The organism is Mesorhizobium sp. WSM4829 (genome assembly GCF_055811475.1).
On the sequence record NZ_JBVVQJ010000002.1, the window covers coordinates 1 to 173,630 of the forward strand.

Genomic DNA, 173,630 nt, shown 5'->3' on the forward strand with positions numbered 1-173,630 from the left:
CGCTACAGCGCTGTTGAGGGCGCGCTCGCGAGCGGCTTCGCTGCCGCCGATCTACACCACGCGGTGGGACACGACCGTCGGCTTCATAGCCGCGGAGCAATCCCTGTATTTCGGACATCCGCTGCATCCGACGCCCAAGAGCCTGCAAGGCATGTCGAACTGGCAGCAGGAGGTCTATGCCCCCGAATTGCGCGGCGGTTTCCAGCTGGCCTATTTCGCCGCCGCTGCCGACCTTGTCCGCGAGGATTCCGCCGGCACCGCGGTGACCGCGATCGTCAGCTCACTGCTGGGGAATGACGCCGGCAAGGTCGCCGCAGGTAACGGCGAGATGCTCCTGCCCATGCATCCGCTTCAGGCGCAAGCATTGATGCTCGACCCGGCGGTGCGAGCGCTCATGGATTCAGGGCAGATCCGGTATCTCGGCCCGGCAGGGCCGGTGTTCACGGCGACTTCTTCGGTGCGCACGGTTTACAGCGATGATGCCGCCTGGATGCCGAAATTCTCGCTGCCCGTCCGCATCACCAACTCCAGGCGCGTCAACAGGCGGCACGAATTGGAGGCAGGCGTTGCGGTGGCGCGCCTGTTCGAACGCGCCGGGATCGACATGTTCGAGCCGCGCCTCGGCTTTCTCCACGACAGCGCATACCTGACGCTGGATTTTTCCGGACAGGCCGAGAGCGGTTTCGAAGTCATCTTCCGCGAAAACCCGTTCCGGGGCCGCGCCGACGATCCCGTGATCACCGTTTCGGCACTGACGGCCGAACCACGTCCCGGACACAGCTCATTGTTCGAAACCATCGTCCGGCGCGTCGCGCAGGATCAGGATATCTCGGTGCGGCAGGCGTGCCGTCGCTGGTTCGAATGCTATCTCGACTGTGCGCTCGATCCGCTGGTCAAACTCTATGACCGGTTCGGCGTCGCTCTGGAAGCGCATCAGCAAAACAGCTTGCTTGACCTGTCGCAGCAGGGGCTGCCCAGCCGATATTTTTATCGCGACAGCCAGGGATTCTACCTCTCGAACAATTTCAGAGCCCGGTGGTATGGCCTGATGCCCGACATTGTCCAGATCCGCAGTCTTTTCTTCGACGACCGTGAGATTCGCGAGCGGCTCTCCTACTACCTCATCGTCAATCAGATCTTCTCGGTCGTCGCTCGCGCCGGGCATGACGGCCTGGCAAGCGAGGCCGAACTGCTCGCCATGCTGCGTGCGCGGCTCAAGAAGCTGGCGCAAGAGCTTACTGGCGCAGGCGGGGAATTCGCGACCAGCCTGCTGGACAAGCCGCACATCACCGCAAAGGCCAACCTGGCAATCCGACTCGGGGATGTCGATGAGCTGGCCGAGGGCGGCAGCGCCCTCTACACGCATTTTCCCAATCCACTCAGCCGTGTCGGGCTATTTGTCGCCGCGGAGCAGGCACATGCCATTGCCTCTTGATCTCCACGGCATCCCCGAGCTGCGTGTGATGCGCCAGCTCGCGGAAGCCCTGGTCTATGAGGGCCTGGTCGATTGCGCGGTGTCGCGAGACGGCGGGAAAGCCCGCTTCGAATGGCGCTGCGGCGGCGCCTCGATACGCTGCGAGGGATCGATCGGCGCCTTCGGCCGGGTCAGGGTTGTCGCCGAGACGATCGAGCGGGGCTGCGCCGACCGATGGCGCCCGGCGACGCTCGGCGATCTGCTTGCGTGCATAGACACCTGCCCCGAACGGCGCGCGCAACTCACGTCCGAACTGGATCGGACGCTCGATTTCAGCGCCTGGAACCAGCTCAATCTCCGGCCCAGACCGCGCCGCGATCTGCCATTTGCGCAACTCGACAGCGCGATCGATGAGGGTCATCCCTATCATCCGTGTTTCAAGGCGCGCACCGGCTTCGATTACGCCGACCACGCGGCGTACGGCCCGGAAGCAGGCAACGCCTTCCAACTGGCCTGGCTGGCGGTCGCGCCCGAACGTCTGCACTCGGCGTTTCCCACGGACGAGCAGGCTTTCTGGATGCACGAACTCGGCACCGAAACCTACGCGCTGCTGGACGAGCGCCGTGCCCGGCTCGGCGACAATGCAAGGCGGTTCGGCCTGATGCCGCTGCATCCCTGGCAATGGAAAGCGTTACAGGGCTCGGAGCTGTCGCGCTGGCTGGCGGAGGGCTCCGCCGGTTTCCTCGGCCATGCCGGCGATCGCTATAGCGCCAGCCAATCCGTGCGGACGCTGTTCAATCGCGATCACCCGCGACGCGCCAATCTCAAACTGCCGATGAATCTCGTCAACTCGTCGGCCAGGCGCATCATCGAGCCGCATTCGGTGTGCAGCGCGCCGTCGATCAGCCGCTGGCTCAAGGACATTGTCGCCAGCGATACGCTGTTCGAGGCGCGCTATCCGCTCACGATCCTGGCCGAATATGCCGGCACGATCGCAGATCGGGAAGGACCGCTGGCAGGACAGATCGCCGCGATCTGGCGGGAGGACGTTACGAGCAGCCTCCAGCCCGGCGAAACCGCGGTGCCGCTCAACGCGCTGATGGCCTTGGAGAGTGACGGCCGGCCGTTCGTCGCGGACTGGGTCGAGCAGTACGGGCTGGACGCCTGGCTCGACAAGCTTGTGGCTACGGTGGTGATGCCGGTGTTTCACCTGCTCGTCGGCCATGGCATCGCCACGGAAGCGCATGGCCAGAACCTGATCCTGATCCATCGCGATGGCTGGCCCGTGAGGCTGGCGATGCGCGACTTCCACGACAGCGTCGAATATGCGCCGGGCTTCCTGCGCGATCCCTCCATTGTTCCCGACTTCCTCGCCTTGAACCCCGCCTATCGTGACGCCGCGCCCAACCAGTACTACTGGATGGAGAGCGCCGATTTGCTCGGCGAGCTCTGCCTGGACGCGCTGTTCGTCTACAACCTCGCCGAGATCTCGCATCTGCTGCGGCTCTTTTACGGCCTCGACGAAGACAGCTTCTGGTCAGGCGTCGGCAGGCAGTTGCAGGACCATTGCCGGCAGTTCGGACTGACACACCGGCAGGCCGCGCTTGGCCTTTTCCAGCCACGCATCCGCACGGAATCGCTGCTGCGACGCAAGCTCGCGCCACCGGGCACCGAATGCGCTCACGAAATCCCAAACAGCCTTGCAGTCGCGTAAGGAGACAGAAAAATGATCACCATCAACGACACGGTCTTTGATCGAACCTATTTCCGCGACGCGGCGGATCGCATTGCGGCCGCGGTGCAACTCGACAAGCGCGCAGGCGACCGTTTTGCGGTCTGTTTCTCCGAGGCGCAGGATTGGCTGGCGTTCTTCTTTGCCGCGCGCGCAGCCGGCGCCAGCGTGCTGCCGCTGCATCCCTCGACGCCATATGCCGCGGCGCGCCGGCAGGCGGAGACGGCGAAGTGCAACTGGCTTTTCTACAACCGGCTGGATGGCGAGCCGATCTGCGAGGAGCGCGCCAGCGAAGCTGGACAGCTGCTGCAGATGAGTTCTGGCACGACCGGCGAGCCGAAATGCATCGCGCGCGCCTGGAGCGACATAGACGACGAGATCGACTGCTACACCTCGGCGTTTGTCGAGCCACAGGACATGACCCCGTTGATCGCTGGCCCAACCACCCATTCATATGGCTTGATCTGCGGCGTAATGGTGGCGCTGAAGCGCGGCCAGTCGCCCGCCATACTGGACACCGGGAACCCAAAATTCCTGCTGCGCAAGCTGCGCGAAACGGAGCGCCCCTATCTGATCTCGTCGCCAGCCATCCTTCACACGCTTGCCAGGCTTTTGCCGGCCGGCGAGCAGATCCACGCAACGATGACATCCGGCACCCTCTTGCCCGACCCCTGGTTCGGGCAGATCAGGGCCAAGTCCAGGCACATGTTCCAGCAGTACGGGTGCTCGGAAGCCGGCTGCATCGCGATCAACCCTGATGTGCAGTCGGCTAATGAAATCGGCTCTGTGCTGCCGCGCTTCGCGTTGCGCGACGCCGGCACGGCCAGTGAGCCGAAGGAAATTGCCGTCGAGCGCAAAGGCGTGGTCGTCGAGACGCGCGACCTCGGCTACCGCCGCGACGACGGGATGCTGGTTTTCCTGTCGCGTCTCGACGATCTGATCAACGTCTCTGGCCTCAACGTCTATCCGAAGGAAGTCGAGGACGTGGTCATGACGTTCGCCGGCATTGGCGACGCGGTCGTGTTCCGCAAGCAGGATGCATTCGCGGGCGAGCGCGTCGCGCTTCTGTTCAGCGCCGAACATGCGGTCGACCGGTCGCAGCTTCGGCAATGGTGCGCCGAGCGGCTTGCAGCACACCAGATGCCAACCGAGATCGTTCAGGTGGAGCGGATCCCGCGCCAAGCGAACGGCAAGATCAGCCGGCGTGACGTGGCTGCGCGCTATGGCACGGGCGAATTCGCGCCGGTACGGACGGAGGCAGCCTGATGACCTACGATCAAATAGTCGACGCGATCGGGACGATCCTGCGCGACAGGCTCGACAACCAGCACATGGATGTCTTCGCGCCGCAAGCCAGGCTGAACGAGGATCTGTATCTCGATTCCGTGCTCATTCTCGAGCTCATGCTGGCGCTTGAACTCGACTACGGTATCGCGCTGCCCGAGGAGGTGATCAGCCGTCAGGATCTGGACACGGTGGACGACCTGGCGCGGCTGTTCGTCAACACCTCGGAACCGAATGGAACACTTGTTAAGCCGGCAAAGGACCTTGTTCTCGCTCGCGCCGAACGAGAAGCGGCCGAGCGGATCGGCGTGCATGGCGAGGACTTCGTCGACATCAAGGTCCATTGCTTCGTCAGCAATGTCTGCCACGCGGTGAAGCAAAGGCAGCTTGATCATCGACCTTTCTTCTTCGGCGTCTGGGATGCGGGTTTCGCCGTCGATAAAAGCTGGCGGCTGGCGTATCACGCGCCTGAAATCAACCACGACTTCTTCCGGGATTGGTTCGAGCGCCTGTACGGCGCCAAGGTCCGCCAATGGTATCGGCCGGACGCAGCCAAGGTAGAGAACCTGGCGACGATGCTGGAGCTCCTGGAACGCAAGAAGCAGAGCGAGTACCTGATGGTCATGCTCGATCTCTTCCACCTGCCGGAGCGCGAGAACAAGTTCAACCAGAATCCGTTCCCGCACTATCTGATGTTGGAACACACCGAGGATCCGGCAGTTTGGATGGTTTTAGACCCCGATTTCCGCTGGGAAGGCAGGATCGAGAAGCAGAAAGTCATCAATGCGATCATGCAGCCGACCGTTGCCGGCGGCTTCATCTTCGACGCTGCCGACATCAGGAAACCGTCCGCCGTCGATCTGCGCGACTATTTCCTTGCCTGTTTCCATGAAGACGACAATCTGCTGACGCGCGCAACGCGCGAAGTCGTTCGGGCGCATTTGGAAGGCCGCGACGGCGTGAAGCTGCCCGAGTTGTCGATGGCGCTACGCGAGCTGCCGGTCATCTCGATCCGCAAATACGCGCTGGAGCATGGCTTCGCCTTTTTCTGGCGATCGCTGCAGCTTTCCAACGCCGGGTTCGACACGATCTGCGACGACATCGAATCCCTGATCCAGGAATTCAAGACGCTTCACTACGCCATCATGAAGCTCAGCCAGACAGGCGACGAAGCCTTGGCGCCGCGGGTGTTCGAGAAACTCGATATGCTGGACGCGATGGAGCGCTCGCTGAAGCGCCGCCTTGCCCAAACCTATCGGGTGTGGTGCGACACGCGCGGCCTCCTGCACGCGCCGCGCCACGATGTCGAGGACGCCGTCGCATGAGGCTGTCGCTCTGCACGATCACCTTCCGCCATCATCTGCTGTCGCTGGAGGACATCGCGCGATGGGCAGAGGCGAACGACTTCCAGGGCGTCGAGCTCTGGGGCGCACACGCGCGCAACATGCAGCATATGACCGAGCGCAACGCCGAATGGATGGCGGCGTTCGGGCTTTCAGTGCCGATGCTCAGCGACTATCTGCCTCTTGATGAGGATCTGGCGTCGCTGCGTCACGCCACGTCGAACCTCTGCCGCCTGGCCGGCCGCTGGGGCGCCCGCAAGGTGCGCACGTTCGCCGGCAAGTCGGCAAGCCGGGACACCTCGCCCGAAGCGCGCTGGCGACTGTCGGCGCGGCTCAAGGACGCCTGCATGATGGCGCAGGACCAGGGCTGCCAGCTACTGGTGGAGACACATCCGGGAACGCTTGCCGATACGCTATCGTCGACGCAGCGCCTGCTCGAGGAGGTCGACCATCCGGCGCTGGGCATCAATTTCGACACCTTGCACGTCTGGGAAGGCGGCGCCGATCCGGTCGCCGCGCATCGCGCCCTGTTGCCGCATATCCGGCACTATCATCTGAAGAATGTCCGCTCGCGTGCCGACCTCGCCGTGTTCGAGCCGGCAAACGTCTATGCCGCGGCCGGAAAGCGGACGGGCATGACCGCGCTTTTCGACGGCACGGTGGACTATCTGCAATTCCTCGACGAATTGTTCGAACGCGAGGAGGTGGATGCCTCGCTGGAATGGTTCGGCGGCGACTGCTTCAACATTCTCGCCAACGACGCCCGCAACATGCGTCTGCTGCGGGCGGACCGCGAAGCACCGATCCGCGCCGGCGTAGCGTAAGCGACCGCGTTTCGAGACCAGTTTCAGGGCCGGCACAGGTCACTCCCGCGCCAGCCTTTTCGACGCGCCGTGGCGCTCCGGGTCAGAACCGCGCCGTGACGCTCAGACGGAACGAGCGCCCCGGATCTTTGTGTGGTTCATTGCCCGGTCCTAATTCCGCAAAATCCTGACCGTAGGCGGCTCGGTCCGTATAATCTTCGTCGAATATATTGAGAGCGTCGGCGCGCAGCGTGAAGTTCGGCTTCGAAGGCGGCGTCCATTCGACATAGGCGTTCACCACCTCATAGCCCGGCAGTTCCTTCTTTGCGCTTGTCGGGTCGGTGTCATGCCGCACCAAGGTCCTGTCGGTCCTCAAGGCGATTTCGATGTCGCCACCGACTTTGAGGCCCCAATCGTCGAACGTGTAGCCGCCGCCGATCATCACGATCTGACCGAGAGGTGTCGTCAAATAGCGGCCGATCTCCGTATCGGCCGGCATGCCGTCGACGTCAGCATTGATATCGGCATATTTCACACTGACAAAGCCGGCGTCCCAATCATAGCGGCCGCCGATTTCCCAGCCCTTCGAATCGAGATCGAGCGTTCGGATCGATGTATCCCCGGGAAGGTATGGCGCGCGTCCGTAGACCGGCAGGCGTGCGTTGTCGATGTTCGTACGGAACAAATTGGCCTCGAAAGTGAAGCCGTTGTAACGCATTTCCAGCCCCGCAGTGTAGTTGTCAGATGTCACCGGATCTGGACCCTCGCCATAGGTCCAGACTGGATTCTGGATGAAGTTCTCCGCCAGCGGAACACCACCCCAGACATGCGAGGTGCCGGCCTTGACCGTCAGGAATTCCGGTACGAGGTCGTATTCGCCGGAAATGTTGCCGCTCAGGCCCGCATTGTTCCAATCCGAATCATCGACGCCGGTGAACCATTGATGGTCCCCACGTGCGCCGAAGGAGATCCTGGCCCGATCGAACGGCTCCAGGCGGGCTTGGGCATAAGCCCCGACGTTGCTGGCGCGTTCGTCGGCAAATTCGAAGAAACCGGGGAAGCGCGAATCCAGTGCTGCCTTGTCGCTGTAGAAATCGAAACCCGCGGTGACGCTTCCGACGTCGAGCGAAAAGCGGTTTTCGACCTTGCCGTTGAGGCTGGTCGTTTCTCCAAAGGCTGGCCCAGTGACGCCTGCCTGGGGACCGCGAGGGGCCGTAACTTCTGTGCCCAGTTCGGTCCGGGAATATGCAAGCACGATCTTCGGATCCCACCAGCCTTCCGGTGAGGTGTCGGTATATGTGAAAACCGTATTCTGTCGGCGCAGATCGTAGTTGCGGGTCACTGGCTCCGCGCCATTATCGATATAGACATTGGCGCGATAGGGGCGCAGTTCGTCGTCGCGGACCTGCTCGTGACTGAGCTCGAAACGATGGCCCTCGACGCTCTCGTAGGCGATCTTGGCTAACCCGCTGATCAGATCGGTGCCGGTCCCCGGCATCTCCTGGCCGTTGCCGGCGGTGAAGTTGCCGCCACGGCCGTAATTGATGTAGCCGAGATACTCGAAGCCGTCCTGCCGGCCGAAGCCGCTCACGCCGGTGGTGAACGTCTCGCTGTTGGTGTCCCATATGCCGGTGACGAAACCGCCAAAATTGCGGCCGGGTTCGAGCAGGTCGGCCGCATCCTTGGTCTCGAATCCAAGCGAGCCCGCGAGTGCGCCCGGACCGGCGTCGGCCGGCGCAACGCCTGCCTGCACCGACGCGGCCTTTAGAAGTGCCGGGTCGAGCAGATAGGTGCCGTTGTGGTGGAACACCTTGTTGTTCTGTCGCGACCCGTCGACGGTCACGGCCAGATTGTTCTCATCGACGCCGTTGACGTAGATCTTCTGCGTGCTGGGGATCGCGCCGCCGACGGCGATCTGCGGCTCACCGGAGAACACCTCCCTCAAATCCTGCGGTTTCTTGCGGTCGATCTCCTGCTGGTCGATGGTGATCAGGTTGGCGCCGGCCGTCGCGTTGGCGCCTGCCCCCACGTCGACGACGAGAATGGTGTCGAGCTGCGTGCCCCCGGCGGGAGCCTGGGCTTCTTCATTTCCTTCGGTCGTGCTCGCCCCGGCTTCCGCTTCCGGGGCGGGGGCAGACTGCGCCAGCGCTTCGGGACACAAGAAAATGGACATCGCGGTGCTGACGGTCAGCGCTCGCAACAGATCTGATGACATCGGCTAAATCCCCTCGAATACGGTAGCCCCGGCTGGCGCCAACCGCGCCTGTTGGGACTGCCTTAACCCATCGGTTGCGCTGCGGCAATAAACTTGATAATAAAAATCCAGTTATGCAAGCCCTTGTAACTGCTGCGCTCTTCGAGCGCTGCAGTCGCGGAAGCATTCTCAGCGTGGTGCAGATTCTCAGGGGTGATGCAGGACAGTCAGCCGACCGGCGATGTTTTCGACCCGCATCGAGAAGCCAAAAATGCTCTCCAGTATATCCGGCCGGATGATGTCGCCGGTTTCGCCCGACGCGATAACGGCGCCGTCCTTCATCGCGACGATGCGGTCGGCGTACGAGGCTGCATGATTGATGTCGTGGAGCACGATGAGCACCGTCTTGCCGTGCTCGTCGGCGATTCGTCTCAGCGTCCGCATCAGGTTTCTTGCATGAAACATGTCGAGGTTGTTCAGCGGCTCGTCGAGAAGGATGTAATCCGTCCCCTGGCAGAAGGTCATGGCGACGAGGGCGCGCTGCCGTTGCCCGCCTGACAAGGTGTCGATAAAGCGCAGCGCCAGGTCGCTGAGATCGAACTGTTCGAGCGACGCCGCGATGATTTCGCGGTCTTTCGCGGTCAGCCGCCCGCGATTGTGCGGGAAACGACCGAACCCCACCAGTTCGGCGACACGCAGGCGGCTTGCGACGCCGGGATCCTGTCGCAGGATGGCCATGATCCTGGCCAACTGCCGGCTCGGCGTCGTATCGACCGGCAGCCCGTCGACTGTGATGCGGCCGCTTTGCAGGGGTCGCAGGCGGGCGATCAACGACAACAGGCTGGACTTGCCGGCGCCATTCGGTCCGACAAGCGCCGTGACGCCGCCCTTCGGCACGGTCAGGCTGACATTATCCAGAATGCGGCTGCCGCCAAGAGCCAGGGAGACGCCTGCAATCTCGATCATTGCCGGCCCCCGGCAAACAGAATGGCGAGGAACACGATGCCGCCGACGAATTCCACGACAATGCCGAGGCTGCCTTCCCCGCCCAGAGCATGCTGGAGGATTGTCTGGCCGCCGACGAGCACGATTATCGCCGTGAGCGCGGCTGCCGGCAGAAGGATGGCGTGCCGGTTGGTGCCGACGATGCGCTCAGTGAGCGAAACCACCAGCAGCCCCAGAAACGCCATCGGTCCAACCAGCGCCGTCGACGCCGACACGAGCGCGGCGACAACAACCAGCAGCCCGGCAGCCGTGCCGCGCCACGCCAAGCCGAGCCCAATGGCTGTGTCGGTGCCCAGCGCGAGCACATCGAGAACATGTCGCGCCCGCCAGGCGATGGCGACACCCGCCACGGTGATCACGCCGGCCAACAGCAGCAGATCGGGTTCCACCGCATTGAAGCTGGCGAAGACCGTACCCTGCAGTACGGCGAAATCGTTCGGATCCAGCAGCCGCGCCAGCAACGTCGTCAGCGATCGGAACAGCACGCCCAGCACGACGCCGGTCAGCAGCATCAGCGTCAGGTCGAAACGCCGGCGAAGCATCGGCAGGAACAGCGCCAGCGCGAGGCTGGTCATTGCCGTGAAATTGCCGAGGAAGTGCAGGCGCGGATCGATGCCGGCAACGCCGAAACCGCTCAGCGCAAAAACCAGCGCCGTCTGGCAGAAGACGTAAAGCGCATCCAGGCCCATGATCGACGGCGTGATGATGCGGTTGGCGCAAACGGTCTGGAACACGACCGTCGAAACCGCCACCGCCACGCCGACCAGAACCATCGCAGCCAGCCGCGCTGCGCGCAGTTCGACCACGAAGGCGAGATCGCCGCGCAGGCCGATCGTCATGAAGGCCACGCCGACCAGCACTGCGACCGCCGCCATCATCGCGAGGCGGCCCTCGTGCCGCACCAGGCCGCGTTGCATCAAAACTTCAGTCATTGCTGCTTCGGCTAAGCAGCAGGACCAGGAACAGCACCGCCCCGACGACGCCGAGGATCGTGCCGACCGGAACCTCGTAGGGGAAACGGATGAGCCTGCCGATGATATCGCAGGCAAGCACCAGCGCCGCGCCACCGCCGGCGACCCATGGCAAGGTGTGGCGCAGGTTTTCGCCGGCGAAGCGCGATACGATGTTGGGCGCGACAAGGCCGACGAACGGGATCGTACCGACGACGACCACGGTCAGCGCGGTGATGGCCGAGACGATGACCAGGCCGAGCCGAAGCATAGCCGCATAATTCAGGCCGAGCCCTATGCTGACGTCCCTGCCCAGCGAAAGCATCGTCAGGCGGTCGGCCGTCCACCAGGCCAATACGACCAGTGCGCCCGCAACCCACAACAGTTCATAGCGCCCGCGCAGGATGCCGGAAAACTCGCCCGTCATCCACACTTCGAGATACTGCAGAAGGTCCAGGTGCCAAGCGGCAAAGATCGCGGCGGCGCCAATGACGCCGCCATAGACCAATCCGAACAGCGGAACGAGAAAAGGTTGTGTCGACGGCAACCTATGCGCGAGCATGAGGAAAACGGATGTCCCGGCGAGAGCGGTCACCGCCGCGCCAGCTGCCTTCCATCCAAGCGATGCATCGGGCCAAACCAGCGTCACCACCAGTATGCCGAGTGCCGCCGATTGTGCGGTTCCAGCCGTCGAAGGCTCGACGAAACGGTTGCGGGCAAGCGTCTGCATAACAAGCCCTGCGATGGCCAGGGCGCTGCCGGCCAGAAGTGCCGCCAACGTCCTTGGCAAGCGGCTGATCATGATCAGCCGCAAGGCTTCCGGGTCGGAGGCCAGACTGCCTATGGCGAGTTCGCTGACGCCGACGAACAGACTGGCCACAAACAGCGCCAGCAGGGTTGCGGCGCCGATTGCCTGATAGGCGAAGCCTTGAGAGCCAAGCGATCCGGCGGTCATTGGGTCCGCGAGAAAGCGTCTCGAATGGTCTCAAGCACGCGCTTCGTCGACTGGACGCCGCCTGCGGCGATGTAGAAATCGGCTGCCGGCACGTAGACCACCTGCCCCTTCTTCCAGGCCGTGGTTTCGGCCACCAGTTCATTGTCGAGCGTCGCCCTGGCGTTCTGCTCCCCCGAGCCGATCGCCGCGGCGCGATCGAGCACGATAAGCCAGTCCGGATTGGCGTCGCGGAGGAACTCGAAGGAGATCGCTTCGCCGTGGGTCGCGGCCTCGACACCCTCGACCGCCGGCGTGAGCTGGAGCGCCGAATGCAGCCAACCGAAGCGGGACTCCTTGCCATAGGCGGTCACCTTCGGGCCGCTGGTCATCAGGATCAGTGCCGTGCCCTTGCCCTTGACGGCGGCACGTGTCGACGAAAGCGCCTCATCGAGTTCCGAAGCAAGCGCCGCCGCCTCGGCCGGCTTGCCGACGAGAGCGCCGTAGGCCGTCAGGCGCTGCTTCGCCTGCGCGAACAGATCATCGCCATTCATCGTCATATCGATGCTCTGCGCAATCTGGCTGGTCGCCGCCAGTTGCGGCGAGGAGCGCCCGCCGACAATGATCAGGTCCGGCGCCAGCGCGCTCAGCGCCTCCAGATCGGGCTCGAAGATGGTGCCGACGATTTCCGCGCCGTCCTTCAACCCGGCGAGTTCGGGCACATAGAGCTTATCGGGCAAGCCGGCGATCTTCACGCCCAGCCTGTTCAACGTATCGACCGCCGCAATGTCGAACACCGCGAGCGTTTGCGGCGTCTTGCCGACCGTTACCGGGCCGTTCGCGGTCTCGATCTCGGTTGCGAACGCCTGAACGAGGAAAAGCGCCAATGCCGGCAAGGCCAGGACCGACTTGAGCCATCTCATAAGCATGCTCCGTAGCGAAGACGACGCTTCAATCGCGCCAGGCCAGCGGCTGAAGATTTTCGCGGAAGGCGAACCGGACGAGATGCGATTCTATGACCTGCTTGGTCTCGGTCAATGCGGTGGTGTCGGCCGCTTCCACCACTATGTCCAGCCGTTCGAGACCGGCATTCATGGTAGCCGTGCCGCAGGAGAAGCGGCACTGCCCATGCCCATCTCCATAGGCGACCTCGACCTTGTGCGCGAAATGGTTGCAAAGCTGCTGGAGATATTTGCCCGCATTCGGCGTTTCGCAGCGCGTGATCGCAGTCAGCATGGAGACCTCATAATATGATGTTTACACTCCACTTATCGTAAGCTATCCGTTCGGACAAGTCGGCGCCGCTGAGCAGTCGCCGCAAGAAATGCCTGTAGCGACAGCCCTCGCATAGCCATGCTCCTGGCAGGCCAGACCTTCGAACAGAAAAGCGTCCCAATGCTGCGTAGATTTTTCGCCTACTACCGCCCCTGGAGAAGTCTGTTCATCCTGGATTTCTGCTGCGCGATTCTGTCTGGCCTGCTGGAACTCGGGTTTCCGATGGCCGTCAAGCTGTTTGTCGACGAGCTGTTGCCGACTCAGCAGTGGCTGCTGATCCTTGCTGCGTCGGCCGGCCTGCTTGCCATATACGTGGTGAACACCGGACTGATGGCGGTCGTGGTCTACTGGGGCCATATGCTCGGTATCAACATCGAGACCGAGATGCGCCGGAAGAGCTTCGATCACCTGCAGAAGCTCTCGTTCCGCTTCTATGACAATCACAAGACCGGTCACCTCATCGCCCGGGTCACCAAGGACCTGGAGGAAATCGGCGAGGTTGCCCATCATGGCCCGGAAGACCTGTTCATCGCGATCATGACGTTCATCGGCGCCTTCGCGCTGATGTTCCTGGTCAATCCGCAGCTTGCGCTGATTACGGCGGCAATTGTGCCGCTGGTCGCTTGGGTGACAAGCCGCTATGGCGCGCGCATGACGCGCAACTGGCAGGCGCTTTACGGGCGGGTCGGCGATTTCAACGTTCGCATCGAGGAGAATGTCGGCGGCATGCGGGTGGTGCAGGCTTTCGCCAATGAAGACCACGAGCGCAACCTGTTCGCGCGCGACAACGCCAGCTACCGCAAAACCAAGCTCGATGCCTATCGCATCATGGCCGCAAGCACGTCGCTGAGCTACATGAGCATGCGGTTGATCCAACTGGTGGTGATGATCGCCGGAAGCTATCTCGTGCTGCGTGGCGAACTTTCCAGTGGCGGCTTCGTTGGCTTCCTGCTCCTGGTCAATGTGTTCTTCCGGCCGATCGACAAGATCAATTCGGTGATTGAAACCTATCCGAAAGGCATCGCCGGATTTCGCCGCTATGCAGCCCTCCTCGACACTGAACCGGACATCGCGGATCGGCCCGGTGCATTTGACGCACCGACGCTCCGGGGTGACATCAGCTACCGGGACGTCAGCTTCGGCTATAGCGGCGAACGGCCGGTTTTGAAGAGCATCAATCTCGACATCGCAGCAGGGCAGACCATCGCCTTCGTCGGGCCATCCGGCGCCGGCAAGACGACCCTGTGCTCGCTGCTGCCGCGTTTTTACGAGGTCGACAGCGGCGCCATCACCATCGACGGTCTGGATATCCGCGATATGACGCTGGCCTCGTTACGCGGCCAGATCGGTATCGTGCAGCAGGACGTGTTCCTGTTCGGCGGCACGATCCGCGAGAACATCGCCTATGGCCGGCTGGACGCGGTCGAGAGCGAGATCGTCGAGGCCGCGCGCCGCGCGCGCCTCGACGAACTCATCGCCTCGCTGCCGGAAGGGCTCGATACGATCATCGGCGAGCGCGGCGTAAAGCTTTCGGGGGGTCAGAAGCAGCGCCTGGCAATCGCGCGCATGTTCCTGAAGAACCCGACCATCCTCATCCTGGACGAGGCGACTTCGGCACTCGACACGCAGACCGAGCGGGAGATCCAGCAGTCGCTGGCAGAGCTTGCGCAGGGCCGAACGACGCTGGTGATCGCGCACCGGCTGGCGACGATCCGCAATGCCGATCGCATCGTGGTGGTCGCCGATACAGGCATCGTCGAACAAGGTCCGCATGATGAACTGGTGGCGCGCGGCGGCGCCTACTCACGACTGGGCGCGGCTTCAGATTAAATGAGATGCAGCTCTCAAAGCTCGGGCCGAGGAGAGTTCTCCTGAAACGCACCCGATCGGGCTGAGCAACCAAGGCCGCTCCAGCCCACGCTGCGAGATCGAAAAGGATTTTCGCTCCGCTGGGCGTGAGGTGATTCCAAGCGGCGGGCGAGCCCGCCGCCTGGAAGTCGAATCTCGACTGTGTGGCCGAACGCTGTTATCGGCTCCCCCAAATCCCCTGTCCGTAACCCGGTGCGGGCTTATCGAAGGTCGAATTTCCAGCCGAGGTCGGTACGCTGTCGCCCGTGTCGACACTCGCTGTGCCGCTCGGGTCGACAGGGTAGCCGTTGTCGGACGCCATCGAATGGTGACCGGTCTTCGGATGGCCATGGCTGTAGTCGGAGCCATAGTGGTCGCTGCCGGCAAAAGCCATGCCGGAGGCAAACAGCAAAGTGGCAGTGGCAAGAACGATCTTGAGCATTTCAATTCTCCATTTTTGAGGGTTAGCGTTGGGCCTCGACGCGCCGTGCACCGCACCGCATCGATGAGGCCGTCTTTTCATGCCCTTTGGGCAAACCGACCAACCGCTATCCTTAGGGATGTGCGGCGGCAGGTTGTTCAGCGCACGGTCTCTTGTTGCGTTCGTGCGCTGTTCGGTGGGCTGCCCAATGGCAGCCGAGATCATCACCAATCGGCAGTGTCAGCGCGGCCGTACGAATGGCGGCTGTTCCCGATCAGCCGTCGCGTAGCGGGGTTGACGTCTGCCCCTTGTCGATCATGGCGTTGCAAGAGCCGGCGAGCCCCGTCATGGCCCGGGTGGTTTTGGCCAACAAGGCTCGCGCGGAGCCGGTCGGGGAAATCGTATGAAGTAACTGGCCTATGCATTTTGAACCTCAGGTTTCGGAGCAAAAAAAATGTCGACCCTCGCCAAGACTAGATGTTCGGTCTTAGGCTCTGGATATTTTCTTTTCGTCCGTTTATTCTTCCGCGCCTTCGGATCCTATTGTCATACACCGCTTTCGTTTCAGGCGTTTTTCTGCATCGCGGTGGGAGTGTTTCGTTTGTTTCAGAGGCACGCGCGACGGGCGGGACGCATTTTGTGGATGATCGTCCTCGATGGCGCGACACCGGCTTGCGCATGCCACAGGCCTGTCCGCCTCGGCTCGACCCAAGGACGGACAGGCTCAGCCTCGGCTTACGGCCGGATGTTGTGGTTGACGCGGAAGAGGTTCGCCGGATCGTATTTGCGCTTGGCCGCGACGAGCCGCTCATAGTTGGCGCCGTAGGCGGCGCGTACACGCGCCTCGCCTTCATCATCCATCATGAAGTTGATATAGGCGCCACCGTGCGGGTTGTGCTTGTGCACCGCAGCCCAATACTCGCTTGCCCAGCGCCTCAGCTCCGGCGCCTTCGTCGGGTCGGGGTCGATGCCGGCGATAACCATGGACCAACGCGCTCGCCGCGCTCCCCAGGCGGTAGCGTCCGGAGCCACTTCCTGGGCCGCTCCGTCGATGGGGTAGAGATGCATCAGCGACAGTTCGCTCGGCGTCTTCGAGCCGTGCTCGGCATGGGCTGCGATGGCCGCATCGGACAGCTCGTCGACATAATCGCCCTTCCAGTACCACTGCAAGCCCTTCGGCAGCAGCGGATCAAACAGCGCCTGCAGATCGACGAAGGGCATCTGCATCATACCGTCCATCAGTGGCCCGGGAAGCGCGTCGCGCACGGGCTGCATCGCCCGGATGCCGTCCTCCTCCGCGCCGTTGTAGCAGCTGATCAGCGCGCAGACGCGCCTTCCCCAGATCTCGCGCGGGAAAGGGTCGCAGGAGGGCACCGTCTTGATGCCGAAGAACATCCCGAGCTCTCGCGGCGCTCCGGGCAGGAAGCCGCGGTACCAGCGCATGATCTCTGCGGTATGCTCGATGTCGAAGAAGATCGGCCCGGCATAGACATCCTTCGCCGGATGCGCCTGAAATGTGAAGCGCGTCACGACGCCGAAGTTGCCGCCGCCGCCGCGCAGCGCCCAGAACAGCTCCGGGTGTTCGTTCTCACTTGCCGTCACGACGCTGCCGTCGGCCAGCACGACCTCGGCCGCAAGCAGATTGTCGATGGTGAGGCCGTGTTTGCGCGTTAGATGGCCAGTGCCGCCCCCCAGCGTCAGTCCGGCGATGCCTGTGGACGAGACGAGGCCAGCCGGCACCGCCAGCCCATGAGCGCTGGTGGCGCGGTCGACATCGCCTTGGGTGCAGCCGGCCTCGACGCGGACCGTGCTGGACCCGAGATCAATATCGACCCGATTCATCGGCGACATGTCGATGACCATTCCGCCGTCGCAACTGCCGAAGCCCGGACCGCTGTGGCCGCCGCCGCGAATGGCAAGAAGCAAGTGCTTGTCTCGGGCATGATTGACTGCCGCGACGACATCGGCGACCTCGGCGCAGGGGATGATCCAGCGCGGCCGCTTGTCGATCATGGCGTTGTAGAGCCCGCGAGCCTCTTCATAGGCCGGATGGTTTTGGTCAATAAGGCTCGCGAGGAGCCGGTCGGGGAAATCGTGCGAAGTAACTGGCTTATCCATATTGAACCCTCAGGTTTCAGAGCAAGACGCGTCGACACTCGCCAAGACTAGATTGTTCATCCTGGGCGCTGGACATTTGCGCTTCGCCGGTTGAATCTGCCGCATCTGCGGCTGTTCTTGTCCTACACCGCCTTCGTTTCAGGCGTTTTTCTGTGGTGTGGTGGGAGTGTTTCGTTTGTTTCAGCGCGCCCCACGGGGATGACAGGCGACACGTCAGCGCCGGCGATGTCTCCCACGCGCCGAAACAGTTGAAACAAATCACGCGTCGCCCGAACGCGTGCTGAAACAAAGAGGGGCTATTATCCGCCCTCGCGGGATCACGCGAACAAAGGGAACGACCATGCGGCCTGATAATCCGGTGCCATCCACACACACAGGCTATGCCCTTTTTGACGCCAACCATGTTCTCGTCGACAGCAATCCGCAGATATTTGGAAGCCGGTGGCTCGACCGGGGCGAGATGCAGCCGACGGACGCCATTGCCGCAGTCGCCGAAGCCCTCTCACGTCTAAAGAGTTTCGACGGCCGCCCCATCGAGCCGGGCAACGCATTTGTTGAAAGCGCCGCGGCGCGATGGACGCAAATCGACGACGCTCCAGTTGAAGCCGAGACATTGGATGGCCGGTGGAAGTTGCTCACCGCACATCCTCGGCCGGATGGCGGCATGGCCCTGGTAAGCGTCGACATTACCGAGATGAAGCGAGCGCAGATCGCGCACCAGGAGAACGCCGAGATATTCCGCTGCATCACGGACAGTCACCCGCTGCCGGTTTGGGTGGTGGACGCGGGAAGCGGGCAGATCCTCTATGAAAGCCTCGATGCGTCGAACCTGCTTGGCCGAAAATGGACGCCGAACGAGCCGCAATTCCTGACGGATCATTTCGTGAATTCTGGCGAATTCAATGAAATCAGTTCTCTCGCCAGCAACAGCGAGATCGTCCGGGATCACGAAATCCAGCTTAGAAACACAAGCGGATCGGCCGTCTGGTGTTCGACCAACTGCCGTCGCGGCGTCTACGGCGGGCGCCCCTCGCTCATCATCGGGGTATTGGACATCACGGAACGCAAGCAGCGCGAGGATCTGTTCGGTTTCCTGATCAAGCATCATCCGTTGCCGGTATGGATGAACGACGCAAGTTCGGGGGAACTCATCTACCAGAGCAATGCTGCCGAACGGCTGCTTGGATGGAGCAAGAAGGCGCAACGCGAGACGGTGCGGCTTGGCGATTACTTTGTCGATCCCGAGAAGCACCGGGAAATCCATCGGGAACTCATGCAAAAGGGCGTCGTCGAAAATTGCGAGGTGCTCCTCAAAAGACCCGACGGCCAGGAGTTCTGGGCCACGGGCAATCTCAGGATCGTCGAATTCCAGGGCCGGCGAGTGGTTCTCGCCGGCATCGCCGATGTGACCAAGCAGAAGAAGCGTGACGGCGAAGTCGCCGCGGCGCGGGAGATGCTCGCAGACGCCGTTGAATCACTCTCCGAGGGATTCGCGCTGTACGACGAAGACCACCGCCTGGTCATGTGCAACAGCCTTTACCGCGAACTGAACCACCCGGTGCGGGATCTCGTCGAACCGGGCGTGGAATGGAACGAACTGCTTCGCGAATCCGCCAGGCGCGGCGTGTACCGCAATGCGATTGGGCGCGAGGACGAGTGGCTCGACGAGCGGCTCCAAAGCCGGATCGAGTTCCACTCCCATTTCGAGGTCCCCCTCTCCGACGGCAAATGGCACTCGGTATCGATACATCCCACCGATCTTGGCGGCTTCGTCGTAACGCGCGCCGACATCAGCGAGCGCAAGAAGGCCGAGGCTTTCGAGCGCGACGCCACGACGCTGCTGCAAAAGGTGCTCGATGCCTGCCCTTCGCCGATACGCATGACCACGTTCGAGGGAGAAACGCTCTACCGCAATCCTGCTACCAGAGATCTCTACGCCGACCGTCCTCGGATAACCGACCAGTATGTCGATCCAGACTATAGCGCGATATTGGAGCGCACCCTGATCGAAAAGGGCAGGATCGATGATTTTCGGGTCCAGCAGTACGACACCGAGAACAAGCCCTTCTGGGCTTCGATTTCCGCTCGCCTGATCGATTTCCAGGGAAGGCAGGTGATCGTGTCGAACACGACCGATATCACCGGCATGATCGCCGCCCAGCAAGAAACGCGCAAGGCGAACGAACGGCTGATCGACGCGATCGAATCTCTGGCCGAAGGGTTTGCCCTCTACGACAGCAACGATTGCCTGGTGCTGGCCAACAGCAGGTATCGCCAGATGCACGCGATAAGCGCGGATGTGCTCGTTCCCGGGGTGAACTGGTTCGATTTCCTGCGCGTGACCGCAGAGCGCAACCAGTTTCCGGTCCCACGCGACAAGATCGACGACTGGCTTGCCGAGAGGGCACGGGACCGCCGCGAGTTCCGGCAACAGGAATTCCGTCATACGGACGGGCGTTGGTTTTTTGTCTCGAACTGTCCGACCCGCGAAGGCGGGTTCGTGGTTACCCGTGTCGAGATTACAGAGCGCAAGCGGGCCGAGGAGGCGGCCAAGGAAGCGGATGAACTGGTCCGTAAAGTCCTCGAAGCCTGCCCCGTCAACATCCAGATGACCCGCGCGCATGACGGGAAGCTGCTTTACCGCAGCCCCGCCACCGTTGAACTGCTCGGCGACGTCACCAGCGCCGTCGACTATTATGTCGATCCTTCAGAGCGGATCCGATACGTTGAGCAGCTGCTCGCGACGGGATTAGTCGACGATTTCGAAACCCAGCTCAAACGCAAGGACGGTGGAACCTGCTGGTGCTCGGTCTCGTCTCGACTGATCGATTACCACGGTGAGAAGGTGATTGTTTCCCACGCCTACGATCTCACCGACCGGATAAAAATGCAGCAGGAATTGGAGCGGCAGCGCGAGACGCTGCACCAGAACGAGAAAATGGCGGCGCTCGGTGGATTGCTGGCCGGGGTGGCGCATGAGCTCAACAATCCGCTCTCGGTGGTGCTTGGCCTGTCATCGCTGATGAAGGAGACCGCTGCCGACGCCAAGGTCGTGGAACGCGCCGACAAGATAAGCAAGGCAGCCGAACGCTGCGCCAGGATCGTCAAGACGTTCCTGGCTATGGCCAGACAGCAGCCGACGCGAACCTCAAACGTTGCGATCGACGATATCATTTCCGAAGCGGTCGAAGTGGCGAGCTATTCGATTCGATCGTCGGACATCGGGCTTTCAGTTCATCTTGAACCTGGTCTTCCGCCGATCTGGGCGGATCCCGATCAGCTTGGCCAGGTGCTGATCAACTTGCTTGTCAATGCAGAACAGGCGTTGCACGGGTGGCAAGGGCGACGGACAATCACGGTTTCAACGCGGCTTCATCCCACAACCGGCAACATAGTCGTCAACGTTGCCGACACGGGTCCGGGAATTCCCAAAGAGATACGTCCCCGCATTTTCGAGCCGTTCTTCACGACCAAGGAGATTGGGGCAGGGACTGGGATCGGGCTGTCCTTCTGTCATCGGATCGTTCAATCCCATGGCGGAACCATCGAGGTCGAATCCCCCGAGGGGGGTGGCTCGATCTTCATACTTTCGCTGCCTGCTTCGGACCGTCTCGACGAAGGAACCGAAACGGCTGAAGACGAACTCCCGAATTCGACCGGCATTGCCTGTCTGGTGGTGGACGACGAAGAGGAAGTGGGTGAGCTGGTTGCTGAGGTGCTCAGGCGAGATGGTTTCAACGTCACCATTGCCAGATCCGGCGAAGAAGCGCTGCTGCACCTCAAGAACCGCAGTTTCGCGGTGATCCTGAGCGATCTGAAAATGCCTGATATGGACGGGCGGGGATTGTTCAACCAGATTGCCAAGCTCCATCCGGCTGAACTCGACAGGTTAGCCTTCCTGACGGGGGACACAATCAGTCCGGACGCGCAGATGTTCCTGCGCGCCGCGAAACGGCCCTATCTCGAGAAACCGATCAAACCGAACGAGCTCCGTTCGTTTGTCTCTAATCTGGTCAACAACAATGCTTGACAGACCCGTTGATTTGCACGTCACTTTAGAGCCAACTTATCCATTGGGCTGGTTGTTCGGTGGTCGATTTTGACGACGCACGCACACATAGTGGTCTGCGATGACGAACCGGATATCCGCGACACGGTGGCGGAATATCTGGAGCACCATGGCTATGCCGTGACGCCCGCCAACGCGGGGCCTGCCCTGCGTGAACTTATTGAGAGCCAGCACGTCGATGTGGTCATATTGGATATCCGAATGCCAGGTGAGGATGGCCTCTCCCTGGCGCGATATCTACGAGAGCACTCAGACGTTGCCATTATCATGCTGACCGGATCGGCGGAAATCGTCGACCGCGTTGTCGGATTGGAGATTGGCGCCGACGACTATGTCGCCAAGCCCGTGGACCTGCGGGAGCTGCTGGCGCGGGTCAAGGCGGTGCTGCGCAGGACATCGGCGAGCGAACGCGCTGCGGGGAAAGCGAGTACTCCGGGCCCTCACCAGGTCCAGTTCGGCAAGTGCCGCTTCGACCCGGACGCACACAAATTATACAACGCCGAGGGGGTCGAAATAGCGATCACCCCGATGGAGTTCCGGCTTCTGAAAGTATTCAGCGAACATCGCGGACGCGTACTCAACCGCGATCAACTGCTCGATCTCGCCCATGACCGCGGGTGGGATCCCTTCGATCGCAGCATCGACATTCGCGTTTCGCGCCTGCGGAAGAAAATCGAGGTCGATCCCTCCAAGCCGGAGGTGATCAGGACGATCCGCGGCATGGGTTACCTCTACGCTTGAGCGCGCCACTGGCTGGGTTGAACCAGCGCCTCGGCCCCTGCGGCTTATGCGGTTTGTGGCTCCAGGGGGTAGCCCTCTCAACCTCTGATCTTCGGGTGCGTTTCTACTATGACGTGTGGCACTGAAGCGCAGTTACCGGCCAAGCATGTCATTTTCAACCTGGGATTGCGTGTCGCAGCCGGGGTTGCGAGGCTGCGACACGTTTCCTGAGCCGACAACGACGCCGGCACCTTAAGAGCGGGTCAGAGCCGTTCGATGCCGAGAAAATCCGGCGCTCCCACCCAGGCGGCCTTGAAGCGCGCATCCATCTCTTCGGCGTCCGCTGTCCTGCCGGTCCTGCGGAAAACCTCGCGCAGGCCCCACAACGCCCAGGCGTTGTTTGGCGTCTGTTCCAGGACGTGCGCGAAGGCTGCCGCGGCCACCTCGTGCTCACCCATGGCCATGTAGACCGCGCCGAGGGTCTGTCGGACCGGATAATACCAGTAGGCCGGTTCCATATAGGCAAGGCCGTCCTCGATCGCGACCGCCGCCTCAAGCTTATCGCGCGCTTCCCGCAGGTTGCCCTGGTGCTGGGCAATGCGGGCCTCCACGATCAGCGCGCTCAATTCCAGCAAATCCGGCGCCGGAAGTCCTCCCGCCGTTTCCGTGGAAAAATCGGTCTCGGCAGCGAGCTTGCGGATTGCGGCGGTCTCGGCGCGCGCCGCCTCGCTCGCACCCTTTGCGGCGAAGGCGACGCCCCGCGCATATCGCCAGGTTGCCTTGACATAAGGCAAGGCGTTTGCCGGCAGCGGCAGCGCGAGTATGGCCTCGGGATCGCTATACTGGGCGTGGGCAAAATAGGTCGCCGCCTTGATCGGCTGCAGCCCGGCCACCTTGCTGGCCGTGGTATTGGAGACCAGCGATTCGAGCTTTTTGGCCGCCTCGGCGATTGCCTCGACGTCGCCCGCCATCTGTGCGGAGGTCATCAGGAAATGCAGGTTGTGCGGATAATAGCCGTCCGTGTAGACACCGGGCGTGCTCTCCGGCGCTATGCCGACGCGCTCGAAATAGGCCTCGTCCGCTGCCACCGCCTCGCGGTTGATCTCCAGGCTGTCGATCCACCGGCCGACCTGGTGATAGATGTGCGCTGGCATGTGCACGATGTGTCCGGCGCCGGGCATGAGGGCGGCAAGCCGGTCGGCATGAGCTTCGGCCCTTTCCGGCGTCGTGGATGCTTCGACGGCATGGATATAGAGATGGATCGCACCGGCATGATCCGGATTGCGCGCCAGCACCCGCTCCAACGAGGCCACAAGCTTGACCGTGTCCGGCTTTGGCGTTGCCCCGCCGTCAAGCCAGTAGTCCCACGGCATCAGGTTCATAAGCGCGTCAGCGTAGAGCGTGGCGATCTCGTCGTCCTGCGGGTGGCGGTCTGCCAGTTCCGCCATCGCCGCGGCATAGGCCTGGTTCAGGGCACCCTGATCGGCCGAAGTATCGGCGCTGTAGCGCTTGGAGAGCGCGGCGATAAGATCCTTTTCCCGGCTGGAGGCGAGGTGCGCTAGCTTGCGCGCCTGCGCGACGGCTTCGGCAGCATTCGCTGCCGCCTCCTGGCCCATGCCGGCGTTGATGTTGGGGCCGAGCACGTAGGCCTCGCCCCAGAAACACATGGCGCAGGTCGGGTCCAGCTTCTGCGCGACCCTGAAAGCGCGTTGCGCTTCGGCGTGGTTGAATGCCCGCGCCCAGCGCAGGCCCTGGTTGAAATAGGCCTGCGCCAGCGGGTTGGCGGTGGTGACAGGGTAGGAATGACTGCCGAGGTTTTCGACTAGCGGGACGCTTGTCGAATCCTCTGCAACCGCCGCCTTGGCCTGGCGGTGCGGAACGCCCGTTTCATGGGCATTCGCAGCGGGCGCCGCCAGAAGGGCGGCCGCGCTCGCACAGGCAAGTAGCGGGAGCCTAAATGAAAGCTTCATGGTTCGGCCCGCCTTGTCTTCTTGGCCGCGCTGCAAGCCGCGGACCACCAAGCCAATCTCGGACCGGCTGATCCCGATGTCCTTCAGGAGGGCATCGTCCATTGCCGCAAGGGTCCGTTCCGCCATGCGGTGAACCCGATAGTCCCGGAAAGAGCGGTAAGCTGCTCGCATTCTCGACATCGCAATACTCCAATGATTGGCGCCGCGGGATGCAGCGGTGCCATTGGATTTAAACCATCGCTGTTTCAGGGGTTTTTCCGCGCCGAACTCAAAGTGTTTCGTTTGTTTCAGTGCCGGGATGGACTTGTGAGAAGGAGTTCCATAGTCCGGCCGACGACATTCAAAACCACCTCCCCAACGAGGCGGTGGACCAGCCAGCCGCAGCGGAGTAAGGCTGCGCGTTCGAGGCTGTTTGGGTCTCATACAAAAAGCGCGTGGCGCAGCATGACGTGCAAGCGTTGCGAATGCGACCAGACCGGCTATCGGTGGAGTACGCATGAAGAAGACTGTCGTTAGAGTCGTCTGTGCCATCGGCCAAGCGGGGCAGCTCGGCCTCAACGGAGGCCTTCCCTGGGAAGGCAACCGGTCGCCGGAGTTCGTCGCCGACGTTGCACGATTTTTCGACCTCACCAGAGGACATGTCTTGCTCGCCGGTCCCAAGACGATCGCGAGCATTCCGGATTTTGCTCGCGCGGATCGGGAACTTGTCGTCGTTCGCTCCAGCATGGATCCCGAGGACACACTCCAGCGCTTCGTCGGCCGCGTCGTCTTCATCGGCGGGGGTCCACCAGTGTGGGACGCCTACGCGCGCTTCGTCAGCCATTGGGATATCACGCGGCTGCCCTATGACGGACCGGCGGACCGCTGGTTCGATGCAAGATGGCTTACGGCGGGTGGCGGGGTTGCCAAAAACCGCGACCAATGAAGGCTCGGCTCACAGCAGGCACCGCGGTGGAACGATTGCGGTGCCTGTAGTCTGTACCCACCCACCTAGCAGTTCGCCCCAGTCTGCGGATCGCACGCCTTGTTTTCTTGCTGCTGTGGTTTGGGCTCGGCCTGTTCCGGCTCGGCCTGCTGCTGTTCGGCGGGCTGCTCCTCGGACTTCGGCTTCTCAGGCTTGGCCGCCTGTTCGGGCTCGGCCTGCTGCTGCTCGGCGGCGGGCTGCTCCTCGGCCTTCTGCTTCTCAGGCTTGGCCGTCTTTTCCGGCTCGGCCTGCTGCTGCTCGGCGGCGGGCTGCTCCTCGGCCTTCTGCTTCTCAGGCTTGGCCCTCTTTTTCGGCTCGGCCTGCTCCTGCTCGGCGGCGGGCTGTTCCTCGGCCTTCGGCTTCTCGGGCTTGGCCTGCTCCTGCTCGGCGGCGGGCTGCTCCTCGGCCTTCGGCTTCTCGGGCTTGGCCTGCTCCTGCTCGGCAGCGGGCTTCTCCTCGGTCGTCGGCTTCTCAGGCTTGGCGGTCTCTTCCGGCTTGACCTCTTCATCCGGCGCCTGTTCGGGCTCGGCCTGCTCCTGCTCGGCAGCGGGCTTCTCCTCGGTCGTCGGCTTCTCAGGCTTGGCGGTCTCTTCCGGCGTAGCCTCTTCGTCGGTCGCCGGCGCCTGTTCGGTCGTTGTTGCGCCTTCGGTCGGCTTCGACTTCCGGGCTGCCTGAACCTGCTTCACCTCCTCAATGTCTTTGAGCTCAGCTGGTTTGGCCTCGGGATCGGCTTTCACTTCAGCTTCAAAGACCGTGACCGTATTGTTTTCCACTTTGCCGGCCTGCTCGGGCGTCTCGGTCTCGCTGACCTCGACGACGGTCACCTGCTGGTTCGTCTCCTTCTCGATCACATCAACATCAATGACTTTGTTGATCACAACCTCGTTCTGGATCGTCACCTCACCGGCCGGCTCGGCCGCCTCGACAATGCGCACAAACTCCGGCTCATCACGGATAACGACGACGGAAATGTCGTCAGCAAGGAATTCGCGGGTGGGAACCACGACCCAGTAAAAATCCGGCGTGGTGTCGACGGTCACCTCGATTGAAATCAGATCGGGATCGCGGCGCGGCGGCAGCGGAGCCCAGATGACGTGCTCCCTTTCGCGCCGCCAGCTCACCCATGCCGGCGCCCAACGAGTGCCGGGAACCCAGTACCAGCCGATGTCGTCGGCATAGCCCCAGCGGCCGTAATGGTAGGTCGCCCAGCCGAACGGCTCGTCGGACACCCAGAGCCAGCCATGCTGCTCGGTATAGACCCAATGCCCAATTGTATACGGACGCCAGTCGTCAGCTACATCAACCGGCACGAAAACGGTCGCTCCCCGGTACGAAACCCAATCACCGTGGGCAGACAGTTCATCGTAGAATGTGCTGATCGAAATGGAAACGTCGGTGGCAGCCCTCGCCTCGGACACAAGCGACGATTGCGCCACCGGGGGCGCCATCGGGTTGGGTATCTCGACGATCGTGAACAAGCCGGCGGTTACGCCGCCCAGCATCAGCCGTACAGCGTTTTGGGCAAGGACGCGTTTCATCGCAGTTTCCTCCGAAACAGATCGCCCTTCATCCTGAAAACTCGCCGGCTGTCGAATTGTTCCGGCTTGGCACCACCACGATGGTACCGGGAACAACATCAGAGTTGCTTCATGAGGTCGGCGAACCAGATCACGACCGCCGTGCGCAGCGGCGTCCCGACGCAAAAATCGCACATCGACTGTAAAGCCTGCCCCGGCCCAGCCCGGCGATCGGCAGCGAACGTGGCGTCAGTGGCGAATCGCAAGACTTGCAGCGCTGTTGTCGGGCTCGCCCGCCGCCCAGAGCAGAAGATGGCTATAGAGCAGAACTTTCACGCGTCGCCGCCAAACAGCTTCTCGATTTCCTCACCGGCCATGCGATCAAAATCGTCCGGAACGGAAAACTGCTCGGCCATAAACCCGACGCGACGCGTTTCGCCGGCCGCAGGAGCGTCAATGGCGATGACCTTCACCATCGGCTTTCCGGATTTGGCGATGATGAAGGACTCGCCCTTGGCTGCCCTGTCGACAAGGCGGGACAGATGCGTCTTGGCCTCGTGGATGTTGACGATGCGCATTACGAACTCCGTGCCTTAGTCCACGAAACTTAGTCTACCCGAACTTAGGGCATCTGCCGAAGAGGGCTGAAGGCCGCGCCTTGCTGCAGGGTCGTCTTGACTTCCCCGATCTCGGCACCAACTACGATTACATGAACGCCACAAAAAAGATCCGTCGCGATTTTCTTTTCCGGGTTTGCCCCATCGCGGGATCGTAACCCCCGGCTCGGCTGCCAGTGCGCCCCGGGCCGCGGGGCAAGAATACTAAAAATCGACATTGAACGTATGCAGGCCAGCACCGGGTCTGGGGCATTGGCTTTGAGCAATATCTGTCTCGAACTGGCCGGTTCACCATGAGGCAGCCCGCTCCAACAGAGAATACGAGTATTCGAAAATGCAAGATAACATAAAGGCTCGGCGCAAACCGACCATCCGCATCTCGAAATCCGACCATGCGCGTTTATCGGCGCTTGCCAGCGCCGTGGCCGCACGAAATCCGCAGGCTTCCGATGAACTGCTCGGCGAACTCGAGCGAGCGCGCATCGTTTCCGATGGTTTGATCTCCGCGGGCGCCGTCCAGATGGGTTCGACGGTGACGTTCAAGCCCGATACCGGTGACGCGAAAACGGTTACGCTGGTCTTTCCTGGCGATGCGGACATCTCCGAAGGCAAGGTTTCAATCCTTACGCCGATCGGCACGGCCCTGATCGGCCTCTCGGCCGGACAGTCGATCATGTGGACCGCGCGAGATGGGCGCCGGCACGAATTGTCGGTGCTTGCCGTGAACCGGCCTGCTCGGGAAGGCGATGCAGCCGATCAGCGTGCACCAGCACCTTCGACGATGGCGGGCGACTAAAGCGCGTCGCGTTTGACCGGCTCATGCGGCGCGCTTTAGGTTGTTGTTTGTTTCCGCGAAAACTGCGGGCATCAACGCGCCGAGGACCTCAATCGCCTTCTTCACGAACGCCTCGTGATATGGACAACCGGCGCTGAAGCAAACGGCCCGGCCCTACGCCGACCCGCTCTTACCAGCCGGCGGTTGGAGGGATCGACTCGGGTTAGGTGGGCCTTGCCGCGTGGCAAAAAAATAACAGGTTGGCTGTCGGGAGGCGCACCACTTGTTCGTCCTTTGGACCGGAAGCAACGAGACCAGGTGAAAAAACCGTGAGAGAGCTTAGATCATCGGACACATCTGCGGACGATGTGATCAAGGCCGACCTTATGATGGTGTTCATCGGTCCCGTTCTGGCTGGCGGGGCGCCCAAGGGCCGGTTCGACTGAGATCTGGCAGTCGCGGCGCGAACAAATACCCCCAAGAACCGAGGAGATTAGATATGACGAAACTCGTGACCTGCCTGTGGTTCGACCACGGCGAAGCACGCAAGGCGGCAGAGTTCTATGCCGCCACCTTTCCCGACAGCCATGTGGATCGGCTGAATGCGGCCGCGTCGGACTATCCCGGCGGCAAGGAAGGCAACGAACTGACGGTCGAGTTCACAGTGCTCGGCCAGTCATTTCTAGGCCTGAACGGCGGCCCGACTTTCAAGGCCAACGAATCCGTCAGCCTCATGTTGCTGACCGAAGATCAGGAAGAGACCGACCGCTACTGGAACGCGATCGTTGGAAACGGCGGCAGCGAGAGCGCCTGCGGATGGTGCAAGGACCGGTGGGGCTTCTCCTGGCAGATCACGCCGAAGCGGCTGATGGAACTGACGACCAGCCCCGACCGCGCCAGGGCCAAGCGCGCGATGGAGGCGATGATGACGATGAAGAAAATCGATATTGCGGCAGTGGAAGCCGCAGCAGCCGACTAACCCGATCCACGGCAACGACGCCCTGGTGAACGCAACGCATGGAGATGATCATGCCCAACACCGTTAAACTGCACCGGGTTCTCGCCACGAAGCCCGAAAAGGTCTACCGCGCATTTCTGGAACCTGACGCGGTCGCGAGTTGGCTGCCGCCCTTCGGTTTCACCTGTACGGTGCATGAGCTTGAGGCGAAAGAAGGCGGCAAGCACAGAATGTCGTTTCGAAACTTCACGACCGGGCAAAGCCATTCCTTCGGCGGCACCTATCTGAAACTCGTCCCCGGCGAGACGCTCGTCTACAGCGACGTGTTCGATGATCCGAACCTTCCGGGCGAGATGAAAGTGACCGTCACGCTGACGGCCGTTTCAGTCGGAACGGAGATGACGGTGGTTCAGGAGAACGTGCCCGATCTGATCCCGGTCGAGGCATGTTATCTCGGTTGGCAAGAGTCGCTACGCAAGCTTGCTCACCTCGTCGAGCCCGAAATCACGCAATAAACCGTCTGCGTGATCTCATCCGGCTGCGAGAACAAGGAAACCAAAATGACCAACCAGCAGATCACCATTGCCACCACGATCGCCGCGCCGAGCGAACGCGTCTGGGAGGCCTACACGACGCCCGGCGATATCACACAGTGGAACTTCGCTTCCGACGACTGGTGCTGCCCAAGCGCGGAAGCCGACCTAAAGGTGGGCGGCGGCTACAAGGCGCGCATGGAAGCCAAGGACGGCAGCTTCGGCTTCGATTTCGAGGCGGTGTACGAAGAGGTCGAGCCGTACAAGGCGATCGCATTCGCCATGAGCGACGGGCGCAAGGCGCGTACGACCTTCGAAGCTGTAGGCAACGGTACGAAGGTGACGACCATATTCGATGCCGAGACGCAGAACTCCATCGAGATGCAGCGTGACGGCTGGCAGGCGATCCTGGACAACTTCGGGCGTTATGTTGAATCCAGCGCAGGACATGAGCAAGTTCAAGGAGGTCGCTGAACTCCGCCGGAAGCAGTTTTTCAAGCCTTGTCGGCGGAGACGATCGTCGAGATGATAGCGCTCTAAACGCCCGAGGCGATGATCGAGATCGAAGCCATAGCAGCCCTGGCTGCAGACGACGGTCTATTCGCCTCGGGACCTTTCAATCACTATCCGCTGCAGTCCTGACCGGTCGCGCTATGCACTCAAGCGAAACCGTGTGACGTCGATGGCCGCGGCCATCAGTGTCTGCGTGTAGGATGCCTGCGGATCGCTGAAGATCGCCTCGGTCGGCCCTTCCTCGACGATCTTGCCCTGCTTCATGACGATGATGTAGTCGGCCATGGCACGCACGACGGCGAGATCGTGGCTGATGAACAGGTAGGACAGTTCATGGTCGGCCTGCAGCTTGCGCAGCAATTCGACGATCTGCTTCTGGACGGACCGATCGAGCGCCGACGTCGGCTCGTCGAGGACGACCACCTTGGGTTTGAGGATCATCGCCCGCGCGATGGCGATGCGTTGGCGCTGGCCGCCGGAGAATTCGTGCGGGTAGCGATTGCGCGCATTCGGGTCGAGCCCGACCTCACGCAAGGCCTCGACGGCGCGGAGGTCGCGTTGCCTGCCCGACAGGGTCGGCTCATGCACCAGAAGCCCTTCGGTGATGACCTGGCCGACGGTCATGCGCGGCGACAGCGAACCGAACGGGTCCTGAAAGACCAGCTGCAATTCGCGCCGCAGCGGCCGCATGGCCTGGCGGTCGGCGGCAGAAATATCGCGATCGCCAAAGCGGATGAGCCCATCGCTTGGCAGGAGCCGCAGCAGGGCTCGGCCGAGCGTCGATTTTCCTGAACCGGATTCGCCGACGATGCCGATGGTCTGGTTGCGTTTCAGCCGTATCGAAATGTGGTCGACCGCGCGCAGGATCAGCGGCTCTCCGGCGAGAAACCCGCCGCCGATCTTGAAGGTCACTTCGACATTCCTGCCTTCGAGCAGGACGGGCGCATCTGGCGGTGGCGGCGCCTTGGTTCCGGTCGGCTCGGCGGCCAACAGCATCTTGGTATAGGCATGCTGCGGATTGACGAAGATCGCTTCCGCCTCGCCCTCCTCGACGACTTCGCCGTAGCGCATGACATAGACCCGGTCGGCAAAGCGCCGGACAATGCCGAGATCGTGGGTGATGAAGACGATCGCCATGCCAAGCTTGCGCTGCAGTTCGGCGAGCAGCATGAGGATCTGCGCCTGGATGGTCACGTCGAGCGCGGTCGTCGGTTCGTCTGCGATCAGTATGTCGGGATCGTTGGCCAGCGCCATGGCGATCATGACCCGCTGTCGCTGGCCACCCGACAATTCGTGCGGATAGGATTTCATCCGCCGCTCGGGATCGGGAATATGAACCAGCCGCAAGAGCTTGAGCGCCTCTTCGCGTGCTTGCGCCGCGCCAAGCCCACGATGCCGGCGGATCGGTTCGATCAGCTGGTTGCCGATCGAATAGAGCGGATCGAGCGAGGTCATCGGCTCCTGGAAGATCATGCTGATCTTGCGGCCGCGGACTTGGTTGAGCTCGGACTTGTGCAGGGCCAAAAGGTTGCGGCCGCGATAGTCGACGACGCCCGTCGCCTCGCCGTTCGAGGCCAGCAGGCTCATCGCCGCCATCATCGTCTGGCTTTTGCCGGAACCGGATTCGCCGACCACGGCAACGGTTTCGCCTGCATTGACGTGGATGTTGATGCCCTTGACCGCCTCGACCACGCCGTCAAGCGTGCGGAAGCGGACGCGAAGGTCCTTGACGCTGAGGATGGTTTCGGAAGCGATCATCTCAACGGTCCCTCGGGTCGAGCGCGTCGCGCAGGCCGTCGCCGACGAAATTCAGCGCGAACAGCGTCGAGACAAGGAAAAATGCTGGGAACAAAAGCAGCCAGTTGGCGGTGCCGATGTTCTTGGCGCCGGTCGAGATCAGCACGCCCCAGCTGGTCATCGGCTCCTGCACGCCGAGCCCGAGGAACGACAGAAAACTCTCCAGGATGATGACCTGCGGCACCAGCAGCGTCATATAGATGACCACTGGGCCAAGCAGGTTGGGAATGACGTGGCGAATCAGAATGCCGCGCTGGCCTATGCCCATCGCCTCCGCCGCCTGGACATATTCCTGCCGCCGGATCGACAGCGCCTGTCCGCGCACGATGCGCGCCATGTCGAGCCACAGCACGGCGCCGACCGCCAGGAACATCAGCACGAAGTTCCGGCCGAAGAACACCACCAGCATAATGACGAAGAAAATGAACGGCAGCGAATAGAGCACATCGACAATGCGCATCATCACCTCGTCTATCCTGCCGCCGGCAAGGCCGGACGCAGCGCCGTAGAGCACGCCGATGACGCCCGCAACGACCCCGGCGAGCAGGCCGATGGCCAGCGAGATGCGCCCGGCCATCAGCGTCCGCGACAGGAGATCGCGGCCAGTATTGTCGGTGCCGAACAGGAAATACTGCTGCCTGATTGAAGCGCTCATCACCGCTTCAAGGCCGTCAGCCGATTTGCTCTCTATCTTGGTGTTGTCGAAGGCATCGGAACGGTCGAGGTAGCGGACATTGCGATCGTCGATCGGCTTGCGCGATGTGACGGTGACGAAGATGCGATTGTCTTCCTGCCGCCACTGCTTGATGTCGACCCGCATGCGCTTGATCGCCTCGTTGAGCGCGGTTTCTATCTTGTCGGGCTTCGGATAGGCCGACAAGCTCGGCGGCATGCGCACATAGTCGGCGTAGATGGTGGTGTATCGATGCGGCACCAAAGAGGGTCCGAACACGCTGAGGATCGCGATGAAGGCAAGATAATACAGGCTGAACATGGCGGCGCGGTTGGCCTTGAGGCGCGCCCAGGCATCGCCCCACAGGGAACGGCCGACGATGGCCGGAGCGGTGGCTGCGATGTCAGTCATAGCGCACCCTCGGATCGACGAAGGCATACATGACGTCGACGATCAGGTTGAAGACGATGGTGAACAGCGCGATGACCACCACGGTGCCCATGACCAGCGTGTAGTCACGGTTGAGCGCGGCCTCGACGAAATAGCGGCCGATGCCGGGAATGGAAAAGATCGTCTCGACGATGATCGAGCCGGTGAGCAGTGCCGCCGCCGCCGGGCCGGTGAAGGAGACAATCGGCAATATGGCACCGCGCAGCGCATGCTTGACGACCACCGACCAGTCCGACAGGCCGAGCGCACGTGCGGTGCGAATGTGGTGCGAGCGCAACGATTCGATCATCGAGCCGCGCATCAGGCGGGCGACGATGGCGATCTGCGGCAAGGCGAGGGTCAGCACAGGGCCGATCTTGTTGAGCAGGGCGCCATCGCCCCAGCCGCCGATCGGCAGCAGTTTCCAGGTCAGACCGAACAGAAGCTGGATAACCGGCGCGATGACGAATGTCGGAATGGTGCTGCCGGCGGTCGCCAGAGCGATCACCGAATAGTCGGCAAGCTTGTTCTGGTTGAGCGCGGCAATGGTGCCGAGGAGGCCGCCGAGCAGCAGCGCCAGGATCAGGGCCGAGGCGCCGATCTGGATCGAAACGGGCAGGCCCCTGGCAAACAATTCGCCGACAGTGAAATCCGGCATGTTGTAGCTCGGACCGAAATTGCCGCGCAGCAGATTGCCGAGATAGTGGACATATTGCAGCCAGAGCGGGTCGTTGAGACCGAACTGCGCTTCGAGATTGGCCTTGATCTCGGGGCTCAGGCCCCGCTCCTGATTGAACGGGCCGCCAGGCGCGACGCGTATCAGGAAGAACGCCATGGTCACGATGACCAACAGCGTCGGAATGGCGGTCAGAAGCCGCCGGAATACGTAACGCAACATCGGTTCCCCGCTTTGCTAGCAAACCGGGACCGCCGCCCCTAACGCATGACCCGAGCCGAAGGTCCGGAGAGGATCACGTGCAAAATCAAGGCGTTACAGCGCCCTGTGCGCGCCCCAAAGGACGCGCGGCGCTGTAAAGGAGCGGCAGTCCGGCCAAGGAGATCAGTCCTTGGAGATGAAGCGGGACGGATGCACATCCATGACGTTGTCCTCGAAGCCATGAACCTTCGGAGAAACGATATCCTTGTAACTATAGTAGAGAAGCGGGATGTTGCCGACGTCATCGACGAGGATGCGCTCGGCCTCGGCGAGTTCTTTCATCCGCTCTTCGGGCTTGCCGCCGGCGGCGGCCGCCTCGTCCATGGCCTTCTCGAATTCCGGGCTGTTGTAGCTCGAATAGTTGTTGCCGCTTGCCTTGCGGGAGATGCCGAGGAAGGTTTCCGGATCCTTGTAATCCGCAATCCAGCCGGCACGCGCCACGTCGTAGTCGCCCTTCTGCTCAAGGAAGGAGTAGTGGGTCTTGGTGTCGGTGTTGAGCAGCGTGATTTCGACGCCGAGCGGCTTCAACTGCTCCTGGATGGCGACTGCAGTGTTCTTGTGGTTTTCCGACGTGTTGTAGCGGATTTCCATCTTCAGCGGTTTCTCGGGCGTATAGCCAAGCTTCTCGAGTACCTTCTTGGCCTCATCCTCGCGGTCGATCTGCGACATGTCCGCGTATTTGGCCATTGCCGGCGTATAGCCCTCAATGCCCGGAGGCACCATCGAATAGCCGGGCAGCATTGAGTTCTGCCAGACCTTTTCGGCAAGGAAATCGCGGTCGACTGCCATGGAGATGGCATTGCGCAGTTCGACGTTGTCCCACGGAGCCTTATCGGTCTTGATCGAAAAATAGTAGGTGCCGAGGTAAGGTCCAACGCGAATCTGATCGCCAAACTTGGCCTTGAGATCGGCGAGCTGCTCGGTCGGGAGGTCGTCGTAGCTGTCGAGTTCGCCGGCCTCGAAGCGTTTTATCGCCGACGAACGATCTTCGGTCGGGATGTAGTTGACGACGTCGAGCTTGACGCTCGCAGCATCCCAGAATTTCGGATTCTTGACCAGTTTGATGTGGTCGTTGGGAACCCACTCCGCCAGGGTAAAGGGGCCGTTGGAGACCAGATTGCCCGGCTTGATCCAATCGGCGCCGAGCTTGTCAATGGACGCCTTGCTGACCGGATAAGTCGCCTGGTGGGTCAGCATTTCAAGGAAATAGGGCGTGGGCGCCTTCAGCGCCACTTCCAGAGTATTTGCGTCGATTGCCTTGACGCCCATCTCCTCCGGCTTCGCCTTCTTGGTGTTCACCTCCTCGGCGTTCTTCACGGGATAGAGCATCGAAGCATATTCGGCGCCGGTGGCCGGATCTTCCAGCCGATGAAACGCGTAGACGAAGTCATCTGCCGTGACCGGGCTACCATCCGACCAGACACCGTCCTTGCGCAGCTTGAAGGTGTAGACGGTGCCGTCGTCCGATACAGTCCAGCTTTCGGCGGCGCCCGGAATGACGTTCGCCTTCTGGTCTTGCATGACCAGCCCCTGGAACAGGTCACGCAATACAGCGGCTTCGTATATTGTCGAGGTCTTGTGCGGGTCGAGCGACTCCGATTCGGCGGCGGTGCCGCGGTTGTAGACGACCTCGGCGAAGGCTGGCGTGTAGAACGTGCCGGCGGCCAAAGCCATGGTTGTGGCGAACACCGTCGCCTTCAGCATGTTTTTCAGCATGAAGTTCTCCCTGTCGAGGCGGCCGTTCAGCTGCGCCTCTTGAGTGTTGACGCCCCGAAGCCGATTAGCTGGCCTCTTTGAGCGCGCCGCCGGTTCCCTTTCCGGCGGCTGGTGGGCAAACAGTAACGTGGTGATTTTTTATTTCAACAGACTCGTGAGGTCACCCTAAGTAAGGCGCAGCGACAGCCACTGCGCGATCGGCAGAACAGCGGTCGATCCTATGGGCTCGGCTCCGTTTCCCCACTTCAACCACTCGTTTTCGGTAAGAATCAGTCGTCGATTCCACTTTGTCGAAATGTCTTAAGCCGCCTTTAAGCAACCACGGGTTACATCTTGCGCGGGCTTTGGTATGTCCCGATGGGCGATGGACATGAACAGCATAGAAACTAAGACAATTTCTGGACCGAGGCGTAAAATCCGCCAGTTAAGAAGCAAATTGTGCCAGTTTAGAGAGCGATCCGGAACTTCCGCGATTGAGTTCGCCATGCTTTCGCCGATTTTCATCTTGTTACTACTCGGAATGGTTGCATATGGCATCTATTTTGGCGCCAGTCACTCCGTGCAGCAGATCGCAGCGGACGCCGCACGCACGGCGATTGCCGGGCTGAACGAAGATGAGCGCCAGGCGCTGGTGACCAGTTTCGTCACCACCAATGCCGCGGGATATCCATTCGTCGATTCCGACAAGCTGACCTACCAGGCCAAGGACAGCACGGCCGACGGAAACCAATTCGTCGTGTCCATCCAATATGATGCCCGCAACCTGCCGGTCTGGAATCTCTTCCCGGCACTGCCCATGCCTGGCACCACGATCTCACGCCAGTCGACAATCCGGGTTGGAGGCATCTGAATGTCGCAAACTTTGGCGGGCAGGATCGGCCGGGGCGCCCGCTCGATGCTTGGCGACCAGACGGCGAACTTCGCCGTCATGACGGCGCTGTGCGCACCGTTCGCGCTGGCGCTGGCCGCCTTCGCCATCGATGAAGGCTCGATCTATGTGGAGCGCCGGGAGGCTCAGTCGCTGGTCGATCTGGCGGCAATCACCGCCGCCTCCAACATCAACAACATTGACGCCGCGGTGGTGACCACGCTCGGCGACAACGGAATGCCGGGTATCGTTGTTCAGAAGGCAGGGCAGACGATCACCCCTGCCCTCGGAAAGACTGTCGTGTCGGTCACCCCCGGCCGATATTCAGCAGAGTCGTCGCTCGGCGTCGACAAGCGCTTCGAGGCCGGCAAAACGCCCTACAACGCCGTCCATGTCACGCTGAAAAAGGTTCCTGCCCGCTATTTCGCGAGTTCGCTTATCCCTACGCCGGTGATCGGCACCCAAGCCGTGGCCAGCATAGCGCCGCAGGCGATGTTCTCGGTCGGGTCCAGGCTTCTCAGCGTCAATGGCGGCATCCTCAACGCTCTTCTCAGCAAGTTCCTGGGCGGCAACATCGCGCTCAGCGTCATGGACTACAACGCTCTGATCGCTGCCGACGTGAACCTGCTTTCGTTCATCGATGCCCTTGCCGTTGAGATGCAGCTGACAGGTGTCAGCTATTCGGAGGCGCTGGCTTCCAAAGCGACGGTCGGCGAGATAGCGACCGCCATGGCTAATGTTTCACCCGTTGGCAGCACCAGCAAGCTGGCTTTGCAGACAATCGCGTCAAGGACCACCAACACGGTCAAGATACCGCTCAATCATCTTGTCGATCTTGGATCAATGGGCCAGTTGGGCCTCGGGCAAAAGTCACCCGGCTTTTCGGTCGACGCCAGCGCCATGGGCATGCTGACCACCGCTGCTGCACTGGCCAACGGCTCGAAGCAGGTCGAGCTCAATCTCGGAGCCGCCATTCCGGGGCTTGCCTCCACCACGCTTGCGATTGCAATCGGCGAACCTGCACAATTCTCGCCATGGCTGACAATCGGCGAGAAGGGTGCTGTGGTGCGTACGGCGCAGACGCGGATCAAGCTGGTGGCGTCCGTCGGCGGCAGCAATGCGACTCTCGGTGGCGGCATCAGCCTGCTGGCCGTCAAACTACCGTTGCATGTCGAGGTGGCCTCTGCCGAAGCCAAGCTGACCGACATCAGCTGCCCGACGGGGCACCCCGACAGTTTGAAAGTTACCATTGCCGCACGTCCGGGCCTTGCCTCGCTGCACCTTGGCGCCAGCGATGCCGATAACAGCCCCTCCGCCTTCGCCGATTTCAGCAACCCACAGTCGTTTCAAAATGCCGAAATCGCGCAGGTCAGCGTGAAGCTTCTGTTTCTCACCCTCAATCTGATCGGCGTGAATGGTTCTGCAGCCGTTGAGATCGCCAACAACGATCCGACGATCTTGACCTTCAACAGCACCGACATCGCAAGCAAGACGATAAAGAACGCCTCGACGAAGAACCTGACGCAATCTCTCACCACGTCGCTGGTCAACAATTTGTCGCTTTCGGTCAGTGCGCTGGGCCTCGGGCTTGATGTAACCGCCTTGCTCGGAACCGTGAAGCCGGCAGTGGTGGCGCTGCTGAACGGCGTGACGGCGCCGGTCGACGAATTGGTTTACAACGTGCTTGGGGCGCTGGGCGTGCGCGTCGGCGAGGCCGATGTCCGGGTCATGGGCGCGACTTGCGGGCGCTCTGTGCTTGTTCAGTGAGCTGGAGAGATCAGCCGGCTCGTCCGAGAAAGCAGCCCAACGGCGGCAGCGACAGAATCTTTTCCTGCAAGGCGGCACCAGCGCCAAGGTCGATCGTCTCCGCGACATCGATACCCTGCGGCAACGGCCAGTTGGCCGGCTCCTCGGCGAAGTTGAAAACGCACAGCAGCTTCTCGCCGCCGCCTTCGCGCATGAAGGCAAGCACATCGTGCTCGGCATCGAGAAAGCGGATCGAACCTTGTACCAGCGCCGCATGCCGCCTGCGCAACGCCAGCATCGCCCGATAGCTGGCCAGAACTGACTTTTCCTCGCCGTTCTGGATATCGACCGCGCGGGCGCGATGGCTTTCCGGGATTGGAAGCCACGGCCTGCCGATTGAAAAGCCGGCATTGTTGGCGCCCTTCTCCCACACCATCGGCGTGCGGCAGCCATCCCTGCCCTTGAACCCCGGCCAGAAGCGGATGCCGTAAGGATCGCGCAGATCCTCGAACGCCAATTCCGCCTCCTCCAGCCCGAGTTCCTCACCCTGATAGAGGCAGATCGATCCACGCAGGCATGACAGCAGCGCGATGGAGAACTTCGCCGTCCTTTCCGGGTCGCCACCGGGCCTTGTCCATCGCGTCACATGGCGAACGACATCGTGGTTGGAAAACGCCCAGCAGACCCAGCCGTCGGAGACAGCACTCTCGAACGCTTCGACGCAGCCACGCACATGCGCCGCCGAGAATTGCGGACCGAGCAGGTCGAATGTGTAGCACATGTCGAGCTTGTCGCCGCCGCTGGTGTAGGCGGCGAGCGTCTGCAACGAACGGGCTTCGTCGCCGACCTCGCCGACAGCGACGCGGCCCTCATATTCGTCGAGCAGCGCCCGAAACCGCTTGAGGAAAGCCAGGTTTTCGGGCTGCGTCTTGTCAAACAAATGCTCCTGATAGAGGTACGGATTGGTTTCGGTGTTGGTGCCGGCGACGCTTGACGCCAGGGGCGGGTTGCTGCGCAGCCAGCGGTCATGGACATAGTAGTTGACGGTATCGAGGCGAAACCCGTCGACGCCGCGCTCCAGCCAAAACCGCACCGTTTCCAGCAGGGCGTCCTGAACCTCCGGATTGCGGAAATTGAGGTCCGGCTGCGAGGCGAGAAAATTGTGCATGTAATACTGCCTGCGGGTCGCGTCCCACTCCCAGGCGGGGCCGCCGAAGACCGACAGCCAGTTGTTGGGCGCGGTGCCGTCGGGCCTCGGATCGGCCCAGACATACCAGTCCGCCCTGGGGTTATCGCGGCTCGTACGGCTTTCGACGAACCATTCGTGCCGGTCGGACGAATGCGACAGGACCTGGTCGATAATGACTTTCAGGCCGAGACGGTGCGCCTCGGCGACCACCGCATCGAAATCCTCTGCTGTGCCGAACATCGGATCGACGGCTGTATAGTCGGATACGTCGTAGCCCATATCGGCCATCGGCGACTTGAAGAACGGTGATAGCCAGACGGCGTCAGCGCCAAGCGATGCGACATGCGCCAGCCTCGATGTGATACCACGCAGATCGCCACTGCCGTCCCCCGTCGTGTCCTGAAAGGAGCGCGGGTAGATCTGGCAGATGACGCAGCCGCGCCACCACTCGGCGTGGTCACTTGCCACTCGGGTTCTCCTTTATCTGAGCCTGCGCGGCTTCGTGTTCGATCATGAAAATCACCGTTCGCCCCGGCACCGGCCGTGAAATTCCGGCTGCGCCGTCCGACGCTTCGATGGCTGGCTGCCAGCGAAATCCGTCGCGCTCCGGCAGCGTGAACATACACGCCCGGCGATCGCCATTGATGACAACGGCAAGGCGGCGATCATCGCTGCCGAGCATCATGACCAGGCGGTACCGCCCCGGATCGTACCAGCCTGCCTCGTCGAGCGGCGTGCCGGTTTCAGTGAGCCAGACCGCGTCCGGTTGTTCTGATCCGGGCGGCGGCTCTCCAGTCAGGAAGCGCGTGTCGGAAAGCGCCGGCACGCAACGACGCATCGCGGCGAGCAAAACGGCGTATTGTTCCAGCGCCTGGTCGCGCCCGGCCCAGTCGAGCCAGGTGATCTCGTTGTCCTGCGCATAGGCGTTGTTGTTGCCCTTCTGGGTGCGGCCGAATTCGTCGCCGGCGGTCAGCATGATCGTGCCGCGTGAGGCAAACAGCGTGGCCAGCAGCGCACACCGGTCATCGAAACGGGCCGTAACGATCGCCCGGTCGCCGGTCTCGCCCTCGACGCCATTGTTCCAGGATAGGTTGTCGTCGTGGCCATCGCGGTTCTGCTCGCCATTGGCCTCATTGTGCTTGTGCTCGTAGGCAACGATGTCGGCCAGCGTCATGCCGTCATGCGCGGCAATGAAATTGACGCTGCGGCTCGTCTGCTGGCTTGGCTTGGCAAACACGTCGGATGAGCCGGCAACCCGGGTCGCCAGCGCGCCGACCATGCCGCTATGGCCGCGCCAGAACCGGCGGATGTCGTCGCGATATCTGTCGTTCCATTCGAGGAAGGGCGGCGGAAAATTGCCAAGCTGATAGCCGTCCGGGCCGATATCCCATGGCTCGGCGATAAGCACCCGGTCGCCAAGGAGCGGATCATCCCGAATAGCCATGAGCAGTGGCGCAGCGGCGTCGAACGCGCCATCGACCCGCCCCAGAATGGGCGCCAGATCGAAGCGGAAACCATCGACGCCGGCATGGCGGACAAAGTGACGAAGCGTGTCGAGGACCATTTCCCTGACGACCGGATGACCGCAAGCGACGGTGTTGCCGGTGCCGGTGTCGTTGATCAAGCTGCCGTCCGGCCGATGCCGGTAGTAGGCGCGGCTGTCGAGGCCGCGCAGCGACAGCGTCGGCCCAAGCCTGTCGCTTTCGCCGGTGTGGTTGAAGACAAGATCGAGGATGACGCCGATGCCGGCCCCACGCAGCGTGGCAACCGTCTGCCGCAATTCCGCGAGACCGCCAGGCGCCAGACGCGGATCGAGCGCCATGAAGGTCACGGGATTGTAGCCCCAGGCATTGCGCAGCCCGAGCGGCGGCAAATGCCGCTCGTCGATCGATGCCGCCACCGGCATCAGTTCGACCGCCCCGACCCCGAGCTTTTTCAGGTGCTCGACGATAGCCGGGTGGGCAAGGGCTGCAACCGTCCCGCGCTGGTGCTTCGGGATGTCCGGATGCAGCATGGTGAAGGCGCGCACCGGCACTTCATAGATCAGGCCACCGGGCTGGAACAGCGGCGGCAAGACGGGCACCGGCCGCGGCAGGGTGGCGGTAATCGCCTTCGGCAGCAGCGGCGCAGTGTCCGTGCCCTCGCCCCGGCGCGCGGCGAGCCTGACGTCATAGACATAAGACCTGTCGATTTCGACGGCATAGGGGTCGACCAGCAGCTTGTCGGGATCGAACCAAAGCCCGTTCTCGGGCGTATAATCGCCATCGGCGCGAAATCCGTATCGGGTGCCGGCGGCGAGGCCGGCGACGAAAAGCGCGTGAACGCCCTCGCCTTCCGGCTGGAGTTCGAGCCGGTCGATCTCCCCCTCTCCCTGCTCATCGAAGATCGAGACCCAGAGCCGGCTGGCCGCGGACGACCATGCGGCAAAGCGGATGCCGCCGCGGGTGACGGTGGCACCGAGTGAGTTCATACGGCGACCCCTTCTCCCCTTGTGGGAGAAGGTGGATTGGCGCGCAGCGCCGAGACGGATGAGGGGTGCTGGAAGAAACGAGGCATGGGCGATTTGAGCAAAGGTGTGCGCCAAGCTGGAACACCCCTCATCCGACCGAGCTTCGCTCGGCCATCTTCTCCCACAAGGGGAGAAGGGGGAGCCTCGCAACGCAGGCCGAACTCAGACGGCCAGCTGTCAACCAAACTCACGTAATCACGCTCGGCTCGGCGCGGCCGGTATGGCTGCGTATCCCGGCAATATCATCGGCTGCCGCAATCAGGTCGGCAAGCGCCTCCTGCGTGTCGAGATCGTGCCTGGACTTGTCCGGCTCGTAGCGCTCGATATAGACGCGCAGCGTCGCCCCCGAGGTACCGGTGCCGGAGAGACGGAAGACGACGCGCGATCCGCCTTCGAACAGCACCCTGATGCCCTGGTTCCTGGCTATCGAGCCGTCGACCGGGTCGTGATAGGCGAAATCGTCGGCGCTGGCGATCTTCATGCCGCGCACGCTGGTGCCGGGCAAGGAAGCGAGCCTGGCCCGCAATTCGTCGACCAGCGCATTGGCGCGGTCGGTCTCGACCTCCTCGTAGTCATGGCGTGAGTAGTAATTGCGGCCATAGGCGGCCCAGTGCTCGGTGACGATCTGCTTGGCGCTTTCACCCCGGGCAGCGAGGATATTGAGCCACAAAAGAACGGCCCACAGCCCGTCCTTTTCGCGGACGTGGTTGGAGCCGGTTCCGGCACTTTCCTCGCCGCAGATCGTCGCCATGTCAGCATCGAGCAGATTGCCAAAGAATTTCCAGCCGGTCGGCGTTTCATAGATGCCGATGCCGAGCTTTTCGGCGACGCGGTCGGCTGCACCGCTGGTCGGCATCGAGCGGGCGATGCCTTTCAGGCCGGCCTTGTAGCCCGGCGCCAGATGAGCATTGGCGGCGAGCATAGCCACCGAATCCGACGGGGTGATGAAAATGCCCTTCCCGATGATCAGGTTGCGGTCGCCGTCGCCGTCGGAAGCGGCGCCGAAATCCGGCGCATCCGGTCCCATCATCTCGTCATAGAGGTGCTTTGCGTGGACCAGGTTCGGGTCTGGGTGGTGGCCGCCGAAATCCGGCAGGGGAACGAAGTTGCGGGCGGTGCCTTTCGGCGCGCCGAGCCGGTTCTCCAGGATCTCCTTGGCATAGGGACCGGTCACGGCATGCATGGCGTCGAAGCGCATGCGGAAGCCTGACTTGAACAGCCCACGCAACGCATCGAAATCGAACAGATTTTCCATCAGCTCGGCATAGTCGGCGACCGGGTCGATCACCTCGACGGTCATGCCGCCCGCCTCGACAGTACCGATCGTGTCGAGGTCGACCGTACCGATATCGGCGATCTTGAAGCTCGAAATCACCTTGGTCTTGGCGAAGATGGCGTCGGTCAGCTTTTCCGCTGCCGGGCCGCCATTGCCGGCATTGTATTTGATGCCGAAATCCTCGTGCGGGCCGCCCGGATTGTGGCTGGCCGACAGGATGATGCCGCCGAAGGTGTTGTATTTGCGAATGATGTTGGAAGCGGCCGGCGTCGACAGGATGCCGCCCTGCCCGACCATCACCTTGCCGAAACCGTTTGCCGCGGCCATGGCGATGGCCTTCTGGATGACCTCGCGGTTGTAAAAGCGGCCGTCGCCGCCGATCACCAGCGCCTTGCCCTCGAACCCGTCCAGCGCATCAAAAATCGACTGGATGAAGTTCTCGGCATAGTGCTCCTGCTGGAACACCGGCACTTTCTTGCGCAGCCCGGATGTGCCGGGCTTCTGGTCGAGATAAGGTTTGGTGGCGACGGTGCGTATCATGCGTCAAGCCCTTTTCGAAAGCAGCAAGCGATAGAGTTCGAGGTATTTTTCTGCGCTTTTATCCCACGAGACATCGGCCTTCATGCCTTGCCGCTGCATCGACGTCCAGATCGCAGGGTTGGCGTGCGCCGCGACCAGCCGGCGGATGGCGTGCAGCAAGGAGCCGGCATCGGCGGGTGCGAACTGGAAGCCGGTCGCCACACCTGCCGAAATCGCCGCTTCATTGGCGTCGATGATCGTGTCGGCAAGACCGCCGGTGCGGGCGACGACCGGCACGCAGCCATAGCGCAGGCCGTAAAGCTGCGTCAGTCCGCAAGGCTCGAAGCGCGACGGGATGATGATTGCGTCACAGCCGCCCTGCATAGTGTGGGAAAGCGCCTCGTCATAACCGACGACGACGCCGATGCGACCGCGATGGCGGGCGGCGGCGGCCAGCAGCGCGCCTTCGAGGCCGGCGTCGCCGGACCCCAGGATCGCCAGGCGGGCACCCCTCGCAACAATCCCGTCGACGACCGTTGCCAGTATGTCCATTCCCTTCTGCCAGGTGAGCCGGCTGATCACGCAGACGATCGGACTGTCGTCGCGGTCAAAGTTGAAACGATCCTCGACGGCGGTCCGGTTGGGGTGCCGCGCCTTCAATGTCCTGGCCGTGTAGCTGGAGACCAGATGCTTGTCGGTTTCAGGGTTCCATATCGCGGTGTCGATGCCGTTGACGATGCCATAGAGATCGACGGACCGCATGTTGATGAGGCCATCGAGCCCCATGCCGAATTCCGGCGAGCGGATCTCCTGCGCATAGGTCGGGCTGACTGTGGTGATGGCCCAGGCGGCCTGCAGGCCAGCCTTGAGGAAACCGACGCCGCCATAGTATTCGACGCCGTCGAGCGCCATGGCCGCCGCCGGCAGGCCGAGTTCGCCAAAGATGCCGGCGCCGAACTGGCCCTGGAAAGCGAGATTGTGGACGGTGATCATCGACGGCGTGCCGACCGCCTTGCCGTAGCGCATATACGCAAGCGTCATCGCCGATTGCCAGTCATGGGCATGGACGATGTCGGGCTGGTAGCCCGAGACGGCGCCGCCGGCGATGTCGCCGCCAACCTGGCTCAGGGCCGCGAAACGCCGCCAATTGTCCGGCCAGTCGGCGCCGGTGGCATTGCCATAGGGGCCGCCGGGGCGATCGAACAGATGCGGCGCGTCGAGCACGAACAGGTCGAGCCCGGCGATCTGGACGGCATGGACCGACGCCTTGCCGCCTTGCAGCAGCGGATAGTGGTGAACGGGTTTTTTCTTCTTGAAGGCATCGATGATCTGGGGATAGCCGGGGACAAGCGTGCGCATCGTCACGCCCTTGCCGGCGAGCGCGACCGGTAATGCGCCGGTCACGTCGGCAAGCCCGCCAGTCTTGATCAGAGGGAATATTTCGGGCGTGACCGACAGGACCTGCATTCACGACAGTCCCAGTTTGTCGATCATGGCCTGCGTGACGAGGCAGATGCCCTTTTCGGAAACGCGGAAGCGCTTGGCGTCGAGGACGGGATCCTCGCCGACCACGAGCCCTTCGGGAATCCTGACGCCATGATCGATCACCACGCGCTTCAATCTCGCGCTGCGGCCGACCTGGCAGTCGGGCAGCATGACGACGTCCTCAAGCGTCGAATAGGAGTTGATGCGCGCGCCGGTGAAGATCAGGCTTCGCTTCAGCGACGCGCCTGAGACGATGCAATCGCCCGAGACCAGCGAGGATACCGCCGAGCCACGGCGACCATCCTCGTCATGCACGAACTTTGCCGGCGGCTTCAGCTCGGCATAGGTCCAGATCGGCCAGTCGCGGTCGTAGAGGTCGAGCTCCGGCGTGATGTCGGTGAGGTCGATATTGGCTTCCCAATAGGCGTCGACGGTCCCGACATCGCGCCAGTAGGCTTCGTTCTCGGCGGTCGAGCGCACGCAGGATTTGGCGAAGCGATGGGCGATCGCCTTGCCGTGCTCGACGACATAGGGGATGATGTCCTTGCCGAAGTCACGGCTTGAGCCCGGTTCGGCCGCGTCGCGGCGCAGCTGCTCCATCAGGAACTTGGTCTTGAACACGTAGATGCCCATCGAGGCCAGGGCAAAATCCGGCTTGTCGGGAATGCCGGGCGGATCGGCGGGCTTCTCGATGAAGGAGATGATGGTGTCCTTCTTGTCGACATGCATGACGCCGAAGCCGGTCGCCTCCATGCGCGGCACTTCGAGGCAGCCGACGGTGACGTCGGCGCCGGCGTCGACATGCTGGCGAAGCATCAGCTCATAGTCCATCTTGTAGACGTGATCGCCGGCCAGGATGACCATGTATTCGGGCCCGTAGGCCTCGATGATGTCGATGTTCTGGTAGACGGCATCGGCCGTGCCCTCATACCATTGCGTTTCCGATACGCGCTGACTGGCCGGCAGGATGTCGAAGCTCTCGTTGCGCTCGGGCCGCAGGAAGTTCCAGCCGCGCTGCAGGTGGCGGATCAGCGAGTGCGCCTTGTATTGGGTGGCCACGCCGAGGCGGCGAATACCGGAATTGAGCGCATTGGAGAGCGCAAAATCGATGATGCGCGTCTTGCCGCCGAAATAGACCGCCGGTTTGGCGCGCCGGTCGGTCAATTCCTTGAGGCGGCTGCCACGGCCGCCGGCCAGCACATAGGCCATGGCATCGCGCGCCAGCGGCTGGGTCCGTTTTATCTCTGCCATTCTTATCCTCCCAAGTTACGCGCTGCGAGACATCGCCTAGTCCGGAGCAAATTCGAGCATGATCGTCGACAGCGGCGGCAACAGCATCGTCGCCGAGATGCCTCCTGCTTCCTTCCGGGCCTCGACGGCACCGTCATTGCCCTTGCCGGAACCGCCATAGTCGGAGGCGTCCGTGTTGATGATCTCGCGCCATCTTCCAGCCATTGGCAACGGCACGCGGTAATTGTCGCGCGGCACCGGCGTAAAATTGGAGATGACGGCGATCGGGTTTCCGCCCGGCGCGCTGCGCAGCCAGGCAAAGACCGAGTTGGCGCTGTCGTCGACGATCAGCCAGGAAAAGCCCTCCGGTTCGCAATCGCGCGCATGCAACGCCGGCCGTGAGCGGTAGAGATAGTTAAGATCGCGCACCGTCTGCCAGACGCCGCGGTGGGCCCGGAAATCGAGCAGGTTCCAGTCGAGTGCGCGCGCCTCGCTCCACTCGCGGCGCTGGGCGAATTCCTGCCCCATGAACAACAGCTTCTTGCCGGGGTAGCCCCACATAAAGGCGTAGTAGGCGCGCAGCGTCGCGAATTTCTGCCAGTCGTCGCCGGCCATCTTGCCAAGCAGCGTCCCCTTGCCGTGCACGACCTCGTCATGGGAGAGCGGCAGCACGAAATTCTCTGAGAAGGCGTAGACCAGACCGAAGGTGATGTCGCCGTGGTGATGCTTGCGGAAAATCGGCTCTTTGGAGAAATACTCCAGCGTGTCGTGCATGAAGCCCATGTTCCACTTGAAGCCGAAACCCAGCCCGCCCTCATGCACCGGCTGCGAAACTTTTGGCCATGAGGTCGATTCCTCGGCGATCGTCATCACACCCGGATGATGACCATAGACTTCCTTGTTCATCCTCTGGAGGAAGCTCACCGCCTCGAGGTTTTCGCGCCCGCCTTTTTCGTTGGGAATCCATTCGCCGGCCTTGCGCGAATAGTCGAGGTAGAGCATCGAGGCGACGGCATCGACGCGCAAACCGTCGACATGGTACTTTTCGGCCCAGAACAGCGCATTGTTGACCAGGAACGAGACCACCTCGCGCCGGCCGAAATTGTAGATCGCGGTGTTCCAGTCGGGATGGAAGCCCTTGCGCGGGTCGGCATGCTCATAGAGCGCGGTGCCGTCGAAATTGGCCAGGCCATGCGCGTCCACCGGAAAATGCGCCGGCACCCAGTCCAGGATGACGCCGATGCCGGCGCGGTGGGCGCCGTCGACGAACCGGGCAAAACCGTCCGGATCGCCGAAGCGGGCCGACGGCGCGTAGAGGCCCGTCGTCTGATAGCCCCAGGACGGATCATAGGGATGTTCGGAGATCGGCATGAATTCGATATGGGTGAAACCCGTGTCGACGACATACGGGATCAGCCGGTCGGCAAGCTCGTCCCATGACAGGAAGCTGCCGTCGTCGTGAAGCTGCCAGGAGCCGGCATGGACCTCATAGATCGACACCGCCTCGCGGCGGGCGTCGGCGTTGCGCCAGAAATTGCGGTGCGCCTCGTCACCCCATTGATGCGCCGGCGGAAGCGCCGTCACCGAAGCGGTGGCCGGTCGCAGTTCGGACTTGAAAGCGAACGGATCGGCCTTCAGCGGCAGCCTCACGCCATCGGGCCCGATGATCTCGTATTTGTATGGCCGTCCGGCGCCGATGTCGGGGATGAACAACTCCCAGATGCCGGTGTCGCGGCGGACGCGCATCGTATGCCTGCGGCCGTCCCATTCGTTGAAGTCGCCGACCACCGAAACGCGCCTTGCATTGGGCGCCCAGACGGCGAAATGGACGCCGGATGCACCCTCGTGATCGATGAGATGCGCACCGAGCTTGTCGAACAGCCTGAGGTGCGAACCTTCGGCGATGTAATAGTCGTCCAGCGGACCCAGTACCGGACCGAACGAATAGGGATCGGTCAGCCACCAGTCACCGCCGGCATTGCGCGCGTGATAGCGCAGCGGCTGACGCTTTCTGAGCGAGAGGCTGCCCTCGAAGAAGCCGCCTTCGTCGCGCCTGGAGAGTCCGCCGGCGTTCTTGCCGGTCAGCGTATAGGCAGTGACGAACTCGGCATGAGGGACAAAGCAGCGGGCGGCAAAGCCCTTGTCGACCTCGTGCACACCGAGGACAGCGAAAGGATCACCATGCGTGCCGGCGACAATTGCCGCGACATCACCGGCTGACGCCAGTCCATCCGGCCCGCTTTTCGCAGCGGTCGCGCGCGGCTTCCTCATCAGGCAGTGACCCTCCCCGGCACCCGGACCACATTGTTCGTGGCCTCATGCAATCATATCAGACGGGCACGTTCCAGATTTCTTTCGCATATTGGCGGATCGTGCGATCGGACGAGAACCAGCCGACGCGGGCGACATTGCGAATTGCCCTGGCGTACCAATCCGGGCTGTCGCGCCAGACGGCGTCGACATCGCGTTGGGTTGAGGCGTAGGCATCGAAATCCGCGGCGACCATGAACCAGTCGCTCTGATAGAGGCCGTTCATCAGGTCGCGATAGCGTTCCGGATCGTCAGGCGAAAAGACGCCCGTCGAAACGGCAGCCACGGCCTGCGCCAGTTCGGGAGAGGCTTCGATCACCGATCGCGGATCGTATCCGTTGCTGCGCCGCTCGGCGACCTCTTCGGTGGTCAGGCCGAAAATGAAGATGTTGTCGTCGCCGACGCGTTCCTTGATCTCGACATTGGCGCCGTCGAGTGTGCCGATGGTCAGCGCACCGTTCAGCGCGAATTTCATGTTGCCGGTGCCGGAGGCTTCCATCCCGGCGGTCGATATCTGCTCCGAAAGATCGGCGGCCGGCATCATGATCTCGGCCAGGCTGACATTGTAGTTCGGCACGAACACCACTTTGAGCAAGCCGCGAACGGCCGGGTCGCGGTTGATGACTTTGGCGACGTCGTTGGCGAGTTTGATGATCAGCTTGGCATTGTGATAGCTGGGCGCCGCCTTGCCGCCGAAGAACTTGACGCGTGGCATCCAGTTGCGCTCGGGATGGGAGCGGATCTGGTCGTAGAGGGCGACTGTTTCGAGGATGTTCAGGAGCTGGCGCTTGTATTCGTGGATGCGCTTGATCTGGATGTCGAACAGCGCCGAGGGATCGATCCTGATGCCGAGGCGGTCGGCGACGAGATTGGCGAGCTTGGCCTTGTTCGCCCGCTTGACTGCCGCGAACTTGTCGCGGAAGGCGGCGTCGTCGGCAAAAGCATCGAGCTCCTTGATCGCATCTATATCGTCGAGGAAGCGGTCGCCGATCGCCTCACGGGTGAGCGCGGTGAGACCGGGATTGCACTGGATCAGCCAGCGCCGCGGCGTGATGCCGTTGGTCTTGTTGTTGATGCGGTCGGGGTAGAGTCGGTGGAGCTCGGCAAACACCGTTTCCTTCATCAGCTCGGTGTGAAGGGCAGAGACGCCGTTGATCGAGTGCGAGCCGACAAACGCCAGATTGCCCATGCGCACCCGGCGCTCGCCGTTTTCCTGTATCAGCGAGATCTGGCTGATCTGCTCGTCAGAAAACTGATCGGAGGCGCGCGCCTCCAGCAGCACTTCGGCGTTGATGGCGTAGACGATCTGCATATGGCGCGGCAACAGCCGCTCGAACAGCGGCACCGGCCAGCTTTCGAGCGCCTCTGGAAGCAGCGTATGGTTGGTGTAGCCGAAAGTGCGCTTGGTGATGCTCCAGGCCTGATCGAAATCCATGCCGTGGACATCCATCAACAGGCGCATCAGCTCGGGCACGGCGATGGCCGGATGGGTGTCGTTCAGATGGATCGCCGCCTTGTCGGGCAGCGACTGCAGGTCGCCATACTGGCTGAGATGACGCTGAATGATATCCTGCAACGATGCGGTGGAAAAGAAATACTCTTGCCTGAGCCGCAGCTCCTGACCGGCCTTGTGGGAATCGGCAGGGTAAAGGACGCGCGACAAGGCATCGGCCTTGTTGCTTTCGGCGAGCGCACCGATGTGGTCGCCGGCGTTGAACTTGTCGAGCAGGATCGGATCGATCGGCATGCCGGACCAGAGCCGCAGCGTGTTGACGCGGTTGGCCCGCCAGCCAACCACCGGCGTATCGTAGGCAACCGCCAGAACATGTTCGATCGGCTTCCAGACGTGGCGCTCAAGCCTGCCGTCCTTCGAGGTGATCGATTCCACCGAGCCGCCGAAACCGACCTCGAATGAGCGTTCGCGCCGCTCGAACTCCCAGGGGTTGCCGTGATCGAGCCAGGTCTCGGGCAGCTCAACCTGCCAGCCGCCATGGATTTCCTGCCGGAACATGCCATTGGCGTAGCGAATGCCATAGCCATGCGCGGGAATGTCGACGGTTGCCATGCTTTCCATGAAGCAGGCGGCGAGCCGGCCGAGACCGCCATTGCCAAGTGCCGCATCTGGTTCGAGGGCCGCGATGAGGTCGAGGTCGACGCCGAGAGACCGCAGCGCTTCGCGCATATTGTCCATTAGGCCGAGATTGGAGAAGGCATCACGCATCAGGCGGCCGATGAGGAATTCCAGTGACAGGTAATAGACGCGCTTTTCCTGATGGGCGTAGGCCTCTTGCGTCGCCTGCATCCAATGATCGACGATATGGTCGCGCACGACCTTGATCGAGGCGGTGAGCCAGTCGTATTGCGTCGCGACGCTGGTCCCCTTGCCGAGCCTGTATTTGAGGGCCTTCAAGACTTCGTCGGCAAGCGCCTTGGGATCGGAGTTTTCGAGAATGGGAGTTTTGGATGTCATCGCGCGCGTCATGCTGCCTCTCGTGCGGTTGCCATGATCATACCGGCTTTCACCATTCCTCCCAGCCCATGCTAGCGCATATTGTTATGCGTTCAATCGAGTTAGATTGCCGCGGGGAAGCTACCCAGCGGCAGTTTAGCAACTTGAAGTGCGTCGCGTTTGGGCGGCGTCTGCGACGCATCTTAGAGTCTTAGTTATGTGCATATCGTCCCAAAACCGCAGCGCACCCTCGGTTCGCGCCCGAGGGCATGCTTTTGGGCGACATGCATTTCTTGTTCGATACAAGTCGTCATCCCAAAACCGCTGCGCACTTTTGGGCGACATGCATCAGGCCGCCAGCGCCGCCTCCGGCGGAAGCTTCGCTCCGGTCATGAAGGCGACGGCGTCCGACATCGTATATTGCTTGGGATCGATGACACAGAGGCGACGGCCCAGCCGATGGATGTGAATGCGGTCGGCCACCTCGAAGACATGCGGCATGTTGTGGGAGATCAGCACGATCGGCAGGCCGCGCTTCTTCACGTCGAGGATCAGTTCGAGCACGCGGCGGCTCTCCTTGACGCCTAACGCCGCCGTCGGCTCATCCATGATGACCATCTTCGAGCCGAAGGCGGCGGCGCGCGCCACCGCCACGCCCTGGCGTTGGCCACCCGAGAGCGTCTCCACGGCCTGGCTGATGTTCTGGATGGTCATCAGGCCAAGTTCGGTGAGCTTGTCGCGGGCGCGCTTCTCCATTGCCGGGCGGTCGAGCATGCGCAGCCAGTCGCCCAGAAAACCCGGTTTGCGGATCTCGCGACCGAGGAACATGTTGTCGGCGATCGACAGCGCCGGCGACAGCGCCAGGTTCTGGTAGACGGTTTCGATGCCGGCTTCGCGGGCTTCGATGGGCGACTTGAAGAGCACCTGCTTGCCGTCCAACTCGATGATCCCCTCGTCCGGGACAACGGCGCCCGAGATCGCCTTGATCAGCGTCGACTTGCCGGCTCCATTGTCGCCGATCACGGCCAGGATCTCTCCCGGATAGAGATCGAAGTCGCAGCTGTTCAGTGCGGTGACGCGGCCGTAGCGCTTGACGAGGCCGCGCGCGGTGAGGATGGGCTCCTGGGTCATGGTTACACCGAAACCTTTCTGATCCACTGGTCGATCGCCACGGCACCGATGATCAACACACCGGTGAGCAGCACTTTCCATTGCGGATCGGCGCCCAGCATGTTGAGGCCCATCGACACGACGCCGACGATCATCGCGCCGAACAGCGTGCCCAGAATAGAGCCGCGCCCGCCGAAGAGGGAAATGCCGCCGATCACCGTCGCGGTGATCGCCTGCAAATTGTAGTCGGTGACGGCAGCGGACGGTGAGATCGAGCCGTTGCGGCCGATGGAGACCCAGGCAGCGAAAGCGGCGATCAGCCCGGCAAGCGTGTAGACCGAGATCAGCACCTTCTTGGTCTGGATGCCCGACAGCTTCGCTGCCTCCGGATCGTCGCCGACAGCGTAGACATGACGGCCCCATGCCGTGTGATTGAGCACGTACCACAAGAACAGCACCAGCACGACCATGGCAATGACGCCGAACGTCAGCACCGCCGTGCCGACCTTGAAGTTCAGGCCAAACAGATGCAGCAGCGGGGCCTGGACGTCGACGTCGGCGTCACGGATCGTCTCATTGGCCGAATAGATGAAGTTCGTGGCCATGACGATGTTCCAGGTGCCGAGCGTGACGATGAAGGGCGGCAGCTTCATGTAGGCGACCAGCACCCCGTTGAGCAGCCCGCAGGCCGCGCCGGCGGCAAGCCCGATCACCACGGCAAGCAAGGTCGGCAGGCCGTAGGTGACCGCGCAATTGCCCATGATCACGGCCGAAATCACCATGATCACGCCGATTGACAGGTCGATGCCGGCTGTCAGGATGACCAGCGTCTGCGCGGCTCCGAGAATACCGACGATGGCGATCTGCTGCAGGATCAGCGTCAGCGTATAGGACGAAAAGAACCGCCCTCCGATCGTGGCGCCGAAGACAGCAATCGACAGGACCAGCACGATCAGCGGCACCGCAGCCGGAGTGGAATGCAGGAAATGCTGGATGCGCTTGACGAGCGACGTGCCGTGCTCGTCAAAAGCAGCAACGCTTGTCTCGCTGTTCGCGAGAGCCTTTTCGAATTCCTGAACCTGAGACATGTTTCCTCCCATGAGGTTTCAGCCACGCGCCGAAGCCCGTCCAACCGTTCCCGATCTGCCGCCGGAATTGTTCGCGCTTGCGATTTCCGCATCGTCCACCCGAAGCGGCCGGGGATCAAGCCCCTGGCCGCTTCGGTCTGTCGCCTGTCAGACCGGCATCAGCCCCAGCACTTGGCGAGACCTTCCTTGGTGTCGATGGACTTCACGCCCTCCGCGGGCTTGTCGGTCACGAGATTGACGCCGGTGTCGAAGAAATCCTTGCCTTCGGTCGGCTTGGGTTTTGTCCCGTCCTTGGCGTAAGCGGCGATCGCTTCGATGCCGAGTGCCGCCATCTGCAGCGGATATTGCTGTGAGGTCGCACCGATCACGCCCTCGGCGACCGACTTCACGCCGGGGCAGCCGCCATCGACCGACACGATCAGCACATTGCCTTCGAGGCCCACGGCCTTGAGCGCCTGGTAGGCGCCGACGGCTGCCGGCTCGTTGATGGTGTGGATGACGTTGATGCCGGGGTCCTTCTGGAGGAGGTTCTCCATCGCCTTGCGGCCGCCTTCCTCGTTGCCGTTGGTGACGTCGTGGCCGACGATACGCGGATCATCCTCATCGCCGATCTTGTTGGGGTCCTTCACGTCGATACCGTAGCCCATCATGAAGCCCTGGTCGCGCAGGACGTCGACCGTCGGCTGCGAGGGCGTCAGGTCGAGGAAGCCGATCCTGGCATCCTTCGCCTTGTCGCCGAGCGTCGCTGCGGCCCAGGCACCAATCAGCTTGCCGGCCTCCAGATTGTCGGTCGCGAAGGTCGCGTCGGCGGCGTCGACCGGATCAAGCGGCGTGTCCAGCGCGATCACCAGCAGACCGGCGTCACGTGCCTTCTTCACCGCCGGAACAATGCCCTTGGTATCCGACGCGGTGATCAGGATGCCCTTGGCGCCGTCGGCGATGCAGCTTTCGATCGCCGCCACCTGGCTCTCGCTGTCGCCATCGATCTTGCCGGCGTAGGCTTTGAGTTCGACGCCGAGTTCCTTGGCCTTGGCGCTCGCGCCTTCCTTCATCTTGACGAAGAAAGGGTTGGTGTCGGTCTTGGTGATCAGGCAGGCGCCGACATCGGCGGCGGACGCAGCCGAGGTGAACGCCATCAGACCCAGTCCGGCCGCGGCAAAAACGGTGGATCTTAGCAGTGCTGTCTTGGTCACGATTTTCCTCCCAGTGGGACCAGTTCGGATGCCGGCCAACCGGCATCGCATGAGCATCCAGCGACTTCTCCCAGCGTGGACGCTTGCCCCAAGAGAATACCAGACTGAGGGTCCTGTCAATAATTAAATCACTCTTATTTATTATTGACAGCGTGGCGTCGGTCACTCATTCTGGCCAAAAGCATTAAGGGAAACGACGGGAGGAGAAGGGGTGGAGACCGGCATACCAAGGCACGGTTCGCCCGAGGCAGCCAAAAGCCGCATTCACCGCGGCACCAACCAGAGCGGCATGCGGGACCACAATGAGCGGCTGGTGCTGTCGCTGGTGCGTCAGCACGGCAGCCTGGCGAAGTCCGACATTGCGCGCATGACCGGACTTTCGGCCCAGACCGTTTCGGTCATCATGCGCGAGCTCGAGGAGGACAACCTTCTTGTCCGCCAGGCGCCGCTGCGCGGCAAGATCGGCCAACCTTCCATTCCGATGGCGCTCAATCCCGATGGCGCCTATTTCATCGGCCTGAAGATCGGCCGCCGCAGCGCCGAACTCGTTCTGATCGATTTTCTCGGCAATGTGCGTTCGATGCTGCAGCATTCCTACCGCTATCCGGCACCGCGCGAGACGGTCGAGTTCGTCACCTCCGGCATGAAGACGATGCGCGGCGAACTCACCCCGGCGCAGGACAAGCGCATTGCCGGACTTGGGATTGCCATGCCGTTCGAATTGTGGAGCTGGGCCGATACGGCAGGTGCGCCGCGGGACGTCATGGACGAATGGCGCCACCGAGACATACGCGCCGACATCCAGGCACAGTGCGAATTCCCCGTCTACCTGCAAAATGACGCCACCTCTGCCTGCGGCGCCGAACTGGTGTTCGGCAAAGCGGGCACGGCACGCGACTTCGTCTATTTCTATATCGGTGCCTTCGCCGGCGGCGGCATCGTGCTGAACGGTCACCTTTTCGGCGGACCGACCGGCAATGCCGGCGCGCTGGGTTCGATGCCGGTGCCTGGACCGGACGGCAAGCCGACCCAATTGATCGGCGTGGCGTCGATCGCCATGCTGGAAAAGGCACTCAACGCGCGCGGCGTCGAAGCCTCACATCTGTGGACGTCACCGGAGGATTGGGGCGAAATCGGCGTCGAGCTCGACGATTGGATCGCCTGCGCCTCGCAGGCGCTCGCCTATGCCATTGTGGCGGCGTCTTCGGTTATCGATTTCGAGGCGGCGGTGATCGACGGATGGATGCCGAAGGCCGTGCGGCGCCGGCTCGTCGATGCCGTTATCGATGCTATCGGCAAGATCGACGGTGAAGGCCTGAAGCTTCCGGCCGTGCGCGAGGGGACTGTCGGCATTCATGCACGTGCCCTGGGCGGTGCCAGCCTGCCGCTTTCCGAGCGCTTCCTCATCGGCTCGACGACGATTTCCAGGAGTGCCTGAGCGATGCTGATCGGAATCCCGGTGCTGCTCGGTCCACAGCTGCTGGCGACGCTGCGTGCCATGGGTCATGGCGACGAGATCGCCCTTGTCGACGGAAACTACCCGGCGAAAGAGCAGGCACACCGGCTCATCCGCGCCGACGGTCATCATCTTGCTCCGATGCTCGACGCCATCCTCAGCGTATTGCCTGTCGATGACGCGGTGCCGGAGGCGCTGTTTCGCGCCTCGGTCAAAGGTGATCCCCTGCTTGCCGATCCCGTTCATCACGAGATGGAGGCGATCTGCGCCGAGCGTGCTCCGGGCCGCAAGGTGGTTGCGCTTGCCGGCGCCGACTTCTATCAACGGGTCAGGTCCGCACACGCGATCGTCGCGACAAGCGAGCCGCGGCTCTACGCCAACATCATCATCCGCAAGGGTGTGATCTATCCGCCGGAGACCAGGAAATCATGATCCTCTGTTGCGGCGAAGCCCTGATCGACATGCTGCCACGCACCACGACTGAGGGCGAGCCGGCCTTTGCCCCTTATGTCGGCGGCGCGGTGTTCAACACGGCAATAGCGCTCGGCCGGCTGGGAGCGCCCGCCGGTTTCTTTTCCGGCCTGTCGACGGATCTGTTCGGCAGCCAGTTCAAGGACGCGCTTGACGCAAGCCAGGTCAGTTCCACCTATGCGCACACATCGCCCCGGCCGACCACGCTCGCCTTCGTGCGGCTGGACAACGGCCAGGCGACCTACACATTCTACGATGAAAACACGGCCGGACGGATGCTGACCATCGACGATCTGCCGAAACTCGGCAGCGAGATCGAAGCCATGCTGTTCGGCGCCATCAGCCTGATCTCGGAGCCGGCCGGATCCACCTACGAGGAATTCATGCGGCGCGAGCACAGCCGCCGCGTCATCATGCTCGACCCCAACATCCGGCCGAATTTCATAGCGGACAAGGCCAAGCATCTCAGGCGCATCCGCTCGATGATGGCCATGGCCGACATCGTGAAACTGTCGGACGAGGACCTCAACTGGTTCGGCGAAGCCGGCTCGCACGAGGACGTCGTCCGCAACTGGCTGGAGCGCGGCCCGACGCTGATCGTCGTCACCCATGGCAGCGAAGGCGCCATCGGCTACACCAGGGATCACAAGGTCACGGTCGTGCCGGACAAGGTCGAGGTGGTCGATACGGTCGGCGCCGGCGACACGTTCAACGCCGGCATCCTGGCCTCGCTGCACGAGCAAGGCCTGCTGTCGAAGGAGGCGATCGCCAATCTGTCGGACGACGCCATCCACAAGGCGCTGGCGCTCGGCGCCAAGGCTGCGGCGGTAACCGTGTCGCGGGCCGGCGCCAATCCGCCCTGGCGGCATGAAATCGCCTGATTGGGCGGCGATGCGCCGAGGATGCGCAGGACGTCGATCACTTTATGTTTCGCCCAGCCGAGCGCGTGCGACACGAAGGCCGTGTCGTGCGCTACAAAGCCCCGGATTTCCGGCGTCTGATGCGGACCTGTCGGACTGAGAGGCAACAGGCTGCGACATTTGAGCAATTGTGGTTTGGTCCGTGCAGCTTTCTCGGCCGCGCCAAGTCTGATACCAGCGGCCGGTTATCTGGCTAGTCCCGTTTTGAGGCCGACATGCAGTTCATCGATCTAGGCGCGCAGCGCGAACGAATCCGCGACAGGCTGAAAGCCGCCATCGACCGCGTCGTCGACGAGGGTCGCTACATTCTCGGACCTGAGGTCACCGAATTCGAAAACAAGCTCGCCGCCTATGTCGGCACCAAGCATGTCGTAGCCTGCGCCAACGGCACTGACGCGCTGCTGCTGCCGCTGTTTGCGGCCGGCATCGGTCCAGGTGACGCGGTGTTCGTGCCGAGCTTCACCTTCGCCGCCACGGCGGAAGTGGTGGCGCTGGCCAAGGCCGAGCCGGTTTTCGTCGATGTCGATCCGCAGACCTACAATATCGACATCGCCAGCCTCGAAGCCGCCATCGCCATGATCAAGGCGGAAGGCCGGCTGAAGCCAAGGGCGATCATTCCCGTCGACCTGTTCGGGCTCGCCGCCGATTACGAGGCGATCATGGCCATCGCCAACCGCGAAGGGCTGATGGTGATCGAAGATGCCGCCCAAGCGATCGGCGGCTCGAGCGACGGCAAGATGCTGGGTTCGTTCGGCGCGGTCGGCTCGACCAGCTTCTACCCGGCAAAACCGCTCGGCTGCTATGGCGACGGCGGCGCGATGTTCACCAATGACGATGCGCTGGCCGAGCAACTTCGCTCGTTCGCCTTCCACGGCAAAGGTGAAACCCAATATGACAATGTCCGCGTCGGCATCAATTCGCGGCTCGACACTCTGCAGGCGGCGATCCTGATCGAGAAGCTGGCCATTCTTGAAGACGAGATGGTTGCCCGGCAAGCGGTCGCCAAACGGTATGCCGAAGGCCTCGGCGACATCGTCAAGGCAGCGCGCAACCTGGACGGCGGCCGTTCGGCCTGGGCGCAATATGCCATCGAGACGCCGAAGCGCGACGGGCTGAAAGCGCATCTCGGGGAAAAAGGCATCCCGTCGGTGATCTATTATGTGAAGCCGCTGCACAGCCAGATCGCCTACCGCGACTATCCGCGCACGCCGACAGGTCTTGCCGTTTCTGAGGAGCTGCCGAAGCGTATCCTGTGCCTGCCCATGCATCCCTATCTGAGCGAGGCCGACCAGGACCGGATCATCGAGACGATCCGCAATTATATCGGCTCGAATTCGGCGCAAATCGCCGCCGCGTAGAGTCTCACGCGCACGACTACGATCTAGCCGGTAGCGCTCCCGCGTAAATATCAGGTTTTGATACCCACAGTCGTGACATCGGTAAGCGCAAATCCCGCATCGATGGTCAGGATCGGCGCCTGGTAGGATTTCGCCGTGGCATAATGGAAGCAGTCGGCAAGATTGAGCGCACTATTCCGTTCAGCGTCCGGATAGCGGTGCCGTCCATAGCGATCGAAGGCTTGTAGCGCGACGGTCAACTCACGGCTCGAAATCGCCATAAGCTGGACCCCGGCCGCTTCAAGGAACTCCTGCACACGCGCTTCAGCTTCTGCCATGGGAATGCGCTTTTTGCGAAACAGCCCAACTGTCGCCTCCCATGCAGCCACGACCGATGTGATCGGCCGTGGAGAGCGTGCGGCATCGAGCGCCGCCGCAAGGTTCTCGGCCTCAGGCTCTTCCGTCATAATGGCGACGATTACAGACGCATCGACGAACATCAGTAGTCGCCGCTGAGGTCATCGAAAAACGCCCTGTCCGCCGCAAGGCCGGTGTCCGGATAGGCCGCAATCTTCGCGCGCAAAGTCTTCAGCCGCTCCCACAGTGGGATCGCCTCTTCGGCGCGGCGCAATTCGTTCTCCAGGGCCAGCTTCACGGCAGCCGTCTTGTTCAAGCGCGTGCGTGCTGCCAGTTTTTCGGCAAGCACGTTTACCTCTTCACTGCGAATGTTGAGCGGCATTAGCCAATTTCCCCGTGTAGACGTAAATATAACAACGCCAACACGCGATGGCAACCGTCCATCAGGAGAGCATAAGGTTTTGTGGGAGCGCTTCCGTCAATTTCGAGGACGCGCTCGCACGGCGTCAGGTTGGCCCGCGCTCTTCCCGCTGGCGATGAAATGCGGATTGGCAAAATCCACGTCATCGCTCTGGTTGCGCTTGCCGTAGGCCAGCGGCTGACCATCGAGCGAGCGCGTCATCCCGCCTGCGGCGCGCAGCACCGCGTCACCCGCCGCGGTGTCCCATTCCATGGTGCGGCCGAAGCGCGGATAGACGTCGGCCTCGGCGCTGGCGACAAGACAGAATTTCAGCGACGAGCCGACCGAGACGATCTCGGCAGCGCCCACCGTGCGGATATAGGCTTCGGTCTCGGGCGTATTGTGGGACCGGCTGGCGACGACGGTCAGTGGCGCCACGCCCGTTCTGGCCGAAATCGGCCGACGGCCGATGATCAGGTAATCGCCATTGACATCGATTGCTTCCGCCCTGTCCGGCCGGCCGGAAAAGAAGCGTCCGGTGCATGGCGCAAAGACCACACCGATCTCCGGCACGCCGTGGCGAACGAGCGCGATGTTGACGGTGAAGTCGGTCCTGCGGTTGACGAATTCCTTGGTGCCGTCGAGTGGGTCCACCAGGAAGAAGGTATCGTCGAGGTCGGGCGGCACGATGCCGGCCGATGCCTCTTCCTCAGCCACGCAAGGGATATCGGGGAAGGCGGCGCGCAGCCCGGCGAGAATGATCTTTTCGCTCTCGCGATCGGCTTCGGTCACCGGCGAGGCGTCTGATTTCTGGTCGACCGCGCAGCCGGCATCAAAAACACGCATCACCTCGCGCCCCGCCGCCAGGGCAAGGCGCTCGAACACCCCGAGCATCGATTCGTCGTCAGATGCCGCCGCCGCTATCGTATTGGTTTTCGGCAATGTCGCGCTCGTTCAGCCAGAGTTCCAGGGCCTCTACCATCTCCTCGGCCGACTTGCCGAGTGTCTTGAGATGGATTTCGGGATTTTCCGGGGCTTCATACGGCGAATCGACGCCGGTGAAATTCTTGATTTCGCCGTTCAACGCCCGCGCATAGAGGCCCTTCGGATCGCGTCTGGCGCATTCCTCAAAGGGTGTGTCGACAAACACCTCGACGAATTCACCGCTGGCCATCAATTCCCTGGCCACGCGCCGCTCGGCGCTGAATGGCGAAATGAAGGAAACAATGACGATCAGCCCGGCATCGGCCATCAGGCGCGCCACTTCGGCCACCCGGCGAATGTTTTCGACGCGATCGGCGTCAGTGAAGCCAAGATCGCGATTGAGCCCGTGGCGGACATTGTCGCCATCCAAAATGTAGGTGTGGCGGCCGGTGGCGAACAGCTTCTTCTCGAAAAGGTTGGCGATGGTCGACTTGCCCGACCCCGAGAGCCCGGTGAACCAGAACACGGCAGGCCGCTGGTTCTTCAGATCGGCGCGGCCATGCTTGCCGACATCGAGCGATTGCCAGTGGATGTTCTCGGCGCGGCGCAGCGAATGCAGGATCATGCCGGCGCCGACCGTGGCGTTGGTGATGCGGTCGATCAGGATGAAGGCGCCGGTCGTGCGGTTCTCGGCGAAAATATCGAAGGCGATCGGTGCCCGCGTCGAGATGTTGCAAATGCCGACCTCGTTCATTTCGAGCGACTTGGCCGCCTCATGGGCAAAATCGTTGACGTTGACGCGGTATTTCAGGTCGGTGACGGTGGCGCTGGTCTGATCGGTCTCGGTCCGCAGGATATAGGAGCGGCCCGGCAGCAGCGCGTGCTCGTCGAACCAGACGATGTTGGCGGCGAACTGGTCGGCGACCTGCGGCCGCGCCGCCGGCGACACCAGCATGTTGCCGCGCGAGACCTCGACCTCGTCGTCGAGGACGAGGGTGATGGCCTGGCCGGCCACCGCCTGACTCAGATCGCCGCCATGCGAGACGATCCGCCTGACATGAGCGGACTTGCCGGATTTGGCGACAACGACCTCGTCGCCCGGTGCGACCGAGCCGGACGCGATCGTGCCGGCAAAACCGCGAAAATCGAGATTGGGGCGGTTCACATACTGCACCGGAAAACGGAACGGCAGTTCGACAACGGCTTCATCGACTGACACGGTTTCCAGATGTTCGATCAGCGTCGGGCCGGAATACCATTCTGTTTTATCGGAACGGCCCGTAACGTTGTCGCCATAGCGGGCCGACATCGGAATGGACACGATCGACTGGAAACCGAGTTCACGTGAGAACTGCGCGTAGTCTGCGACAATCCGTTCGAACACCGCCTTGTCGAAGCCGACGAGATCGATCTTGTTGACGGCGAGCACGATGTGCCGGATGCCCAGCAGCGAGGCGATGATCGAGTGGCGCCTTGTCTGGCGCAGCACGCCCTGCCGGGCGTCGATCAGGACGATGGCCAGATCGGCGGTCGACGCGCCCGTCGCCATGTTGCGGGTGTATTGTTCGTGGCCGGGTGTGTCGGCAACGATGAACTTGCGCTTTGGCGTGGCGAAAAAGCGATAGGCGACATCGATGGTGATGCCCTGCTCGCGCTCGGCCTCGAGGCCATCGACCAGCAGCGCGAAATCGACGTCGTCGCCCGTCGTCCCGTGCTTGCGCGAATCACGCTCGAGCGCAGCAAGCTGGTCCTCGAAAATCTGCTTGGTGTCCGAAAGCAGGCGCCCGATCAGCGTCGACTTGCCGTCGTCCACCGAACCGCAGGTCAGGAAGCGCAGCAGCGATTTTTGTTCCTGCACCGCCAGATAATCGCGAATGCCGTCGGTGGGGGCGATGCTCTCGGCCGTGATGTGGCGCATGCTCAGAAATACCCCTCGCGCTTCTTCTTTTCCATCGAGCCGGCTTCATCACGGTCGATCAGGCGGCCCTGCCGTTCGGAGGTGCGCGCCGTGAGCATTTCGCCAACAATGGCCTCCAGCGTGTCGGCGGCCGATTCGATCGCGCCGGTCAGCGGATAGCAGCCGAGCGTGCGGAACCGCACCAGCCGGTTCTCCACCGTCTCGCCGGGACGTAACTGCATGCGGTCGTCATCCCTCAGAATGAGCATGCCGTCACGTTCGACGACCGGCCGCTCCTTGGCGAAATAGAGCGGCACGATCGGGATGTCTTCCTGGAGAATGTACTGCCAGATATCGAGTTCGGTCCAGTTCGACAACGGAAAGACCCGGATCGATTCACCGGTCGCGATGCGGGTGTTGAATATCTTCCACATCTCCGGCCGCTGGTTCTTCGGATCCCAGACGTGCTGGGCATTGCGGAAAGAGAAGATCCGCTCCTTGGCGCGCGATTTCTCCTCGTCGCGCCGCGCCCCGCCGAAGGCTGCATCGAAGCCGTATTTGTCGAGCGCCTGGCGCAGCGCCACGGTCTTCATCACATGCGTATGGGTGTTGGAGCCATGGTCGAAGGGATTGATGTTGTCGCGCACACCATCGCCGTTGACATGGACCAGGAGATCGAAGCCGAGTTTTTGCGCCATCTGATCGCGAAAGGCGATCATCTCGCGGAATTTCCAGGTCGTGTCGACGTGGAGAAAGGGAAAGGGCGGCTTGGCCGGATAAAACGCCTTCATCGCAAGATGCATCAGCACTGAGGAATCCTTGCCGACTGAATAGAGCATGACCGGCTTGGCGAAGGTCGCCGCAACCTCGCGAAAGATATGGATGGATTCGGCTTCAAGCCGCTGCAGATGCGTAAGCGCGATGTTCATGGACTTTAAGCGTTCTCTCGTGCCGCCCGGATCTTGCATCGAAGCATCAGGCGCAATTTTTCAGCGGCCCGGTTCAAGCTTCATTTCTGGACGATGTTCTTTCGTGCAGGCGTTCTAGCAGATCGCCATTATCTATAACAATGCAAGACAGGCCTGCGCTGGAATGGTTCGAGAAAGAATTTTCCACGCAGGGACCAGAACCCGGAAATTCCTGCCCAGATCGCAGGGCCGTCGCCAGGAGGCGCTAGGACGGCGTTCCAATGGGAACAAGTAACTTTTCACCGTTGTGGTCGATCTCGATCAATTCACTCTTCTGGCGGGCTGCAAATCCTTTGTGGAAGATAATGGCGTTCATGAAGGCAAACGTCATTGCAAGCGCCTCGGTCCGCAACGGATAATCGACGAGTGAATGAATGAGAAGAAAAAACACGGAGAGAAACGCCGCCTTTTGAAGGGGATCGCGACGAACTCTGGCAAGCGCCATAAAAAGAATCACGAAATAAAGCGCCATCAACAGAACAGCAAGAACTCCGCCTTCGAAAGCGATTTCAAGATACTCGTTGTGAGCATGATTTACATATTGCCTGAAAATCATCCCTTCCTTTTCATATATCTGGTAGGCCTTTTGAAAATTTCCAAACCCGACGCCGGTTGCCCAATTCTCTTTGATCCCCTCAATGGTGGTGCGAGCAATCTCTCCTCGCCCGAAATCCGGGTCAATCGCTTCGGCCTCGATCTTCGTCCATGCGCCTATCGTAAACACTGAAAGTGCTATGAAAACGGCAACGATGCTGAGTCCACTCACCCTGGAACGCGTTGAAAGAAAGACTATGGACAGCACGGTGATCGCTAATCCGATCAGAACGCCGGCACGCGAACCGACGGCCAAAAGGAGCAGCAAAAGCGTGGCCAGCCCGAGCGATCCCGACAAAAGATGTCCTCGGAACAGACCATAATAAACGACGAAGGGGATAGACACGAAAAGCAATGCCGCAAAATGATTCTCGTTGGCAAAAAGCCCGGCGTTTATCGTGAACGGCAACAATCCCTTTATGGCAATGTCGTCCGAGAGCGAATATTGAATCGCGCCCGCTAAGCCGTTGCAGATAACACCCATAAAAAAGAACGGCAGAAGCGCAGGGACTTGCTCGGCACGCAAACGCAAAACGCTCAAAAAAAACGCCGCCAACGCCACCAGATACAACAGACATTCGATCGTCCGTCCAACGCCGACACTGACGAAACGAATTTGGGATTCCCCTACAAGCTCGGAGTCTGCGAGCAGCAGTTCCGGTCGCAATCCGCTGAATATCGCCGCAGGCAACGGAATGATCTGCAGAACGGCCAGCGCCACAGCGAAGATAAGCAGCCACAGAACAGAATGGGGGGTCCTTTGGCCAGAGGCCTGTGAAAAGACCGCCGCTGCCGAGACAATTGCCGCAACCTCGATCAGCGTGTCCGTGTAAAGCCCGCTTGCAGTGCCGCCGCCGATCAGCAGCGCTATAAACAGAACCGATCCGAGGAGATATTTATCCCATTCCGATGGCCGGTCGCTCAAGATGAAAGTCTCTCGATGCTCAATTTGTGCATTACCAATGTGCCGACATAGCGAAAGCGCCAGCTCTCGGCAATGGCGGCAGTTTCCAGCTTCAATAATTGCATGGGGCACCCAGTCGGCCCAACCGAAAACTCCTGACTGAGCGCCTGACGATTGTATGTACCGTCCGGTATATGGAACCGCGCTATTTCGCCAGCAGGCCCCACACACCTGATCGACCAGAACAGTTCCTTTGGAAGCTTCAGGTTTCTTGCAGACGCAGCCAGAGAAACCTTGTAGGAGCCAGGAGGCAGTTGGATATACTGCTGAAGCGCTGCGTTCTTAACCGGCGTATTCAGGAAGCGGACCGTCGCCCCCCCCTCACCTTCAACCGCATTTTGAGCCGTTGCAAGCGTAACTTCGAGACCCGACTGATCGCCGACCTGCCAATCAAAAGGTTTGCCGCTGGATAGAGGCTCAAATGCGCTGTTGAAAATGTATCCGCCCAATTTCCGTTCTTGATCGGACAGACTGAAAAGAAACAACCGATACGCTTGTTCATATTTTTTCTGACCAAAATAGCTGTGGATCAGATAGGACACCTCGCTCGAGTTTGGTGGCGCACTTGACCCAGTCAAATCGAGCAGCAACCGATTTGCGAAATCGAGCCCGTCGGGGGTTTTCCCCAGCGTGACCAACAGATTGGACCTCCAGGGCGCAGCGGCCCTGATGGCTGCCAGCACAGCCTGATATCCATCGGGATTCGAGAGGATTGTCGGCAGCCCCCCGGCGATCGCCGGAAATTGATCTGGCCATCGCCGCAGCAAAATATCGATCTCGCGGACGGCCCCGGACAGATCGCCTATTTCGATGGAGCGGCCTATTGACCTCTGGAGCGCAAGGATTTCGGTCTTGGATAAATTTCGAGCTTGATCGAAAAACTCATAGGCCTGATCTTTTTCACCCTTCCGGTACTTGATCTCGCCGATCAGGCTGTAGAGACGTGCGTCCGCAAGGTCAAAGCGAAGCGCGCTTTCGAGCTTTGCAAGTATGGCGTCGAGATCGGGAGCATTGCTTGTATCGTTCAGGTCGTGAGTAATCTCGCCTATCAAGGCATTGACGTTCAACGGATCCAGCGCGAGGGAAACGGTTGGCGTTTCGGTTTCAAGAAACCGACTTAGCCCGATCGACGAAGCCGCCAACACTAGAACGGATGCGGCGAACCAAACGCCTGAACGCCGGAGATTTTGCATAAGCGGGCTGGTCTGCTCCGTCATCGACTTTGCCCTCAAGCTTCGGGGTGCCATAGTCGTAATACTGGTAGTTCATGTATTTGTAGGCGTAGTTATAATCGAACTTGTTCACTGCAAACTTCGACATCGCGGCTCCGACCACATTCGCGCCGGCGGCCCGCAAGCGCTTCAACGCTGTCTTCGCCGACTTGCGCGTGACCTGGTTGGTAGAAATGACCATCAATGTGCCCTCGGCAAGCCGGCTGAGGATGGGCGCATCTGAAAGGCCGACGATCGGCGGGGCATCGATTATGACAAGGTCGAAACGCTTGCCGAGATTGGTGATGATCAGCGCCATCTTTGGTGAAGAGAGCAGGTCCGCAGGGTTCGGCGGGATCGTTCCGGAAGTCAGGACGGTCACATTAGGATATTTCGTCGCCCTGAAAATGCTTGCCAGATCCTCCTTGCGGACGGTGTTCGTCAAGAGATTGCTCAGGCCAATCGTGTTGTCGAGTCCAAACAGCCGGTGAAGGTTGGGTTTTCGAAGATCGCCGTCGACAATGAGAACCCTGGCACCGAGCGCGGCAAAATCCTGTCCGAGCTTGAACGAGGTGGTCGACTTGCCCTCGGATGGTTCCGAACTCGTGACCAGCAGCGATCGCGGCGCGCCTTCGGCCCCGGAAAACTGAAGCGATGTTCGAAGCGAACGGTAGGCCTCGGACAGTCCTGATTTTGGATCGGCGATGCTGGCAATCAATTCCCGGTCATCAACATGCGGCAGGATGCCGAGCATCGCCAATCCCAGCTCCTTTTCGATTTGCTCAGGATTGGTGAAGGTGTTGTTCAACAACTCGATGATGTAAATAATTGACGCGCTGAGCGCCAGGAAAAGAGCCAGAGCGACCGCAAGATTGATGGTCAATCGTGGAGAATAAGGGCGATTGGGCAGCGTCGCGAAATCGACGATTGCGGCACTTTGTGTCTTGAGCTCCGAGCTCACGCCGACCTCGTTCAACTTGGCAATCAAATTGTCATATTGCGAGCGGTTCGAATCGACTTCTCGCTTCAAGATTGTGTATTTAATGTTTTTATCGTTGAAGATGACTTGCTGCATCTCCATCTCGGCAAGTTTTGACTTAAGGTCGGCTTCCTTGTTCTGAGCCTCCTGGTATTTCTGCCGCAGTGAATCGGTTATCGTCAAAACGCCGTTGTTATAAAGCCGCTGCAGTTCCTTGATCTGCGCCTGAAGCTGCTGCATCTCTGGAAAACCGGGCTTCAATATACCCAACTTCTGCTGGTACTGGCTGGTCAAATCCGACAGCTTCTCGGTGATTTTCTGCAGACCTTCGCTCTCCAGAACTGGGCCGAGACTCGATCCGCGTCCCTTGTTTATCTGGTCCACCATCCGTCCGGCATCGAGACGTTCCTGGATTGCTGTCGCGAGCGCGGTGTTGAGAGTCTCGATGTTCGACCCTATCAGCGATTTTTCTTCGCCGGTTATCGTGATGCCCGCATCCTTTGCATAGGCGACGAGTTCCTCTTCGGACTTCTGAAGCTTTTGCTTTACCTGCAAGACCTGTTCTTGGATGAATTGCCGCGCCAGGTCGGACGTTTCGCTGGTTTGATCGAGGCGCTGGTCGATAAAACTTTGCGCAACTTGATTGGCTATATCACTTGCATATTTCGGGTTCTGGTCGACAAACGCAATCGACAGCAGGCTTGTGTTCGTGACAAGAGTGACCGTGAGGTCATTCATAACCCGACCTATCGCAATTTCCTCACGTTCCTCCGGCGTTTTCTCCTCTATGGAAGGCGATTTGGAAATTCCGAACGCACGATAGAAAATGTTGCTAGGCGAGAAATTCGGGGTCGGGAACAGGAAGTCCGGCTTTTCGCTAAGCCCCAGTTGGAACACCACGCGCTGCGCCAAAGCCCGGCTCTTCAGCTTTTCCCGAGCGGTTTGAAAGGCGCGCATGTCGCTGGTTTCAGAAACCACCTCAATGTCCTGAAACACCTTGGCGGAAGGAACCAGCACTTCCAATTGCGTTGTCGCCCGATATTTTGGCGTCTGCATCATGGTTACGACGACGCCAGCAACAATTCCGCCCGCTACCATCATCAGTATCAGCCACCGATACTGGACAGCGTAAAACAACAGTTTGAGTGGATTGAAGCGTTCGTCCTGCTCGGCGTGATCGCGACCATAGGGGTTATAGTTTTGCGCACCGTCATAATACAGGTCGGCAGACAAGGCTTGGCCATGTCCGGGGCCTGCAATTTGATGCTGTCGATTGCGATCGAGCATTGCGTGACAACCTTGGGTTTGTCTCTGGGCTTAATTTTAACCGGCTGTGATTTACAATCCCGGGACGACCGCAATTCTGGCTGCACTCGAGGCTACGCCGAGGGCGTCCTTGAGGTTGTTCATGGCAATTTTCGATTTCGAGGCGAAGACGACAATCTTGTCGCCACCATAGATGCGTGGGTTGCGGCTCTTGCCGGCGCGAATCTGCTCCACATTGTAGTTTGCGACCAGAGTATTTTGGCCGACATTGCGATAGACAAAGACCTTTTTCGCATCGCCAACGGCATTGAACCCCCCGGCAAGGGCGATCGCATCGATGAGAGACGAATTGCTCGACACCGGAAAAATACCAGCCTTGGTGACTTCGCCGTCGACGGTAATGCGCTGTCCGATCGATTCCTTGACGAAGACCGACACATCGGGCGACTGGAGATAGTTGGCGCCGTAGGCCGTTTCGATTTCCTGCTCCAGCTGACGGACGGTCTTTCCGGCCGCGGTGACGGTTCCGATAAGTGGAAGCGAAATTTGTCCGCCAGCGTCGACTTGAACGGTTCTGTTCAGATTGTCGACCTGGAACACATTCACCTCCAGCACATCGTTAGGCGACAAAGGCTGCTCGTTGCCGTTCTGGCTGTTTTGCGCAGGCAGCTCCTTTACGACCTGCAGGGCGCCGCCGCTGGAGAGCGGCGCCGACGATGACGTCAGTTGCAGCGCATCAACCGATGTCGGTGAAGACGATGATGTCGTTGACGAGGTGCTCGTGCAGGCAGACATCGAGAGCGAAGCGAGCAAGGCACATATCGCGCCTGTATAATTTTTTGCGAAATGAAACACACCCATTACGCTGCCCCACCCTTCAACAGGCGACCCAATCCTGCAAAGCGACCGACGTTGCCGGGGCTTGGCTTTTTCGAGCGTGCCTTTCCGACCGGCTCGAGGGGCCGGTTCGCCAATATTTCGCCTGGGCGTTTCAACACCATATTGCGGGCCTCATCTTCCCCACATCGCTTCGCGGCAACGGCAACCGCCTGCGAAAGCCCAGGGCGCCGGCGGGTGGCGCCGTGGGCGTCCGAAGCGATAATATCTACCCTACCCTCGTCAATCAGCTTTTCCGAATAGTAAAGCGCCGTGCGTCCAAAAGCACCAACAATCGAGTCTGCGGTAAGTTGAATCAGGCAACCCACTGCATTCAAGTTCTCAACAATTTCGTAATTTGCCTTGATCCATGTCAGCCGCTCAGGATGGGTAAGAATCGGAACGAACCCGGCGTTTATGAGGCGCAGAGCGAAATCTTCCAGCCTTGGCGGCAGAACGTGGTGCGGCGGCTCGAATAAAAAATAGCGAGATCTGTTCAAGGTCGGCACGCTGCCCAGCGCCAATTGCTCCGGCAGATCCGGCGCTATATGCACGTCGGCGCCAACGTAAAGCGCAAGCGGTATTGCGGCACCGCGCAGCGCCTGTTCCAATTCTTGAACTGCGCGGGCGATATTTGCCGATCCGTTTTCGTACATGCCTGGCACGATATGCGGCGTACACGCCATATGCGTCGTTCCATCGGCCACCGCCAGCCGCGCCATTTCCAGCGATTCAGCAAGACTGGGCGAGCCGTCGTCAAGACCGGGCAGGATATGAGAATGCAGGTCGATCATAGGTGGCCGCGCTGAAGCAAACTGACGACTTCTCCCGAACAAAAAGCAAATGCGCCACCCGCACCAGAGCGAATGACGCATTTGTCAAGGTCGTGCAATACGATAGAATTCAAGCTATTCGCTGACAGCGTGCAAACCAATGACCAGCACTGCCGCACCACCCGCCACAGTGCCTCCGGGCGAGACGAATCCGCCCACGACGGAGCGCATTCAGGTTCGACTCAGGTGATAGAGCGGTATGGTTGACGAATTCCATCAATATCCCGACTCCAGCCGCCGCGCCAAGGCTACACAGAGGCACCGGGCATACAATATAGCAGAGCTAGTTACATGGCTCTGCTATATTGCCTACTGGGCGCCTTAAGGGCTGACCGGGCCGGCGTCGTCGCCGTCACCCTGCGTTGCAGCAAGGATACCAGCCGTACCAGCCATGCCCGCAAAAATACCGAGCGGCACCCAGGACCGGTTTCCGCCCGCGCCAATCTGACCCGTATGCTCGGAACTCACGGCGGCAGCCGTCTGCTCGGAACCCACAACCTTCAGGCAGATATTGTTCTCGATACGAGAAATGTCGAGACTTGAATTCGCAGGCACCTCCAGGTTGCAGCCACCGACATTAACGGAGGCAGCCCCCTTGGCACCGACCACTATGCGGCTGCCGAAATCCAGCGTATTTCCCGCTTTTGCCGGGCCATAGCCAGCGGCCTGCGAAACCATTACGTCGCCATTGGCGTGCCCTATGGAACCAATCGAACTCGCCGCTCCCTGATAGGGTGTCGTACAGGTGCAAGACGCATCCTGAGCGGACGCATCCTGAGCGAAAGACGAAACCGGGCCGAAACCGATCGAGGCGACAAATCCGGCCAACGCAACTTTTACAGTGAGGTTCATTCGTTCCGATCCTTTTTGTCCCGCCGCACCTCGGCCCCTCCCAGGCCCGAAGGTATTGAACAAGCGCGTAACAGCTTTTCGCTTTGATTCCAACCCGCTTCGCTTATGCGAGATGATTTTTTGGTTTCTCATGTGTTTCATTGGACACACTCGCTTGCCGGATTTGAATCTACCATTTTTCGTGCCGGCCCCCTGTGAAAATTGTTGGCAAGGCAAGTTTATTTCGTGGCGTTTGAGGGCCGTCGCGCCGATGCTTTGGTACAGGGGATTGTGGTCGACTCTGTTTAACGTGGGGTGTTATCGCACATTCTGTCTTTCGTTTTATGACACGCAGCTGGCGAGAACTACGAACCTGACAAGCAAGATTTGTAGGTCGAACCTGCCTGCGCCGGCTGCCCGCACAAGATGCCATTCTCGGCAAGCTTGGCGGCCAAATCCACGCCATCGGACGTGAGGCATTGCACGACGATGGCATCACCAAACTTTGAGGCGACATTGCCGTCGCAAGGCGTACCCATGCCGACCGGCTTGCAAGTCAGGGCGAGCCCCTGGTAGTCCCGGCGCGCCGCGTCCGTTACGATGGCACGCAGGGATTGAGGCTTGGTAAACGCCACGCCGCATAGCACAATTTTGCGGTTGCCGACGCGAAGATCATCGACCGCCTGGATGAAAAGCTTGCCATCAAACGGCTCTATCGCGGCTTGTGGCTTTGGGGGTGGGGGACGACGAGGCGCCCCTTTTTCCACGATGATGGCAAAGAAGCCAACCGCAAACGCCAGGGCAAGGAGTGCCAAAAAGCTTAGTTTCTTGAACGACAAAAATCTTCACTCCCGCCGCTGCCAAGCATATCTCTATCACCTCTGGCGGAGACGTCCGGACGACTTATCGTCGCCTAGCATCCATTTCAATCGAAGAAGTTCCGTCAACTGCCTATCGTGCTTCGCTGGCGGTGCTGTCAAGATATTGGGTCAGCGCGCAAACCAGATGATAAAAGATGCTTGCCGGCACATCGGTCGCCAGCGAGCGGCCTCGCTCGTCGATCCGGTCTATCCACAGGCCGAGCGGCGCCGGATTGATGTGCCAGCGGAACAGGCGGCCGACACGCGCTTCGATCTCGGGCTTGAGGTCGGGGCCACCCGAACCGTCCAGTGCAATCGCCGCCTTGATTGCTTCCGCCTGCGGCCAACTGCGCGAGACAAGGTCGAGCGGCAAGCCTTGCCGCGAGACGGCGCCATAGGCGAGGCCGGTGGCGCGATTGAGGCCGTTGGCGATGGCCGACGCATAGAGTTTTCTGGCAAAGCCGGCCAGGTCACTCTGGCCGCTGCGCCCGGTGAAGTCGACCAGCAGCGAGGCCCATTCGAAATGGTGGCCGGGTTCCGTCCAGGCACCTTTCTCGCCCTCCGCCGGCCTCCACTCGGCATCGAAATACTCGCCCAGCGTCCAGCTTTCCGGATCGAAGAAATGGCTGCGAAACAGATCGACGATGCGCGCGGCGCGCCGAAGATAGGCGAGTTCGCCGGTCGCCTGATGCCAGGCCAGGAAAGCCTCGAGCAGATGCATGTGCGGGTTGGAACGGCGTTCGCCCACGCCGCTCGACGTTTCGAGAAAGCCGGTCATGCGGTGGTCCTCGAGATGCGCGTCGAGGAACGAAAACGTTTCTTCGGCAAGCCGCAATGCATCAGGATTGCCGACCATATGGGCATGCGCCAGCGCCAGCAGCACGCAGGAATGATCATAGGAATCCTCGGCTGCGTCGGCGACCGTGCCGTCGACATTGAGCGTGCGCACCCAGCCGCCATTGTCGGTGCGGCCGTTCCTGGCCATGAATTCGAGGCCGTGGCCGATCAACCGGTCGGCGGGCCCGTCCCAGCCGCGCGCCCTGGCGACAGCGAAGGCGTAGACTTGCCTGGCCATGGTGCGCATGCGCTTGGGCTTCTTCAGCGGTGTGGCGTCAAAGCCGAGCGCCTCGTGAAAACCGCCATGGCGCTCATCGACCCCGACCGTCGACCATAGCGGCACCGTCTCTTCAAACAGCCAGTGGTGCACACGACGGCGCCAGGCGCCGCTTTCGATGACGCGGTCGTCGGCGGGCGTGAACCTGGTTTCCAGCCGGCCGCTCTTTTCGAGCTGCTCGACGATCTTCTTGACGTTCTGGCTGCGGCTGACCGGGGCGACGAAAGTGGCATCGGCGGTCGAGACGATGGCAACGTCCTTCAAGCCAATGGCCGAAAGCAGGCGACTGTCGCTGCGGATGTAGGAGTTCTCGCAGTCGATGGCGACGACATCGCCGACGATGACATTGCCGTCATTGTCGGAGGGGCCGACATCGAGCAGCGATTGCCAGGAACCGAGATCGTTCCAGCGGAAGCCGGCCGGCACCATGGCGATATCGCTGGCGCGCTCCATGATCGCATAGTCGATCGACGTCGACGGAATGGCGGCGTAGAGTTCCAGAGGCATATAGAGACCGGAAAGATCTGACGTCGCCGCCTGATAGGCATTTTCGGTGGCCTTCCAGATTTCGGGCTCGAAAGCCGTGAAGGCGTCGCGCATGGCGCTGGCGCGAAACAGGAAGATGCCGGTGTTCCAGTAGAAGTTGCCGGCCGCCAGATAGCTCCGCGCGGTCGCGAGGTCCGGTTTCTCGACGAAACGCGAGACATCGCAGATGCCATCCTTCTCGCCGGCGATCTCGATATAGCCGTAACCGGTTTCGGGGTGGCCGGGCTTGATGCCGAATACCACCAGCCGGCCGGCACGCGCCGCCGCGGTGCCGTTTTCCACGCTCTGCCAGAATTGTCGCGCGGTCGTGATCTCATGATCGGACGGCACCACCAGCACCAGGCTGTCGCCAAATTCGGAGAGGGTTCGCAGGGTCGCCAAGGCGACGGCGGCGGCGGTGTTGCGTCCGGTCGGCTCGAACAAGGGGCCGCCGCCGGAAAGGTCGATGCCGGCGAGATCGGCGTGGACGCGATCGGCATGCCGCTCCGAGGCAATCAGGAAGACCGGCGTTTCGCCGTCCGGCCGCGCCGTAAGCCGCCGCAACGTCTTGACCAGCATCGAGCCATCGCCGGAAAAATCGTGGAACTGCTTGGGATTGTCCTCGCGCGACAGCGGCCACAGCCGTGAGCCAATACCGCCGCTCATGACAAAACTGACGATCCGCTCGGTCATGGGGTAACACCTCTGGCATTTTCGAACAAAGCAAGGAGCGCTGCGGCATAGTCTCGGCGGCGCATTTGTTGCCGACTTTGCAGCACGGCGACACTGTCGCGGGCCAAGCGGGGGCGCCGCCCAGCTTCGAGGAGACGCTGTGCCAGCGCTTTCGCACTATCGGGTGCGAAGAAGAGCGATTCCGGCGCCTGCTCGCGATGCAGTGGAATGTCGGACAGCAGCATCGGCGTGCCCAGCGACTTCGCTTCCTCGACCGTGGTCGACCACCCCTCGAAGTGTGAAGGATTCAGAAGGTAGTCAGCAGCGCCGATCAGGGCGACGACATCGTCATAGGGAATCAAGCCAAGATGTCGAAAATGGCTTCCGAGTCCATCTGTTTCAGCAAGGCCCATCAGACGCTTGAAAAACGTCCGATCGCGGGGATCCGTGGTGCGGCCGGAGAGGATTACTGGCGGCAAGGAGGCCAGCGCTCCGATCTGGTTTATATGCTTCAATGCCTCTATGACCAGCCTGTGGTTCTTGTGGACCCAGAACTGATTGGGGAGAAAGAAGAAACGCTCGGGCAGCCCATGCGCCTGGCGCGCCTCATCGGCACGCGCCAAAATGGCGCCTGGATCGAGATCGATAGCAAAGCGTACGACGGCGGTCTTGTTGCGCGAGGCTGGATAGAATGTTTCGCAGTCCGCTAGCGCATCCCCACTCGAGAGCATTATGGTGCGATTTCCGGACGTCTGCAGGCGGTAGCCGAGATCCCTGCGCCACCAGGCGCTACGCGGAAAGAGGTGCGGCAGGCGACGGTGCTGGAAATCCGGAATCCAGGAAACAACCGGTATTGGAAACCGGTTGCCGAACCACTGGGCGACTTCAAACACAACATCGATACCTTGCGCAGCGACAAGGTCCGCGAAGGCACGGTCACTTCCGCCAGCGAGTGCGATCAGCCCTCGCCTGCCGAGGCCGGCGCCCGTGACCCGGTTATCAACGAGAGCGGGTGCGGCCAACATATGATCGAAGGACGCGCCAGTGCTTGAATGCTGCTCGGGTGTGAGAAACAGTTTCGCCTGCACCTTGCCACGCAGCTCGGAGGCGATGACGCTCAGCATGTTGCGTAGATAGGACTCGCCGCCTGACCAGGTTCCGCGGCCGATGAGAGTGAAGCCGACGGTAATCAAGGCGCGGAGCGTCGCAAATGGCCGACCGGCTCGGCGAGAATTTCAGCGCGATACCAATCGACATAGCCGGCAATGCCCCTGCTGAGCGGCACCCGCAACTGAAGCCCATCCGGGACGCCGGATGGATCCGAGATCAGATTGACAGGGTCGCCCCGACGGGATTTTCCAGAAAACGAGAGGCGATGGTTCCCTCCCCAGGCCTCCAGAACCATGCTGGAAATCGTGCTGACGGGTGCAGCGGCGCCCGCACCGCCATTATAGATGGCGAAGCGCGGTTCGCCGGCAGGCAAAATGTGATGGATCAGCCGCACAACGTCCGAGACATGGTGCCAATCCCTCATTTCCGTACCCGTGCCGCCAAGCACAATGTCGGTTTCGCCTGCCGCGAGCCTGCCGCAGAGATCCCAGAGCAGTTGCTTACGCAATCCTTCTCCATAGACCGAAAAGAGGCGAGCCACCGAGACCGGCTGGCCGTATGCGGCACAATACGACCGGCCAAGCTCCTCAACCATTCGCTTGTGATGACCATAAGGTGAGTACGGCTCGAGTGCGGCATCGACGCTGATGGGGCCGAAGTGGCCGCCGCCATACACGGCGGCGGAGGACGCCAGAACGACTGAGGCATCGGGTGCGTGGCGACGCAGGAAATCGAGGACACAAGCCGCGGAAACGACGCTTTGTTCAAAATCCTTCAGCGGATCGGCAATCGACTGCCCGACGGTAGCGCCGCCAGCCAGATGGTAAACGGCTGCCGGGCGGCCGTGTACGGCGAGAGCCGCGTCCATCGTTTGCGCGGTCACTCCGCCGGAAAAGAATGCGCCGCCGCCGGTCGCCGCCGCGAACCCAGGGGCTTCGCTTCGGCCGAAGCCGAGGACATGATGGCCTTCTCCGGCAAGAAATCGCGATAAATGCAGGCCAATGAAGCCGCCGGCTCCAGTCACCCAAACAGGCCTCGCCTCTTTCAGCTGCGCCACCAGATCAGCCCTTCCCTTGCTTGTAGCAAAGGAAAGAGACCAGGCGCCCAGGCCGGCGGTCCAGCAATGCCGCTGCTCGGGCAACGGCACCGAAAGGCAGTGGGGACAGGGCCGTGCGGACCAGCCCCGACACTGGGCCGAAGACTGCCGCGAGCCTTTCGCGAATTTCGGAAGCTGTCATCGGGTCATAGTTCACAACCGATTGGAAAGAGTTCATTTCGCGATCGATCGTAAGCCCCGCCCCCTGCAACGCAGCGCGGTAGGCCGCCAGCGTGAAGGCGTTCTCCCCGCCGTAGAGGTGATGCAGCGGATGAGAGCGCAGAAATGGTTCCAGCTGCTGCGGCCCGGATATCACATGGTCGCGCAATGACAGGAATGTCGCGCCCTCGCGAGAGAGGCGCGCAACCTCACCGCAGAACGCCGGAAGGTCGTGCGCGTGATGCAGCACTTGCCTGGCGACGACCAGGTCATAGCCGGCGGCGGTCAACGGGATAGCCTCGCCGAACGCTTCGATCACATCGATGCGCGTGCCTGTTTTGTCGGCAAGCGTCCGGATTGCGGCGGCACCGACAAGGGCGCTGGGATCGGGCTCGACGGCGGTTACCGACCAGCCCTCGCGCGCCAGGGCATAGGAGAGGATGCCATTGCCGGCGCCAAGGTCGAGAGCACGGCCGACCTTGCGCGGGATCATGCTGCGAACCGCATCGAACTCTGCGCTTTCATGATAGCGCTGCGCAGCCACGACCGGATCGTCGAAATAGGCGGCGCGGGCGAGCTCTTTCATCGAAGGCTCGCTCATGCACCAGCGGACGGCGTCTTCCCACGTCATGGCCGCTTCAGGCATCGAGAGAAACCATATGCTGGATCAATCCCCGTGGTTTTCCGGCAACAACTGCGTGAGGCGGCACGTTCTTGGTCACAACGATCTCGCTCTCCCGTCGATATCTCGGATACGCCCACAACAGCCGCCATCAATGCTCAGCTCGACGAGCGCGACAACGCTTTCGCGTCACAGGCTTGCATGCTTTCCCGTCCGTCATTCAAGGCAGGTTGTTTCCGGCGCTCGTGAGACGTAATACGCTGCCCATTGCCTCAAAGCGGCACATCGTCGATCACACTTGGCCAGGACGTTATTCCAGCGAACAGCTACGCTACCGTCTGTTGCCTCGTCAAGTTCAGATCACGAGAATTCGAATCGCGCGAATTTCGTCCGCGCAAAACGCCCTTGCACCCCTTACCTGCATTGAGTTTCTCTCCCTCCTAGCGGTCCCGTCCGCAGATGATAATTATCGCAGCAGCTTGGAGTAGCGCCCCGGCTCTGGTTCTTTTATAGACGAGGACCAGCCCCGGGGACCCTGAACCTTCAACATGCACACCAGAGTCGGAAGCGCGGATTCGCACCTCATTGGCTATCGGGCGGACGTCGACGGGCTGCGCGCTGTCGCCGTCATATCGGTGATTGCATTTCACCTGTCGAGGTCATGGCTGCCGGGAGGATATCTGGGCGTCGATATCTTTTTCGTGCTCTCGGGGTATCTGATCACGCTGATCTTGTGGCGCGAGGCGCTCAAAGGGCAGTTCTCGATTATTCGCTTTTATGAACGTCGCGTCCGCAGGATCATGCCGGCCCTCGTGCTGCTGCTGTTCTTCACCACCTTGGCCGCCATTGCCCTATTGCTGCCTGCCGACCTGATCGGCTACGGCAAGAGCATGCTCGCCACGCTCGGCTTCGTGGCCAACATCTATTTCTGGCGCGATACGGATTATTTTTCGAGGGCCGCCGAGGCGAAGCCGCTGCTGCACGTCTGGTCATTGGGCGTCGAGGAACAGTTTTATATCATCTTTCCCCTGTTGATTGCAGCATTAGCCCGGTTCTGGCCGCGCGCCACCTTTCCCGCAATCGCCATGCTCACGCTTCTGTCCCTGGCGGCCAATATCCTGGCCCTCAAAGTCGGCGGCGCATCGCCGGCGTTTTTCCTGCTGCCGACCCGGGCCTGGGAGCTTGGGGCCGGCGCCATGGCCGCACTTCTGCCGCTCCGCCTGATGCCGCTAGGAGCCGTTGCCGGCCTGCTCGGATCCATCGGAGCGGCCGCAATTGTCATCGGCGTTGTCAGCCCCCTGCAGAAATACGGTTCCATTCCCGTCGCCCTGCCGGTGGTGATCGGCACGGCATTGGTGATTGCCGCCGGCCAAGGCAAGCAATCGCCCATCAGCCGATTGCTGGCGTTCGGTCCGCTCACCTTTGTCGGTTTGATCTCATACTCGCTCTATCTCTGGCACTGGCCGTTCATCGTCTTCTCGCAATACTACCTGGTCCGTGATCTCAATCTCGGCGAGATGGCGGTTGCCGTCGCCGGCATGACGATCTGCGCCATCCTCTCCTGGCGATATGTTGAGCGTCCCTTCCGCAGCAAGGCCATCGCGGCCCGAACCGTGTTCCTCGCCGCCGCCGGCGGGGCCGCGGCGCTCGCGGTGGCGGCGTCGGTGCTGATCTGGTCGAACGGGCTGCCCGGCCGCATGAGCGGCGAGGCTGCCGCCATCAATGCTGCCGTCGGCACCAATTATCGCTGCCCGGTCTCGAATTTCCTGCGCTTGGGCCAGTCGCGCGCCTGCGTGCTCAACCTGCCGTCGCGCAATCCCGCCGATGCGAAAATTGTCCTGCTCGGAAATTCGCATGCTCAGATGTATGCGCCCGTCTGGGACTCCATCTTCGTCGAGGCGGGCCTGCCCGGCCTGCTGGTTCCGGCCAATGGCTGCCTGCCGACGGTGTCCGTCAATATCTCGCGCGAGTGCATCGCTGTCGCCGCCGGGAACCTGGCCGAGCTCGGCAAACTGGCAAACACCGAGACCGTCATCCTAGGCTTGACGTGGGAACATGCCTCGGACGTGCTGGTCGATGCGGACGGCAAGACTGTCGACAACAGCAATGACCGGGCACTCGTCGGCGGGCTCGACGACCTGATCGACCGCCTGCGTGGGTTTGGCAAGAAAGTCGTCCTGATCGGCCCGATCGCCTATCCAGGCTGGGATCTTCCTTCCGAAATGAGCCGCGAGCTCGCCTTCGACCGGCCGCTGGAAAAACCGGCCTCTCTGCCGGCCGGGGAATTCCAACGGCAATACGGGGCAATCATCCGGCACTTCGAGAGCCGGGGCGACATCGGCTTCGCGCGGCCCGACACCGCGCTGTGCGATGCAAGCCGATGCAACTATGTCCTGGACGGGCGATCCATGTTCGCTGACGCGAGCCACATCGCAAAAGCGGAATTGTTCCGCTTCCGCGCCATCTTCAGCGCGGCGCTGGCCTCGCAGCACTGAGCTTTCTGTATCGATGGCCAGGCTCTCCAAAAGGCCTTCACCTCGCCGCAATCTGTGTTTCTTGATGTCGGTGTTTCGTTTGCCGTGAGCACCTATTTGCCGTCAGGCTGGCAACGAACGCTCGGTTCGGCCGTCATCTCGACCGGTGCATATCCGACCGGTGACCGCAGGAGCCGAATGCGGTGCGATTGCAGAAAGCGCGAGCCCCGCATGCCACCGGATGACAAATTCTCCCCCACCCGCCGCCACCTGCTGACAGGAGCGCTTGGAGCCGTGGCGGCCTTGGCGGCCGGATCTGCCGCCACCTCGCCCGTCGGTCAACTCGAGCGCCCCCAACCCGGATACCCGCAGGCGCCAGGCGGCCTTGTCGTCTTCGGCGACGATGGAACGGACGTAGCCGCTTTTGTCAATGCCATGGCCCGGATCGCGGCCATGGGAGGTGGGACACTGATGTTCCGGCGCGGGGTCTACAACTGGTCGTCGACGGACCTGAAGGCCTTGGGCCATCCCGGGATAACGGTTCCGGCCAACTGCACCATCGACGGCAACGGATCGGTCATCAACATCACCGGGTCGGACCAGATCTACTATGTCTTCACCGCCACCGACGTCTCCAGGGTCGCCGTTGCCGATCTGAAGGTCATCGGGAATAGCGTATCGACCGGCTACAACGGCGGTGCATTCATGAAGTTCGCCCTCAGCCCGACCGCAACCGCCGGCATCGATTCTTTCAAGCTGGACACCGTCGAACTCCAGAACTTCAAGGCGCCGTGGTGGATATTGGTCTATAACGAGAGCCGCTCGAACCTCGAGATCCAGCACATACGTATCAACGGCCTGCGCGGCATTTCCCGGCCTGGCAATTCGCTGGACCCGGAGGATCTCGGCGCACACGCTGCCGTCATTGGCATCAACAGCGCAGCGTGGGAACCCGATGACGCCGCCCGGGCGATAGTCCGCGACGTGATTGTGACCGGCTTTTATGCTGAAGCCACACACATCAAGCAGGGCATCAACTTTGAAAGCAATGTCCGCGACAGCGAGATCCGCGGAGCCGTAGTCCATAATGCCGGTCTTGTGGGGGGCAAAGACGACACAGGCTGCTACGCGCTGATGGTCTATGGCGCGAACAACCGCAACATCCGCATCACGGATCCCGTTCTGATTTCACCGCGCGACAACGGGATCTATGCAGTCAACGGGTCAGGCCTGGCTATCACGAACGCAACGGTGCGCGGACAGACCAGCAACTCGGACCGGACTTTGCCGAAGGCTGGAATTTCCATCAACAGCGTCCGGGATGCCATGGTTTCCGGCGGCACTTTCAGCAACAACGTCACCGATCTCTATCTCGGCATTCGCGGCACCGCGGCCAATGTCAGCGTCGAGGGCGTCGAATGCAACGGCGCGTCCAGGGCAGGCATCTGGCTGCAGGGATCGGCCGCCAATGTCGGTGGTGCAACAATCACCGGAGCGCGGGTCAATGCGGGTGAGACGGCACGGGCACTGTATTCACCGAATGACGAGATCCACTACGTCAACGAAGTCAGAATTTCCGACTGCGAGTTCGCCACCCGCTACATTACCGCAGTGGAAGTTTCGGCATCGCCCACGCCGGCTGCGAACTGGAGTTTCAGCAACGTGACCTGCACTGCACGCGGGACGCCGTTCCAAGCTTACCAATTCGGGGGTCAGATGACGATCAAGGGCATGCGGCTGGTGCTGTCGGATGGCGGAACGGAGGGCTACAGCGCGTTCCGCTGCTACGGCGCCGGCGCTATGATCGTCGACGGCCTGACGATCGCCGGCCAAAGGGTGGGCACCACGCTTGACACAAGGCGCTTTGTCGGATCGCTGATCAACGTGCGCTCCGAAAATTCGACCACCAGACCCCTCTCTGCTTCGGAAGGGACTAGCCGCCCGACATTCAAGGGCTTTCCAGGCGCCCGCATCCAGAACCTTACGCCGGAAGCGGACGGGTACCACGAGTGGCAATGGCAGGGCGGGGCCTGGGTCGAGAGTCGGTGACACTGCGATCCGCCTCCCCGACGTGACAGCCTGCCGCTTGATGTAGATGGGCCAACGCCTGTACACCGCCTTCGATCGAGGACGGATCCAATATGTCCGCCTCGACGGCCTCGGGCATCCTTACCGTCGAGGAAAAGACGGTTGGAGAACAATGCAGGACCGTTTTTTGTTCCAGTCGGCGCTGGGTTCGATCGAGGGACGGCCAGGTCGAAATTGACAGATCACCACTTGCAAATCGGTCGCGGCTGTCTTTTGCTCGCGCGACAGTTGTCACATGACTGTTGAATGGTTGGCGAACGGATGAACAAAATCGATCGGCGACGGCCGGAGTCCGACGCGGACGCCACCGTAAATGCCGCGCGGCTTGGAACGCGGTTGCGCCTCGCCCGCCAGACGCGGGGCATGACGCTGAAGACGCTGGCGACAGCTGCGCACTGCTCTGAAAGCCTTCTGTCCAAGATCGAGAACGGCAAGGCTTCGCCATCCCTGCCCATGCTTCACCGCCTGGTCGAAGCTCTGGAGACCAATATCGGCTGGATGTTCGAACAGGTCGACGACGACGAGGCGATCGTGTTCCGCGCAGGCGCGCGGCCATTGATCTCGCTCGACGCGCTGAGGCGCGGCGAGGGCATCTCGCTTGAACGCATCATTCCATATTCGCCCGGACACCTGCTGCAGTGCAACATCCATCATATCGAGGCAGACGGCGAGAGCGAAGGTCCCATCCAGCATGTCGGCGAGGAAGTCGGCTACGTGCTCGCCGGCCGGATCAAGCTGATCGTCGATGGCAAGAGCCATGATCTCGCCACCGGCGATGCGTTCGTATTCAGGTCGGAGCTGCCGCACCATTACCGCAACATCGGCAAGGAGAGAGCCAGCATTTTTTGGGTCAACACACCAGCGACCTTCTGACGGCTGCTGTGAGATCAAATTCGTTGACAAGTATTCAAGTCTCTTGAATGTTTGCCTTGTGCCTGTAGCACCAATGGCCAGCCTGACAGGTTTGGCCCGCAAGCAAGGGGAACCGTAAATGCGACCGTTCAAACTTCTCTTCCGCTGCGCCGCCGTCCTGGCCATCTGCTCGACGGCGATGGGATCGGCGTTCGCCGATACGTTCGCTCTCGTCAACATCAACCAGCAGGCCTTGTTCTTCAACCAGATCAACGAGGGCGCGCAGAAGGCGGCCGACGCCGCCGGCGCCAAGCTGGTCATCTTCAATGCCAACAACGTGCCGAGCGCTCAAAATGACGCGATCGAGAACTACATCACACAAAAGGTCGACGGCATCATTCTGGTCGCCATCGACGTCAACGGCGTCAAGCCTGCAATCACCGCCGCAAAGGCGGCCGGCATCCCGGTGATCGCCATCGACGCGCAGATCCCGGACGGCGACAACGTTGCGTTCATCGGTGTCGACAACGCCAAGGCCGGCGAGGATATCGGCAAATTCTATGCCGATTATGTCAAGTCGGAGATGGGCGGCACTGCCAAGATCGGCATTGTCGGCGCGCTCAATTCGTTCATCCAGAACCAGCGGCTCGACGGCTTCAAGAAGGCGGTTACCGACAGCGGCCTGGCGATCACCTTCCTCGACACGGTCGACGGCCAGAATGTCCAGGAGACGGCAATGAGCGCTTCAGAAAATTTGATGACCGCCAATCCTGACATGACGACGCTCTATGCGACCGGCGAGCCGGCGTTGCTCGGCGCTGTTTCGGCCGTAACCAGCCAAGGCCGCACCGGCGACGTCAAGGTGTTCGGCTGGGACCTGACCAAGCAGGTCGTTCAGGGCATCGACGATGGTTGGGTGGTGGCGGTCGTCCAGCAGGACCCGGCCGGCGAAGGCAAGGCCGCTGTCGAAGCATTGGTCAAGCTCAAGAAGGGCGAAACGGTCGAGCCGATCATCAATATTCCGGTGACGATCGTGACCAAGGACAATGTCGAACAATACCGCGCGATGTTCCAGTAGACTGCATCGATGACCCGTCCGCGGCGCCGCGAAGGGCTACGCCGCGGACGCTTTGCAATCCCGTGGGATCCAAGATGAGCAGTGGCGAGACCTATCGGGTGCGGATGAGCGGCATCTCAAAGCGCTACAATGCCATTCAGACGCTCGATGACGTGTCGCTGGTGCTGAGGCCGGGCGAGGTCCTGGGGCTTGTCGGCGACAATGGCGCCGGGAAGTCGACGTTGAGCAAGGTGCTGTCGGGAGCCGTGGTTCCCGATGCCGGCACGATCGAGATCGATGGAACGCCGGTGACCTTCACTTCGCCGGCGGACGCGCGTGCGGCGCGCGTCGAGATGGTCTATCAGGATCTGTCGCTCTGCGACACGGTCGACGTCGCCGGCAATCTCTTTCTCGGCCGCGAGCCGCGCCGCCGCATCGCCGGCATTTCCTTTCTCGACAAGAAGCGCATGCACGAGCAAACGCGCCAGATGCTCGACCGTCTCGGCATCGTTATATCAGACACGCGGCTCAAGGTCGAAAACCTGTCCGGCGGACAGCGACAGTCGATCGCGATCGGCCGCGCCGCCTCGTTCGAGCCGTCCGTGCTGATCATGGATGAGCCGACGGCGGCGCTCGCCGTCGCCGAGGTCGAGGCTGTGCTGGACCTGATCCGCGCCGTCAGCGCCCGCGGCGTCAGTGTCATCCTGATCACCCATCGGCTTCAGGATCTGTTCCTCGTATGCGACCGCATTCAGGTCATGTATGAAGGACGCAACGTCGCCGAGCGGCTGATCGGCGAAACCAACATCGAGGATGTCGTCAACCTGATCGTGGGCCGCAAGTTCAACGCTCGTTCGGCCACCAACGCCTATCGCGATGGAGCGCCAGCATGAGCGAAGCGACTTCGACTCGCTCCGCGCAGTCTCGAAGAGTCCGCGCAGGCACATGGCGAGATGCGGTGCTCGCCAACGGCAGCGTCGTGTCGATCGCGCTGTTCTTTCTTATCGTTAGCGTCATCTTTTCGGTGGCGACGGACGCCTTTCTGACGTCGCCCAACCTGCTGAACATCCTGCGGCAGTCGGCACCACTGCTGATCGTCGCCGCGGCGATGACCTTCGTCATCACCACCGGCGGCATCGACCTTTCGGTCGGCTCCGTGCTGGCGCTGGTGGCAACGCTGTCGGCGACATTGCTGCAGTTGGGCCTGCCATGGCCGCTGGTCATCCTCGCCATGCTTGCGCTGGGCGCCTTGCTTGGCGCGGTGCAGGGCTATTTCGTCGCTTATGAGGGCATCCCGGCCTTCATCGTCACGCTTGCCGGGCTTTCGGTGATCCGTGGCGTGGCGCTGCTGATCACCGGCGGCTACTCCATCCCCATCGAGCCGGGCAGCCCTTTCACGGTGCTGGGCCGCGCCTGGCTGCTTGGCGTGCCGGCGCCGGCGCTGATCGCGCTGGCGATCCTGGCGATCGCCTATATCGCCTTCAACGAGACGCCGTTCGGCCGCTACGTGACTGGCATCGGCGCCAACGCCGAAGCGGTCAGGCGCGCCGGCGTGAACACGCGGCTGACGACGCTTTTCGTTTACGTGATTTCCGCCGCCGCGGCAGCTCTTGCGGGGATCATCATTGCTGCCCGGCTCGGATCCGGATCGTCGAATGCCGGACAAGGATTTGAGCTCGAAGTGATCGCTGCCGTCGTGCTTGGCGGCACCAGCCTGTTCGGCGGCCGCGGAACGATCGTCGGCACCGTTCTCGGCGCGCTTACCGTGGCCGTCATCGGCAATGGCCTGATCCTGGCGCATCTGTCGCCTTTCCTGACGCCGATCGTCACCGGAACGATCATCCTGATCGCCATCTGGCTGAACTTCCGCCTGTTCCGCGGCGCCGTGCGGAGCCGTTGAGCCCATGAGTGATCTTTTCGATGACGCGGCTCCCAGGCAGCGGCTGGCGATCGGAGTCGATACCGGCCATGTGATGACCGTTCTCGGCCCCGTTCCGGTCGAAGAAATGGGCGTCACGCTGATGCACGAGCACATCTTGCTCGACGGCGCGCGCAGCTGGAAATGTCCCTGTCATCCCGACGACATGGCGCTCGCCGAGCAGCCGGTGAACATTCAGATCATCGGCGAATTGCGCATGAACCCTTACGTCAATCGCGACAATGTTTCGCTCGATGACAGTGACCTGGCGCTGTCTGAGCTGCAACGCTATCGCGCGCTGGGCGGCCACACCGTCGTCGACGCGACCAATATCGGCATCGGCCGCGAGCCGGAAAAGCTCGCCCGCATCAGCCGCATGTCCGGCCTGAAGATCGTCATGGGCACCGGCTTCTATCTGGAGCACACCCATCCCGAATGGCTGAAGGCGATGGATGTCGACGCGGTGACCGAGTTCATCGTCAACGACGTCGGCGGCGGCGAGACGCAGCCGCCGATCCTGGCCGGCCTGATCGGCGAGATCGGCGTCAGCAAGGATTTTACTTCGGAGGAACGAAAGTCACTGCGAGCTTCGGCGCGGGCCTCGCGCATCACCGGCGTGCCGCTGTCGATCCACCTGCCCGGCTGGGAGCGGCTGGCGCACGAGGTGCTCGATGTCGTGGAGGCCGAGGGCGCCGATCTTCGCCACACTGTGCTCTGTCACATGAACCCCAGCCACAATGATCTCGACTACCAGACAAGCCTCGCCCGGCGCGGCGCGTTCCTGGAATACGACATGATCGGCATGGACTATTATTATGCCGATCAGGACGCGCAATCGCCCTCCGACGAAGAGAACGCGCGAGCAATCGCCACACTTGTCGAGGCCGGCTTCGGCGATCGCCTGCTCTTGTCCCAGGATGTGTTCCTCAAGATCATGCTGACCCGCTTCGGCGGTTTCGGCTACGGCTACATCCTCAAGCATTTCATACCGCGCCTGAAACGGCATGGCGTCGAGCAGCCAGCCATCGACCGCATGCTGATCGCCAATCCGAAAGCCGTGTTCTCGCGGCAGAATCAAGCCCAGACTTACGGCTGAGACTTACGACGGAGTTCAAATGTCCAAGAAAAAGATCCTGCTTGCCGGTGAATCCTGGGTGTCGACCGCCACCCATATCAAAGGCTTCGACCAGTTTCCGACGGTCACCTACCACACCGGGGCGGACGAATTGCTGACGGCCCTGAAAGCGACCGACTTCGACGTGACCTTCATGCCGGCGCATGAGGCACAGCGCAACTTTCCGCAAACAATGGAGGCGCTTTCGGCCTATGACGCGGTGGTGCTCTCCGACATCGGCGCCAACACGCTGCTTCTGCATCCCGACACCTGGGTTCACTCCAAGCCGACGCCGAACCGCCTGCGGCTGCTGCGCGATTATGTGCGCGACGGCGGCGGGCTTTTGATGTTCGGCGGCTACTATAGCTTCCAGGGCATCAATGGCGGCGCGCGCTATCGCAAGACGCCGGTCGAGGAGGTGCTGCCGGTGAGCTGCCTCGCTTTCGACGACCGCGTCGAGGTGCCGGAAGGGTTTTCGCCTGTCCTGAAAGGCTCCTCGGACCATCCGATCCTCAGGGGTCTCGGGTCGGATTGGCCAGTCCTGCTCGGCTTCAACGAGGTGACGCCGAAAGACGGGGCGGAAGTCCTGGCAACCGTGTCGTCGGATTATGGCTCGCTGCCGCTGCTCGTCACCGGTCACTATGGCAAGGGCCGCACTGTGGCCTGGACGTCCGATGTCGGGCCGCATTGGCTGCCACCGGAGTTCACCGCCTGGAACGGCTACAAAACCCTGTTCGAGCAGATGCTGAGCTGGGCGATCGGTGAGAGCTGAGCGATGCATGTCCATGTCGTCGGCAATGCCTGCGTCGACACGATTTTTCGCGTCGGCCGCTTCCCTGCCGCCGGCGAGACTTTGAACGCCAGCAGCTACGCCGACGGCCTCGGCGGCAAGGGAGCAAACCAGGCGGTTGCCGCCGCGCGCACGGGTGCTGCGGTAACGTTTTGGACGGCGCTCGGCAAGGACCGCGCAGGCGCATGGATCAGGAGCCGCCTCGACAGGGAGTTGTCTGACCTCGAGGCGATTGAATTCGACCTGCCAAGCGACCGCTCGACCATCGTCATTGGCGCCGGCGGCGAGAACTTCATCGTCAGCGGCGTCGCCTGCAGCGAGGCGTTCGATCCGATCGCACAAACCGCACTTGCGGGCCGAATCGCGTCTGGCGACATCGTCGTCTGCCAAGGAAACCTGCGAGGCGCCGCGATAGATGCCTGCCTGCGGGCAGCACAGGAAAATGGCGCGCGCACCGTCCTGAATGCCAGCCCTATCGATGCGGCGGCTCTGCCTGACTTCGGCCTGGCGCAGGTGTTGGTGGTGAATCAATCCGAGGCGCAAGCGCTGACCGGCCAGGATGACATGTCAGCCGCCGCCGACGCGCTGGCGGCCAAAGGCGCCGGGACGGTCGTGATCACCCTTGGAGCGGAAGGCTGTCTCGTACGTGGCCCGGACCAGGGAGCATCGTTTCGTTTGCCGGCGCCACGTGTCGAGGCGCTCGACACCAGCGGCGCCGGCGATGTGTTTTGCGGCTGTCTGGCCGGCGGGTTTGCCAAGGGAATGTCGGTTGCCCCAGCGCTGAAGTTCGCGCTCGCGGCTGCCGCAATTGCGGTGACTCGCCCGGGCACATTGATATCCTGTCCTTCCGCGTCTGAAATGGCGGCGCTCATCGATCAAACGGAGCTCTCATGACCCAACTCGGTCAATCAGGCGGCGACGCGCTCGTAGACCTTTTCGGCCGCACCAAGGTGGTGATCGGCGTCGTTCACCTGTCGCCGCTTCCCGGCGCGCCGCGCTACGACGGCGAGGCGGTCGAGGCGATCTATCAGCGCGGTCTGGACGATGCGAGATCTTATCTCGATGGCGGATGCGACGGCGTGATCGTCGAGAATCATGGCGACATCCCGTTTGCCAAACCTGACGATATCGGACCGGAGACAGCGGCCTATATGGCGGTTATTTCCGACCGTATCCGCCGCGAGATCGGCAAGCCGATCGGCATCAATGTGCTCGCTAACGCCGCGATCCCTGCCCTTGCGATCGCCAGCGCCTCCGGCGCGGGCTTTATCCGCGTCAATCAATGGGCGAATGCCTATGTCGCCAATGAGGGTTTTGTCGAGGGCGAGTCCGGTCGCGCAGCACGCTACCGCGCCAGGCTGCGCGCCAACGGCATCCGCGTCTTCGCCGATGCTCATGTCAAGCACGGCGCGCACGCGATCGTTGCCGACCGCCCGGTGGAGGAACTGGTCAAGGATCTGGTCTTCTTCGACGCCGACGCCATCATTGCGACCGGTCAACGCACCGGGCACACTGCGGATCTGAGCTATATCAGCATGATCAAAGAGGCCGCCGGCCTGCCGACGCTGGTCGGCAGCGGCGTGACGCCCGATAATGCGAACGATATCCTTGGCATCGTCGATGGGATCATCATCGCCAGTGCGCTGAAGCATGACGGCGTCTGGTGGAACCAGGTCGACCCTGCCCGTGTAAAGACTTTTATGGCCGGGCTGCGGCGATGATCGAGTAGCTTTGACGAGCTGGTGGAATAATCGAGGCCGTCGACGATGACGCCCGGGCGGATCGCCGCGGGCAGGCGAATTGTCTGCGATGGCGCGAACTCCGGCACCGCTCGGCAATAACGCCGTCCATCTGTAATTGTTCGGAGCCCTGCCCGGCCGACGTTTGAGGACATTTTCCTGGCCGCTGGCCGCTACCGGCAAGGGAGATCGGCAATCAATATCGGCAACTGTGCCGAGCTATGGTTTCAAAATGCCTTACATTTCAGGCAATTGAGAGACCGTCGTGATCGGCAAAAAAACGGCTTGATACCTGCCCGCATCGAGCGACCGTCCTGGCGGATCTGGCAGGCGATGGCAGCCACAGGTGGACGAAGCCGAAGGCGAGGCTCACGATGCCGATGATGGCCAAATGGAATAGGTAGGCTGCAATCCGACGACTGGGCGACCGGATGGCGTCGACGCCGGTTACGAGAACAAATGGCGGGCGTCATCGAAAACCATCCGTGGAAGGACCCGAAGCTCGCTTGCCTCGTAGGGGAGATGCTCGAGATATTGCGTCGTGAGCCGGGCAACAGCTTGCGCCTGGGCCAAGTCGCGACGGCGCTTGACTGGCTCGCGATCAGCTCGCTTCGAGACCCAGAGTTTGTGAGCGGCAAAAATCCGGGGATCGGGAACGATGAGGCGTAACGGTCCACCTTTTTCATCGATCGCGATTGCTTCGAAAGCAGGAGCATTTTCCAGCCATGCCAAGCCGGCGATCTCCGCGGCCACCAATTCGTCGTCGGCCTTCCCAATAGCTTGCCGACTCTGTTTCCATGCCGGGTTCGAAAGCGGCTTGATCAGATCGACGAGATACCCGTCGCGGTTCACCGCGCGGAATGTCGCGGATGAACGCTCGAAGGACCGATCCACCTTGCGCAAAAGGTTGATGAGCGCTCCATCCTCGACGTTGCTCCCAGCCACGATCCTGAGGGATTGGCGCGCATCCATGAGGAGGTCAATGTCTTCCGTCGACGTGATCCCTGGATCCACGAACACGCCGGCCGCCGCCTCATAGGCATAGATCGCATTCGTTCCAGCAATACGAATGCCTTCGCCCAGAAGACCGGCGTCCTCGATTGCCCTGATAATTTTTGCGGCGAGGAACGGAACACGCCCGAGTCTGAGCGCTCGATTGACAGCGGATTGGCGCTCGATCTGCGCCTTTCGCGCGGAGAGCGTCTCCTGGGCGGACGCGCGAGCTACTTCCCAATCCGCTTTCTGAGCTTCGGTCTCTTGCGAGCGCCGACCTTCCACCTTCTGGCGTCGTGCACCGGTGGAGTCGTAGTAGCTTCGCATCAGGTGGTCGACGCCGTTCACGGTGTGCCAGACTAGGGACCCGCGAAAGCTCTTCGCCTTTCTTTGGGCTTCCTTAAGCGCAGCGAAGCGTTGGTCGGAATTGACTTTCTCCCGACGCTGATCGTTATTTAATTCAATAAAAATCAAGCACCTCAACAGATATCCAGTGAATTTCTCACAACTGTTGCAAGTCACCATAGCCGGTGAGGTGACCGCGTGCAACAGTTCCCCGAAAATTAGGCCGATACTGTTGATACCACTGTATTAATTGCTTAATTTTAAGCAGACTGCGGACATCGCAACTAGGCTTGATCAACACCGATGCCCCATCGTTCGGTGTGCTCTGGTCGAGAGGCTCGCCACGCCATTCCGGTGATCGGCCCGAAAGTTCGCATTGGGTAAGCGCGGCCGTGCGGGCCGGGCCGTAGATGAAGAAGGTGCCGGAACGACGACCCGCAGGCCGCAGTCACCTTGTCGTTGATCCAGCCCATTCCGACCGGTACCAGTCGACGAATTTTTTCAGCCCGTCTTCTGTCGAAACGCTCGGCTTGAAGCCGAAATCGCGCTCCAGCGCAGTCATGTCGGCATAGGTCCGCTCGACATCGCTGCTTTGCATCGGCTCGCTGTGGCGGATCGCTTTTACGCCGAGCAGTTTTTCCAGAGTGTCGATGAAATCGCCGAGCCGCACCGGCCGGTTGTTGCCGACATTGTAGAGCCTGTTCGGCGGAACTTCAGCCGATGGCGGCTTGTCGAGCACGGCAACGACAGCTCTCACCACATCCTCGACATAAGTGAAATCGCGCCACATCTCGCCATTGTTGAACACCCGGATCGGCTTGCCTTCGAGCATTGCCTTGGTGAATATCCAATAGGCCATGTCGGGCCGGCCCCAGGGACCGTAGACGGTGAAAAATCGCAAGCCGGTCTGCGGCACCCCGAAGAGATGGGCGTAGGTGTGGCTCATCAATTCATCGGACTTCTTGGTGGCGGCGTAAAGCGAGACGGGCTTGTCGACCTGATCGGTCTCGCTGAACGGCACCTTGCGGTTGCCGCCATAGACCGAGCTCGACGAGGCATAGACCAGATGCTCGAATGCGGGCTGCGCGCGACAGAATTCGAGCACTTCGAGATGGCCGACAACATTGGAACGGACATAGAGCCTCGGATTGTCGAGTGAATAGCGCACACCCGCCTGAGCGGCGAGATGGACGATCCTGACTATGCCTTGCCCGGCCAAAGCGTCGGCAAGAGCGTCCTGTTCGGCGATGTCGATCTGGTGAAATGAAAAATCCTTGTGAGGCTGCAAGCGGGCGAGGCGCCCCTTTTTGAGCGCCAGGTCGTAATAGTCGTTCATATTGTCGACGCCGACGACCGCTTCCCCCCTGCTCAGGAGATGATGGCAAACATGGCTGCCGATGAATCCTGCGGCTCCCGTGACAAGTACAGGCAACAAAGTTCTCCACGCATATGCTGGCACATGATCGCGAAATCGAGATCGATTTCGGAGAGGATCATGGCAACATCAAAACGCTCATCAGAATGAACGGAACCGACCCAGTCCAATTCGTGTTTTAGCCGAAAGCCCCAACAGGCGCTACCGACAAGCTGTGCGGTCGACGCGTCAGCTCGCCTCGCGCAGGGCCTCGGCCGCTTGCAGGTCGACCGACACGAGCTGGCTGACGCCCTGCTCGGCCATGGTCACCCCGAACAGCCGGTTCATGCGGGCCATGGTGATCGGGTTGTGCGTGATGATGACGAAGCGCGTCTCGGTGGTGGCCGCCATTTCGTCCATCAGATTGCAGAAACGCTCGACATTGTGATCGTCGAGCGGTGCGTCGACCTCATCGAGCACGCAGATCGGCGCGGGATTGGTCAGGAACACGGCAAAGATCAGCGACATCGCCGTCAACGCCTGCTCGCCGCCGGAAAGCAGCGTCATCGTCTGCGGCTTCTTGCCGGGTGGCCGCGCCAGGATTTCGAGACCGGCCTCGAGCGGATCGTCGGACTCGATCAGTTGCAGTTCCGCCGTGCCGCCGCCGAACAGATGCGAAAACAGCCGCTGGAAATGGCCGTTGACCACGTCGAAGGCAGCCAGAAGCCGTTCGCGGCCTTCGCGGTTCAGGCTCTGGATCGCCTGCCGCAGCTTGCGGATGGCCTCGATGATGTCCTCACGTTCGGAAACGATGGTCTCCAGCCGGTCGGACAGTTCCTTCTGCTCTTCCTCGGCGCGCAGATTGACGGCGCCGAGCCGCTCGCGCTCGATCTTCAGCCGGTCGAGCTGACGCTCGATCTCAGTCATCTCCGGCATCGGGCTGTCGGCCTCCAGGCCGGTGTGGCGGATGACCAGATGCGGCGGCGTGTTCAGCGTTTCCTGGATGCGCGCCTCGACCTCGAGCCGTCTTTCATCGGCAGCGGTCAGCCGCTCTTCGGCGCGGACGCGGGTTTCGCGCGCCTCGGCCAGCGACTGGATCGCTGACGTCGCGGCCTTGTCCAGTTCGGACTGCTTGTTTTCCGCCTCCTGCAACCGGTCGCCGGCGGCCTGGCGCAGGCTTTCGGCTTCGGCAAGCTGCGACAGCAAGGCGCGCCGCTTGGCGTCGATCTCGTCGGGGGCGTCGGCCAGCCTTTCGCGTTCGGCCTCGGCCTCGGCCTTGCGTTCGCCGAGTGCGGCGATCTGCGTCGAGGCGTTTTCGGCGCGCTCCAGCCAGTTGCGGCGTTCCGCGCCGATGGCGTCGAGGCGGCGCGTGCGCGCTTCGGCTTCCCGCCTCAAGCCTTCATGGACGGCGCGGGCATCGGCAAGGGTGGCGCGGTCGCGAGCGACGTTGGCGGCCGACTGTTCGAGCTGCAACTGCAGATCACCGAGATCGGGAGCGCTTTGCAGCAGCATCTCGGCCTCGACGAAAGCCGCGGCCGCCTCTTCATGGCTGTCGACGACGCGCGCGCGCGCCTCGTCAAGTGCGGCGCGCCGGCTCGACAGCTCGCCGCCGGCCTTCTCGGCCTCGGCCAGCGCGTTGCGGGCGGCGTCCAGCCCATGCTGGGCATCACGCCCGGCCTGACGGGCGTTGCGCTCGGCCTCGCTCGCCTGGGCAAGCGCCTGCTCGGCATCGGCAAGGGCCTCTTCGGCCTGGCGCAGGATGCGGTTCGCGTGGACCGCCTCGGCGTCGAGCTCGGACAGCCGGTTTTTCTGCGCCAGCCGCTGCGCGGCGGCGGTCGGCGCGTCGGCGCTGGCGGTGAATCCGTCCCAACGCCAGAGCGCCCCTTCGCGGCTGACCAGCCGCTGCCCGGGAGCAAGCTGCGCCTGCAACCGCTTTCCGTCGCCGGCGTCGACGATGCCGATCTGCGCCAATCGACGGGCGAGTTGCGCCGGCGCGCGGACGACGCTGGCAAGGCTCTTGATGCCTTCGGGCAGAGCGGCGTCGCCGGGCTGGACCTCGCTTTGGCCCCAATGCACCGGCGCGCTGCGGTCGAGCGGCACGTCGAGATCTTCGCCAAGGGCCGCGCCCAGCGCCGTCTCGTAGCCGCGCTCGACGCTGATCTGCTCCAGCACGGACGGGAAGAGGTCGCCGCTCGCGGCATTCAGGATCTTGGCCAGCGTGCGGGCCTCGGTTTCGATTCGCGCCAGTTCGGCCTTTGCATCCTGAACCGGCGGGCGGGCGGCGCTCTCCGCCGCGCGCGCCTCGGCGACAGCCTGTTCGGCGGCAATCGCCGCGGCTTCGGTTTCCTCGAGCAGCGCCAGCGCCTGTTCAACCAGAAGTTGCTTCTCGGCGGGATCGGCCAGGCCGGCGACCCTGGAGGCGATATCGGACAATTCCCGGTCGACATCGGCGAGCTGGCGGGCGAAACGGTCGCGGCGCTCCGCGGTGTCGCGCAGCGTTCGTTCGATCTGGTTGCGGGAAGCGGCGGCCTCCGCCCGTTCGGCGGTCAGCCCGGCGAGTTTGGCTTCACTGGCGGCAAGCGTCGACGCAGCCTGTTCGACCGCCGCGCGGGTGCTGGCCTCGCGGTCGGCGGCGCCGGCGTTCTCGGTGTTGAGCGCAGTTTCTTCGGCGGCGAGACGCTCAAGAATATCCGCATTGTCGCGGACCATCCGCTCCTCGCGGACGATGTCGCCGTCGAGCTGCTGGAGCCGGCGGTCGAGCTCCAGTTGGCGGGCGCGGATGCGGCCCGCTTCTTCCTCGATCTGCGTCTTGGCGATCGACAGGCGCTGGAAGGCGGCAGCGGCGGCGGCTTCCGCGTCGCGCAGGTCCGGCAACCGATGGGCGCCGATCCCTTGCTCCCTGGCGGCAGCCATCTGGGCGGCGGCGCGGTCGCCGACCAGTGCCGTGGCGATCGCCAGCGCCGAGCGCGCCTCGCCTTCCTGCGTCTTGGCCAGCGTCCAGCGCAGATGCAGCAGCGTCGCTTCAGCCTTGCGGATATCGGCCGACAGGTTCTTGAAGCGCGAGGCCTGGCGAGCCTGGCGCTTCAGGCTTTCGATCTGGCTTTCCAGCTCGCCGACGACATCGTCCAGCCGTTCCAGATTCTGTTCGGCCGCTTTCAGACGCAGTTCCGCCTCGTGGCGACGTGTGTGCAGACCCGAAATGCCGGCCGCCTCTTCCAGCAGCGCGCGGCGCGCCTGCGGCTTTGCCTGGATCAGCTCGCCGATGCGGCCCTGCCCGACCATCGAGGGCGAGCGAGCGCCGGTCGACTGGTCGGCGAAAAGCAGTTGCACGTCCTTGGCGCGGGCTTCCTTGCCGTTGATGCGGTAGAGCGAACCCGCCTCGCGCTCGATGCGACGCGAAACCTGCAACTCGTCCGCGTCGTTGAAGGCCGAGGGCGCGCTACGGTCGCTGTTGTCGAGGAAAAGCGTGACTTCGGCGGTGTTGCGGGCCGGACGCGTTCCGGAACCGGAAAAGATGACGTCGTCCATGCCGGACGCGCGCATGTTCTTGTACGAGCTTTCGCCCATCACCCAGCGCAGCGCCTCGACAAGGTTCGACTTGCCGCAGCCGTTGGGGCCGACGATGCCGGTGAGGCCGCGTTCGATGACGAACTCACCGGGTTCGACGAACGACTTGAAACCGAGCAGGCGAAGGCGCGAGAATTTCATTCGCGCCGCCCCAACAGCGGGTTCTGCAAAAGTGTTCCGCGGTTTGGCGACAAGAACTCGCGGCGCAACAAAAAGTTGCGCACGCCGAAGCGCAGCCGCTTCGGCGCTGCCGAAACGTCAAAGCAGAGGGTCGATAATGGCCGAGATTTCCTCAATCGACAGCGCCCCCTTGTAGGTCTTCCCGTTGATAAAGAAGGTCGGCGTCGAGTCGACCTTGAATTCATCGGCGCCGCGCTTCTGGACCGACCTCACATCGTCCAGAAGTTTCTGGTCCGTCAAGCAGGCCTCGAACGACTCCTGTGTAAAACCGGCCATCTTGGAGATTTGCAGCAGGGCGTCCTTGGTATTGGCGACACCTGCCCAGTTCGCCTGCTGCTTGAACAGAACGTCCACCATTGGGAAATAATTGTCCTTGGAGCAGCGCGCCAGCATGAAACCGGCCTCGGCGCTGGGATCGAAGGGGAACTCGCGCAGGATAAGGCGGGCCTTGCCGGTATCGATGTATTTCGTCTTCAGCGCCGGGAGGGTGGTTTCATGGAAATGCGCGCAGTGCGGGCAGGTCATCGAGGCATATTCGACGATGGCGACCTTCGCGTCGTCCTTGCCGAGCTGCATGTCGGGCAGTGCGCCGGGCTTCAGCAAGGCAGCCATGTCCACCGTGCCCTGGGCCTCAGGCGCCTTGGCCGCGGCCGGAGCGGCCGGCTTTGCCGGATCGGCCGGCTTCATCGCATCGGCGGGGGCTGCAGGCTTCACATCCTCCGCCACGGCTTTCTCGCCCGAGTCGCTGCAGGCGGCGAGCAGAGCCACCGCCGGAATGGCGGCCAGTGACGACAGGAGGTTTCTGCGGGACAAAAGACGGGGCATACGAATCACCTGACAATGGTTGGATTTTGCAATGCAAAGGCTAGAAAAGGCGAGAGTTGGCGCGAATTAAGGCATCGCCGTCCCCATTCCAATCGCCAAAACTTGGCTACGCGATCACGAAAGCGCGAGATTATGTTTTCTTTTGACCGAGAATGGTGGCGCCGAGCCGCTCCAGCGAGGCGCGCAGCCCATCATCCTCGATCATTCCGACAGTGCCTGACAGCTTCACCTTCTCGGCCGCGCTCAGCGGCCGGATGCTTGGTTTAAGCCGGCCTTTGTCAACCGTGACCGGCTTTTGCACGATTCTGATCCGACCGATAGCGTTGAAGCCGAGGAAGGCGTTGACCCGGTTGATGATCTCGCCGGTCTCGTGCTGCAGATGGAGCGCCGCCATGCCTTCGCAGGCGATGACCAGCACCGCCGGCTCGAACGGATCATCTTCATGCATGCGGCGCGGCCACTGGATCTTTTCAGGGCGCGAACGGCTGGCAAGCCGCGGCCCGGCAATCTCCTCCCATGACTGGACGAGCCCGATCGACATGCCGGCTCGCTTGCGCAGCACCGGATCGAGGATCTGGGTTGCGAGATCACTCACCGGAACGGGATTGCCGAAGGGCCTTTTCCCTGCCATGTGCGTTCTCCAGTCACGACCTTCACCATACATCGGTTAGGCCAGTCCTCGATCAATGGCACTGCACGACCAGACCCGCAAGACCGCATCCGGAGACAGCGGCAAAGCCGCATCTGGAGACAGCGGCGAGATCGCGTCCCGCCTGCTCGCCTGGTACGACGGGCATCACCGCGACTTGCCGTGGCGCATTGCGCCGCGCGAGTTGGCACGCGGCATACGGCCCGATCCCTACCGGGTCTGGCTTTCCGAAGTCATGCTGCAGCAGACCACGGTCGAGGCGGTAAAATCCTATTTCCGGGCCTTTGTCGAGAAATGGCCCGATATCGAGGCGTTGGCCGCTTCACCGACTGAAGACGTCATGAAAGCCTGGGCCGGACTCGGCTATTATTCCCGCGCGCGCAATCTCAAGGCCTGCGCCGACCTCGTCGCGCGGCAAGGCGGCAGGTTTCCGGATACGCAAGCTGGCTTGAGAGAGCTGCCCGGCATCGGCGCCTACACGGCGGCGGCGATCGCCGCGATCGCCTTCGACCAGCCCGCCGCGGTCGTCGACGGCAATGTCGAGCGGGTGGTTTCCCGGCTGTTTTCGATCGTCACGCCGCTGAGCGAGGCCAAGAGCGACATACGCACCTATGTCGAGCGCATGGTTCCAGCGACCAGACCGGGCGATTTCGCCCAGGCAATGATGGATCTTGGCGCGACGATCTGCACGCCGCGGCGGCCGCGCTGCGGGCTCTGCCCGCTGCGCGAGGATTGCAGCGCCATTATTTCCAACGATGCCGAACGCTTCCCTGTCCGCCTGCCGAAGGGCGAGAAACCATTGCGGCGCGGGGCTGCCTTCGTTGCCGTACGTGGCGATGGCGCCATCCTGTTGCGCAAACGTGGGGATAAGGGCCTGCTCGGCGGCATGACCGAAGTGCCGACGACCGGCTGGACCGCGCAGATCGACGGCGGCACCACAGCGGCGGCGGCGCCCTTCCCCGGCAACTGGCGGCGAGCCGGGAAGATTGGCCATGTCTTCACCCATTTCGCGCTCGAACTCGAAATCTTCAAAGCGATGGCCGATGTCGCCGCCCCAGCGGGTCATTTCTGGTCGCTGGCCGACGAAATTTCCGGCGAAGCACTGCCCACCGTCATGAAAAAGGTAATCGAAGCAGCGATACCGGGCGCGACGAAGAAGCAGCGCGCACATTGAATCGCCCACGTCGCCCCATTTGAACTGCGTTGAACGAGGACAAGAATGACCGAAATCCGCCACATCGTTTTCGACATCGGCAGAGTGCTGATCCACTACGATCCGAACCTGCCGTTCAGCCGTATCATTCCGGATGCCGAGGAGAGAAAGTGGTTTTTCGACAATGTCTGCACGCATGACTGGAACATCGAGCAGGACCGCGGCCGCACCTGGGAAGAGGCCGAGGCGTTGCTGATCGCCGAACACCCGGACCACGCCGAAAACATCCGCAACTTCCGCCGCCTCTGGCACGAGATGGTGCCGCACGCTTACGACGACAGCGTCCAACTCATGGACAAGCTGATCGAGAGCGGCCACGACGTCACCATGCTGACCAATTTTGCGTCCGACACGCTTGCCGAAGCCCGGCAGCGTTTCGACTTCCTCAACCGCCCGCGCGGTGTGACCATTTCGGGCGAGATCGGCATGATCAAGCCGGATCGCGGCATTTACGACCATCACGTCGCCGCGTTCGGCCTCGAGCCCGCGGCCACGCTGTTTATCGACGACAGCCAGAAGAATGTCGACGGCGCCAAGGCGGCCGGCTGGCAGTCGGTGCTGTTCACCGACGCAAAGACGCTCGCGGCGGACCTCGATCGCCTGGGGGTCAGAGTGTGATCACTGTGACGGGCCTGACCGCAGTCGCTGAGAAGCGCGGTCCACGGCGCTGCCATTGGATCCGTCTCGCGCGCTACTTGACGTGTGAGGCGTAGATGCGATCGAACTCACCCGTCGCCTTGGCAAGATGCAACCATTGGTCGACATAGGCCTTGAAGACAACGGCACCCTCAGGAAGCATATAACCCATTTCGCCATATTGGAGCGGCTTCTCGGGGTTGATCGCGCAAAGGCCGGGGTGAAGTTTCTCCTGCAACTCGGTTTCGACCGATTCGGCGATCATTATATCGGCTTTGCCGTCAAGGATTTGGCGGAAGATCGTGACGTTGTCCGGGTAGATCTCAATTTTAGCGTCACTGAGTTTTTCACGCACGAATTTCTCATTGGTCCCGCCGGGATTAACAATCACAGTCACATCCGGCTTGTTGATGTCGGCAATCGATTGGAATTTCGCCTCGTCCTCGCAGCGCGCAATCGGTGCCTTGCCGTTGACGAGATAGGGCTCGCTGAAGAACACCTGCTTCTGGCGTTCCAGGGTCACCGAAATACCGCCCATCGCGATGTCACACTTGCCGGTTGTAAAATCGGCAAGCAATTTTTTCCAGGTAGTCGCCACGAATTCCGCCTCGACTCCTAGTGAGCTTGCCAGAGATTTTGCGAGATCGATATCGATGCCCTGGTAGTTGTTCGCGGGCTTGTCATGAAAGGTGAAGGGCTTGTAGTCGCCGGTCGTACAGACGCGCAGCTTGCCGTTCTTGATAATCGCATCAAGCTGGTTTTCTGCGCCGGTGTTCTGGGCAATCGCCGGAGAGGCCAACGAACCCATGACGAGGGCGGCGACAAACGGCGAGGCAAGAGCTTTCATGGATCTGGTCTCCGATGGATAAGAGAATCGAGCATTCGAGAAACGATGGGCAAAGGTCAATAACTCTTCCTGGGGAATCACTCACCGTGATCCCTCCGAGGGCGGCTTTCGTTTGTGACGGCTTTGTGGGTCAGGAGCAGAATGTATATATCTTAGTCCAGTTCATACACATCGAGCGCAGCCATGCGAACCAACATTGAACTCGACGACAAACTGATCGCTGAGGCCATGGCCGCCTCCGGTCTCAAGACCAAGAAAGCGACGATTGAGGCGGCACTGCGCGCTCTGGTGCGCCAGCACCGGCAGGATACGGCTATCGCGGCCCTTGCCGGCGCCGGCTGGGATGGCGATCTTGAGGTCATGCGGGAAGGCCGTTCGCCCGATCAGCAGCGATGATCGCGACAGTCCCGTGTGAATCGGTCATCTCCGCAATACGGCCAGACCGATGGTTCGTTACCTCGGTCTGCGACTTGCATGATCGTGAGATTCCAACCGACGAGCGCTGGTCTTCTCAGCACAGGTGTGTGTGCGGCATCAAGGAGCAACCCGGCGAAAGGACAGGCCAAGCGCGGTCCTGCTTCCCCCCGGAGACGATGTGCAACGAGACCTCTGTAGCGGTTATCGTCAGGCCCCTGCCCGCTCCATGCCGAGGCGGGCGATGCGGCGAAGCTCGTCGATCGGGGTCAGGCCGCCACTGCGCTCATAGTGCCAGAAGGTCCAGCCGTTGCAGGCATCCAGCCCCTGCACTTCCGCGCCGATCTTGTGGATCGATCCGGCGCTGCCGCCGACCGCCACAGTGCCGTCGGCGCGCACCCTGGCCGCCCAGCGCTTCTTGGCGTCGTAGAGCGTGGCGCCCGGCAGCATCAGCCCGGTGTCGATGAGGCTGACGAAAGCAACGCGCGGCTCGGCACGCTTGCCGGTAAGCACGGTAAGCGCAGCGCCGTCCAGCGGCCGGACTGCATCGATGCGCTCGTTGGCGGCGTCGATATAGGCCTGCTCGCGCTCGATGCCGACGAAATGGCGGCCGAGGCGCTTGGCCACCGCGCCGGTGGTGCCGGAGCCGAAAAAGGGATCGAGCACGATATCGCCGGGCTTCGTCGAGGCCATCATGATGCGGGCGAGCAGCGCTTCGGGCTTCTGCGTCGGATGCAGCTTGTCGCCATTTTCGTTCTTGAGGCGCTCAGCGCCGGTGCAGATCGGAAACAGCCAGTCGGACCGCATCTGGATGTCGTCGTTCGACGCCTTCAGCGCTTCGTAGTTGAAGGTGTAACCCTTCCCCTTCTGATCGCGCGAGGCCCAGATCATCGTCTCATGGGCGTTCTGGAAGCGGCGGCCGCGGAAATTCGGCATCGGATTGGTCTTGCGCCAGACGACATCGTTGAGGATCCAGTACCCCAGATCCTGCATCTTGGCGCCGACCCTGAAAATGTTGTGGTAGGAGCCAATGACCCAGATGGTGCCGTTGGGCTTCAACACGCGGCGCGCCGCCAGCAGCCAGGCCCGGGTGAAGGCGTCGTAGACCTCAAAACTTGCGAACTGGTCCCAGTCGTCGTCGACGGCATCGACCTTGGACTGGTCGGGCCGGTGCAGATCGCCGTCGAGCTGCAGATTGTAGGGCGGATCGGCAAAGATCACGTCGATGGATTTTTCGGGCAGCCGGTCGAGCGCGGCGACGCAATCGCCCTTCAGGATCGTATCGAGCCATTCGGATTGCTGGGGAGCATGGGAAAGCTCGTCGAGAAGACGCACGGCAGACATTGTTACACCCAAAGCACGCGTTACTGTTTACTCCCTGTTATGGTTACCGATCAGCGTAAATATTCGGTGAAGGCCTGGGGTGCGGACCCCGGGTAATTTGCGAAGATCGGCCTGTTGGTGTATGCCGCGCCGCCTGAACCGTCCCAGCCTCCTCCCTCCCGCTTTTCGGATCGCTATGCCCCAGCCAGACCTTGTCATCTTCGATTGCGACGGCGTGCTCGTCGATTCCGAGATCATCGCCGCGCGCATCGAAGCCGAGCTGTTGACGTCGGCCGGCTACGAGATATCGGCCGAGGAGATTTCCGAGACCTATGCCGGGCTGACCTTCAAGGACATCATGATGCGGGTCGAGGAAAAATCCCGCGTCCCGTTCCAGGCCTCGCTGATCGATCGCGCCGAAGACCTGGTCGACCGCCGGCTGCGCAGCGACGTGCGCGCCGTCGACGGGGTGCACGAGGCGGTCGCCGCGGTGACGGCGCCGCGCTGCATCTGCTCGAATTCGCGCACCGAGCGGATCGAATTCATGCTGGAGAAGGTGCATCTGCTGCCGTTTTTCAGCGGCCGGATTTTTTCCTCGCTGGAAACACCAAGCGGGAAATCCAAGCCGGCGCCCGACGTGTTTCTCTTTGCCGCGGCAAAGCTCCAGGCCGATCCGGCGAACACCTTCGTCATCGAGGATTCCGTGCATGGCGTGACCGGCGCCAGGACAGCCGGCATGCGTGTGATCGGCTTCACCGGAGCGGCGCACAGCTATCCCGGGCATGCCGACGCGCTGACCGAGGCCGGCGCCGAAACGGTCATCCGCCGCTGGGCGGAACTGAAAAGCGTGATCTCCGCCCTGTCCGAGTGGTCGGCGGATGCGTGAAGCAGGCGTCCAAATGGACGCGCAGTTCCAAAGCCGCGGCTATTCGGCCGCGGCAACCTTCTTGTCGGTCTTCTTCGGCGGGCCTTCGTCATAGCCGGCGAACACCTGATAGTCCCGCGCGGTGGGCTCGGGAACGACAACGTTCGAATCGGTGAAGACGAACTGGGTGGCACTCGAGGGATTGGTAACCTGGACCTGATGTTGGTGAAGCTGCGAGTAAAGGACCTCCTTGCCATGCATCACAGCGATACGGATCGGCATGGTGATGGTGCCAGGGCTGAACATCGGTCCCGGAACGACCTTGCCGGCGACGGCGATCTTCATCGTCAGCGAGCCGTTGGCGCGCAGGCAGTCGCGGGTCACATCGGTGATCGAGGCCTGATAGACGATCTTGGCGGAACCATCCTGCTGGCCGCTGCTCGCGTCAAGCGCGGCAGCTTCTGCATCCAGGGTGGCGGCTTTTTTCTTGGGCTTTTGACTGCCCTTGGCATAGGTGTTGAAGAAGGCGGTGCCGTCGCGCAGCGTCACTTTCGGACAATAGGCCAGCAATTGGCTGGCGAGAACCTTGGGGTCCGGCGGTGGTGGCGGTGTCGTGTCCTTCTTTCCGAAGCCCAGCATGCTGCTGCCGCCTGATTGGCAGCCGGCGGCGGTAAGCATAAAGCCGGCGAGCGCCAGACCCGCGACAAAACGACCGTTAAATGTATGAAACGCCATGAACTGCACTTCCCTCTCGCAAAGCGGGTGACGTATATCAACCGCGCGGCAAAAATGCGACTGAGCAAGTACGGAAATTAACCACTTTGCCGCGGACAATACCGCCCGGCAGCAATGGAACATGACGATGCGCTATGTGAGTACCCGCGGGGAAGCGCCCGTGCTTGGATTTTCCGACGCTGTGCTGGCGGGTTTGGCGCGCGATGGCGGACTTTATGTCCCTGAAACCTGGCCGCAGTTTTCGGCAGCTGAGATCCGCGCGATGCGCGGCCTTGCCTATCCCGACCTCGCCATCCGCGTGCTGTCGCCGTTTCTCGGCGGCGAGATCGCGATGCCGGTGTTCGAACGCCTGGTGCGCGAAGCCTATGCGACGTTCCGTCACGAGGCGGTCTGCCCGCTGGTGCAGACCGGCTCGAACATGTTCGTTCTGGAACTCTTCCATGGCCCGACGCTTGCCTTCAAGGACGTCGCCATGCAGCTTCTCGCCCGGCTGATGGACCATGTGCTTGCCGAACGCGACCAGCGCGCCAGCATTGTCGGCGCCACCTCCGGCGATACCGGCGGGGCCGCCATCGATGCCTTCGCCGGGCGCAACCGCACCGACATCTTCGTTCTTTTCCCGCACGGCCGGGTCTCGCCGGTGCAGCAGCGGCAGATGACGACGTCCATCGCCGCAAATGTCCATGCACTGGCGGTCGACGGCAATTTCGACGATTGTCAGGGCCTGGTGAAGGACATGTTCAACGATCACGGTTTTCGCGACCGGGTATCGCTGTCCGGCGTCAATTCGATCAACTGGGCCCGCATCATGGCCCAGATCGTCTACTACTTCTCATCGGCGCTGTCGCTCGGCGCGCCCAACCGGCCGATTTCGTTCACGGTGCCGACCGGCAATTTCGGCGACATCTTCGCCGGCTACGCCGCCAAGAAGATGGGGCTGCCGATCGAGCGGCTGATCATCGCAACCAACGACAACGACATTCTGGCGCGCACGCTGTCGAGCGGCGAGTACCGCACGAAAGGCGTCTTTTCGACCACGTCGCCGTCGATGGACATCCAGGTCTCTTCGAATTTCGAGCGCTTGCTGTTCGAGGCGGCCGGCCGCGACGCCTCTACCGTGCGGCGCTACATGAGCGGCCTCAAGCAGTCCGGCGCCTTCACCATCGAAGCCGGCGAGATCGCCAGGATCCGCTCCGAATTCGACGCCGGCCGTTCGACCATGGACGAAGTCGCCGCCACGATCCGCTCGACGCTAGCAGCCAGCAACTATCTGCTCGACCCGCACACGGCCGCGGCCATGCACGTTGCGGTTGCAAAAGCCACCAATGCCGTGCCGATGGTGGTGCTGGGCACCGCCCATCCGGCAAAGTTCCCCGCCGCCGTCGAAGCGTCCAGCGGCGTGTCGCCTGCCCTGCCCGCATGGCTAGGCGGGTTGATGACTTCAGAGGAAAAATACACGGTACTTCCATCCGACCTGAAAATGATGGAAGATTATGTTAGCCGCCACACGCGGGCGGCAAATTAGGGAGTATCAGCTATATGGGTGTTGAGGTAAGCCGTCTGTCGAACGGCCTGACAGTCGCCACCGAAACCCTTCCAAGCCTCGAATCCGTCGCTCTTGGCGCCTGGATCAAATCAGGCGCCCGCAATGAGCGTAGCGAAGAGCACGGAATGGCCCACCTGCTTGAACACATGGCGTTCAAGGGAACCAGAAGGCGCAGCGCCTTCGAGATCGCCTCCGAAATCGAGGATGTCGGCGGCGAGATCAATGCCGCCACCAGTGTCGAGACCACCTCCTATTATGCCAGGGTGCTGAGCGACGACGTGCCCCTGGCCGTCGATATCCTGTCCGACATCCTGCAGGAATCCGAGTTCGACCCGCAGGAGCTGGAGCGCGAGCAGCATGTGATCCTGCAGGAGATCGGCGCCGCACACGATACGCCCGACGACGTCGTCTTCGACCACTTCACCGAGACGGCCTTCCGGCACCAGACGATCGGCCGCTCCATCCTCGGCACGCCGGAAACCGTCAAATCCTTCACCTCGAAGCAATTGCACAAATTCATCGAACGGCAATATGGCGCCGAGCGCATGGTGATCGTTGCCGCCGGCGACATCAAGCACGACAACTTCGTGCGCGAGGTCGAGAAGCATCTCGGCGGTTTCCGCAGCAAGTCCGACAACACCATGCCGCAATATGCGCAATATGTCGGCGGCGATTTCCGCGAGGACCGCGACCTGATGGACGCGCAGATCGTGCTGGGGTTCGAGGGCCGCGCCTATCATGTACGCGACTTCTACGCCTCGCAGGTCCTGTCGATGATCCTTGGCGGCGGCATGTCGTCGCGTCTTTTCCAGGAGGTCCGCGAAAAGCGCGGGCTGTGCTATTCGGTCTATGCCTTCCACTGGGGTTTTTCCGATACCGGCATATTCGGCGTCCATGCCGCGACCGGGCAGAGCGACATCGCCGAATTGGTGCCGGTGGTCATCGGCGAGTTGCAGAAGGTCGGCGAGACCATCCTGCAGGAGGAACTCGACCGGGCACGCGCCCAGTACCGTGCGGGCCTGATCATGTCTGCCGAAAGCCCAGCCAGCCGCGCCTCGCAGATCGCCCGGCAAATGCTTCTGTTCGGCCGGCCGATCGCCAAGGAAGAGCTGATGGAACGGCTGTCGGCGCTGACGGTCGAGCGGTTGACGGACCTGTCGTCACGGCTGTTTTCGACCAAGCCGACGCTGACTGCCGTCGGACCGGTGGGCACGCTCGCTCCCTATGAGGCGGTCCTCGAGTCGCTTTCGGGCACGCAGACCACGGCCCGAAAGCTCGCCGGCTAAGTCCATCAAAGCGTCATGTTCGCGCTCCCTTTCTTTCGCCGTGACCTGCCGGCACTGAAGGGTGACCGGGTCACGCTGCGCGTGCCGCTGACCAACGACTATCGTGAATGGTCGGTGCTGCGCGGGGAAAGCCGCGCCTTCCTGGAGCCGTGGGAGCCGCGCTGGAACCCCGACGAGCTCGACCGCACGGCCTGGCGGCATCGCCTCAGCCGCTATCGCGAAGACTATGCGCAGGGAACGGCCATAGCCTTCTTCATCTTCGACAAAGGCAACGGCAAGCTTGTCGGTGGAATCACCCTCGGCAATATCCGCCACGGCGTCGCGCAAAGCGGCCATATCGGCTACTGGATCGGCGAGCGCTACAGCGGCCGTGGCCTGATGACCGACGCGGTCAAGGTGGTGACGCGCTTCGCCTTCGATACGCTGAGGTTGCACCGGATCGAAGCTGCCTGTATTCCCGACAACGCCCGGTCGATCCGCGTGCTTGAAAAAGCCGGATTCCGGCGCGAAGGACTTCTCCGATCCTATCTCAGGATCAACGGCATCTGGCAGGACCACTACCTCTACGCCCGGATCGAGGACGATCCGCCGGGCGCGGAAACGAAGGACTGATTTTGACGAATTTCCTGCGAATCGGGTCGTTGTTCGCCTTTGTGCTGACGGCAATCGTCGTGCTCTGCACGGCGTCTTCGGCCTTCGCCGTCGAACCGATCAAGATTGCCCGCGACGATGTGGCGCTCGACCTTTCGGGCGCCGTCGAAATCTACCGCAACCAGGGCGAGAATTTTCAGGTGTCGACTGCTCCGGGACCGGACGGCATCGTGCGGCGCATCGAGGTCGAGGCCAATGATGCGCGCTCGACCGGCGACTGGGCGGTGTTCGCGCTTGCCAACACCACCGACCAGCAGCTCGACAGGCTGATCGTCGCACCGCATTTCCGGCTGGTGAATTCCGGTATCTTCTGGCCGGATCTCGGCTCGACGCGCATTGCCGCGATCACGCCCAGCGAGGGCTTCGCGCTCGACCGCCAGAGCAGCCCCGACGCCGACGTGTTCCGGGTGACGCTGAACCCCGGAACGGTGATCACCTTCATTGCCGAACTGGCGTCGCCCAAACTGCCGCAGGTCTATCTCTGGGAGCCGGAATCCTACAAGGATTCGGTCAATTCCTACACGCTGTTTCGCGGCATCGTCATCGGCATCGCCGGCCTCCTGGCGCTGTTCCTGACCATCCTTTTCGTCGTCAAGGGGACCTCGATGTTCCCGGCAACCGCAGCACTCGCCTGGGCGGTGCTCGCCTATATCTGCATCGATTTCGGCTTTCTCAACAAGGTCCTGGAAATATCGCCCGGCAACGAGCAGATGTGGCGGGCCGGAACGGAGGTGGCGCTTGCAGCGACGTTCGTGGTGTTCCTGTTCGCCTATCTCAACCTTAACCGATGGCACGGCCATTTCAGCTACGGCGCTCTGGTCTGGATTCTGGGGCTGCTGCTGATCGCCGGCGTTGCAATCGTCGACCCGGCGGTCGCCGCCGGCATCGCCAGGCTGTCCTTCGCCGCCACCGCGCTGACCGGTCTCGGCCTGATCATCTTCCTCGGCATACGCGGCTACGACCGTGCCATCATGCTGGTGCCCAGTTGGGTCATGGTCCTGTTGTGGCTATGCGGGTCGTGGATGGCGATCACCGGCATGCTCGACAATGACATCGCCCAGCCGGCACTGGGCGGCGGGCTGATCCTCATCATCCTGCTCATCGGCTTCACCGTCATGCAGCACGCCTTTGCCGGCGGTGCGCTGCATCAGGGCCTGTTCTCCGATCTCGAACGGCAGGCGCTGGCCGTGGCCGGATCGGGCGACACGGTGTGGGACTGGGACGTGATGCGCGACCGCGTCGTCACCAGGCCGGATGTCAGCATCCAGCTTGGCCTTGCGCCCGACAGCCTGGGCGGCGCTGCCCGCAACTGGCTGCCGGTACTCCATGCCGACGACCGCGACACCTTCCGTACGACGCTCGACGTGGTGCTCGAACACCGGCGCGGCCGGGTGTCGCAGAATTTCCGCCTGCGCGGCGCCGACGGGCACTATCACTGGTTTTCGCTGCGCGCCCGGCCGGTGATCGGATCGGACGGCGAGGTCATCCGCTGCGTCGGCACCATGGTCGACGTGACGGAGCAGAAGAAGTCCGAGGAGAGGCTGTTGCACGACGCCGTGCACGACAATCTGACCGGGCTGCCGAACCGCGAATTGCTTATGAACCGGCTGGAGGCGATCATCTCGATCGCGCGCACCGAAGAGAAGGTCCGTCCCACCGTCTTCGTCATCGACATCGACCGGTTCAAGCAGGTCAATGACGGGCTCGGCATCTCGGCCGGCGATACCATCCTGCTCACTGTTGCGCGCCGGCTGCACCGGTTGCTCAAGCCGAAGGATTCGCTGTCGCGCTTTGCCGGCGACCAGTTCGCGCTGATGCTGCTTTCCGAGCAGGACCCGGCCCGCATCGCAGCCGTTGCCGATGCCATCAAGCATGCGATCAACAATCCGATCACCTTTGCCAAACGCGAGATCGTGCTGACCGCCTCGATCGGTCTGGTCACCTGGACCTCGGCGCAGAGTTCGGCCGAGGACATGGTCAAGGACGCCGAGCTTGCCATGCACCAGGCCAAGCGTTTTGGCGGCGACAGGATCGAGCCGTTCCGACCCGCCTTCCGCACCGTCGGCACCGACCGGCTGCAGTTCGAGTCCGACCTGCGCCGCGCCATCGAACGGCGCGAATTCACACTCGCCTACCAGCCCATCGTGCGGCTGGAAGACGGCAGTGTTGCCGGCTTCGAGGCGCTTTTGCGCTGGGATCATCCGCGTCGCGGCATGATCCCGCCAGGCGATTTCATCCCGGTCGCCGAGAGCTGCGGCCTGATCGTGCAGCTTGGCTTGTTCGCCATGCAGCAGGCCGCCGAAGATCTGGCGGGATGGCAAAAGCAGATCGGCGACGCGCCGCTGTCGGTTTCGGTCAACCTGTCCAGCCGACAGCTCATCCGCCGCGATCTGGTCAGCGACGTTCGCTCGGTGATCGCGCGGGCCAATCTGAAGCCGCGCTGTTTCCGACTCGAGCTCACCGAATCGCTGGTGATGGACAATCCCGAGCAGACAGCCCATGTGCTGAACAAGCTGAAGAAGCTTGGCATCGGCCTGTCGCTGGACGATTTCGGCACCGGCTACTCATCGCTGGCCTATCTGACGCGCTTTCCCTTCGACACGATCAAGATCGACAAGAGCTTTGTCGACGACACCACACCGAAGCGCGCGGTGCTGCTCAAATCGATGGTCAACATGGCGCATGAACTCGGCCTTTCGGTCGTGGCCGAGGGCATTTCGGACGAAAGCGATGCGCTCGAGCTGCGCCAGATGGGCTGCGAATATGTGCAGAGCTTCATGTTCGGCGCGCCGATGCCCGGCGATCAGGTGCTGAGGACGCTGAAGGAACAGTATCCGCTGACCCGGGCTTGATCCTGTTCATGTCGTTGTCCCAAAACCGCTGCGCTTTTTGGGCGGCATGAGCCTGGCACCCGCTGGAGCGCATCGGCAAGGTCTCAGCTCCCGCGGCTCGGCACTCCATCAAAAGTACGACCGGCGGTCACGCGACTGTGAACTGGGAGTATTGGTTTACGGCTCGCGCTGTGCATCATACCGACTTCGCGAAATCGGTGCGAAGAGCTGACCCGCTGATAATTCAGCCTGCTGCCCGCAATCACCGGGTCATGATGGAGGCCCAACTGATGAATTTCGACAAGATTTCTGCCTGGGCTCCGGTGTGGTTAAGCGTCGTGAGGATCATGTCGGCGCTGCTGTTTCTGGAGCACGGAACTCAAAAGCTCTTCAATTTTCCGCCCGCTCCCGAGCCGATGCAACTGTCGGGGCTTATTGTGATCCAGGCATTGATCGAGCTGATCGGAGGCGCGCTGCTTGCCCTCGGACTCTTCACCCGGCCCGTCGCGTTCATTCTGTCCGGCAACATGGCGGTCGCCTATTTCATGGCGCATGCGCCGCAAAGCTTCTTTCCGGTTGTCAACGAGGGCGACTCGTCAATCCTCTACTGCTTCATTTTCCTGTACTTCTTTTTCGCGGGAGGCGGCGCGTGGAGCGTCGATGCGGCCCGTCGCGGGACCGGCCTCGCGACGCCCTGAACAGGATCGCGAGGGAACTTGCCGGGCGGCTACCAGCGGAGCATGTCCGACAGCCTGCCAGGTCGAAATGACAGGAAGTTCCGGCTCCGCTGATCGTCGCTTTCGGGCCCTTCACTGGACATTCCCCAACACGAGGTACGCGCCCTTAGGGCGGCCATTGCCGCACTTTTAACCCGTCGCTTTCCCCTATGCGGGCATCAAATCCCGCATGATCGCGACCGTGCTGCTCGTGTCTAGGTGCCTCCTGTCGGCGATAGAGGTAGTTCTCGGGAAGACCGAGGCGACGGCACGACTGGACGGCCGGAGATGAAGGGAGCACGATGCGCTCGCAGATTGCAGCCGTCGTCTTCACAAAAGCACGCTCCCACGGCTTCAACGTCCAGTGGTCGCCGAGTGCCAACCGCTTGCGGACCCAGCGGGGCAGGATCTCGACAGCCGCCTTCAGAAATGGCCGCTGAAGCGGTCGAGCCATTCCTGGCAAGACGGGAACGTCTTCCATGATCTGCAGGAATTCCAGGACGATCGGCGATGCGACGAGTCTCTGCCTCATCGCGTCGAACAGCGCGTAAAGCTCGGCCTGCGACGTGGGCGCGTCAACCGCACCATAGAGAAGCGCGACGGGGCGAGCCTCGGCGAACATCGCATCCCGTTCGAAAAAATGCAGACGATGGACATAGACGTGATAGGCCTCCATGAAGCCAAACCCGGCCGTCGCTTGCACCCAGTCCAGCAACTCCGGGTCGGTGGCGTGGTATGGCTCACCTTCGCTGGTTTGGCCTGAAACGCGCCCATGCGTCCTGACCACACCTTCAATCATGGCCTTGGCCTTGGTCCGGGGACCGTAGACCGTGACCAAGGCGGCGAGGCCGGTGCGCTGTAATCGTCGGAGCGCGTCGGAGCGGAATGTGCTGTGCTGCCAAATGGCGTCGCGAACCCGCGGCTCTGCCAATTCGAGCAGCACTGCCGTAACCCCGCCGATGAACAGCGCAACCGGGTTCTTGAAAATACGCCACGACGCCGAGTTGGGCGGCAACAGCGCCGGCTCGCCCTGCGGGGTCGAGAAGTCCATCTGCGATCCGAGCCGCTGGCGCATGAACGACTGCGCAAGGCTGTCCACACGACGCTCAAGCAGGCGAGGCAGAGGAAAGGTGCCCGAATTGCCAAACATGCTCCGACTCTCCTGGCAACGCGTGTGGCTGGCGGATGCAGCACGAACGTCTTGGCCCTTCCGTCGTTCCAAAGATTCAAACTGGCGCGCTGCATAACTCCGCAAGAACACCGGGCCCGGATAGCCATCACGAGCCCGGTCGCGCCGGCCCTATGGGGTAAGATCGAGCGCCGGCACGATTCTGTGATAGGGCAGCCCCGCATCGTCGTTTAGACGCTTCACGTCGACATCGGAGGCAGCGTCAAACAGGCACATGCAGCGCCCGTCCTCCGGTGCGAAGGTCGAGCGCAGATAACTGATGTCGGTGCCGTTGGAGGTCATCTCGGCGGCTTTGCTGATCGCCGCCTTCTGCGCATTTCCCAGAGCTTCCATGCTGATGCCCTTGAGGTCGCGTTCCACCATGTAGACAGTCATTTCCAGATCTCCTCCTGTGAACAGTGACCACAGGAGTTGAACGCAGCTGCGGGCGAAAGAGAACGACATCTTTTCTATCGATCGATAGCCGACAGTTATCGATGAAAGGATTACAATGTCGTTTCGTGGAACCGCCTCGGGAGGGCTCGCCATGGAGATGTTTCAGGTCCGCTACGTGCTTGCCGCCGCGAAGATGCTGAACTTCACCAAAGCCGCCTCCGATTGCAACGTGTCTCAGCCGGCGCTCACCAAAGCGGTCAAGACGCTCGAGGATGAGCTTGGCGCGCCCTTGTTCCACCGCGAGGGAAAGCGCGTCTTCCTGAGTGAGTTCGGGCGCTCCATTCTGCCGCATCTTCAGCAGATCATACAGGAGGCCCACGCAACCAGAACGCTTGCCGACAATTTCAGGCTGCTCAACCAGGTGCCGATCCGCCTCGGCGTCATGTCGACCATCGGCCATGTGAAACTCGCCCGGTTCCTCGCAAAGTTCCAGCGCGACTATCATGGCGTCGAGCTTGAAGTTAGCGAGGCGAGCGTCCAGGAACTGAAAAACAGGCTCGAGCAAGGCGATCTCGATGTTGCCGTTCTCAATCCGCTGGAGGGATTGGGAGCGGCGTTCCGCGTCCATGATCTCTACAGTGAGCGTTACGTCGTCGTATTCGCGCCGGACCATCGGCTTGCGAGCCTCAATGCAATCAAGTTGGTCGATCTCTCTCAAGAACCCTATGTCGATCGTCTGTCCTGCGAAATGCGGGACCTGGTAATGGGTGCGTGCCGGGAAAGAAACGTCAGCCTTTATGCCCGCTTTCGTTCCGAGCGCGAGGATTGGATCCAATCAATGGTGCTGGCGCGGATCGGCTTCGCCTTCATGCCTGAATATTCGGTGACATCGCCTGAACTTTTGCAGCGTCCGCTGATCGAACCCGCGGTGGCACGCACGGTGTCCCTGGCTAGCATTCCGGGCCGGCCCTATAGCCCGGCGACGGCGGCAATGGTCCGAGCTGCCCAGACGTTCGATTGGCCAGGCTAGGCGTTTAGCGCTGAGGCTTGAGCTTTGCTGATTTGAGATGCGTCAGATTCGACCTTTCGGCCGCTCGGCCCACGTGGCACTCGTCGTGCACGATCTCAAACAGAACGAGGAGGTTGAGATCAATTCTGTTCAGCATGTCGGTGAAATCATATCACTGGATTCAGTATCATCGAAGTGCGATCTCCTGAGCAAGCGGAGCAGCGCAAGGCGCGCTTCCGCATCGGAAACAGATGCAGGAGCTACCCGCATGCCAGTATCACGACGTTCCCTTCTCGCCGCAGCAAGCGCTGGCGTGGCATTGTCAGAAACTGCAAGATTAACGAACGCCTCGGCACAGGCTCTTGCGGAGCCTGCCATGGACCAGACGGTTGCCGATCTCGTCGAGCGTTCTGCGGAAGCAAATTCGGCGCTGATGCGCGGGGAGATAACGAAGTACTACGAGGTGATCCCACATACCGGGGACTTCCTGCTGATGTCTCCATTCGGCGGAAAGCCCACGCGGGCTTCTGAACTGACTGCGGAGCGGATCGAAGCGATGGGCCGCTTTTTCAAGAACGGGACCTTCGAGCACGAACTTCTTCAAGCCTATGGTTCCGCCGACATGGTGGTCCTCGCGATCATTGAACGCCCGCATGTCGAGGTCGGCGGTCTGCCGGCCCAGGATTGGCCGCTGCGGGTTACCTTGGTCTATCGCCGCGAAGAGACGGAATGGCGCCTGGTGCATCGGCACGCAGACCCCCTGGTCAAGGGCGTGAGTCTGGAGCGGGCGGCGGCCCTTGCACGCGGCGAAGCTGATTGATGTGAAAGGCAGCCTCGAGCAGTCGGTCCCATCGGAAATCGCCGTGTCGTCCCGCTAGGGCATAACTGCTTCGTTTGCTTTCGAGCTCCAATCGTAATTGCGAACTGCCCAGGCAAACGTTGAGACAGCCGGTGAACGGGAGCGGCCCTTAACGAAAACGAGCGAAACCTGGCGCACGACGTCCGGATCGGCGACCGGGCGGTGGCAGATACCCGGCAGCATGGCCGAGAATTCGGGCGCGAAACAGACTCCCATGCCGGCTGCAATCATCGCCATGATCCAGTCCTCCCGCTCGCTCCGGTAGGCGACCTGAATATTGATGCCGCGCTCGACGCAAAGTGCGTCGATATGGTTGGCGTATTCGCAGTTGATGCGATCGAGATAGGGCTCGCCGGCAACATCGGCAACATGGAGTATGTTTCGCTGCTCGAACCGGTGGCCGGTTGGAAAGGCCAGCCCAAACCGCTCCTGATATATCGGCTCCACGCTCAGCCGTGGATCAAAGGGACCTGGTTGCGCCATGAGACCGATGTCGAGCGAGCCATTGAGGAGGAGTTCGCCGAGCCGGGAAGGAACACTCTCGACGACGCTTATCTCGATGCTTGGGTGAGAGGCGCGGAACGCGTTCAGGAACCCCACGAAGCGTAACGGGCCGATCGTGCACATTACACCTAACATCAACGATGCGGCTTCGAGTCTGAGGAAGCTTCGTGCCACCTCCTGTGCGTTCTTGGTGCGCCCCAGGATCTCTTCAAGATGCGGTCGCATCAGCCGCCCGAAGTCGGAGAGATGGACGCCGTTGCGCTCGCGGCGGAACAGATGCGACCCAAGCTCCGCCTCCAGCTTCTGAATCGCCCGCGTGAGCGCCGACTGTGTGACATGGCACTGCGCCGCGGCCCTGTGGAAGTTCAAGGTCTCGCAAGCGGCAAGAAAGTATCGGACCTCATGCATCTCCATGGCGCATTTCCCCTGATGCCCATCAGTCATCAAGCCGATGAGACAATAGCATTTCTTGCGCGCCCGCGGTGCTTGTATGCTTGACCGGAGAGCATGGAGAGAAGCTGGCGCCCCTCGTGCTCCCAAAAGAGTTTTCATTGGTTAGGGTGATCTGGTGCCTGACGTCTGGGCCACTGTTGCCGAGCTTGAGTCTTCCGTGCAGGAGCGCCTTGCCGGCGTCCTCGAGACACGAGGCGCGGACCCGCAACAACGGGCCATGCGGCGCGCCTTTCTTTCCGACATCAAGTTTCCCACACGGGCGCACGTCCTGGATGTGGGCTGCGGAACAGGCGTGCTGACGCGGGTACTTGCAGGCTGGCCCAACGTCAAAGCGGTCGTGGGCATCGACCCGGCGGCATCGCTGATCCGGGAGGCGCAAAGATTGGCCTCCATCCTTGCCAACGTGACCTTCCAGGAAGCCGACGGACGATCTCTCCCGTTCGGCGATAACGCGTTCGACGTCGTCGTCTTCGATTCAACTCTCTCACACGTCCCGGGACCAGAGCGAGCGCTCGCGGAGGCCCACCGCGTGCTGCGGCCGGGCGGCTCGCTCGCGGTGTTTGACGGCGACTATGCGACGACGACAGTCGCGCTCGATGATCACGATCCGCTGCAGACATGCGTCGCTGCCATGATGGCCAACTCGGTCAACGACCGCTGGCTGATGCGCCGGCTTCCATCGCTCATACGTGCCAGCGGATTCGAGAAGGCGGACTTCCGAAGCCACGGCTACGCGGAAACCGGCGGCGGCGCGTATATGCTATCCGTTATCGATCGAGGCGCCGATATTCTGCATGCGTCAGGCGCGATCGGCGAAGCAACGGCGGCCGCCTTGAAGTCGGAAGCGCGCCGCCGGGTAGGAGCGGGAACCTTCTTTGGCCACATCGCCTACGCAAGCCTCACCACCCGCAAGCCGACGCGTGTGACGATTTGAGATTGGAGAAAACCATGCCAGCAACGGCGACCTTGCCCAGTTATGCGGAGCGCCTTGTCGGTGTCCTCGAGATGCGAGGCGCCGACCCGCTTAGACGGCGGGAATGAACGAGGAGACGGCTGGCCAGGAGACAGTGTGATGACGAACGCATACGACATCGTCACGATCGGCGGCGGACTAGCAGGAGCTTCGTTAGCCAAGGTGACGGCCGAGCGCGGCGTGCGAGTCCTAGTGCTAGAGCGGGAGACACGGTTCAAGGATCGCGTCCGCGGAGAAGCGTTGTTTCCGTGGGGCGCCGCCGAACTCGAAACACTGGGCCTGCGGAGGCTCCTGCTTTCGAAGTGCGCCACGGAGAACCGGTGGTGGGACGATTTTCTCGGCCACGACCAGATCGGGCATCGCGATACCGCCACAGATACCCCGGGCCGCACGGCGACATTGACGTTCAATCACCCCGAGGTGCAGGAGACGCTCTTGCGCTCGGCCGCTGAGGCTGGAGCCGAAGTTCGGCGCGGTGTTCGCGCCACCGGCATTTCGCCCGGTCATCCAGCCAAGGTAACTTTCGAAGGGTCTGGCCGGGTGGAAATCGTTGCCGCCCGCTTCATCGTGGGGGCGGATGGCCGAAGTTCGCTGGTGCGGCGATGGGGTGGATTCGCCCCGCGACGGGACCCGCCGCGGCTTCGCATCGCGGGAGTGCTGTTTGAGGGAATGACCTCCCTGGCGCAGGACACTACGCTAATGGTGATCAATCCTGAATTAGGCCAATCATCGATCCTAATTCCTCAAGGCGGCGGAAGGGTGCGGGCGTACGTAGTATTCCCGTCGCGCGGGGACCGGACGCTGCGGGGGCAGCGGAACGTCCCGCGGTTCATCGAGGACGCGATATGTACGGGGGTGCGACAGGAACTGTTCGAGGGCGCACGCAGCGCCGGTCCGCTTGCGACCTTCGAAGGCGCGGACACCTGGGTGGAGCGGCCGTACCGCGATAGCGTCGCGCTGATCGGCGACGCTGCGGCAACGAGCGACCCGTCGTGGGGACAAGGACTTTCCCTCGCCGTACGGGACGTTCGCCTGCTCCGCGATATTTTACTCGCCAACGATGACTGGGATCGGGCAGGCCGCACATATGCCGCTGGCCACGACCGCGGCTACGCTGCCATTCACGCCACCGAGGACTGGTATACGACGTTCTTTCTCGAGACTGGCCCCGCAGCGGATGCTCGCCGGATGCGGGTGCTACCGCTGATCGCCGCAGAGCCCGATCGAATGCCCGACACGTTCATGGCCGGCCCCGAAGCCGCACCGGCCTCCGAATTCGCACGCAGGCGTTTCTTCGGTGAGGACGTACCTGCAGAAACCGGACGCGCCGTCCAACCAAGTGCTGGAGCGAAATCTTCTTGGCCACATCGCCTACGCAGACCTGACCACCCGCAGCCGCCGCGTGGCACGATTTGAGATTGGAGGATGCAATGGAAGCAACGGCGACCCTGCCTAGTTATGCAATGAGTCAGGCAAGTTTCCCGGAGATGTACGAGCGATGGCTCGTCGGCCCTCTCTTCCGTCCATGGGCCGAGATGGCTCTTGACGAGTTGGAATTGTCTTCGGGCGATCGCGTACTCGATATCGCTTGTGGAACAGGAATAGTGGCGCGCGTTGCAAGAGAGCGGCTCGGTGAAGCCGGATATATCGTCGGTGTCGACGTCAGCGCGGACATGCTTGCCGTGGCGCGGGCTGTAGAACCAGCCATCGACTGGCGCCAGGGCAATGCCGGCGAGTTGCCTCTGCGTAGTGGTGAGACGTTCGACGTGGTCGTCTGCCAGCAAGGACTGCAGTTCTTTCCTGACAAACCCGCGGCGGCGGCGCAGATGCGCCGCGCGCTGACGAAGGGCGGCAGGCTGGCGATCGCCACGTGGCGCCCGGACGACGAAATCCCGTTCTTTCGCGACCTGCGCCGCGTCGCGGAGCGCCATTTGGGCGCCATCGCCGATCAACGGTACAGCTTCGGGGAAGCGGCTCCACTTGAGGCGCTGCTGCGAGACGCCGGCTTCCACGAGGTCCGATCGAGGATTGTTTCGCTCACCATCCATTTCGGGGAAGGCGTACGTTTCCTGCACTTGAATACGATGGCGCTGGTCGGGATGAGTTCCTTAGCCAAGGAATTGGGTGATCAGGAACGCAAGCGCGTCGTGGAGGCGATCGTGAGCGAGAGTGCGCCCGTGCTGAAGCCGTACACCATCGGGTCGGGACTGGCCTTCGAGCTCAGCACCAATCTGGCGACAGCCAAAGGCTAAATGATCTCTCACCAACGGAGAACTCGTTCGATCGAGTATTGTGCCGAGAATGGCTGCTCATTCACAATCTGCCGTTCGAGAACCGAAAGGATTGCCCGGCTGAGGTCGAGGGCAGACCACCTCAGGGAAATTTCTGCTCGCCAATCGAGAGGCTTCACAAGCAACGCATCGGCTACGCAGCCCTCGATTAAAACCAGCTTGTTTTACATTTCGAATTATTTTGCCGCACTGTGGCCATTGTGCCGCCATTATCCATGACTAGTTGAATGAAGCACTGACCGTTCTTCTTGTCTTTTTCGACGTTGACGGCTCAACGTTGGAAATAGACCTGCCCCAAAATATCTGGGCGGCTAGACAAGGAACGGAGGGGGACCTGGCGTCACTCCAAAGAACATTTGAATTCTTTGCTTGCGGAGCCTTCGTCCTTTCGGGCGGACGGCCTTTGTCGAAAAGGATGGCGGTGCTTGGCCTGGCGGCGACCGTGGCGGCCATGCCATGGCCGGTCTATTCGGGAGTCCTGGTCAACGGCGTGACCGAAGCCGCGGTTGCCACTGCTGTTCCGTTCTCGGCTCTGAGTTTCCCCTCGGCCGCGCCCGAGTTCGACATCATCGATCCAGACACCATATCGACCTCTGGACGCGAGGGAGAACGCACGCTGGCCCAGGCATTGAAGGGCACCGTCTCCATCCTTTCCGAAGGCGCGGAACAGATCGTCCTCGGCATGTCGATGCACGAGTTCGGCGAGTACAAGGTGTCGCAGCACATCGCCAGCGAAATCCTTCGTGCAGCCAAGGACACCCAATTTCCTGCCGATACGCTTTTTGCGATCGCCGAAAAGGAATCCTCCTTCGACATCAACAATCGCCCGTCTAAAGGGTCGGCGCTTGGTCTTATGCAATTCCTCGACCAGACATGGCTCGAGGCGGTGAAGAAGCACGGTGCAGAATTCGGCCTGGGCGACGAAGCGGAACTGATACGGACCCGCCCCGAGGGCAAACGCGAATACCATTTCGTCGAGGACAAGGCCGAAGAACAGCGCATCCTTGAATTCAGGCGCGATCCCTATCTGTCGGCGGCACTTGCGGCCAAGAACCTTCTTGCGGCCAAGCAACGCATCGAAGCTCGTCTTGAGAAGGCCATGGATGAAAGGGATCTCTACCTCCCCCATTTCCTTGGCACCAACGGGGCAGCAGCGCTCCTGTCGAATGCCGATGAGAAGCCCAATGCCACGGCCAGCACAATCTTCCCCAAGGCGGCACGCTTCAATATTGCGATCTTCAAGGCCGAGGGAAAACAGCTCACCGTCGGCCAGTTTCACCAGCGCCTGCGCTCCTTCCTGGAAGCCCGCATCGGCAAATACAGCGATGTCGAAACGCGCGTGAAACAGGCTGACCTGTCCTGGACGTCGGGTTTCGAGAATCTCGTCTACGATCTGGGCAAACGGCTGGCGATGGCAATGCGGCGGTAACCAGCCAGGTATCGGGTTTTCACTTCTAAAGCGCGTCGCGTTGATCGGCCTCACGCGACGCGCTTTAGGTTGTCGTTTTATGCATGTCGCTATCGCAAAACCGCTACACACCCTCGGGTCAAGCCCGAGGGCATGCTTTTGCGCGACATGCATTAGGCGTGACCGGCGGCCAGGCTGAGATGCGCGAGGTCGATACCGATCGAAGCGAGTATCCGGTCGTATTTGCGTTCGATGTCGGTATCGAACAGAAGCTCCGCATTTGCCGGGCAGGTCAGCCAACCGTTCTCGGCGATTTCGCTTTCCAGCTGACCGGCGCCCCAGCCCGAATAGCCGAGCGCCATCAGCGCGTGCCGAGGCCCGCGGCCCGACGAAATGGCGCGCAATATGTCGACGGTCGCGGTCAGGCAAATGTCGTCGGAGACGGCCAGCGACGATTCCACCCGGTAGTCGCCCGAATGCAGGACGAAGCCGCGGCTGCGGTCCACCGGTCCGCCGTTGCGGACGACGAAGTCGCGGGCCTGCGCGGGCAAGCGGATCGCCTCCTGTTCGTTCATGATGCCGAGCTGCACGAGCAGATCCGGAAACAGCATCTGCTGTGTCTGGTTGATGACCAGGCCCATCGCGCCTTCGTCGCTGTGCGCGCAAATATAGATGACGGAGCGCGTGAAGCGGTCGTCCTTCATGCCGGGCATGGCAATCAGGAACTGGTCGTCGAGAAAGCCGCGTCCCGCAGCCATCTTCTTGTGGCGCAACAAGTCCATGAGGGGAGCGTAACGCGTTTCTGGAGCGCCGAAAAGATGCGCCGCGCGCGATTTGGTCGCAGATGTGCATCCAAGGCACGCAAAGCTGTGCCCGAGATCACACAAAGCTGTGCCCGAGGTCACGCAAATATGATAGCAGCGACGCCATGAAGTCATTGCGCAGCCATGAACGGACACTCAAATCACCGCCATGCAAAGCTTGAAAGTCCTGCTGCTCAGCGCCGCTGTCGGATGTGGAACCGGTCTTCCCGCCGCAGCCTCCTCGTCGATCTGGTACGAAAGCGAAGGCGGCAAAGTACGCCTTGTGACCAGCGGCAACCCCGACACAGCCGGACGCATCCATGGCGTCCTCGATATTTCGCTCGAGCCTGGCTGGAAAACCTACTGGCGCGATCCGGGCGACGCGGGCGTGCCGCCGCAAATCGATATCTCGGCCAGCACCAACATTGTCAACGCGACGTTTTCGTTTCCGCCACCCCAGCGCCACGACGACGGCTCCGGCAAGTGGGCCGGCTACGACCATCCGGTTTCGCTGCCGGTAACGTTCACGCTGTCGGCGCCGAACGAGCCAGCCGTCATCGTTGCCGATATCTTTCTCGGAATTTGTGAGACGATCTGCATCCCGGTGCAAACAAAGCTGACCATCGATCCGGGCTCCGATCCGGACAATGTCGAAGACGCCGCTTTGGTGAAGGCGGCGCTTGCAACGCTGCCTGCTCCCGCAAGACCCGATTTCGGCGTCAAGATCCTGCCGGGCGACCGCGCGACACTGGTTGTCGAGGCGAGCTTTCCGGGCAATCCCAAAGCAGCGGATTTCTTCGTCGCCGGTGAGCGCGACTACATGTTCGGCGTGCCGGCCCGCAGCGAAAAGGACGGCAAGCTGGTGTTTACCGTGCCGATCCTCGACAGGCCGACGACGACGCCGACGGATGGCGGACTTTACTACACGCTGACAACTGCGGCCGGCGCCGTCGAAGGCCTGCTGCCCTTCCCTTGATCCCCAGCAAAGGATGTTCAGATCGAACATCCCTTGCTCCGGCCACCCCCGACAGTTGCGGGAAACGGCTGAATTCGCTATCGCAAGGACACTCCCTTCCATTTGTCAAAACGAGGACCACGATGATGATTGCCGTTGGCGACAAGCTGCCCCAAGCGACCTTCAAGACGATGACTGCCGACGGCGCAAAAGCGATCACGACGGCCGAGATTTTCTCGGGAAAGAAGGTGGTGCTGTTCGCTGTTCCCGGCGCCTTCACGCCGACCTGCTCCAACAACCATCTGCCCGGCTTTCTGGACAATTACGACGCCATCCTGGCGCGCGGCGTCGACACCATCGCCGTCGTCGCCGTCAACGATGTCCACGTGATGGGCGCCTGGGCCCGCTTCAGCGGCGGTGAAGGCAAGATCCTCTATCTTGCCGACGGCAATGGCGATTTCGTCAAGTCGATCGGTCTCGACGCCGACCTTTCCGGCGGTGGCATGGGGCTGCGCTCGAAGCGGTTTTCGATGATCGTCGACGACGGCAAGGTCGCCGCGCTCAACGTCGAGACAAAGCCCGGCGTTGATGAATCCGGTGCTGCTCACATTCTCGGACAGCTTTCCGTTTTGGCGACAGCATAGGCCGAGGTTGCCGCGGTCCTTCGGCCTGACGATCGCGCTCGTTTCGGCAGCCGCGCGTCCAATTGGGCGTGCAAAGAACGCTGTTCGGGAATTGCCTGCTTTTAGGGGACCTCAATGATGTTTGACCACTTCTGGCGCGCTGTGGCGATCGGCATCGGCGCCACGGCACTCATGGACCTCTGGGCGATTTTCCTGAACACGGTGTTTGCTCAGCCACGGCCGAACTGGGGACTGGTTGGTCGCTGGGTCTGGCACCTGAGGGACGGCAAGGTCTTCCATGACGATATCGGCGAGGCAGCACCCTATGCGCATGAATCGGCGCTGGGCTGGGCCTTCCACTATTTTGTCGGCATCGTCTACGGCATCATCCTGGCCGTTTTGGCGGGAGCGGCGTGGCTGGCCGCGCCGACCTTCCTGCCGGCCTTCATTCTCGGCATCGTCACCGTAGGCGCCGGCTGGTTCCTGCTGGCGCCCGGCATGGGCGCCGGCTGGGCCGCGTCAAAGCGCCCCAACCCGATGCAGATCCGCGCCCTCAACCTCGTATCGCATACTGTGTTCGCGCTCGGACTTTTCGGCACAGCGCTGCTGATCCGCTGAATATGGCGGACCAGACTGGTCAGTAGTCCAGACTGGTCAGTAGCCCAGACTGGTCAGTAGCTTTGGGTCGAGCGGCGCAGTTTCCTGGCTGCCGGCTGTTTGGCTTGAGTGTTTTCCCCAGCCGAAACGGGCGCGGGCCTGGCCGTCTTGTTCTTGAACGGCGCCATGCCGAGCCGCGCCAATTCGTCGGCACGCTCGTTCTCCGGATGGCCGGCATGGCCCTTGACCCAATGCCAGATCACCTGATGACGGTTGCGCGCCTCGTCGAGCGCCTGCCACAGTTCGGCATTCTTCACCGGTTGCCTGGCAGCGGTCTTCCAGCCGTTGCGCTTCCAGCCGTCGATCCAGCTGAAAATGCCGTCCTTGACATAGTTGCTGTCGGTATAAAGATCGACCGCACAGGGTTCTTTCAGCGCATTGAGCGCCGAGATGGCGGCCAAAAGTTCCATGCGGTTGTTGGTGGTAGCAGCCTCGCCGCCCGACAGTTCCTTCGTGACGCCCTTGAAGCGCAGGACAGCCCCCCAGCCGCCAGGCCCCGGATTGCCCGAACAGGCACCATCGGTGAAGATTTCGACGCGCTTGGTCATGTCAGTCCGTATTCGGAAGGAGATTTGATCGCCCGGTGGAAACGCATACGCCTGATATATTCGGTCGGATCGCGTTTCACGACCAGCCCGCCGTTGGCAATGATCAGCCAGTCGTACAGCCGGGTCAGCATGAAGCGCAGTGCCGAGCCGCGCGCCAGCATCGGCAGCGCAGCTTTCTCTTCGCCGCTCAAGGGCCGCACGCTTTGGTAGCCGGCAAGCAGCGCCGTGCCCTTGGTCAGGTTGAAGGAAAAATCCTTCTCGAAGCACCAGGCATTGAGGCAGGTAGCGACATCATAGGCGTAGAGATCGTTGCAGGCGAAATAGAAGTCGATCAGCCCCGACAGTTTCTCGCCGAGGAAGAAGACGTTGTCGGGGAAGAGATCGGCATGGATGATGCCTTCCGGCAGGCCGTTCGGCCAATTCCGCTCGAAATCGGCGAAGTCGGCATCGACCTCGGCCGCCAGTCCCGGCTCGACCTCGTCGGCGCGAGGGCGAGAGGCGCTCCACAGCTTGCGCCAGCCATCGATGGCAAGGGCATTCGGACGGGTCATCGGAAAGTCGGCGCCGGCCAGATGCAGCGCCGCCAGCGCCTTGCCGACCTCGCCGCAGTGCGCTGATGTCGGCCGCCGCAGCGAAACGCCTTCGAGGAAGGTGATGATGACCGCCGGCCGCCCGGCAAGCGTTCCGATGACGTCGCCATCATGCGCGGTCACCGGAAGCGGGCAGGAAATGCCCTTCCTGGCGAGATGGCTCATGAGGCCGAGGAAGAACGGCAGGTCGGCCTTGTCGACGCGCTTTTCGTAGAGCGTCAGGATGTAGGAGCCGCTGGTCGTGTGCAGCAGGAAATTCGAGTTCTCGGTGCCTTCGGCTATGCCCTTGTAGGACAGGAGATCGCCGACTGGATAGTCCTTGAGGAACGCGCCGAGCTCGCCTTCGTTGACGTCGGTGTAGACCGCCATGAACCTTACGCGGCCCCGTTGACGAAAGCCATGTCGGCGGCCGTCAGCTCGACGTCGCGCAGCACCCGCATCACCGGAAAATCCTCGGTTTCCGTCGCCGTCACCGCCAGCTCGATGGTTACGTCGAAGCGCTGCCGGAACGCATCGATGATCTCGTCGACGATGATTTCCGGTGCCGAGGCACCTGCCGAAAGACCGAGCGTCGAGATGCCGGCGATCTCGGTCCATGGAATCTCGGAGGCGCGCTGCACCAGAAGCGACATCGAGGCGCCGGCGCGTTCGGCCACTTCGACGAGACGCCGCGAATTTGAGGAGTTGGGAGCGCCGACGATCAGGAAGAGATCGGCACCCGCGGCGGTCTCCTTGACCGCTTCCTGGCGATTGGTGGTGGCGTAGCAGATCGATTCCGCTGCCGCCGCATGCAAATCGGGAAAACGATCCTTAAGCACCCGAATGATGCCGGCGGTGTCCTCGACCGACAGCGTCGTCTGGGTGACGAACCCGAGCGCCTGCGGGTCGGCGGGCACCAAATTCGCGGCGTCGGCTTCGGTCTCGATCAAGGTGACGGCGCCGTCCGGCAACTGCCCCATCGTGCCGATCACTTCCGGGTGGCCGGCATGGCCGATCAGAAGCACGTGACGGCCGAGCCGCTGATGGCGCATTGCCTGCTTGTGGACCTTCGACACCAGCGGGCAGGTGGCGTCGAGATAGAAGAGGTTGCGCGCCTGGGCGTCCGCCGGCACCGACTTCGGCACGCCATGCGCCGAAAAGACGACCGGGCTCTGGCGATGCTCAGCCGGTATCTCGGAGAGCTCCTCGATGAACACCGCACCGAGGCTTTGCAGCCCCTCGACGACGTAGCGATTATGCACGATCTCGTGGCGAACATAGACCGGCGCGCCGTATTTCTTCAGCGCCAGCACGACGATCTGGATGGCGCGGTCGACGCCGGCGCAGAAGCCGCGCGGCTGGCAGAGCCTTATCGTCAGCGGTGGCTTTGTCGTCGTGTGAAGCATGGTTCCCGGCCGGTTGGTCGTAGCGTGAACTCAAGTCTTGAACTCAAGGCGCGAAATGAGGTGCGCACCCCTGCCCTGTCAAGGGCACCAGTGCTGATCATTCTTCTTTCGCCGGGCGGCGAAGCCTGAAGATGAGGACGCCGGCAAGGGCAGCGGCAAGGCCGTACCAGGTTACGGCGTATTGCAGATGGCTGTTCGGCAGCTCGATGATTGTAACGCCGCCGACCGGCAGCCCGCCCGGGTTCGGCGTGGCGTCCGCGTCGATAAAGAATGGCACCAGCCCCGCACCGGCCGGCAGACCGGCGCTGGCCGCCATGGCGTCGCGATCCTTCCAGTAGAAGATGTTTTTCTGCGGATCATTGTCGGGAAGCATCATCGAGGGCTTTGCCGGCAGCGGATTGCGGGCGAGCCCCGTCACCGTTACCTGGCCCGCACCATGGCTTTGCGGGCGCTTGGCAGCGTTCTTGAGATCGTACGGCACGAAGCCGCGATTGATCAGGACGAAGCGGCCGTCCTCCAGATGCAATGGCGTGAAGACATCGAAACCGGACTGGCCTTCCCAGGTCGCGAAGAAATGTCGCTCGCCTTGATGCAGGAACGTGCCTGATGCCGTCACCGGCGTGTAATCCACATCGCCGCTGGCGGCAAACCGCTTTTCGACCTCGGCCAACGGCACGGGCGCTGAGTGCGTGCGCCGGTCGATGGTCTGGAGAAGACCCTCTTTCCAGTACAGGCGCTGGAGCTGCCAGGTGCCGAGCGCCAGCAGGATGAAGAACAGCACGAGGCCGAGGCCAAGCAGCAATGCCGTCTTCGGCCGCGAAAGGCCCGCAATCGAAGCGGATGTCGTGCTCATTCGCCGAGGTCCAGCCTGCCCTCTGCCGCCTTATTGCGGTATTGCAGCGTCAGGAGCACGCCCTTGATCAGCCTGAGCGCGCCCAGGCAAAGCACCAGCGTCAGCGGTATCCACAGCAGGAAATGCAGCCAGAGCGGCGGGCTGAGCGTCACCTCCATCCACAGCGCCAGCCCGACGACGATGAAGCCGATGATCAGGATGACGAACACCGCCGGACCGTCGCCGGCATCGGCGTAGGAATAGTCGAGGCCGCAATTGGCGCAGCGTTCGCCGACGGTGAGGAAGCCGGAAAACAGCCGGCCCTCGCCGCAGCGCGGGCAGCGGCCGCGCAGGCCAGCCGAAATCGGATCGATTGCTGGCCAGATCGCCTTGTCATCGCTCATTCCGATACCTTAATGCATGTCGCGCAAAAGTGCGCAGCGGTTTTGCGATAACGACATGCATAAAAACAAGAACTTAAGCGCGTCGCATGAATCCATTCAGCCGCGATGCGCTTTAATGCCCTTCACCCCAAAAGGTAAGGCGGCCACGTCGCCGCAGCCGCCTCATCGATTTCCTCAGGAAGATTTCAGTGGCCTTCGATGACCGCGCCGCTCGAGGCCCAGACATAGATCGACGCGAACAGGAACAGCCAGACCACGTCGACGAAGTGCCAGTACCAGGCGGCAGCCTCGAAGCCGAAATGGTGCTTGGGCGTGAAGTCGCCCTTCATCGCGCGGACCAGGCAGACCAGCAGGAAGATGGTGCCGATGATGACATGGAAGCCGTGGAAGCCGGTCGCCATGAAGAAAGTGGCGCCGTAGATCGAATCCCTGAAGCCGAACGGCGCGTGCATGTATTCGTAAGCCTGCACCATGGTGAACAGGATGCCGAGACCGACGGTCAGCACCAGGCCGTTGATCAGCCCCTTGCGGTCGCCATGAAGCAGCGCGTGGTGCGCCCAGGTCACCGTAGTGCCCGACAGAAGCAGGATGACGGTGTTGTAGAGCGGCAGGTGGAAGGGGTCGAGGACCTCAACGCCCTTCGGCGGCCAGACACCGCCGGTGAAGGTGGCGCGGGCATATTGCTGTGCCTCGCCGGGAAACAGGCTGGCGTCGAAGAAAGCCCAGAACCAGGCGACGAAGAACATCACCTCGGAAGCGATGAACATGATCATGCCGTAGCGCAGATGCAGCGACACAACACGCGTGTGGTGGCCTTCATGCGCTTCCCTGATGGTATCCGACCACCAGGCGTACATGGTGTAGATGACGATCAAGAGGCCGATGAAGAACAGCCACGGATTGGCGATGTTGAAGCCGAAGATCGGGAAATCGCCGCCCTTGAGATACTGCATGTAACAGACGCCGCCGATCGCGGTGACCAACGCGCCGACCGATCCGAGGAATGGCCACGGGCTCGGGTCGACGAGATGATAGTCATGTTGTGGTTTTGCGTGCGCGTCTGCCATATCAACCCCCGAGGCTTCGTTCGGTATGTGAAACTTTGTTGCTTGTGCCTTCGGCCGGCACTGACGACACGACCGGCTTCTTCTTCTCGTTCTTCTCGACCGGGAACATCGTGTAGGACAGGGTAATCGTCTTCAGGTCCTTCAATTCCGGCGCATTGACGATGTCGGGATCTACATAGAACACGACCGGCATGTCCAGCGTCTCGCCAGGCTTCAGCGTCGTATCGGTAAAGCAGAAACACTCGACCTTGTTGAAGTAGGATCCCGCAAATTCCGGCTGCACATTAAAGGTCGCGCGGGCCGTCGTGGCGCGGACGAACTTGTTGGTCGCGCTATAATGCGCCTGCGCCGTCTCGCCTATCTTGATGGTGACGGAGCGGGCGACCGGCTCGAACTGCCAGGGCACGCCGGCCGTGTTGGCGTCGAAACGGATGGTGATATCGCGGTCGAGCACCCGGTCGGCATATTGCTGCGTTGCGCGTTTCACAGTGCCGCCGTAACCGGTCGCCTGGCAGAACATCGCGTAGAGCGGCACCGCGGCATAGGCCATCCCGATCATGCCGCCGAAAAAGGCGATGCAGACGCCGGCGACGACGCGGTTGGTGTTCTTCTTTTGAGGATTGGTCACCGTTTGGCGGTTCATCTTGAGCCTCACATGGTTCCGGTGAGGTTGTGACCGAATTTCACGACGGTCGCGATGTAGAAGATGACGACAAGCACCGCCAGCGCCAGGCCGATGGCCACCGAGCGGTTGCGCCGGGCCTTCTGCTGGCGCTCCGTCAGCGTGACGAGTTCAAGCTTCTTGTCGGCCATGGTCATGCTCCGCCCGTGGCCAGCGCGCGCCCGACAACGCAGTCGGCAAGATAGATGGCGAAGATGGCGAAGAGGTAGAGCAGCGAGTAGCCGAACAATGCCTTGGCTGGCTTCATCACATGGTCGTCATCCGCCATCCGCAGCACCTGCCACGCATACCAGACGAAGCCGGCGCCAAGCAGCACCGCAAGGACGCCATAGACGGGTGTGGTGAAGCCGAGCGCCCATGGCAGCACGCCAACCGGCGCAAGGATCAGCGCATAGGCGAAGATCTGGCGTCGGGTCGAAGCCTGGCCGGCGACATTCGGCATCATCGGGATGCCGGCCCTGGCATAGTCCTCGGACTTGAAGAGGGCGAGCGCCCAGAAATGCGGCGGCGTCCACAGGAAGATGATCAGGAACAGGACGACGCTTTCCAGGCTGACGGTTCCGGTCACCGCGGCCCAGCCGATCACCGGCGGAATGGCGCCGGCAGCACCGCCGATGACGATGTTCTGCGGGGTCCAGCGCTTCAGCCACATCGTGTAGACGACGGCATAGAAGAAGATGGTGAAGGCCAGGAGCGTCGCCGACAACCAATTGACCAGCACGCCGAGCGTCATCACCGACAGCACCGACAGCACCAGGCCGAAACTCAGCGCCTCGCCTGGCCGGATGCGGCCGGCCGGCACCGGACGGCCGGCGGTCCTGGTCATCACCGCATCGATATCGGCGTCATACCACATGTTGAGCGCGCCGGACGCGCCAGCCCCGATGGCAATGGCCAGGATCGCGATCACCGCCAGAAGCGGATTGATGGCCACAGGTGCCGCGACCAGGCCGACAAAGGCGGTGAACACCACCAGCGACATGACGCGCGGCTTCAACAGTGCGAAGAAATCGCCCGCCGTCGCTTCCGACATGCGAAAGCCCGGTTCGTCAGTCAAGGTGTCGTCGACAAGGGCCATGCGTACTTAAAGTCCATCATTCCGTTGGCCAAAACCGCCGGGCGAACCGGTGATTCAGTATTCGCCCAGGCAGAAGCCTATTTGATCTTCGGCAGCTGTTCCCACTGGTGGAAGGGCGGCGGCGAAGGCAGCTGCCATTCAAGCGTCGTCGCACCCTCGCCCCATGGATTGGCGCCGGCCACCCGCTTCTTCTGGAAGGCCTCGAACACGCCATAGAGGAAGATGACCACGCCGACGCCCGAAATATACGAGCCGTAGGACGACACCATGTTCCAGCCGGCAAACGCATCCGGATAGTCGATGTAGCGGCGCGGCATGCCTGAAAGTCCGAGGAAATGCTGCGGGAAGAAGACGAGGTTGACGCCGACGAAGGTAACCCAGAAGTGGGTATTGGCGATGACAGGCGAATACATGTAGCCGGTCATCTTCGGGAACCAGTAGTACCAGCCGGCGAAGATGGCAAAGACCGCGCCCAGCGACAGCACATAATGGAAATGCGCGACCACGTAATAGGTGTCGTGCAGCGGGCGGTCGAGACCGGCATTGGCAAGCTGGACGCCGGTAACGCCGCCGACGGTGAACAGGAAGATGAAGCCAATCGCCCACAGCATCGGGGTCTTGAGCGAAATCGACCCGCCCCACATGGTGGCGATCCACGAGAATATCTTCACGCCCGTCGGCACCGCGATAACCATCGTGGCGAAGACGAAATAGCGCTGCGTGTCGAGCGACAGGCCGGTCGTGTACATGTGGTGCGCCCAGACGATGAAGCCGACCGCCCCGATCGCCACCATGGCATAGGCCATGCCGAGATAGCCGAAGATAGGCTTCCTGGAGAAGGTCGAGACGATGTGGCTGACGATGCCGAAGCCCGGCAGGATCAGGATGTAGACTTCCGGGTGCCCGAAAAACCAGAACAGGTGCTGGAACAGGATCGGGTCGCCGCCGCCGTCGGGCGCGAAGAAGGTGGTGCCAAAATTGCGATCGGTCAAAAGCATGGTGATGCCGCCGGCCAGAACCGGAAGCGACAGCAGCAGCAGGAAAGCGGTGATCAGCACCGACCAGGCGAACAGCGGCATCTTGTGCAGCGTCATGCCAGGCGCGCGCATGTTGAAGATGGTGGTGATGAAATTGATGGCGCCGAGGATCGATGAGGCGCCGGCGATGTGCAGCGACAGGATCGCAAGATCCATCGCCGGTCCGGGCTGGCCCGAGGTCGATAGCGGCGGATAGATCGTCCAGCCGCCGCCGACGCCGTAGGCGCCAGGCGCGCTCGGCATGAAGGCCGAGATGATCAGAAGGATGAAAGCCGGTGGCAGCAACCAGAACGAGACGTTATTCATGCGCGGGAATGCCATGTCCGGCGCGCCGATCATGATCGGCACCATCCAGTTGGCGAAGCCGCCGATCAACGCCGGCATGACCATGAAGAAAATCATGATCAGCGCATGGGCGGTGGTGAAGGCATTGTACATGTTCTTGCCGCCGTCGAGCGCAGCGTCGGCGTTCAAGCCGTAGACCATCTGCGCCAGGCCGGTGAAAATCTGGATCCCAGGCTCCTGCAGTTCCATACGCATGACGACCGAAAGGGCAGCGCCGACGCAGCCCGCCATGATCGCGAAGATCAGGTAGAGTGTGCCGATATCCTTGTGGTTGGTCGAATACACCCACCGCACCCAGCCATGATATGGCTTGTGGTCGTGGTCGTGAGCTGCAGCGTCTGCCATGTTCGGCTCCGTTCCCTGATCTTTTCTGGTCGCGGCATCAGTTGCCGGCGGCCGCTACCTTGTCTTTGCCGTCGACCTCGGCCATCAGCGCCTTGTTGGCGCCGGGAAGGTCGGTGCCGGCTGCTGCCAGCCAGGTCTTGTACTGGGCGTCGGAGACGACGCGGATCGCGATCGGCATGAAGGCGTGGTCCTTGCCGCAGAGCTCCGAGCACTGGCCGTAATAGAGGCCTTCCTTTTCCGCCTTGAACCAGACCTCGTTGATGCGACCCGGAACCGCGTCGGTCTTGATGCCGAAGGACGGCATGGCAAAGGCGTGGATCACGTCTGCCGCCGTCACCAGTACCCGGGTCATGGTGTTGACCGGCACCACCATCTCGTTGTCGACGGCGAGCAGGCGCGGATAAGCGCCGCGGTCCTCCTTGCCGGCCGCAGCGCGGTCAGAATCCGCCAGGATCGCCGAGTTGAAGGAAAGCGTGTTTTCAGTCTGGTATTCGTAGTCCCAGTTCCACTGGTTTCCCGTCGCCTTGACGGTCAGCTTGGCTTCCTCCGGCGGTGTGTATTGCGCGGTCAGGAGCTGGAACGAAGGGATGGCGAGCAGGAGCAGGACGACGACCGGCCCAACCGTCCAGATCACCTCGATCAGCGTGTTGTGGCTGGTGCGCGACGGGGTCGGGTTGACGCTCGCGCGAAACTTCAGGATGCAATAGGCGATGAGAAAGAGCACGAAGAGGGTGATCGGCACGATGAACCACAGCGTATAGCCCTCGAACCAGGCGATCTGCCGCATCATGTCGGTGGCGGCGGGCTGGAAGCTCATCTCCCACGGCGCAGGCTGGGCCGCATGGGCGGACGCGCCGGTGAATAGTGTGGCGGCAGCGCTTGCCAGGAGTTTGGCGCCTGCTAGGAATTTTCTCATTGCCGTCATTATCTCCCAGTTCCTCGCGATCGGACCGCAAGAATATCGAACAACGCCGGGACGGGAATCCCGGATAGTCCCGAGGCTGGTTCAAACCATACTCTATTTGCCTCTGCAAGAAAGGAGCGGGGGAAACCGTGCGGCATTTTTGCGCGCAAGCGCGGCTGCGCCTTGTGGCGGCGGCCGCGGCGGTGTCGGACCCGCGAATGCCCGAGCGGCGGAGTGTCCCGGCAAAATGCGCCGGGCCGTCGCAATTCGGGCGAATTTGGCACGGAAAAGCGCACAATTGCCTTGGTCGAGGCAGGCCGGCAGTGGTCTCATCCTTTACTTGCCCTTGGCGCGGCTTAAAGTGCCGTGATTCGCAATGGAGCCGTCATGAACTCTTGGCTTTGGGGACTTGGGCTTTCTAGAAGCTTGGCAAAGGCCATCCTTCTCGCTGCCGTGTGTAGCGTTGGCCTATCTGGCGTTGGTCTGTCCGGGATCGGCCTGTCCTATGTTGGCTCGTTTGGCGTCAGCCAGGCCAATGCCGCGCAGCCAAGCGGCAAGGTGCGGACGACGCATGGCGCATGGTCGATCATCTGCGACACGCCGGCTGGCGCCACCTCGGAACAATGCGTGATGATGCAGAACGTCGTCGCCGAAGACCGTCCCGAGATGGGGCTTTCCGTCGTCGTGCTGCGCACCGCCGACAACAAGGCCGAAATCCTGCGCGTGCTGGCGCCGCTCGGCGTGCTGCTGCCCAACGGGCTCGGCCTCAATGTCGACGGCAAGGACATCGGCCGGGCCTATTTCGTGCGCTGCTTCCAGGACGGCTGCTATGCCGAGGTCATTCTCGAAAAGCCGCTGCTCGACACGCTGAAAACCGGAACGTCGGCCACCTTCATCGTCTTCCAGACGCCGGAGGAAGGCATCGGCATTCCGGTCGAGCTCAAGGGTTTCGCCGACGGTTTCGCCGCGCTGCCTTGAGACGGGCGCGAGGCCCAAAACCCTGCTGACGAAAATGAGATTGTGACCGCCTTTGGCTACAGCGCCGCGCATTCAAGGGCGCGCAAAGGACGCTGCAGCGCTTCGATTTTGCGCATGATCCTTTCCGAAAATCGATTCCGATTTTCGGGGTCATGTACAGACAATGGTCATTGCCGATTGTCTGGGCGCACCTTCGCGCCTACATCGTGAGGACAATCTCTTTCCACGGACGGACCGCGCCATGAACAGCCTGATCGGCCAATTCGACATTTCCGACGATCGCATCAAGCAGATCGTCGCCGAGACCATCAACGGCGCCGACGACGGCGAGTTGTTCCTCGAATACAGCGAGAGCGAAGCGCTGATGTTCGACAATGGCCGGCTGAAGACCGCCAATTTCAACACGGACCAAGGCTTTGGCCTGCGCGCGGTCGCCGGCGAAGCGAGCGGCTACGCGCATTCCAGCGATCTTTCGGAAGCATCGCTGCTGCGCGCGGCCGACGCTGTGTCAACCGTCAAGAGCGGCTATTCCGGCACGCTTGCTGCGGCTCCCGCCCGCACCAACCGCCATCTCTATGGCGACGACAACCCGATCCCCTCGCCCTCCTTCGAGGCCAAGGCCAAGCTCCTTCAGGAAATCGATGCGTGGCTGCGAGCCGAGGATTCGCGCGTGCGGCAGGTGACGGCGTCGCTCGCCGCCTCCTGGCAGCATGTCGAGATCGTGCGTGCCGACGGCCAGATGGTGCGCGACATCCGCCCGCTGGTCAGGATCAACGTGTCGGTGGTGGTAGGCAACGGCGACCGCCAGGAGAGCGGCTCCTTCGGCATGGGCGGACGCAAAGGGTTTGGCGAATTCCTGGTCGAGGACAGCTGGAAACACGCCGCCAAGGAGGCGCTGCGGCAAGCGCTGGTCAACCTCGAGGCCATTCCGGCCCCCGCCGGCACCTTTGACATCGTGCTGTCCAGCGGCTGGCCGGGCGTCATGCTGCACGAGGCCGTCGGCCACGGGCTGGAAGGCGACTTCAACCGCAAGAAGACATCGGCCTTCGCCGGGCTGATGGGCCAGCAGGTGGCAGCAAAAGGTGTCACCGTCGTCGACGACGGCACCATGGCCGAGCGGCGCGGCTCGCTGACCGTCGACGATGAAGGCACGCCGTCGGCCCGCAATGTGCTGATCGACGACGGCAAGCTTGTCGGCTATATGCAGGATCGCCAGAACGCCCGGCTGATGGGCATGAACGCCACCGGCAACGGACGGCGCGAAGGCTACGCGCACCAGCCGATGCCGCGCATGACCAACACCTATATGACTTCAGGAGACATGGAGCCGGACGAAATCATCGCCTCGGTCAAGAACGGCATCTATGCCGTCTCCTTCGGCGGCGGCCAGGTCGACATCACCTCGGGAAAATTCGTGTTCGGCTGCACCGAGGCCTACATGATCGAGAACGGCAAGGTGACGCAGCCGATCAAGGGCGCCATGCTGATCGGCAATGGGCCGGATGCCATGCATCGGGTTGCGATGATCGGCAACGACATGAAGCTCGACACCGGCATCGGCATGTGCGGCAAGGCCGGCCAGGGCGTGCCGGTCGGCGTTGGCCAGCCGCACCTCAGGATGAACCAGATGACGGTTGGCGGAACGCGGGTTTGATAGAAGCTGCGGTTTTTGTCTTACATTCAGAGGATGCGCCGCGATGGCCAACCCGGAAAGACTCGTAACCACTGTCTCGACCAAGGGGCAGGTCACCCTGCCCAGCGCGATCCGCAAGCGGAGGGAATGGGACGCCGGCACACGTCTTCTGGTCGAAGATACTCCGGAGGGCGTGCTACTGAAGCCTGCGCCAGTCTTCGCCGAGACACGGCCAGAAGACGTGTTTGGATCCCTGCCCCATAGAGACAGGCCGAAGACGTTGGAAGAAATGGACGCGGGTGTGCTGGCCGAAGCGCGGCGGCGCGGCCGGCTCGAACTGCCCTAAAGCGCGTCGCGTTTGACCGGCCTCATGCGACGCGCTTTAGGTTGTTGTTTATGCATGTCGTTATCGCAAAAACCGCTGCACACCCTCGGGTCCAGGCCCAAGGGCATGCTTTTGCGCGACATGCATTAAAGCCATGAAGCCGCCGTTTTCGGCAAGCGATGGTCGGGATCGATGACCTTCAGACGGGGTGTGTTGCTCTCGTTCCATCGCCATAGCGCGACGCATGTGCCGCCGGGCGACATGAAGGAGGGGTAGATCACGCCATGTTGCCCGTCGGCAATCAGGCGATCTCTCAGCGTGTGCGTCTCAGGCACCAGGCCTTGATCCATGACATCGCGCCATTCACATCGGTGAATGTCCGCCGTCACGCCGTGCCTGGTCAACTCATCAGCGTCCGTAAGGTCGGCCAGTCGCGCGCCTGAAAGTGCGAGTTGCGCAATCAGCGCGGGATGCTGGACAAAGCCCTGATTGTACTCCGCCCAGGCAGTGGACAATTCGCCCGCGGCATAGATCGTCGGGGCGCCCACTGGATTCCAGCGACCGCCAAAGCGGGCTGCTCCTTCGCCGGAAAGCGGCAGATGCGCCCAACGCGGCACGAAGGCGCGCCATAGGCTCAGTCTGCTTTCAGGCATAGATGCCGGAGCGGACTGCCTCCAGATAGGCAAGCACCTTGTCCGTCTTGCCCTCTCGAACGAGATCGTAGGCGGTCTTTCCCGCCCAGCCGGGGATCGGCTGATGCTTGAACCAGATCGCCGCACGCTGTTCATCGCCGGCCATCTCGCCTGCCATCGCAAGGATACGGACAATCGGACTCAAGGCGGCGTCGACCTTGCGCGCGCCGGTCTTGGCGGCAAGCGTGTTGCGCGCGACGCCGATCAGGCCCGCCAGTTCGGTCAGATTGACGCCCAGCAGTTCAGCCACCCGTCTTGCCGAAAGAAATGGCGTCCGCTCGTCGCCAAAGCGCGATGCTCTGATATCGAGAGCTGCGGCAATCATAACAGGTTCCTAGCACATTTTGAACAGAACACGTTCAAAGTATGCTCATTTTACGCGAAATTCAAGCTCAACAAGTGCGGACTCGCTACCGCCTTCGCTTCGGCTTCTCCAGAAGCGCGACGGCCTCGACATGCGGCGACCACAGGAACTGGTCGATCGGCGTCACGCTTTTCAGGGCGTAGCCGCCATCGACGAGGATGCGCAAGTCGCGCGCCAGCGTAACCGGATTGCAGGAAACCGCGGCGACCAGCGGCACGTCGGAACGGGCAATCTGCTTCGACTGGTCTTCGGCGCCGGCGCGGGGCGGATCGAAGACGACGCCGTCGAAGGCATTCAGTTCCTTGAACGTGAGCGGCCGCCGGAACAGGTCGCGGCGTTCGCTGGTCACCCGCTTCAGACCGCTGGCGAAACGGAATGCCCGGTCGAGCGCCGAAAGCGCTGCCGCATCCCCCTCCACCGCATGGACCTCCGACCTGGCGGCGAGGCGCAGCGCGAAGCTGCCGCAGCCGGCGAAGAGGTCGGCTACCTTTTTGGTGCGCGCGAGGTGCCGGCCGACGATGTCGGCCATCGCCTGCTCGGCGGCCTCGGTCGCCTGCAGGAAGGCGCCCGGCGGCACCGCGACGGCGACGCTGCCGAACGTGACAACCGGCTTTTTGGGCTCGATAATGATCTCGCCATCGATCGAAAGCCTTGCCAGCCCCTGAGCGATGACGAAATTGGAGGCGACGCGGCGCTGGTTCTCGCCGAGCTTGCCGGACTCGTGAACCGCGACATCGAGGCCGGAACCGGTTACCGTGACCGTCATGCGGAACGATTTCGTCGTGGCGCAAACCAGTTCGGCAAGTGCTCTCAGACGGTCGAGCATTGCGACGATCTCGGGCACCGAGATCGGGCATTCCTCAATGGAAATGATTTCGGACGACAGCGCCCGAACGAAGCCGAGCAGCATGCCGGTCTCGCTCCGCCGGGCGGTGAACACGACGCGCCGACGCGTCTGCGGCGCGCACGGCACCAGCGCGTCAATGTCGCAACTGATGCCCTTGCTGTTGAGCGCATGCGCAACCTTGTCACGCTTCCACCGATGATAGGCTTCGGCCTCGAGATGCTGGATGGCGCAGCCGCCGCATTCGGTGAAATGCCGACAGGCAGGGTCGATGCGAAGCGGCGAAGCCTCCAGCACCGACATCAGCGTGGCACGGTCCCTTTCGCGCGCGGCGGTGACGGTTTCACCGGGCAGCGTGAACGGAATGAAGAGCTCGCCGGTTTCGGTCTCGGCGACGCCGTCGCCCTGGGAGCCCAGCCGTGTGATCGTGAAGCGCGCGTTCATCGGCCTCCGATCCCCCTGTTCTCGATACCGGCGTCCTTGATCCCGGCGAGCAGGAACTCGCGGTTGCCGTCGCCGCCTTCGATCGGCGACAGATGCAGTCCGAGCGAGCGCCAGCCGGGGACGCCGTCCAACCAATCCTGCAGCAGGCCGGCAACCCGCGCGGCATCGTATGGGTCTTTCAGCAAGCCGCCCTTGCCGATCGCCTCGCGGCCCGCCTCGAATTGCGGCTTGACCAGAAATATTGCTTTGGCGCCGCTCCTGGCAATGGCGAGCGCCGGCGGCAGCGCCAGTTTCAACGAGATGAAGCTGACGTCGGAGACGATAAAATCCGGAATCCGATCGGCAAGATCGGCGGTCGAAAGATCACGGGCGTTCAATCCCTCGATAACAGTCACACGCGGATCGCCGGCGATATCCGGATGTATCTGGCCATGCCCAACATCGATCGCCGTGACATGCGCCGCGCCACGTCCGAGCAGCACTTGAGTGAAGCCTCCGGTCGAGGCGCCGACGTCGAGCGCTTCGCTGCCGGCTGGATCGAGGTCGAAATAGTCGAGCCCGGCGATCAGCTTCAGCGCAGCACGGGACACATAGCCCTGCGCCGGATCATCGACTTCTATGAAGCAATCAGCCCGGACGGTCTGGCCGGGCTTGCGGGCGATGACGCCGTCAACCATCACGGTGCCGCGCTCGACCGCGTCGCGGGCGCGAGAGCGGCTGGGAAACAGGCCGCGCGCGACGAGGAGTTCGTCGAGCCGCTGGCGTGTGCTGGCTGGCAAACGGGAGTTCATCGGCCTTCATGGCGAAAGCTTGTCACGAAGGCAAGGATATTGGGGAAGACAACGAACATCTTGCCAAAGCGGCGAGCGCATCAGGCCGCGCCACAAACTGTTGAATATCGCACTGGGTCCGGCACAATGTTGGGAACAATGCTCGTGTTGCTGCCAGAAGGTGAGGAGGACGAATGCTGACCGGAACCTGCCATTGTGGCGCGGCCCACTGGACTTTGGAGGGCGATCCCGGCTCGATCACAGCCTGCAACTGCACGCTTTGCCGCCGCTATGGCGCGCTGTGGGCTTACGACTATGTTGACGAACGCATCCGTCTTGCCGGACCGACAAGTGCTTACACGCGCTCCGGAAAGGATGCCCCGTCGCTCGAGATTCTGTTCTGTCCGACATGCGCCTGTGTGCTGGCCTGGCGTGGTTTGCGCGCCAGTGCCGCCGGTCGCACTCGGATCGCCGTCAATGTGAGGCTTGCGCCGCCTGACACCGTCGCCGACTTGCCAATCGACCATTTCGATGGTTTCCACACATTCGAGGACCTGCCTGGCGATGGTCGCTGCGTGCGCGATATGTGGTTCTAGTGGACTCAGTACCGGTGCGGAAGAGCGGAAGATCACCCCTTGGCGGTGGTTCGTTCGCGACCGGCCGAATTCACGCCCATAACCCATTGCGGCCATCCGACCCTGCCCGAGCCGGTCATTGTTTGTCCTTAGGTTCTGGGCCAACCACCGCGTCAATGAATGGAGCTTTGAGCGCCAGATACTCCTTGATTCCGTGTTCGTTCTCGGCCTCAAGCTGCAGTTTCAAATCCTCATATCGCTTGCGGAGGTTCGCATCCGCCCTGAGAAGATCGCGAAATCGGAGCATTCTGGAAATCTGCCAATGCCCGGACGGACAGACGTGAACCTTGTGCGTCCGCACCCCATTTACGTCACGCCATAAAAATGGTGGTCCGGTGAAAGGTCCTTTCCCCGAACGTATCCAATGGATTTCATGAAGTTGGCCACACGCGTCTCGTCCCGGTGCTCTCTCACTTCGACCAGCAAATCAATTTCCGGTTTTGCCGCCAGGCCGGGAACTGCCGTGCTTCCGACGTGATGTATTTGGACAAGCTCCGATCCAAACGCCTCTTCGATTCGGCATTTTTCGGAAAGGAACATGTCGGGCCATTTGGCATCATAGGCTGAAATCTGACTGGTAAGCGCCATTTAGGTCTCCCACGATGAACAGCCACAGTGAGAACCGGTTCTAATCCGGCACCTGGACGAGGTGCCTCTCTGTCAGATAGCTGCCGCTTATGACAGCATCCCGCACGACGAATGGACGCAAGTCGGCGCGACCTAACTCTGAAAGAGGCAACCAAAGTTGCCTCAGATGAGGTTCCCGACTCACGATATCCTGACGATCCAGCGTAACGAGGAAATAGTGCTCCGCCTGCTGAATAACGGTGCCTTTGTAATGAAAGTGGTTCTCGACGCAGAAGAGATATCGAGCATTGAGCACTCTGGCGTTTGTCTCTTCTTCAAACTCTTTCTTTAGGCGAGTCTCAAAGGTGTCGCCGAGTTCGTATTCGCCGCCGATGAAGGCCAAGCATGAAGATGGATCGTCCGCAGGCTGCTGGACCAGCACCGCGCCGTCGCCGCTCATAACGATCCCTGCGATCCTGATCCTCGGTATCTGTCGGGATGCTATCGCTCGGAAGAACTGATCTTGATTCAGAGCCATAATCTCCGGCATCGGTCAGCCGCAGGATAACGAAAGTCTTCGGCATCGCAATGACCGCAATGTCCGCTGGCTGCTCATTTCCAGTCGGCACTCGAACACGCGAAACTACCCATTTCTGCCCTTCACACCATCAGGCTGCTTTTAGAAGATTGGGTCGCGAGACAGAGGCACCGTAGGCGAATGCCAAATGACAACGCAAACAGTCAGTTACGACCGCCGGTCGGCAAACTGGTGCAAGCCGTTGAGATTTTGATTCAGGCGCTTTGCGCGCTGGCGGTGTGTCCCAGTGCGACGAAGACGGTGCGCACGATGCCGGCGGCATCTAGCCCGGCGTCGGCATACATCTTTTCGGGCTTGGCGTGATCGACGAAGCTGTCGGGCAACACAAGCGGGCGTACCTTCAGGCCGTTTTCCAGCAGCCCTTCATGGGCCAGGAATTGCAGCACGTGGCTGGCGAAGCCGCCGACCGCGCCCTCTTCCACTGTCACCAACACTTCGTGCGAACGGGCCAGGCGCCGGATCAGGTCCTCGTCGAGCGGCTTGGCGAAACGAGCATCGGCGACCGTGGTGGAAAGCCCTGCCGCGCCGAGTTCCTCGGCCGCAGCCAGGCAATCCTGCAGCCGCGTGCCGAAGGAAAGCAGCGCAACCTTGGTGCCCTCCCTGACGATACGGCCCTTGCCGATTTCGAGAACCGAGCCACGCTCCGGCAGGTCGACGCCGACGCCGTTGCCGCGCGGGTAGCGGAAGGCGATGGGGCCGTCATCGTAGCTTGCCGCCGTGCGCACCATGTGTCGCAGTTCCGCCTCATCTGCCGCGGCCATGACGACGAAACCGGGCAGCGTCGCCAAAAAAGTCGTGTCGAAGGCGCCGCAATGGGTCGCCCCGTCGGCCCCGACAAAGCCGGCGCGATCGATCGGGAAGCGCACCGGCAGTTTCTGGATCGCCACGTCGTGGACGACCTGGTCGTAGGCACGCTGCAGGAAGGTCGAATAGATCGCCGCGAAAGGCTTGAAGCCTTCGGTGGCAAGGCCGGCGGCAAAAGTCACCGCATGTTGCTCGGCGATACCGACATCAAAAGTCCTCGCCGGGAACGCCTCGCCGAAGAGGTCGAGGCCGGTGCCGTTCGGCATGGCGGCGGTGATGGCGACGATGCGATCATCTTCGCGGCCTTCCTGGACCAGGCTGTCGGCAAAGACTTTCGTGTAGCTCGGCGCGTTGGCCGGCGCCTTGGCCTGCGCGCCGGTGATGACGTCGAATTTGTTGACGCCATGATATTTGTCGGCGGCCGCCTCGGCCGGTCCATAGCCCTTGCCCTTCTGGGTCACGACGTGGATCAGCACCGGACCGTCGGCATTGTCGCGGACGTTCTTCAGCACCGGGATCAGGTGCTCGAGATTGTGACCGTCGATCGGGCCGATGTGATAAAAACCCATTTCCTCGAACAGCGTGCCGCCGGTGACGTAGCCGCGTGCATGCTCGACCGCCCGCTTGATGGCGCGATCGGCGCGCTCGCCGAGATAGGAGGTCAGCTTCTTGCCGAAATCGCGCAAGCCCAGATAGGCCTTGCCCGACGCCAGACGGGCCAGGTAGGCGCTCATCGCGCCGGTCGGCGGAGCGATCGACATGTCGTTGTCGTTGAGGATGACGATCAGTCGGGCATCGAGCGCGCCGGCATTGTTCATCGCCTCATAGGCCATGCCGGCCGACATGGCGCCGTCGCCGATAACGGCAATGACATTGTTGCGGCCCCCGGAGAGATCGCGTGCCATTGCCATGCCGAGGCCGGCGGAAATCGAGGTCGAGGAGTGGGCGGCGCCGAACGGATCATATTCGCTCTCGGCGCGCTGGGTAAAACCGGACAGGCCGCCCTCTTGCCGCAGCGTGCGGATACGGTCGCGGCGGCCGGTCAGGATCTTGTGCGGATAGGCCTGGTGACCGACATCCCAGATCAGCCGGTCGTCTGGCGTGTTGAAGACATAGTGCAATGCCACCGTCAGTTCGACCACGCCAAGCCCGGCACCGAGATGTCCGCCGGTATGCGACACGGCATCGATCAACTCGGTGCGAAGCTCCGATGCCAATTGCGGCAGATGACGTTCGTCAAGCGTCCTGAGGTCGGCCGGGATGCGGACCTTGTCGAGAAGTGGCGTATGGAGCTTTGCGTTCACTGGTGCTGGGGCCTGCTTTTTATTCATCTGCGAAATAGGCTGCTGGCCGGCGAATGTAAATGCGTGCGAGTGACGCGGCATAGCTTCAAACTGTTAGGGTTTCGTTTACGCGTCAAAAAGGACGCGCGGCGCTCTAAAGCGCGTCGCGTTCGACCGACCTCACGCGACGCGCTTTAGGTTGTTGTTTTATGCATGTCGTTAACGCAAAACCGCTGCACACTTTTGCGCGACATGCATTAATTGTCCGGCAGTGGAATGAACTCTTCTTCATCCCCCGGAACGATATTGAAACGGCCTGTCTTCCATTCTTCTTTCGCCTGTTCGATGCGTTCCTTCGACGATGACACGAAATTCCACCAGATGTAGCGCTTGGAGCCGAGCGAGGCGCCGCCGAACAGCATGAAATGCGCTCCACCCTCCGACGACACGACGATCTCGTCGCCGGGCCGGAACACCAGCAGCCGCTCTGCCGGGAAGCGGTCACCGGAGATCGAAACCTCGCCTTCCAACGTATAGATGGCGCGCTCCTCGGCATCGGCTGGGATTTTCACGCTGGCGCCGGGCGCCAGGCTGAGGTCTGCATAGAGCGTGTCCGAAGCGGTCACGACCGGTGACCGCAACCCGGAAAACGCGCCAATGACAACGCGTCCGCTGACGCCTTCAGCATCGATCTCGGGCAGACGCATGGCCGCGGTATTCTCGAAGATCGGGTCGACCTCCTCCTTATCGTCCGGCAGCGCCAGCCATGTCTGCAGGCCGGAAACCGACATCGGCGCACCGCGCAGCTCCTGCGGCGTACGCTCGGAATGAACGATGCCGCGACCGGCGGTCATCAAATTCACGTCGCCGGGCTGAATGACCATTTCGGTGCCGAGCGAATCGCGATGCCTGATCTTGCCGTCGAACAGGTAAGTGACCGTCGACAGACCGATATGGGGATGCGGGCGGACATCGAGCGCCTGGCCGGCCCGCAAAATCGCCGGTCCCATGCGATCGAAGAAGATGAACGGACCGACCAGCCGACGCCTGGCGGTCGGCAAGGCACGGCGAACCTGAAAGCCGCCAATGTCCTTGGCGTTCGGAATAACCATCAGTTCGATCTGGTCGCTGGCGAAGGCGTCACCGGGCAGAGGGTCGTTTCCGGGAAAGAAGCTCATGCGGTCTTCCTCAGGCGAAGCGGAGTGCAGACCTGGCTTTCGCCTTGGCCGCCACCTCGTCGCGATTGCGCGGATGCTGTGTCGTCTCGAGGCTGTCCAGCAATTCGCGCGCAGACGCGGCTATGGCCTCGACGGCGTGGTCGAACGCATGCTGGTTCTGTTTCGACGGCCGTGTCGTTCCGCTCAGCTTGCGGACAAACTGAAGTGCGGCATCGCGGACCTCGTCATCGGTTGCCGGCGGATCGAAATTGAACAGGGTCTTGATGTTTCTGCACATCGTTCGCAATCTCCTCTCGTCCTGGAGCCGTTTCAAGCGGGATGAGTATTATCCTCAATCATGATCATGTCGAAAAGCCGCACGGCGAAATTGTCGTTCGGGACCGTGCCTTACTCCGCATCCAGCGGCTCGGTCCCCACCGGCTTGCCGTCGCGCGAAAGCCTGATCTTCTCGACCTTGTCCTCGGCCGCCTTGAGCAGCCGGTCGCAATGGAGTTTTAGCGCCTCGCCGCGCTCATAGATGCGGATCGACTGGTCGAGCGGCACGTCGCCGCGCTCCAGATCATCGACGATTTTCTCCAGCGCGTCGAGCGCCTGCTCGAAGCTCATCGCCTTGACGTCTTCGTTGCTCTCACCAGCCATCGTCTATCCTTTCATCAGTCGCCCGACATGGGCGGCGACCGAAAATGCCAATCCCTGCAGATCGTAGCCGCCCTCGAGCAGGCTGACGAGCCGGTTGTCGCTGTGGCGACCAGCGCGCTGCATCAACTGGCCGGTTGCCCAGTCGAAATCGTCCTCGGTCAGGTTGATCTCGGCCAGCGGATCGCGGTGGTGCGCGTCGAAGCCGGCGGAAATGATGATGAGGTCGGGCGCGAAATTGTCGAGCGCCGGCAAGATCCGCGACAGGAAAGCGTCGCGGAAAACCTCGCTGCCGGTCTGCGGCGCCAGCGGCGCATTGACGATGTTGCCGGCGCCGGTTTCGCTCACCGCCCCGGTCCCCGGGTAAAGCGGCATCTGGTGCGTCGAGCAATAGAGCACCGACGGATCGTCCCAGAAAATATCCTGCGTGCCATTGCCGTGGTGGACGTCCCAGTCGACGATGGCAACACGCTCGGCCTGGTGCTGCCTTTGCGCGTAGCGCGCCGCGATCGCCGCGGTGTTGAACAGGCAGAAGCCCATGGACGTGGTCTTTTCGGCGTGGTGGCCGGGCGGCCGGGCGGCGACAAAGACATTGGCCACGTCGCCCCGAAAGACATCGTCGACGGCGGCGTTGGCAGCGCCGATCGCCGTCACGGCCGCCTGCCAGCTTTTCGGACTGGCGGTGGTGTCGGCGTCAACACGAGCGATACCGATGTCCGGTATCATAGCGCGGACCCGTTCGACGAATTCCTGCGGGTGTGCGTAGAGGATGGTGGCCTCGTCGCCTTCCGGCGCCTCGGCACGATCGAGGGCCGCAAAGGCCTCGTCGTCGAGCACGCGCTCGATGGCGCGCAGGCGGTCCGGCCGCTCCGGATGACCGGGCGGCGTTATATGCTCGAGGAAGATCGGGTGGGTATAAAGCCTTGTGACCATGCCCCCGATATAGGCGCGCCCGGCGGCTTTGACCATGTTTTGCAACCGCCAAAGGCAGACGTTCAACAGGGTTTAGGCGTTGGTGCTGGTTGGGCCCGGCGCGAGCTGCCGACCGAGACCAGCGCCTTCTCCTTGAGCTGCCCGAATTTTGAGGCGCGCTTCGCCCGTCCCATTCGAGGTCGCGCCTTGCCTTTGGTGGTCTTGAGACAGGCTCAGGCCGGCGATTTGTCCACCTCAGCCGGTGCTTGTGGACGGCCAGTGCTGCGGCCTTGCCTGAGCAGTCCCTCCAAAAGCACGTTGAACGCCTTCACCGCCTTTTTCGACGTCGCTTCCGGATTTTCCGAATTTGCGATCCACTGCGCGGCATATAGCGAGGCGCCGCTGACCAGCCTTGCTGCGGCTTCGGGATCAACGGCAACGATGGTTCCCTCGTCCCTCAGCTTTTGAAGGTTCTCGCTCATCGAGCGGATGCATTCGTTCTGGCTCGGCCATTGCGAAGGATCGCCGAGCACCGCCGGTCCGTCGCGAAGGACAATACGCTGGATCTCCGGCTCCAGCGCCATCTCGATATAGGCGGTGCATTCGTCGACAAAGCCCTGCCAGAGAGTGTCCGCCCTGACTGAGACGATCTTCAACCGGGCCAACATCTCCGCGTCGATCTCGGCGATGACCGCCTGGAGAAGGCCCTTCTTGTCGCCGAAGTGATGATAAAGCGCGCCGCGCGTCAGCCCGGCCGATGCGGTGAAGTCGTCCATCGAGGCCTCGGCATAGCCGACAGTGCCAAAGGCATGGCGCGCCGCCGCGACCAGTTTGGCGCGGGTCTCGGCGATCATCTCCCTGCGTGGTTTGTGCCCCATTCGCCCATTCCTTCACATACGTCTCGTATATAAATTGACATACGCGTCGTATGTCATTATCTGATTTGCATACGCCACGTATATAAGTGGATCGGCCTCAAAAATCCAGGAGTGTTCCCATGCCCAATCCCTATCGCGAAATATTCAAGGCAAGGGGAGCCAAGGGCTTCGCTGCAGCCGGCTTCGTCGCCCGGATGCCGATGGCCATGGCTCCGATCGGAATCGTCGCGATGCTGTCGCAGACGCATGGCGAGTACTGGCTGGCCGGCGCCGTCTCCGCGACATATGCGCTGGCCAATGCTTTTGTCGCGCCGCAGATATCGCGACTGGTGGACCGCCTCGGCCAGGCGCGGATTGTGGCGCCCACCACCGTTGTTTCCGTGCTCGCTTTCGTGGTGCTGATTACGGCGGCCAATCTGGACTTGCCGATATGGACACTGTTCGTGTCAGCGCTGCTGGCCGCCGCAATGCCCAGCATCCCAGCGATGGTGCGCGCGCGCTGGACAGAGCTCTTCCGGGATCGCCCCGAGATGAACACGGCGTTCGCCTTCGAATCGGCGGCGGACGAACTGGTCTACATCGCCGGGGCTTCGCTGTCGGTTGGCCTGAGCGTCGCGCTTTTCCCGGAAGCGGGAATGCTGGCGAGCACATTGTTCCTCGCCTTCGGCTCGACAGCCCTCATCCTGCAGCGCTCGACCGAGCCGCGCGTGCGACCGGTCGACCAGGGTTCGCGCGGATCGGCAATCCGCCTGCGGCCGGTCCAAATCATCACCTTCGCCCTGATCTTCATCGGCGCGACCTTCGCAACCACGGAGGTGAGCACCGTGGCGATCACCAATGAGCTCGGCCAGCCGGGCGCCGCCAGCCTCGTCATCGGCGTCTATGCCCTCGGATCGTTCGTCGTCGGCATCGTCCTCGGCGCTCTGAACCTGAAAACACCGCTGCAAATTCAGCTTGCAATCGCGATCGCCATCATCGCGCTCACCACTCTGCCGGTGCTTGTCGCAGACACGGTGCCGCTTCTGGCGCTGGCTGTCTTCGTTAGCGGTGTGGCGATCTCGCCGACCTTCATCACGGCATTCGGCCTGATCGAGCGGCGCGTGCCGGAGGCGATGCTGACCGAGGGCGTGACCTGGGTCATGACCGGCATTGGCATCGGCATGGCGCTCGGCTCCTTTGCCGCCGGATGGGTGGTGGACGCCTTCGGTGCACAGAGCGGCTTCCTGGTGTCGGTGGCGGCGGGCACAATCGCGCTGGTCACCGTGTTGCTCGGAATGCGCAGCCTTGCCACGGGCGATAGTGACATCTCCACGCGCGAAACAGCCGCGGTTCCTGCCGAATAGTCTCCATGCGTCCGGTCCCAAGCGGGACCGGACGCACCCGGCGATCCGCTAAACCAGCCCTAAAGCGCGTCATGCGACGCGCTTTAGGTTCTTGTTTTTATGCATGTCGTTGTCCCAAAACCGCTGCGCACTTTTGGGCGACATGCATTAGAGAATCTCGGTATTGGCGATGTGGATGCCAAAACCTTCGAGGCCGACATAGTGGCGTTCGCGCGAGGCAATCAGGTTGATCGAGGAAATGCCCAGATCCTTCAGGATTTGCGCGCCGAGGCCGATCTCGCGCCATTCGCTTTCGCGGCGGCGCGCCTCTTCATGGTCCTCGCGGTCGCCGGCGGCCGGCCGGTTGCGCTCCTGATGGGCGACGCCGACGGAACCTTCGCGCAGATAGACGATGACGCCGCGCCGACGCTCGCCCATCGATTTCATGATGCCGTCCAGCCTGTGGCCGGTGCCAAAGACGTCAGTCACAACATCCTCGGAATGCAGTCGCACCGGCACCTGCTCGCCGTCGCGGATGTCGCCGAAGACGATCGCCACATGGTGCATCGAGTCCCAGGGCAGCGTGTAGGTGAAGACCTGCGCCTTGCCGCCGGGCGTGTCGATCTCCGAACAGGCGACACGCTCGACCAGCGTTTCCTTGCGCTGGCGATAGGCGATGAGGTCGGCGACCGAAATCTGCTTCAAACCGTTCTTTTCGGCGAAGGCCTGCACCTGCGGGCCGCGCATCACGGTGCCGTCATCATTGACCAGCTCGGAAATGACACCGACCGGCGGCAGGCCGGCAAGCTTGCACAAATCGACCGCAGCCTCTGTATGGCCCGAACGCATCAGCACACCGCCTTCGCGCGCAATCAGCGGAAAGATGTGGCCGGGGCGGACGAAATCGGAGGCGCCGACATTGCCGTTGGCAAGGTTGCGCACGGTCAATGTGCGGTCGTCGGCCGAAATGCCCGTCGTGGTGCCGTGCTTGAAATCGACGCTGACGGTGAAGGCGGTGGTGTGGGCCGAGTCGTTGTCGGCGACCATCGGCGACAGGTTGAGGCGCTTGGCCTCCTCGCGCGGCATCGGCGTGCAGACGATACCAGAGGTATTGCGGACGATGAACGCCATCTTTTCCGGCGTGCAATGGACGGCGGCGACGATCAGGTCGCCCTCGTTCTCGCGCCCGTCATCGTCCATGACGACGACAATCTCGCCGCGTTCGAAGGCGCGCAGGGCTTCGACGATCTTCTTCTGGTCGTAAGGCATAAGGTGCTCGCTTCGCTCGCAGGGAATAGGGAGTAGGCAGTAGGCAGTAGGGAAAAGAAAAAATTGGCTGTGTCGGTGAGTAGCGTAACATACTGCCTACTGCCTACTGCCTACTGCCTATTCCCTTCCCCGTCTGTCCCCGATGACGCAAATAGTGATCGGCGATCGCGCAGGCAACCATCGCCTCGCCGATCGGCACGGCGCGGATGCCGACGCACGGATCGTGGCGGCCCTTGGTCATGATCTCGACGTCGTTGCCGTCCTTGTCGATCGACTTTCGCGGGGTCAGGATCGACGAGGTCGGCTTGACAGCGAAGCGCGCGACGATCGCCTGGCCGGTCGAGATGCCGCCGAGGATGCCGCCGGCATTGTTGGACAGGAAGACCGGCTTGCCGTCATTGCCGATACGCATCTCGTCGGCATTTTCTTCGCCGGTGATGCGGGCGGCCTCGAAGCCGTTGCCGATCTCGACACCCTTGACGGCATTGATCGACATCAAGCCCGAGGCAATGTCCTGGTCGAGCTTGGCGTAGATCGGTGCGCCCAGGCCTGCCGGAACGCCGTCGGCGACGATCTCGATTACTGCGCCGACCGAGGAACCCGCCTTGCGGATGCCGTCAAGATACGCGGTGAAGACGGCGACCGATGCCGGATCGGGCGTGAAGAATGGATTTTCGGCGTCGCCAACGAAATTCCAGTTCCAGTTGGCGCGGTCGATCGATTTTTCGCCCATCGACACCAGCGCGCCGCGCACGGTCATGCCGGGCACGACCTTGCGGGCCAAGGCTCCGGCCGCCACCCGCGCCGCCGTCTCGCGGGCCGAAGAACGGCCGCCGCCGCGATAGTCGCGCAGGCCGTATTTGGTGTCGTAGGTATAATCGGCATGGCCCGGCCGGTATTGACGGGCGATCTCGCCATAGTCCTTGGAGCGCTGGTCGACGTTCTCGATCAGCATCGACACCGGCGTGCCGGTGGTGATCATGGTCTCGCCGTCGTCATCCAGGATGAAGCCGGACAGGATCTTGACCTCGTCGGGTTCGCGACGCTGCGTCACAAAACGCGATTGACCCGGGCGGCGCTTGTCGAGCTCGGCCTGGACCTCGGCGCGCGTGAAGCGGATGCCGGGCGGACAGCCGTCGACGACGCAGCCGAGCGCTGGGCCATGGCTTTCGCCCCAGGTGGTGACGCGGAAAAGATGGCCAAACGTATTGTGAGACATGAAAACCAGCCCTGCCGGCACCGCCGGCTTAGCGCATGACCCCGAAAATCGGAGCGATTTTCGGGAAGGATCATGCGCAAAATCAAAAGTGCCACAGCGTCGTTTCTGCGTCAGGACGCGCGGCGCCGTAGCTGCGTTCTATTGGCGTTTTCCGCAGCGGTCAAACTGTGATCTGGCGGATTTAGTTTTGACACATTCGGTTGGTTTCTGCTTCCCTCGACCCGTCTGTTGAACACCGTCTGTTGAACACCCGCCGCCACCGAGCCGGCGCAATGATAAGAGGACGATGATGCGTATCCCGATCGGCGCCGTTGCCGCCATGTTGCTGATTTCCACCGCCGCCTTCGCCGGCCAGACCGAAGGCCTGATCAAAGAGATCGACAAGGAGACGTTGACGCTGACACTCGACGACGGCAAATCCTACAAGCTGAATGCCGAAACCGATCTCGAAGCGCTGAAACCCGGCATGGACATCGTGATCGCCTACGACGAGACAAACGGCGAGAACATCATCACCGACATGCAATTGCCGGATAGCGATTCAACCGAATAGACCCATTCAGTCTGGGCGGTGCTGGCTATTCTCGCGAGCAACGCGACCAGTTTCGCGATGGGTCTCGGTTCCTGGCGATTTCGCAAGTGACTCGCAAGTCACCCGCGAAAGCTTCAACTCTGCTCCCGATCAAACCCGGCAAGCCAGTCTTGCCTCGGCTTGCGGCGTCCGGCTGAACTTAACCTCTCACGGAGTGAAGTCGCTAAATTCGGACGGCAGGACTGCATTCTCACCAATTTCTAACCTGAATCTCTCGTATCCTTAACAGCGGGTCCTCTATGGTTTCTCCGTGCTGAAACGGCGTCGCGGAAATGTTGCGCCGATCTGCGCGAGCCATCCTGCACGGTGGCCTTCTCTGCCGCGAAGGGGGTATTCTTGAATCCGATCGGTTTCGGGTTCTCAACGCCGATGGACACCGATGGGCATCAGGTCTCGCATTCTTGTATTTCAGCTCATTGTCGTGGGGGCAGTCGTGATTATGGCGGCTATCGTCTACATCACCATTCGCTCGACAACCTACTACACGCAGCGCGTGCAATGGGCCAACAACCAACTGGAAGCCGTCACCGCGCTTACGGTCAACGCCAACCGATATTCTGAGCAGATCGCCGAGTTCCTGTTAATTGGCGAACCGGAGCGTCCCGACTACGAGAGCGCCCGCGCCGAACTTGAGGCCGGATTCGAAAAGCTCGCGCAGTTGACCAGGGGAGAAGCCGAGTTTCTTCTGGGCAGCAGCGAACAGGAGAACGGCGGTGACGAGATCTTCCGCGTCACGCGGATGCGCACGCTCTACGGAGAAATCGCCAAAGCCACGTCGGACGCAATCAATCTTCGCAACCAGGGGCGCCAGGAAGACGCGGTCAGGATTTTTCGCCGGGACATCGAGAACCGTTTCGACGCCGAGTTCGAAAACATCCTGGAAGCCGCGCGGCGCGATGAAGAGGAAGAGGTCGTGCGAACCGAGCTGCAGGCAGAAGCACTGTGGCGACGCCTGACCTGGATCACGGCCGCGCTTGCGTTGGCTGCTGTGGTTCTCTGCTTCGTCGCTGCTTTCCTTCTCGCCCGATCATTGATGCGCCCGATCAGCCTGCTGACCGAAGGCACAGAGGCGATCAGTCGTGGTGATCTCGACCACCGGATCGCCTTCGATGGCCGCGACGAACTTGGTGCGCTCGCCAGGCGGTTCAACGAAATGGCCACGCATCAGCAAGACCAGCGCGACCGGCTGCTCAATGCCAAAGCAGAACTCGAGCAGCAAGTTGCCGCACGGACCGCCGAGCTTGCCGCGGCAAACCAGCGGCTGACGGAGCTCGACCGGTTGCGCGTCCAGTTCCTCGCCGACATCAGCCATGAACTGCGCACTCCACTGACGGCGCTTCGCGGTGAAGCGGAAATTCCGCTGCGCCATGGTTCAAAGCCAGAGGCAGTGTACCGCGATGCGCTCGAACGGATTGTCACTCAGAGCCTGGAGATGGGACGCCTCGTCGACGATCTCGTTTTTCTTTCTCGTTCGGAAACCGATACAATACGCTTCGAGCCCCGCCGAACGGACCTCGTTACCATCGTCGCCGATGCGGTCCACGAGGGCGAAATCCTGGGGCGCGCCAAGGGCATCTCGATCAAGGCGGCCTACAGCACCCGTCCGGTCTGGGTCACTGCCGACGCGCAGCGGCTCAAACAGGCTCTGGTGATAATTCTGGACAATGCCATAAAATACTCTCCGCGCGATCGCTCGGTGAACTTGAGCATGACCGTTATGGACGGGCATGCGGAGATTGCGATACGCGACAAGGGTTTGGGCATTCCAGCCGAGGAAATACCCAAGGTGTTCGAGCGATTTTACCGTGGCCGAAGCCCAAGGGCGTCGCGCCAACTTGGCAGTGGCCTCGGTCTGGCGATCGCGAAATGGCTCATCGAAAAGCATCGTGGCGAGATTGCGCTCACGAGCGAGGTCGGGTCTTTTACTGAGGTCGTGGTCCGGCTTCCACACGCTGACGCAACCGCGTCTGCGGATGCGAACGCAGGTGCCGCCGTGGTCGTTCTGAAAAAGCGGCTGCGTGCAAAAACCGGCTCGGAATAAACAACGACCTCCTTCGTTTCCTGGATTACGGTAGTTGAGGCGGGAGCTCGGCGGAATGACCGCGCCCACCGCGAGGCGGGGAATTCTCTGACTCCCCGCAATACCCGGGGAGAAGGTGGTGTAAATGTCAAGGATTCTGCTGGTAGAGGACGACGATCGCATCGTCGGCTTCATCAAGCGAGGGCTCGAAGCCGAGGGTTACGTTGTCGACGTGACCGACAGTGGCGGGGATGCGCTGGCGATGGTGCGGGAGACGCCATATGCGCTGATCGTTCTCGACCGAATGCTTCCAGGAATTGACGGCCTCGAAGTATGTCGCATGCTGAGACGCGAGCAGCACCAGCATCTTGTCCTGATGCTCACGGCCAGAGACAGCCTGCAGGACAAGGTCGAAGGGCTGAAGGGGGGCGCCGACGACTACCTGACCAAACCTTTCGCCTTCGACGAGCTGATCGCGCGCATGGAGGCGCTGCTTCGCCGCGGCTCCAGCACAGGCACGGACCCGGTCCTCAGGGTTGGCGATCTGGCGCTTGATCCGGTCGGCAAGAAGGTCTGGCGCGGCGAACGCGAGATCAGCCTTACGGCCAAGGAATTCAGGCTTCTCGCGTATCTGATGTCGCACTCCGGCGCTGTGATCAGCAGAACCCGGCTGCTCAACAATGTTTGGGATCTGAGCTTCGACCCGGAAACGAAGGTGGTCGATGTCTACATTCGCTACCTTCGCAGCAAGATCGAAAGCGTGGACGAAAAGCCGCTCATAAAAACCGTGCGCGGCTTCGGCTACGTGATATCGGCTTGAAGCCAGCGGGTCACCCACGTTTTCAGGAAATAGGCAGTTCTCTCACCAAGCTCTAACCTGATGCTTGCCATAGTCTAATCCTGGCCTTTCCGAAATCTAGCCGGACTCCCACGCTGGTTTAGCCGCCGTGGTCATATGCTGCCACATGAAGATACCGACCCACCCCGAATGCGTGCGGAGGCGGCTGACTTCGCCTGGTCCTCATGAAACCGGAAACTTCGACGTGATTGAGACTGATCAATTCGGAAAGCAGCTTGTTGCATTTCTTCCGAACCTGCGCCGTTTTGCGATTTCCCTTTGCCGTTCCCGCGATCTTGCCGACGATCTGGTGCAAGCGGCTTGCGAACGCGCGCTTGCCAACACCGAGCGCTTTGAACCTGGAACCCGTTTTGATGCGTGGTTGTTCCAGATCCTGCGAAATCTGTGGATTGACCACATCAGAAGGCAGCGCACGGCCGGCCCGCAGGAGGACATCGAGCAACGGCAGGACCTTGTCGGCGCCTGTGGCGAGCGAGATGTCGAAGCACGCTTTACCCTGAACAGCGTTGCCCAGGCGATCACCGACCTGCCGGACGATCAGCGCGAAATCATTCTCCTGGTCTGCGTCGAGGACCTTTCCTACAGGGAGGCGGCCGGCGTTCTCGGGATCCCGATCGGGACGGTGATGAGCCGGCTGGCGCGCGCCAGAAAGAATCTCGCCGAGGCAGTCGGAATAAATCCCGACTTGCCACGTTCACCGGTCATGAAGGGCGAGAACAGAAATGATAAGATGCGAGTTTGCTGACGAAACGCTCATGGCCTTTGCAGACGGCGAACTTGACGACGCGACTGCCGCAGCCATCGAGAAAGCCATGCAGCCGGATATCGCCAGCCGGGTCGCCCTGTTCCTGGAAACCCGCATTCAGGTCAAAGAGGCACTGATGCCGGTTCTCGATGAACCCGTTCCCGAACGGCTCAGCCAGTCCGTGCAGCGAATGATCGACGAAGCCAGGTGGCGCAGCGTTCCATCGCAAGCCAGCGAGGGCGCACGTGTCGTTGCCTTCAGGGCGAGGCACAATCAGGCAATGCCGCGCCCCCAGGCATCCTGGATCATGCCGCTGGCTGCTTCGCTGGTTGCAGTCGCTTTTGGGTTCGGCGGATATTTTTTTGGGCTTGCCATCCAAAACCAGCCGCATGGACTTGAGGTGGCAGGGCAGGACAGCCCTCTTTCAGAGGCGCTCGGGCAGGTGGCGTCCGGCGAAGAAACCGTGCTGACAGGCTCCACCGACAGGATCCGTGCCGTAGCCACGTTTCGCGATGGAACCGGTTCCTTGTGCCGCGAATTTGAAATCGATTCCGCCAACCGCTCGACCGTCATATCCGTGGCGTGCCACTCGGATGATGGTTGGGCGGTGAATTTTGCCGTCGTCGCGCCCGCACGCCATGGCGGATATGCACCGGCCTCGTCTACGGAAGCGCTCGATTCCTATCTCGCGGCAACCGGAGCGCATGAGCCTCTGTCACGGGAAGACGAGGCGGCGGCATTGAGATCGTTGGGCCAGTAGAAGGCGGGCCCGTGGGCATGCTTTTGGGCGACATGCATTAGAGCCAGTCCAGGCTTCGGCCCTCCAGCCTGAGCAAGCGATCATGCGGCACATTCAGCCTGGCGGCTTCTTTCTCGGGCATTCCCAGCACCATGCGGAACAGGACGCGCACGACGCCGCCATGGGTCACGCAGACCGTCCGGCGGTCCAGCGCGTCGAACCACGGCTTTACCCGTTCGAGCAGCATTTGATAGCTTTCGGCGCCCTCGCCGGGCGGCAGGAAATTCCACTTGTCGAGGCGCCTCTCCCTGGCCGAGCCGAGATGCCGGGCCTCGAGTTCGGGAAAGGTGAAACCCTGCCAGTCGCCGAAACTCATTTCGACAAGGCGGGGATCGATGCGGTAAGCTTGGGGATCGAGCCCCATCGCCATGCGAATGCGTTCCATGGTCTCACGCGTTCGCCGCATCGGGCTGGCGACAAAATCGAAATCTTCGGGGTTTTGAACGAGTTCCGCCAGCCGATGGCCATTGCCGGTCGCCTGCTCGCGGCCGAGCGGGTTGAGATCGGTGTCGGCCTGTCCTTGCAGCCGGGACTCGGCGTTCCACACCGTCTGGCCATGGCGCGCGATGTAGACGAGCGGATACATCAGGTCATCCGGAGAGCGGCAGGCGGGAGGGTATATTCGACGCGGGTCTATTCCTTGACGGTCGAAATATCAGGCGCGTCGACCGCCTTCATGCCGACGACATGGTAGCCGGAATCGACATGGTGGACCTCGCCGGTGACGCCGCGTGAAAGGTTTGAAAGGAAATAGACCGCAGAATCGCCGACCTCCTCTTGCGTCACCGTCTGCTTTAGCGGCGAATTGTATTCGTTCCACTTCAAGATGTAGCGAAAATCGCCGATGCCGGAGGCTGCCAGCGTCTTGATCGGACCGGCGGAGATGGCGTTGACGCGGATTTTCCTGGCGCCAAGGTCGACGGCCAGATAGCGCACGCTGGCTTCGAGCGCTGCCTTGGCAACACCCATGACGTTGTAGTGCGGCATCACTTTTTCCGCACCGTAATAAGTCAACGTCAGCAGCGAGCCGCCATCAGTCATCAGCGCCTCGGCGCGCTTGGCGATGGTGGTGAAGGAAAACACCGAGATGTCCATCGTGCGCAGGAAATTGTCGCGCGTCGTCTCGACATAGCGGCCTGTCAGTTCGTCCTTGTCGGAAAAGGCGATGGCGTGGACGAGGAAATCGAGCTTGCCCCAACGCTTGGCGATGTCGTCGAATACCGCATCGAGCGTTGTCGGATCGGTCACATCGCAATGGCCGGCGACATGGGCGTTGAGTTCCGCCGCCAGCGGCTCGACGCGCTTCTTGAACGCCTCGCCCTGATAGGTCAGGGCGATTTCGGCGCCATGGTCGACGCAGGCCTTGGCGATGCCATAGGCGATCGACCGATTGTTCGCGACGCCAAGGACAAGCCCGCGCTTGCCGGCCATAATGCCTTGTCCACCCGCCATCTGAGCGCTCTCCGCAAGATTTGCTGCTTCGTGAAGTGGCTATCGCACAGGCACAGAGCCCCTTCAAGCGCTCAAAACGGACAGTGCCCGCCCGGCTGACCTTCCGACCTGGATGCCATGCAGCAGTTCTGCAAGCGTAGTTGTGCGTCGACGAGGTCACTCGATCCTGAAACGAGGCGCATCTGCCGGCGCCAACGCCAACAGGTCGCGAACAAGTTTCCTCGTCATGAATTCACCGGCATCTTTCGCATCCGAGATGTCCATGGCGAACGCTCCGGGACCGCCGATCACGCTGGAGCGGAAATATTGCCCAAGTTCCGCATCCTGCCCCAGGACCAATCCGTTGATCGTAAAACCTTGCGCCAGCGCCGCGTCTCGCGAGGATTCTGTTCCGCCCGCGAAATTGTCGGTTCCGTTGGCGCAGATGTTCATGACCGCGCGATCCGTCGCGTGCGGCGATGACGTCAACAGGAGCGAAGCAAAGGCGATCGCCTCCGACATGTTTGTCAGACGATCGTGCATCGCCGCGGGATCAGCGTCGCCGTCCTGCTCCATATCGCCGCCTCCGTAATGGGTTCGGTCGATGAGCGTCACCGAAGCGAGCGCCTGAGACACGCGCGCGGCGTCCTCGGCCGAGCCGATGACGGTCCAGGGCACCAACAGGTCGAACTTGCCATTGCTTGACCATGTGAAGACGGCGAACCCGATCCGACGCCGCGGGCCGGCGGTGGCGGCGCGCAGGAAGTCGGGGTGGACGAGCGCCCGCACGAGCCCGGCCTGCTGGAGCCATTCCTCATATCGGCCGATCGAGTCCGATACGTCGATTGCTGTGACGACATTGGCGTCGGTGCCCGGCACGACCGCGTTGGCCGCTGGCGAAGCGCCGCACAGGAAGACCATCAGTGGCAGGGCGAGGTGAAGGGCGCGCCAGCGGCAAGGTTTCGCCGGCATGGCAGGCTTCGACTTCACCCCCTGGTGTTCTGAACGACGCCGGAACCAGCGCGTTGGAACGGACGGAAACAGGTGCGACAGCATTGGCTCCTCCCGGAATGATCCCGGGGGTAACGGGCCGGAGCCAAACTTATTCCTCCTGTTCGCGCGGCCGTTTCCGCAATTCGGTTATGTCCGCTTTGAGAATGGCAGGCTCGGATCCATTGCCTGAAGATCCGCATCACGCCCCAGCCCGCGATAGAGGATGAACGCACAGCAACAGGCGACGGCAATCGACAGCATCTCGCCGCCGTCTTCCGCGTAGCCAACGAGCTTCGAGCCCGTCAGGAAGTGCAACATGTCAACCACCACGGCAAAACCCACAAGACACGCGAACAGCAGCAAAAACACCGATCCGAGGGCTTGTTGCCTCGGTCTGCTTTGCCAGAATGACCACAACAGCGGCGCCAGCAGGCCGAGCGCGACCGCCGACCAGGTGATGATTTCCCCGGTGTCGCGAGCCCGCATGCCCGGCAGCGAAACGAGGTCGAATGTCGCTGCCAGCAGCAGGCCGCCGCGCTCATGGAAACGGGTGGCGTCGTCGAGCGTCACAAAACTGAAAATCAGGGACCAGGCAAGAAACATATGCTCCCTGGTTCGAAGCCAGACGCCGAACAGAAACAGGGCGCAAAGCGCGGCCTGCCCGTAGTTGAACATCTCGGGCAGCGATCCATCCCTGCTGATGTTGAGACGCGCTGGCAGATCGTAGTGTGAAATTCCAACAGATCGAAGCGCCTCGATCGCGAAGGGAACGGTGATGACGAGGATATTCAGGCATATCACTATCAGCGCGAAAACCCTGCTGAACCTGTCGTTTCGATACATCGCCCGGATTTCCGCGAACGCACTTTCCAAACTCGATAAAGCATGACCCAGCAATCCGACGCGCTCCTTCGTTGCTCTTCGTTTGACGGACAATTTCGTTAGTCGACCAATGGGCTGGAAACGGGGCGGCCGCGGGTTTATTCCGCCCGCGCAAAAGAAAACGCTCTCGGCGACGAGCGACTGATCCGCCTGGCGCGAGCCGGCCGTGTTCCGGGCGGCCATCGAGCGATGTCGCGGAATGCGGCTGAGCCCTGCAGTCGAACAAGACGGACAGGTGAGAGACAAGAGCGTTTGCGGCGCAGCGCGCCTTGACGCGCCAGGCTAGCGTTTGCGGTTGCGCATCAACGCTTCGAGATCGCTGTCGCCACCCTCAGGGAGCATCAGCCGCACATGCGCGTAGAGATCGCCGTGACCGCCGACTTTTTCCGGCAGGCCCCTGCCCTTCAGCCGCAGGACCTTGTCCGAGCTCGACCAGGCGGGAACATTGACTGCAACCTTGCCGGTCGGCGTTTCGACCGCCACCTTGGCACCGAGCACGGCATCCGCCAGCGCAATCGGCAGGTCGGCGTGGAGGTCGCGGCCTTCGACACGGTAGCGCGGATGCCGCCGGAAGCGGATCTTGACCAGCGCATCGCCCGGTTGCCCCGGCCCTTGCTCGCCCTGGCCTTTCAGCCGGATGGTCTGGCCGTCTTCGACATAGGCTGGCAGCTTGACTGCGACCTTGCGCCCGTCGGGGAACATCGCCGTTACCTTCTCGGCAGTCGCCGCTTCTTCGATGGTGATGTCGAGCATCACGTTCAGGTCGGCGCCGGTCGGCGCCTGCCGGCCGGCACCCATGCCGGCGCCGCGCGAGAAGGTCTCGCCGAAAATCTGGCTGAAGATGTCGCTGCTGCCGTCGAACGGATCGCCGCTCGGACGGCCTGAGCGAAACTCGAAACGCGAGCCGCCCGGCCCTTGCTGCCGGCGAAAACCGGCGAACGGATCGGCGCCGCCGGCGGCGCCCTCGAAGCCTTGAAAGCGCGGCTTGCCCTCGGCGTCGATTTCGCCACGATCGAAAGCCGCACGGTTCTTCTCGTCGCCGACGATCTCGTAGGCCTGGTTGGCCGCGGCAAACCGCTCCTTCGCCCTGGGATCCGGATTCTGGTCCGGATGATGCTCCTTGGCAAGTTTGCGGTATGCCGATTTTATATCCTTGGCCGATGCGTTCTTGGCAACGCCCAGCACCTCATAGGGGTCGCGCATGCTTCCTGCCCTGGAGAAGGAGTGAGTCCATGATTGCCATCTATATGCGCTCGCATAGGAAGAAATTCCAGTAGCTTACGGTCATATGATGGCGGAAAATCAGAGCGCTTTGAAGTCCTGCATCCGCCAGGCGCCGGCGCCGGCCAGGCACACCTCGCCCTTGAACAGGGCGACGCCGTCGAAGCTTTCGCGTGAGGCGGTGAAGCGGCGGCAAAGCTGGCCGTTGTCCCTGGACTCCGCCAGTTCGGTGATCGAGCCGCGCGAACCGGTATCGGAATTGGCCCAGGGAACGGCCTGCCCGCCAAGTTCCTGGATATCGGCTGAAGACACCGCGTTGCGGATCGTCGCCTGGTCCGAGGCGTGATCCTGGTCGATCGGCAAGGCAGAGGCAGGCGTGCTGCTGGTCAGAATCGTACGGTCGACCTCCGCCTGCTCCAAACTGAAGCCGCCGGCACCGCAGGCGGCAAGCGGCAAGGCGACCAGCACGATCGCGGCGGCCTTGACCGCAATTTGCGCGCTGGCCGAAGCAATAAGGCCCCATTGCCTGCTGTCAAAAAGTTGCGCGATGCGCGACAATCGGCAATCTCCCCCGGCCGGCAATAAAATTTGGAAAAACTATGAGCGAAACTGAGTTAACAAGCGGTGACTTTGCCGAGGCTGCCGAGCCATTCCGCCTGTTTGCCACATGGCTTGACGACGCGACGAAGAGCGAGATCAACGATCCCAACAGCGTGGCGCTGGCGACCGTCGACGCCGAGGGCATGCCGAATGTGCGGATGGTGCTGCTCAAGGGGTTCGATGAAAGCGGATTTGTGTTCTACACGAATTTCGAGAGCGCCAAAGGCCGCGAGATTCTTGGCAGCATGAAGGCGGCGATGTGCTTTCACTGGAAATCGCTGCGCCGGCAGGTGCGTGCACGGGGGCCGGTGGAGATCGTTACCGAGGCGGAAGCGGACGCGTATTACGCGACACGTCCGCGCGGCAGCCGCATCGGGGCATGGGCGTCGAAACAGTCGCGGCCGCTGGAGAGCCGCTTCGCACTGGAAAAAGCCGTTGCCGAATACACGGCGCGCCATGCGATCGGCGAGATCCCACGACCCAAACACTGGTCGGGTTTTCGCATCGTGCCGCAGACGATCGAGTTCTGGCACGACCGGCCTTTCCGGCTGCACGATCGCATTGTCTTCTCGCGCAACCCTGAGGGCGGCTGGGACAAGACAAGGCTTTATCCCTGAGCGGCTGGTCCCTTAAGCGACTTCATCAACGAGCCTGGGCAATCCTCACGAGACGATCTGCTGATCGACGTGAACGGCGGCCTTGCGATTTTCGGCTTCGATATACGTGAAGATGTCGTCACGATCGCAGAGCGCAAGCCGTGCCCAGCCTCAAGACTCACCTGCCTCGGTCTTGCGAAGCGCTGCCGCCCGCCGTCCAGCAAAATGGGATTCGGCGTCAGCGTCTTCAACGTCCGGCCGGGTATCCTCGAGCGCCTGCAGAACTTTCGCCCGGAACCAGGCATCGTGGGCGTCACTGTTGCTGACGAGTTCGAGCGGCAAGGCGCCCTCATTGGCGGTGCGCGCCAACAAGATGCGGACGGCATCGGAAACCGTGAGCCCCATGTTTTCCAGAACCGCCGTGGCGCGTTCCTTCACCTCAGCGTCAATTCGGGTCTGGACCAGTGCGTTCGACGGCATGGCAGTCCTTCGCTAGCAGCCAATGTAATACATGTGCATGACATATGGCAGACTCTAGTAGCGCCAGCTAGGCCTTCTTCCTGGTCATGAAGGCCATCAAGGCGGCGCGGGCCTCGTCGGATTTGAGCCGCGCGCGAAAATGCTCGCTTTCCTGGCCGATGCGGTCAACGAGGTCTTCACGCGAGCCGCGCATCAAGTCGCGCGCGATCTTCAGCGCTTGCGGCGGCTTGGCCGCAACCTGCCCGGCAGCGGCAAGCACGGCGGCTTCGAGTTCGTTCTCCTCGACCACCGCGTAGATCAGCCCGGCGGCTTTCGCCCGCTCGGCCGAAAAGCCTTCGCCGAGGCCAAGCAGCGCGAAAGCGCCTTGCCGGCCGAGAATCTGCGGCGCAAGCAGGCTCGAGCCGGCCTCGGGGACCAGGCCGAGATCGACGAACGGCGTGCGGAATAGTGTGCGCGGCGTGGCGAAGGTCAGGTCGCAATGCAGGTTGAGCGTGGTGCCGATGCCGACCGCGATGCCGTCGACGCCGGAGATCATCGGCTTTTCCGTCCTGGCCAGCGCCATCAGGAAATCCCAGACTTCGGTGCCGCCCTCGCCGCCGGTGGCGACGACCATGAAATCGGCAAGGTCGTTGCCGGACGAGAAGGCGCCTGGAACACCGAGGAAGACATGGACGCGGATCGCCGGATCGGCGTCGCCCTCGGCAAGGGCTTTGGACATTTTCGCATACATGGCCCGCGTCAAGGCGTTCTTCTTGTCCGGTCGGTTGATGCGGATGATCTGGATGGCGCCCTGGCGCTCGACGAGGATGTGGTCTGTCACGGGTGATCCTTTGTGAAACGCCGGGCTTTTGTGAAACGTCAACCTGGTGGCTGTCAGGCAGAAATCAGTGTCTGGCCGGCCGTGGCAAGGCTGTCGGCGCCGCCGATGACACGCTCCTTCAGCGCGCTCGCCTCGCCAAGCAGGTTTTCGGCGTAAAAACGGCAAACGGCGATGCGGCTTTGGTCGGCAAGCGCGCCGCGCGCCAGATAGGCGCCGCCCGCCGCCAGCGAGATCAGCCGCAGATACGGCGTCGCGCCGGCCAGCGCCGCGTCCGAGCGGCCGTCTGCGAGCAGCCCTTGCAGGAAGCGCGTCGCCTGGCTGAGATCGTCGAGCGCCTGGTCGAGGCCATCGGCGGTGCGGCCAAAACCTTGAAGGTTCGAGGTCCGCGCTTGATTGGCGACGGCTTTCAGTTCGGCGATGTAGCCATGCACATGCTCGCCGCCGCCAAGCGGCAGCTTGCGCGCCACCAGGTCTATCGCCTGGATGCCGTTGGTGCCTTCGTAGATCGGCGCGATGCGCGCGTCGCGATAAAGTGCTGCCGCACCGGTCTCCTCGATGTATCCCATGCCGCCATGAACCTGCAGCCCGAGCGAGGCGACCTCGACGCCTACATCGGTGGAAAAGGCCTTGGCCAGCGGCGTCAGCAGATTGGCGCGCTCCTGCCAATGGATGGCTTCATCGCCGACGGACACGCGCGCGTGGTCAATGGCGTGCGCGCAGCAATAGCTGATGGCGCGCGCAATCTGGGTCAGCGCCTTCATGGTCAGAAGATTGCGCTGCACGTCGGGGTGATGGACGATCGGCGCCATGCCGCTGCCATCATAGCTCGCGGCTTTGCCTTGCCGGCGGTCATTGGCGTAGGCGAGCGCCTTCTGCGTGGCCGTTTCGGCGACCGCAACACCCTGCATCCCGACGGCGAGCCGCGCATTGTTCATCATGGTGAACATGCAGGCGAGGCCCTTGTTTTCCTCGCCAATCAGCCAGCCGATCGCGCCGGGGGCGGTCCCTTCGAAACCGTCGCCATAGATCATGGTGCAGGTCGGCGAGGCGTGGATGCCCAATTTGTGCTCCAGCCCGGAGCAGAAGACGTCGTTGCGTGCGCCAAGCGCGCCGTCGTCGCCGATCAGGAATTTCGGCACCAGGAACAGCGAAAGGCCACGCGTGCCGGCCGGCGCGTCCGGCAGCCGCGCCAGCACCAGATGGATGATGTTGTCGGTAAGATCGTGCTCGCCATAGGTGATGAAAATCTTCTGGCCGAAGATGCGGTAGGTGCCGTCGCCGGCCGGCTCGGCGCGGGCGCGCAAGGCATTCAGATCCGAGCCCGCCTGCGACTCGGTCAGGTTCATCGTGCCCATCCATTCGCCTGAGACGAGCTTTTCCAGGTATTTGGCCTTCAGCGCCGGTGAGGCATGCTTGTCGAGCGCTTCGACCGCCCCCATGGTCAGCGTCGGGCCGATGCCGAAGGCCATGGCGGCGGAGTTCCACATTTCGAGCGCGGCGACGCCCAGCATGGTCGGCAGCGCCTGGCCGCCGAATTCCTCCGGCGCTGACAGAGCGTTCCAGCCGCCGTCGATCCAGCGGCGATAAAGTTCCTTCCAGCCGGGCGGCATGGTGACGGCAGCGCCGCTCAGCACCGCGCCTTGCTCATCGCCGATCTTGTAGAGCGGCGCGACCTCTTCGCTGGCAAAGCGGCCGGCTTCCGCCAGAATGGCGTCGACGAGGTCTTCGCCAAGGTCGCCAAAAGTGCCGGCGTCAAGCGCCGGCTTCAAGCCAGCCACATGCTTCAGCGTGAAGGCGATTTCCTCGACTGGTGCCCGGTACATGCCGCTCGCTCCTCCTCTGTCCGGCAAGCCAACTTAAGATCCGTGCCGACACAAGACCATCCGCTTTTGGGCCGCCTCTCCATGTTCTTTTTACGTAAACGTCAAATTTTGTCACGCAGATTTTGCAATTGGAACTGTTCACGCTAACATCGGCAAAAAGCCGGACAAGTCGACCGGCGACCAATCAAGAATACCGGAGGGGACCGCCCGTGCTCGCCAGACCTGACGCCTATCGCTGCACCGAATGCGGCCTGCCCTATCGAGCGGCAGCTTTTTGGCACCATCGGGGGAAGATCGAGGACGGCGCCGCCTATTGGTCGGATCGCGGCATCCTGTGTTCGCCGCAATGCTCGCTGGCCCATCACCGCAAGCGCCAGGCTGAGGGGACGCTGCCGCAAGCGCCGGCGCCCGACCCGTTCCACCCGCTCGCCCTCCGTTGATGACCAGCAAAGCCATCCCCGGCACGATTGCGGCGGTCGCCGCGGGCCGCCGAAAGTATTTCCTTAACCATGGCGGTTCAGGATCAGGCTTTGGCCAGCAAGGATCTGCTGTTTGAAGCCGCCGGCGCACCCTCTTCGCCGTCCAGGACTCCTCGCCGTCGCGACCGCGACGGCAATGGCGTTGGCGCCGGCACAAGCCTCGGACTTCTCCGCGCCCTGGAAGAAGACCGACCGGGCGCTGGTGATCGACGCCTACGAATACAATCCCATCGATTGGACCGAGCTCGCCACCGACAAGCGCATCGTCGGCTTCATCAACAAGGCGTCCGACGGGATGCCACCAGCGTATTTCTGTTTCGGCGACGAGACCGCGACGCGGCTCTGCAAGGCGCTGTGGAAGCGCCATGCGGTGGCACAGGAACTGTTCCAGACGCGCAAGGTGGTGGCCAAGGCGCTCGGCCTGAAATGGGGTGCTTACCATCTCGCCCGCCCGGGCAACCCCGTCGGACAGGCCAATAATTTCATCAATTTCGCGAAACCTGGTCCGGACGACCTGCTCGCCCTCGACATCGAGGATGACGACCCGACGAAATGGATGTCGCTCGAGGATGCAGAGGAGTTCGTGCGCCATGTGCATCGGCGTATTGGCCGTTTTCCGGTGCTCTACACCAACGGCAAGACCGCCAAGCACATCGCCGACAACAGGTACAAATACCGGCTCCTGTCGCGGCTGCCGCTCTGGTATGCGCGCTACAAGCCCGACATCGGCGTGCATTTTCCGATGGGCAACTGGCAAGGCTACGCACTCTGGCAGTTTTCGGCAAAAGCCAATTGCGGCCGGTTCCGCTGCCCTTACCGGGTGGCTGGCACGCCGAACGACATCGACGTCAATGTCGCACCGATGGATGCCGCCGCCCTGCGCGCGCAATGGCCGTTCGGCGGCCTGATCGACGCGCAGCCGGATTACCTCGCCTCTATACCGCTGCCACTCTCGCGGGCGGCTGGCCTTGCCGGCAATGTCACCCTTACCTATGCGACCGTGGCGCCGCCGCCGAGCTTCACCGAAATGGTCGCCATGTTCAGCGCGGGCTGGGCCAAGTTCCGCGGCAGCTTGCAAATGCCTGCCGTGGGGACAGCGCTGCGTCTTCCGCGCCGGATCGCCGACTATCTGGGGTGGCTGCGAAAGGAAAAGCCCTCCGCATCGGCCGTTGAAGCCGTGTCCACCGATCCGGTCAGCACTGCGTCGACCGAGTTGGATCGTCGCCCCCGCTAATCTTGCCCCCGCTAATCTTGCCCCCGATAATCTTGTACGTCAGCGCGCCTGCTCGCGGGCCACGGCCTGCCAGCCGATGTCGCGGCGGCAAAAACCTTGCGGCCAATCGATCCGGTCGAGCGCCGCGTAGGCTCGTCGCTGTGCCTCGCCGACCGTGCCGCCGGTCGCCGTGACACCGAGCACACGGCCGCCATTGGCGACCAGCGCGCCGCTGTCGATGGCGGTGCCGGCATGAAAGATCTCGACGCCTTCGCCCGCGGCCTGTTCGACGCCGCGGATGACCGAGCCCTTTTCCGGGGTGCCGGGGTAACCCCTTGCCGCCATCACCACGGTGAGCGCCGCCTCGTTGCGCCAGCGCACTGAGGTATGTGCAAGCTGGCCGTCGGCGGCAGCGTTGAGCAGGACCAGGAGATCGTCCTTCAGCCGCATCATCAGCACCTGGCATTCCGGATCGCCGAAACGGGTGTTGTATTCGATCAGCTTCGGCCCATCGCCTGATATCATCAGCCCGGCAAACAGCACGCCCGAAAACGGCGCGCCAAGCTCGGCCATGCCGCGCATGGTCGGCTCGATGATCTCGCGCATGGTGCGGTCGATCATCTCCGGCGTCATCACCGGGGCCGGCGAATAGGCCCCCATGCCGCCGGTGTTCGGGCCGACGTCGCCGTCACCGAGGCGCTTGTGGTCCTGTGCGGTGCCGAATGGCAGCGCGGTGACGCCGTCGCACAGGCAAAAGAAGCTCGCCTCCTCGCCGGTGAGAAACTCCTCGACCACCACCTCCGCGCCGGCCTGTCCGAAGGACCCGTCGAAACAGGCGTCGAGCGCTGCCAGCGCCTCGGCCAAATTCATGGCGACGGTAACGCCCTTGCCGGCGGCGAGGCCGTCGGCCTTGATGACGATCGGCGCGCCCATCTTTTCGACATAGGCCCTGGCCGACGCCAGATCGCCGAAGCGGCCATAGGCGGCGGTCGGGATGTCGTATTTCGCACAGAGATCCTTGGTGAAACCCTTAGAACCTTCCAGCCGCGCCGCCGCCCTGGACGGGCCGAAGACGCGAATGTTTTCAGCGCGGAGGTCGTCTGCAATGCCGGCGACCAGCGGCCCTTCCGGCCCCACCACGACGAGGTCGATCTTCTTCTCCGTGCAGAACCGGGCCACCGCCGCGTGATCGGCAATGTCGAGCGTCACCAGTTCGGCTTCGCGGCCGATGCCTGGATTGCCGGGCGCCGCGTAAAGCTTGGTCAGCAGCGGCGAGGCCGCGATCTTCCATGCCAAGGCATGTTCGCGGCCGCCGGAGCCGATCAACAATACGCGCATGCCCAGATCCCTTGCCATTCCACGATCAGGACTGCGCTATTGCGCCCCGTACGATGGGTCAAGACATTTGGAAGACTTTGGGCGCAATTCCACACGGGAACGGGGAATGGTTCGGCCCGCTTGACGCTTGACGGCGTTCGCCGCTGCTGCCACTTCAGCACGATGGAACCCATCCAGTCGAAAGCAGCCCAGGGCCGCGTTGCCGATGCGCCGAGCGGCCACTGGGTCTACCGCATCCTGCCACGCTGGCTGTGGCCCTATGCGCAGCTTGCCCGGTGGGACCGGCCGATCGGCTGGCAGTTGCTGCTGTGGCCGTGCTGGTGGTCGGCAGCCCTTGCCGCGAGTGCCTATCCACGCCCTACTGATCCCCTGCTCTCGCTGCTGCCGGCGCCATGGTATCTCGTGCTGTTCCTGATCGGCGCCGTCGCCATGCGCGGCGCCGGCTGCACCTACAACGACCTGGTCGACCAGGACATCGACAACCAGGTGGAACGCACGCGCTCGCGGCCGCTGCCGGCGGGAAAGGTCACGCGCCGGCAGGCCTGGGCGTTTCTCGTGATCCAGGCACTGGTTGGACTCGCTGTGCTTCTGCAGTTCAACAGCTTTGCCGTCCTGCTCGGCATCGGCTCGCTCGCCGTCGTCGCCATCTACCCGTTCATGAAGCGGTTCACCAATTGGCCGCAACTGGTTCTCGGCCTTGCCTTTTCCTGGGGTGCGCTGATGGGATGGGCGGTCGAATTCGGCAATCTCGATGGCCCGGCCGTCATGCTCTATATCGGCTCGATCCTGTGGGTGATCGGCTACGACACGATCTATGCGCATCAGGACAAGGAAGACGACGCCATCGTCGGCGTGCGCTCGACCGCACGCCTGTTCGGCGACAACACCAGGACCTGGCTCGTCGGGTTTTATGGCGGAGCGCTGGTCTGCTTCGCCGTCGCCTTCGCGGCGGCGCAGGCGCCAGTGCCGGCGCTGGCCGGGCTGGTCGCCGCCGGCGCCCATATGGCGCGGCAGATCACCGCGCTCGACATCGACGATCCCGACCAGTGCATGCTTCTGTTCAGGTCGAACAACCAGGTCGGCTGGCTGGTTTTCCTTGGCCTGATCGGCGGTGCGTTATGGGTGGCGCTGAAGCCGCTGGTTTAGGAAGTTTTCCCTTCTCCCCTTGTGGGAGAAGGTGGATCGGCGCGCAGCGCCGAGCCGGATGAGGGGTGTTGGAAGAAATGAGGCGTTGGCGTTTGCTGGAACACCCCTCATCCGACCGAGCTTCGCTCGGCCACCTTCTCCCACAAGGGGAGAAGGAAGAACCGCGCTCATCCGACCTCGCTTCGCGAGCCACCTTCTCCCACAAGGAGTGAAGGGAAAGCGCTCGCTCTATTCGTCCCGCGAAATAATTTCCTGGCCGCCGATCACCAGCCTGAGGCCGAGGGCGCCGGCCCTGCGGCGGGCGAGGAAGCGCGGACGACGCGTGGTCGAAGGCCGACCCCTGCGGCGGTCCTGCGCGGGCAATGTCTTGATGGCGGCGCCAAGCGATTCCTCCAGGGTGCGGGCGATGCCGTCGGATTCGATCAGAAGCATCGGCAGACGGTAAGCATCGGCCCAGGCGCGCCAGTCGGCGGCGACATCCTCGAGATCGTCGGCCACCAGCAGCGGCACCGACAGCATCGGATCATTGTGCAGAAGCTCCAGCGTCACCGTGACATTGCCGTCCGGATCCTCCATTGCGCGGGCTGCCACGCCACGAAACGCATTGGCGGGCAGAGCGATGAACGCCCGCAGGCCGCTCATCTCCAGCACGCGGCGAATGACGGCGCCACGATGGTCGATGGTGAAGGTAACGTCGCCATAGTCGTCGCGCGTCGCGTAGCTTACCACCTGCGGCAGGCGGAGTGGGTCGAGGCGCATATTGCGCCCAGCCCAGACTGGCTTCAGTCCAGTGTTCATATCGTGCCTTTCCTGTCTCTCCTGAGAGCCGGTCTTCCGGTTCTCCGGGCCGGTTTTTCCGGCCTCGTTGTGGGGAAACATTAGCGCGGGCTTCTTATCGCAGCGCTTAAGAAAGTCGGTTAAATTTTGCTGATCTCGAGGCGATGGTTATCGGAATGCAACCATTCACAAGACGGCGAAAGGATCAGATAACCTTACCGGGATTCATGATGCCGGCCGGGTCGAAGGCCGTCTTCACCCTGCGCATCAGTTCGATCGCCATCGGCGGCGCTGTCGCGATCAATTCATCCCGCTTCAGCTGGCCAATGCCGTGCTCGGCCGAGATCGAGCCGTGAAGGCTGCGCACGACATCGTGCACGGCCTTGTTCATGGCGTGATAGAGCCGGAGAAACGCTTCGTCATCGCCGCCGACCGGCCGGGAGATGTTGTAATGGAGATTGCCGTCGCCCATGTGGCCGAAACACACCTCGCGCGCACCGGGGCTGACCGACTGAACGGCGCCGGCTGCCTTTTCGATGAATTGCGGGATGGCCGCCACCGGCACAGAGATGTCGTGCTTGATCGAGGCGCCTTCGGGCTTCTGCGCCTCGGGCAGCAGCTCGCGGAAATTCCAGAAGGCATCGCCCTGCGCGATGCTCGCCGCAATCACCGCATCGCCGACGATCTCCTGCTCGAGGCCGGCTGAGAGCACCTCCTCGATCAGGGCCCTGGCATCCTCCGCCGAGCGGCCCGAAGAGATCTGCATCAGCACATACCATGGCCAATCGCCGGACAGCGGCCGCACGACGCCTGGCGCGTGCAGAAGCGTAAAATCGTAGGGCCTCTGGCCGATCAGCTCGAAAGCAGTGAGTGCCGCACCGGCGCGATCCATCGCCAGGCTGAACAGGGACAGTGCCGCCTCAGGTGACGACAGGCCGGCAAAGGCCACCTCGCGCCCCTTGGGCTTGGGGAAAAGCTTGAGCACGGCGGCGGTGATGACGCCGAGCGTGCCTTCCGCACCGATGAACAGGTTTTTTAGATCGTAACCGGTGTTGTCCTTCTTCAGCTTGCGCAGATCGTCGAACACCTCGCCGGTCGGCAGCACCACCTCGACGCCGAGGCACAGCTCACGCGCATTGCCATAAGCGAGAACGCCGGTGCCGCCGGCATTGGAAGAGAGATTGCCGCCGATCTGGCAGGAGCCTTGCGCGGCAAGCGACAGCGGAAACAGCCGGTCGGCGGCATCGGCCGCTTCCTGCAGCGTCTGCAGGATGACTCCGGCCTCGACGGTGACCGTGTTGGACAGGACGTCGATCTCGCGGATGCGGTTCAGCCGCGACAGCGACAGCACGATCTGGCGGCCGGACGTGTCCGGCACCTGCGCGCCGACCAGCCCGGTGTTGCCGCTTTGCGGCACGACCGGCGTTCCCGTCTCGGTTGCCAGCTGCATGATGCGGCTGACCTCGTCGACACTGCCTGGCCTCAGCACCAGCGCCGTCCGGCCATGCCACAGACCGCGCCTCTCCGTGAGGTAAGGCGCGATATCCTGCTGGTCGCGAAGCGCATATTTGTCACCGACGATTGCCGCAAAGCGGTCGATGAGGGCGGGGTCGATATCCCTTGAGATGTCGTTCATGGATGGGAAACTATGGTGCTCGGTCGATCTTGTCACGAGGGGCGGCGGCACGCGAAAGCCGGTCGTTGATCGCCTCGCCCAGCCCGTCGGAGGGGATCGGCTCGACGGCGATTGTCTTGGCGCCGCTGCGATCGAGATCCTGCATGTGGGCAAAGAGGTTGGCCGCGGCCTCGCGCAGGTCGCCGGTTGCGGACAGGTTGCGCAAGGCGGCGGCGCCTTGCCAGCCTTCGGCACGGCGCGGGCCGAACGCTAGCAAGGCTTCGCCCTTTGCGACTCTTGCGGCGTTGACCCGCACCGCAGCAACCGGCGCGTAATGCGAGGCGAGCATGCCCGGCGCCTCGATGCCCGCCGCGCCGCGCCGCAGCTTCATGCCGGCGGTCGCTTCGATCTCTTCGGCGGCAATGCCGCCCGGCCGCAGCAGCCGCAGTGTTCCGCCCTCTATCTTCACGATTGTCGATTCGACCCCGACCGACGTCGCGCCGCCATCGACCACCAGCTTGATTTTTGGACCGAGATCGGCGGCCACGGCCTCGGCCGTCGTTGCGCTGATCCTGCCTGAGGAATTGGCGCTGGGCGCTGCAAGCGGGCGTCCGAGCCTGGCGATCAGCTGGCCACCAAAGCCTTTCGGCATGCGCAGCGCGACCGTATCGAGCCCGGCGGTGACCAGCGGATGAATGCCGTTGCCGGGCCGCTGCGGCAGCACCAGCGTCAGCGGTCCCGGCCAGAATGTCTGCGCCAGCCTTTTCGACACGGGATCGAACAGCGCGATGCGCTCAGCCATCGCCAGATCGGCGACATGGGCGATCAGCGGATTGAAGCGCGGCCGGCCCTTGACCTCGAAGATGCGCGCCACGCCAACGCCATTGGTGGCATCGGCGGCCAGCCCGTAGACGGTTTCGGTCGGAATGGCGACGACATCGCCGCCTTCGAGCAGCGCCAGCGCCCGCTCCATCGCCTCGCCGGCGGCAAGTATCTCAGCCACTCTCATCACCTCACAGATGTGGGTGCGTAATACGGTGACGTTCACGGGGCAAGTGCGGGCGGAAGCGAATTGCCAATCACTAAAATGCTGGCTTTCCTGGCAAGCCCGCATCAATTTCCGGACGCTATGGTGCCGGCCTGTTGGGCAAGGGGAACTATCATGGTCTGGGTGCGTATCCTGGGAGCGCTTGGCCTCACTCTGGCGGCGGGCACAGCACAGGCTTCGTCCTTCGTTGTTCCCGGTGCACCATCCTTGACGCCGTCCGTCATCAGCCTCGGTGCGCCTGAACCGGCGAAGGTGGCTGGCAACTCCTCGACGCCATCGATCGTGGCGCTCGGCGAACCAGTGCCCGATGTCACCTATGAAAAAGTTTCTGCGATCCCGAGTCAGCCCAAGCCCAAGCATGATTTCACGCAAAGCCCGATGATCATTCGCGGCGGCATCGTCGGTGACGCCTTCACAAAGCCGGCGCCCAGCCCCGCACCTGCTGCGGCAACTGCTGCCGCAGCGCCCGGGGCAGCTACAAAATCCGACAAAAAAACAACGGCAACGAACAGCCCGCCTGAGCCCGCAGCGCCGCAACCAACGCCCATCCCCGAGATCGACCAGGCCAGATAGAAGTTCGCGGGACGCTCGCCTGAACTGCCAAGCCTCAGCCGGCGATCTTCGAGAAATCCGCGACCTGGTCGGTCGCTGCCCGGATGCGCGCCAGCAACGCCAGGCGGTTGGCGCGCACGGCCTGGTCCTCATCATTCACAAGAACGCGTTCGAAGAATGAATCAACCGGTTCACGCAACGCGCTAAGCGCCAGCATGGCGGCGGAAAAGTCTTCGTTGTGAATCGCTTGGCCGGCTTCCTTCTCGGCCTGATTCACCGCGGCAAACAGCGATTTCTCGGCATCTTCCCGGAATAGAGCCGGCTCAACATGTTCGGCGATCGTCGTTTTCTTCTTCTCCTCGGCGGCCAGGATGTTGGCCGCGCGCTTGGTGCCGGCAAGCAGGTTCTTGCCGTCCTCGGTGTCTAGGAAAGAGCCTAGGGCTTTGACACGACGGACGATTTGCAGGAGATCGTCGGACTGCGGCGTGATGACCGCATCGATCAGATCATGCCGCGCGCCCTGGTCGCGGAGATAGACCTTTAGGCGGTCGTGGAAGAAGGACAGGAGGTCGGCGCTAAAGGGCCGTCCGGACGCGAGATAGTTCGCAATCTGGTAAGGGCGGTCGAAGAGAGATGTCAGTGCAAGCCGGACACGATTCTCGACCAAAATCCTGATCACTCCCAGCGCCGCCCTCCTCAGCGCATAGGGGTCTTTCGACCCGGTCGGCTTTTCGTCAATCGCCCAAAAGCCGACCAGCATGTCGAGCTTGTCGGCGAGCGCTACGGCCACCGATACCGGATCGGTCGGCACGCGGTCCGACGGGCCCTGCGGCTTATAGTGCTCCTCGACGGCGGCGGCGACCGAGGGATGCTCGCCTTGCAGCAGCGCGTATTTGCGGCCCATGGCGCCCTGCAATTCCGGGAACTCGCCGACCACCTCGGTGGTGAGGTCGGCCTTAGCCAGGACGACAGCGCGACGTGCGAGCGCGGTAATCTCCCCCCTTGAGGGGGAGATGTCGCCGAAGGCGACAGAGGGGGTCGGCGCGTCCTGGCGCGACGCCCTATTATGGACAGAGAATGCCGGCGCTTCACGCGCAACGCCCCCCTCTGGCCTACCGGCCATCTCCCCCTCAAGGGGGGAGATTGCGCTCGCCACTATCGGCGCCAATTCTTCAGCCAGTTGGGCAATCCGCTCCACCCGCTCACCCTGCGTGCCGAGTTTGGCGTGGAAGGTGACGCCGAGATGGTCGAGGCGGGCCATGCGCTGGTCGAGCGGCTTCTTGAGATCGAGCCCGAACTTTTCCGCCGATGCCTGCAACTGGTCGAGGTCGGGCAAATCGCCCTGGTCGGTCTTCCAGAAATAGAGCGCGTCGGAAAGGCGGGCGCGTACCACCTTGCCGTTGCCGTGGGCGATCTCCTTGCCGCCGTCGCTGGCCTCGATGTTGGCGGTCAGGACGAAGCGGTTGGAAAGCTCCTCGCCGGCGCCCTGCGGCCGCGTCACAAAACACTTCTGGTTGGCGCGGATCGTCAGACGGATCACCTCGGCCGGAATGGCGAGAAAGTCCTGCTCGAATTCGCCCATCAGCACGACCGGCCATTCGACCAGGCCTGACACTTCCTCAAGCAGCCCCTCGTCCTCGACAAGGTTGAGCCCGTTGGCGAAAGCGAGATTCCTGGCGTCGGCAAGGATGATCTGCTTGCGCCGGTCGGCGTCGAGCACAACCTTCGCCGCCTCCAGCTTGGCGGCATAGTCGTCAAAACGGCGCACGCCGATGGCGCCCGGCGCATGAAAACGATGGCCGTAGGTGATGTTGCCCGAGCGGATGCCGTCGATCTCGAAATCGACGACCACCGGCTCCTCGGTCTCCGGGCCGAAGGTGCAGAGGATGGACTGCAGCGGCCGCACCCAGCGCAACGATCCCGGTTTCGCCGAGGCCGGCCCCCAGCGCATCGATTTCGGCCATGGAAAGTCGCGGATGATGCCCGGCACCAGTTCGCCGATTATCGTCTCGGCCGCCCGGCCCGGCTTCGCAATATGGGCGACATAGAAGTCGCCCTTCTTCGGATCGGCGTGGACATGCGCCTCGGCGATCGAGGAAAGACCGGCCTTGCGCAGAAAACCCTGGACCGCCTGTTCGGGCGCTTTGGTCGAGGGTCCCTTGATCTCCTCGCTTATGTCCTTCGAGCGCGCGGTCACGCCGCGAATGTCGAGTGCCAGCCGGCGCGGCGTCCAATATTCGCGCGCCGCCTCATAGGTCAGCCCGGCCTCGACCAGACCGTCCGTCATCATCTTCTTCAGGTCGCCCGCCGCCTTGCGCTGCATGCGCGCGGGAATCTCTTCCGAACGAAGTTCTAAAAGCAGGTCGGGCATAACTTAGCTCCTCACCCTCCCCTCGATGGGGAGGGTCGGCGCGTCAGCGCCGGGGTGGGGTGGCGGCGTCTCGGTCACCAGCGCCTTGCGCTATCTCACGGGGCGAAGGTGTGATTTCCGTTCTTCCACCGCCGCATAGATCGTATCGAGCACGGAATCCAGTTCGTTTTTTATCTCGTGGTTCCAGAAGCGGATGACGCGATAGCCTTGGCTTTCGAACCATTTCGTTCGAGTCTCATCGTGGCGCTGCTGGTCATCAAAACCGTGGTGGGCACCGTCGACCTCAATGATCAACTTCAGCCGATGGGACATGAAGTCAGGAAAGTAAATCCCGACCGATGCCTGTTTACGGAAGTGCGTGCCTTCCACAGGGATCCGCCAGAGATGCCGCCACAATATGCGTTCCTCATCGGTCATTGCCGCGCGAAGCCGCTGCGCAGACTGCAGCTTGAACCGGTCAAGCTTCGGCATTGGCAAAATCGCCCCGAGGGGGGGGGGGGGGGGGGCGCCCCCCGGCCGCCGGGGGGGGGCCCCCCCCGCGCCGCGGCGCGGGGGGGTGGGGGGGGGGGGGGGGGGGGGGGGGGGGGGGGGGGGGGGGGGGGGCCGCCCCCAACCCACACGGGGGGGGGGGCCGG

156 protein-coding genes and 2 pseudogenes are annotated in these 173,630 nt (G+C 62.0%); 62 read left to right on the forward strand and 96 right to left on the reverse strand.

Going from position 1 to position 173,630, the window contains the following annotated elements; all coding sequences use genetic code 11:
* The 5 genes from AC0L17_RS02335 to AC0L17_RS02355 all read left to right on the forward strand — a co-directional run.
* On the forward strand, window positions 1–1,435 hold a 1,435-nt coding region (locus AC0L17_RS02335; RefSeq protein ID WP_473514614.1), incomplete at its 5' end, for an IucA/IucC family protein.
* Complete coding sequence (locus tag AC0L17_RS02340) at window positions 1,419–3,128, forward strand: IucA/IucC family protein (protein WP_473514615.1); 1,710 nt, start codon at window positions 1,419–1,421, stop codon at window positions 3,126–3,128. The genes AC0L17_RS02335 and AC0L17_RS02340, both read left to right, overlap by 17 nt.
* Before the next feature lie 12 nt (window positions 3,129–3,140).
* Complete coding sequence (locus AC0L17_RS02345; RefSeq protein WP_473514616.1) at window positions 3,141–4,412, forward strand: AMP-binding protein; 1,272 nt, start codon at window positions 3,141–3,143, stop codon at window positions 4,410–4,412.
* Window positions 4,412–5,755: a DUF6005 family protein gene (locus AC0L17_RS02350; RefSeq protein WP_473514617.1), complete on the forward strand. Its 1,344-nt coding sequence runs from the start codon at window positions 4,412–4,414 to the stop codon at window positions 5,753–5,755. The genes AC0L17_RS02345 and AC0L17_RS02350 overlap by 1 nt, the downstream gene beginning before the upstream one ends.
* Window positions 5,752–6,597, forward strand: coding sequence for a sugar phosphate isomerase/epimerase family protein (locus AC0L17_RS02355; RefSeq protein WP_473514618.1), 846 nt, complete (start codon window positions 5,752–5,754; stop codon window positions 6,595–6,597). The genes AC0L17_RS02350 and AC0L17_RS02355 overlap by 4 nt, the downstream gene beginning before the upstream one ends.
* 82 nt (window positions 6,598–6,679) lie before the next feature.
* Here the strand turns inward: AC0L17_RS02355 and AC0L17_RS02360 are convergent, their stop codons facing one another.
* The 6 genes from AC0L17_RS02360 to AC0L17_RS02385 all read right to left on the reverse strand — a co-directional run bounded on the left by AC0L17_RS02360 (window position 6,680) and on the right by AC0L17_RS02385 (window position 12,892).
* Complete coding sequence (locus AC0L17_RS02360; protein WP_473514619.1) at window positions 6,680–8,791, reverse strand: TonB-dependent receptor domain-containing protein; 2,112 nt, start codon at window positions 8,789–8,791, stop codon at window positions 6,680–6,682.
* A gap of 186 nt (window positions 8,792–8,977) precedes the next feature.
* Window positions 8,978–9,736, reverse strand: a complete 759-nt coding sequence (locus AC0L17_RS02365; protein WP_473514620.1) for an iron ABC transporter ATP-binding protein — start codon at window positions 9,734–9,736, stop codon at window positions 8,978–8,980.
* Window positions 9,733–10,707 carry an iron chelate uptake ABC transporter family permease subunit gene (locus tag AC0L17_RS02370; protein ID WP_473514621.1) on the reverse strand — a complete coding sequence of 325 codons (975 nt, stop codon included), beginning with the start codon at window positions 10,705–10,707 and terminating at the stop codon, window positions 9,733–9,735. Before AC0L17_RS02370 ends, AC0L17_RS02365 begins: the two co-directional genes overlap by 4 nt.
* The gene (locus tag AC0L17_RS02375; protein ID WP_473514622.1) at window positions 10,700–11,680 is read right to left on the reverse strand and encodes an ABC transporter permease; all 981 of its coding nucleotides are present in this window, start codon (window positions 11,678–11,680) and stop codon (window positions 10,700–10,702) included. Before AC0L17_RS02375 ends, AC0L17_RS02370 begins: the two co-directional genes overlap by 8 nt.
* A complete protein-coding gene (locus tag AC0L17_RS02380; protein ID WP_473514623.1) occupies window positions 11,677–12,579 on the reverse strand; it encodes a siderophore ABC transporter substrate-binding protein in 903 nt (300 codons plus the stop codon). Before AC0L17_RS02380 ends, AC0L17_RS02375 begins: the two co-directional genes overlap by 4 nt.
* Before the next feature lie 28 nt (window positions 12,580–12,607).
* On the reverse strand, window positions 12,608–12,892 hold the full coding sequence (locus tag AC0L17_RS02385; RefSeq protein WP_473514624.1) for a DUF2218 domain-containing protein: 285 nt from the start codon (window positions 12,890–12,892) through the stop codon (window positions 12,608–12,610).
* Between the two features lie 159 nt (window positions 12,893–13,051).
* Here AC0L17_RS02385 and AC0L17_RS02390 point away from each other — a divergent pair, with 159 nt between their 5' ends.
* Window positions 13,052–14,761 (forward strand): ABC transporter ATP-binding protein, encoded by a 1,710-nt coding sequence (locus tag AC0L17_RS02390; RefSeq protein WP_473514625.1) that lies wholly within the window; start codon window positions 13,052–13,054, stop codon window positions 14,759–14,761.
* A gap of 196 nt (window positions 14,762–14,957) precedes the next feature.
* On the opposite strand, the gene AC0L17_RS02395 is transcribed toward AC0L17_RS02390, so the two are convergent.
* Complete coding sequence (locus AC0L17_RS02395) at window positions 14,958–15,221, reverse strand: hypothetical protein (RefSeq protein ID WP_473509383.1); 264 nt, start codon at window positions 15,219–15,221, stop codon at window positions 14,958–14,960.
* A 714-nt stretch (window positions 15,222–15,935) separates the two neighbouring features.
* Window positions 15,936–17,318: an FAD-binding oxidoreductase gene (locus tag AC0L17_RS02400; RefSeq protein ID WP_473514626.1), complete on the reverse strand. Its 1,383-nt coding sequence runs from the start codon at window positions 17,316–17,318 to the stop codon at window positions 15,936–15,938.
* Between the two features lie 340 nt (window positions 17,319–17,658).
* On the opposite strand from AC0L17_RS02400, the gene AC0L17_RS02405 reads away from it, so the two are divergent.
* Together AC0L17_RS02405 and AC0L17_RS02410 are read left to right on the forward strand one after the other, a co-directional pair.
* Window positions 17,659–21,348: a PAS-domain containing protein gene (locus tag AC0L17_RS02405; RefSeq protein WP_473514627.1), complete on the forward strand. Its 3,690-nt coding sequence runs from the start codon at window positions 17,659–17,661 to the stop codon at window positions 21,346–21,348.
* Window positions 21,349–21,417: 69 nt separating this feature from the next.
* Complete coding sequence (locus AC0L17_RS02410; protein ID WP_473514628.1) at window positions 21,418–22,128, forward strand: response regulator; 711 nt, start codon at window positions 21,418–21,420, stop codon at window positions 22,126–22,128.
* A gap of 242 nt (window positions 22,129–22,370) precedes the next feature.
* Here AC0L17_RS02410 and AC0L17_RS02415 read toward each other — a convergent pair whose 3' ends face one another.
* Window positions 22,371–24,608 carry a YjiS-like domain-containing protein gene (locus AC0L17_RS02415; RefSeq protein ID WP_473514629.1) on the reverse strand — a complete coding sequence of 746 codons (2,238 nt, stop codon included), beginning with the start codon at window positions 24,606–24,608 and terminating at the stop codon, window positions 22,371–22,373.
* Between AC0L17_RS02415 and AC0L17_RS02420 the strand changes: the two genes are divergently transcribed.
* Window positions 24,574–25,002: a dihydrofolate reductase gene (locus AC0L17_RS02420; protein ID WP_473514630.1), complete on the forward strand. Its 429-nt coding sequence runs from the start codon at window positions 24,574–24,576 to the stop codon at window positions 25,000–25,002. The two genes, AC0L17_RS02415 and AC0L17_RS02420, sit on opposite strands and share 35 nt — an antisense overlap.
* Window positions 25,003–25,067: 65 nt before the next feature.
* Here AC0L17_RS02420 and AC0L17_RS02425 read toward each other — a convergent pair whose 3' ends face one another.
* Window positions 25,068–26,519 carry a DUF6600 domain-containing protein gene (locus tag AC0L17_RS02425; protein WP_473514631.1) on the reverse strand — a complete coding sequence of 484 codons (1,452 nt, stop codon included), beginning with the start codon at window positions 26,517–26,519 and terminating at the stop codon, window positions 25,068–25,070.
* 371 nt (window positions 26,520–26,890) lie between these two features.
* Window positions 26,891–27,136 carry a type II toxin-antitoxin system Phd/YefM family antitoxin gene (locus AC0L17_RS02430; protein ID WP_473514632.1) on the reverse strand — a complete coding sequence of 82 codons (246 nt, stop codon included), beginning with the start codon at window positions 27,134–27,136 and terminating at the stop codon, window positions 26,891–26,893.
* A 373-nt stretch (window positions 27,137–27,509) separates the two neighbouring features.
* Here AC0L17_RS02430 and rnk point away from each other — a divergent pair, with 373 nt between their 5' ends.
* From rnk to AC0L17_RS02450, 4 genes are all read left to right on the forward strand, one after another.
* Window positions 27,510–27,971, forward strand: coding sequence for a nucleoside diphosphate kinase regulator (gene rnk / locus AC0L17_RS02435; protein ID WP_473514633.1), 462 nt, complete (start codon window positions 27,510–27,512; stop codon window positions 27,969–27,971).
* 478 nt (window positions 27,972–28,449) lie between these two features.
* Window positions 28,450–28,929, forward strand: a complete 480-nt coding sequence (locus AC0L17_RS02440; protein ID WP_473514634.1) for a VOC family protein — start codon at window positions 28,450–28,452, stop codon at window positions 28,927–28,929.
* Window positions 28,930–28,979: 50 nt separating this feature from the next.
* Window positions 28,980–29,423: an SRPBCC family protein gene (locus AC0L17_RS02445; RefSeq protein WP_287191723.1), complete on the forward strand. Its 444-nt coding sequence runs from the start codon at window positions 28,980–28,982 to the stop codon at window positions 29,421–29,423.
* Between the two features lie 45 nt (window positions 29,424–29,468).
* A complete protein-coding gene (locus AC0L17_RS02450) occupies window positions 29,469–29,915 on the forward strand; it encodes an SRPBCC family protein (RefSeq protein WP_473514635.1) in 447 nt (148 codons plus the stop codon).
* A 177-nt stretch (window positions 29,916–30,092) separates the two neighbouring features.
* On the opposite strand, the gene AC0L17_RS02455 is transcribed toward AC0L17_RS02450, so the two are convergent.
* The 4 genes from AC0L17_RS02455 to AC0L17_RS02470 all read right to left on the reverse strand — a co-directional run bounded on the left by AC0L17_RS02455 (window position 30,093) and on the right by AC0L17_RS02470 (window position 35,506).
* Window positions 30,093–31,712 carry an ABC transporter ATP-binding protein gene (locus AC0L17_RS02455; RefSeq protein ID WP_473514636.1) on the reverse strand — a complete coding sequence of 540 codons (1,620 nt, stop codon included), beginning with the start codon at window positions 31,710–31,712 and terminating at the stop codon, window positions 30,093–30,095.
* 1 nt (window position 31,713) lies between these two features.
* The gene (locus AC0L17_RS02460) at window positions 31,714–32,835 is read right to left on the reverse strand and encodes an ABC transporter permease (protein WP_023799732.1); all 1,122 of its coding nucleotides are present in this window, start codon (window positions 32,833–32,835) and stop codon (window positions 31,714–31,716) included.
* Window positions 32,828–33,751: an ABC transporter permease subunit gene (locus tag AC0L17_RS02465; protein ID WP_023799733.1), complete on the reverse strand. Its 924-nt coding sequence runs from the start codon at window positions 33,749–33,751 to the stop codon at window positions 32,828–32,830. Before AC0L17_RS02465 ends, AC0L17_RS02460 begins: the two co-directional genes overlap by 8 nt.
* Window positions 33,752–33,913: 162 nt before the next feature.
* Window positions 33,914–35,506 (reverse strand): peptide ABC transporter substrate-binding protein, encoded by a 1,593-nt coding sequence (locus AC0L17_RS02470; protein WP_473514637.1) that lies wholly within the window; start codon window positions 35,504–35,506, stop codon window positions 33,914–33,916.
* A gap of 370 nt (window positions 35,507–35,876) precedes the next feature.
* Between AC0L17_RS02470 and AC0L17_RS02475 the strand changes: the two genes are divergently transcribed.
* Both AC0L17_RS02475 and AC0L17_RS02480 read left to right on the forward strand, forming a co-directional pair.
* Window positions 35,877–36,356, forward strand: a complete 480-nt coding sequence (locus tag AC0L17_RS02475; protein WP_473514638.1) for a TadE/TadG family type IV pilus assembly protein — start codon at window positions 35,877–35,879, stop codon at window positions 36,354–36,356.
* Entirely contained in the window at window positions 36,357–38,141 is a 1,785-nt protein-coding gene (locus tag AC0L17_RS02480) for a pilus assembly protein TadG-related protein (RefSeq protein ID WP_473514639.1), read from the forward strand.
* Window positions 38,142–38,151: 10 nt separating this feature from the next.
* On the opposite strand, the gene bglA is transcribed toward AC0L17_RS02480, so the two are convergent.
* The 10 genes from bglA to AC0L17_RS02530 all read right to left on the reverse strand — a co-directional run bounded on the left by bglA (window position 38,152) and on the right by AC0L17_RS02530 (window position 54,421).
* The gene (bglA, locus tag AC0L17_RS02485; protein WP_473514640.1) at window positions 38,152–39,777 is read right to left on the reverse strand and encodes a beta-galactosidase BglA; all 1,626 of its coding nucleotides are present in this window, start codon (window positions 39,775–39,777) and stop codon (window positions 38,152–38,154) included.
* Window positions 39,767–41,779: a glycogen debranching protein GlgX gene (gene glgX, locus AC0L17_RS02490; RefSeq protein WP_473514641.1), complete on the reverse strand. Its 2,013-nt coding sequence runs from the start codon at window positions 41,777–41,779 to the stop codon at window positions 39,767–39,769. Before glgX ends, bglA begins: the two co-directional genes overlap by 11 nt.
* A 226-nt stretch (window positions 41,780–42,005) precedes the next feature.
* On the reverse strand, window positions 42,006–43,634 hold the full coding sequence (locus AC0L17_RS02495; RefSeq protein ID WP_473514642.1) for an alpha-D-glucose phosphate-specific phosphoglucomutase: 1,629 nt from the start codon (window positions 43,632–43,634) through the stop codon (window positions 42,006–42,008).
* A 3-nt stretch (window positions 43,635–43,637) separates the two neighbouring features.
* Window positions 43,638–45,080, reverse strand: a complete 1,443-nt coding sequence (gene glgA / locus AC0L17_RS02500; protein ID WP_473514643.1) for a glycogen synthase GlgA — start codon at window positions 45,078–45,080, stop codon at window positions 43,638–43,640.
* Window positions 45,081–46,349 carry a glucose-1-phosphate adenylyltransferase gene (gene glgC, locus AC0L17_RS02505; RefSeq protein ID WP_077381220.1) on the reverse strand — a complete coding sequence of 423 codons (1,269 nt, stop codon included), beginning with the start codon at window positions 46,347–46,349 and terminating at the stop codon, window positions 45,081–45,083.
* Between the two features lie 36 nt (window positions 46,350–46,385).
* On the reverse strand, window positions 46,386–48,599 hold the full coding sequence (gene glgB / locus AC0L17_RS02510) for a 1,4-alpha-glucan branching protein GlgB (RefSeq protein WP_473514644.1): 2,214 nt from the start codon (window positions 48,597–48,599) through the stop codon (window positions 46,386–46,388).
* A gap of 58 nt (window positions 48,600–48,657) precedes the next feature.
* Entirely contained in the window at window positions 48,658–51,120 is a 2,463-nt protein-coding gene (locus tag AC0L17_RS02515; protein WP_473514645.1) for a glycogen/starch/alpha-glucan phosphorylase, read from the reverse strand.
* Between the two features lie 315 nt (window positions 51,121–51,435).
* The gene (locus AC0L17_RS02520; protein WP_023802796.1) at window positions 51,436–52,218 is read right to left on the reverse strand and encodes an ATP-binding cassette domain-containing protein; all 783 of its coding nucleotides are present in this window, start codon (window positions 52,216–52,218) and stop codon (window positions 51,436–51,438) included.
* 2 nt (window positions 52,219–52,220) lie between these two features.
* Window positions 52,221–53,285 (reverse strand): ABC transporter permease, encoded by a 1,065-nt coding sequence (locus AC0L17_RS02525; protein ID WP_287071173.1) that lies wholly within the window; start codon window positions 53,283–53,285, stop codon window positions 52,221–52,223.
* A 158-nt stretch (window positions 53,286–53,443) separates the two neighbouring features.
* Window positions 53,444–54,421 carry a sugar ABC transporter substrate-binding protein gene (locus AC0L17_RS02530; protein WP_287050449.1) on the reverse strand — a complete coding sequence of 326 codons (978 nt, stop codon included), beginning with the start codon at window positions 54,419–54,421 and terminating at the stop codon, window positions 53,444–53,446.
* Between the two features lie 268 nt (window positions 54,422–54,689).
* Here AC0L17_RS02530 and AC0L17_RS02535 point away from each other — a divergent pair, with 268 nt between their 5' ends.
* From AC0L17_RS02535 to AC0L17_RS02550, 4 genes are all read left to right on the forward strand, one after another.
* Entirely contained in the window at window positions 54,690–55,916 is a 1,227-nt protein-coding gene (locus AC0L17_RS02535) for an ROK family transcriptional regulator (RefSeq protein WP_023802793.1), read from the forward strand.
* Between the two features lie 3 nt (window positions 55,917–55,919).
* Entirely contained in the window at window positions 55,920–56,366 is a 447-nt protein-coding gene (locus AC0L17_RS02540; protein WP_128172083.1) for an RbsD/FucU family protein, read from the forward strand.
* A complete protein-coding gene (locus tag AC0L17_RS02545; RefSeq protein ID WP_473514646.1) occupies window positions 56,363–57,286 on the forward strand; it encodes a carbohydrate kinase family protein in 924 nt (307 codons plus the stop codon). Before AC0L17_RS02540 ends, AC0L17_RS02545 begins: the two co-directional genes overlap by 4 nt.
* 254 nt (window positions 57,287–57,540) lie before the next feature.
* Window positions 57,541–58,683: a DegT/DnrJ/EryC1/StrS family aminotransferase gene (locus tag AC0L17_RS02550; protein ID WP_473514647.1), complete on the forward strand. Its 1,143-nt coding sequence runs from the start codon at window positions 57,541–57,543 to the stop codon at window positions 58,681–58,683.
* Window positions 58,684–58,733: 50 nt separating this feature from the next.
* Here AC0L17_RS02550 and AC0L17_RS02555 read toward each other — a convergent pair whose 3' ends face one another.
* The 16 genes from AC0L17_RS02555 to AC0L17_RS02630 form a co-directional block, all read right to left on the reverse strand.
* Window positions 58,734–59,162, reverse strand: coding sequence for a type II toxin-antitoxin system VapC family toxin (locus AC0L17_RS02555; protein ID WP_473514648.1), 429 nt, complete (start codon window positions 59,160–59,162; stop codon window positions 58,734–58,736).
* Entirely contained in the window at window positions 59,162–59,401 is a 240-nt protein-coding gene (locus AC0L17_RS02560; RefSeq protein WP_473514649.1) for a type II toxin-antitoxin system VapB family antitoxin, read from the reverse strand. The genes AC0L17_RS02555 and AC0L17_RS02560 overlap by 1 nt, the downstream gene beginning before the upstream one ends.
* Window positions 59,402–59,497: 96 nt before the next feature.
* Window positions 59,498–60,313, reverse strand: a complete 816-nt coding sequence (cysQ, locus tag AC0L17_RS02565) for a 3'(2'),5'-bisphosphate nucleotidase CysQ (RefSeq protein WP_473514823.1) — start codon at window positions 60,311–60,313, stop codon at window positions 59,498–59,500.
* 10 nt (window positions 60,314–60,323) lie between these two features.
* The gene (gene cysN / locus AC0L17_RS02570) at window positions 60,324–62,261 is read right to left on the reverse strand and encodes a sulfate adenylyltransferase subunit CysN (RefSeq protein WP_473514650.1); all 1,938 of its coding nucleotides are present in this window, start codon (window positions 62,259–62,261) and stop codon (window positions 60,324–60,326) included.
* 2 nt (window positions 62,262–62,263) lie between these two features.
* A complete protein-coding gene (gene cysD / locus AC0L17_RS02575; RefSeq protein ID WP_258120331.1) occupies window positions 62,264–63,169 on the reverse strand; it encodes a sulfate adenylyltransferase subunit CysD in 906 nt (301 codons plus the stop codon).
* 244 nt (window positions 63,170–63,413) lie between these two features.
* On the reverse strand, window positions 63,414–64,727 hold the full coding sequence (locus AC0L17_RS02580; protein ID WP_473514651.1) for an O-antigen ligase family protein: 1,314 nt from the start codon (window positions 64,725–64,727) through the stop codon (window positions 63,414–63,416).
* Window positions 64,724–65,983 (reverse strand): tetratricopeptide repeat protein, encoded by a 1,260-nt coding sequence (locus AC0L17_RS02585; protein ID WP_473514652.1) that lies wholly within the window; start codon window positions 65,981–65,983, stop codon window positions 64,724–64,726. The genes AC0L17_RS02580 and AC0L17_RS02585 overlap by 4 nt, the downstream gene beginning before the upstream one ends.
* On the reverse strand, window positions 65,871–68,243 hold the full coding sequence (locus AC0L17_RS02590; protein WP_473514653.1) for a GumC family protein: 2,373 nt from the start codon (window positions 68,241–68,243) through the stop codon (window positions 65,871–65,873). The genes AC0L17_RS02585 and AC0L17_RS02590 overlap by 113 nt, the downstream gene beginning before the upstream one ends.
* A gap of 51 nt (window positions 68,244–68,294) precedes the next feature.
* Window positions 68,295–69,035: a polysaccharide biosynthesis/export family protein gene (locus AC0L17_RS02595; protein ID WP_473514654.1), complete on the reverse strand. Its 741-nt coding sequence runs from the start codon at window positions 69,033–69,035 to the stop codon at window positions 68,295–68,297.
* Between the two features lie 47 nt (window positions 69,036–69,082).
* Window positions 69,083–69,892, reverse strand: a complete 810-nt coding sequence (locus AC0L17_RS02600) for a tyrosine-protein phosphatase (RefSeq protein ID WP_473514655.1) — start codon at window positions 69,890–69,892, stop codon at window positions 69,083–69,085.
* A gap of 360 nt (window positions 69,893–70,252) precedes the next feature.
* Window positions 70,253–70,783 (reverse strand): hypothetical protein, encoded by a 531-nt coding sequence (locus AC0L17_RS02605; RefSeq protein ID WP_473514656.1) that lies wholly within the window; start codon window positions 70,781–70,783, stop codon window positions 70,253–70,255.
* 344 nt (window positions 70,784–71,127) lie between these two features.
* Window positions 71,128–71,601, reverse strand: coding sequence for a hypothetical protein (locus AC0L17_RS02610; RefSeq protein ID WP_473514657.1), 474 nt, complete (start codon window positions 71,599–71,601; stop codon window positions 71,128–71,130).
* 112 nt (window positions 71,602–71,713) lie between these two features.
* Window positions 71,714–73,954 (reverse strand): mannose-1-phosphate guanylyltransferase/mannose-6-phosphate isomerase, encoded by a 2,241-nt coding sequence (locus AC0L17_RS02615; protein WP_473514658.1) that lies wholly within the window; start codon window positions 73,952–73,954, stop codon window positions 71,714–71,716.
* Window positions 73,951–75,126: a glycosyltransferase family 4 protein gene (locus AC0L17_RS02620; RefSeq protein ID WP_473514659.1), complete on the reverse strand. Its 1,176-nt coding sequence runs from the start codon at window positions 75,124–75,126 to the stop codon at window positions 73,951–73,953. Before AC0L17_RS02620 ends, AC0L17_RS02615 begins: the two co-directional genes overlap by 4 nt.
* Window positions 75,123–76,190 carry an NAD-dependent epimerase/dehydratase family protein gene (locus AC0L17_RS02625; protein WP_473514660.1) on the reverse strand — a complete coding sequence of 356 codons (1,068 nt, stop codon included), beginning with the start codon at window positions 76,188–76,190 and terminating at the stop codon, window positions 75,123–75,125. Before AC0L17_RS02625 ends, AC0L17_RS02620 begins: the two co-directional genes overlap by 4 nt.
* Complete coding sequence (locus tag AC0L17_RS02630) at window positions 76,105–76,929, reverse strand: class I SAM-dependent methyltransferase (RefSeq protein WP_287232602.1); 825 nt, start codon at window positions 76,927–76,929, stop codon at window positions 76,105–76,107. Before AC0L17_RS02630 ends, AC0L17_RS02625 begins: the two co-directional genes overlap by 86 nt.
* Before the next feature lie 539 nt (window positions 76,930–77,468).
* On the opposite strand from AC0L17_RS02630, the gene AC0L17_RS02635 reads away from it, so the two are divergent.
* From AC0L17_RS02635 to AC0L17_RS02680, 10 genes are all read left to right on the forward strand, one after another.
* Complete coding sequence (locus AC0L17_RS02635) at window positions 77,469–79,415, forward strand: acyltransferase family protein (RefSeq protein WP_473514661.1); 1,947 nt, start codon at window positions 77,469–77,471, stop codon at window positions 79,413–79,415.
* A gap of 210 nt (window positions 79,416–79,625) precedes the next feature.
* The gene (locus AC0L17_RS02640) at window positions 79,626–81,443 is read left to right on the forward strand and encodes a right-handed parallel beta-helix repeat-containing protein (protein WP_473514662.1); all 1,818 of its coding nucleotides are present in this window, start codon (window positions 79,626–79,628) and stop codon (window positions 81,441–81,443) included.
* A gap of 300 nt (window positions 81,444–81,743) precedes the next feature.
* Window positions 81,744–82,355 carry a cupin domain-containing protein gene (locus AC0L17_RS02645; RefSeq protein ID WP_128167641.1) on the forward strand — a complete coding sequence of 204 codons (612 nt, stop codon included), beginning with the start codon at window positions 81,744–81,746 and terminating at the stop codon, window positions 82,353–82,355.
* Window positions 82,356–82,473: 118 nt separating this feature from the next.
* The gene (locus AC0L17_RS02650; RefSeq protein WP_473514663.1) at window positions 82,474–83,412 is read left to right on the forward strand and encodes an ABC transporter substrate-binding protein; all 939 of its coding nucleotides are present in this window, start codon (window positions 82,474–82,476) and stop codon (window positions 83,410–83,412) included.
* A gap of 74 nt (window positions 83,413–83,486) precedes the next feature.
* Entirely contained in the window at window positions 83,487–84,284 is a 798-nt protein-coding gene (locus AC0L17_RS02655) for an ATP-binding cassette domain-containing protein (RefSeq protein ID WP_287061440.1), read from the forward strand.
* Complete coding sequence (locus AC0L17_RS02660; protein WP_287258779.1) at window positions 84,281–85,291, forward strand: ABC transporter permease; 1,011 nt, start codon at window positions 84,281–84,283, stop codon at window positions 85,289–85,291. The genes AC0L17_RS02655 and AC0L17_RS02660 overlap by 4 nt, the downstream gene beginning before the upstream one ends.
* Before the next feature lie 4 nt (window positions 85,292–85,295).
* On the forward strand, window positions 85,296–86,405 hold the full coding sequence (locus tag AC0L17_RS02665; RefSeq protein WP_473514664.1) for a phosphotriesterase family protein: 1,110 nt from the start codon (window positions 85,296–85,298) through the stop codon (window positions 86,403–86,405).
* A 19-nt stretch (window positions 86,406–86,424) separates the two neighbouring features.
* On the forward strand, window positions 86,425–87,195 hold the full coding sequence (locus tag AC0L17_RS02670) for a glutamine amidotransferase (RefSeq protein WP_473514665.1): 771 nt from the start codon (window positions 86,425–86,427) through the stop codon (window positions 87,193–87,195).
* Between the two features lie 3 nt (window positions 87,196–87,198).
* Window positions 87,199–88,107: a PfkB family carbohydrate kinase gene (locus AC0L17_RS02675; protein WP_473514666.1), complete on the forward strand. Its 909-nt coding sequence runs from the start codon at window positions 87,199–87,201 to the stop codon at window positions 88,105–88,107.
* The gene (locus tag AC0L17_RS02680; protein ID WP_473514667.1) at window positions 88,104–88,934 is read left to right on the forward strand and encodes a BtpA/SgcQ family protein; all 831 of its coding nucleotides are present in this window, start codon (window positions 88,104–88,106) and stop codon (window positions 88,932–88,934) included. Before AC0L17_RS02675 ends, AC0L17_RS02680 begins: the two co-directional genes overlap by 4 nt.
* Before the next feature lie 465 nt (window positions 88,935–89,399).
* Here AC0L17_RS02680 and AC0L17_RS02685 read toward each other — a convergent pair whose 3' ends face one another.
* The 5 genes from AC0L17_RS02685 to AC0L17_RS02705 all read right to left on the reverse strand — a co-directional run bounded on the left by AC0L17_RS02685 (window position 89,400) and on the right by AC0L17_RS02705 (window position 96,847).
* Window positions 89,400–90,419 (reverse strand): GSU2403 family nucleotidyltransferase fold protein, encoded by a 1,020-nt coding sequence (locus AC0L17_RS02685; protein ID WP_473514668.1) that lies wholly within the window; start codon window positions 90,417–90,419, stop codon window positions 89,400–89,402.
* Window positions 90,420–90,738: 319 nt separating this feature from the next.
* Complete coding sequence (locus tag AC0L17_RS02690; protein ID WP_473514669.1) at window positions 90,739–91,722, reverse strand: NAD-dependent epimerase/dehydratase family protein; 984 nt, start codon at window positions 91,720–91,722, stop codon at window positions 90,739–90,741.
* Window positions 91,723–91,893: 171 nt separating this feature from the next.
* On the reverse strand, window positions 91,894–95,352 hold the full coding sequence (gene smc, locus AC0L17_RS02695) for a chromosome segregation protein SMC (protein WP_473514670.1): 3,459 nt from the start codon (window positions 95,350–95,352) through the stop codon (window positions 91,894–91,896).
* Window positions 95,353–95,469: 117 nt separating this feature from the next.
* Window positions 95,470–96,216 carry a DsbA family protein gene (locus AC0L17_RS02700; RefSeq protein ID WP_091595939.1) on the reverse strand — a complete coding sequence of 249 codons (747 nt, stop codon included), beginning with the start codon at window positions 96,214–96,216 and terminating at the stop codon, window positions 95,470–95,472.
* A 130-nt stretch (window positions 96,217–96,346) separates the two neighbouring features.
* Window positions 96,347–96,847 carry a DUF721 domain-containing protein gene (locus AC0L17_RS02705; protein ID WP_473514671.1) on the reverse strand — a complete coding sequence of 167 codons (501 nt, stop codon included), beginning with the start codon at window positions 96,845–96,847 and terminating at the stop codon, window positions 96,347–96,349.
* A 55-nt stretch (window positions 96,848–96,902) separates the two neighbouring features.
* Here AC0L17_RS02705 and mutY point away from each other — a divergent pair, with 55 nt between their 5' ends.
* Window positions 96,903–98,039: an A/G-specific adenine glycosylase gene (gene mutY, locus AC0L17_RS02710; RefSeq protein WP_473514672.1), complete on the forward strand. Its 1,137-nt coding sequence runs from the start codon at window positions 96,903–96,905 to the stop codon at window positions 98,037–98,039.
* Window positions 98,040–98,084: 45 nt separating this feature from the next.
* Window positions 98,085–98,696, forward strand: a complete 612-nt coding sequence (locus AC0L17_RS02715; protein ID WP_473514673.1) for an HAD family hydrolase — start codon at window positions 98,085–98,087, stop codon at window positions 98,694–98,696.
* Window positions 98,697–98,769: 73 nt separating this feature from the next.
* Here AC0L17_RS02715 and AC0L17_RS02720 read toward each other — a convergent pair whose 3' ends face one another.
* On the reverse strand, window positions 98,770–99,561 hold the full coding sequence (locus AC0L17_RS02720; RefSeq protein ID WP_473514674.1) for a transporter substrate-binding domain-containing protein: 792 nt from the start codon (window positions 99,559–99,561) through the stop codon (window positions 98,770–98,772).
* A gap of 183 nt (window positions 99,562–99,744) precedes the next feature.
* Here AC0L17_RS02720 and AC0L17_RS02725 point away from each other — a divergent pair, with 183 nt between their 5' ends.
* Window positions 99,745–99,957 (forward strand): type II toxin-antitoxin system VapB family antitoxin, encoded by a 213-nt coding sequence (locus AC0L17_RS02725; protein ID WP_473514675.1) that lies wholly within the window; start codon window positions 99,745–99,747, stop codon window positions 99,955–99,957.
* A gap of 228 nt (window positions 99,958–100,185) precedes the next feature.
* On the opposite strand, the gene AC0L17_RS02730 is transcribed toward AC0L17_RS02725, so the two are convergent.
* The gene (locus AC0L17_RS02730) at window positions 100,186–101,319 is read right to left on the reverse strand and encodes a site-specific DNA-methyltransferase (protein ID WP_023799298.1); all 1,134 of its coding nucleotides are present in this window, start codon (window positions 101,317–101,319) and stop codon (window positions 100,186–100,188) included.
* A 175-nt stretch (window positions 101,320–101,494) separates the two neighbouring features.
* Between AC0L17_RS02730 and AC0L17_RS02735 the strand changes: the two genes are divergently transcribed.
* Window positions 101,495–102,184 (forward strand): HAD family hydrolase, encoded by a 690-nt coding sequence (locus tag AC0L17_RS02735; protein ID WP_027152381.1) that lies wholly within the window; start codon window positions 101,495–101,497, stop codon window positions 102,182–102,184.
* A 39-nt stretch (window positions 102,185–102,223) separates the two neighbouring features.
* Here the strand turns inward: AC0L17_RS02735 and AC0L17_RS02740 are convergent, their stop codons facing one another.
* Window positions 102,224–102,898, reverse strand: a complete 675-nt coding sequence (locus tag AC0L17_RS02740) for a hypothetical protein (protein WP_287217480.1) — start codon at window positions 102,896–102,898, stop codon at window positions 102,224–102,226.
* A gap of 127 nt (window positions 102,899–103,025) precedes the next feature.
* On the opposite strand from AC0L17_RS02740, the gene thrC reads away from it, so the two are divergent.
* The 5 genes from thrC to AC0L17_RS02765 all read left to right on the forward strand — a co-directional run bounded on the left by thrC (window position 103,026) and on the right by AC0L17_RS02765 (window position 109,910).
* Window positions 103,026–104,423 (forward strand): threonine synthase, encoded by a 1,398-nt coding sequence (thrC, locus tag AC0L17_RS02745; RefSeq protein ID WP_473514676.1) that lies wholly within the window; start codon window positions 103,026–103,028, stop codon window positions 104,421–104,423.
* Between the two features lie 14 nt (window positions 104,424–104,437).
* Window positions 104,438–105,730 (forward strand): M16 family metallopeptidase, encoded by a 1,293-nt coding sequence (locus AC0L17_RS02750; protein WP_287217482.1) that lies wholly within the window; start codon window positions 104,438–104,440, stop codon window positions 105,728–105,730.
* Between the two features lie 15 nt (window positions 105,731–105,745).
* The gene (locus AC0L17_RS02755; protein ID WP_091595953.1) at window positions 105,746–106,342 is read left to right on the forward strand and encodes a GNAT family N-acetyltransferase; all 597 of its coding nucleotides are present in this window, start codon (window positions 105,746–105,748) and stop codon (window positions 106,340–106,342) included.
* 2 nt (window positions 106,343–106,344) lie between these two features.
* Complete coding sequence (locus AC0L17_RS02760) at window positions 106,345–109,233, forward strand: EAL domain-containing protein (protein WP_473514677.1); 2,889 nt, start codon at window positions 106,345–106,347, stop codon at window positions 109,231–109,233.
* Window positions 109,234–109,502: 269 nt separating this feature from the next.
* The gene (locus AC0L17_RS02765; RefSeq protein WP_473514678.1) at window positions 109,503–109,910 is read left to right on the forward strand and encodes a DoxX family protein; all 408 of its coding nucleotides are present in this window, start codon (window positions 109,503–109,505) and stop codon (window positions 109,908–109,910) included.
* A 145-nt stretch (window positions 109,911–110,055) separates the two neighbouring features.
* On the opposite strand, the gene AC0L17_RS02770 is transcribed toward AC0L17_RS02765, so the two are convergent.
* Window positions 110,056–111,078, reverse strand: coding sequence for an oxygenase MpaB family protein (locus AC0L17_RS02770; RefSeq protein WP_473514679.1), 1,023 nt, complete (start codon window positions 111,076–111,078; stop codon window positions 110,056–110,058).
* A 150-nt stretch (window positions 111,079–111,228) separates the two neighbouring features.
* Entirely contained in the window at window positions 111,229–111,492 is a 264-nt protein-coding gene (locus AC0L17_RS02775; protein WP_091595957.1) for a DUF4242 domain-containing protein, read from the reverse strand.
* A 151-nt stretch (window positions 111,493–111,643) separates the two neighbouring features.
* Here AC0L17_RS02775 and AC0L17_RS02780 point away from each other — a divergent pair, with 151 nt between their 5' ends.
* On the forward strand, window positions 111,644–112,522 hold the full coding sequence (locus AC0L17_RS02780) for a LysR family transcriptional regulator (protein ID WP_473514680.1): 879 nt from the start codon (window positions 111,644–111,646) through the stop codon (window positions 112,520–112,522).
* A gap of 40 nt (window positions 112,523–112,562) precedes the next feature.
* Here AC0L17_RS02780 and AC0L17_RS02785 read toward each other — a convergent pair.
* Window positions 112,563–112,658 (reverse strand): annotated as a pseudogene (locus AC0L17_RS02785) (LysR family transcriptional regulator); the annotation flags it as partial.
* A 219-nt stretch (window positions 112,659–112,877) separates the two neighbouring features.
* Between AC0L17_RS02785 and AC0L17_RS02790 the strand changes: the two are divergent.
* Window positions 112,878–113,321 (forward strand): nuclear transport factor 2 family protein, encoded by a 444-nt coding sequence (locus tag AC0L17_RS02790; RefSeq protein ID WP_473514681.1) that lies wholly within the window; start codon window positions 112,878–112,880, stop codon window positions 113,319–113,321.
* Between the two features lie 54 nt (window positions 113,322–113,375).
* Here the strand turns inward: AC0L17_RS02790 and AC0L17_RS02795 are convergent, their stop codons facing one another.
* The gene (locus AC0L17_RS02795; RefSeq protein ID WP_473514682.1) at window positions 113,376–114,278 is read right to left on the reverse strand and encodes a LysR family transcriptional regulator; all 903 of its coding nucleotides are present in this window, start codon (window positions 114,276–114,278) and stop codon (window positions 113,376–113,378) included.
* A gap of 154 nt (window positions 114,279–114,432) precedes the next feature.
* Between AC0L17_RS02795 and AC0L17_RS02800 the strand changes: the two genes are divergently transcribed.
* From AC0L17_RS02800 to AC0L17_RS02815, 4 genes are all read left to right on the forward strand, one after another.
* Window positions 114,433–115,251: a methyltransferase domain-containing protein gene (locus AC0L17_RS02800; protein WP_473514683.1), complete on the forward strand. Its 819-nt coding sequence runs from the start codon at window positions 114,433–114,435 to the stop codon at window positions 115,249–115,251.
* Window positions 115,252–115,389: 138 nt separating this feature from the next.
* A complete protein-coding gene (locus tag AC0L17_RS02805; protein WP_473514684.1) occupies window positions 115,390–116,706 on the forward strand; it encodes an FAD-dependent oxidoreductase in 1,317 nt (438 codons plus the stop codon).
* 14 nt (window positions 116,707–116,720) lie between these two features.
* Window positions 116,721–117,542: a class I SAM-dependent methyltransferase gene (locus tag AC0L17_RS02810; protein ID WP_473514685.1), complete on the forward strand. Its 822-nt coding sequence runs from the start codon at window positions 116,721–116,723 to the stop codon at window positions 117,540–117,542.
* 442 nt (window positions 117,543–117,984) lie between these two features.
* Window positions 117,985–119,010, forward strand: coding sequence for a transglycosylase SLT domain-containing protein (locus tag AC0L17_RS02815; protein ID WP_473514686.1), 1,026 nt, complete (start codon window positions 117,985–117,987; stop codon window positions 119,008–119,010).
* Window positions 119,011–119,162: 152 nt separating this feature from the next.
* Here the strand turns inward: AC0L17_RS02815 and AC0L17_RS02820 are convergent, their stop codons facing one another.
* Window positions 119,163–119,771, reverse strand: coding sequence for a YqgE/AlgH family protein (locus AC0L17_RS02820; protein ID WP_023799312.1), 609 nt, complete (start codon window positions 119,769–119,771; stop codon window positions 119,163–119,165).
* 190 nt (window positions 119,772–119,961) lie between these two features.
* On the opposite strand from AC0L17_RS02820, the gene AC0L17_RS02825 reads away from it, so the two are divergent.
* From AC0L17_RS02825 to AC0L17_RS02835, 3 genes are all read left to right on the forward strand, one after another.
* Entirely contained in the window at window positions 119,962–120,768 is an 807-nt protein-coding gene (locus AC0L17_RS02825; RefSeq protein ID WP_473514687.1) for a protein-disulfide reductase DsbD domain-containing protein, read from the forward strand.
* A gap of 122 nt (window positions 120,769–120,890) precedes the next feature.
* Window positions 120,891–121,391: a peroxiredoxin gene (locus AC0L17_RS02830; protein WP_128179878.1), complete on the forward strand. Its 501-nt coding sequence runs from the start codon at window positions 120,891–120,893 to the stop codon at window positions 121,389–121,391.
* 117 nt (window positions 121,392–121,508) lie between these two features.
* The gene (locus tag AC0L17_RS02835; protein WP_128245673.1) at window positions 121,509–121,988 is read left to right on the forward strand and encodes a DUF2938 domain-containing protein; all 480 of its coding nucleotides are present in this window, start codon (window positions 121,509–121,511) and stop codon (window positions 121,986–121,988) included.
* A gap of 53 nt (window positions 121,989–122,041) precedes the next feature.
* Here AC0L17_RS02835 and rnhA read toward each other — a convergent pair whose 3' ends face one another.
* The 11 genes from rnhA to coxB all read right to left on the reverse strand — a co-directional run bounded on the left by rnhA (window position 122,042) and on the right by coxB (window position 131,256).
* On the reverse strand, window positions 122,042–122,575 hold the full coding sequence (gene rnhA, locus AC0L17_RS02840; protein WP_023799316.1) for a ribonuclease HI: 534 nt from the start codon (window positions 122,573–122,575) through the stop codon (window positions 122,042–122,044).
* On the reverse strand, window positions 122,572–123,534 hold the full coding sequence (locus tag AC0L17_RS02845; RefSeq protein WP_473514688.1) for a homoserine kinase: 963 nt from the start codon (window positions 123,532–123,534) through the stop codon (window positions 122,572–122,574). Before AC0L17_RS02845 ends, rnhA begins: the two co-directional genes overlap by 4 nt.
* A 5-nt stretch (window positions 123,535–123,539) precedes the next feature.
* Complete coding sequence (ispH, locus tag AC0L17_RS02850; protein ID WP_027152363.1) at window positions 123,540–124,550, reverse strand: 4-hydroxy-3-methylbut-2-enyl diphosphate reductase; 1,011 nt, start codon at window positions 124,548–124,550, stop codon at window positions 123,540–123,542.
* Window positions 124,551–124,647: 97 nt separating this feature from the next.
* Window positions 124,648–125,403 (reverse strand): SURF1 family protein, encoded by a 756-nt coding sequence (locus tag AC0L17_RS02855; protein ID WP_473514689.1) that lies wholly within the window; start codon window positions 125,401–125,403, stop codon window positions 124,648–124,650.
* Entirely contained in the window at window positions 125,400–125,786 is a 387-nt protein-coding gene (locus AC0L17_RS02860; RefSeq protein WP_287236991.1) for a DUF983 domain-containing protein, read from the reverse strand. The genes AC0L17_RS02855 and AC0L17_RS02860 overlap by 4 nt, the downstream gene beginning before the upstream one ends.
* A gap of 185 nt (window positions 125,787–125,971) precedes the next feature.
* Window positions 125,972–126,853: a cytochrome c oxidase subunit 3 gene (locus tag AC0L17_RS02865; protein ID WP_027152361.1), complete on the reverse strand. Its 882-nt coding sequence runs from the start codon at window positions 126,851–126,853 to the stop codon at window positions 125,972–125,974.
* 1 nt (window position 126,854) lies between these two features.
* Window positions 126,855–127,496 carry a cytochrome c oxidase assembly protein gene (locus AC0L17_RS02870; protein WP_091596178.1) on the reverse strand — a complete coding sequence of 214 codons (642 nt, stop codon included), beginning with the start codon at window positions 127,494–127,496 and terminating at the stop codon, window positions 126,855–126,857.
* An 8-nt stretch (window positions 127,497–127,504) separates the two neighbouring features.
* Entirely contained in the window at window positions 127,505–127,666 is a 162-nt protein-coding gene (locus tag AC0L17_RS02875; RefSeq protein WP_077381685.1) for a hypothetical protein, read from the reverse strand.
* A 2-nt stretch (window positions 127,667–127,668) separates the two neighbouring features.
* Window positions 127,669–128,613: a heme o synthase gene (locus AC0L17_RS02880; protein WP_473514690.1), complete on the reverse strand. Its 945-nt coding sequence runs from the start codon at window positions 128,611–128,613 to the stop codon at window positions 127,669–127,671.
* A 77-nt stretch (window positions 128,614–128,690) separates the two neighbouring features.
* Window positions 128,691–130,340: a cytochrome c oxidase subunit I gene (gene ctaD / locus AC0L17_RS02885; protein ID WP_473514691.1), complete on the reverse strand. Its 1,650-nt coding sequence runs from the start codon at window positions 130,338–130,340 to the stop codon at window positions 128,691–128,693.
* A gap of 37 nt (window positions 130,341–130,377) precedes the next feature.
* Window positions 130,378–131,256: a cytochrome c oxidase subunit II gene (coxB, locus tag AC0L17_RS02890; RefSeq protein WP_091596182.1), complete on the reverse strand. Its 879-nt coding sequence runs from the start codon at window positions 131,254–131,256 to the stop codon at window positions 130,378–130,380.
* Window positions 131,257–131,631: 375 nt separating this feature from the next.
* Between coxB and AC0L17_RS02895 the strand changes: the two genes are divergently transcribed.
* The 3 genes from AC0L17_RS02895 to AC0L17_RS02905 all read left to right on the forward strand — a co-directional run bounded on the left by AC0L17_RS02895 (window position 131,632) and on the right by AC0L17_RS02905 (window position 134,201).
* A complete protein-coding gene (locus AC0L17_RS02895) occupies window positions 131,632–132,222 on the forward strand; it encodes an invasion associated locus B family protein (RefSeq protein ID WP_031254969.1) in 591 nt (196 codons plus the stop codon).
* A gap of 241 nt (window positions 132,223–132,463) precedes the next feature.
* A complete protein-coding gene (tldD, locus tag AC0L17_RS02900; RefSeq protein WP_473514692.1) occupies window positions 132,464–133,876 on the forward strand; it encodes a metalloprotease TldD in 1,413 nt (470 codons plus the stop codon).
* Window positions 133,877–133,919: 43 nt separating this feature from the next.
* Window positions 133,920–134,201 (forward strand): AbrB/MazE/SpoVT family DNA-binding domain-containing protein, encoded by a 282-nt coding sequence (locus tag AC0L17_RS02905; protein WP_128179871.1) that lies wholly within the window; start codon window positions 133,920–133,922, stop codon window positions 134,199–134,201.
* Window positions 134,202–134,326: 125 nt separating this feature from the next.
* Here the strand turns inward: AC0L17_RS02905 and AC0L17_RS02910 are convergent, their stop codons facing one another.
* From AC0L17_RS02910 to AC0L17_RS02925, 4 genes are all read right to left on the reverse strand, one after another.
* Window positions 134,327–134,833, reverse strand: coding sequence for an RES family NAD+ phosphorylase (locus AC0L17_RS02910; protein WP_473514693.1), 507 nt, complete (start codon window positions 134,831–134,833; stop codon window positions 134,327–134,329).
* Window positions 134,826–135,197 carry an antitoxin Xre/MbcA/ParS toxin-binding domain-containing protein gene (locus AC0L17_RS02915; protein WP_473514694.1) on the reverse strand — a complete coding sequence of 124 codons (372 nt, stop codon included), beginning with the start codon at window positions 135,195–135,197 and terminating at the stop codon, window positions 134,826–134,828. The genes AC0L17_RS02910 and AC0L17_RS02915 overlap by 8 nt, the downstream gene beginning before the upstream one ends.
* 85 nt (window positions 135,198–135,282) lie before the next feature.
* A complete protein-coding gene (locus AC0L17_RS02920; protein WP_473514695.1) occupies window positions 135,283–136,524 on the reverse strand; it encodes a class I SAM-dependent RNA methyltransferase in 1,242 nt (413 codons plus the stop codon).
* The gene (locus AC0L17_RS02925) at window positions 136,521–137,315 is read right to left on the reverse strand and encodes a TlyA family RNA methyltransferase (RefSeq protein ID WP_473514696.1); all 795 of its coding nucleotides are present in this window, start codon (window positions 137,313–137,315) and stop codon (window positions 136,521–136,523) included. Before AC0L17_RS02925 ends, AC0L17_RS02920 begins: the two co-directional genes overlap by 4 nt.
* Before the next feature lie 173 nt (window positions 137,316–137,488).
* Between AC0L17_RS02925 and AC0L17_RS02930 the strand changes: the two genes are divergently transcribed.
* Window positions 137,489–137,890, forward strand: a complete 402-nt coding sequence (locus AC0L17_RS02930) for a GFA family protein (protein WP_473514697.1) — start codon at window positions 137,489–137,491, stop codon at window positions 137,888–137,890.
* Between the two features lie 115 nt (window positions 137,891–138,005).
* Here AC0L17_RS02930 and AC0L17_RS02935 read toward each other — a convergent pair whose 3' ends face one another.
* The 9 genes from AC0L17_RS02935 to AC0L17_RS02975 all read right to left on the reverse strand — a co-directional run bounded on the left by AC0L17_RS02935 (window position 138,006) and on the right by AC0L17_RS02975 (window position 144,785).
* On the reverse strand, window positions 138,006–138,230 hold the full coding sequence (locus AC0L17_RS02935) for a GrpB family protein (protein WP_473514698.1): 225 nt from the start codon (window positions 138,228–138,230) through the stop codon (window positions 138,006–138,008).
* Window positions 138,231–138,235: 5 nt separating this feature from the next.
* Window positions 138,236–138,517: a GrpB family protein gene (locus tag AC0L17_RS02940; protein ID WP_473514699.1), complete on the reverse strand. Its 282-nt coding sequence runs from the start codon at window positions 138,515–138,517 to the stop codon at window positions 138,236–138,238.
* Window positions 138,518–138,557: 40 nt separating this feature from the next.
* Window positions 138,558–139,046 (reverse strand): NUDIX domain-containing protein, encoded by a 489-nt coding sequence (locus tag AC0L17_RS02945; RefSeq protein WP_473514700.1) that lies wholly within the window; start codon window positions 139,044–139,046, stop codon window positions 138,558–138,560.
* A 242-nt stretch (window positions 139,047–139,288) separates the two neighbouring features.
* Window positions 139,289–141,229, reverse strand: a complete 1,941-nt coding sequence (dxs, locus tag AC0L17_RS02950; RefSeq protein WP_473514701.1) for a 1-deoxy-D-xylulose-5-phosphate synthase — start codon at window positions 141,227–141,229, stop codon at window positions 139,289–139,291.
* A 209-nt stretch (window positions 141,230–141,438) separates the two neighbouring features.
* On the reverse strand, window positions 141,439–142,359 hold the full coding sequence (locus tag AC0L17_RS02955; protein ID WP_473514702.1) for a pirin family protein: 921 nt from the start codon (window positions 142,357–142,359) through the stop codon (window positions 141,439–141,441).
* A gap of 10 nt (window positions 142,360–142,369) precedes the next feature.
* Window positions 142,370–142,636 carry a DUF2277 domain-containing protein gene (locus AC0L17_RS02960; protein ID WP_023799339.1) on the reverse strand — a complete coding sequence of 89 codons (267 nt, stop codon included), beginning with the start codon at window positions 142,634–142,636 and terminating at the stop codon, window positions 142,370–142,372.
* Between the two features lie 110 nt (window positions 142,637–142,746).
* Window positions 142,747–142,998 carry an exodeoxyribonuclease VII small subunit gene (locus AC0L17_RS02965; RefSeq protein WP_023799340.1) on the reverse strand — a complete coding sequence of 84 codons (252 nt, stop codon included), beginning with the start codon at window positions 142,996–142,998 and terminating at the stop codon, window positions 142,747–142,749.
* Between the two features lie 3 nt (window positions 142,999–143,001).
* Complete coding sequence (locus AC0L17_RS02970; RefSeq protein WP_473514824.1) at window positions 143,002–143,928, reverse strand: histone deacetylase family protein; 927 nt, start codon at window positions 143,926–143,928, stop codon at window positions 143,002–143,004.
* A gap of 212 nt (window positions 143,929–144,140) precedes the next feature.
* Complete coding sequence (locus AC0L17_RS02975; RefSeq protein WP_473514703.1) at window positions 144,141–144,785, reverse strand: TetR/AcrR family transcriptional regulator; 645 nt, start codon at window positions 144,783–144,785, stop codon at window positions 144,141–144,143.
* 119 nt (window positions 144,786–144,904) lie between these two features.
* Here AC0L17_RS02975 and AC0L17_RS02980 point away from each other — a divergent pair, with 119 nt between their 5' ends.
* The gene (locus AC0L17_RS02980; RefSeq protein ID WP_473514704.1) at window positions 144,905–146,128 is read left to right on the forward strand and encodes an MFS transporter; all 1,224 of its coding nucleotides are present in this window, start codon (window positions 144,905–144,907) and stop codon (window positions 146,126–146,128) included.
* 147 nt (window positions 146,129–146,275) lie between these two features.
* On the opposite strand, the gene ribB is transcribed toward AC0L17_RS02980, so the two are convergent.
* Window positions 146,276–147,376 (reverse strand): 3,4-dihydroxy-2-butanone-4-phosphate synthase, encoded by a 1,101-nt coding sequence (gene ribB / locus AC0L17_RS02985; protein WP_473514705.1) that lies wholly within the window; start codon window positions 147,374–147,376, stop codon window positions 146,276–146,278.
* A 103-nt stretch (window positions 147,377–147,479) separates the two neighbouring features.
* Window positions 147,480–148,595, reverse strand: coding sequence for a chorismate synthase (aroC, locus tag AC0L17_RS02990; protein ID WP_473514706.1), 1,116 nt, complete (start codon window positions 148,593–148,595; stop codon window positions 147,480–147,482).
* Between the two features lie 289 nt (window positions 148,596–148,884).
* Between aroC and AC0L17_RS02995 the strand changes: the two genes are divergently transcribed.
* The 5 genes from AC0L17_RS02995 to AC0L17_RS03015 all read left to right on the forward strand — a co-directional run bounded on the left by AC0L17_RS02995 (window position 148,885) and on the right by AC0L17_RS03015 (window position 153,571).
* Window positions 148,885–149,148 carry a DUF1344 domain-containing protein gene (locus AC0L17_RS02995; RefSeq protein WP_031254973.1) on the forward strand — a complete coding sequence of 88 codons (264 nt, stop codon included), beginning with the start codon at window positions 148,885–148,887 and terminating at the stop codon, window positions 149,146–149,148.
* A gap of 478 nt (window positions 149,149–149,626) precedes the next feature.
* Window positions 149,627–151,228 (forward strand): sensor histidine kinase, encoded by a 1,602-nt coding sequence (locus tag AC0L17_RS03000; protein ID WP_473514707.1) that lies wholly within the window; start codon window positions 149,627–149,629, stop codon window positions 151,226–151,228.
* Between the two features lie 124 nt (window positions 151,229–151,352).
* The gene (locus AC0L17_RS03005) at window positions 151,353–152,027 is read left to right on the forward strand and encodes a response regulator transcription factor (protein WP_023799350.1); all 675 of its coding nucleotides are present in this window, start codon (window positions 151,353–151,355) and stop codon (window positions 152,025–152,027) included.
* Between the two features lie 145 nt (window positions 152,028–152,172).
* A complete protein-coding gene (locus AC0L17_RS03010; RefSeq protein WP_473514708.1) occupies window positions 152,173–152,811 on the forward strand; it encodes an RNA polymerase sigma factor in 639 nt (212 codons plus the stop codon).
* A gap of 10 nt (window positions 152,812–152,821) precedes the next feature.
* Entirely contained in the window at window positions 152,822–153,571 is a 750-nt protein-coding gene (locus AC0L17_RS03015; protein ID WP_473514709.1) for an anti-sigma factor family protein, read from the forward strand.
* A 37-nt stretch (window positions 153,572–153,608) separates the two neighbouring features.
* Here AC0L17_RS03015 and AC0L17_RS03020 read toward each other — a convergent pair whose 3' ends face one another.
* The 6 genes from AC0L17_RS03020 to AC0L17_RS03045 all read right to left on the reverse strand — a co-directional run bounded on the left by AC0L17_RS03020 (window position 153,609) and on the right by AC0L17_RS03045 (window position 158,695).
* Window positions 153,609–154,196: a histidine phosphatase family protein gene (locus AC0L17_RS03020; RefSeq protein ID WP_473514710.1), complete on the reverse strand. Its 588-nt coding sequence runs from the start codon at window positions 154,194–154,196 to the stop codon at window positions 153,609–153,611.
* Window positions 154,197–154,243: 47 nt separating this feature from the next.
* Window positions 154,244–155,062, reverse strand: coding sequence for an enoyl-ACP reductase FabI (gene fabI, locus AC0L17_RS03025; protein WP_473514711.1), 819 nt, complete (start codon window positions 155,060–155,062; stop codon window positions 154,244–154,246).
* A gap of 156 nt (window positions 155,063–155,218) precedes the next feature.
* Window positions 155,219–156,013 carry a DUF1194 domain-containing protein gene (locus tag AC0L17_RS03030; protein ID WP_473514712.1) on the reverse strand — a complete coding sequence of 265 codons (795 nt, stop codon included), beginning with the start codon at window positions 156,011–156,013 and terminating at the stop codon, window positions 155,219–155,221.
* Window positions 156,014–156,181: 168 nt separating this feature from the next.
* Window positions 156,182–157,099: a hypothetical protein gene (locus AC0L17_RS03035; protein ID WP_473514713.1), complete on the reverse strand. Its 918-nt coding sequence runs from the start codon at window positions 157,097–157,099 to the stop codon at window positions 156,182–156,184.
* A gap of 99 nt (window positions 157,100–157,198) precedes the next feature.
* The gene (locus AC0L17_RS03040; RefSeq protein WP_473514714.1) at window positions 157,199–158,119 is read right to left on the reverse strand and encodes a DnaJ C-terminal domain-containing protein; all 921 of its coding nucleotides are present in this window, start codon (window positions 158,117–158,119) and stop codon (window positions 157,199–157,201) included.
* Window positions 158,120–158,218: 99 nt separating this feature from the next.
* Window positions 158,219–158,695: an RT0821/Lpp0805 family surface protein gene (locus tag AC0L17_RS03045; RefSeq protein ID WP_473514715.1), complete on the reverse strand. Its 477-nt coding sequence runs from the start codon at window positions 158,693–158,695 to the stop codon at window positions 158,219–158,221.
* 41 nt (window positions 158,696–158,736) lie between these two features.
* Here AC0L17_RS03045 and pdxH point away from each other — a divergent pair, with 41 nt between their 5' ends.
* Complete coding sequence (gene pdxH, locus AC0L17_RS03050; RefSeq protein ID WP_473514716.1) at window positions 158,737–159,354, forward strand: pyridoxamine 5'-phosphate oxidase; 618 nt, start codon at window positions 158,737–158,739, stop codon at window positions 159,352–159,354.
* 48 nt (window positions 159,355–159,402) lie between these two features.
* On the opposite strand, the pseudogene AC0L17_RS03055 reads toward pdxH, so the two are convergent.
* The 4 genes and pseudogenes from AC0L17_RS03055 to AC0L17_RS03070 form a co-directional block, all read right to left on the reverse strand.
* Window positions 159,403–159,468, reverse strand: a pseudogene (locus AC0L17_RS03055) (type II toxin-antitoxin system mRNA interferase toxin, RelE/StbE family); the annotation flags it as partial.
* Window positions 159,469–159,504: 36 nt separating this feature from the next.
* Window positions 159,505–159,813: a type II toxin-antitoxin system RelB/DinJ family antitoxin gene (locus AC0L17_RS03060; RefSeq protein ID WP_473514717.1), complete on the reverse strand. Its 309-nt coding sequence runs from the start codon at window positions 159,811–159,813 to the stop codon at window positions 159,505–159,507.
* A 67-nt stretch (window positions 159,814–159,880) separates the two neighbouring features.
* Window positions 159,881–160,633 (reverse strand): crotonase/enoyl-CoA hydratase family protein, encoded by a 753-nt coding sequence (locus AC0L17_RS03065; protein ID WP_473514718.1) that lies wholly within the window; start codon window positions 160,631–160,633, stop codon window positions 159,881–159,883.
* Window positions 160,634–160,686: 53 nt separating this feature from the next.
* On the reverse strand, window positions 160,687–162,456 hold the full coding sequence (locus tag AC0L17_RS03070) for an acyl-CoA dehydrogenase (RefSeq protein WP_473514719.1): 1,770 nt from the start codon (window positions 162,454–162,456) through the stop codon (window positions 160,687–160,689).
* 209 nt (window positions 162,457–162,665) lie between these two features.
* Here AC0L17_RS03070 and AC0L17_RS03075 point away from each other — a divergent pair, with 209 nt between their 5' ends.
* Together AC0L17_RS03075 and AC0L17_RS03080 are read left to right on the forward strand one after the other, a co-directional pair.
* Window positions 162,666–162,896 carry a hypothetical protein gene (locus AC0L17_RS03075; protein ID WP_473514720.1) on the forward strand — a complete coding sequence of 77 codons (231 nt, stop codon included), beginning with the start codon at window positions 162,666–162,668 and terminating at the stop codon, window positions 162,894–162,896.
* 175 nt (window positions 162,897–163,071) lie between these two features.
* Window positions 163,072–164,169: a glycoside hydrolase family 25 protein gene (locus AC0L17_RS03080; RefSeq protein ID WP_473514721.1), complete on the forward strand. Its 1,098-nt coding sequence runs from the start codon at window positions 163,072–163,074 to the stop codon at window positions 164,167–164,169.
* A 39-nt stretch (window positions 164,170–164,208) separates the two neighbouring features.
* On the opposite strand, the gene purD is transcribed toward AC0L17_RS03080, so the two are convergent.
* Complete coding sequence (gene purD / locus AC0L17_RS03085) at window positions 164,209–165,486, reverse strand: phosphoribosylamine--glycine ligase (RefSeq protein ID WP_473514722.1); 1,278 nt, start codon at window positions 165,484–165,486, stop codon at window positions 164,209–164,211.
* Between the two features lie 162 nt (window positions 165,487–165,648).
* Between purD and ubiA the strand changes: the two genes are divergently transcribed.
* The gene (ubiA, locus tag AC0L17_RS03090) at window positions 165,649–166,632 is read left to right on the forward strand and encodes a 4-hydroxybenzoate octaprenyltransferase (protein ID WP_473514825.1); all 984 of its coding nucleotides are present in this window, start codon (window positions 165,649–165,651) and stop codon (window positions 166,630–166,632) included.
* A 228-nt stretch (window positions 166,633–166,860) separates the two neighbouring features.
* Here ubiA and AC0L17_RS03095 read toward each other — a convergent pair whose 3' ends face one another.
* The 3 genes from AC0L17_RS03095 to AC0L17_RS03105 all read right to left on the reverse strand — a co-directional run bounded on the left by AC0L17_RS03095 (window position 166,861) and on the right by AC0L17_RS03105 (window position 170,027).
* On the reverse strand, window positions 166,861–167,430 hold the full coding sequence (locus AC0L17_RS03095) for a DUF6101 family protein (protein WP_287217818.1): 570 nt from the start codon (window positions 167,428–167,430) through the stop codon (window positions 166,861–166,863).
* Between the two features lie 184 nt (window positions 167,431–167,614).
* Window positions 167,615–169,045 carry an FAD-binding oxidoreductase gene (locus AC0L17_RS03100; protein WP_473514723.1) on the reverse strand — a complete coding sequence of 477 codons (1,431 nt, stop codon included), beginning with the start codon at window positions 169,043–169,045 and terminating at the stop codon, window positions 167,615–167,617.
* A gap of 10 nt (window positions 169,046–169,055) precedes the next feature.
* Complete coding sequence (locus AC0L17_RS03105; RefSeq protein WP_473514724.1) at window positions 169,056–170,027, reverse strand: L-threonylcarbamoyladenylate synthase; 972 nt, start codon at window positions 170,025–170,027, stop codon at window positions 169,056–169,058.
* Between the two features lie 159 nt (window positions 170,028–170,186).
* Between AC0L17_RS03105 and AC0L17_RS03110 the strand changes: the two genes are divergently transcribed.
* Window positions 170,187–170,645, forward strand: a complete 459-nt coding sequence (locus AC0L17_RS03110) for a hypothetical protein (RefSeq protein WP_473514725.1) — start codon at window positions 170,187–170,189, stop codon at window positions 170,643–170,645.
* 34 nt (window positions 170,646–170,679) lie between these two features.
* Here the strand turns inward: AC0L17_RS03110 and glyS are convergent, their stop codons facing one another.
* A complete protein-coding gene (gene glyS / locus AC0L17_RS03115; RefSeq protein ID WP_473514726.1) occupies window positions 170,680–172,995 on the reverse strand; it encodes a glycine--tRNA ligase subunit beta in 2,316 nt (771 codons plus the stop codon).
* A 90-nt stretch (window positions 172,996–173,085) separates the two neighbouring features.
* The gene (locus AC0L17_RS03120; RefSeq protein ID WP_473514727.1) at window positions 173,086–173,466 is read right to left on the reverse strand and encodes an endonuclease domain-containing protein; all 381 of its coding nucleotides are present in this window, start codon (window positions 173,464–173,466) and stop codon (window positions 173,086–173,088) included.
* Window positions 173,467–173,630: the final 164 nt, after the last annotated feature.

Excerpts from the sequence above, each read along its gene's own strand:
- AC0L17_RS02340 (WP_473514615.1), top strand. The coding sequence starts at position 1,419 with ATGCCATTGCCTCTTGATCTCCACGGCATCCCCGAGCTGCGTGTGATG.
- AC0L17_RS02345 (WP_473514616.1), top strand. The coding sequence starts at position 3,141 with ATGATCACCATCAACGACACGGTCTTTGATCGAACCTATTTCCGCGAC.
- AC0L17_RS02350 (WP_473514617.1), top strand. The coding sequence starts at position 4,412 with ATGACCTACGATCAAATAGTCGACGCGATCGGGACGATCCTGCGCGAC.
- AC0L17_RS02355 (WP_473514618.1), top strand. The coding sequence starts at position 5,752 with ATGAGGCTGTCGCTCTGCACGATCACCTTCCGCCATCATCTGCTGTCG.
- AC0L17_RS02360 (WP_473514619.1), bottom strand. The coding sequence starts at position 8,791 with ATGTCATCAGATCTGTTGCGAGCGCTGACCGTCAGCACCGCGATGTCC.
- AC0L17_RS02365 (WP_473514620.1), bottom strand. The coding sequence starts at position 9,736 with ATGATCGAGATTGCAGGCGTCTCCCTGGCTCTTGGCGGCAGCCGCATT.
- AC0L17_RS02370 (WP_473514621.1), bottom strand. The coding sequence starts at position 10,707 with ATGACTGAAGTTTTGATGCAACGCGGCCTGGTGCGGCACGAGGGCCGC.
- AC0L17_RS02375 (WP_473514622.1), bottom strand. The coding sequence starts at position 11,680 with ATGACCGCCGGATCGCTTGGCTCTCAAGGCTTCGCCTATCAGGCAATC.
- AC0L17_RS02380 (WP_473514623.1), bottom strand. The coding sequence starts at position 12,579 with ATGAGATGGCTCAAGTCGGTCCTGGCCTTGCCGGCATTGGCGCTTTTC.
- AC0L17_RS02385 (WP_473514624.1), bottom strand. The coding sequence starts at position 12,892 with ATGCTGACTGCGATCACGCGCTGCGAAACGCCGAATGCGGGCAAATAT.
- AC0L17_RS02390 (WP_473514625.1), top strand. The coding sequence starts at position 13,052 with ATGCTGCGTAGATTTTTCGCCTACTACCGCCCCTGGAGAAGTCTGTTC.
- AC0L17_RS02395 (WP_473509383.1), bottom strand. The coding sequence starts at position 15,221 with ATGCTCAAGATCGTTCTTGCCACTGCCACTTTGCTGTTTGCCTCCGGC.
- AC0L17_RS02400 (WP_473514626.1), bottom strand. The coding sequence starts at position 17,318 with ATGGATAAGCCAGTTACTTCGCACGATTTCCCCGACCGGCTCCTCGCG.
- AC0L17_RS02405 (WP_473514627.1), top strand. The coding sequence starts at position 17,659 with ATGCGGCCTGATAATCCGGTGCCATCCACACACACAGGCTATGCCCTT.
- AC0L17_RS02420 (WP_473514630.1), top strand. The coding sequence starts at position 24,574 with ATGAAGAAGACTGTCGTTAGAGTCGTCTGTGCCATCGGCCAAGCGGGG.
- AC0L17_RS02415 (WP_473514629.1), bottom strand. The coding sequence starts at position 24,608 with ATGGCACAGACGACTCTAACGACAGTCTTCTTCATGCGTACTCCACCG.
- AC0L17_RS02430 (WP_473514632.1), bottom strand. The coding sequence starts at position 27,136 with ATGCGCATCGTCAACATCCACGAGGCCAAGACGCATCTGTCCCGCCTT.
- rnk (WP_473514633.1), top strand. The coding sequence starts at position 27,510 with ATGCAAGATAACATAAAGGCTCGGCGCAAACCGACCATCCGCATCTCG.
- AC0L17_RS02440 (WP_473514634.1), top strand. The coding sequence starts at position 28,450 with ATGACGAAACTCGTGACCTGCCTGTGGTTCGACCACGGCGAAGCACGC.
- AC0L17_RS02445 (WP_287191723.1), top strand. The coding sequence starts at position 28,980 with ATGCCCAACACCGTTAAACTGCACCGGGTTCTCGCCACGAAGCCCGAA.
- AC0L17_RS02450 (WP_473514635.1), top strand. The coding sequence starts at position 29,469 with ATGACCAACCAGCAGATCACCATTGCCACCACGATCGCCGCGCCGAGC.
- AC0L17_RS02455 (WP_473514636.1), bottom strand. The coding sequence starts at position 31,712 with ATGATCGCTTCCGAAACCATCCTCAGCGTCAAGGACCTTCGCGTCCGC.
- AC0L17_RS02460 (WP_023799732.1), bottom strand. The coding sequence starts at position 32,835 with ATGACTGACATCGCAGCCACCGCTCCGGCCATCGTCGGCCGTTCCCTG.
- AC0L17_RS02465 (WP_023799733.1), bottom strand. The coding sequence starts at position 33,751 with ATGTTGCGTTACGTATTCCGGCGGCTTCTGACCGCCATTCCGACGCTG.
- AC0L17_RS02470 (WP_473514637.1), bottom strand. The coding sequence starts at position 35,506 with ATGCTGAAAAACATGCTGAAGGCGACGGTGTTCGCCACAACCATGGCT.
- AC0L17_RS02475 (WP_473514638.1), top strand. The coding sequence starts at position 35,877 with ATGAACAGCATAGAAACTAAGACAATTTCTGGACCGAGGCGTAAAATC.
- AC0L17_RS02480 (WP_473514639.1), top strand. The coding sequence starts at position 36,357 with ATGTCGCAAACTTTGGCGGGCAGGATCGGCCGGGGCGCCCGCTCGATG.
- glgX (WP_473514641.1), bottom strand. The coding sequence starts at position 41,779 with ATGAACTCACTCGGTGCCACCGTCACCCGCGGCGGCATCCGCTTTGCC.
- AC0L17_RS02495 (WP_473514642.1), bottom strand. The coding sequence starts at position 43,634 with ATGATACGCACCGTCGCCACCAAACCTTATCTCGACCAGAAGCCCGGC.
- glgA (WP_473514643.1), bottom strand. The coding sequence starts at position 45,080 with ATGCAGGTCCTGTCGGTCACGCCCGAAATATTCCCTCTGATCAAGACT.
- glgC (WP_077381220.1), bottom strand. The coding sequence starts at position 46,349 with ATGGCAGAGATAAAACGGACCCAGCCGCTGGCGCGCGATGCCATGGCC.
- glgB (WP_473514644.1), bottom strand. The coding sequence starts at position 48,599 with ATGAGGAAGCCGCGCGCGACCGCTGCGAAAAGCGGGCCGGATGGACTG.
- AC0L17_RS02515 (WP_473514645.1), bottom strand. The coding sequence starts at position 51,120 with ATGACGCGCGCGATGACATCCAAAACTCCCATTCTCGAAAACTCCGAT.
- AC0L17_RS02520 (WP_023802796.1), bottom strand. The coding sequence starts at position 52,218 with ATGACCCAGGAGCCCATCCTCACCGCGCGCGGCCTCGTCAAGCGCTAC.
- AC0L17_RS02525 (WP_287071173.1), bottom strand. The coding sequence starts at position 53,285 with ATGTCTCAGGTTCAGGAATTCGAAAAGGCTCTCGCGAACAGCGAGACA.
- AC0L17_RS02530 (WP_287050449.1), bottom strand. The coding sequence starts at position 54,421 with ATGGCGTTCACCTCGGCTGCGTCCGCCGCCGATGTCGGCGCCTGCCTG.
- AC0L17_RS02540 (WP_128172083.1), top strand. The coding sequence starts at position 55,920 with ATGCTGATCGGAATCCCGGTGCTGCTCGGTCCACAGCTGCTGGCGACG.
- AC0L17_RS02545 (WP_473514646.1), top strand. The coding sequence starts at position 56,363 with ATGATCCTCTGTTGCGGCGAAGCCCTGATCGACATGCTGCCACGCACC.
- AC0L17_RS02550 (WP_473514647.1), top strand. The coding sequence starts at position 57,541 with ATGCAGTTCATCGATCTAGGCGCGCAGCGCGAACGAATCCGCGACAGG.
- AC0L17_RS02555 (WP_473514648.1), bottom strand. The coding sequence starts at position 59,162 with ATGTTCGTCGATGCGTCTGTAATCGTCGCCATTATGACGGAAGAGCCT.
- AC0L17_RS02560 (WP_473514649.1), bottom strand. The coding sequence starts at position 59,401 with ATGCCGCTCAACATTCGCAGTGAAGAGGTAAACGTGCTTGCCGAAAAA.
- cysQ (WP_473514823.1), bottom strand. The coding sequence starts at position 60,313 with ATGCTCGGGGTGTTCGAGCGCCTTGCCCTGGCGGCGGGGCGCGAGGTG.
- cysN (WP_473514650.1), bottom strand. The coding sequence starts at position 62,261 with ATGCGCCACATCACGGCCGAGAGCATCGCCCCCACCGACGGCATTCGC.
- cysD (WP_258120331.1), bottom strand. The coding sequence starts at position 63,169 with ATGAACATCGCGCTTACGCATCTGCAGCGGCTTGAAGCCGAATCCATC.
- AC0L17_RS02585 (WP_473514652.1), bottom strand. The coding sequence starts at position 65,983 with ATGACGGAGCAGACCAGCCCGCTTATGCAAAATCTCCGGCGTTCAGGC.
- AC0L17_RS02590 (WP_473514653.1), bottom strand. The coding sequence starts at position 68,243 with ATGCTCGATCGCAATCGACAGCATCAAATTGCAGGCCCCGGACATGGC.
- AC0L17_RS02600 (WP_473514655.1), bottom strand. The coding sequence starts at position 69,892 with ATGATCGACCTGCATTCTCATATCCTGCCCGGTCTTGACGACGGCTCG.
- AC0L17_RS02605 (WP_473514656.1), bottom strand. The coding sequence starts at position 70,783 with ATGAACCTCACTGTAAAAGTTGCGTTGGCCGGATTTGTCGCCTCGATC.
- AC0L17_RS02615 (WP_473514658.1), bottom strand. The coding sequence starts at position 73,954 with ATGACCGAGCGGATCGTCAGTTTTGTCATGAGCGGCGGTATTGGCTCA.
- AC0L17_RS02630 (WP_287232602.1), bottom strand. The coding sequence starts at position 76,929 with ATGACGTGGGAAGACGCCGTCCGCTGGTGCATGAGCGAGCCTTCGATG.
- AC0L17_RS02635 (WP_473514661.1), top strand. The coding sequence starts at position 77,469 with ATGCACACCAGAGTCGGAAGCGCGGATTCGCACCTCATTGGCTATCGG.
- AC0L17_RS02640 (WP_473514662.1), top strand. The coding sequence starts at position 79,626 with ATGCCACCGGATGACAAATTCTCCCCCACCCGCCGCCACCTGCTGACA.
- AC0L17_RS02645 (WP_128167641.1), top strand. The coding sequence starts at position 81,744 with ATGAACAAAATCGATCGGCGACGGCCGGAGTCCGACGCGGACGCCACC.
- AC0L17_RS02650 (WP_473514663.1), top strand. The coding sequence starts at position 82,474 with ATGCGACCGTTCAAACTTCTCTTCCGCTGCGCCGCCGTCCTGGCCATC.
- AC0L17_RS02655 (WP_287061440.1), top strand. The coding sequence starts at position 83,487 with ATGAGCAGTGGCGAGACCTATCGGGTGCGGATGAGCGGCATCTCAAAG.
- AC0L17_RS02660 (WP_287258779.1), top strand. The coding sequence starts at position 84,281 with ATGAGCGAAGCGACTTCGACTCGCTCCGCGCAGTCTCGAAGAGTCCGC.
- AC0L17_RS02665 (WP_473514664.1), top strand. The coding sequence starts at position 85,296 with ATGAGTGATCTTTTCGATGACGCGGCTCCCAGGCAGCGGCTGGCGATC.
- AC0L17_RS02670 (WP_473514665.1), top strand. The coding sequence starts at position 86,425 with ATGTCCAAGAAAAAGATCCTGCTTGCCGGTGAATCCTGGGTGTCGACC.
- AC0L17_RS02675 (WP_473514666.1), top strand. The coding sequence starts at position 87,199 with ATGCATGTCCATGTCGTCGGCAATGCCTGCGTCGACACGATTTTTCGC.
- AC0L17_RS02680 (WP_473514667.1), top strand. The coding sequence starts at position 88,104 with ATGACCCAACTCGGTCAATCAGGCGGCGACGCGCTCGTAGACCTTTTC.
- smc (WP_473514670.1), bottom strand. The coding sequence starts at position 95,352 with ATGAAATTCTCGCGCCTTCGCCTGCTCGGTTTCAAGTCGTTCGTCGAA.
- AC0L17_RS02700 (WP_091595939.1), bottom strand. The coding sequence starts at position 96,216 with ATGCCCCGTCTTTTGTCCCGCAGAAACCTCCTGTCGTCACTGGCCGCC.
- AC0L17_RS02705 (WP_473514671.1), bottom strand. The coding sequence starts at position 96,847 with ATGGCAGGGAAAAGGCCCTTCGGCAATCCCGTTCCGGTGAGTGATCTC.
- mutY (WP_473514672.1), top strand. The coding sequence starts at position 96,903 with ATGGCACTGCACGACCAGACCCGCAAGACCGCATCCGGAGACAGCGGC.
- AC0L17_RS02715 (WP_473514673.1), top strand. The coding sequence starts at position 98,085 with ATGACCGAAATCCGCCACATCGTTTTCGACATCGGCAGAGTGCTGATC.
- AC0L17_RS02720 (WP_473514674.1), bottom strand. The coding sequence starts at position 99,561 with ATGAAAGCTCTTGCCTCGCCGTTTGTCGCCGCCCTCGTCATGGGTTCG.
- AC0L17_RS02725 (WP_473514675.1), top strand. The coding sequence starts at position 99,745 with ATGCGAACCAACATTGAACTCGACGACAAACTGATCGCTGAGGCCATG.
- AC0L17_RS02730 (WP_023799298.1), bottom strand. The coding sequence starts at position 101,319 with ATGTCTGCCGTGCGTCTTCTCGACGAGCTTTCCCATGCTCCCCAGCAA.
- AC0L17_RS02735 (WP_027152381.1), top strand. The coding sequence starts at position 101,495 with ATGCCCCAGCCAGACCTTGTCATCTTCGATTGCGACGGCGTGCTCGTC.
- AC0L17_RS02740 (WP_287217480.1), bottom strand. The coding sequence starts at position 102,898 with ATGGCGTTTCATACATTTAACGGTCGTTTTGTCGCGGGTCTGGCGCTC.
- thrC (WP_473514676.1), top strand. The coding sequence starts at position 103,026 with ATGCGCTATGTGAGTACCCGCGGGGAAGCGCCCGTGCTTGGATTTTCC.
- AC0L17_RS02750 (WP_287217482.1), top strand. The coding sequence starts at position 104,438 with ATGGGTGTTGAGGTAAGCCGTCTGTCGAACGGCCTGACAGTCGCCACC.
- AC0L17_RS02755 (WP_091595953.1), top strand. The coding sequence starts at position 105,746 with ATGTTCGCGCTCCCTTTCTTTCGCCGTGACCTGCCGGCACTGAAGGGT.
- AC0L17_RS02765 (WP_473514678.1), top strand. The coding sequence starts at position 109,503 with ATGAATTTCGACAAGATTTCTGCCTGGGCTCCGGTGTGGTTAAGCGTC.
- AC0L17_RS02770 (WP_473514679.1), bottom strand. The coding sequence starts at position 111,078 with ATGTTTGGCAATTCGGGCACCTTTCCTCTGCCTCGCCTGCTTGAGCGT.
- AC0L17_RS02775 (WP_091595957.1), bottom strand. The coding sequence starts at position 111,492 with ATGACTGTCTACATGGTGGAACGCGACCTCAAGGGCATCAGCATGGAA.
- AC0L17_RS02780 (WP_473514680.1), top strand. The coding sequence starts at position 111,644 with ATGGAGATGTTTCAGGTCCGCTACGTGCTTGCCGCCGCGAAGATGCTG.
- AC0L17_RS02790 (WP_473514681.1), top strand. The coding sequence starts at position 112,878 with ATGGACCAGACGGTTGCCGATCTCGTCGAGCGTTCTGCGGAAGCAAAT.
- AC0L17_RS02795 (WP_473514682.1), bottom strand. The coding sequence starts at position 114,278 with ATGGAGATGCATGAGGTCCGATACTTTCTTGCCGCTTGCGAGACCTTG.
- AC0L17_RS02805 (WP_473514684.1), top strand. The coding sequence starts at position 115,390 with ATGACGAACGCATACGACATCGTCACGATCGGCGGCGGACTAGCAGGA.
- AC0L17_RS02810 (WP_473514685.1), top strand. The coding sequence starts at position 116,721 with ATGGAAGCAACGGCGACCCTGCCTAGTTATGCAATGAGTCAGGCAAGT.
- AC0L17_RS02820 (WP_023799312.1), bottom strand. The coding sequence starts at position 119,771 with ATGGACTTGTTGCGCCACAAGAAGATGGCTGCGGGACGCGGCTTTCTC.
- AC0L17_RS02825 (WP_473514687.1), top strand. The coding sequence starts at position 119,962 with ATGCAAAGCTTGAAAGTCCTGCTGCTCAGCGCCGCTGTCGGATGTGGA.
- AC0L17_RS02830 (WP_128179878.1), top strand. The coding sequence starts at position 120,891 with ATGATGATTGCCGTTGGCGACAAGCTGCCCCAAGCGACCTTCAAGACG.
- AC0L17_RS02835 (WP_128245673.1), top strand. The coding sequence starts at position 121,509 with ATGTTTGACCACTTCTGGCGCGCTGTGGCGATCGGCATCGGCGCCACG.
- rnhA (WP_023799316.1), bottom strand. The coding sequence starts at position 122,575 with ATGACCAAGCGCGTCGAAATCTTCACCGATGGTGCCTGTTCGGGCAAT.
- AC0L17_RS02845 (WP_473514688.1), bottom strand. The coding sequence starts at position 123,534 with ATGGCGGTCTACACCGACGTCAACGAAGGCGAGCTCGGCGCGTTCCTC.
- ispH (WP_027152363.1), bottom strand. The coding sequence starts at position 124,550 with ATGCTTCACACGACGACAAAGCCACCGCTGACGATAAGGCTCTGCCAG.
- AC0L17_RS02855 (WP_473514689.1), bottom strand. The coding sequence starts at position 125,403 with ATGAGCACGACATCCGCTTCGATTGCGGGCCTTTCGCGGCCGAAGACG.
- AC0L17_RS02860 (WP_287236991.1), bottom strand. The coding sequence starts at position 125,786 with ATGAGCGATGACAAGGCGATCTGGCCAGCAATCGATCCGATTTCGGCT.
- AC0L17_RS02865 (WP_027152361.1), bottom strand. The coding sequence starts at position 126,853 with ATGGCAGACGCGCACGCAAAACCACAACATGACTATCATCTCGTCGAC.
- AC0L17_RS02870 (WP_091596178.1), bottom strand. The coding sequence starts at position 127,496 with ATGAACCGCCAAACGGTGACCAATCCTCAAAAGAAGAACACCAACCGC.
- AC0L17_RS02875 (WP_077381685.1), bottom strand. The coding sequence starts at position 127,666 with ATGGCCGACAAGAAGCTTGAACTCGTCACGCTGACGGAGCGCCAGCAG.
- AC0L17_RS02880 (WP_473514690.1), bottom strand. The coding sequence starts at position 128,613 with ATGGCCCTTGTCGACGACACCTTGACTGACGAACCGGGCTTTCGCATG.
- ctaD (WP_473514691.1), bottom strand. The coding sequence starts at position 130,340 with ATGGCAGACGCTGCAGCTCACGACCACGACCACAAGCCATATCATGGC.
- coxB (WP_091596182.1), bottom strand. The coding sequence starts at position 131,256 with ATGAGAAAATTCCTAGCAGGCGCCAAACTCCTGGCAAGCGCTGCCGCC.
- AC0L17_RS02895 (WP_031254969.1), top strand. The coding sequence starts at position 131,632 with ATGAACTCTTGGCTTTGGGGACTTGGGCTTTCTAGAAGCTTGGCAAAG.
- tldD (WP_473514692.1), top strand. The coding sequence starts at position 132,464 with ATGAACAGCCTGATCGGCCAATTCGACATTTCCGACGATCGCATCAAG.
- AC0L17_RS02905 (WP_128179871.1), top strand. The coding sequence starts at position 133,920 with ATGGCCAACCCGGAAAGACTCGTAACCACTGTCTCGACCAAGGGGCAG.
- AC0L17_RS02910 (WP_473514693.1), bottom strand. The coding sequence starts at position 134,833 with ATGCCTGAAAGCAGACTGAGCCTATGGCGCGCCTTCGTGCCGCGTTGG.
- AC0L17_RS02915 (WP_473514694.1), bottom strand. The coding sequence starts at position 135,197 with ATGATTGCCGCAGCTCTCGATATCAGAGCATCGCGCTTTGGCGACGAG.
- AC0L17_RS02920 (WP_473514695.1), bottom strand. The coding sequence starts at position 136,524 with ATGAACGCGCGCTTCACGATCACACGGCTGGGCTCCCAGGGCGACGGC.
- AC0L17_RS02925 (WP_473514696.1), bottom strand. The coding sequence starts at position 137,315 with ATGAACTCCCGTTTGCCAGCCAGCACACGCCAGCGGCTCGACGAACTC.
- AC0L17_RS02930 (WP_473514697.1), top strand. The coding sequence starts at position 137,489 with ATGCTGACCGGAACCTGCCATTGTGGCGCGGCCCACTGGACTTTGGAG.
- AC0L17_RS02940 (WP_473514699.1), bottom strand. The coding sequence starts at position 138,517 with ATGGCGCTTACCAGTCAGATTTCAGCCTATGATGCCAAATGGCCCGAC.
- AC0L17_RS02945 (WP_473514700.1), bottom strand. The coding sequence starts at position 139,046 with ATGCCGGAGATTATGGCTCTGAATCAAGATCAGTTCTTCCGAGCGATA.
- dxs (WP_473514701.1), bottom strand. The coding sequence starts at position 141,229 with ATGAATAAAAAGCAGGCCCCAGCACCAGTGAACGCAAAGCTCCATACG.
- AC0L17_RS02955 (WP_473514702.1), bottom strand. The coding sequence starts at position 142,359 with ATGAGCTTCTTTCCCGGAAACGACCCTCTGCCCGGTGACGCCTTCGCC.
- AC0L17_RS02960 (WP_023799339.1), bottom strand. The coding sequence starts at position 142,636 with ATGTGCAGAAACATCAAGACCCTGTTCAATTTCGATCCGCCGGCAACC.
- AC0L17_RS02965 (WP_023799340.1), bottom strand. The coding sequence starts at position 142,998 with ATGGCTGGTGAGAGCAACGAAGACGTCAAGGCGATGAGCTTCGAGCAG.
- AC0L17_RS02970 (WP_473514824.1), bottom strand. The coding sequence starts at position 143,928 with ATGGTCACAAGGCTTTATACCCACCCGATCTTCCTCGAGCATATAACG.
- AC0L17_RS02975 (WP_473514703.1), bottom strand. The coding sequence starts at position 144,785 with ATGGGGCACAAACCACGCAGGGAGATGATCGCCGAGACCCGCGCCAAA.
- AC0L17_RS02980 (WP_473514704.1), top strand. The coding sequence starts at position 144,905 with ATGCCCAATCCCTATCGCGAAATATTCAAGGCAAGGGGAGCCAAGGGC.
- ribB (WP_473514705.1), bottom strand. The coding sequence starts at position 147,376 with ATGCCTTACGACCAGAAGAAGATCGTCGAAGCCCTGCGCGCCTTCGAA.
- aroC (WP_473514706.1), bottom strand. The coding sequence starts at position 148,595 with ATGTCTCACAATACGTTTGGCCATCTTTTCCGCGTCACCACCTGGGGC.
- AC0L17_RS02995 (WP_031254973.1), top strand. The coding sequence starts at position 148,885 with ATGCGTATCCCGATCGGCGCCGTTGCCGCCATGTTGCTGATTTCCACC.
- AC0L17_RS03000 (WP_473514707.1), top strand. The coding sequence starts at position 149,627 with ATGGCGGCTATCGTCTACATCACCATTCGCTCGACAACCTACTACACG.
- AC0L17_RS03005 (WP_023799350.1), top strand. The coding sequence starts at position 151,353 with ATGTCAAGGATTCTGCTGGTAGAGGACGACGATCGCATCGTCGGCTTC.
- AC0L17_RS03010 (WP_473514708.1), top strand. The coding sequence starts at position 152,173 with ATGAAGATACCGACCCACCCCGAATGCGTGCGGAGGCGGCTGACTTCG.
- AC0L17_RS03015 (WP_473514709.1), top strand. The coding sequence starts at position 152,822 with ATGGCCTTTGCAGACGGCGAACTTGACGACGCGACTGCCGCAGCCATC.
- AC0L17_RS03020 (WP_473514710.1), bottom strand. The coding sequence starts at position 154,196 with ATGTATCCGCTCGTCTACATCGCGCGCCATGGCCAGACGGTGTGGAAC.
- fabI (WP_473514711.1), bottom strand. The coding sequence starts at position 155,062 with ATGGCGGGTGGACAAGGCATTATGGCCGGCAAGCGCGGGCTTGTCCTT.
- AC0L17_RS03030 (WP_473514712.1), bottom strand. The coding sequence starts at position 156,013 with ATGCCGGCGAAACCTTGCCGCTGGCGCGCCCTTCACCTCGCCCTGCCA.
- AC0L17_RS03035 (WP_473514713.1), bottom strand. The coding sequence starts at position 157,099 with ATGGCCGCCCGGAACACGGCCGGCTCGCGCCAGGCGGATCAGTCGCTC.
- AC0L17_RS03040 (WP_473514714.1), bottom strand. The coding sequence starts at position 158,119 with ATGCGCGACCCCTATGAGGTGCTGGGCGTTGCCAAGAACGCATCGGCC.
- pdxH (WP_473514716.1), top strand. The coding sequence starts at position 158,737 with ATGAGCGAAACTGAGTTAACAAGCGGTGACTTTGCCGAGGCTGCCGAG.
- AC0L17_RS03060 (WP_473514717.1), bottom strand. The coding sequence starts at position 159,813 with ATGCCGTCGAACGCACTGGTCCAGACCCGAATTGACGCTGAGGTGAAG.
- AC0L17_RS03070 (WP_473514719.1), bottom strand. The coding sequence starts at position 162,456 with ATGTACCGGGCACCAGTCGAGGAAATCGCCTTCACGCTGAAGCATGTG.
- AC0L17_RS03080 (WP_473514721.1), top strand. The coding sequence starts at position 163,072 with ATGGCGTTGGCGCCGGCACAAGCCTCGGACTTCTCCGCGCCCTGGAAG.
- purD (WP_473514722.1), bottom strand. The coding sequence starts at position 165,486 with ATGCGCGTATTGTTGATCGGCTCCGGCGGCCGCGAACATGCCTTGGCA.
- ubiA (WP_473514825.1), top strand. The coding sequence starts at position 165,649 with ATGGAACCCATCCAGTCGAAAGCAGCCCAGGGCCGCGTTGCCGATGCG.
- AC0L17_RS03095 (WP_287217818.1), bottom strand. The coding sequence starts at position 167,430 with ATGAACACTGGACTGAAGCCAGTCTGGGCTGGGCGCAATATGCGCCTC.
- AC0L17_RS03100 (WP_473514723.1), bottom strand. The coding sequence starts at position 169,045 with ATGAACGACATCTCAAGGGATATCGACCCCGCCCTCATCGACCGCTTT.
- AC0L17_RS03110 (WP_473514725.1), top strand. The coding sequence starts at position 170,187 with ATGGTCTGGGTGCGTATCCTGGGAGCGCTTGGCCTCACTCTGGCGGCG.
- glyS (WP_473514726.1), bottom strand. The coding sequence starts at position 172,995 with ATGCCCGACCTGCTTTTAGAACTTCGTTCGGAAGAGATTCCCGCGCGC.
- AC0L17_RS03120 (WP_473514727.1), bottom strand. The coding sequence starts at position 173,466 with ATGCCGAAGCTTGACCGGTTCAAGCTGCAGTCTGCGCAGCGGCTTCGC.